Consider the following 223248-nt stretch of genomic DNA (forward strand, 5'->3'; position numbering starts at 1 on the left):
GCGGTGGGGCGCATCCAGTTGCGCCGCATGGCGGCGTGGACGGCGGCGCGCGAGGCCCATGCCGAGGCCATTCTGGCGGTGTGCCGGCGGCATGCGGTGCTGCGGGTTCCCGAGTTTCGCTGCAATGCGGCAAAATGCGATCCGGGTTGCGCGGCAAGGTCGGGTTGTGTGCACGCGCAATACAAGTGCTATGCGTATGTGAACCCCGAGCGCCTGGCCGAGGGCTGGAGCCGCGACCGCATCGCCGCCGAGATCAATGCGCGCGGGGTGCCGTGCTACCAGGGCTCGTGCTCGGAGGTGTATCTGGAGAGGGCCTTCGACGACACCGGCTGGCGGCCGGCCGAGCGCCTGCCGGTGGCGCGCGCGCTGGGCGAGACTTCGCTGATGTGGCTGGTGCATCCGACGCTGACGGCGGCGGAGATCGACCAGACCTGCAAGGTGGTGGACGAGGTGCTGGGGCTGGCGGCGCGCTGATGCGGGCGGTCGGGCCAAAGGCGGAATCTGATGCGTAATTCATTGTTGGGGTTGCCGCGGCCTTACAAGCGTGCGCTGCAGGTGGTGGCGGACGTGGTGCTGGTGTGGGTGGCGCTGTGGCTGGCGTTTTACCTGCGCCTGGAGGACGTGCGCGCGATCGAGCCCTTCGGCGGCCATCTGCGCGTGTTCCTGCTGGCGCCGGTGCTGACGCTGCCCTTCTTCGTGGTGCTGGGCCTGTATCGGGCGGTGCTGCGCTATGTGGGGCGGCACGCGCTGATCACGATCGGCAAGGCGGTGACGCTGGCGGCGCTGGTGTTCTGGCTGGTGGTGCTGGCGCTGCCGGTGCAGCAGCCGCCGGTGCCGCGCTCGGTGCCGCTGATCTATTGGGCGACGGCGATGCTGCTGCTGGGCGGGCTGCGCCTGGTGATGCGCAATGTCTTCCTGGGCGAGTGGACGCCGCTGCCGCCGGCGGTGCGCGGGGTGCGCGGGGTGCCGCATCGTGTCGAGGGTGCGCAGGAGCGCCCGCGCGTGGTGGTGTACGGCGCGGGCAGCGCGGGCAACCAGCTGGTGAGCGCGCTGCGCGCCGGGCGCGAGCTGCGGCCGATGGCCTTCGTGGATGACGATGCGTCGCTGTGGGGCACGGTGGTCGATGGTCTGCCGGTGTATGCGCCCGAGGACATGGGCCGCATGCTGGCGGAGACGGGGGCGACGCAGGTGCTGCTGGCGGTGCCGTCGGCGTCGCGCCAGCGCCGGCGCGAGATCCTCGATCTGCTCGATCCGTATCCGGTGCATGTGCGCACGCTGCCGGGTTTCAAGAGCCTGGTCGATGGCAAGGTGAAGGTGCAGGACCTGCAGGAGGTGGACATCGCCGACCTGCTGGGGCGCGAGCCGGTGGAGCCGGACGAGGCGCTGTTCGAGCGCTGCATCCTGGACCAGGTGGTGATGGTGACGGGGGCGGGCGGCTCGATCGGTTCGGAGCTGTGCCGCCAGATCGTGACCTGCCGGCCGCGCGGGCTGGTGCTGTTCGAGCATTCGGAATACGCGCTGTATTCGATCCACACCGAGCTCGAGCGCTACATCAAGGAGCGCGGGCTGGTGATCGAGCTGGTGGGGATGCTGGGCTCGGTGCGCAACGGCGGGCGCATGTTCGATGCGCTGACGGCGTGGAAGGTGGATACGGTGTATCACGCGGCGGCGTACAAGCATGTGCCGATCGTGGAGCACAACATCGCGCAGGGCTTCTTCAACAACACCATGGGCACGCTGCACGCGGCGCAGGCGGCGTTGCGCGCGGGGGTGCGCAACTTCGTGCTGATCTCGACCGACAAGGCGGTGCGCCCGACCAATGTGATGGGGGCGACCAAGCGCCTGGCCGAGCTGGTGCTGCAGGGGCTGTCGGTGGAGCCGGCGCCGGTGCTGTTCCGCGAGGATGTGGAGGGGGCGGTGCCGAACCGCACGCGCTTTACCATGGTGCGTTTCGGCAATGTGCTGGGCTCGTCGGGTTCGGTGATTCCGCTGTTCCGCGAGCAGATCCGCCGCGGTGGGCCGATCACGGTGACCGACCCGCGCATCACGCGCTATTTCATGACCATCCCCGAGGCGGCGCAACTGGTGATCCAGGCGGGTTCGATGGGCGAGGGCGGAGACGTGTTCGTGCTCGACATGGGCCAGCCGGTGAAGATCGTGGATCTGGCCGAGCGCATCGTGCATCTGTCTGGCCTGTCGGTGAAGTCGAAGTCGCACCCGCAGGGCGACATCGAGATCGTCTTCACCGGCCTGCGCCCGGGCGAGAAGCTGTACGAGGAGCTGCTGATCGGCGACAACGTGCTGCCCACCGCGCATTCGATGATCATGCGCGCCAACGAGGAGCGCCTGTCCTGGCGCCAGCTCACCCTCGGTCTGGACGCCATCATCCAGGCCATCAAGAACGGCGACTACCCCGCGGTGCGCGAGGTGCTGAAGCTGCTGGTGAGCGGCTACGAGCCCGACGAGCGCCTGGTGGATTTCATCTACCTGAAGCGCAATCAGGAGGAAGACCGCCCGTAGGAGCGACGCAAGTCGCGATAGCGGCCCGGCCGCTGCCGGGTTCCGTAGGAGCGACGCAAGTCGCGATAGCAGCCTCTCCGTGCCCGACGCCGCCGGTTTGCCGCATCCCGGGCCGCTCGATCGCGACTTGCGTCGCTCCTACGTCCCACCCCAAGCGCCGATGGTTTTGTAGGAGCGACGCAAGTCGCGATTCCGGCCGCCGCACCCCGTGCGCCGCCGGGTCCTGTAGGAGCGACGCAAGTCGCGATAGCAGCCTCTCCGTGCTCGACGCCGCCGGTTTGCCGCATCCCGGGCCGCTCGATCGCGACTTGCGTCGCTCCTACGTCCCACCCCAAGCGCCGATGGTTTTGTAGGAGCGACGCAAGTCGCGATTCCGGCCGCCGCACCCCGTGCGCCGCCGGGTCCTGTAGGAGCGACGCAAGTCGCGATAGCAGCCTCTCCATGCTCGACGCCGCCGGTTTGCCGCATCCCGGGCCGCTGGATCGCGACTTGCGTCGCTCCTACGTCCCACCCCAAGCGCCGACGGTTTTGTAGGAGCGACGCAAGTCGCGATTCCAGCCCCCCCGCCATCCACGAATCCCTGCTGTCGTCGTGGTTAATGCTCGCCTATATTGGGGTTGGGCTGTCGCGGAAGATTCGCTTCCCGATCGGGCTGCCCCGCGGCGGTCCGGCGTGGGGGGCGGCGCGTGGTGGTGGCGCGGCCCTCCGCTGCAGGTTGCGCGCCTGGGCCCGGACAGTCGGGCAGGGCAGCCGCATCGATCGGCCATCGACCAACCCCGAGGGAGGTTGTGATGTCGGCGATCGTTTGTGCGGACGGGACGGCGAGCCTGTCCATGCAGTGGGGTGTCGGCCCGTGCCGGCCGGACCATTCCGAGTTTCGCAAGGTGGGCGAGGACGTGCTGGGCGCGGTGAAGTACCTGCTGTGCGCCCTGGCCGTGCAGCCCGTGTGCCGGGTGGCGACGGATTCGCTCGAGGCGGCGCTGGCGGAGGGGCTGGCGGCGTTGCCCGAGGTGCGTCGGGCGCGTTACCGCGAGGGCGCCGCCTTGCTGCTGGGTGCGGACGACGCGATCCGCGCGCGCATCTTCGGGCGCCATGCGGCGGTGCCTGTCGAGCGCGTGCGCGAGCTGGGCTTCGACGCGCTGCTGGCGGCGACCCGCGCGCCGGTGCTGGACGCGAAGCTGCTCGGCATGCCGCGGCGCGAGGGCGCGGTGGTGTCGTTCGAGCGCCTCGAGGCGGTGTGGGGGCCGATGACGGCGGTGTCGGCGGTGTCGTTCACGCCCGAACTGGTGGGGGCGGTGGTGCCGATGACCGGCGGCTCGTCCGGCATCGATCCGGAGGTGCCGTTCCCGGGCTATTACCGCAAGCTCGAATTCAGCGTGCGGCAGCTCAAGTGCTTCGACGAGACCAACCCGGAGTCCTTCGGCGACGACGAGATCGGCATCGGCGGCACGGCGGTGCATACCGACGGCACGGTGACCCAGGTCGGAAGGAAGACCTACGATGATTTCTCGGACGGCGACTCGGCGTGGCTGAACTGGACCTTCGCGTCCTTCACCCGGACGAAGCCGAAGTCGGGCGGAATCGTCTATGACACCTATGGCGTCTTCATCGCCTTGGCGGAGGTCGATTCGGGCGGGTTTCAAAAGGCGCTCGACAAGATCTACGCGCAGGTGCAGGACAAGGTGAAGGCGGCGATCGCCACCGCGGTGACCGCTGGCGCCTCGCCCTTCGTCGGCCCCTTCCTCGGCGCCGTCGCGGGCGCGGTGGCGGCGTGGGTGGCCGACAAGCTGATCGAGTGGGTGATCAGCTGGTTCGGTGACGACCTGTTCCCCGTCAAGTACGCCACGCTGACCGGCCCCCGCGGCTTTGCCTTTTACCCGTCCGACAAGTGGATCCACGAGGGCACGGGGTATCGCAGCAAGGACGAGTGGCTGAAGTTCTACGGCCACGGCGGACACTATGGCGTGCGCTACTACTGGCGCGTGAGCGACTGGGTGAACGGCAGCGCGCCACAGTGACCTCCGCGCAATCCCCTGCGCCGGATCGCGACTTGCGTCGCTCCCACAGCGCCAGATTGACCGCGGCGGTTCCCGTAGGAGCGACGCAAGTCGCGATAGCAGCGATGCAGCCCTCCTACGGTGCCGCCCGGTCGCTGGCCTCAGATTGGCCACGGCGGTTCTCGTAGGAGCGACGCGAGTTGCGATAGCGGCTTTCCCGCCCCGACCACGCCCCACGCCACCGCACCGCCCGATCGCGACTTGCGTCGCTCCCACAGCACCTCCTTGACCGCATTCGCCTCATTCCCCGCGACGGTTTTCATGTAGGAGCGACGCAAGTCGCGATAGCCGCCGCCGTACCTCAGGTGCAGCCGGGTTCCGTGGGAGCGACGCAAGTCGCGATCCGGGCGTTTCGCAAACGACCCACCTACCCCGGCAGCCAGACGGCGTCCCAGTGGGGATAGGCGCGCACGCTGGCGACCAAGCCGGCGCGCAGGGGGTTGGCGACGATGTAGCGGGCGAGGGCGGAGAGGTCTTCCTCCTCGCGCAGCGCGTGGTCGTGGAAGCCGGTTTGCCAGCGTGGCTGGCCGGGGGTGTGGAGGAGGTGGTTGATGGCGCGTGCCGATGCCGCCTTGAAGCCTGCGACGAGCCGGGAGAGGCTGCCGCTCTCGAGCTGCACGAGCCAGTGCAGGTGATCGGGCATGAGCACCCAGGCCAGGGTGGTCGAGCGGCCTTGCACGTCGGCGTGGCGCAGGTGTGCGATGGTGCTGCGGGCGAGACGCAGGTCGTCGAAAAGCCGTGCGCGGCCGTGCGTGACCGTGGTGATCAGATAGATCCGCCCCGCTTCCGAAACCCGACCGCGGCGGAGGTGATGAGTGTGCGGAAGCATGCCGATAGAATAACGGAGGATGTGATCGGCATGGAAGACGCGCGCAGCGGTCCCGGCCAGCGTTCAGGCGGATCGCCCGATCGCGACTTGCGTCGCTCCCACGAGAACCATCAGGCTCCGTTCAGCGCCTGGAATTGCTTGTAGGAGCGACGCAAGTCGCGATTCCGGCCTTGCAGTCCTTGCCAGGCGTGCATCGCCTGCCGGATCGCCCGATCGCGACTTGCGTCGCTCCTACGAGAACCGTCAGGCTCCGGCCTGCGCCTGGAATTGCTTGTAGGAGCGACGCAAGTCGCGATTCCGGCCTTGCAGCTCTTGCCAGGCGTGCATCGCCCGCCGGACCGCCCGATCGCGACTTGCGTCGCTCCCACGAAAACCGTCACGCGCCGGGTGATCGGGGCGTTCCGCCCCCTTATTCCGTATCGACGAAGCCCTGGGTGCTGAAGTCGGCGGTGGCGGGGCGGGTGAGGGTGGGGTTCTGGCGGGCGTACTGCAGGAAGGCGTCGGCGTAGGCGAGGAAGGTCTCCTCGCGGCGGTCGGCGCCGAGCGTGCCGAGGGTGGTGTAGCCGTCCTGGCCGGCCGCGATGAAGTCGTTGGTGATCATGCGGTAGGTCGCGGCCTCGTCGAGCGCCACCCACTGGCCTTGGGCGTTGCGATGCTCGAGCGCGCCGATGCGCTGGCCGAGGGGCTGGCGCAGGTCGACCTGCCAGCGCAGCGCGCCGGCGTAGGGGTAGGAGCCGGTGTTGCCGGCGACCACGCTCTGCATCGCGTCCTCGAGGGTGGCGCGCAGCTCGGCGCCGGTGAGGGTGAGCGCGACCAGCGTGTTCTTGAACGGCAGCACGGTGTAGATGTGCCCGATCGTGACCGTGCCCGCGGCCAGGTCGACGCGCACGCCGCCGCCGTTCTGCAGCGAGAGGTCGGCGCCGCCGAAGCGCTGGCCCTGGCGCAGGAAGGCTTCGGCGACGAGCTGCTGGACGTCGCCGCCGTGCGCGATCAAGTGCGGATCGAGGTTGCAGCCGTCGAGCTTCGAGCGCGAGGGGTCGCGCCGGGTGCCGGGGACGCGGCGCAGGCAGAGGTTCTGCTGCGCGACGGCGACCGGCTCGGCGCCGAAGGCCTTCACCTGGCTGGCGTAGTCGGCGAGCACCGCGCTGGCGGCGGCGTCCGGTTCGGTGACGCGCAGCGCCGGCTGGCTGGCGAGATCGGCGCGGGCGGCGGCGAGGGCGTCGCCGGCGAGCGTGCCGAGCGTGCTGCCGATGAGGATGTGCGGCTGGCCGGCGCAGGACTTGACCTCGCCCTGGCCGTCGAAGAGCACGTCGAGCTCGCCGACCACGGCGCTGTATTGCCAGGCCTGGACGACGCAGACCGCGTCGCCGTCCTTGTTGCGCGCGGCGGTGGGGTAGGCGCCGGCGGGCGAGAGGCCGAAGGTCTTCAGGCTGTCGTCGCCGAGCAGGCTGTGCGAGTCGCCGCCGACGATGACGTCGACGCCCGAGAGCTGCGCGGCGATCGCCTGGTCCTGGGCGTAGCCGAGGTGCGAGAGCAGGACGATCTTGTCGATGCCCTGGGCGCGCAGGCGGTCGATCTCGCGCTGGGCGGAGTCCGCCTCGTCGAGCAGCCGGGTGCCGGGGTCGGGGCGCGAGGCGTTCTGCGTCTTGGCGGCGGTGGTGAGGCCGACGATGCCGATGCGCTCGCCGCCGCGCTCGACCACCACCGAGGGGCGCACGCTGTCGCTGCCGAGCGGCGAGCCGGCGCGCGGGGCGAGGTTGGCCGAGAGCACCGGGGTGCGGCAGTCGGGGGCGGACCAGAGGTGGTCGATGAAGGTCTGGAGGCCGGCATCGCCGGAGTCGAGCTCGTGGTTGCCGACGGCCATGGCGTCGAAGCAGACGCGGTTCATCAGCGCGGCGTCGGCTTCGCCTTCGCTGAGGGTGTAGTAGAGCGTGCCGGTGATGGCATCGCCGGCGTGCAGCTTGAGGACGTGCTCGTGGCGCGCGGCGAGCTCGGCGATCGCCGTGGCGACGCGCGGGAAGCCGCCGAGCTTGACGGTCACGCTCGCGCGCGTGTCGTCGCTGCCGGTGCGCAGGCGCAGGCTGGCGTCGGATTCGTCGAGGTTGGAGTGGTGGTCGTTGATGTGGAGGATGGCCAGGCGGTAGTCGGGCCTGGGCGCATCGGGCTGCGCCGCTGCGGGCACCGGCTCGGCGTCGGCCTTGGCCTCGCCGGAGGAGGTGTCGGTGCAGCCGGCGAGCATGATCGCGCCGGTGAGCAGCAGCAGCTTGGGGATGCCGGGGTGACGCATGGCGGAGCCTCTTGTCCGTTTCGGGGATGGACGGAGGATCGCGAAAGGAGGTTAAGTGGTGATGAAAGCCGCAGGGTGGTTCGGGCAATCGCGACTTGCGTCGCTCCCACGAAAACCATCGCGCTGGTCGTGCGCCATCGCAAGATCGCCCACGGCGTTTCCCGTGGGAGCGACGCAAGTCGCGATATCGGCCATGCCGCCCTTGCCGTCGCGCATTGCCTGCGGAATCGCCCGATCGCGACTTGCGTCGCTCCCACGAAAACCATCGCGCTGGTCGTGCGCCATCGCAAGATCGCCCACGGCGTTTCCCGTAGGAGCGACGCAAGTCGCGATATCGACCATGCCGCCCTTGCCGCCGCGCATTGCCTGCGGAATCGCCCGGTCGCGACTTGCGTCGCTCCTACGAAAACCATCGCGCTGGTCGTGCGCCGGCGCCAGATCGCCCACGGCATTTCCCGTAGGAGCGACGCAAGTCGCGATATCGACCATGCCGCCCTTGCCGCCGCGCATTGCCTGCGGAATCGCCCGATCGCGACTTGTGTCGCTCCTACGAAAACCATCGCGCTGGTCGTGCGCCATCGCCAGATCGCCCACGGCATTTCCCGTAGGAGCGACGCAAGTCGCGATATCGACCATGCCGCCCTTGCCGCCGCGCATTGCCTGCGGAATCGCCCGGTCGCGACTCGCGTCGCTCCTACGAAAACCATCGCGCTGGTCGTGCGCCATCGCCAGATCGCCCACGGCATTTCCCGTAGGAGCGACGCAAGTCGCGATATCGGCCATGCCGCCCTTGCCGTCGCGCATTGCCTGCGGAATCGCCCGATCGCGACTTGCGTCGCTCCCACGAAAACCATCGCGCTGGTCGTGCGCCATCGCAAGATCGCCCACGGCGTTTCCCGTAGGAGCGACGCAAGTCGCGATATCGACCATGCCGCCCTTGCCGCCGCGCATTGCCTGCGGAATCGCCCGATCGCGACTTGCGTCGCTCCTACGAAAACCATCGCGCTGGTCGTGCGCCATCGCCAGATCGCCCACGGCATTTCCCGTAGGAGCGACGCAAGTCGCGATATCGACCATGCCGCCCTTGCCGCCGCGCATTGCCTGCGGAATCGCCCGGTCGCGACTTGCGTCGCTCCCACGAAAACCATCGCGCTGGTCGTGCGCCATCGCCAGATCGCCCACGGCGTTTCCCGTAGGAGCGACGCAAGTCGCGATATTGGCCATGCCGCCCTTGCCGCCGCGCATTGCCTGCGGAATCGCCCGATCGCGACTTGCGTCGCTCCTACGAAAACCATCGCGCTGGTCGTGCGCCATCGCCAGATCACTCACGGCGTTTCCCGTAGGAGCGACGCAAGTCGCGATATCGGCCATGCCGCCCTTGCCGTCGCGCATTGCCTGCGGAATCGCCCGATCGCGACTTGCGTCGCTCCTACGAAAGCGGCGTTGCAATGTGGGTGGTGCGGGAAATCCTGTGATTCGGGAACGGCATCGATTGGGCAATCCGCTCCCGGCTTGACGGCAATCCGGATGCCGCGGTGTTCCGTTCGGCTCGAAAGAGAAAGCCCCGACCGGATGATTGACCTTGTGATGTGTCGTCATCGGGGCGGGGCTTTTGACCGGGGAAATGACGCCCCGGCCGATGTGCGGAAACGGATTAAATCAGGAATTCATCCTTGTTGCGGCCGGCTTCGAGGTAGGCACGCATCCACTTGGGCGTGGCGCCGCGGCCGACCCAGGTTTCGCCGGTGGCGGGGTCGCGGTATTTGGCCTTGAGCGCGGTCTTGGTCTTTTGCGGGGCGGCGGTGGATTCGCGGCCCGCCTGCAGGCCGAGATCGGCGGCGCTGAGGCCATAGGCGGCGATCTTCTGCTTGACGTCGGCGATGATTTCGGCGAGTTCGCGCTTGCGCAGTTCTTCGGCCTGGGATTGGAGCTCGGCGATTTTTTGCTGCAGTTCGGCGTAGGTGGTCATGATCGTTATGTTTTGTGGTGATGAAAACGTGCCGATTGTACGCCGATGAAAAACGTTTTTGAAAGCCTTGGAGAAACTTTTTCGGATTAATGTGCGCGGCGTTAATTGGCAAGGTCTGTGAATGCCCTTGCCGAATGAAGCAATTAAGCGGCACGGATAGGGCATGCGGAGTGGTGCGATGGTTTTTGCAGGAGCGACGCAAGTCGCGATCAAGCATGCAGGAATGCCGCGCCGCGGTATCCAATTCATTCGGCGTCGGCAGCTCCATTCGGCGCGGGCGGGATCGGATGCGCCGCAATCGCGACTTGCGTCGCTCCCACAGGGCTGCCGCGCGCCCGTGGGAGCGACGCAAGTCGCGATCAAATTCAGAGCTTGCCGATCCATTGATCCACGGTGTGCGCGATGATGTCGTAGGCGAGCTGGTGGTTTTCCTCGGCCAGCCGATAGGGGTCGGGCACCTCGGCCTTGTCCCAATGCCCGAGCAGGAAGATCTTGCCGCGCGCGCTGGGGTCGAGGCGGGTGGCGTATTCGAGGTGGTGCTTTTCCATCACCAGGATGAGGTCGGCCCAGCGCGTGATCTCGGGGGTGAGCTGGCGCGCGACGTGGGGCGAGAGGTCGATGCCGTGGCGCAGGGCGACACGCTGGGTGGTCTCGTCCGCGGGATGGCCGACGAGGGCGCCGATGCCGGCCGAGGCCACGGTGGCCGCGCGGCCGCGCGCGGCGAGGCGGTCGCGCAGCAGGAACTCGGCGAGCGGGCTGCGGCAGATGTTTCCGGTGCAGAGGGTGAGGATCTTGTCGAACATGGCGGTGTGCGAGGGCGTCGGGTGTGCGCCTGGCGCGGCGCGGTGGAGCGCGATCGCGGGCGACCGGCCTGGCCCGGGAGTGTAAACGCAAAAACCGGCACCCCCTCGCGAGGATGCCGGTTTGCGGGACTGCAGCAGCCGAGGATCAGGCCTGCTTGCGGCGACGCATCGCGCCCAGACCGGCCAGGCCGAGGCCCAGCAGGGCCAGCGAGGCGGGCTCGGGGACGGCGGTGACGGCGACGTTGCTGACGCGGAAGGTGCCGTCGGTGCGGTTGTAGGTCGGGCTCTGCGCATAGGCGAGCCTGTTGGCGGTCGTATCGGTAAGGCCGTTCGACTGCAGGAACACGCCATAGTCGGCCGCAGCGAGCAGCGCGCCGGCACCGGGCCAGTTGGTCGCCGTTTCGACGACGTCCATTATGAAGCTGTTGTTGGTGACGGTGCCGGTGATCGCCAGGGTGCCCGCGCCGGTGGGATCGACGAAGCTGGTGCCGAGCAGGCCGTTGAGCAGGCCGAGGACGCCGGAGGTGGTCGCGCCGTCGTACGAGCCGCCGAAGTTGAAGCCGACGGAGAACGCCGGGCCGGCGCCGAAGGCGAAGTTGTAGATGCCCGGGGTGAGGCCCGTCGGGGTGAGGTTGCCGGTGAAGATGCCGACGTTCGAGCTGATGCTGCGCGTGACGGTGCCGCCGGGACCCGAGTAGAAGGTGGCGGTGGCGGTGCCGGTCGGGCCGGCGCTGCCGGGGCCGATGCCGACGGTGTAGGTGCCCGCCGGGCCGGCGGCCAGCGAAAGGGCGCCGCTGAGGTTGGTCAGGGCGATCTGGTAGGTGCCCGGGGTGGCGTCCGCAAAACCGGTGATGGCGAAGTCGCCGCCCAGGTTGGCAGTGCTGACATAAGCGGCCGAAGCACCGGTGGACACGGCTGCGAGCGACGCGGTCGCTGCGATGAGAGCAAGTTTTTTCATTGGCGCAATCCTTTAAAACTGGGACGTACCAACCCGGGGGCCGGCGTCTTCGTTGTTGAAAACAGGGCGATTGGTCACCGCTGGAACGTACAAAGCAATATCAGTGCCTGTTTTGCAAGTGCTTGATTTAAAGGGTTCTGTTGCTCTGGAGAGGACGTCGCGAGGGGGGCGGTGTAAAAAAATTCGACACTTCGGGGCAGGTGCTGCGCCGCCGCATCCACGGCGACGCGCAGCGACCGAGGCGCATCGCCTGCCGCGGCGCTGCAATCGCGACTTGCGTCGCTCCTACAGGAGATGCCGGGGTTGCGGTGCTTGCGGGCGTTCGGGGTGCGCTGTGGGAGCGACGCGAGTCGCGATCACGGCCGTCTCGCAGCCGCCGAGGTGCATCGCCTGCCGCGGCGCTGGATCGCGACTTGCGTCGCTCCTACGTGAAACGCCGGGGTTGCGGTGCTTGCGGGCGTTCGGGGTGCGCTGTGGGAGCGACGCGAGTCGCGATCACGGCCGTCCCGCAGCCATCGAGGCGCATTGCCTGCCGCGGCGCTGGATCGCGACTTGCGTCGCTCCTACGTGAAACGCCGGGGTGGCGGTGCTTGCGGGCGTTCGGGGTGCGCTGTGGGAGCGACGCGAGTCGCGATCACGGCCGTCCCGCAGCGACCGAGGCGCATCGCCTGCCGCGGCGCTGGGTCGCGACTTGCGTCGCTCCTACATGAAACGCCGGGGGCGATCAGCTGGCGATGCGGGCGAAGGCTTCGACGACCTCGGGCGGGGCCTGGACAAGTTCGACGAGCACGCCCTCGCCGCCGATGGGGAATTCGTCGTTGCCCTTGGGGTGCAGGAAGGTGATGTCATAGCCCGCCGCGCCGCGACGGATGCCGCCGGGCGCGAAACGCACGCCGTTGGCGCCGAGCCATTCGACCGCCTTGGGCAGGTCGTCCACCCACAGGCCGACGTGGTTGAGCGGGGTGGTGTGCACCGCGGGCTTCTTCTCGGGGTCGAGCGGCTGCATCAGGTCGACCTCGACCTTGAACGGCCCGGAACCCATCGCGCAGATGTCCTCGTCGACGTTCTCGCGCTCGGACACGAAGTTGCCGGTGACTTCCAGGCCGAGCATGTCGACCCACAGGGTCTTGAGCTTCTCCTTGCTCGGACCGCCGATGGCGATCTGCTGGATGCCGAGGATCTTGAACGGACGCTGGGACATGGTGCCTCCTGGGTGGGCGGTTGTGTCAAGAATTCATAATTATAGAGGAATCGAGCCGGCGCTGCGTCGGGAGGGCCAATGGCCGAGCGCCGGTTTCGTGGGAATCGCGACTTGCGTCGCTCCCACGTCCCAACCCGGGCGCCGGGCGCAAGGATGTGCGCGCCGGTTTTCGTAGGAGCGACGCAAGTCGCGATCCAGCGCGGCGGCTGCGAGGAGCGTTTCTAGGTCGACGCGGGTGGGAATCGCGACTTGCGTCGCTCCCACGTCCCACCTCGGGCGCCGGGCGCAAGGATGCGCGCGCCGGTTTCGTAGGAGCGACGCAAGTCGCGATCGGGCGACCTCCCACCCCGCGCGGCGGTGTCCGCCTTGTTTTGCCCGCGGCCGCCTTTGCCGCTAAGCTTGCGCCCTCTCTGCTTCGAGGTGCCCGCGTGTGCGCGGGAGAATCGGGAAGGCGGTGCAATTCCGCCGCGCGCCCAGCGCCGTGTAGGGGATTGTCCGGGCGAGGTTCGCCCAGCCACTGGTCCACGAGGACCGGGAAGGCGCCCGGACGAGATGATCCGCAGCCGGAAGACCGGCCTCGAAGTGCATCCCGCAGCCGCCTGGTCGGTGGCTGCCCACTGCTCGACGACAAGGGGAATACTTCATGAGCAGCCCGACGCAGGCGCAGTGCGCGCCGGCGAGCACCGACGCGTCCGCACCGATTCACGACCCGGCCGCCGCGCGCTTCCAGGCCAATCCGTTGTTCGACGCCGCCGAGCGCGCCGCCGTCTATCGCGCCATCCACACCCGGCGCGACGTGCGTGGCGAGTTCCTGCCCGACGCGATCCCCGACGAGGTGCTCGCGCGCGTGCTCACCGCCGCGCATCACGCGCCCTCGGTCGGCTTCATGCAGCCGTGGGATTTCGTCGTGGTGCGCTCGCGCGAGGTGCGCGCGAAGATCCACGCCGATTTCCTCGCCGCGCACGCCGAGGCCGAGCAGATGTTCGACGAGGGCAAGCGCGACACCTATCGCAACCTGAAGCTCGAGGGCATCCTCGAGTCGCCGGTCAATATCTGCATCACCTGCGACCGCAGCCGCCACGGCCCGGTGGTGATCGGGCGCACGCACATCGGCGCGATGGACGTGTACAGCGCGGTGTGCGCGGTGCAGAACCTGTGGCTGGCGGCGCGCGCCGAGAACCTGGGCGTGGGCTGGGTGAGCATCCTGCACCAGCAGGCGCTGCGCGAGGCGCTCGGCATCCCGCGCGAGATCGTGCCGATCGCCTATCTGTGCGTCGGCTATGTGCGCGACTTCCACGCGCAGCCGGAGCTCGAGGCCGCAGGCTGGTTGAAGCGCGTCCCGTTGCCCGAGCTGCTGCATTTCGACGGCTGGCAGCGCGGGCCCGATGGGGTGGGCGAGGGCTTGATCGAGGCCATCGGCCAGCTCCGCCCGAGCCCTCGAAGCGCCGCGTAGCCCCTTGCGGGCGCGACGCGAGTCACGATCGCACGATTCCGCGTGCGGCAGCGGGCGGCGGGGGCGGCAGGGCCGTGATCGCGACTTGCGTCGCTCCTACGGCAGCGCCAGGCGGCGGCGCTGGAAGGGAGCGCTGGTTCTGGTGGGAGCGACGCGAGTCGCGATCGCACGATTCCGCCTGCGGCAGCGGGCGGCGGGGGCGGCAGGGCCGTGATCGCGACTTGCGTCGCTCCTACAGCAGCGCCAGGCGGTGGCGCTGGAAGGGAGCGGTGGTTCTGGTGGGAGCGACGCAAGTCGCGATCGCACGATTCCGCCTGCGACAGCGGGTGGCGGGGGCGGCGGGGCCGTGATCGCGACTTGCGTCGCTCCTACAGCAGCGCCAGGCGTCGGCGCTGGAAGGGCGCGCTGGTTTTGGTGGGAGCGACGCAAGTCGCGATCGCACGATTCCGCGTGCGGCAGCGGGCGGCGGGCGGCAGGGCCGTGATCGCGACTTGCGTCGCTCCTACGGCAGAGCCCAGGCGTCGGGCTTGCACGGGTCTTGCTTGGGGGGATGTGCGGCCGCCGGTCGCAGACCCTCTTCTTGCCGGAGCCCTGCATGGAATCGATCCTCGCCTTTTTGGTCGCTGCGCGCCGTTGTGAGCTGCGCGAGCTCGAGCAACTGGCGCGCAGCTGCGAGCTGGTGCGGGCGGTGAGCGAGCTGGTGCATCGCCTGCAGGCCGAGCGCGGGTGCTCGAATCTTCACCTCGCCGCGGGTGGCAGGCACTTCGATGGCGATCGCGCGGCGTGCGTGGCGGCCAGCATCGAGGCCGATGCCGCGCTGCGGACCTGGCTGGAGCAGGCCGACGTCCTCGACGCGAGGGGCGGCGCGGCGCCGACGGGCGGCTCCCGCCTGCTCACCCGGATCGCGCTCGCGCTGCACGCCCTCGACGGGCTGCCCGCGCTGCGCGCGACGATCGCCGCCGGCCGCTGCACGCCGCACGAGGCCACGCAGCGATTCACGCAGGCGATCGCCGCGCTGCTGGCGCTGGTCTTCGAGGCGGCCGACATCGCGACCGATCCAGCCATCTCGCGCCTGCTGGTGGCGCTGTTCAACCTGATGCAGGGCAAGGAGTTCGCCGGCCAGGAGCGTGCGGCCGGTGCGGCCGCCTTCGCCGCTGGGAGGGCGAACGCTGCGGCCAACGCGCGTCATCCCGCCGAGCCCGACCTGCTGCATCTGATCGAGACGCAGGAGGCGTGCTTCGCGCGCTTCGCGGCCTTCTGCCCGCCCGAGGTGCGCAGCGCCTGGGATGCGGCGTGCCAGGCGATGCCGCTCGCCGAACTCGAACGCCTGCGCCGCAAGTTGCTCGCCGCCGGGAAGGGCGGGGCGCTGCCGTCGGCGCTCGCGGAGCCCTGGTTCGCATGCTGTTCGGCCCGGCTCGACCACCTGCGCGTGATCGAGGACCTGCTTGCCGGGGGATTGCGTGCGGCTTGCGCGGCGCGGATCGCCGCGCTGCAGCGCGATCCCGACGATCCCGAGGTGCTGATGTGCGCGCTGGCAGGGGGGGCGGACGCCGCCCCGGTGTTTCTCGCCGGCGGGGCGGACGAGCTGGCCGGAGTGCCTGGCGAGGGGGACGAGCCTGGGACGGGGCAGACGGCGATCGCCCCCGGCGCGGAGCGTCCGGCGGCGGCGCCCGGGCGCCTCGAGTTGGCGGCGGATCCCTTCGGCCCGCGCCTCACGCGCTCGCTCGTCGATGTGCTCCACGCCCAGTCGTGCCGCCTGCAGGCGATGGGCGAGGAGCTCGCCGCGGTGCGCGCCAGCCTCGACGAGCGCAAGCTGATCGATCGCGCCAAGGCCGTGCTGATGCGCCATCAGGGCCTGAGCGAGGATGCCGCCTACCGCCTGATTCGCCAGACCGCGATGAACCAGGGCCGCCGCCTCCCCGACGTCGCGCGCGCCGTGCTGGAACTGGAGGCCTTCCTGCCCGGCGTTGCATCGGCCGGGTGATCGCGACTGTGGGAGCGACGCAAGTCGCGATGGCGGTGGCCGGGCTTGGGGTGGCGCGGATTCCGGGCGCCGTGATCGCGACTGGCGTCGCTCCTACGTCCCACCCCGGGCGCTGCGGGTTTTGGGGGGATCGCGACTGGCGCCGCTCGTGCGTCAAGGCCGGGAGCGTTGCGGGTTCCTGTGGGAGCGACGCAAGTCGCGATGGCGGCGGCCAGGCTGGGTGGCGCGGATTCCGGGCGCCGTTATCGCGACTGGCGTCGCTCCTACGTCCCACCCCGGGCGCTGCGGGTTTTGGGGGGATCGCGACTGGCGCCGCTCGTGCGTCAAGGCCGGGAGCGTTGCGGGTTTCTGTGGGAGCGACGCGAGTCGCGATGGCGGCGGCAGGGTCGGGTGGTGCGGATTCCGGGCGCCGTGATCGCGACTGGCGTCGCTCCTGCGGGTTTTGGGGGGATCGCGACTTGCGTCGCTCCTACATGCCAGCCCGAGCGTGACGAGGTTCGGGAGGTGCGATTCGATGCGACCCCGGACGCTGCGGGTTGGGGATTCCGGTGCGGTGTGCTTCGCACCAGGGCTGTGCATGTGGGTGTGGGTGCTGCACCGCAGCAGTGCGGGCGGTGGGGGTTGGGCGGCGCTTTGGTCGGATCGATCGCTCCCAGGCGCTGGCATGTTTGATGCTTATTCTCCCTCGAGCCCCTGGCCAACGGCGGTCGGGTGAGCGGCAGCGAGTGCTGCCGCAGCGTTTTACGGTCTGGTGGACAACGGCGTCCATTCCACTCGCCCCCTGCTGGGGATCGAGCGGGATGGGCGCCGTTTTCATTCCGACCCAATCGGCCTTGTTGCGGAGAAACCCCATGAAGAAGATGAAACTCGTGCTGGTCGGCAACGGTATGGCGGGCGTGCGCACGATCGAGGAGCTGCTGAAGCTCGCGCCCGACCTCTACGACATCACCGTGTTCGGCGCCGAGCCGCACGGCAACTACAACCGCATCCTGCTCTCGCCGGTGCTGGCGGGCGAGATGACGCTGCCCGAGATCATGCTCAACGATCTCGACTGGTACGGCGACAACGGCATCACGCTGCACGCCGGCCGCAAGGTGGTGAAGATCGACCGCGTGCGCCGCAAGGTGCTCGCCGGCGACGGCACCGAGGCCGACTACGACCGCCTGCTGCTGGCCACCGGCTCGACGCCCTTCATCCCGCCCATCCCCGGCAACGACCTGCCGGGCGTGCTCGGCTACCGCGACATCGCCGACACCGAGGCGATGATCGAGGCCGCCGGCAAGTACCGCCACGCGGTGGTGATCGGCGCCGGCCTGCTCGGCCTGGAGGCGGCCAACGGGCTGATGCTGCGCGGCATGGACGTGACCGTGGTGCACCTCGGCGAGTGGATCATGGAACGCCAGCTCGACCGCGCGGCCGCCGACATGCTGCAGGCCTCGCTCGAGGCCAAGGGCATGAAGTTCCTGCTCGCGCGCCAGACCGAGGCGCTGCTGCCGGCGCGCAACGCGCAGGGCGGCATGAACGGGCGCTTGGGCGCGGTGCGCTTCAAGGACGGCATGGAGATCCCCGCCGACCTCGTCGTGGTCGCCGCCGGCATCCGGCCGAACTACGAACTCGCCGAATCCGCCGGCCTGTACTGCGGCAGCGGCCGGGTGCGCGGCATCCACGTCTCCGACACGCTGCAGACCGTCACCGATCCGCGCATCTACGCGGTGGGCGAGTGCGTGGCGCACCGCGGCATCGCCTACGGCCTGGTGGCGCCGCTGTTCGAGCAGGGCAAGGTGTGCGCCAACCACCTCGCCAACTTCGGCATCGGCCGCTACGAGGGCTCGGTCACCTCGACCAAGCTCAAGGTGACCGGCATCGACGTGTTCTCGGCGGGCGACTTCAGCGGCGGCCCGGGCACCGAGGACATCGTGCTGCACGACCGCCAGGGCGGGGTGTACAAGCGCGTCGTGCTCAAGGACGACCGCATCGTGGGCTCGGTGCTGTACGGCGACACCGCCGACGGCTCGTGGTACTTCCAGCTCATGAAGGATCGCCAGAGCGTCGCCGAGATCCGCGACCACCTGATGTTCGGCCAGAACAAGCTGGGCGACGCCGGCCACAAGGGCGAGAACCGCGCCGCCAGCATGCCCGACACGGCCGAGGTGTGCGGCTGCAACGGCGTGTGCAAGGGCACCATCGTCAAGGCGATCAAGGAGAAGGGCCTGTTCACCCTCGACGAGGTCAAGAAGCACACCAAGGCGGCGTCCTCCTGCGGCTCCTGCACCGGCCTGGTCGAGCAGATCCTCGCTTCCACCGTCGGCGGCGCCTACCAGGCGGTGAGCGCCAACGACAAGCCGGTGTGCGCGTGTACCGAGCATTCGCACAAGGTGGTGCGCGAGGCGATCTTCAAGCACCACCTGACGAGCAAGGAGGCGGTGTTCGACACGCTGAACTGGAGGACGCCCAACGGCTGCGACAAGTGCCGGCCGGCGGTCAACTACTACCTGATCTCGTCGTGGCCGCACGAGGCCAAGGACGATCCGCAGTCGCGCTTCATCAACGAGCGTGCCCACGCCAACATCCAGAAGGACGGCACCTATTCGGTGGTGCCGCGGATGTGGGGCGGGCTGACCACGCCTGCCGAGCTGCGCGCCATTGCGGATGCCGCGGAGAAATACCAGGTGCCCACGGTCAAGGTCACCGGCGGCCAGCGCATCGACCTGCTCGGGGTGAAGAAGGAGGATCTGCCGAAGATCTGGGCCGACCTCAACGCGGCCGGCATGGTGTCGGGCCACGCCTATGGCAAGTCGATCCGCACCGTGAAGACCTGCGTCGGCGCCGAGCACTGCCGCTTCGGCACCCAGCTGGCGATGGACATGGGGGTCAAGCTCGAGAAGATGCTGTTCGACATGTACGCGCCGCACAAGGTGAAGCTTGCGGTGTCGGGCTGCCCGCGCAACTGCGCCGAGGCGGGGATCAAGGACGTCGGCGTGATCGGCGTCGATTCCGGCTACGAGCTGTATGTGGGCGGCAACGGCGGCATCAAGACCGAGGTCGCGCAGTATCTGTGCAAGGTGGGCGGCGACGAGGAGGTCATGGAGTATGCCGGCGCCTTCCTGCAGCTCTACCGCGAGGAGGGCTGGTACCTCGAGCGCACGGTGCATTGGCTCGACCGCGTCGGCCTCGACTACGTGAAGGCCAAGGTGGTCGAGGACGGCGAGAACCGCCGCCGCCTGCACGCGCGCCTGCTCGACGCGCTCAAGGACGCGCGCGATCCGTGGCAGACCAGCCGCGAGGAGGAGACGGTGAAGCAGTTCATCCCGATCAAGGTCGAGGCCTGAGTTTCCGGGCGCCGGAATCGCGACTCGCGTCGCTCCTACGAAAACCACGGCGCCTCGATGACGTCCCGTAGGAGCGACGCAAGTCGCGATCCCCCCCCCCCCGACCGAGCGCGGCGCGGATTCCGGGCACCGGCATCGCGACTGGCGTCGCTCCTACAAATAACAACCGAACCAAGCTTCCGAAGAAGGAACCCACCATGACCGACTGGAAACGCATCTGCCTGCTCGACGACATCCCCCGCCTCGGCTCCCGCGTCGTGCGGCGCCCCGGCGCGGACGACATCGCCGTCTTCCGCAACGCCGACGACGAGGTCTTCGCGCTGCACGACCAATGCCCGCACAAGGGTGGCCCGCTCTCGCAAGGCATCGTGCACGGCCGCAAGGTGACCTGTCCGCTGCACGGCTGGAACTTCAACCTGCAGGACGGCCAGGCGGTGGCGCCGGACGTGGGGGCGTGCGCGAGCTTCGCGGTGAAGGTGGAGGGCGGCGAGGTGTGGCTGGCGACCTAAGGGGCGACCCAGCGGGTGATCTCCACTCCGCATCGATCGTCGGCCCCGCCGCTCCCGGAGGGGCGAGGCTGGGTCGCCCCCACCCCCGCATCGATCCTCCGCCCGCCGCTCCCGCAGGGGCGACCGGCCGCGTCGCCCCTACACGGCCCCCAGCCTTACGCGCTGCACCGGCACCCAGGCGATGAACGCGACGGCGGCGCTGCAGAAGGCCACGCCGACGATCATCGGCAGGGCGCTGCCGTCCGTGTTGGCGCCCACCCAGTACGCGGCGCCGAAGGCCACCACCATCATCAGGAAGCCGGTGATCGCCGACGCGGCGCCGGCCGCCTTCGGGAAAGGGGCGATCGCGCCGCTCTGGCCGCAGGGCTGGTGCACCCCGTGGCCGAGCATGAAGATGAAGGCCGGCACCATGATGGTCCACACCGTGCTCACCCCGGAGAGCGCGAAGGCCAGCATCAGGCCGCCGCCGCTCAGCGACAGGGCCCCGCCGATCATCACGCTGCGCTGCACGCCGAAGCGCTGGATCATGCGCCGGCACAGCATGGTGCCGCCGATGTAGAAGGCCGACAGCAGGAGCAGCAGCACGCCGTAGAAGCTCGGCGAGGTGCCGAGCAGGTTGATGAAGACGAAGGACGACGCCGACAGGATGCAGAACAGCCCGCCGAAGGACGCGGTGCACAGCGAGGCGTAGGTCCAGAAGCTGCGGTTGCCGACGATGCCGCGCGCGGTGCGCAGCAGGACAGCGGGCTGCAGCGCCTCGGGGTGGCGTTCGTGCAGGGTCTCCTGGAAGTGGCGGGCGACCACGAACAGGGTCGCCGCGCCCATCACCGTCAGCGCCGCCAGCGTGGCGCGCCAGCCGAACCATTCGGCCAGCACGCCGCCGAGCGGCGGGCTCAGGCAGGCGGCCACGCCCAGGCCCGACAAGCCCTTGCTCATCGCGCGCGCCCCTTCCTGCGGCGCATACAGATCACGCACGATCGCGCGCGCGCATACCGTGCCCGCGCCCATGAACGCGCCCTGCAGCACCCGCCAGAACACCATCACCTCGATCGAGCCGGCGAGCGCGCTGCCGACCGCCGCCAGCGTGTAGCCGGCGAGGCCGATCAGCAGTACCCGGCGGCGTCCGATGCGGTCGGACAGCGGGCCCCAGAACAGCTGTGACGCGCCGAAGGCGAGCAGGAGCGCGGTGAGCGTCAGCTGCGCCTGCGCCGGGACCGCGCCGAAGCTGGCGGTGAGCGCGGGCAGGGCGGGGAGGTAGAGGTCGGTGGTGATCGGTTGCAGGCCGAGCAGCAGGGACAGGATGAGGATGACGAGGGGGGCGGGCATGGTGGTTTTTGTAAATCGAGAATAAAGAAAATTATCGAGAAAATAGCATGAATGCTGCCCGCAGGCGTGCTTCCTCGTCGGCGCAGGGGGACTTGCGCGCAAGCCGGCACGCCCGCGTGCGCACCGCTTTTGTGCACCGCACACCAAGCTGGTGCGTCGCCACCGTCGAGCGCAAAGTCCAACTGACTGATTTAGAACGATTTCAAATGTGGCACGACGCTTGCTGAGCAGACACCAGCACAGCGTACGACCCCGCCAATGACGGCGGGGCGGTCGGGCGAAGAGGTTCGCGCTGGAGATTCCCGCACCGATGGTGCGCTTCAAGCACGACCCTGGAGCCCGACATGGACAAGAAATCCTTCCTGCAGGCCGGCCACACGCCGACACTGATCGCCGCCTTCCTCTACTTCGACCTCGCCTTCATGGTGTGGGTGATCCTCGGTCCGCTGGCGGTCGGCATCGCCGCCGACCTCGGCCTGTCGCACGCGCAGAAGGGCCTCATCGTGGCCACGCCGGTGCTGGCGGGAGCGATCCTGCGCATGATCATGGGCGTGGTGGTCGATCGCCTGTCGCCGAAGAAGGCGGCGATCATCGGCCAGCTCGTCGTGATCGGGGCCCTGGCCTACGCCTGGCTGGTGGGCGTGCATTCGTTCAACGAGGTGCTGGTGCTGGGGGTCTTCCTCGGCGTGGCGGGCGCGTCCTTCGCCGCGGCGCTGCCGCTGGCCTCGCGCTGGTATCCGCCCGAGCACCAGGGCACCGCGATGGGCATCGCCGGGGCCGGCAACTCGGGCACCGCGTTCGCGGCGCTGTTCGCGCCCGGGCTGGCGATGGCCTTCGGCTGGCACAACGTGTTCGGGCTGGCGCTGATCCCGCTGGTGATCGTGCTGGTGGCCTTCTGCTTCATGGCCAAGGACGCGCCCGACGCGCCGCCGCCCAAGCGCTTCGCCGAATACCTCGCGGTGCTCCGGGACAAGGACGCGTGGTGGTTCATGTTCTTCTACTCGGTGACCTTCGGCGGCTTCGTCGGTCTGGCCTCGTCGCTGGTGATCTACTTCAACACCCAGTACGGGCTGGATCCGAAGATGGCGGGCTACTTCACCGCGGCCTGCGTGTTCGCCGGCTCGCTGGTGCGCCCGATCGGCGGCAACGTGGCCGACCGCATCGGCGGCGTGAAGTCGCTCACCGTGATGTACATCCTGGCGGCGATCTTCCTCGCCATCGTCAGCGTCGGCCTGCCCCAGGCGTGGATGGCGCTGGTGGCCTTCGTGGGTGCGATGCTGGCGCTGGGCATGGGCAACGGCGCGGTGTTCCAGCTCGTGCCGCAGCGCTTCCGTCGCGAGATCGGCGTGATGACCGGCCTGGTCGGCATGGCGGGCGGCATCGGCGGCTTCTACCTGGCGTCCTCGCTCGGCTTCGCGCGCCAGCTCACCGGCAGCTACCAGGCCGGCTTCCTGATCTTCGCGGCGCTGGCGGTGTTCGCGCTGGTCGGGCTCACCGCGGTGAAGACGCGCTGGCGCACGACCTGGGGCGCGGCGCACCTGACCTCGGCGAAGATCTGAATGGCCGAATGGGGTCCCGAACGAGGTCAGGTCCTGAGTTTGATCATCCCGCATCCGTTGGCTTCACGTCGAGAAAGGCGAGTGAGCAGATGAAAGACCTGACCCCCCTGGAGATCCTCCTCGGCCACGCCAGCCGGACCGGGCCGCGCCCGGCCAACGAGGACTTCGTTGCCGCGGCGATGCCCGAGGGCGACGAGCGCGCGGCCAAGGGCGTGCTGCTGGCGATCGCCGACGGCGTCGGTGGCCACGCGCACGGCCGCGAGGCGGCGGAGTATTCCGTGCGCAGCCTCCTCGCCGACTACTTCTCCACGGCCCACACCTGGAGCGTGCAGAAGTCGCTCGACACCGTGCTCGGCGCGGCCAACCGCTGGCTGCTCGCGCAGTCGGCGCGTACCGCCGAGACTGCGGGCATGGCGACCACGCTCACCGCGCTGGTGCTGCGCGGGCGGCGCTGGCACCTCGCGCACGTGGGCGACTCGCGCGCCTACCTGTGGCGCGACGGTGCGCTGCTGCGCCTGAGCGAGGACCACACCTGGCCGCACCCGGAGCTGAGCAACGTGCTGCGCCGCGCGCTGGGGCTGGAGTCGCGCCTGCTGGTGGATCACGACGACGGCGAGCTGGCGCTGGGCGACGTCTTCGTGCTGCTGACCGACGGGGTGTGGAACACGCTCGGCGACGAGGCGATCGCGGCGCTGCTCGCGCGCCAGGCGGGGCAGGAGAAGGAAAGGGAGGGTGGGGGAAGGGCTGCGGTGGGGGTGGTGACACCGAAACCCGCAACGCGGGGAACGGAGGCGCAGGGAAGGGCGGGGCGTGAAAATGGCGTGGGGGTGTCCGAGGAGGCCGGAGCGTGCGCGAGGGTAGCGGAAGCCGGCCTGGACCCGCAGGCCGCCGCCGATGCCCTCGTCGAAGCAGCCTTGCGCGCCGGCGGCAATGACAACGCCAGCGCGCTGGTGGCCTGCGTGCGCGCGCTGCCCGCCGACAACCTGCGCGACCGCCTCGCCGCCGGCCGCCGCCTGCCGCTGCCGCCGCGCCTGGCCGAGGGCGACACGCTCGACGGCCTGCGCGTGGAGGCGGTGCTGCACGTGTCGCGGCTGACCGTGCTGTATCGGGTTTGCCGCATCGAGGACTCCACGGCCGCAATCGCGGCTTGCGCCGCTCCTACGTCGCCGCAGGCCGCGTCGACGTTGCCCCAATCCGCGCCGGATCCTGTGGGAGCGCCGCGAGGCGCGAATGCGGCGTCGATTGGTCCCGACCACGTTGCCGACGGCACGGCCGCGATCGCGGCTTGCGCCGCTCCTACGTCGCCGCAGGTCGCGTCGACGTCGCCCCAATCCGCGCCGGTTCCTGTGGGCGCGCCGCGAGGCGCGAATGCGGCGCCGCGCTGGGTCCTCAAGACCCTGCTGCCCGCCCACGAGCACGACGAGGACGCGCGCCGCGCGCTGGTGCGCGAGGAGTGGCGGGCGCGGCGGGTGCCGGCGCAGGGCTTTCCGCAGGTGACCGACTGGCCCGCGCGCGCGCATCTGTATTACCTGATGAGCTGGCATGAGGGCGAGAGCCTGAAGGCGCTGCTCGCGCGCGGCGAGCGCCTGCGCGCGCACGAGGTCGCCGAGCTCGGCGCGCGCGTGCTGCGTCTGGTCGGCGTGCTGCACCGGCTGGGCATCGTGCATCGCGACATCAAGCCCGACAACCTGCACCTGGGCCGCGACGGCGTGCTGCGCCTGCTCGACCTCGGCGTGGCGGCGAGCGAGGCGGAGGACCTGCGCGAGATCAACAACCCGGGCACGCCGTCCTACATGGCGCCCGAGCTCTTCGCCGGCACGCCGGCCAACGAGGCCTCCGATCTCTACGCCTGCGGGGTGACGCTGTACGAGCTGCTCACGCGCAAGTTCCCCTACGGCGAGGTCGAGCCCTTCCAGCACCCGCGCTTCGGCGAGCCCGTCCCGCCCACCCGCCACCGCCCCGACACGCCGGCCTGGCTGGAGGCGGTGCTGCTCAAGGCGTGCGCGCGCGAACCCGCCGCCCGCTTCGAGACCGCCGAGGAGTTCCGCCTAGCGCTCGAGCGCGGCGCCTGGCAGCCGCTCGCGGTGCCGCGCCGCACGCCGCTGCTCGAGCGCCGGCCGACGCTGGCGCTGAAGCTGATCGCGCTGGCCTCGCTGCTGCTGAATGTCGTGCTGTTGTTCCTGCTGTACCGATCCCTGAAGTCCTGAAGGGGTCAGGCCTTTCATTTGCTCATCCTGTGAAGACCCGATCCCTCAGACCCCTACGGACGAGGCAAACCATGACCCATCCCCTGCCCGAACCTGCCCGGCCTTCGCCCGCTGGCCGGCGCACGATCCCGATCCGCGCCGCGGCGCCGGGCGAGACCCCTGCCACCTGTCCCTACTGCGGCGTCGGCTGCGGCGTGCTGATCGAGCACGACGGCACCCGCATCACCGGCGTGCGCGGCGACCCTGCACATCCGGCCAACTTCGGCCGCCTGTGCACCAAGGGCTCGACCCTGCACCTCACCGCCGGCCACGATACCCGCCTGCTCTACCCCGAATACCGCGCCCGCCGCGGCGAGGCCCGCACGCGCATGGGCTGGGACGCTGCGATCGACGTGGCCGCGCAGCGCTTCGCCGACGTGATCGCCGAGCATGGGCCGGACGCGGTCGCCTTCTACATCTCCGGCCAGCTCCTCACCGAGGACTACTACGTCTTCAACAAGGCGATGAAGGGGCTGATCGGCAGCAACAACGTCGACACCAACTCGCGCCTGTGCATGTCGAGCGCGGTCGCCGCCTACAAGGCCACGCTGGGTGCGGACGCGCCGCCGTGCTGCTACGAGGACTTCGACCACGCCGACACGATCCTGATCGCCGGCGCCAACCCGGCGTGGGCGCATCCGGTGGCCTTCCGCCGCATCGAGGAGGCGAGGGCGCGGCGACCGGGCATGAAGATCGTCGTGGTGGATCCGCGCCGCACCGACACCGCGGCGATGGCCGACCTGCACCTGGCCATCCTGCCCGGCACCGACGTCTGGCTGTTCGACGCCATGCTGCACGTGCTGCTGCGCGACGGGTTGGCCGACGAAGCCTGGATCGCCGCCCACACCGAGGGTTTCGAGGCGCTGCGCGCGCATGTGCACGGGGTGAGCCCGGCGGTGGCCGCGGCGGTGTGCGGGGTGGCGGCGGAGGACATCGTCACCGCGGCGCGCTGGTGGGGCGAGGCGCCGGCGGCGCTGTCGCTGTGGTGCCAGGGGCTCAACCAGTCGACGCACGGCACCCACAACGGCGCCGCGCTGATCGCGCTTTCGCTCGCCACCGGCAAGATCGGCCGCCCCGGCTGCGGGCCGTTCTCGCTCACCGGCCAGCCCAACGCGATGGGCGGGCGCGAGGTCGGCGGGCTGGCGAACCTGCTGCCGGCGCATCGTGACCTGGCGAATCCCGCGCATCGCGCGGAGGTGGCGCGGCTGTGGGGCGTGGACAGCGTGCCTTCGGAGCCCGGCCTGACCGCGGTGGAGCTGTTCCGCGCGGCGCGCGAGGGCCGCGTCAAGGCGATCTGGATCGCGTGCACCAACCCGGCGCAGTCCATGCCCGAGCAGGCCCTGGTGCACGAGGCGCTGGCGGCCTGCGACTTCGTCGTGCTGCAGGAGGCCTTCGCCGGCACCGAGACCGCGGCCTTCGCCGACCTCGTGCTGCCGGCCGCCGCCTGGGGCGAGAAGGAGGGCACGGTGACCAACTCCGAGCGCCGCATCAGCCGCGTGCGCGCGGCCGTGCCGGCGCCGGGCGAGGCGCGTGCCGACTGGCGCATCGTGTGCGACTTCGCACGCGCGCTCGCACCGCGCATCGGCAAGCCGCAGGCGGCGGCGATGTTCGCCTACGCGTCGGCGCAGGCGATCTTCGCCGAGCACGTCGCCAGCACCGCCGGGCGCGACCTCGACATCACCGGGCTGGACTATTCCCTGCTGGAAGGTGAAGGCCCGCAGCAATGGCCGTTTCCGGCGGGAGCGGCGGTGGATGGCGCCGATGCCGCGGCGCGGGCGCGTCTCTACGCCGACGGTCGCTTCGCGACGCCGAACGGGCGCGCACGCTTCGTCGTGCCGGCGCGCGCGCTCACTGCCGAGAAGACCGGCGTGCGCTATCCGCTCGCCCTCACCAGCGGCCGCCTGCGCGACCAGTGGCACGGCATGAGCCGCAGCGGCAAGGTGGCGCGCCTGTACGGCCATGCGGACGAGGCACGCATCGAGCTGCACCCGCAGGAGCTGGCGCGGCGCGGCCTCGTCGACGGCGACCTGGTCAAGGTGTCGAGCCGGCACGGCGAGCTGGTGCTGCGCGTGGCCGCGGCGAGCGCGCTGCGGCACGGCATGGCCTTCGTCGGGATGCACTGGGGGCGGCGGGCGCTGAACTCGGCCGGGATCAACCTGCTCTTCGGCGGCGCCTGCGATCCGCTGTCGAAGCAGCCGGAGCTCAAGCACGCGGCGGTGCGCATCGAGCCGGTCGAGCTGCCGAACCGCATGCTGGTGGTGCGTGCCGAGCGCCCCGGGCGTACCGCCGCCGAGGAGGCTGCGCTGCTGTCGCCCTGGCTGGAGCGCTTCGCCTACGCCTCGCTCGCGCTCGCCGGCCGCGACACGCCCGCGGTGGTGATGCGGGTCGCGCACGACCGTCCGATCCCGGCCGGCTGGCTCGCCGAGCTCGACGCCTTGCTCGGCCTCGAGGGCGACGGGGTGCTGTCGTATGCCGACCCCGCGCGCGGGATCAGCAAGCGTGCGCTGATCGAGGACGGCCGCCTGGTCGGCCTGCGCCTGACCGGCGAGACCGCGGCCGCGGGCTGGCTGAGCGAGGCGGTGGTCGAGCGCCGCGACGCGGCGGCGCTGCGTCCGTGGCTGCTGGCGCCGCTGGCGACCCCGCCGACAGGAGATGCGGGGCGCGGGCGGGTGGTGTGCAACTGCCTGAACGTGTCCGAGGCCGACATCACGGCGGCGATCGCTGCGGGCGCCGGCGTACGCGACTTCGACGCGCTGCAGGCCAGGCTGCGCTGCGGCACGTCCTGTGGTTCGTGCGTGCCCGAGATCCGCCGCATGCTCGCCGAGGGGAGCTGAAAAGAAAAAGCCCGGGCGTCTTGCGAGGCCCGGGCAAATCCACACCAAAGGAGGAGGGTGGAGGAGACAGGTGCAATCGTAGAGAAATTTTTTGTGCAGTGCAACAAAAAATAATGCTTCGACTATAAGGCGAATTTCTAGATTTTGGCCGAATGCATCGCGACTTGCGTCGCTCCTACGTCCCACACCGGGCGTTGCGCCTACGTTCCCTGGCGGTTCTGTGGGAGCGACGCAAGTCGCGATCGCAGCGCGCGGGATCCGCGCCGCGATTGATCGATCGCTGGATCGCGACTCGCGTCGCGCCTACGTTCCGCTCCGGGCGCTGGCGGTTCTGTGGGAGCGACGCAAGTCGCGATCGCAGCGCGCGGGATCCGCGCCGCGATTGATCGATCGCTGGATCGCGACTCGCGTCGCGCCTACGCAAACCCGCCGGAGACGAGATTCTTCGGCTGGCCAGCAACAAATTTTTCGATGACATCGACAAGCTGATCGGCCAGCGCCTGCTGCGCTTCATCCGAGGCCCAGGCGATGTGCGGGGTGAGAAGGACGTTCGGGCGGCCTGCGATGCGCATCAGCGGGCTGTCGGGCGCGGGCGGTTCGCCGTCGGTGACGTCGAAGCCGGCGCCGGAGATCAGGCCCTCGTCGAGCGCCTGCACGAGGGCGTGCTCATCCACGATGCCGCCGCGCGCGGTGTTGATCAGCAGGGGACGCCGCGCCATCGCGCGGAATTCGGGCAGGCCGACGAGGCCGCGGGTGGCCTCGGTGAGCGGACAGTGCAGGCTGATGACGTCGCTGGTCGCGAGCACCTCGTCCCAGGCCAGGTAGCTGTCGTCGCCGGGGCGTTCGCCCTTGCGCGCGGCGAACACCGGCTCCATGCCGAAGGCGCGCGCGATCGTCGCCACGCGCTGGCCGAGGTCGCCGGCGCCGACGATGCCGAGCCGGGTACCGGCGAGGTCGTGGATGGGGTGGTTGAAGAAGCAGAACTGCCCGGCGCGCTGCCATTCGCCGGCGAGCACGTCGTCGCGGTAGGGGATGAGCTGGCGGCGCAGCGCGAGCAGGAGCGCGAAGACGTGCTCGGGCACGGTGTCGCGCGCGTAGCCGCGGATGTTGCACACCGCGATCCCGCGCGCCGCGCAGGCGGCCTTGTCGACGCAGTCGGTGCCGGTGGCGGCGACCGCGACCAGGCGCAGCGCGGGCAGTTGTGCGATCGCCGCGGCGTCGAGGCGGACCTTGTTGAGGATCGCGATGGTGGCGCCGGCGAGGCGTTCGACGACCTCGGCGGGGGCGGTGCGCGCGTGTTCGGCGTAGTCGTGGGCGAAGGACGGACGGCGCAGGCGGATCTGCGGCGCGAGCGTGGCGCGGTCGAGGAAGACGATCTTTTCCATGGGGGGCTCTGTGGGGGAACGAAGCGGATCGCCGGGGCGGGCGATGGGGAGGGGGGCGGTGCGGAGAGGTGGAATCGCGACTTGCGTCGCTCCCACAGGAAGACCGCGGCGCTCCGACGGCAAGAACGCGGCGCTCGCGCAGCAGGACCGCGGCGCTCGGGGTGGCTGTGGGAGCGACGCAAGTCGCGATCAAGGCGGCAGCGCTGCGCTGGGCGCAGGCGGATCGAGGCGGGCGGGAATCGCGACTTGCGTCGCTCCCACACCCGCTCCCACACCCGCTCCTGCATCCCGCCGCGGGCGTAGCGGGTTGTGCGGGGCGCGGCGGGGGCGGTTGCATCGGCGGCGCGGTCAAGCTGCCCGCATCGTCCGCTCACTTCTCATGCACGTAGCAGCCCGGCGCGTCGTCGAGCGCGGGATAGTCTGGGGCACCGATCGCCGGCGGCGCCACGCGCGCGCCGCTGCGCGCGGCGAGCCAGTCGCTCCAGGCCGGCCACCACGAGCCTTCCTGCTCGGGCGTGCGCTCGAGCCAGTCGTCCGGCGGGACGTAGTTGCCGCCCGCGGGGCGGGTGTGCATGCGGAAGCTGCGCCGCGGGCGGCCGGGCTCGCTGACGATGCCGGCGTTGTGGCCGCCGCTGGTGAGCACGAAGCTGATCTCGGTCGGCACCAGGTAGTGCAGCTTGTACACCGAGCGCCAGGGCGCGACGTGGTCGGTGAGGGTGGCGACGCAGAACACCGGCAGCTCGATGTCGGACAGCGCCACCGGCTTGCCGCCCACCGGGTAGCGCCCCTCGCTGAGGTCGTCGTTGAGGAAGAGCCGGCGCAGGTACTGGCTGTGCATGCGCGCGGGCATGCGCGTGGCGTCGGCGTTCCAGGCCATGAGGTCGTTCATCGGCGTGCGCTCGCCCATGAGGTATTCGCCGACGACGCGCGACCACAGCAGGTCGTTGGAGCGCAGGATCTGGAACGCGCCCGCCATCTGGCCGGCGGTGAGGAAGCCGGTCTCCTCCATCTGCGCCTCGAGCAGGCTGACCTCGCTGTCGTCGATGAAGAGCGCGAGCTCGCCCGGTTCGGTGAAGTCGGTCTGCGCGGTGAACAGCGTCATCGAGCCGAGGCGCGCATCGCCGTCGCGGTCCATCGCTGCCGCGGCGATCGCCAGCAGGGTGCCGCCGAGGCAGTAGCCGGTTGCGTGCACCTTCTGCCCGGGGACGATGGCATTGATCGCGTCGAGCGCGGCGAAGAAGCCGAGCTGCAGGTAGTCGTCCATGTCGAGCTCGCGCTCCTCTGTCCCGGGGTTCTTCCACGAGATGCAGAACACGGTGTGGCCGCGCTCGACCAGGTACTTGACCAGCGAGTTGTGCGGCGAGAGGTCGAGGATGTAGTACTTCATGATCCAGGCCGGCACGATCAGCACCGGCTCGGCGTACACGTCGGCGGTGGCGGGCGCGTACTGGATGAGCTCGACGAGGCGGTTGCGCAGCACCACCTTGCCGGCGGTGACCGCGACGTCGCGGCCGACGACGAAGTCTTCGGTGCCCGCCGGGGGCGCGCCGCTGACGAGGCGCTCGAAGTCCTCGATGGCGTGGATCGTGCCGCGCGCGAGGTTCATGCCGCCGCTCGCCAGGGTCTGTCGCAGCACGACCGGGTTGGTGGGCAGGAAGTTGCCCGGCGAGAACAGGTCGAGCAGTTGGCGCGCGGCGAAGGCGACGACCTGCTCGTGATGGCGCGAGACGCCGGCCACGCCGTGGGTGGCGGCGTCCCACCATTCCTGGCCGAGCAGGAAGGACTGGTGCATCAGGTTGAAGGGCCAGGCGTGCCACTCGGGCGCCTGGAAGCGGCGGTCCTGGGCGGGCGGCTCGATGCACTCGTGCGCGGCGCTGCCCGCCGGGGCGAGGGCGAGCTGCTGCGCGTAGCGCAGCAGGCGGCGCGTCTGCACGATGGCGAGGTCGGCGAGCTCCATGCGCTTGCCTGGCGAGACCGCGAGGTGGCCGGCCCAGTCGACCGTGGCCAGCAGCAGCGCGATCGGCGACACCGAGGCGGTGGCGCGTGCGATTGCCGCATGCACCCGGCGATCGAGCGGGTTGCGCGGCGGCGGCGGGGCGAAGGGTTCGGCAAAGCTGCGGGCAGCGGAGGCTGCGGGCCGGGCGGGGGACTTTCCGGCCTGCGCGCTGGACGTGTTCGCGCTCGCAGTGTCCGACCGCGCGGCGCGTGCGGGTTTGCCGGCTGTGCCGGGGGGCGCGGTGGTCGCCGATCTGCGCCGGGCGCGCGTGGGCGCCGGAGCGACCTCGCCCGAGGGCGGCTTGGGGGCGGATGGGCTCATCGCATTCTCCTTTCGCAAGGGTTCAATTCTGCATCGTTCCGATGGTTTGGCGCAGGCGGTGGTGCGCCAGCGCCAGGAAGACCGCGCCGATCGCCGCCACCATCGTGAAGGCCGGCCACACCACGTCCAGCCCGGCGCCGCGGAAGAGGATGGACTGCGCGAGCGACACGTAGTGCGTGGTCGGCGCCAGTCCCATGATGGCCTGGATGGCCTCGGGCATGCTCTCGCGCGGAGTCACCCCGCCGGAGAGGATCTGCAGCGGCAGCAGGATCAGGATGGACATCAGCCCGAACTGCGGCATGCTGCGCGCGATCGTGCCCATGTAGATGCCGATCGAGGCGGCGGCGAAGAGGTAGAGCAGGGTGCCGGCGCCGAAGAGCAGCGCCGAACCAGCCACCGTGATGCCGAGCACACCCTTCACCATCACCTGCAGCGAGAAGGACGAGGCCAGCAGCACCACCACGCCCATCGACCAGATCTTCGACAGCATGATCTCGAGCGGGGTCACCGGCATCACCAGCAGGTGCTCGATGGTGCCGTGCTCGCGCTCGCGGATCAGTGCAGCGCCGGTGAGCAGGATGCCGAGCATGGTGACGTTGTTGATGATGGCGTTGATGGCGGCGAACCAGCTCGCCTCGAGGTTGGGGTTGAACATCGCGCGCGGCACGAGCTCGACCGGCTGCGGCGCCGGGGCGCGCATGCGCTGCACGAAGGCGCGCACCTCGTCGGCGAGGATGTTCTGGATGTAGGCCGCGCCGGTCTGCGCCTGGCCCTGGCGGGTGGCGTCGATGTTGAGCTGCAGCGCCGGGCTGCGGCCGGCGAGCACGTCGCGCTGGAAGTTCGGCGGGATGTCGAGCACGAAGGTGTGGCGGCCGGCGTCGAGGCCGCGGTCCATGTCGGCGAGGCCGACGTGCTCGGGCGGCAGGAACTGCGGTGGCTGCAGTGCGGCGACGATGCGGCCGGAGAGCTGGGAGCCGTCCTCGTCCACCACCGCGATCGCGGCGCGCGACAGGCTCTCCGGCTTGGCGCGCGCGTCGGCGTAGATCGAGGCGCTGAACATGAACACGATCAGGAAGACCATCGCGAGGTCGCGCGACAGGCTGCGGAACTCCTTGAGGCCGAGGTTCCAGGTGTTGCGCAGGTGGGTGGTGCGAGTCGCGTGGCCCGTGTGGTTCGGCGGGCCGGGCCGGCTCGGCGCGTTTGGTGCGTCTGGCGGGCCAGGCGGGCCTGGCGGGTGCCGGGGGATGGGATGGCGGACCATGGTGGCGGGTCTCACTTGGCCTGCTTCTTCAGCAGCAGCGCCGACAGCAGCGTGAGCACGGGGATCGCGAGCGCGAGCGGCACGAAGGCGCCGGCGAGGTCGGCGAAGCCGAGCGCCTTGGAGAAGGTGCCGCTGGCGATGGTGAGGAAGTGGGTGGTGGGGTAGATCGCGCCGATCCAGTAGCCGCCGCCTTCGAGCGCGCTCACCGGGTCCATCAGCCCGGAGAACTGGATCGCCGGCAGCAGGGTCCCGATCGAGGTGCCGGCGAGTGCGGCGATCTGGCTGTTGGTGAGCGTGGAGGCGAGCAGGCCCAGGCCGGTGGTGGCGGTGACGTAGAGCAGCGCACCGGTGGCGAGCGCGAGGAAGCTGCCCTTGAACGGCACCTGGAAGAGCGTGACCGCGAGCACGAAGAGCAGCGCGAAGTTGAACATCGACAGCGCGATGTAGGGCAGCTGCTTGCCGAGCAGGAACTCGAGCCGGGTCACCGGGGTGGTGTAGACGTTGAGGATGGAGCCGAGCTCCTTCTCGCGCACCACGCCGAGCGCGGTGAGCATGGCGGGGATGAAGACCAGCAGCAGCGGGATCACCTTGGGCACCATCGACACCAGGCTGAGCAGCTCGGGGTTGTAGCGGTAGCGCGGCTCGACGCTGGCGAGCGCGCGCACCGGGCCGGCGCCGGATTCGGCGATCACGTCGGCGAGGGTCTGTGCGTGCACGCCGCCGACGTAGGCGCGCGCAAGCTCGGCGCGCAGCGGCATCGAGCCGTCCAGCCACACCGCCACCTGCGGCGCGTGGCCGCGCGCGAGGTCGCGGCCGAAGCCGGGCGGGATCTCGATCGCCATCGCCAGCTTGCCGGCACGCATGCGCGCGTCGAGGTCGGCGTGGCCCTCGAGCGGCGCCTGTTCGAGGAAATAGCGCGAGCCGGCGATGCGCAGGGTGTAGCTCTGGCTGCCGACACTGCGGTCGTGGTCGAGCACCGCGTAGTGCAGGTCCTCGACGTCCATGGTGATGCCGTAGCCCATCACCAGCATCAGCACCAGGCTGCCCAGCAGCGCCAGCGTGAGCCGCACCGGATCGCGGCGCAGCTCGGTGGCCTCGCGCGCCGAGAAGCTCGCCAGGCGGGCGAGGCTGAAGCGGGCGAGGCGATCGGCGGGCCGGGATGTGGGAGCGACGCGAGTCGCGATTCCGGTGCCCGGAATCGGCGTGCTCGCTTCGGTGCCTGCAACGCGCGCCGTCGCGTCGGCATCGCCTGAATCGCGACTTGCGTCGCTCCCACGTCGCGGCTCCGGGGGTGTGATGGGTTTGTAGGAGCGACGCAAGTCGCGATCGGGCGTTGCAGCAGGCGCCGTCGCGGAGGGCGGTGCGACGCCGCTCGCCTCTTCCAGATACGAGATGAACGCGTCCTCCAGGCCCTCGCAGCCGCGCGCGGCGGCGAGGGCGGCCGGGGTGTCGCTGGCGAGGATGCGCCCCGCGTGCATCAGCGAGATGCGGTCGCAGCGCTGGGCCTCGTTCATGAAGTGGGTGGTGATGAAGATGGTCACGCCGTCCTTCCTCGACAGGTCGGCGATCAGCGCCCAGAAATGGTCGCGCGCGACTGGATCGACGCCCGAGGTGGGCTCGTCGAGGATCAGCACGTCGGGCCGGTGCAGCACCGCCACCGCGAGCTGCAGGCGCTGGCGGAGGCCGAGCGGCAGGGCGTCGGGCTGGATGTCCATCACCGGGGCGAGGTCGAAGCGGCGCGCGAGCTCGGCGATGCGGGAGGCGGCCTCGTCCGCGGGCAGGTGGAAGAGGCGCGCGTGCAGGTCGAGGTTCTGGCGCACCGAGAGTTCGCCGTAGAGCGAGAAGGACTGCGACATGTAGCCCACGCGGCGGCGCGTCTCGATGTTGGTCGCGTCCAGCCTGCGCCCGAGCAGCAGCGCCTCGCCGGCGCTCGGTTCGAGCAGGCCGGTGAGCATCTTCATGGTTGTGGACTTGCCGCAGCCGTTGGAGCCGAGGAAGCCGAAGATCTCGCCGCGGCGCACCTGCAGATTCACGTCATCCACCGCGACGAAGTCGCCGAAGCGCATCTGCAGGCCGCGCGCCTCGATGACCACCGCGCCGGTCTCGATCGGCGGGATCTCCAGCCGGCGATGTTCGCGCCGGCGCGCCTCGGGCAGCAGGGCGATGAAGGCCTCCTCCAGGGTGTCGGCGCCGCCGGCCGCGCGCAGCTCGGCGGGCGTGCCGGTGGCGAGCACGCGGCCGGCGTCCACCGCCACCAGCCAGTCGTAGCCCTCGGCCTCTTCCATGTAGGCGGTGGCGATCAGCACGCTCATGCCCGGGCGGTCGGCGCGGATGCGCGCGATGAGCTCCCAGAACTGCCGGCGCGACAGCGGATCGACGCCGGTGGTGGGCTCGTCGAGGATGAGCAGGTCGGGGTCGTGGATCAGCGCGCAACACAGACCGAGCTTCTGCTTCATGCCGCCGGAGAGCTTGTTGGCGGGGCGGTCGGCGAAGGCGGCCATGCCGGTCGCGGCGAGCAGCGTGTCGATGCGGCGCCGGCGCTCGGCTGCGGACTGGCCGAACAGGCGGCCGAAGAAGTCGATGTTCTCGAACACCGACAGGGTGGGGTAGAGGTTCTTGCCCAGGCCCTGCGGCATGTAGGCGATGCGCGGGCAGACGCGCGCGCGGTGGCGGGCGTCCGCCATGTCGCCGCCGAGCACCTCGACGGTACCGCGCTGGATCCTGCGCGCGCCGGCGACGAGGCCGAGCCAGGTGGACTTGCCCACGCCGTCGGGGCCGATGAAGCCGACCATGCAGCCGGCGGGGAGGTCGAGCGTGAGCGCGTCGGCGGCATGCGTGTCGCCGTAGCGGTGGTGGACATCGACGAGGCGGACGACCGGTGGCAGGGCGGTTGCGGCCGGTGCGGGCGATGCGCTGTCCGGTCGGGCGGAGGGTGTGTCCGAGGCGCCGGGCAAGGCGGCCCGCGTGCCGTTCGTGCCGTCCCGTCGAGTGCTCACGGCAGCCTCGGCTGCAGCGCGGGCGGCCACTCGCGCTGCGCGTCCAGGCGCAGGTGGGCCATGCCGGGCAGGCCGGTCTTGACCTGTTCGGGGTACCTGGCGAGGAGTTCGGGGTCGATGCGTGCCTTGACGCGGAAGACCATCTTCTGGCGCTCGCTCTGCGTTTCGACGGTCTTGGGCGTGAACTGGGCGACGCTGGCGACGTAGGACACCCTGGCCGGGATCACGAAGGCCTGCGCGGCGTCGAGCACGATGCGCACCTCGCTGCCGAGGGCCACGCGGCCGGCGGCCATCTCGGGCAGGAAGAAGGTCATGTAGACATCGCCGACGTCGACCAGGCTCACCACCTTGCCGCCACCGCCCACCACCTCGCCCGGCTGCACCACGCGGTACTGCACGCGGCCACTGCGCGGGGCGCGCAGCTCGCCGTCGGCGATCTCGGTCTCGAGGCGGGCGACCACCGCCTCGGCGGCGCGGATCGCGGCCTCGGCCTGCTGCACCTGGGCCTCGGCGGCGCGCACGCCGGCGCGGGCGGCGACGATGCGGGCCTCGGCGACGTGGATGCTGGCCTCGGCGGTGCGCGCACGGGCGGCATCGTCGTCGGCCTTCTGCGCGGAAGTGGCACGATCGTTCAGCAGCGCCTGCGAGCGCGCCGCGGTGCGGCGGGCGACGTCGTATTCGGCGCGGCCCTGCACCAGCACCGCCTCGGCCATGGTCACGTCGGCCTGGCGCTGGGCGACCTGGGCGCGCGCGGTCTCGCGGGCGCTGTGGGCGTTGGCGACTTCGGCACGCGCCTGCGCGAGCTGGGCCTGCAGGGACTTGACGTCCATGCGCGCGATCACGTCGTCGCGCGTGACGAAGTCGCCTTCGTTAACCAGGATCGCGTCCACCCGCCCGGGCGCCTTGGCGGCGACATCGACCTCGGTGGCCTCGATGCGGCCGTTGCCGCGCACGAAGCTGTCGTCGTCCGGAGCGGGGCGCAGGAACTGCCAGGCGCCGGCCGCGGCCAGGACGAGGACACCGGCGCCCAACCAGGCCAACCGGCCGGATCGTGTCATGTTCATGAGATTCTCCTCGGGCGGAGCTCTGCGATGTGTTCGTAGTATTTCAACACTTGTTGGATAATAGGTCAAGCTATGGGTCAAGCTGGGGTCAGGTCTTTCATTTGCTCATCTGCGGTGGGAACCGGTGCGACCTCGCCTTTCGTGCCGCCCGATTCGGGCCAGCCGGCGTGGCCGCCGGAGAGATTCGACCGGAACCGACTCGATGCATGTTGTACCATCCCGCCTCGATTCCTTCTCCTTTTCCAGCATGTCCGATCTTGCCGAACACGCCCGTACCGTGCGCGGCCGTGGCCGTCCGCGCGGTCCGGACGCGAACTACCGTGCACGCCTGCTCGACGCTGCCCTCGACGCTTTCGGGGCGCAGGGCTTCGAGGCGGCGGGGCTGCGCGCGATCGCGGCGAGCGCGGGCTGCGACGTGTCGATGGTGGCGCACTATTTCGGCTCCAAGGCCGAGCTGTGGACCGCGGTGGTGGACCGCATCGAGGCGCAGGTGCGCGCCGACCTGGCCGCCCTCGACATGCTCTCTCCCGCGGCGGGGCCGATCGAGCGGCGCGTCGTGGCCGCAGTGGAGGCGATGTTCGTGCAGGCGGTGCGCCAGCCGCAGGCGATGCGCTTCGTGATGCGCCAGATGACCGACCCGGGCGAGCGCCTGGACGAACTCGTCGCGCGCGTGGTCGAGCCGGTGCATGCCGTCTTCCTGCCGCTGTGGCAGGAAGCGATCGACGCGGGGATCTTCCGCATGCGCAGTGCGCTCGCGCTGCAGACCTTCGTGTTCGGGGCGATCTCGTACGCGGTGGCGGCGGCGCCGGTGCTGGTGCGCATGAGTGGTGGCGAGATCGACCTCGCGCGCCTGCAGCGCGAATTCATGGACGGCCTGTTCGCCCGCCTCGCGCGCGGCGAAGCCGATGCGGACGCATCCGACACCGCGGAGGAAGGACGATGAGCGCGGCGCCGCGGCACGAAGCCCGCGCGGGCGAGGCCCTGCTGGCCGGCGACGGCGTTGCCGCGGTCCTGCGCCTGCGCGGCGACTGGACGCTCGCCCACCATGCCGCGCTGCGCCGCCAGGCCGATGCGCTGCGTGGCCGCATCGACGCCGCGACGCGGGTCGAGCTGGCCGAGCTCGGTACGCTCGACACCGCGGGCGCACGCCTGCTGCACGGCTTGCTCGGCGGCGAGCGCGTCGCCGCCCTGCTCGCCGACGAGGGTGCGCTGAGCCGCGAGCGGCGCGCGCTGCTGAAGGCCGTGGCCGATGCGATCGAAGGCCGCGAGGAGCGCCCTGCCGCGGACGAGGGCTACGCGCTCGGCGACGTGCTCGCCCACATCGGCCACACCATGCTGGTGTTCTGGCGCCACGTGAGCGCGCTCACCGGCTTCATCGGCCTGATCCTGGAGACTGCGCTGCGCGTGAGCGTGCAGCCGCGGCGCTGGCGCGTGACCGCGCTGGTCGCCAACCTCGAGCGCACCGGCCTCGACGCGGTGCCGATCATCGCGCTGCTGACCTTCCTGGTCGGCGCGGTGGTCGCCTTCCTCGGCGCCACGGTGCTGCAGAACTTCGGCGCCAGCATCTTCACGGTCGACCTGGTGGCCTACTCGTTCCTGCGCGAGTTCGGCGTGCTGCTCACCGCGATCATCGTCGCCGGCCGCACGGCGAGCTCCTTCACCGCGCAGATCGGCTCGATGCGCGCCAACGAGGAGATCGACGCGATCCGCGTGCTCGGCCTCGATCCGGTCGAGCTGCTGGTGCTGCCGCGCGTGTATGCGCTGCTGGTCGCGCTGCCCATCCTGACCTTCGTGGCGATGATCGCGGGCATCGTCGGCGGCATGCTGGTGTCGGCGATGACGCTGGATATCTCGCCGGTGCTGTTCCTGTCGCGGATCGAGGACAACGTCGGGCTCATCCACTTCTGGGTCGGCATGGCCAAGGCGCCGATCTTCGCCTTCCTGATCGCGGTGATAGGCTGCCTGGAAGGCTTCCGCGTGCAGGGCAGCGCGCAGTCGGTGGGCGAGCACACCACTTCGGCCGTGGTGCAGTCGATCTTCGTGGTGATCGTGGTGGATGCGATCGCGGCGCTGTTCTGCATGGAGATGGGGTGGTGACGGCGGGGCTGGCGAGCGCCGCATCCGATCCGCGCGACAACATCGTCGAGGTGCGCGGCGTGCGCAACCAGTTCGGCTCCCAGGTGGTGCACGACCAGCTCGACCTCGACGTGCGCCGCGGCGAGATCCTCAGCGTGGTGGGCGGCTCGGGCACGGGCAAGTCGGTGCTGCTGCGCACCATCGTCGGCCTCAACCGGCCGCGCGCGGGCAGCGTGCATGTGTTCGGCGAGGACCTGCTGAGCCTGCCCGACGCGCGCCGCAAGCAGGTCGAGCGCCGCTTCGGCGTGCTGTTCCAGAAGGGCGCGCTGTTCTCGTCGCTGACCGTGGCCGAGAACGTGGCGCTGCCGTTGATCGAGCACGCCGGGATGTCGCGCCGCGAGGCGGCGGAGCTGGCGGCGCTCAAGATCGCGCTCGCCGGACTGCCGGCCCTCGCCGGCGACAAGTTTCCGTCGGATCTGTCGGGCGGCATGGTCAAGCGTGCGGCGCTGGCGCGCGCGCTCGCGCTCGACCCCGACATCCTCTTCCTCGACGAACCCACCGCCGGCCTCGACCCGATCGGCGCCGCGGCCTTCGACCAGCTCATCCTCACCCTGCGCGACGCGCTCGGGCTCACGGTGTTCATCGTCACCCACGACCTCGACACCATCTACACCATCACCGACCGCGTCGCCGTGCTGGCGCAGAAGAAGGTGCTGGTCAACGCCGGTCTGGACGAGGTCGCCGCCATCGACGACGCCTGGATCCGCGAATACTTCCACGGCCCGCGCGGCCGCGCGGCGGCCACCGCGGTGGCCGCCGCGCAGGCCGTGCCCGCTGCATCGGAGAACAACTGACATGGAAACCCGCGCCCATCATGTGCTGATCGGCCTCTTCACCGTGCTCGTCGTCGGCGCCGCGCTGATGTTCGCGCTGTGGCTGGGCAAGAGCGACGCCGACCGCCAGTTCGAGGTGTACGACATCGTCTTCCAGGAGGCGGTCTCCGGCCTGTCCAAGGGTGGCACGGTGGAGTTCAACGGCATCAAGATCGGCGACGTGGTCAGCCTGCGCCTCGATCCCGCCGATGCGCGCCGCGTCATCGCCCGCGTGCGCGTGGACAGCGCCGCGCCGGTGCGCAGCGACACCCGCGCCCGCCTGGTGCCTGCCGGCATCACCGGCTTGACCATGATCCGCCTGACCAGCGGCGAGGATCCGGCGAGCACGCCCCTGGTGTCCAAGGGCGACGAGGTGGCGCGCATCATCGCCGCGCCTTCGCCGCTGAGCCGCCTGCTCGCCGACGGCGAGGACGCGATCACCAACGTGAACGACCTGCTGGTGCAGGCGCGCGAGCTGCTCTCGGCCGACAACGTGGCCTCGTTCGGGCGCACGCTGGGCAACCTGGAGCTGGCCACCGGCGCGCTCGCCGCGCAGCGCGAGGACCTCAACGCCGCGTTGCGCGAGGTCACCCAGGCCAGCCGCGACGCCAGCACTGCGCTCGCCGAGGCTGCCCGCATGCTCGGCTCGGCCAACAGGCTGGTGGAGGTGCAGGGCACGCAGACCCTGGACAGCGCACGCGACGCGATGCGGGCCTTCGAGCGCGCGATGGGCACGGTCGACCGCCTGATCGCCGACAACCGCGCGCCGCTCGACGGCGGCATGCGCGGCCTGGCCGAGATCGGCCCCGCGGTGGCGGAGCTGCGCACCACGCTGGCTTCGCTGCGCATCATCACCCGCCAGCTCGAGAGCCGTCCCGCCGACTACCTGCTCGGCCTCGAACCGACCAAGGAGTTCACCCCGTGAGATCGTCGTCCTTCCTTCCGCGCCGCGGCGCCGGCCCCGCGCGCCCGCGTCGGGCGTTCGCCGCGGCGGCGCTGTGCGTGATCGCGCTGCTGCCGGCCTGCAGCGTGCTGCCCGAGGCCGCGCCGCTCGACGTGTATGTGCTGCCGGTGTCGACGGGCGCGCCCGGTGCTTCGGCGAACATGTCCCCGGGCAACCCCATCGCCAGCCCTGCGGCGACGTCCACTCCCGCGGGCGGCGCCCCGTCCGCCTCCGCAGCCGCCCGCGCGCTGCCGTGGTCGCTGCGCGTCGTGCGTCCGGCCGCCGGCGTGCATCTGGCCGGCCAACGCATCGTGGTGATGCCGGAGGGCAACCGGGTGAGTGTCTACCAGGGCGCGGGCTGGAGCGATCCGGCGCCCGCGCTGCTGCGCGACCGCCTGCTCGAAGCCTTCCGCGCCGACGGCCGGGTGGGTGCGTTGAGCAGCGACGAGCGCCAGCTGCATGCCGATTTCGAGCTCGACAGCGACCTGCGCGCCTTCCAGAGCGAATACCGTGGCGGCCGCCCCGAGGCGGTGCTGCGCCTCGACGCGCGCCTGGTGCACACCGCCAGCCGCCGCATCGTCGCCAGCCGGACCTTCGAGCAGCGCCAGCCCACCGCGGACCCCGCCGTGCCGGCCGTCGTCCAGGCCTTCGGCGCCGCCGCCGACCGCCTGTCGGCCGAGGTGGTGGAGTGGACCGTGCGCGAGGCTGCGGCGGTGCGCTGAGCCCGGAGCGTCGGATCGCGACTCGCGTCGCTCCCACAAGAAACCGCCGCGCCTAAGGGGCGACGGGCGCGACGCCGGTCGCGATGCGGCGCACGACGGACCGCCGAGCGGATCTCCGGCGCAGGGATCGCGGCTCGCGTCGCTCCCATGGGAGATCGATCGCTGTCACGGCCCGGGGTGGGCGTCGCGGCGACGGCGGTGCGCGGTCTTTTGTGGGAGCGACGCAAGTCGCGATCGCGGCGCTTCCGTCCGCGCCACGACTCCCGCAGGCTGCAGTCGCGACTCGCGTCGCTCCCACGAGAAACCGCCGCGCCCGGGGGCGACAGGCGCGACGCCAGTCGCGATGCGGCGCACGACGGACCGCCGAGCGGATCTCCGGCGCAGGGATCGCGGCTCGCGTCGCTCCCATGGGAGATCGATCGCTGTCACGGCCCGGGGTGGGCGTCGCGGCGACGGCGGTGCGCGGTCTTTTGTGGGAGCGACGCGAGTCGCGATCGCGGCGCTTCGGTCTGCGCCACGACTCCCGCAGGCTGCAATCGCGACTCGCGTCGCTCCCACAAGACGTCGTGGTGCATCCGGACGCGTCAAAGGGTAACGCGGCCGGAACGCAGCACAACGCGTCGCTCCCACAAGACGTCGTGGTGCATCCGGAGGCCGGCGAAGTCAGACCTCGCCGGCTTCGAGCTGGCGGCGGATCTCGAGGAGCTTCTCGCGCCGTGCCGGACTGGTCTCGGGGTAGTGCAGGTCGAGCCCCGCGAGGGTGTCGACCAGGATCTGCGAGACGATCAGGCGGGCGTTCTTCTTGTCGTCGGCCGGCACCACGTACCATGGGCAATCGGGCGTGCTGGTGGCGCGCAGGCAGTCGGCGTAGGCGGCCATGTACTTGTCCCAGTGCTTGCGCTGCTCGATGTCGCCTTCGTCGAACTTCCAGTTCTTGTCTTCCTCGTCGATGCGGGCGATCAGGCGGTCGCGCTGCTCGTCCTTCGAAAGGTGCAGGAAAATCTTGACGATGCGCGTGCCGTTGCGGTGCAGGTGGGCCTCGGCGTCGACGATGGAGCGGAAGCGTTCGCCCCAGAAGTCGCGCGCGGCCAGGGTCTCGTCGGGCAGCTGCTGGCCGCGCAGGATCTCGGGGAGCACGCGCACGATCAGCACCTCCTCGTAGTACGAGCGGTTGAAGATGCCGATGCGGCCGCGCTCGGGCAGCGCGACGTGGGTGCGCCACAGGAAGTCGTGGTCGAGCTCGGTGGGGCTCGGGTGCTTGAAGCTGAACACCTGGCAGCCCTGCGGGTTGATGCCCGACATGACGTGGCGGATGGCGCCGTCCTTGCCGGCCGCGTCCATGGCCTGGAAGATCACCAGCAGCGAGTAGCGGTCGTGGGCGTAGAGCATCTCCTGCAGCTCGGCCAGGCGCTCGGTGCCGGCGTCCAGGCGCTCCTCGTAGTCGCTCTTCGAGTCGTAGACGGCGCGGACCTTGGTCGGCCAGTCGGCGAGGTCGACCTTCTTGCCGCCCTCGACGCGAAACTCGGCGATGTCGATCGGTTTGTGCTTGCTCATCGGATGCTCCGTCTGGTTGGGGTGGGGCGAAGCGGGCGTGCGGGACATTGTCCGCCTCCTTGCGGCCGACGTCATGCGCCGGATGCGCGCGAGTCGTGGCGCGAGCGGCCCGCACCGTAGCTGCACGGGGAGGCTCGGCGCGACCACCCGCAGAGGAGCCCCGCGCGGGAGAAGTCGAACGTGGCGAAGCCGCTTGCGTCGCTCCTGCAGGCGATCGAGGATGTGTCGGTTCTGCAGGGGCGACGCAAGTCGCGATCGGCGCCTGGCGAGGCGCCCGCTCAGCCGCTCTTGCGCGCCCCGTATCGCCGCTGCAGCGCCTTCTCGGCCTCGATCACGAGGAAGACCAGCGCGCCGATCGCGAGCGGGGGCAGCCAGTATTCGAGCGCGAGCGGGGTGGTGCCGAACCAGGTGTTCATGAAGGGCAGGTAGACGAAGCCGAGCTGCAGCAGGGCCAGGATCAGCACCGAGACCTGCGCCGCCGGGTTGGTGAACAGGCGCGCGGGCGCGAGGCTGGAGGCGGTGAGGAAGCGGCTGTTGAAGAGGTACCAGGCCTGCGCGACCACCAGGGTGTTGACCGCCATCGTGCGCGCGGCCTGCAGTTCCATGCCCTGCAGGAGCGAATACTCGAATGAGACGATGGTGGCGCCGCCGATCAGCAGCGACACGAAGCCCACCCGCCACAGCATCGCGCCGTCCATGATCGGCGCGCCGGGGCGCCGCGGCGGGCGCTGCATGACGCCCGGCTCGGCGGGCTCGAAGGCGAGCGCAAGCGCCAGCGTGACCGCCACCACCATGTTCACCCACAGGATCTGCACCGGGGTCAGCGGCAGGGTGAGGCCGAGCACCACCGCGGCGAGCATCACGAAGCCCTGGGCGCCGTTGGTGGGCAGGATGAAGAGGATGGCCTTGCGCAGGTTGTCGTAGATCGTGCGACCTTCCTCGACGGCGCGCTCGATGGTGGAGAAGTTGTCGTCGGCGAGCACGATCTCGGCGGCCTCCTTGGTGGCCTCGGTGCCCTTGATGCCCATCGCCACGCCGACGTCGGCGCGCTTGAGCGCGGGGGCGTCGTTGACCCCGTCGCCGGTCATCGCCACCACCTCGCCGCGCGCCTGCAGGGCCTCGACCAGACGCAGCTTGTGCTCGGGGCTGGTGCGCGCGAAGAGGTCGCAGTCGTGGGCGATCCGCTGCAGTTCCTCGTCGCTGGCGGCCTCGATCTCGGCGCCGGTGATCACCTTCAGCGCGTCGGCCGTGCCCAGGCCCATCTCGATGCCGATTGCGCGCGCGGTGCCGGCGTGGTCGCCGGTGATCATCTTCACGCGGATGCCGGCTTCGTGGCAGGAGCGGATCGCCGCGATCGCTTCCGGGCGCGGCGGGTCGATGATGCCGATGAGGCCGAGGAAGACCATGTCCTCCTGCAGGTCCTCGATGACGAGCGCGTCCTTGCTGTCGGGAACGTCGCGCGCGGCGGCGGCGAGCACGCGCAGGCCCTCGCCGCTCAGCGCGTCGATGCGCTCCTCCCAGAAGGCACGGTCGAGCGCCACGAGCTCGCCGTCGGCGCCGAGCTCGTGGCGGCAGCGCTCGAGCAGGCGGTCGGGCGCGCCTTTCAGCAGGATGCGGCGCTGCCCGCAGGGGGCGGTGTCGAGCGTGGCCATGAACTTGTTGGCCGACTCGAAGGGGATGCTGTCGTGGCGCTGGTGCGCGCCGGCGTCGAAGCCGGCCTTGTGCGCGAGCGTGCGCAGCGCGCCCTCGGTGGGCTCGCCGGTGACCTTCCACTGGCCGTCCTCTTCGGCGACGTGGGTGTCGTTGGCGACCGCGACGACCTCGATCAGCGCGTGCAGGTGGTCGTGGTGCGCCAGGCTGGCGACCTTGCCTTCGAGGGTGATCTCGCCCTCGGGGCGGTAGCCGGTGCCGCTGACCTCGTAGAAGCCGCCGCGGGTGAGGACGTGGCGCACGGTCATCTCGTTCTTCGTCAGCGTGCCGGTCTTGTCCGAGCAGATCACCGTGACCGAGCCGAGCGCCTCGACCGCGGTGAGCTTGCGCGTGATCGCGTTGCGCCGCGCCATGCGCTGTACGCCGAGCGCGAGCGTGATGGTGAGGATGGCGGGCAGGCCTTCGGGGATGGCCGCGACCGCGAAGCCGATCGCGGCGAGGAAGACCTCGGCCAGCGGCTGCTCGTGCACCGCGAGGCCGACGCCCAGCATGAGCAGCGCCAGGCCGACGATGAGCACCGACAGGATCTTGCTGAACTGCGCCATCTGCCGGGTGAGCGGGGTCTGCAGGGGCTGCACCTCGGCGATCAGGCGGTCGATGCGGCCGAGCTCGGTGTCGGGCCCGGTGGCGACGGCCACGCCGATGCCCCGCCCGGCGGCGACCAGGGTGCCCGAATAGGCCATGCCGACGCGGTCGCCGACGCCGGCGGCGGCCTCGACCGCGGCGGTGTTCTTGTCGGCGGGTACCGACTCGCCGGTGAGCGCGGACTCCTCGATGCGCAGGTTGGTGGTCTCGATCAGGCGCACGTCGGCGGGCACGCGGTCGCCCGAGCGCAGGCGCACGATGTCGCCGGGCACCAGGCCGTCGGCGTCCACCGCGCTCCAGTGTCCGTCGCGGCAGGCCTCGGCACGCAGGGACAGCATCTTGCGGATGCCTGCAAGCGCCTCCTCGGCCTTGCCTTCCTGAATGAAGCCGATGATGGCGTTGATGACCACCACGCCGAGGATGACGCCGGTGTCGATCCAGTGGCCGAGGCTCGCCGTGATCGCGGCGGCGCCGAGCAGCACGTAGATCAGCACGTCGTTGAAATGCTTGAAGAAGCGCTTGACCACGCCGTCCCGGGGCGGCTCGGGCAGGCGGTTGGGGCCGATCTCGGCGAGACGTCGTGCGGCCTCGTCCGCAGAGAGGCCCGTCGGGCTGCTGTCCAGCGCTGCGAGGACCTCGTCGGCCGCGCGGGCGTGGGCGTTCTCGATGGGGGAAAGCTGGGCGGTTCGCGGGCTCATGTCCGTGCTCCGTGCCGGTGCGGATGCGCTGTGCGCAGGATGCCGCGCGCGCGATCGAAAGCAAGAGGCTTGTGCAAGCCTGCGGCGCGGATGTTGCGCTGCATTAATACAGACCGTCGCTCCCGCCGAAGTTCAAAAAAAGACCCCGCGTGCTGCAGGGTCCGGAGTCGTGGGGGCGTGCACAGGGCCGCTCACTCGGTATCGTAGCCGAGCAGGTGGCCTTCGATGATGCGTTGCGCAACCGCCTCGGGCACGTCGGTCTCCCACTCGCCGCGGCCGCGGCGCAGGCCGGTGAGCACCTCGCCGATGTCGATGTGCAGGTGGGTGTCGTCGTGCGGCTGCACCGCCACCAGCTTGTCGTTTTCCTTGAGGTGGGCGAGCAGGTGGCGCAGGTTGGCGGGGACGGCCACGTTGTCGAGCGTCACCGTGGCCGAGGCGTCGGTGCCGCGCGGGCGGGACGGATACACATAGACGTGGGTGTTGTCCGGGAAAAGCTTGCCGAAGGCCTCGAGGATGCCGCCCTCCAGGCCTTCGTAGTATTTCTCGTCGAACAGGAAGGCGAAGTCGCGCACCGACAGCACGATCCCGATCGGCTTCTGGGTGTAGCGGCGCAGGTAGGCGCGCAGGCGGAAGAAGCGCACATAGTCCGAGATCATCACCGTGTAGCCCTGCGAGGCGAGCAGATCGATGCGGGCGAGGAAGTCGGCGCCGTCCACGTTGTCGCCGCTGATCAGCGAGTTCATGGTGATCTCGGCGAGCGAGACGATCTCCTTGTCGTCGACCGCGGCGAGCTGGCTGAACTGGCGCAGGCCGGCGGCCATCATGTCCACATTCACCAGGGTCACCGGCTTGAAGCTGCCGCGCATCACCATCACCGGCTTGCGGTAGAGGAGCTCGCCCGGCACCACCACCTCGCCCTGCGGGTTGAAGACCACCGCGCGCGTGAGCCAGCTGCGGATCAGGTGCAGGTTCATCAGGCGGTTTTCCACTTCGTCGAAATACGGGCCGGAGAAGTGGATCAGGTCGACCTCGATGCGCTCGGAGCCGAGCCCGTCGGCGAGACCTTCCACCACCCACTCGGGCTGGTCGTGGTGGAAGAAGGCGCCGTGGATGAGGTTGACGCCGAGGATGCCGAGCGCCTCGGACTGCAGCGCGTTGTCGTTGTCGAGCATGCGCACGTGCATGACCACGTCGCTCGGCGCGGCGCCCGGGTGCAGCTGCAGGCGGATGCCGACCCAGCCGTGGCATTCGTTCTTCTGCTTGAAGCTGCGCGCGGTGACGGTGGCGGCGTAGGCGAAGAAGGTGGTGTTCTTCGGCCGCACGTGGGCGAGGCGGGCGACGACCTGGGTGAACTCCTTGTCGAGCATCTGCAGCAGGCGGGCACGGCTGACGTAGCGGTCGACGTGGCCGTAGATGTCGTCGCTGACCGCCATGTCGTAGGCCGACATGGTCTTGGCGATGGTGCCGGCGGCGGCGCCGACGTGGAAGAAGCGGCGCGCCACCTCCTGCCCTGCGCCGATCTCGACGATGGAGCCGTATTTGTACTTGTCCAGGTTGATGGCGAGCGCCTTCTGGTCGGTGCTCAGCGTCGTGTCGCGTTTGCGCATGACGGATCCTTCTTTGCGGGCAGGAGGGAGGGGATTACTTGAGCGCGAAGCCGAGCGCCTGGAGCGCCTCGACCAGGCGGTGGCGGCCGGAGAGCGTCTCGGGGCCGGCGATGCGCTTGGACGAGTGCACGCTCCAGGTGCCGTGCACGTTCATCTTCTGCTCCGCGTAGAAGCGCTCCATCGCGCGGTCGTAGGCGGCGATGCCGGCGTCCTGGGCAGCGAGCGCGTAGCGCTCGTGGTGCAGCACCACCGCCTGCGGCGGACGCGGCTTGATGTCGGCCGGGCGCGCCGGGTCGGGGCGGCCGACGCACATGCCGAACACCGCGAACACGCCGGGCGGCAGGCCGAGCAGCTCGGCGACGTCCTCGGGACGGTTGCGCATGCCGCCGATGTACACCATGCCCAGGCCGAGCGATTCGGCCGCCGCAGCGCCGTTCTGCGCGGCGAGCGCGGCGTCGATCACGCCGGTGAGGAACATCTCGAGGTAGTCGAGGCCCTCGGCCGGGCGCCCGAGGCCGGTGGCGATGCGGCGCAGGCGGGCGAGGTCGGCGAGCCAGACGAGTTGCAGCGGCGCCTCGCGCACGTGCGCCTGGTTGCCGGCGAGCTCGGCCAGCCTGGCGCGGCGCTCGGCGTCGCGCACCGCGACCACGCTCCACACGTTGAGGTTGGACGAGCTCGCCGCAGATTGGGCGGCGGCGACGATCGCGGCGAGCTCGGCGTCGGTCACCGGGTTGGGCAGGTAGGCGCGCACCGAGCGGTGGTCGAGCAGGTGCTCGATGAGCGGGTTGAGGGCGATCTCGGTGGGGATGGATTCCTGGCCGTAGCGGGCTTGCAGGCGGGAAGAGGGGGGGGGCATGGTTGCTCCTTGCACGATCGGCGGCGATACTCGCTCGCAAGCGGCAAGTATATCGACAGTGGATGCGGCGCCCCGCAGCCCGGGTGCGAGCGACGAGGGCGCTTGCCGCGGCGATCGGGCGGGTGAAGCACTTTGCCGGTCATAAACATAATTTCGATCAAGAATGGTGCGCTGCGTTAACGTCAACGTAAAATAGCGGGATCGGGCGGGCATGCACCCGTCCGGAGCATTCCAACGACGTCCTGGAGAGGAGAGAACCATGAGCGCAGTCAACGAATTTCTCGCCGCGCGCGATTTCCTGCTGCAGCACCGCAGCGATTACGCGACGGCCTACGCCGGCTTCAAGTGGCCCAAGCTGAAGGAGTTCAACTGGGCGCTGGACTACTTCGATGCGATGGCCAAGGGCAACGACAACCCGGCGCTGTGGATCATCGAGGAAGACGGCCGCGAGTCGAAGCTTTCCTTCGCCGAGATGTCGGCGCGTTCGAACCGCGTCGCCAACTGGCTGCGCAAGCAGGGCGTCAAGCGCGGCGAGCGCATCCTGATCATGCTCGGCAACGAAGTGCCGCTGTGGGAGACCATGCTGGCCGCGATCAAGCTCGGCGCCGTGGTGATCCCCGCCACCACGCTGCTGACCCCCGAGGACCTCGTCGACCGCGTCGAGCGCGGCCAGGTCAGGCACGTGGTGATCGGCAAGGCCCACACCGACAAGTTCGAGAACCTGCCCGGCAGCTTCGGCCGCATCGCCGTCGGCGGCGCGCCCGCCGGCTGGAAGGCCTTCGAGGACGCCGCGGCCGAATCCGACGCCTTCACCCCGGACGGCGTGACCCGCGTCGACGACCCGCTGCTGCTCTACTTCACCTCGGGCACCACCTCCAAGCCCAAGCTGGTGCTGCACACCCACCAGTCCTACCCGGTCGGCCACCTTTCGACGATGTACTGGATCGGCCTCAAGCCCAACGATCGTCACATGAACATCTCCTCGCCGGGCTGGGCCAAGCACGCCTGGAGCTGCTTCTTCGCGCCCTGGAACGCCGGCGCCTGCGTGTTCCTGTACAACTACAACCGCTTCAACGCGGCGGCCCTGCTCGACGTGCTGGTGAAGTACGAAGTCACCACGATGTGCGCGCCCCCGACCGTGTGGCGCATGCTGATCCAGCAGGACCTGGCCTCGGTCAAGACCAAGCTGCGCGAGCTCATCGGTGCCGGCGAGCCGCTCAACCCCGAAGTCATCGACCAGGTCAAGAAGGCCTGGGGCATCACCATCCGCGACGGCTTCGGCCAGACCGAGACCACCGCGCAGATCGGCAACACCCCCGACCAGCCGCTCAAGCCCGGCTCCATGGGCCGTCCGCTCCCCGGGTACAAGATCGCCCTGCTCGATGCCGAGAGCAAGCCCTCGGTCGAGGGCGAGGTGGCGCTGGTGATGGGCGAGCACCGTCCGGTCGGCCTGATGGTGGGTTACTCGGGTGATCCGGCCAAGACCGCCGAGGTCATGCGTGACGGCCACTACCGCACCGGCGACGTCGCCAGCATCGACGAGGACGGCTACATCACCTACGTCGGCCGCGCCGACGACGTGTTCAAGGCCTCCGACTACCGCATCAGCCCCTTCGAGCTCGAGAGCGTGCTCATCGAGCACCCGGCGGTCGCCGAAGCCGCGGTGGTGCCGAGCCCGGATCCGCTGCGCCTGGCGGTGCCCAAGGCCTTCGTGATCCTGGTCGCCGGCCAGGAGCCGAGCCGCGAGCTGGCCAAGGACATCTTCGCCTTCACCCGCGAACGCCTGGCCCCGTACAAGCGCATCCGCCGCCTCTCCTTCGCCGACCTGCCCAAGACCATCTCGGGCAAGATCCGCCGCGTCGAGCTGCGCAAGGCCGAAGAGGCGCGCGGCGAGGCCGCCCGCGGCGAGCTGGAGTTCTTCGAGGAAGACTTCCCCGAGCTCAAGGGTTGATGAGGGGCTGCACGCGGGGTTGATCGCTGCGGTGGTGGGCGGCTTCTTTGCCGCACCGCAGCGGCCGGCATGCTGCTACAATGCCGGCCGTGGCGGGTCTCCCCGCATTGCAGCGCGGTGAACCTGGTCAGGGCCGGAAGGCAGCAGCCACAGCCGCTCCCTGCAAGTGCCGGGGGTCAGGCTCGCCACCCCGAACACACGAAGGGCGCTCCGCGGAGCGCCCTTCGTCTTTTGCACCCCGCTCGGTGCGCTTCACTGCGGACGCCTCGTGCCTCACCCGAGCAGCGTATCCATCAGCATCATCATCACGAAGCCCACCATCAGGCCGCCGGTGGCGAGCGTCTCGTGACCGCGGCGGTGCGACTCGGGGATGATCTCGTGGCTGACCACGAAGAGCATCGCGCCGGCCGCGCCGGCCAGGCCCCAGGGCAGGATGTTCGCCGAGACCGACACCATCATCGAACCGGCGATCGCCGCGATCGGCTCGATCAGGCCCGACGCCGCCGCGACGCCGAAGGCGAGCCAGCGACCGTAGCCCGCCGCCACCAGGGCGATGGCGACGATCAGGCCTTCGGGCACGTTCTGCAGCGAGATCCCTGCCGCGACCGCGTCGCCCGAGCCGGCGCCCGTGCCTTCGAGTCCGGCCGCCACGCCGATCGCGAGACCTTCCGGGATGTTGTGCACGGCGATCGCGAACACGAACAGCCACACCGCGGCACCGCTGCGCCGGCCCTCGGGGAAGTGGGTATGCGGCAGGGCGCGATCCATGGCGAGCAGGCCGCCGGCACCGAGCAGCACGCCGAAGGCGACCAGCAGGGCTGCGCCGGTCTCCGAGCCGGTCTGCGCGAGCGCGGCGTCGAAGCCGGGCAGCAGCAGCGAGAACACGCTCGCGGCGAGCATGACGCCGGCGCCGAAGCCGAGCAGCATGCCCTGCACGCTGGCGCCGATCTGGCGCACGACGAGCAGCGGCACCGCACCCAGCGCGGTCGCTGCGGCCGCCATGGCGCCGCCTGCCATCGCGCCCGTTACGGCGAGGTCGAAGCCCTCGACGCTGCGCACGAGCTGGGCGACGAGCAGCGCCAGACCGGTGATGGCGATCAGCCAGCCGCTGAGCGCGCGCAGGGCTCCGGCCGGGCTGGCGTGCTGGAAATGCAGGCGAGCGACCTTGTCGACCATGATGTGGATCCTCCTGTGAGCGTGGCGGCAGGGCCGCCTTGTCCGATGGAGCCAGTATCGGCGATCGGCCTTGATAGTTCCAATTGAACGTTTAGACGATCAGGATAGCCTGGATGTATATAGACCGTTACCTCACCGGGCTTTGCTGCGGTGCACTTCCGGTTCCGCGGGCTGGCCACTAGAATCCCCTTGTCCGTTCAAGGAGTCTCCCGATGACCCAGCCCGTTCACCAGCAAGACGTCACCCCCGCCCGCAAGGCCGAGATCCTCGCCGAGGCGCTGCCCTACATCAAACGCTTCTTCGACAAGACCATCGTCATCAAGTACGGCGGCAACGCGATGACCGATCCGCACCTCAAGGATTGCTTCGCACGCGACGTGGTGCTGCTCAAGCTGGTCGGCCTCAACCCGGTGGTGGTGCACGGCGGCGGCCCGCAGATCGAGAATCTGCTCACCCGCATGGGCAAGAAGGGCGAGTTCATCCAGGGCATGCGCGTGACCGACGCCGAGACCATGGAGGTGGTCGAGATGGTGCTCGGGGGCCAGGTGAACAAGGAGATCGTCAACCTGATCAACAAGCACGGCGGCAAGGCCGTGGGCCTCACCGGCAAGGACGCCGGCTTCATCCGCGCCAAGAAGCTGCTGATGCAGAAGCACGGCGCGCCGGAGGGCGATCTGATCGACGTCGGCCAGGTGGGCGAGATCACCGGTATCGATCCCAGCCTGATCTCCTTCCTCGACCAGGGCGACTTCATCCCCGTGATCGCGCCGATCGGCGTGGGCGAGGAGGGCGAGACCTACAACATCAACGCCGACGTGGTCGCCGGCAAGCTCGCCGAGATCCTCAAGGCCGAGAAGCTGGTGCTGCTCACCAACACCCCGGGCGTGCTGGACAAGGCGGGCAACCTGCTGACCGGCCTGACGCCGCGCCAGATCGACGACCTGGTCGCCGACGGCACCCTGTCGGGGGGCATGTTGCCCAAGATCGGCTCGGCGCTCGACGCGGCGCGCAACGGCGTGAAGTCGGTGCACATCATCGATGGCCGCGTGGAACACTGCCTGTTGCTCGAGATCCTCACCGACCACGGCGTCGGCACGATGATCAAGAGCAAGTAGAACCCGCGCGTTTGCCGCGCCGCCGTCGAGGATGGCGTGCGACGCGGCTCGCGACTTGCGTCGCTCCTACGAAAACCGGCGAGGCCTCGGGGGCGCTGCAGGGGGATCGCGACTTGCGTCGCTCCTACGCGAACCGGCGAGGCTTCCGGGGGGCTGTAGGAGCGACGCGAGTCGCGATGGCTGCCGCGCCGCACTTGCCGAACTCGGTCTCTGGCTGAAGACCCGCTCGCGAATCGCGCCACTCCTGAATCCCGTTTGTCCCGAACTGCCGGGCAGGCGTCTACTCGATGTTGAGCCGCTTGGCCTGGACCTCGGCCTTCTTGGGCAGGTTCAGCTCGAGCACGCCATCGTTGAACTTCGCGCTTGCCGCAGCCTCGTCGATTTCCTGGCCGAGCTGGAAGCTGCGCGAGATCTTGCCGAAGTAGCGTTCGGTGCGCAGCACCTTCTCGCCGTCCTTGATCTCCTTCTCCTGCTTGCGCTCGGCACTGATCGACACCACCGGGCCGTCGATATGCACGTGGATGTCCTCCTTCTTCATGCCGGGCAGTTCGGCATGCACTTCGTAGCCTTGCGCGGTCTCCTTGACGTCGACCCGCATCTGCGGCGCGTCGGTGCCCGGGGTGGCGAGCTGCTGGCCGCCGAAGTCGACGGGGCGCACGAAGAAGCCGCGGAAGAAGTCGTCCAACGGGTCGGTGCGACGGGTGAGAGGGTTGCTCATGTCGTGTCCTCCTGGGTCCGGGTTCTTGCCGGGGGATCCGGCTTCAAGACCAATATAGGCGCGGAGGAAGCGTTTTCAAGGGCCGCGCGCGCACCCTGCCCGTCCGGCTGCGCTAACCTTGCGGCGGAGTTCGAACGAACCAGGGAGGCGAGACGCCGATGAACGAAACCACCAATGTCTGTCCGCGCTGCGGCGCGGCCTTCACCTGCGGCATGCGCGCAGGCGAGGCGGAGTGCTGGTGTGCGGCGCTGCCGGCCGCGTTTGCGGTGCCGGCCGAAGGTGCGGGGGAGTGCTATTGCCCGCGCTGCCTCGCCGAGCTCATCGAGGCGCGCCGGAAGGTGCCTCGGGAAGCGCGGGGATGAAGGTGTGGCCGAAGCCCACGCCCTCGGCGCGCCAGAAGTCGCCGGCTTCGTCGAGGATCTCGCACAGCGTGGCGAAGGTCTCGGGCGCGGTCGCGCGCAGCGCGTCGGCATGCAGGAATTCGAGCCGGTAGGCCGCGGCGGGCAGCCAGGAGAGATCGCACAGGCAATCCGAGAGCGCGTCCCAGTTGTGGCCGAACCAGTCCGGGAAGCGCAGCGCGGTCGCGATGCGCGCGAGCAGTCCGGCCTTGTCCGTGCAGCCGGCGAGGTCGATGCGCAGCGGGGGAGTCGGCTGCGCGGCGGGGGCGTGCGAGGTGTGGCTCATGGACGGACGGCTCAGGGCAGCGAACGCAGCGGTGCGATCTCGCGGAAGCTGCGGTAGTGGTCGGCAGTGTAGTAGAACACCTCGGGTGGATCGCCGCCGCTGACGATGCGGCGCGCGCCGCGATCGCGCGCGCCGGGCGTGGGCACGGTGTATTCGCGGTAATAGCCGCGCGGCCGCGCCGGTAGCAGGCGTTCGCGGTTCTGGAAGGTGGTGCCGTCCTTGCGGTAGGGGAAGGGGCCGCCGCGCTGGATGAGCGCCAGTGTCTCGATCGCCTCGGCCGGCAGCCCGGCGTGCGAGGGCTGCAGCAGGCCCTGTGCAGCTTGCGGGGCATCGGGCGCGGCGCCGGGCGAGCAGGCGGGCAGGCCCGCGCCGAGTACGAGGAGGAGCAGCAGGCGGAGCAGGACGGTACGCAGCATCGGGGTTCAGGCGCGGCGGGTGCGGGTGACGGGGGCGCGCTCGGGGCGGATACCGTAGCGCTTCATGAGCTCGTGGCGGAATTCGGTAATCGCCGCCAGGCGCGGGTTGGCGGGCGCCATGCGCTGGGTGCGCTCGATCAGGCTGCGCGCCTGCGCGGCGAAGGCCTCGTTCCAGCCGCGGTGCTCGATGTGGCGCAGCAAGGCGAGCGCGGCATTGAACAGCACGTGCGGGTTGCCCGGCATCTTGCGCGCCGCGTTCATCATCTCGGCGACCGCGCCGTCGTAGTCGCCGCTGCGCGCTTTTTCGGCGCCGGCGCCGATCAAGGTCCTGACCTCGTTCTGCACCTGCTCCTCGACCTCGGCGGAGAGGTTCTCGAAGCCGCGTGCCTTGAGCGCGGCGCGCGTGCTCGCCAGGCTGCGGTCGTCGCCGTGGGTGCGCATCAGGTCGGCGAGGAGCTGGCGGCCCTCGCTCTCGAGCTTGCGGTCGTAGCACAGCTCGAGCAGGTCGCGGCGCAGCCCGGGGGAGAGCTCGCGGATGCGCTCGGGGCTCGCGAGCGCGCGCACCATGGCGCTGCGCAGGCCTTCGGCGTCGTTGCGGTGGCCCTCGAACAGGGCGTTGCCGACGGCGAGGCAGAGTTCGCCCTTGGGGTGGCGGACGAGGTTGCGCTCGAGGTCGGCAAGCGTGGCCAAGGCTTCGTCCGGGCGTTCACGGGCGAGCTGGGCCTGCACCAGGCGGACGTGATCCTCGGGGTCGCGGAATTCGGAGTAGCTGCCGCGGCGCACCGCCTCGGCGAGACTGTGCTCGGCACGGTCGAGCTCGCCGGCCTGCAGGGCGAGCTCGCCGAGCCGGCGCAGGCGCGGGAGGCGGTAGGGCGAGAGATCGGCCGCGCGCTGCAGGGTTCCGCAGGCCTCGGCGGGGCGGCCGGTCTCCTCCTGCACGCGTGCGAGCAGCTCGTGCGCCTCGATGAAGCGCGGGTGGCGGGCGACGAGGTCGGCGAGCAGGTGCTCGGCCTCGACCCAGGCCTCGCGCACCACCAGCATGCGTGCCAGCCCGAGCGAGGCCCAGGGGATGGGACGCGCGGCGAGGATCTCGCGGTACAGCGCCGCGGCCTCCTCGATCTGGCCGATCTGGGCGTGCAGCTCCGCCTGCAGGCGCATGAAATCGACCAGGTACTGCGGGTGGCGGTCGCGCGCCTCGCGACAGGCGGCGAGCGCGCCGACGGGGTCGCCGAGCTTCATCAGCTGCCACACCGGCAGGAAGGCGTCGCGCTTCTCGAAGGCGCGCAGCAGGCGCACGCGCAGGCTCTCGGCGGTGAGCGGCTTGAGGATGTAGTCGTTGGGAACGAGCTCGCAGGCGCTGATCACGCGCTCGTAGTTGCGCTCGCCGGTGATCATCACGAACACCGTGTCGGGCGGGATGATGGCGTGCTGGCGCAGGTCCTCGAGCAGGTGCTGGCCGTCCTGGCCCTCGCCGAGGTCGTATTCGGACAGGATGAGGTCGAAGGGCTGCGCGCGCAGGCGGCGCATCGCCATGCTCGCCGAGACCGCGAACTGCGGCGAGTCGATGCCGATCGAGGCGAGCATGTTGCGCAGCTGCGCGCGCATGCTCGACTGGGATTCGACGACGAGGACCTGCAGGCCGTGGGGGAGGAGCATCGGGGCGTCCGGGATCGGGGGGCCGCGCGGCGTGCGGGCCATCCGTGAAGATTACGGCATGGCGCCGGCAGGCTGAAGCCCCTGCGGCCGCCTTCGCGGCGATCCGGCAGGGGCTTCGGGATCTCCGGCCGGTGTGCCGCCGGACTCAGCCGCGCTCGACTTCGACCTGGGTCTCGACCTTCTGGCGCAGGCGGATGTGCAACTCGCGCAGCTGCTTCTCGTCCACGCCGCTCGGCGCGTCGGTGAGCAGGCACTGGGCGCGCTGGGTCTTGGGGAAGGCGATGACGTCGCGGATGGATTCGGCGCCGGTCATCATGGTGACGATGCGGTCGAGGCCGAAGGCCAGGCCGCCATGCGGGGGGGCGCCGTACTTGAGCGCGTCGAGCAGGAAGCCGAACTTGGCCTGCTGCTCCTCGGGGCCGATGTTCAGTGCCTCGAACACGCGCGCCTGCACGTCGGCGCGGTGGATACGCACCGAGCCGCCGCCGATCTCCCAGCCGTTCAAGGCGAGGTCGTAGGCCTTGGCCAGGCACTCGCCCGGGTTGGATTCGAGCAGGTCGATGTGCTCGTCCTTGGGGCTGGTGAAGGGGTGGTGGCAGGCGGTCCAGCGCTTGTCGTCCTCGTCGTACTCGAACATCGGGAAGTCGACCACCCACAGCGGACGCCAGGCCTCGCCGGTGACGTAGCCCTTCTCGTGGCCGAGCTTGATGCGCAGCGCGCCCATGGCGTCGTTGACCACCTTGGTCTTGTCGGCGCCGAAGAAGATCAGGTCGCCCGACTGCGCGCCGGTGCGCTCGAGGATGGTGCGCAGCGCGGTCTCGTGCAGGTTCTTGACGATCGGCGACTGCAGGCCGTGCTCGTTGGGCTGGGTGACGTCGTTGACCTTGATGTAGGCGAGGCCGCGGGCGCCATAGATGGCGACGAACTTGGTGTATTCGTCGATCTCGCCGCGGGTCAGGCTGTTGCCGCCCGGCACGCGCATCGCGGCGACGCGGCCGCCCGAGGTGGCGGGGCCGCTGAAGACCTTGAAGGCGACGTCCTGCACCGCGTCGGTGACGTCGGTGAGTTCCAGCGTCACGCGCAGGTCGGGCTTGTCCGAGCCGTAGCGGCGCATCGCCTCGGCGTAGGTCATGCGCGGGAAGGGCGCGGGCAGCTCGACCGCCATCGCTTCCTTGAACACGTAGCGGATCATCTCCTCGACCAGGGCGGTGATCTCGTGCTCGTTCATGAACGAGGTCTCGAGGTCGACCTGGGTGAATTCGGGCTGGCGGTCGGCGCGCAGGTCCTCGTCGCGGAAGCACTTGACGATCTGGTAGTAGCGGTCGTAGCCGGCCACCATCAGCAGCTGCTTGAAGAGCTGGGGCGACTGCGGCAAGGCGAAGAACTGGCCCGGGTGCACGCGCGAGGGCACCAGGTAGTCGCGCGCGCCTTCGGGCGTGCTCTTGGTCAGCATCGGCGTCTCGACGTCGATGAAGCCGGCGCCGTCGAGGAAGCGGCGGAAGGCCATCGTGGTCTTGTAGCGCAGCATCAGGTTCTTCTGCATCTGCGGGCGACGCAGGTCGATGACGCGGTTGGTCAGGCGCACCGTCTCGGACAGGTTCTCGTCGTCGAGCTGGAAGGGCGGCGTGGCGGCGGCGTTGAGCACCTCGATGTCGTGGCAGAGGATCTCGATCTCGCCCGAGACGAGGTTGGCGTTCTCGGTGCCGGCGGGACGGCGGCGCACCTTGCCGCTCAGCTTGAGGACGAACTCGTTGCGCACCGATTCGGCCGTCTTGAACATCTCCGCGCGGTCGGGGTCGCACACCACCTGCACCAGGCCCTCGCGATCGCGCAGGTCGATGAAGATGACGCCGCCGTGGTCGCGGCGGCGATGTACCCAGCCGCAAATGGTGACGATCTGGTCGAGGTCGGCGGCGGTGACTTTGCCGCAGTAGTGAGTTCGCATGTCGGGTTCCGCAGGTTCGGGGGCGCTTGCGCCCGGGGATTCAGGATTCGGCAGGGTGGAGAGGCTGGAGTGTTCGGGGAGCTTCGTTCAGGTGTCGGACAGCGCGGGCACGGGTTCCGGCCTGCGCGCCGGCGGAGCGACCACGCCCATCGAGATGATGTACTTGAGCGCGTCGTCCACGCTCATGTCGAGCTCGACGACCTCGCTGCGCCGCATCATCAGGAAGAAGCCCGAGGTCGGGTTGGGCGTGGTCGGTACATACACGCTGACGTAGTCGCCGCGCAGGTGCTCGGCCGCGTCGCCGCCCGGCTGGCCGGTGAGGAAGGCGATGGTCCACACGCCCTCGCGCGGGTATTGCACCAGCAGCGCCTTGCGGAAGGCCTGGCCGTTGCTCGAGAACACCGTGTCGGAGACCTGCTTGACGCTGTAGTAGATCGACTTGACGACCGGGATGCGGGCAAGCAGCGCTTCCCAGAGCTGCACGAGCTTCTGCCCGAGCACGTTGGCGGCGACCAGGCCGGTGAAGAACACCAGCAGCAGGCTCGCGACGACGCCCACGCCGGGGATGTCGAAGCCGATGTAGCGGCTCGGCTGGTATTCGGCGGGCAGCCACAGCAGGATCGCGTCGAGCGTGCCGACGATCCAGGCGATCACCATGTAGGTGATCGCCAGCGGGAGCCAGATCAGCAGGCCGGTGATGAAGTATTTTTTCAAGTGGGGTTCCTGGCCGCCGCGCTGCGCGGCTGCTTGCGTCTGCCGCGCCGCGGCCGGCCCGCCGCGAGATGGGTCGATCCGCTCAGTGGCAGGCGCAGCCGCCGCCGCAGCCGCCGGTCGCAGGCGAGGGCGTGGATTCGGCCGCCGGGGCCGCGCTCTTGGCTCCGCCCTTGAAGTCGGTGGCGTACCAGCCCGAGCCCTTGAGTTGGAAGCCGGCCGCCGACAACTGCTTGGCGTAGCCGGTCGTGCCGCAGGACGGGCAGACGGACAGGGGCTCGTCGCTCATTTTTTGCAGGTGTTCCTTCTGGAAACCACAGCTCGGGCAACGATATTCATAGATGGGCATGGCGTGCTCCCGAAAACAAGTGCGCAAGTCTAACGCAACGCAGCATAAGGAAAAAGCGCGTCCGGAACGGTCGCGCCCGGGTGCAAGATGAGGGCGGGGGAGGAGGGCTTCAAGCCCCCCGTGGCGGACCGTCCGCAGCGGCGCGCGCGGCGCGCGCTCAGAGCAGCCCGAGGTAGCGCTCGGTGATGCGCTCGCCCCAGAACAGCGCGATCAGGCCGGCCGCGGCGAGGTAGGGGCCGAAGGGGATCGGCACGTTGCGGCCGTGGCGGGCGACGACGATCAGCAGGATGCCGACCACCGCGCCCACCAGCGAGGACAGCAGGATGGTCAGCGGCAGCATCTGCCAGCCCAGCCAGGCGCCGATCGCGGCGAGCAGCTTGAAGTCTCCGTAGCCCATGCCCTCCTTGCCGGTGGCGAGCTTGAACAGCCAGAACACCGCCCACAGCGCGAGGTAGCCCGCCATCGCGCCGATCACCGCGTCGGGAAGCTCGGCGAAGGTGGTGCCGAGGTTGAAGGCGAGGCCCAGCCACAGCAGCGGCAGGGTGATGTCGTCGGGCAGCAGCTGGGTGTCGAGGTCGATGAAGGTGAGCGCGACCATCGCCCACACGAACAGCAGGGCCCCGAGCGCGCTGGCGCCGAAGCCGAAATGCCAGGCGGCGTAGGCCGACAGCAGCGCGGAGAGGGCTTCGACGATCGGGTAGCGCCTGCTGATGCCGGCGCCGCAATGTGCGCAGCGCCCGCGCAGCACCACGTAGCTGACGATCGGGATGTTCTCCAGCATCGTGATCTGGTGCCCGCAGTGCGGGCAGCGCGAGCGCGGCGTGGCGAGGTTGAAGCGCTCGTTGGCGGGTGCTTGCTCGCCACGCAGCTCGGCCGCCTGGGCGTGCCAGTCGCGCTCCATCATCCTGGGCAGCCGATGGATCACGACGTTGAGGAAGCTGCCGACGAAGAGTCCGACCAGGCCGGAGAGGATGGTGAAGGCGAGCGGGTCGCGGAGAAGCTCGATCATGGGTTCAGACGACCGAACCGAGCTTGAAGATCGGCAGGTACATCGCCACCACCAGGCCGCCGATGATGGTGCCGAGGAAGACCATGATCAGCGGCTCGAGCAGTTGCGACAGGCCGGCGACCGCGTCGTCCACCTCCTGCTCGAAGAAATCGGCGACCTTGCCCAGCATGGCGTCGAGCTGGCCGGACTCCTCGCCGATCGACACCATCTGCACCACCATGGTGGGAAAGACTTCCGCGTTCTGCATCGCGACCGTCAGGCTGGTGCCGGTGCTGACCTCGCTCTGGATCTGATGTGTCGCCACCACATAGACGTGGTTGCCCGATGCGCCTCCCACCGAGTCGAGCGCCTCGACCAGCGGCACGCCGGCCGCGAACATGGTCGACAGCGTGCGCGTCCAGCGTGCGACCGTGGCCTTGCGGATGATCGCGCCGATCACCGGGATGCGCAGCACCAGCCGGTCGACCGCGATCTGCATCGCAGTCGAGCGCTTGTAGCTCCAGGCGATCGCCACGAGGGCCGCGATGAGGGCGCCGAAGATCAGGTACCAGTAGGCCACGAAGGCGTCCGAGATGGCGATGACCATCAAGGTGGGCACCGGCAGCTCGGCACCGAAGCTGGAGAACACGCTCTTGAACTCGGGGATCACGAACAGCATCATCACCGAGATCACGAGACCCGCCACCACGACCACCGCGGCAGGATAGAACAGCGCCGACTTGATCTTGCTCTTGATCGCGAGGATCTTTTCCTTGTAGGTGGCGATGCGGTCGAGCAGGCCGTCGAGGATGCCCGCCTGCTCGCCCGCTGCGACCAGGTTGCAGAACAGCCGGTCGAAGTGCGCAGGGTGCTTGGCGAAGGCCTGCGACAGGTTGGAGCCGGTCTCGACGTCGGTGCGGATGTCGTTGAGCAGGCGCACGAGCGCGGCGTTGCCGGAGCCTTTCATTGCGATGTCGAAGGCCTGCAGCAGCGGCACACCGGATTTCATCATCGTGGCGAGCTGGCGGGTGAACAGCGCGATGTCCTTTTCGGAGATGCGTCCGCCGCGCGCCATCTTCTGCTTGCGGATCTTGATCACCTGGATGCCCTGGCGGCGCAGCATGGCCTGGACCATGGCGTCGCCGGTGGCGCGGATCTCGCCGCGGACGACCTTCCCGGTCTTGTCCTTGCCTTCCCAGATATAAAGGTCCTCCCTCGGACCGGTGGCACGTGCCGCGCGGCTTGCAGTGGCCATGAAATCGAGCGTCCTTTATTCGTTGGTCGTCGCCAGCACTTCTTCGAGCGAGGTGATGCCTTGGCGCACCTTGCGCAGGCCCGACTGGCGCAGGTCGAGCACGCCCTCGCTGCGGGCCTGGGCGGCGATGTCCATGGAGTTTCCGCCGGTCATGATGATGCGGGCGATCTCCTCGCTGATCGGCATGACCTGGTAGATGCCCACCCGGCCCTTGTAGCCGCTGCCCTTGCAGCGTTCGCAACCGCCCGGTCCCATCGGCTGCCAGCCGCCGTCGAGCTCGTCGGGCTCGAAGCCGGCCTCCAGCAGGGCCTGGGCGGGAATGTCGACGGGCTTCTTGCAGGAGCATAGCCGGCGGGCGAGGCGCTGGGCCGTGATCAGGATCACCGAGGATGCGATATTGAACGGCGCCACGCCCATGTTCTTGAGGCGCTCGAGCGTGGAGGGCGCGTCGTTGGTGTGCAGGGTGGACATCACCAGGTGGCCGGTCTGCGCGGCCTTGATGGCGATCTCGGCGGTCTCGATGTCGCGGATCTCGCCCACCATGATCACGTCCGGGTCCTGGCGCAGGAAGGCGCGCAGCGCGGCGGAGAAGGTGAGGCCGGCCTTCTCGTTGACGTTGACCTGGTTGATGCCGGCGAGATTGATCTCGGCAGGGTCCTCGGCGGTGGAGATGTTCACGCCCGGCTTGTTGAGCAGGTTGAGGCAGGTGTACAGCGACACCGTCTTGCCCGAGCCGGTGGGGCCGGTGACCAGGATCATGCCGTAGGGGCGCTCGACCGCGGCGAGCAGCGCCTCGCGCTGCTCGGGGTCGTAGCCGAGCGCGTCGATGCCGAGCATCGCCGAGCTCGGATCGAGGATGCGCATCACGATCTTCTCGCCGTGCAGGGTCGGCAGCGTCGAGACGCGGAAGTCGATCGCCTTGTTGCGCGACAACACGAGCTTCATGCGCCCGTCCTGCGGCACGCGCTTCTCCGAGATGTCGAGGCGCGAGATCACCTTGATGCGCGCGGCGATCTTGTCCTTGAGCACCAGCGGCGGCTGGGCGATGTCGCGCAGGATGCCGTCGGTGCGCACGCGGATGCGGTAGAACTTCTCGTAGGGCTCGAAGTGGACGTCCGAGGCGCCCTCGTTGATCGCGTCGATCAGCACCTTCTGGATGAACTTGACGACCGGGGCGTCATCGACCTCGTTGGCTTCCTCCTCGTCGCGCGGCTGCGCGGGACCGTCCTGCTGCAGCAGGTCCATGTCGAAGGCTTCGCCGGTGAGCTCCTTGAGCGTGTCTGCGGCCGACTCGGACAGGGCCTCGACCGCGCGCTTGAGCTTGTCCGCCTCGACGATCACCAGCTCGATCTGCAGGCCGGTCTGGAAGCGGATCTCGTCCAGCGCGCGCAGGTTGGAAGGGTCGGCGGTGGCGAGCGTGATGCGGCTCTGGCGCTTGGCGAGCGGCGCGACCTGGTGCTTGGCGAGCAGCTTGCGGTCGACCGCCTCGCGCGCGAACATCGCCGCATCGAAGGCGGCGAGGTCGAGGAGCGGATAGCCGAAGGTCTCGGCGGCGAAGCGGGCCATCGCCGCGCAGCTCATCAGGCCGCGGTTGGCGACCTCGAGGATGAAGGCGGTCGCGGCCTCGCCCGCATGGGTGGTGCATGCGATCGCGTCCGCCTCCTTGAGGTGGCCATGCTGGATCAGGGCCCTGGCGAAGCCGCTCAGGGCCGGTTTGGAGGTCGCCGCCATGCCTTGCTCGTGTCCGGACTGCGGCCGATGTTGCCCGCCGCCCCCGGCCTTGTAAAGATGCGCGCAGCCGGTGCCGGGGCGCGCGGGCTCACTGTCCGGCGCCCTCGATCCGCGGACGGAAGATGCGCGCGGTGCGCACCATGCGGTCCTGGGTCTGCACGACCTCGATCGGGGTATCGGCGATCTTCATCGATACCCCGGTCTCCGGGATGTCCTGCAGGTGTTCGAGGATCAGACCGTTGAGCGTCTTCGGACCATCGATCGGGAGTGCGAGCTCGAGCCGGCGGTTGAGCTCGCGCAGGTTGGACGTGCCATCGACCAGCACGCTGCCGTCTTCGCCCCAGTGCATGCGGTCGCCCACGTCCGGGGTGCTGGTGGTGAACTTGCCGATGAGTTCCTCGATGATGTCCTCGAGGGTGATCAGGCCGAGGATCTCGCCGTATTCGTCCACCACGAAGCCGAGACGCTGCTGGTTCTCCTGGAAGAACTGGATCTGCGAGTAGAGCGGCGTGTCGGCCGGCACGAAATAGGGGCGGGCCAGGAGGTCGCGGATGCGGTCCACGCTGAAATTTTCCTCCAGCGTGTTGCCGAGCAGCTTGCGCTGGTGCAGCACGCCGATCACGTGCTCGCTGTCGCCGTCGTAGACCGCCAGCCGGGTGTGGAAGCTGGTGGCGATCTGGCGGCGGACGATGTCCTCGGGGTCGGACAGGTCGATGCTCTCGATCGCTCCGCGCGGCGTCATCACGTCCTCGACCGTGATGCTCTCGAGGTCGAAGAGGTTGAGCAGCATGCTGCGGTGCTTGTGCGGGATGTACTGGCCCGACTCGATCACCATCGCGCGCAACTCTTCGACGGAGAGCGCCGAGCTCGTCTCCTCCTTCGGCTGCAGACGCATCAGGTTCAGCAGCCCGCGCGAGAACAGGTTGATGAACCATACCGCGAAATACGACGCGCGCAGCAGGCCGGTGAGTGGGTAGGCCACGAAGGGGGCGAGACGATCGGCGTGGTTGGCGCCGACGACCTTGGGCGTGATCTCGGAGAACACCAGGATCGCGAAGGTGGCGAGCAGGGTCGCCACGCCGAGGATCCAGCTCTCGTTGCCGAAGAGCTCGAGCGTGATCACGCTGACCAGGGTGGCGGCGCCCGTGTTGACCAGGTTGTTGAACAGCAGGATGACGCCGAGCAGCCGGTCCGTGCGGGCGAGCAGGTCGAGGGCCAGGGTGGCGCCGCGGCTGCCCTGATTGGCGAGGGAGCGCAGGCGGTAGCGGTTGGCCGCCATCATCACCGTCTCCGACATCGAGAAGCATGCCGACAGGGTCAGCAGCACGACGAGGGCGACGATCTGAAGCGTCAGGGTGAGGTCCGTCACGAGGGGCGGTGGAAAGGAAAGGGGCCCCGAGTATTGGAGCCCCTCGTGACGGTGTCAATGCACGCGGACTTCGGCGGGCGGACTCAGGTGCGATGCAGCACGACTTCGATGACGAAGCGGCTGCCCACGTAGGCGAGCATCAGCGCGACGAAGCCGGCCAGGGTCCAGCGCAGCGCCAGCCGGCCGCGCCAGCCCCACAGGCGGCGGCCCACCAGCAGGCCGCCGAAGAGGAACCAGGAGACGAAGGCGAACACCGTCTTGTGGTCGACCCGGAAGGCCTGGCCGAACAGGCTCTCGGAGAACAGCACGCCGCTCGCCAGCGTCAGCGTGAGCAGCACGAAGGCGATGGAAATCAGCCGGAACAGCAACGCCTCCATGGTGAGCAGGGGCGGCAGGCCGGAGAGCAGGCGGCTGAAGCGTGCGTTGTGGAGCTGGCGCCCGGCCACCGACATCAGCATCGCGTGCAGGGCGGCCAGGGTGAACAGGCTGTAGGCGAGCATGGCCACGACGAAGTGGGCGCGGAAGGCCGGCGAGGTGGCGTTGGCGAGCACGTGGTCGCCCGGGAACAGCATCGGCACCAGGCTGCCGATCGCACCTGCGGGCATCACCGCCGCGTGCAGGCCGTCGAGCCGGGTGTAGAGGGTCTCGACCCAGTAGAAGCACACCGCCAGCCAGACCATCAGCGAGACCGCGACGCCGAAGCCGAAGCGCATCTCGCTGCCGGGGAAGATCGCCAGGTGCAGCGCCGCGCCGTGCGCGACGATGGCGCCCAGCAGCAGCAGGCGCTCGCGCGTGCTCATGCACTCCCGGCGCGGCTCCAGCGCGGAACCGCGCGTCATGCAGGTGCGCCAGAAGAACACGCCCAGACCGGCGTAAAGCGAGGCGGGGAGGAGATGAAGTAGAATTGTGCGCATACGTAGCCGCAGTTTACTCCAAGTCACGCGCCCAAGGCCTGCCCCAACATGCTCGACAATCTGACCCAACGCCTGTCCAAGGTCGTCAAGACCCTCCGCGGCCAGGCCCGCCTGACGGAAGAAAACATCCAGGAGGCGATGCGCGAGGTGCGCATGGCCCTGCTCGAGGCCGACGTCGCGCTGCCGGTGGTCAAGGACTTCGTCGCCAAGGTCAGGGAGAAGGCGGTCGGGCAGGAGGTCATCGGCTCGCTGACGCCCGGCCAGGCCCTGGTCGGCGTGGTGCACGACGAGCTCAAGGCGCTGATGGGCGGCGCCCACGAGGGTCTGGACCTGTCCACCCAGCCGCCCGCGGTGGTGCTGATGGCCGGCCTGCAGGGCGCGGGCAAGACCACCACCACCGGCAAGCTCGCCAAGCTGCTGCACGAGCAGCACAAGAAGAAGGTGCTGGTGGTCTCCACCGACGTCTATCGCCCGGCGGCGATCGAGCAGCTGAAGACGGTGGCAGCGCAGGCCGGGGTGGGCTTCTTCCCCTCCGAGACCGCGCAGAAGCCGGTCGACATCGCGCTCGCCGCGCTCGACTACGCGCGCAAGCACCACATGGACGTGCTGCTGGTCGACACCGCCGGCCGGCTCGCGGTGGACGAGGCCATGATGGCCGAGATCCAGGTCCTGCACGCCGCAGTCAAGCCGATCGAGACCTTGTTCGTGGTCGACGCGATGCTCGGTCAGGATGCGGTGAACACCGCGCGCGCCTTCAACGAGGCGCTGCCGCTCACCGGCATCGTGCTGACCAAGCTGGACGGCGACTCGCGCGGCGGCGCGGCGCTGTCGGTGCGCCACGTCACCGGCAAGCCGCTCAAGTTCGCCGGCGTGGGCGAGAAACTCTCCGGGCTGGAGCCCTTCCACCCCGACCGCATGGCCAGCCGCATCCTCGGCATGGGCGACATCCTCGGCCTCGTCGAGGATGCGCGCCGCGGCGTGGACGAGGAGAAGGCCAAGGCCTTCGCGCAGAAGCTCAAGACCGGCAAGGGCTTCGATCTCGACGACTTCAAGGAGCAGATCGCCCAGATGCGCAAGATGGGCGGGCTATCCTCGATGATGGACAAGCTGCCGGCACAGTTCGCCCAGGCGGCGGGCAAGCTGCAGGGCGGGGCCGAGGAAAAGGCGATCTCGCGCATCGAGGGCATCATCAACTCGATGACCCCGCTCGAGCGCGCCAAGCCCGAGATCCTCAAGGCCAGCCGCAAGCGCCGCATCGCCGCGGGCGCCGGGGTGACGGTGCAGGAGGTCAATCGTCTGCTCAACCAGTTCGAGCAGACGCAGAAGGTCATGAAGCAGTTCTCCAAGGGGGGCATGAGCAAGATGATGCGAGCGATGAAGGGCATGATGCCGGGCGGCCTGCCGGGCATGCCGCGCTGAGGGGGGGGGCGGACGCATGAAGGACATCCTCGTCGCCTTCGGGCGCGCCGGTCGCAGCCTCGGGCGGCGCGACATGTTCTGGCACCTGCTGTGGCCCGGCCTGCTCGCGGTGGTGATCTGGGCCGGCGTGGCCTTCTACGCGTGGACGCCGGTCACCGAGTGGCTCTATGCCGCGGTGAGCGGGTGGTCCTTCGTCGGCGGATGGCTGTCGGCCTCGGAGACCACCGCGGCGATCGTGCTGGTGCTGATCCAGATCGCCACCGCGCTGCTGGTGGTCCCGCTGGTGTACGTCACCGCCGCGATGCTGGTGGCGACGGTGGCCCTGCCGCTGATGCTCGAGCGCGTCGCGCGCACCGACTACGCCGACCTCGAGCAGCGTCGCGGCGGCTCCAACCTGGGCAGCGCGATGAACTCCATCGTCGCCGGCGTGCTGTTCCTGCTCGCGCTGGTGCTGTCGTTGCCGCTGTGGCTGATTCCGGGCGCCGGCCTGCTGATCTCGGTCACCCTCACCGGCTGGCTGAACCAGCGCGCCTTCGGCTACGACGCGCTGATGTACCACGCCGACAAGGGCGAACTGCAGCGCCTGCGCGACGCTTGGCGGCCGCAGATGCTCCTCCTCGGCGGCGGCACGGCCCTGCTCGCGTATGTCCCGGTGATCAACCTGGTGGCGCCCGCCTTCGCCGGCCTCGCCTTCGTCCATTACATGCTCGAAACCCTGCGCCGGCATCGCATCCAGCACGGCATCACCGTGCTCGACGCAGAGCCGGGTGCCGACCTGCGGAAGCTGAGATGAATTTCGGTGCACTGATCATCGGCGACGAGATCCTTTCCGGCCGTCGCAGCGACAAACACCTCGCCAAGCTGATCGAACTGCTCGGTGCGCGCGGGCTCAAGCTGTCGTGGGCGCGCTACGTCGGCGACGACTTCGCGCGCCTTGCCGGGACGCTGCGCGAGACCTTCGCCACCGGTGACGTGGTGTTCAGCTTCGGTGGCATCGGCGCCACCCCCGACGACCGTACGCGCGAGGCCGCGGGCGCCGCGCTCGGACTGGAACTCGCCCTGCACCCCGAGGCGGAGGCCGAGATCCGTGCCCGCTTCGGTGCCGAGATCACCCCCGAGCGCCTGCAGATGGGCGTGTATCCGGTGGGCAGCGAGATCATCCCCAACAGTTTCAACCGCATCCCCGGCTTCTCGATCCGCCAGCACTACTTCACCCCGGGCTTTCCGGTGATGGCCTGGCCGATGGTGGAGTGGGTGCTCGACACCAAGTACGCCCACCTGCACCACGCCGAAGACTACGTCGAGCAGGCGGTGACGGTGTGGGATGCCTACGAGGGCCAGCTGATCGGCCTGATGCGTCAGGTCACCGCCGACTTCCCCGACACCACCCTGTTCAGCCTGCCCACGATCGCCGCCGAGGGCCAGCGGCGTTCGCTCGAACTCGGCATGAAAGGCACGGCGGCGCGCGTCGCGGCGGCGATGGCGGTGATCAAGGCCGATCTCTCCGCACGCGGGCTGGAGTGGGAAGACAAGGCTTGAGCGCTCGGGCGGCGGCCTCGGAAGAGCCGCACAGCGTGCTCGTCGAGGGCACCCGTGTCGATCTGGTGCTGCGGCGCTCGGCGCGGCGCTCGTTCGCGCTCCAGGTGGACCACCGCGGCGCGCGCGTGTCGGTGCCACTGCGCACCCCGCTCGGCGAGGTCGAGCGTTTCGTGCATAGCCACGGTGCCTGGCTGCTCGACCGTCTGCGGGCGCGGGCGCAGGCGCCGCAGGCGCTGCCGCTGGAGGTGGCGGAGGGCGTATGCCTGCCGCTCTTCGGGCGTGTCCTGGTGCTGCGCCGGGTGTCGGCGCGCGCGGCGCGCTGGCGGGGCCTGGCGGATGGACGGGAGGAACTCCTGCTGCCCGCGGGCGTCGATCCGCAGCGGGCGCTGGTGCGCGCGCTGCGCGCGCGCGCACTGGCCTGGTACCGCGGGCGGGCGGAGGAGTACTGCCACCGTCTCGGCGTTGCGGTTCCGCCGGTGAGCTTGTCGAGCGCGGCCACGCGCTGGGGTAGCTGCAGCACCCGCTCGGGGATCCGGCTGCACTGGCGGCTGATCCATCTCGAGCCGGCGCTGATCGACTACGTGGTCGCCCACGAGGTCGCGCACCTGGCCGAGATGAATCACTCGCCGCGCTTCTGGGCGGTCGTCGAGCGTCTGTACCCGGACTGGCGTGCCGCGCGCGCCGCGCTGCGCAGCGCGGCGGCGACGCTGCCGGTGATCGCGACCGCCGCCGCCGACCGCGGCGCCTTCACCCGCGAAGATTGAAACCACCACGATACAGGAAGACACCCCATGCGAATCCTTCACACCATGCTGCGCGTCGGCGATCTCGAGCGCTCGCTCGCCTTCTACACCGAGGTGCTGGGCATGCGCCTGCTGCGCCGCCAGGACTATCCGGACGGCAAGTTCACCCTCGCCTTCGTCGGCTACCAGGACGAGGCTCACGGAGCGGTGCTGGAGCTGACCCACAACTGGGGCGTGGACAAGTACGAGCTCGGCACCGCATACGGCCACATCGCCCTAGAGGTCGCGGACGCGAAGAAGGCCTGCGACGACATCCGCGCGCGCGGCGGCAAGGTAGTGCGCGAGGCGGGACCGATGAAGCACGGCATCACCGTGATCGCCTTTGTCGAGGATCCTGACGGCTACAAGGTCGAACTGATCGAGCGCAAGGGCTGACGCAGGCGCCCCCGGGGGTGGGGGCGCAGGCCTCAGCAGGGGGGCGAGACGGGCGGCTCCGGGGCGTGCTCGTCCTGGTAGCGCGACTGCACGGCGAGCACGTCCTCCCAGGTGTGGAAGAGCGCGTCGACGCAGGTCGGGTCGAAGTGGGTGCCGCGCCCCTCGCGCAGCAGCGCGATCGCCCGCGACATCGGCCATGCCGGCTTGTAGGGCCGTGCGGAGGTGAGCGCATCGAACACGTCGGCGACCGCGACGATGCGGCCCTCCATCGGGATCGACTGGCCGGAGAGTCCCTGCGGGTAGCCGCTGCCGTCGAACTTCTCGTGGTGGGTGAGGGCGATGGTTGCGCCCAGGCGCAGGATGCTGGATGACGAACCCTTGAGGATGTCGTGGCCGATCTGCGGGTGGCGCTTCATCACCGCGAACTCGTCCGCAGTCAGTCGGCCGGGCTTGAGCAGGATGGTATCGGGGATGCCGAGCTTGCCCACGTCGTGCATCGGTGCGGCCATCAGCAGGGTCTCGGCGAAGGTGTCTCCCAGGCCCAGGCGGCGGGCGATCAGGGCCGAATAGTGCGACATGCGCTGGATGTGGGCGCCGGTCTCGGGATCGCGGAACTCGGCCGCACGCGACAGCCGGGTGATGGTCTCGCGCTCGCGGTCGAGGATGTCGGCGGTTGCCCGGCGCACCTCGGCGGCGAGGGTCTCGGCGCGGTGCTCGTTGGCGAGGTGGGCCTGGCGCAGCTTGAGCATGTTGCGCACGCGCGCTTCGAATTCGCGCGCATCGACCGGCTTGGTGAGGAAGTCGCTCGCGCCGCAGTCGAGTGCCGCGTAGCGCACGTCGCGCTCGTGGCTGGCGGTGACCATCAGGATGGGCAGGTCGTCGCGGTCGCGGCAGGCGCGGATGCGGCGGATGAATTCCAGCCCGTCCATCTCGGGCATCATGTAGTCGACGATGATGAGGTCGGGCGCATTGGCGAGGCACCACTCGAGCGCGGCGGTGGGGCGCTCGAAGTTGTGTGCACGCGCATCTTGCATGCGGTCGACGAGCTTGCCGATCAGGAACAGGTTGAGCTGCGTGTCGTCGACCACTGCGACCTGCATCGGACGGTCGAGTGGGAATTTCATCCGATGAGTATCGGAGGCCTTGGGCCTCGCACCGAGGAACTATTGCGCGGACGGCATCGCATCCGCGCATCCTCGGTTCAGTCGGGCAGGGCGATGCGGCCTTCGGTGCTGAACTGGTAGTCCTTGAACACGTGCTCGGCGGACAGGATGCGGTAGTCGCCGCCGTCCTCGCGCACGGTGGTGTCCTTGAGCCGGTAGGTGTAGTGGCCGCAGGTCCAGCAGTCGAAGTTGCGCATGTGCGTGCACAGGCAGGTCTTGTCGAAGACCTTGACCTTCTTCGCCTCGGGGTGCGCGGCAACCTCGCGGTTATAGGCCTCGATGTACTGGCAGTTGCCGCTGGAGTCGAGCAGGTAGCCGTAGGCCTCGCAGTTGGGGCGGATGCCGCTGCCGATCGCCGGGCTGCTCTTCAGCATGCGCATCGGGTAGCCGGTGGGCGAGATCTGGTTGACCTCGATCTCGTCCTCCTCGGCCTTGAAATAGTCCTGCTTGACCTCGTCGGGCAGGCCGCACTCCTTGGTGACCGTGAAGCGGGTCGCGACCTGGACGGCCGCGGCGCCCGCCTCGAGGAAATTCACCGCGTCGGTGCCGGTGAAGATGCCGCCGGCCGGGATCAGCGGGATGTCGAGCTGTTGCTCGCGCATCCAGTCGCGGATCTCGGCGACGATGGTGGCGAGGTCGTACTGCGCCCAGTCCATGCCGAAGCCGAGGTGGCCGCCGGCGAGCGGGCCCTCGACCACCACGTAGTCGGGGAGCCGCCCGGTGCGCGCGCTCTTCTTGAGGAAGAGCTGCAGCGCGCGCAGCGAGCTGACGATGATGCCCAGCTGCACGTCGCGGAAGCGCGGATGGTCCTCGATGAGGGAGAGCGAGCCCAGGTGCAGGCCGGCTGCCAGTGTGATGCCGTCGATGCCGTGGTCCATCGCGGTGCGCAGGCGCACACGCAGGGTTTCCTTGGGCGCGTTCATCGTCAGCTTTTCCATGCAGTTGATGAACACCATGCCCGGCCCGCGCTTGCGCTCCATGGTGCGGCCGACGTGGGTCGCGGTCGCTTCGGCGATGAGGCCGAGGTCGAACTGCACCACCGACTTGTCTGCGTTGGCGACGTTGAACTTGTATTGCTGCAGCTTGTTCTTGACGTACTTGGTGTTGTAGCGCCGGTCGGACACGGTCGGCAGCATCGCGTCGGAAATGTGTCCGACCCCGCCCAGCCGGGCGGCCTCGAGCGCCAGATCGGAGGTGGAAATATCCACCCCCATCCCGCCCACCATGATCGGCACGAGTTCCTGGGAGCCCAGTTTCAGGCGGAAGTCATCTACACGCTTCATTGCTTGGAGTCCGTTGATTCGGCAGTCCGACATTATCACCCGAGAGCCCCTTTGGGCCCAAGTTCGAGCGCCATGCGGGCATCGTTTAACATGCGGGTTCGACTGCGAAACCGGCGCGAGGTGCGCCCAGGGAGAGAAAAATGTTCAAGGCAGTGCTGATCGAGAAGGATGATGCCGGCTACCGCGCGGCGGTGAAGGAGCTCGACGAGGCCGCGCTGCCCGAAGGCGACGTCGGCGTTCGGGTGGAATACTCTTCGCTGAACTACAAGGATGGCCTGGCGATCACCGGGCGTGGTGCGGTGGTGCGCAAATTCCCGATGGTCGCGGGCATCGACCTCGTCGGCACGGTCGAGTCCAGCGCGCATCCAGGCGTGGCGGTGGGCGACAAGGTGATCCTCAACGGCTGGGGGACGAGCGAGGTGCACTGGGGCGGGCTCGCGCAGCGTGCGCGCGTGCGCGGCGAGTGGCTGGTGCCGCTGCCCGCGGCCTTCACCCCGCGCCAGGCGATGGCGATCGGGACCGCCGGCTACACCGCGATGCTGTGCGTGATGGCGCTCGAGCGCCACGGCGTCGTTCCGCAGCGCGGCGAGGTGCTGGTGACCGGCGCGAGTGGCGGCGTGGGCAGCGTGGCGATCGCGCTGCTCTCCAGGCTGGGCTTCACCGTGGTGGCCTCCACCGGGCGTCCGCAGGAGGCCGACTACCTGCGCGAACTGGGCGCGACCACCATCATCGACCGCAGCGAACTCGGCCTCCCCGGCCGCGCACTCGGCAAGGAGCGCTGGGCGGGGGTGGTCGACACGGTGGGCAGCCACACCCTGGCCAACGCCTGCGCGACCACCCTGTACCGCGGCACGGTCGCCGCCTGCGGCCTGGCGCAGGGACTCGATTTCCCGGCCTCGGTCGCACCCTTCATCCTGCGCGGCGTCACTCTCGTCGGCATCGACTGCGTGATGGCGCCGCGCGAGGAGCGCATCGAGGCCTGGAGCCGCCTCGCCCGCGACCTCGACGTTCACAAGCTCGAGCGCATGACGCGCGAGATCGGCCTCGGCGAGGTGGTCGACACCGCCGCCGCGCTGCTCGACGGCCAGGAGCGCGGGCGCATCGTGGTCGATGTCGATCGCTGAACCCGACCATAAACACATCGACGGAGGAAACTTCCAATGACCGAAACCATCAGCCGCTTCAAGGTGCCCGAACTCGCCGACCTTGCCGAGGACGTGCGCGAGCGCATCCTCGCCGTGCAGGAGAAGGCGGGCTTCGTGCCCAACGTGTTCCTGATGCTCGCCCACCGCCCGGCCGAATTCCGCGCCTTCTTCGACTACCACGACGCCCTGATGGAGAAGGACGTCGGCCTCAGCAAGGCCGAGCGCGAGATGATCGTCGTCGCCACCTCGGCTGCCGGCCAGTGCCTGTACTGCGTGATCGCCCATGGCGCCATCCTGCGCATCCGCGCGAAGAACCCGCGCCTCGCCGACCAGCTCGCCACCAATCACCGCAAGGCCGAGATCAGCCCGCGCCAGCGCGCGATGCTCGACTTCGCCATCAAGCTCAGCACGCGTGGCGCCGAGGTCGACGAGGCCGACCTCGCGGTCCTGCGCGCGCATGGCTTCGACGACGAGGCGATCTGGGACATCGGCGCGATCACCGCCTTCTTCAGCATGAGCAACCGGCTGGTGCATCTGACCGGTACGCCGCCCAACGAGCCCTTCTACCTGATGGGGAGGGTGCCGAAGGCGTGAGGTGCGAGGTGCGAGGTGCGTGCGGGCTGGAGCCGCGTCGGATAGGGAGTTCGTCCGGCGCGGTGCAATTGCTTACAAACGGACCGGGCCTTGTCCTCGCACAGGCATTGAATGCAGCCGCCGACCTGCGTAAGATCGCGGACATGGTTGTAATCCCGGCAATCTGGAGGCGTTCTGGACAGGGGTTCGATTCCCCTCACCTCCACCCAAGTGCATTCGGGAGTGTGCTTGGGTGGGGGTGTACCGGTTTCGACAGGGCGGGCAAAGGTGAGCAGGCAACCCGAGAGGCGACGGACGTAATCCGCGCAAATCCATAAACGCCAACGATGAGCGTTTCGCACTGGCCGCTTAAGGCCTATGCCGAGGCTGCTTGAGCCTTGTTACCAAAGAAAAGCCGGTGGGGACTTCGGTCCCCATCGTCACGTCTACGCTCCGTCGCGCGCTCCGCCCGGCAGGCTGCGTGCCGGGTCGGCCACACCACGATTCGGCACACGCGTTGACCTTCGTCAATAGTCCTGATCGACGATCGTGATCTCTCCGCAACCCGGGTCTAGGCTCGAAACGGGTAGTCTGCCGGGAGAGTTCCGATGCTGGCAACTGACACATTCCTGAACGCGCGCGACTTCCTGAGTGCGCATCGCTCGGATCCAGAGGGTGCGTGGCGGGGTTTTGCATGGCCACAACTCGAGCATTTCAACTGGGCGCTGGATTATTTCGACCAAGTTGCGGACGCTGCGGACCGCCTCGCGCTCTGGGTGGTGCACGAAGGGGGCGGGGAAGAGCGGTTGAGCTTCGCCGACCTTACACAACGCTCGAACCGTACGGCGAATTTCCTGCGTCGAATTGGCGTCCGCCGCGGAGCACGCATCCTGCTGATGCTCGGTAACGAGTTGGCGTTGTGGGAATGCATGCTGGCCGCGATGAAGCTCGGGGCGGCGGTCATTCCGGCCACCCCCCAGTTGACTGGGGCCGATCTGGCGGATCGACTGGCGAGAGCGCAGGTGGAGCACGTGATCGTCGATGCGAGCCACGCCGCGAAATTCGACGACTTGGCCGCGCCTTTCAGTCGGATCGTGGTGGGTGCGCGCCGGCCCGGCTGCGCCTGTTACGAGGATGCGGGCGCGGAGTCGGCCGTGTTCGTGGCCGACAGGCCGACCGCGCGCGACGAGGAGTTTCTCCTCTACTTCACCTCGGGCACGACGGCGAAGCCGAAGCTCGTCCTCGGCACGCAGCAGAGCTATCCGGTCGGTCATCTGTCGACCATGTACTGGCTCGGCCTGGGCCGTGGCGATCTGCACTGGAACCTGAGTTCGCCCGGTTGGGCCAAGCATGCGTGGAGCAGCTTCTTCGCCCCGTGGAATGCCGAGGCGGCGGTGTTCGCATTCGACGCTGCGCGCTTCAGCGCGCGCACGGTGCTCGACGTATTGCACGCGTATCCGGTGGTCTCGTTCTGCGCGCCACCGACGGTCTGGCGCATGCTGGTGCAGGAGGTGCTCGGCGAGCGGCCACCGGTACTGCGGGAACTGGCCAGTGCGGGCGAGCCGCTCAACCCGGAGGTGGTCGATGAGGTTCGCGAGGCGTGGGGTATCGTCATCCGCGAGGGCTACGGCCAGACCGAGACGACCGCTGTTCTCGGCACGCCACCGGGGGTACGGCCCCGACCGGGGGCGATCGGTAAATCTCTGCCAGGCTACCGTGTCGTCCTTCTCGACGAGCAGGGAGTGGAGGCCATGGAGGGCGAGATCTGCATCGGCCTCGAACCGCGTCCGCTCGGCCTGATGAGTGGCTATGCCGGTGCGCCCGAGCGCAACGCCATCGCGATGCGGGACGGCTATTACCATACCGGCGACATCGCGCATCGCGACGACGAGGGCTACATCCACTACGTGGGACGTAGTGACGACGTGTTCAAGGTCTCCGACTACCGGATCAGTCCGTTCGAACTCGAGAGCGTGCTCGTCGAGCATCCTGCGGTCGCCGAGGCTGCGGTCGTGCCGTGTCCGGATGTCGTCCGGCTTGCTGTCCCGAAAGCCTTTGTCGGGCTTGCCGCCGGTCATGTGCCCAGCCGCGAGCTCGCCGGGGAACTCCTCGCCTTCGCGCGGGCGCGTCTCGCGCCTTACCAGCGGATCCGGCGCATCGAGTTCGCCGAGCTGCCGAAGACCATCTCCGGCAAGATCCGCCGCGTGCAGCTTCGCACGGCGGAGATGGGGCGCGACCCCGGGGAGGCACGTCCGCCGCTCGAGTTCCGGGAGGAGGATTTCGACCCCGCGCCGTGAGTTCGGCTCGAAGCCGTGAGAACACCGTAAAAAAACGGCCGCTCTTCAGGCGGCCGTTCCGGGTCTCTATCCGTCCTTCCCGAGGGTCATCCCACCCGAGACCGGCGCCGAATGGCCCCAAGGCCGGCGAGTCCGAGGGCGAGCAGCGCGAGCCCTCCCGGCTCGGGCACGTTGTTCGAAGGAGGCGTGATCGCGAAGCTCGTGGTGATGTTGAAATTCGACTCGCTGGTGTGGCGCTCGGCGAAGAAGATATCCAGGTCGTAGGCCGTTCCCGGTGCCAGTCCGGCGGTCTTCAGCGTCTCCTCGGTGAAGGAGGCGCTTGCGGCGCCATGCACGCCACCGAGGTCGATGAACCGGATGCCATTCACGAACACCCACAGGTCGTCGTCGCCGGTGAAGCTGAATGAATTGTCTGCAGCGGCGGTGGGGTCGGCAAAGGAGAGCTGGCCCTCGAGGTGCAGCGTGAAGTGGTAGTTGTGGCCGCGCCCCTGGTTGCCGAAGAGTTGGCCGTCGATCGGGAAGAAGCTCGACGAGGCGTACGAATAGACGCCGCTTCCGGGCGTGGTTTCGCCGAGCGTCAGCGAGAAGGCCTGGCTCAGGTTGTAGCCCGGGCTGTCCACGTACCATTTCGCGAAGTTGGCCGCCGTCGAAGCTCCGGCAACGATGTTCGCGCCGGCGACGGGGAGCCCGCCGCTCAGGGTCGTTCCGGTCATGTTCGGCACCACCCCGGGGATGGCGCCTTCGAAATCGGCGAGCTGGGTGCATGTCGTAGCGCCCGTGGTGCCCGTGATCGATGGCGCGCAGAAATCGCGGATGGTGCCGGACAGCGTCGTCGTGGCGGCCGATGCCGTGGAGGCGAGCACTGCCAGCGTCAGCGCTGCGCAGAGAGGTTTGACTTGCATGATCATCACTCCTTTCGGGTCCCGTGTGACACTCCCGGAACTCCGGGTCTCGAAGGGTGTAAAGCAAGGGGCATGCCTGCCTCGGGTGAAAATCGGCAAGTTGTTGAATGGAAAATAGTAAATTCTTGCGGGCAAGGTGATTGGCTGGCGTGATCCGGGCGGAACTGTAAAAAACGCCGACAACGACTCGATCGGCGGCACGCGCCAGTGCCCCTTCCAGTACGACGCTGCCTTGGACGGAATGTGGGAGACCCGAAAAGCACAACGCCAGCCCCGGGGAGGACTGGCGTTGTGCTTGAAAACGTTGGTGGGCCCTGCGGGATTCGAACCCGCAACCAAAGGATTATGAGTCCTCTGCTCTAACCGTTGAGCTAAAGGCCCGCATGCCCGACGGCAGGCGCCGCCGGGCGGTGCACCGGGCCTTTACGCGTCGCTGTCGAGGAAGCTGCGCAGCTTCTCGGAGCGGCTCGGGTGGCGCAGCTTGCGCAGGGCCTTGGCTTCGATCTGGCGGATGCGCTCGCGGGTGACGTCGAACTGCTTGCCGACCTCTTCCAGCGTGTGGTCGGTGTTCATCTCGATGCCGAAGCGCATGCGCAGCACCTTGGCCTCGCGCTGGGTCAGCGAGTCGAGCACCTCGCAGGTGGCGTCGCGCAGGCCGGAGTACATCGCCGCCTCGGCCGGGGCCAGGGTGGCGGTGTCCTCGATGAAGTCGCCCAGGTGGGAGTCGTCGTCGTCGCCGATCGGCGTCTCCATGGAGATCGGCTCCTTGGAGATCTTCATGATCTTGCGGATCTTCTCCTCGGGCATCTCCATCTTCTCGGCCAGCGTCGCGGGATCCGGCTCCTGACCGGTCTCCTGCAGGATCTGGCGGCTGATGCGGTTCATCTTGTTGATCGTCTCGATCATGTGCACCGGGATGCGGATGGTGCGCGCCTGGTCGGCGATCGAGCGCGTGATGGCCTGGCGGATCCACCACGTGGCATAGGTCGAGAACTTGTAGCCGCGGCGGTATTCGAACTTGTCCACCGCCTTCATCAGGCCGATATTGCCTTCCTGGATGAGGTCGAGGAACTGCAGGCCGCGGTTGGTGTACTTCTTCGCGATCGAGATCACCAGGCGCAGGTTGGCCTCGGTCATCTCGCGCTTGGCGCGACGCATCTTGGCTTCGCCGGTGGACATCTGGCGGTTGATGTCCTTGAGTTCCTTGAGCGGGATGCCGATGCGGTCCTGCAGGTCGATGAGCTTCTGCTGCTCCTCGAGCACCGCGGGGTGGATGCGCATCAGGCCGTCGGCGTAGTTCTTGCCGGCGGCGATCTCGTCCTTGAGCCAGTCGAGGTTCACTTCCTGGCCGGGGAACACCTTGATGAAGTGCTGGCGCGGCATGCCGGCGCGATCCACGCACAGCTGCAGGATCTGGCGCTCGTGGCTGCGCACCTGCTCGACCATGTGGCGCACCGAGTCGCACAGCTTCTCGATGGCCTTGGCGGTGAAGCGGATGTTGAGCAGCTCGTCGGAGATCTGCTGCTGCAGCGCGAGGTAGGAGAGGTCCTGCGAGCCACGCTTCTCGAGCGCCTGCATCTTCTTCTCGTACAGCCCGCGGATGACGTCGAAGCGGGCGAGCGCGTCGTTCTTGAGTTGCAGCAGCGAGGCGGCATTGGCGCGCTCGGCGCTCTCGGCGCTGTCTTCCTCGTCGTCGCCCTCGTCCTCGTCCTCCGCGCCCTCGTCCTCTTCGGCCTCGGTGTCCTCGTCGGCGGACTCCTCCTCCGCGGCCGCTTCCTCGGCGCTGCCGGCGTTGGGGTCGATCAGGCCGTCGACCAGCTCGTCGATCTTGGCATCGTCGGCGGCGATGCGGTCGACGATGCCGAGCATCTCGGCGATCGTGGTCGGGCAGGCGGAGATGGCCTGCACCATGTGCTTGAGGCCGTCCTCGATGCGCTTGGCGATCTCGATCTCGCCCTCGCGGGTGAGCAGCTCGACCGTGCCCATCTCGCGCATGTACATGCGCACCGGGTCGGTGGTGCGGCCGAATTCGGAGTCGACCGAGGACAGCGCCTGTTCGGCTTCCTCTTCGGCGACGTCCTCGTCCACGTTGGTGGCGACGCTGTCCGACATGAGCAGGTCTTCGGCGGCCGGCGCCTCGTCATAGACCTGGATGCCCATGTTGTTGAAGGTGGCGATGATGCCTTCGATCTGCTCGGCATCGGCCACATCGTCGGGGAGGTGGTCGCTGATCTCGGCGTAGGTGAGATAGCCGCGTTCCTTGCCGAGCGTGATCAGCGTCTTCAGCCGGGTGCGGCGCACCTCCGCGTCGAGCGGGGTGGCGGCGGGGCTTTCGACCACCGGGGCTGCCTTGTCCTTGGCCTTGGCAGGGCGGCCCTTCGCGGGGGCGTCCTTGCGTGGGTCCTTGGCTTTTTCGCGTGCCATAGCACTCCTCAAGTGAGGGTGTAAGAAAATGGGGAAACCCGAAATTGTACTATAAATCTGAGACTTTGCCGCTGCTCGCGAGGTTCCGCTTCTCGAGCAGCAGCTCTCCGAGGCGATGGCGGCCGGCGGCGTCCAGGCCTTGCTCACGATCCCGTTGTAGCAGGGCGGTGATCTCCTTGCCGACGCCGTCGATCTGCAGTTTGCGCAGGGCGTCCTCGAACAGCGTCTCGACCACCGCTTCGTCGAATTCCGCCTCCACGAGTTCCGCGGCGACACGTGAGAGGGTTTCGGCGTGGGGTGTCTCGCGGAAGCGCTCGATCAGCGCGCCCAGTCCGCCCGAGGGGATCGGCTCGCCGAGGCTGCAGAGGTCGATGATCGCGATCAGCGCGAGGCCTTCCGGGCTGTCGTCGGGCACCAGGCCGACCGGCATGCGCGCGGCCCAGGTCGGGTGCTGCATCACCAGGCGCAGCAGGGTGCCGGCGGTGGAGGGGGGCTTGCGCCGGCCGCCCGCGCGCGGGCGCGGCGCCTGGCCGCGCGGCGGCGCGCTGCGGGCGGGCGGGGGGGCATCGTCGAAGAAGGGGGCGTCCGCCTCGGTGCTTGCGATGCTCGCGGCGGGGGCGCGGGGCGGGGTGGGCGCCGAGGCGCCACGCCGGCGCGGGGCGCTGGCGGCGAGCTGCTCGAAGGCGTATTCGACCTCGCCCTGGGTCATGCCCGCGCTCTCGGCCACCGCCTTCACCACCTGCAGCTTCAGCAGCGGCGCGGCGATGCGAGTGACCAGCGGCGCCGCCTCATGCACGAAGGCCGCGCGGCCCTCGGCGCTGTCGAGCGGATGGCGGCCGGACAGCTCCTGGATCAGGAAGCTCCCCAGCGGGGTGGCGGCGAGCGCGGCCTTGCGGAAGGCTTCGGTGCCCTCGGCGCGCACGAAGGAGTCCGGGTCGTGCTCGGCGGGCAGGAACAGGAAGGCCAGGGTGGCGTCGTCGCGCAGGGATTCGAGTGCGTTCTCGAGCGCACGCCATGCCGCGCGGCGGCCTGCGGCGTCGCCGTCGAAGCAGAACACGATGCGGTCGGTCTGGCGCAGCAGGGTGTGGATATGCTGCGGCGTGGTCGCGGTGCCGAGCGTGGCGACCGCATTCTCGATGGCGAACTGGGCGAGCGCGACCACGTCCATGTAGCCCTCGACCACGACCGCGAAGCCGGCGTCGCGGATCGCCTTCTGCGCCAGGAAGAGGCCGTAGAGCTCGCGCCCCTTCTCGAACAGCGGGGTCTCGGGCGAGTTCAGGTACTTGGGTTCGCCCTTGTCGAGCACGCGCCCGCCGAAGGCGATGATGCGTCCGCGGCGGTCGTGGATCGGGAAGATGATGCGGTTGCGGAAGCGGTCGTAGCGCCGCCCCTGCTCGTTGTCGATGACCAGGCCGGCGTCGGCGAGCGTCTTCGCCTGGTAGTCGGGGAAGGCCTTCTCCAGCGCCTGCCACTCGTCGGGCGCGTAGCCGAGCCCGAAGCGCGCGGCGACCTCGCCCGACAGCCCGCGGCGCTTGAGGTAGTCGATGGCCTGGCGGGAAGGCTTGAGCTGGTCGCGGTAGAAGCGCGCCGCCACCGCCATCGCCTCATAAAGGCGTTCGCTCGGGTCGTCATGCACGGGTGCCGCGCTGCGGCCATCGTCGGGCACCTGCAGGCCGACCTGGGCAGCGAGCTCCTTGATCGCGTCGACGAAGCCCAGCCCGCTGTACTCCATCAGGAAGCCGACCGCGCTACCGTGCACGCCGCAACCGAAGCAGTGGTAGAACTGCTTGGACGGGCTGACCGAGAACGAGGCGGATTTCTCGCCGTGGAAGGGGCAGCAGGCGAAGTAGTTGGCGCCGCTCTTCTTGAGCGGGAGGTAGCGTTCGATGACGTCGACGATGTCGACGCGGGAAAGCAGTTCCTGGACGAAGGACTGGGGAATCATCGCGCGCGCAAAGACAAACGCCCGTCGCTTCCGCATGCGCGGACGACGGGTGTTCGTGAAAAAGCATCACGCCGGGCGGGGATCGAGCGACCCCGGGCCGGCGTGTGATCGCCCGCCAGGGCGGGCATGGGCGTCCCGCGAGGGCGGGTCGCGTACCGGATCAGTAGAGCTTCGGCGGCAGCGTCTGGCTGCGCAGGCGCTTGTGGTTGCGCTTGACGGCGGCGGCCAGCTTGCGCTTGCGCTCGGCGGTGGGCTTTTCGTAGAACTCGCGCGAGCGCAGTTCGGTCAGCACACCGGTCTTCTCGATGGTGCGCTTGAAGCGGCGGATCGCAACTTCAAACGGCTCGTTTTCCTTGACGCGGATACCGGGCATTGCGGACTTCCTTGGGTGTCTGGTGGGCAGAAAGACCGCGAATATAAACCAGCCGACCGTCGATGGCAAGGCCGCGGATCGCCCGCGCCGGCGGTGGCGGGTTAAAATGCGACACCGAATCAAACGGATGCATCCCGATGAAAGTGCTCGGCATCGAAACCTCCTGCGACGAGACCGGCGTGGCGATCTACGACACCGACACCGGCCTGCGCGCGCACTGCCTGCACTCGCAGATCGACCTGCACGCGGCCTACGGCGGGGTGGTGCCCGAGCTCGCCTCGCGCGATCACATCCGCCGCCTGCCGCTGCTGCTGCGCCAGACCCTGGCCGCGGCCGGCCTCGCCGCCGCGGACATCGACGCCGTGGCCTACACCAGCGGTCCCGGGCTCGCGGGCGCGCTGCTGGTGGGGGCGAGCGTGGCGGAGTCGTTCGCGATGGCGCGCGGGATCCCGGCGCTGCCGGTGCATCACCTCGAGGGCCACCTGCTGTCGCCGCTGCTGTCGGCCGATCCTCCGGCCTTCCCCTTCGTGGCCTTGCTGGTTTCGGGCGGCCACACCCAGCTGATGCGGGTGCGCGGGGTGGGCGACTACGCGCTGCTCGGCGAGTCGGTGGACGACGCCGCCGGCGAGGCCTTCGACAAGACCGCCAAGCTGCTCGGCCTGGGCTATCCCGGCGGGCCGCAGCTCGCCGGGCTGGCCGAATCCGGCGTGCCCGGCCGCTTCCGCCTGCCGCGGCCGATGCTGCACTCGGGGGACCTCGACTTCAGCTTCAGCGGTCTCAAGACCGCGGTGCTCAACGTGGTGTCGGCGCCCGACTGGGACCCGGCGCGCATGGCCGACCTCGCTGCCGAGTTTCAGCAGGCCGTGGTCGATGTGCTGTGCGCGAAGGCGCTCGCGGCGCTGAAGAAGGTGGGGCTGAAGACCCTCGTAGTGGCCGGCGGGGTGGGTGCCAACCGCTGCCTGCGCGCCACCCTGGACGCCGCGCTCGCGCGCCGCGGCGGGCGCGTGCATTACCCCGAGCCGGCGCTGTGCACCGACAACGGCGCCATGATCGCCTTCGCCGGCGCCTTGCGCCTGGCGGCCGGCGAGTCCGTGCCGGAAGTCTGCGCCGTCCGCATCCGCCCGCGCTGGCCCATGGTCGAACTGCGCCCGCCGGTGCAGGCGCCCGCCATCCTGTAGGAGCGGCGCAAGCCGCGAACCCGGCGCCCGGCATCAGAGCCGCCGCCGCTCCACCGCCGTATTCGCGCCTGGCGGCGCTCCCACAGGAAACGTTGCGGCTTCCCTTTGTAGGAGCGGCGCAAGCCGCGAACCCGGCGCCCGGCATCAGAGCCGCCGCTCCTCCCCCGCATTCGCGCCTGCGGGCGCTCCTGCATGGACCTCCGCGCGCCCGGAGGCCTTACGCCGCCGGCCCGTCCTTCTTCTTGCCGCCGATCTTGCCCTCGGTGCCGGCGCGCAGGCGGGCGATGTTCTCCTTGTGGCGCCAGAACAGCACCGCCGTCATCACCGCGAGCAGGCCGACCGCCGGCTTGGCGCCGAGGAAGAGCAGGCCCGCGAGGGGCGCGGCGAGCGCCGCCGACAGCGCCGCGGCCGAGGAGTAGCGCGTGGTGTAGGCCACCATAAGCCAGATCACCGCGCAGAAGATCGCGATGCGTGCGTCGACCCCGGCGAGTACGCCGAGCGCGGTGGCCACGCCCTTGCCGCCGTTGAAGCGCAGGAAGAGCGAGAACACGTGGCCGAGGAAGGCGGCCAGCCCGGCGAGCGCGGCGATGTCCGGCTCGAAGCCGAGGCGCAGCGCCGCCCACACCGCCAGCCAGCCCTTGAGCGCGTCGCCGAGCAGGGTGAGCACGGCCGCGGCCTTGTTGCCGCTGCGCAGCACGTTGGTCGCGCCGGGGTTGCCCGAGCCGTACTTGCGCGGATCTTCCAGGCCGAACAGGCGGCTGGTGACGATCGCGAAGGGAATGGAGCCGAGCAGGTAGGCGGCGACGATCAGAAGCAGGGTGGACATCTTGGCTCCACTGCCCGCCGGCGGGCAGCTCGAAAGGGACGGAAGGGGGGAGGGGGCATCCGGCACGCCTCGCCTGTCACAAGCCGGCACCGATGGTGTGCGACAGCTTTTCCGGGCGCGCGCGCGGGGGCGCGTTAGAATCCGGACGATTCTAAACGGGAAGCAGCATGGATTTCATCTTCATCGAGGAACTGCGGGTCAAGGCCTGGGTCGGCATCTACGCGCGCGAGAAGACCGGCCCGCAGACGGTCGAGCTGAACCTCACCTTCGGCGTTCCCGACGCCGCCGCAGAGCACGACGACATCGCCGACACCATCGACTATGCGGTGGTGACCGAGCGCATTCGCCGCGAGCTCGGCGAGCGCCACTTCAACCTCATCGAGAGTCTGGGCGAGTTCGTCGTCAAGCTGCTGTTCGAGGAGTTCGGCGCGCCCTGGGTCAAGCTCAAGGTGGGCAAGATCGGGGTGATGAAGGATGTGCGCCGCGTCGGCGTCTATATCCAGCGCAGCAAGGCGGGTGTGGTCGTACCGCCGGCCGCCTGAGCGCCCGCGTGCGCTCGCTTCAGTTCGCCACCTGCACCAGCCTGGGCTGGAGCACGCGCAGCAGGTCGTGCGGGTGGATCCCGACCAGGAAGCCGCGCCGCCCGCCGTTGATGTAGACCAGCGGCAGATCGAGCACGGTGCGCTCCATGTACACCGGCATCTTCTTGCGCGTGCCGAAGGGCGAGGTGCCGCCCACCAGATAGCCGCTGTGGCGGTTCGCAGTCTCCGGCTTGCAGGTCTCGACGTGCTTGCACGGGATCTGGCGCGCGAGCTCCTTGGTGGACACCTTGTGGTCGCCATGCATCAGCACCACCATCGGCTGCGCGTTCTCGTCCTCCATGATCAGGGTCTTGACCACCGCGTGCTCGGGCACGTTGAGTTCGCGCGAAGACACCGTGGTGCCGCCGTGCTCCTCGTATTCGTAGAGGTGGCTGGAGAAGGCGACGCCGTGCTGGCGCAGGAAGCGGGTGGCGGGGGTCTCGGGGGCGTGGGCTTCGTTTCTGCTCATGATCGGACGGCCTGTCGGGCGCGCCGCCGCGAGCGGGCGGCGCGGTCTCCACATTGTAGTGCCATCCGCCATGCCGGGGCGTATGGACGCGTCGCCCCGGCCGCGGCCGGCGCGCTCATGCGCGCGGATGGTGGCGCGCGTGCAGCTGCTTGAGGCGCTCGCGCGCGACGTGGGTGTAGATCTGCGTGGTCGAGATGTCGGCGTGGCCGAGCAGCAGCTGCACCACGCGCAGGTCGGCGCCGTGGTTGAGCAGGTGGGTGGCGAAGGCGTGGCGCAGGGTGTGGGGCGAGATGCGCTCGGGCGCGATGCCGGCGGCGAGGGCGTAGTGCTTGATCAGGCGCCAGAACATCTGGCGCGACATCGCCGCCCCCAGGCGGGTCACGAAGATCTCGTCGCAGCTGCGGCCGGCGAGCAGGACCGGGCGTGCCTCGGCCAGGTAGCGCTGCAGCCAGTCGGCGGCGATCTCGCCGAGCGGCACCAGGCGCTCCTTGCTGCCCTTGCCCATGACCCGCACCACGCCCTCATTCACCCCCACCGCGAAGATCTTCAGGCCGACCAGCTCGGAGACCCGCAGGCCGGCGGCGTAGAGCACCTCCAGCATGCAGCGGTCGCGCAGGCCTTGCGGGGTGTCGAGCGCGGGAGCGGCGAGCAGGGCCTCGACCTGGGGCTCGCTCAGGGTCTTGGGAAAGCGTTCGGCCGCGCGCGGGGTGTCGATCGCCAGCGTGGGGTCCTCGGCGATCTCGCGGTTGGCGAGGAGCAGGCGGTAATAGCGCCGCCACGCGGCGATCAGCCGGCGTTGGCTCGCCGGCTTCGCGGCGCGGCTGAATTCGGCGAGGTAGGCGGCGAGGTCCGCGCCGGCGGCGGCGGGCAGGCGTTGCGCACGCGTCTCCAGCCAGGCGGCGAAGCGGGCGAGGTCGCTGCGGTAGCCGGCGAGGGTGTTCCTGGCCAGCCCGTGCTCGAGCCAGAGCGCATCGGCGAAGCGGTCGAGCTCGGCGCGGTGCGCGGGCTGCAGGCCGGCTTCGCGTGCCGGCGCGCGTCCGCTCACAGCGCCCCTTCGAAAGCGAGCAGCCAGCGCTTGACGTCGAGGAGCCAGCCTTCGCGGGCGTTGGCGAAGCCACCGAGCCCGGCGGCCGAGGTCACGCGGTGGCAGGGCACGATCAGGGGAAAGGGGTTGGCGCCGCAGGCCTGGCCGACCGCGCGCGGCGCGCTGTCCAGGCTGGCGGCGAGCTCGCCGTAGGTTGCGGTACGTCCGCGCGGGATTGCCGCGATGGCCGTCCATACGCGACGACGGAAGGGCGTGCCGCAGGGTGCGAGCGGCACCGGGAAGGGCTGGTCGGGGTCGTCGATCCAGGCGCGCAGCGCGTGCGCCGCGGCGCCGGCGCTGGCGTTGCGCGGTTCGTGCAAGGGCGTGCCCGGAGGCAGGAAGACGAGCTCCTGCACCTGCCCGTCGTGCGCGCGGATGCCGAAGGGGCCGAAGGGCAGCGCGATCACGGCGTCGAATACGGACGCGGGAGCACGGCCCGCCGTCATGGCGAGTTCCTGCCTCACTGCGGATTCTTGAGCAGCGCCTCGCGCAGCTCGCTGTCGGCCGGGCGCTCGCCCAGCCAGATGCGCAGCAGCGCGGGATAGAAGGCGGCGTCGGCGATGTCCTCGCCCTGCTGCTTCGTATCGACCAGCAGCCGGGTGGCGCCGTTGCCGAGGCGATCGAGCACGATCTCGGTGCCGGCCTTGACCTCGCCGACCGCGGCGAGCGCGCCCAGCAGCGCGTCGGTGGCGGGCTTGAGCGCGGCCAGCGCGGCGTCGTCGTGGTTCTTCTCGAGCCCGGTCTGCAGGGCATCGCCGAACTGCTTCGCCTCGAGGTCGCGGATCGGCACGATGCGGATGCGCTTCTCGCCTTTGTCGGCCAGGATCGCGCCGGCCTCGGCGAGCGGGGCGCGCAGGTACAGGCCCATCGCATAGACCTTGAAGCCGAGCCGGGTGCGCAGGCCGGCGCCGTTGAGCTCGAGCGTGCGCTGCTGCACGGTCTGCTGCGGGGCGAACTCGACGTTGCCGACCTTGACGGCGGCCTGGGCGAGGCTGGCCGAGAGCAGGGCGGCGACGATCAGGCTGCGGAGGATGCGGATGCTCATGGGGTTCCTTGTCGGGGTGGTTCCATTTGGCAGTGTCAGCGGCGGACTTCGCCGTTGCCGAACACGATCCATTTCTGGCTGGTAAGGCCCTCCAGGCCGACCGGGCCGCGGGCGTGGATCTTGTCGGTGGAGATGCCGATCTCCGCGCCGAGGCCGTACTCGAAGCCGTCGGCGAAGCGGGTGGAGGCATTCACCATCACCGAGGATGAATCTACCTCGCGCAGGAAGCGCATGGCGTGGGAATAGTTCTCGGTGACGATCGCTTCGGTGTGGCCCGAACTGCAGGTGTTGATGTGCTCGATCGCCTCGTCGAGGCCGGCGACGATCTTCACCGCGATGATCGGGGCGAGGTATTCCTCGCGCCAGTCGGCCGCGGTCGCCTCCACCAGCTTCGCCCCGGCGATGCCGGCCTCGCGCAGGAGGGCGAGCGACTCGGCGCAGCAGCGCATCTCCACGCCCTTGGCGGCGAGCGTGCGGGCGATCTCGGGCAGGTAGATGTCGGCGACGTCGCGCGCCACCAGCAGCGATTCGGCGGTGTTGCAGGTGCCATAGCGCTGGGTCTTGGAGTTCTCGACGATGGGTACGACCTTGGCAGGGTCGGCCTCATCGTCGATATAAACATGGCAGTTGCCGTCGAGGTGCTTGATCACCGGCACGCGCGCGTCCCTGGAGATGCGCTCGATCAGGCCCTTGCCCCCGCGCGGCACGATCACGTCGACGAACTCGGGCATGGTGATCAGCGCACCGACGGCCTCGCGGTCGGTGATCTCGACCACCTGCACCGCGTGTTCGGGCAGACCGGCCGCCAGCAGGCCGGCGCGCACGCAGGCGGCGATCGCGCGGTTGGCGTGGATCGCCTCCTTGCCGCCGCGCAGGATCGCGGCATTGCCGGATTTGAGGCACAGCGCCGCGGCGTCGGCGGTGACGTTGGGGCGGGCCTCGTAGATGATGCCGATCACGCCCAGCGGCACGCGCATCTTGCCGAGCGCGATGCCGGAGGGGCGGCGCTTGATGTCGCTCATCTCGCCCACCGGGTCGGGCAGCGCGGCGACCTGCTCGAGGCCGGCGGCCATGGACTCGATGCCTTTCTCGTTCAGCGTCAGGCGGTCGATCAGCGCCGGCTCCAGGCCGGCGGCGCGCGCCTCGTCGAGGTCTTGTGCGTTGGCGGTGAGCAGTTCGGCGCGGCGGGCGCGGATCTCGGCGGCCATCGCGATCAGGGCGGCGTTCTTGGCCGCGGTGGAGGCGGCGGCGAGCACGCGCGAGGCGGCGCGGGCCTGGCGGCCCAGGGTCTGCATGTAGTGCTGGATGTCCATGGGGGCTCTTCTTCGGCGTCGGTCGCGGCATCCACGGACGCCGCGGGGCAAATCCGCATTAAATCATCGAACCGGATGCGGATGAAGCCTGGCGCGGGTCGGCCGCGGTTCAGCCGCGGCGCGCCAGGCGCAGCGCGAGCTGGAGGAACTCGTCCCACAGGTCGCCGCTGGCGAGGCCCTTGATCATGCGGTCGATGCGCGCCGCGTGCATCAGCGCGGCGCGCAGATGGCCCTGGCCGAGGCGACCGAGGGCACGGGTCATGGCCTGCTGGCGGCGCGGATCGAAGATGCGCTCGGCCTTGAACAGGGCGGCCAGGGGCTGGCCGGCGTCGCGGCCCGCGCTCAGGGTGGCGAGGCTGCGTGTCTCGTGCGCGAGCGCCCACAGCACCAGCGGGGGGGCGGCGCCCTCACCCTCGAGGCCTTCGAGCAGGCGGGCGCAGCGCGCCGGGTCGCCCTCGACGACCGCCAGGCGCAGCTTGTCGATGTCGTAGCGGGCGACGTCGAGCACCGCGTCCTGCACCTGCTCGAGCGTGAGCGCGCCCTCGCCGTGCAGCAGGCCGAGCTTGAGGATCTCCTGGTGGGCGGCGAGCAGGTTGCCTTCGACGTGATCGGCAATGAAGGCGAGCGCCTCGGGCGGGGCGGACTGCTTCTGCGCGGCGAGCCGGCGCGCGACCCACTCGGGCAGACGTTCGCGTTCGGGGGCGTGGAGTTCCAGCGTCGTCGCGGCGTCGGCCAGGCCCTTGAACCAGGCGGTCTTGCGCGTCGCCCAATCGACTTCGGGCAGGGTGACCAGGGTCAGGGTCTGGGAAGGCAGGTGGGCGATGTAGCGCTGCAGCGCATCGCCGCCGTCGCGGCCGGGCTTGCCCGTCGGGATGCGCAGGTCGATCAGCTTGGCGCCGCCGAAGAGCGACAGGTTGCCCGCGGCGAGGGCGAGCGCGTCCCACTTGAAGCCGTGGCCGACGACCAGGGTCTCGCGCTCCTCGTAGCCCTGGCGACGGGCTGCGGCGCGGATTGCGTCGGCAGCCTCGAGCACCAGCAGCGGCTCGTTGCCGTGCAGCAGCCAGAGCGGCGCGAGCGGGCGCTCGAGCTGGGCGGCGAGCTGGTCGGGGCGCAGGTTCACGCGGGGCGGCGGAACGGGTTCAGCCGCTGCGGCGGGCGGCGGCGAGGCGGCGCATGAGCTGCTGCACCAGGTCGTTCTGCATGTCGCGGTAGAGCAAGGCCTCTTCCTGTTCCTTGCCGAGCACCTGACTGTCGTCGAAGGTGTACTCGCGCCGCGCCGTCAGGCTGGTGGGCGGGATCAGCGCCTTGCCCGCGCGGTCGAGGAGCTGGAAGCGCAAGGACTGGACGAGCTGGTACTCGCGCACCTTGCCCGCACCGGTGAGGCTGAGGATCTCGCGGCCGCGGTCGTTGGAGAGGATCTGCAGGAGGGCTTCGGCCTTGGCTGCGTCCTCCTCGACCCGGGTGGTGCCGGTGGTGGCTACGAGGCGACGCAGCTGGGCGCCGAATTCGCTCTGCTCCGGCACGCTGATGTGCACGGTCGCAAAGTCGAGCGCCTGCGGGCCGCGCAGGCGAAAGCCACAGCCCGACAGCAGCAGCGCCGCGGCACCGAGGGCGCCACCGAGCAGGCGCCGCCGCGCGGTGGCCATGACGGGACCAGGAGCAGTCATGCCGCGCTTCCTCAAACGACGATGTTGACCAGGCGGCCGGGCACGACGACCACCTTCTTCGCCGGCTTGCCCTCCATGAACTTCTGCGCCGCTTCCGAAGCGAGGGCGAGCGCCTCGATGTCGGCCTTCGCCGCGTCGGCCGCGACCTCGAGGCTGCCGCGCAGCTTGCCGTTGACCTGCAGCATCAGCTCGATCTCGTCCCGCTTCAGCGCGTCCTCGCTGACCTCGGGCCACTGCGCCGCCAGGATGTCGGTGCCGAAGCCGCAGTCCTGCCACAGCGCGTGGCAGATGTGCGGGGTGATCGGCGACAGGAGGCGCAGCAGGATGGAGAAGCCTTCTTCGGCGACCTCGGCGTGCGCCGCCGGCTCGGTGCCGGCCAGATCCTTGTGCGCCTTCTCGAGCGCGTTGAGGATCTTCATCGCCGCCGACACCACCGTGTTGAACTGGTGCTTGCCGAAGTCGTAGCTCGCCTGCTTGAGGTGGGTGTGCACCTCGCGGCGCACGTCGGCCGCGGCGACGGGCAGCGTGCCGGCGGCGAGCGCGCGCGTGGCCGGCAGCGCGGCGCGCGTGGCGGTGGCGAAGGTGTGGCCGTAGTTCCACACCCGGCGCAGGAAGCGCGAAGCGCCCTCGACGCCGGAGTCGGACCACTCGAGCTGCTGGTCGGGCGGCGCGGCGAACATCATGAAGAGACGCGCGGTGTCGGCGCCGTACTGGTCCACCAGCGACTGCGGGTCGACGCCGTTGTTCTTCGACTTCGACATCTTCTCGGTGCCGCCGATGACCACCGGCAGGCCGTCGGATTCGAGTTTCGCGGCGACGATGCGGCCGCGCTCGTCACGCTCGACGACCACGTCGGCCGGGTTGATCCACTGCTTCTTGCCGCCGTCGAGCTCGCGGTAATAGGTCTCGGCCACCACCATGCCCTGGGTGAGCAGCGCGCTGAAGGGCTCGGAGACCTTCACCAGGCCGCAGTCGCGCATCGCGCGGGTGAAGAAGCGCGAGTACAGCAGGTGCAGGATGGCGTGCTCGATGCCGCCGATGTACTGGTCGACCGGCGCCCAGTAGTCGACGCGCGCATCCACCATCGCGGTGCTGCTGTCGGCGCAGGCGTAGCGCAGGAAGTACCACGACGACTCCACGAAGGTGTCCATGGTGTCGGTCTCGCGCTTGGCCGGCTTGCCGCACTTCGGGCAGCTGCATTCGTAGAACGAGGCCATCTTGGCCAGCGGCGAGCCGCGGCCGGTGATCTCGACGTTCTCGGGCAGCACGACCGGGAGCTGTTCGTCCGGGACCGGCACGTCGCCGCAGTCGGCGCAGTGGATCATCGGGATCGGGCAGCCCCAGTAGCGCTGGCGCGAGATGCCCCAGTCGCGCAGGCGGAACTGCACGCGCTTGGCGCCCAGGCCACGGGCTTCGAGGTCGGCGGAGATCGCATCGACCGCGCCCTGGAAATCCAGGCCATCGTACTTGCCGGAATTCACCAGGCGGCCGTACTCGGCGTAGGCGTCCTGCCACGGGGCGACGGTGTCGGCGTAGGCGTCCGCGCCGACCACCATGCGGATCGGCAGCTCGTACTTGGTGGCAAAGGCGAAGTCGCGCTCATCGTGCGCCGGCACCGCCATCACCGCGCCTTCGCCGTAGCCCATCAGCACGTAGTTGGCGACCCACACCTCGAGCGGCTCGTCGGAGAGCGGATGGCGCACCTTGAGACCGGTGGGCATGCCCTTCTTTTCCATCGTGGCGATGTCGGCCTCGGCGACGCCGCCGCGCTTGCATTCCTCGATGAACTCGGCGAGCGCCGGGTTGCTGGCCGCGGCCTGGGTGGCGAGCGGATGCTCGGCGGCCACCGCGACATAGGTCGCGCCCATCAGGGTGTCGGCACGGGTGGTGAATACCTTCAGCGCGCCCTCGTGACCGATGCTGGAAACGTCGAACGGGAAGCTGATCTCCACGCCTTCCGAGCGGCCGATCCAGTTCTTCTGCATCAGTTTGACCTGCTCCGGCCAGTCCGGCAGGTCGTCGAGCGCGGACAGCAGTTCGTCCGCGTAGGCGGTGATCTTCATGTAGTACATGGGGATCTCGCGCTTCTCGACGAGCGCGCCCGAGCGCCAGCCGCGGCCGTCGATGACCTGCTCGTTGGCGAGCACGGTCTCGTCCACAGGGTCCCAGTTGACCGTGCCGAGGCGCTTGTAGATCAGGCCCTTCTCGTACAGGCGGGTGAACAGCCACTGCTCCCAGCGGTAGTACTCGGGGGTGCAGGTGGCGAGCTCGCGCGACCAGTCGATGGCGAAGCCGAGGCGCTTCAACTGCGCCTTCATGTAGTCGATGTTGGCGTAGGTCCACTTCGCCGGCGGCACGTTGTTCTGGATCGCGGCGTTCTCGGCCGGCATGCCGAAGGCGTCCCAGCCCATGGGCTGCAGCACGTTGTAGCCCTTCATGCGGTGGAAGCGCGCGAGCACGTCGCCGATGGTGTAGTTGCGCACGTGCCCCATGTGCAGCTTGCCCGAGGGGTAGGGGAACATCGACAGGCAGTAGTACTTCGGACGGCTGGCATCCTCGGTCACGCGGAAGGCGTCGGTGGAGTCCCAGTGCTGCTGGGCGGCCGTCTCGAGGGCGGCGGGCTGGTATTTTTCCTGCATGGCGGGCGCGCGGGCTGGATGACGTTGAAAACACGCCAGTATACCGTGAAGCGCGACACCGGGCGCTCCCGATGCCTGCCGCGGCAGGCCGGGCCAAGGCAGGGCTCGCCGCGAAGCCCGCGCGGCGCGCAAACAGGCTTGCTGCGGGCAAAAAAATGGCGCTCCGCGTGGGCGGAGCGCCGAATCTCCATTGAAGGAGGGAGGGAGACAAGCAAGCGTTGTCGCGCCGCTGGCGCGGCGCGAGGGGTTCGGGGCGGGGTGCCGCTTACGCGGCGCGGCGGTGGTCGGCGCCGTGCTGGCGCTGCCAGCTTGCGTGGAAGGCCGAGAACAGGTCTTCCATGGCGATCAGCGGCAGGCGCCACATGCGGTTCTGGGTGCGGACGTAGGACTGCACGCGCGGCGCGCACAACGTGCTGCGCTCTTCTTCGAGCAGACGCACGAAGTGATCCATGGCCGCACCCCAGTATTCGGCATTGCCGACCCAGCCGGTTTCGGCGGTGGCTTCGCGCACGGCCTTGCGCCACAGGGTTTCGGCGCGCTCGATCGAGACGCCCGCTTTGCGGGCATACCAGGGCAGCAGTTTGGGCGTTTTCATGATGCGTTCTCCGTCGGGGCCGGGTGTGGCCCTCGTTTCGGCAACCGCCTTCTGGGCGGAGACCTTATCAAAAAATGTTGTGGCGCAATAGTAGCCGGGCGCCCGGGTTAGTTCCTTGATTCTGCACAATTCCGACCAGTCTTTCCGTGAGAAAGTTCCGGGATTCCGATTCGTTTGGTGCAGTGCACAACTTCAATTTAGCGCAAGCTCGGGATCCTGCAAACACGTTGTTGCTGCGACGCAACATCATGTTGTGTCCTTTTCTCTCCGCGCTGTCCCCGGCCTGCCGTATCGGCCTCGTCCCCCGGGGTCGATACAATGCCGGCTCGAAGAGGAAACGCGATGTCCACCCTGCTGAGCAACCTGAACCCCGAACAACTGCAGGCGGTGAGCCTGCCCGCGCAACACGCCCTGATCCTGGCCGGAGCCGGCTCGGGCAAGACGCGCGTGCTCACCACCCGCATCGCCTGGCTGATCCAGTCCGGCCAAGTCGACCCGGCCGGCATCCTCGCGGTTACATTTACCAACAAAGCCGCCAAGGAAATGCTCGCCCGCCTCGGCGCGATGCTGCCGGTGAGCACCCGCGGCATGTGGATCGGCACCTTCCACGGCCTGGCCAACCGCCTGTTGCGCGCCCACCACCGCGACGCCGGGTTGCCGCAGCTCTTCCAGATCCTCGACTCGGCTGACCAGCTCGCCGCGATCAAGCGCCTGCTGAAGACCTTGAACGTCGACGACGAGAAGTTCCCTCCGCGCGAGCTCCAGCATTTCATCAACGGCCAGAAGGAAGCCGGCAACCGCCCGCACGTGGTCGAGGCCTGGGACGACTACACCCGCCTGCGCGTGCAGCTCTACCAGGAGTATGAGGCGCAGTGCCAGCGCGAGTCTGTTGTGGATTTTGCGGAGTTGCTGCTGCGCAGCCACGAACTGCTCGAGCGCAACGAGCTGCTGCGCCGCCACTACCAGCGCCGCTTCCGCCACATCCTGGTCGACGAGTTCCAGGACACCAACCGCCTGCAGTACCGCTGGTTGAAGCTCTTCGCCGACGAGGGCCGTGAAGGCGGTGCGGCAATGTTCTGCGTCGGCGACGACGACCAGAGCATCTACCGCTTCCGCGGCGCCGAGGTCGGCAACATGCGCGATTTCGAGCGCGAGTTCCGGGTGAACAACGTGATCCGCCTGGAGCAGAACTACCGCTCGCACGCCAACATCCTCGACGCCGCCAACGCGATCATCCTTCACAACAGCAACCGCCTCGGCAAGAACCTGTGGACCGACCAGGGCGCGGGCGAGCCGATCCGTGTCTTCGAGGCCTATGCGGATGCCGACGAGGCGCGCTGGATCGTCGAGGAGATCCAGGCCCTGGTGCGCGACGGCGCGCTGCGCAGCGAGATCGCGCTGCTCTACCGCTCCAACGCGCAGTCGCGCGTGCTCGAGCACCAGCTCTTCGCGGCCGGCATTCCCTACCGCGTGTATGGCGGGCTGCGCTTCTTCGAGCGCCAGGAGATCAAGCACGCGCTCGCCTACCTGCGCCTGATCGCCAACCCCGACGACGACACCTCGTTCGCCCGCGTGGTGAACTTTCCCACCCGCGGCATCGGCGCGCGCTCGCTCGAGGTGCTGGCCGACGCCGCGCGCACGTACAGCACCAGTCTCTACGCCACCGTGCCGCATCTGTCCGGCAAGCCCGGCAGCGCGCTCGCGGTCTTCGTGCGCCTGGTCGAGGAGCTGCGCCGCGACACCGCCGGCCTGCCGCTGCCCGAGCTGGTCGATCATGTGCTCGACCTGAGCGGGCTGCGCGCGCACTACAAGGCCGACAAGGAGGGCCGCGAGCGCCTCGAGAACCTCGACGAACTGATCAACGCCGCGGCCAACTTCCTCGCCGAGGCGCAGGCCCAGGCGGGCGCCGGCGAGGCGCAGCCGCACGCGCTGCTGGCGGATTTCCTCGCCCACGCCTCGCTGGAGGCGGGCGACCACCAGGCCGACCAGGGCGCGGACGCGGTGCAGCTGATGACCGTGCATGCGGCCAAGGGCCTGGAGTTCGACGTGGTCTTCCTGTCCGGGCTGGAGGAGGGCCTGTTCCCGCACGAGAACAGCATCCTCGAGCAGGACGGGCTGGAGGAGGAGCGCCGCCTGATGTACGTCGCGGTGACGCGGGCGCGCGAGCGCCTGTACCTGAGTTTCGCGCAGAGCCGCATGCTGCACGGGCAGACGCGCTACAACCTGCGCTCGCGTTTCCTGGAGGAGATCCCCGCCGGGCTGACCAAATGGCTCACCCCGCCCCAGCCGCGCTCGGCCGCCGGCGGCGCGATGGGCGGGATGGGCGGGGGCTACTTCAAGCCCTCGGCCAAGTCCGCGGTGGGGGGCGCGGCGCAGGTGCAGCGCGCACCGCGCCCGGCCTTCGCCACGCTGCCCGGCGGCCTGCGCATCGGCCAGGCGGTGGCGCATGCGAAATTCGGCCAGGGCGTGATCGTTGCCGCCGAAGGCAGCGGCAGCGATGCCAAGGTGCAGATCAACTTCGGTCCGGCGGGCGTCAAGTGGCTGCTGCTCGGCGTGGCCAAGCTCGAGCCGGTGTGAGCGGCGGGCACCTGCCGGGGGCCCGCCCGCGCGGGGCTCAGGCCGGGAGGTCCTCGCCTTGGCGGTCGAGCGCGTAGAGCAGGTCGTCGGCGAGGTCGTCGAGCTCGGTCGGCGCGTAGCCCAGGAAGCGCGCCACCGCCTCGCGCCCCTTGTCCCACTCGGCATCGCGCCGGGTGCGCAGGTGGGTGCCGGCGACGTACTCGGCCACCAGGTTGAGCGCGATCAGGGTTTGCGCCTCGACCTCCAGGCCGGAGTCGGGGGAGAACACCGAGTAGTCGTGATGGCACAGGATGCCGGTGCACACCGCGTCGGTGAGGCCCCAGGAGCGCGCGAGCAGGTAGCCGATGGTGGCGTGGTTGGTGTCGAGCGCCTCGTCCTCGACATCGGTGAACCAGCGCCCGGTGGCCTGGTTGGCCGTGGCCAGGATGCGCTTGTATTCGGGGAAGCGCTTGACCAGCAGCGGGATGCCGCAGTCGTGGAAGAGGCCGAAGGTGTAGGCGGTCTCCGGGCGCGCGATGCCGGTGCGGCGGGCGAGCATCGCGCTCGCCTGCGCGGTGCAGCGCGAGCTGTCCCAGAAGCGTTCGAGCGCGGCGCCGGGGTCGGCGATGTTGCTGCGCAGTAACGCCTCCTGGACGAGGTTGGCGAGCATGCCGAAGCCGAGCATGCGGATTGCGTCGTCGATCGAGGCGATCCGCCGCCCGCTGCCGAAGTAGGGCGAATTGGCCGAGCGCACCACCACCGCGGCCAGCCCGACGTCCTGGCCGATCAGCGCGGCGATGCGCTTGCCGCTGACCTGCGGCTGGCGCAACTCGTCCATGAGCTGGGCGAGGACGCCGGGGCAGGACGGGATGTCGATGCCCTTCTGGGCCTGCCTGCTGTCGCGTGCGCGTGCTTCGCGCTGTTCCCGTGCCGTCATGGACTGCCTCGCTCGCCTTGGATTGGGTAAAAAGAATCTTCGGATTGTGCGCTGCAACTGATGTGAGCAGCGTGCTTTTTTTCGCGTTCCCTGTCCGCTTGCCCGGATCGCCGCGTGCCGCGCGCGCCCATGCCGGATGGGCGGGCCGGTCGGCGCCCGGCGGGCGTGCGCGCGGGCGCTCGTCCGTGGCCTCAGAACGGCAGCGCGAGTCCGGGCCAGACTGCGTCGAGCGCGCGCCGGAACGCCGCCTCGATCGAGGCGAGCGCCGCGGCGTCGTCGGCCTCGAAGCGCAGCACCACCATCGGCGTGGTGTTCGAGGGGCGGGCGAGGCCGAAGCCGTGGGCGAACTCCACCCGCAGGCCGTCGAGCGTGATCACCTCGCGCGCTTCGGCGAAGCACGAGGGCGTGGCGAGCGCGGCCTCGCGCAGCCGGCGCACCAGCTCGAAGGGCTCGCCCTCCTGCATCTTCAGGTTCAGCTCCGGGGTGCTCGTCGCGTCGGGCAGCGCCTTCAGCGCGGCGTTGGCGTCGGCGCGGGCGGAGAGGATCTCGAGCAGGCGGGCGCCCGCGTAGAGGCCGTCGTCGAAGCCGTACCAGCGCTCCTTGAAGAACATGTGGCCGCTCATCTCGCCGGCGAGTGCGGCGCCGGTCTCCTGCAGCTTCGCCTTGAGCAGCGCGTGGCCGGTCTTCCACATCGTCGGCCGGCCGCCGTGCGCGCGGATCCACGGTGCCAGATTGCGGGTGCACTTGACGTCGTAGAGGATCTCGCCGCCCGGTACGCGGGCGAGTACGTCCGCGGCGAAGAGCATGAGCTGGCGATCCGGGAAGACGATCTCGCCGTCCTTGCACACCACGCCGAGGCGGTCGCCGTCGCCGTCGAAGGCCAGGCCCAGCTCGGCGTCGGTCTCGCGCAGCGCGCGGATGACGTCCTGCAGGTTCTCCGGCCGCGACGGGTCGGGGTGGTGATTGGGAAAGCGGCCGTCGACCTCGCAGAACAGCTCGACGAGCTCGCAGCCCAGGCGGCGGAAGAGTTCGGGCGCGACGGCGCCGGCCACGCCGTTGCCGCAGTCGAGCACGATCTTCAGCGGGCGCGCGAGCTCGATGTCGCCGACGATGCGGTCGAGGTAGGCGGCGCGCACGTCGGCGCCGCGCAGCGCGCCGGCACCCTCGACGAGGTCATCCTCGGCGATGCGCCGGCGCAGGTCCTGGATCGCCTCGCCGTGCAGGGTGCGGCCGTCGAGCACGATCTTGAGGCCGTTGTAGGCGGGCGGGTTGTGGCTGCCGGTGACCGACACGCAGGAGGCGCAGCCGAGCTCGAAGGCGGCGAAGTAGGTGAGCGGGGTGGGCACGCAGCCGATGTCGATCACGTCGATGCCGGCGGCGCGGATGCCCGCGGTCAGCGCGCCGGCCAGCGCCGGGCCGGACAGGCGGCCGTCGCGGCCCACCGCGATCGCGCGCTGGCCGCGCACCGCGGCTTCGGAGCCGATCGCGTGGCCGATCGCGCGCACCGCCGTGGGAGTCAGCACGGTGTCGACGATGCCGCGGATGTCGTAGGCCTTGAAAAGCTCTGCTGCGGGCAGGGGGTGGCGCATGGGCGGTTCCAGGCAGGGCGAAGGCGGGGAAGCTCGCCCGGCGATGCCGGCCCGGGCGGCGGTTGGCGCGATTCTAGGCCGCGAAGCGCGACCGGGTCACGCCGCCGCGGACGAGTCGCCGTGTGCGGGCGGGCTCAGTGCAGCACGCGCGGCGTCGAATCCTCGGGACCCGAGATCTCGGGCACCGGCGAGGCGTGGTGCAGCACCATGCGCCAGCCGTCGGCGCCGCGCACGAAGACGTTGGTCGCGGCGATGGTCGCGGTACGCGGGGTGGGACCGTCGGTGGCGAGGCGCTCGAGCACGCAGTGCATCGCCATCATCGCGGTGGAGCTGGTCACCGCATGGCTGATGTCGATGCGGATGCGGGCGCCGTCGGCGAGGATCTGCCGCCAGATCTCGCGCACCGCGGCCAGGCCGACGATGCGCGGGCCGCCCGGCTGGACGCAGACGACCTCCTCCTCTTCCGACCAGACGGCCATCAAGGCCTCGAAGTCGCCCTCGGAGAGTGCGCGGTAGAAGGCGGCTTCCGCTTCGAGGGCGGTGGTGAAGACAGGTCTGCTCAAGGTTGTGTTGTTATTGTGGGTGGATCGTAAAGACCACGGGGGCCGCAGCCCCCGTGGTCCGGTCGGGTCGCGGGCCATTCTGGCCCGGCACCCGGGTTCTCAGTGATGGCCCTTGGGGCGCTCGCCGTTGAACACGTAGTGTGCGCTGCAGTACGGGCAGACCGCCTCGCCGGTCTTCAGGATGTCGAGGAACACGCGCGGGTGGCGGGCCCACAGCGGCGCGCCCGGCGGCGGGCAGTGCAGCGGCAGGTCCTTGGCGGTGGTGACGACGGCCTGGGTCTTGTCGGTGTTCTCAACCATGACGGAATCCTCGGAGCGTGGAAATCAGACGTGGGCGAGCCAGTGCGCGTATTCGGGCGCACGGCCGTTGACGACGTCGAAGAAGCGGGTCTGGATCTTCTCGGTGACCGGGCCGCGCCTGCCTTCGCCGATCTGGCGGTCGTCGAGCTCGCGGATCGGGGTGACCTCGGCGGCGGTGCCGGTGAAGAAGGCCTCGTCGGCGAGGTAGATGTCGTCGCGGGTCAGGCGCTTGGTGCCGACCTCGTAGCCGAGCTCGCGCGCGATCACGTGGATGGAGTCGCGGGTGATGCCGGTGAGCGCGGAGGCGATCTCGGGCTCGTAGATGCGGCCGTCCTTGACGATGAAGAGGTTCTCGCCTGCACCCTCGGCGACGAAGCCCTGGTTGTCGAGCAGCAGGGCCTCGTCGTAGCCCATGCGGGTGACCTCGAGGTTGGCGAGGATCGAGTTCGGGTAGGTCGCCGACAGCTTGGCGCGCGGCATCGTCGAGTTGACGTGGTGGCGGGTGTAGGACGAGGTCTTCACGCGGATGCCCTTCTGCAGGCCTTCCTCGCCGAGGTAGGCGCCCCAGGGCCAGGCCGCGATCGCGACATGGACGCGCGCGCCGAGCGTGGAGATGCCCATTTTTTCCGAGCCGTAGAAGGCGATCGGGCGCAGGTAGCAGGACTCGAGCTTGTTCGCGCGCACGACCTCCTTCTGCGCCTCCATGAGTTCATCCTTGGAATAGGGGATGTCCATCATGTAGATCTTGCCGGAATTGATCAGGCGCTGGGTGTGCTCGGCGAGGCGGAAGATCGCGGTGCCGCTGACGGTGTTGTAGGCACGGACGCCCTCGAACACGGCGAGGCCGTAGTGGAGCGAGTGGGTGAGGACGTGGGTGGTCGCCTCGCGCCACGGAACGAGCTTGCCGTCCTGCCAGATGAAGCCGTCGCGGTCAGCCATGGACATGATGAAGATCTCCGCCTTGAAAAATGTTCGCTGGATGGGTTCGTCGCGCACCCTCGATCGTCCACGGGGCGCAAAGCCTTCGGATTCTAGCGTAAAGCCGTGCCGAGGACGCGGGCTGCGCGCAAAGCCGCGACCGCCGTCGCAGACCGGGCGCCAGCGCGGTCGACGGGCAAGCGGTGCTCCTCCATCCCCGGTGGTGCGCGCTAGAATGCGGGCCTTCATGCGCCTGGAGCATCGAAGTGAAGGATCGTCCCTGGAAACCCAATGTCACCGTCGCCGCCATCATCGAGCGCGACGGCCGCTTCCTGCTCGTCGAGGAGGAGACGCCCGAAGGCCTGCGCTTCAATCAGCCTGCCGGCCACCTCGAGGAGGGCGAGTCCCTGCTGCAGGCCACGGTGCGGGAGGTGCTGGAAGAGACCGCCCACCACTTCGAGCCGGAATACCTGGTCGGCATCTATCAGTGGACCCGCCCCCAGGGCGACATCACCTACCTGCGCTTCGCCTACGGCGGCCGTCTGTGCGGCGAGGAGTCCGGGCGCAGGCTGGACGAGGGCATCGTGCGCGCGGTGTGGCTGACGCTCGACGAGGTGCGCGCATGCGCCGATCGCCACCGCAGCCCGCTGATCCTGCAGTGCATCGAGGACTGGATCGCCGGGCAGCGCCATCCGCTGGCGCTGGTGCATCACCGCTGAACGGGATGATGGCACCTGCGCTCCGCCTGCTGCTGCCCGCGCTGCTCGCCCTGCCGGCGACGACGTGGGCGATGGCGGGGGCGCAGGGCCCCGCCGGCGGCGCGCGCGTGAACATCTGCTACAACTACGGCTGCGCGAGCGAGGGCAGCGTGCGCGTGCGCGAGTCCACCCTGCGCCGGATCGGCGAACGCCTCGCTGCGGCACGCAGCGCCGGGGAGGAGCGCGAGCGCCTCGCCGAGGCGGTGGGCGGGCTGTACCGGGTGGCCGCGACCCAGACGGCGATCGCGGCCGACCGCGCCGGCAACCTGCTCGACGAGGGCGCGGACGGGCGCATGGACTGCATCGATCACTCGACCTCCACGACCCGGCTGCTGCAGCTGCTCGAGGCGCGCGGCGCGCTGCGCTTCCATCGCGTGGTCGAACCGGCGCGCCGCACCCGGCTGATCCTGCAGCATTTCAGCGCGGTGATCGAAGCGCTGTCGGTGGAGGAGCGCTTCGAGCGCCTGCCGCCCGGCCAGGCGTTGGCGGGCTGCAACTGCACCGAGGACGGGCTGGTGATCGGAGAGATGGACGGCGACGACCGTCCGGGACAACGTTACGTGGTCGACAGCTGGTTCGTCGACAATGGCGAGCCGGCGGTCGTGCTGCCGCTCGCGGAATGGCTCAATGGAGGTGGACCGAATGTCCAGTAGTCGGCATGGAAGGCAGGACGGGGCGGGGATGAAGGTGGTGGTCGGCATGTCCGGCGGGGTGGACTCGGCGGTGACCGCGCTGCTGCTGAAACGCCAGGGCTACCAGGTCACCGGGCTGTTCATGAAGAACTGGGAGGACGACGACGATTCGGAATATTGCTCGACGCGGCAGGACCTCGTCGACGTGGCCTCGGTGTGCGACGTGATCGGCATCGACCTCGAGGTGGTCAACTTCAGCGCCGAATACAAGGACCGCGTGTTCGCCGACTTCCTGCACGAGTACGAGGCCGGGCGCACGCCCAACCCGGACGTGCTGTGCAACTCCGAGATCAAGTTCCGCTGCTTCCTCGACCACGCCATGCAGCTCGGTGCCGAACGCATCGCCACCGGCCACTACGCCCAGGTGCGCGAGTGGGCCAACGACGGCCGCAGCGAGTACCAGCTGCTCAAGGCCGAGGACGGCACCAAGGATCAGAGCTACTTCCTCTACCGGCTCAACCAGGAGCAGCTCGCCAAGACGATGTTCCCGCTCGGCGCGCTGTACAAGCGCGAGGTGCGCCGGATCGCCGCCGAGGCCGGGCTGCACGTGGCCGAGAAGAAGGACTCCACCGGCATCTGCTTCATCGGCGAGCGCCCCTTCCGCGAGTTCCTGATGCGCTACCTGCCGACCCGGCCGGGCGAGATCCGCGCGCTCGACGACGGCCGCGTGCTCGGCGAGCACCAGGGCCTGATGTACCACACCATCGGCCAGAGGAAGGGCTTGCACATCGGCGGCCTGAAGGGCAACCAGGACGAGGCCGGCGAGCATGAGGCCTGGTATGTGGCCGGCAAGGACGTCAAGGCCAACGTGCTCTACGTGGTCCAGGGCCACGCCCACCCGGCGCTGCTGAAGGACCGCCTGGTTGCCGGCGACCTGAACTGGATCGCTGGACGCGATCCGCACTCCCACTGGGTGTACACCGCCAAGCCGCGCTACCGCACTCCCGACCAGCCCTGCGAGATCGACCGCATCGTCGACGGCCGCGCCGAGATCGCCTTCGCCCAGCCGCAGTGGGCGGTGACCCCCGGGCAGAGCGTCGTGGTCTACGAGTCGAAGGTGTGCCTGGGCGGCGGGATCATCCTGTGAGGCGCGAGCGGCCTCTCCTGTAGGAGCGACGCAAGTCGCGATGCTTCTCCGCGCACGCCCCCGCGCGCGCTGTTTGTTTACGCGCGCGTCTCGCCCAGGCCCACGTCGGCGGCAGCGAGCGGGGGATGCGAGGCCGCCTGTGCGCGTGCCGCGAAGGTCTCGCAGCGCTCGACGAACTCGCGCGCGCTCTTGGGCATGGTCACGCGTGCGCGGATGATGTCGGTGACCAGGTTGCGCCCCTGCAGGATCAGGTGCAGGCCGTCTGCGGCGAGCTGGCGGGTGCCCTCGTCGGTACCCGGGCCGAGCGTCGGCGACAGCGCGGCGAGGCGCTCGGAGGCGGTGACGAACTCCGCCCACACGTCGAAGATGTCCGGGTCGGTGCGCAAGGTCTCGCACTTGATCTTGGCGATGCGCGCAAAGTCGAAAACCAGCGGCTCCACGCCGCGGAACAGCGGCGTCGTGGCGAAGGTGGCGGCCATCACGGCCGCGATGCGGTCGACCTCGCGCAGCGCCTGGGCGATCTTGATGTAGCGGCTCTCGTAGAAGGCCTCCACCGGGATCGAGAAGGCGCGGAAGGGTTCGCCCCACAGCTCGTCGATGCCCTCGTCGCCGCTGCGGTGCAGGACCAGGCGGCCGAGCTTGAGCGCCTCCTGCAGGCAGCCGCCGCATTCGCGCATGAGCGGGTTGTCGGTGGCGATCTCGATGCCCAGCTCCTGGAGCTCCACCAGCTTGGTGAAGATGTCGGTGGCGCGGTTGAACAGCGCGCCCGCGTACATCGCGCCCTTGACGCGCTTGCGCGCGGGGTCCTCCTCGGTCTCGTAGGCGCGGCGCGCATCGTCGAGGCGTTTGCCGGGGATGTTGATGCCGTGCTCGACATGGTTGAACAGGCGCCGGGTGAGCGCCTGGATCAGCCGCTTCTTGGCGTCGAGCGTGTCCGCCGGCGGCTCGTAGGCCTTGAGCCAGTAGCCGTCGTAGTAGATGCGGCGGACGCCGTCGATGATCGCGACCGTACCGTCGGGGATGCACTCTTCCATGGCCATGGCCGTCCGTTGGGCGGATGAGGGGATGCGAAGGATACGCCCGCGTTCAGGCGCTTCCAATAGCCTGCGCGGATGCGCGCGCGCTGCGCTCGCGGCGCTGGCGGCGACGACGGGCGGCGACGCGCAACCGCCACACCAGCTGCGTGCCCCAGTAGGCGACGAGCGCGCCCGTCACCGCCATGATCACCATGCCGACCAGCAGCGGCTGGCCGATGCCGCCGATCCAGGCCCAGGCCTGGGCGAGCGAGTCGATGGCGCGCACCGGCGCCTCGACGTCGTCCGCGGTGAGCGCGGCTGGCGTGCGGCGGCCGATCACGCCCGCGCCGAGCTGGTAGGCGAAGTAGTAGAGCGGACCGTAGGTGAGCGGATTGCTGACCAGCGTGGAGGCTGCCGCGATCAGCAGGTTGCCGCGCAGCAGCAGCGAGGCGATCGCTGCCGCCGGGATTTGCGCGATTGGGATCATCAGCCCGAAGAACACGCCCATCGCCACGCCGCGTGCCACCGAGCGCCGGTTGACGTGCCACAGCAGCGGGTCGTGCAGGCGCGGCCCCAGCCAGCGCAGCATGCGGCTTTGCGTGATGGCCTCGCGAGTGGGCAGAAAGCGTTCGAGCATGGTCCGTTCCGGAAGGAAGACGGCATCTTACGCATTGCATCGCAAAGCACAAGCGAACCCCGCACGGGCTTCAGGGTCCGCGCGCAAGCCTGCCGTCGGGATCTTTTACCCTTGGTCTGACCGCGCTCGCGGCAAGGAATTCAATCGGGCGTCAGGAGCAAGGCGTCAGGCGTGAGGCGCCCCTCGCCCCTCGCCCATCACGCCTCACTCCTGACGAGGCGGCCTCATCGCCTCACGCCAGCTCGCTGGGAATCACCGCGCGCAGCACCGTCTGTGTCTCGCCTTCGCGGACGCGGTTGGTGAACCACCACAGCGCGCCCTTCTTGATCGTCCAGTCCGCCTCGCTGCCCGACAGCAGCAGCGCGCACAGGCGGCCGAGGGCGGGCTGGTGGCCGACCACGAGGGCGGCGCCGTTGCCCTCGGGCCAGCCGGTGGCGGCGAGGATGTCGGCGACGTTGCCGTCCGGGCCCAGGCCGCCGACGATCTCGAAGTCGTCGGTGAAGGCGGTCGCGGTCTGGCGGGTGCGCAGCGTGGGGCTGACCAGTACCTTCAGGTTCTTCGGGCGGTTGTCTTCCAGCCAGCGCGCCATGCGACGCGCCTGCTTGAGACCGCGGGGGGTGAGTTCGCGGGTGTGGTCGGGGCTGCCGTCCACCGCTTCCGCGTGACGCCAGAGCAGCAGGTCCATGTCGTTCATCCGGGGTTCGAGGGCGCGCATCATCGGCGGCTGCGGTTACAGCACGATGACCGCGGTCTGTCGCGCCGCCGCCGTGGGGCGCCGTCTCACCACGGCTTGCCGCCCCACAGCAGCGGCTCGCACTCGCGCAGCACGCGGCGGCGCAGGCGGGCGTAGCGCGGGGCGTGCCAGCCGAGCACGAAGGCCGCGGCCGCGGCGAGCGCGGGCTGCGTTCGCGACCAGTCGGCCAGGCGCTGGTGCGCGGTGTCGACGTCCTGCAGGAAGCCGAGCGTGGTCTGCGCGCGCACCACGCCGTCGAGATAGCGGGTGATGCTCCTGGTGCCGAACAGCGGCGCGAAGAACTCGACGCCGTAGCGCAGCATCTTGAAGTCGATGCGCAGCGCGTGCAGGCGGGTGGGCTCCAGGCTGGCCGCCGCCCGGGCGCCGCGGCGGGCGCGCTTGCGCAGCCGGTCGAGGCGCAGGCGGGCGAAGCTGCGCAGGTCGGCGGCTTCGGCGAGGCTGTCGGCACGCAGGCGGTGGAGTGCGGCGGTGAACTCCAGCAGCAGCCGGCCCTGGGTGGCGAGGTCGAGGCTGACGCCGGCGTGGTGGCGGGCGCTTGCGCGCGCCGTGCGCACGGTCTCGAGCAGGGCCGCCATCGAGGCTGCGTCGGCGAGGCCCTCGGGGGTCACCGGCTCGAGCAGCTCGGCGTGGAACACATCCAGGTCGCGCGCATCGCCGAAGCGGTTGGCGTTGTCGCGCAGGCGGGCGTTCCAGGTGCCGGCGAAGGTCTCGGGCAGGGCGGGTGCGAAGATCTTGAGCAGCGCGCGCAGGCGGCGATGGGCGACGCGCAGCTGGTGGATGTTGTCGGGGTCGATCGCGTCGGGGTCGCCCTGCGCGAGCGCGGTCGCGGCGTTGCCCTGCCACTGGCGCACGCAGGACAGTGCCAGGCCCTGGAAGGCCTCGACCACGTTCTGGCCGGGCTCGAGCGTGGAGATCTCGGAGCGCAGCGCGCCCGCGGGCGTGTCGAGGAAAAGGCGGTAGCCGCGTTCGGCCTTGGAGAGGTCGGCCGGCATCAGCGGCAGGTCCTGCGCGAGCGTGCAGGCGAGGTCGAGGAGGTCCTGCGCGCGCCCGCTCTCGAGTTCCAGCTCGAGTTCGCAGATCTCCGCCTCGCGCTCGACGCCCTCCGGGGTGCGCACATGCACCGCGCCGGTGTCGATCATCAGCAGGATGGACACGCCCGCCTGCGGGACGAGTCGCCGCGTCTCGCGGCGGAAGCGGGTGGTGAACACCGGCACCAGTTCTGCGCGGTGGCGTTCGAGCAGACGCGCGGTGGCGGGGTCGTCGACCGGCGTGAAATCGAAGCCGCCGGTCCACGCGGTCTCCCACTCCGGCCGCTGCGACAGCCCGCCGCTCGATACCGCCGCGCATTTCACCGTCTGCAGCATCTGGCGGCCCTGGCGGCGGGTGCGCACGGCCACCTTGCGCGCCTTGAGCTGCAGCTTCGGGGTGTCGTAGTAGGTGTTGTCGAGGGTGAGGGCGTTGCCGCATTTCTCCGCCGCGGCCACCAGCGGGTGGCGGCGCAGCGCCGGGAGCGCGCGCCTGGGCAGCGCGAGCTTGAGTTCGATTTCGTGGCTCATGGAGGTCGCCCGCGGGCGGGCGCTGGAAGACAGGTGCCCTGGATTCTAGACGCCGGCCCGCGGGGCGTCATGCGCGCTTTTGCGACGTGAAATATTTCACTTTCCCGCGCTGGGCCTGCAGCGGATCGGTGCCCGCTGGCGTCTCGCGCCGCTCGACGGTCGATCGCGACTCGCGTCGCTCCCACGGGAAAGCGCTGCGCAGCCGGGCGGCCTAGTCCCCGAACACGGCCCGCCACAGCGCGCGCACCGGCTTGCGTGCGGCCGCGGCCTCGGCGGGATCGACGCGGGAGGGACGCTCGTTGAGGCGCTGGCGGTGTTGCAGGCGGCGCAGTTCGCGGTAGCTGTCGGCGCAGGCGGCGGCGAGGTCGGCGGGGACCAGGCCGAGCTCGCCGGCGATGCCCAGCAGCGCGATGTTGCCGAGGTTGCCGGTGAGGCGCGGGTGGTCGTGGCTGTGGCCGAGCACCAGGTACTGGATCAGGAACTCGACGTCGATCAGCCCGCCTTCGTCGTGCTTGAGGTCGAACACCTCCTCGCTCCTGCTGCCGTGTGCGTCGCGCATCTTGTGCCGCATCGCCAGCACCTCGGCGCGCAGGCTGGGCAGGTCGCGCCGCATGCACAGCACCTCGCAGCGGATGCGCTCGAAGGCTTCCCCGATCGTGCGGTCGCCGGCCGAGAAACGCGCGCGCGTCAAGGCCTGGTGCTCCCACACCCAGGCCGACTCGAGCTGATAGCTGCGGAAGGACTCGAGCGAGCTCACCAGCAGGCCGGACTCGCCGTTCGGGCGCAGGCGCAGGTCGGTCTCGAAGAGCTGGCCGGCGGCGGTCTGGCTCGACAGCCAGGTGCTGACGCGCTGCGCCAGCCGGGTGTAGACCTCGGGCGCCTCCCCCGCCTCGTCGTCGTGGAGGAACACGATGTCGAGGTCGGAGGCGTAGCCGAGCTCCTTGCCGCCGAGCTTGCCGTAGCTGATCACCGCGAACTTCGGCGCCTCGCGGTGGCGGATCTTGATGCGCCGCCAGCACAACGGCAGGGTGAGGTCGAGCACGATGTCGGCGAGCTCGGAGAGGTGGTCGGCGAGCTTCTCGACCGTGAGCAGGCCGGCGAGGTCCTGGGTGAGCAGGCGGAAGACCTGGGCGTGATGGCGCTCGCGCATCACGTCCATCTGGCGCTCCATGTCGGGTTCGAGCGCCTCGAGCTCCTCGGCCAGGCTGGCGCGGAAGGCCTTCCAGTCGGGGGCGTTGTCCAGGCTGCGCGCGTCGAGCATCTCGTCGAGCAGGATCGGATGGCGAGTGAGGAACTGCGCGCCCCAGCGCGATGCGCTCATCAGGTCGGCGACCCGGCGCAGCGCCTGCGGGTATTGCTGCAGCAGCGCGAGATAGGCGCCGCGGCGGCCGATCGCCTCGATGAGGTCGAGCAGGCGCGCGAGCGTCTCGTCCGCGCCCGGCGTGCTGGCGGCGGCTTCGAGCACGCGCGGCATGAGCGCGTCGAAGCGGCTCTTGATGTTGTTGGGCAGCTGGCGATAGCGCGGGCTGGCGTGCATCGCGGCGAGACGCTCGGCGGCCATGCGCGGGTGGCGGTAGCCGAGCTCGCCGAGCGCGCCGGTGGCGGCCTCGGTGTCGCGCGCGTTGGCCCAGGTGGCATCAAGGCTGTGGTCCTCCTCGGAGGGGTCGCCGAACACGCTGTCGAAGTGCCGGCTCACCACCTCGCGGTGGGCGTCGAGCACCGCGAGCAGCGCCGCGTAGTCGGCGAAGCCCATGGCCTCGGCGATCAGCGCGCGATCCTCGTCCTTCTCGGGCAGGTCGTGGGTCTGGGCGTCGTCGAGGTACTGCAGGCGGTGCTCGAGCCGGCGCAGGAAGACGTAGGCGTTCGACAGCTCCGTCACCGCCTCCTCCGAAAGGATGCCGCGCTCGGGCAAGCGGGCGAGCACCGCGAGCGTCGGTCGCACCTGCAGCGCGGTGTCGCGCCCGCCGCGGATGAGCTGGAAGACCTGGGCGATGAACTCGATCTCGCGGATGCCGCCGGGACCGAGCTTGACGTTGTTGGCGCGCTCGCGGCGGGCGACTTCGCGGCGGATCTGCGCGTGCAGCTCGCGCATCGCGTTGATCGCACCGAAGTCGAGGTACTTGCGGAACACGAAGGGGCGCGCGAGCTGTTCGAGCTCGGGCCAGCGCTCGCCCAGCATCACCCGCGCCTTGATCCAGGCGTAGCGCTCCCACTCGCGGCCCTGGGTGACGAAGTAGTTCTCCAGCATGTCGAAGCAGCACACCAGCGGGCCGGAGTCGCCGTTCGGGCGCAGGCGCATGTCCACGCGGAAGACCTGGCCGTGCTCGGTGATCTCGGCGAGCGCCTGGATCAGCTGCTTGCCGAGCTTCTCGAAGAACTCGTAGTTGCTGATCGCCTTGCGCCCGCCGGTGTCGCCGTCCTCCGGGTAGATGAAGATCAGGTCGATGTCGGAGGACACGTTGAGCTCGCGCCCGCCGAGCTTGCCCATGCCGACCACGAGGAGCTCCTGCTCCCAGCCGGTGGGCGAGAGCGGCTGCCCGTGGCGCTCGACCAATCCCGCGCGCAGCACGTCGTGGGCGTGGCGCAGCGCCACCTCGGCGAGCAGGGTCATGGTCTCGGTGACCTCGGCGAGCGGGGCGCCGAGCGCGAGGTCGCGCACGATCAGGTGGCACAGCGTCCACATGCGCAGCTGGCGCAGCGCCGGGCGCAGCGCGCCGTCGCCGCCACCGTGGAGGACCTCGCGCGCGGCCACGAAGCGCTGCAGGTCGGCCTCGGCGAGCGGGCGCTCGATGCTGGCGGCCAGCGCCTCCGCCAGCCAGGGCTGGCTGTCGAGCATGCGCGCCAGATAGCGCGACAGGCGGCGCGCCTGCGCCACCGCGGGCGGGAGGGCAGGGGCGGAAACGCTGTTCGGGGCGGACATGAGGGGGCTCCAGTGCGGCGCGAGAGGGTGATCGAGAGGGCGATCGAGACTTGGTAGAATGCGCGCGCGTCGGCGATCCGGTGGCGGGCGCGATCCCAATATTCTAGCTGCCCGCGCCATGCGCCGGCAGCGCTGCAACCGCGCTCCCACACAACGTCCTGCGAGCATCCGACTGAGCCCCTCCGCCCCGCACGCACCTGCCGAATCCGTACCCCCGTCCGTCGACGGCCTGCCGGCCGCGCGCGGCGGCTGGCGGCGCGCGGCCGGCAGGCTGTCCGATGCGCTGCTGCTGGTCTGGTGCGTGCTCGCGGTCGGGGTGCTGGTGCTGCGCCATCTCGTGCTGCCGGCAGTGGGCGAACTGCGCGTGCCGATCGCCGAGTTGCTCGGCGAGCGCCTTGGCGTGGCGGTGGCGATCGAGCGCATCGAGGGCGGCTGGGCGGGCTGGCGACCGCGCCTGCGCCTGGCCGGGGTGAGCCTGTCCGACGCGCAGGGCCGCCCCGCGCTGACCCTGCCCGAGATCGACGCCACCCTGGCGTGGTCCTCGCTGGCGATGCTCGAGCCGCATTTCCACCGCCTCGAGATCCGCGCGCCGGACCTGTTGGTACGCCGCGATCCGGAGGGAGCGCTGCACGTCGCAGGCATCGCGCTTGCACACGGGGACGAGGGCGGCGACGGCGGCCTCGGCTGGCTGCTCGCGCAGCGCCAGATCCTCATCCACGGCGCGCGTCTTGCCTGGGCGGACGAAGCGCGCGGTGCGCCGGTGCTCGAGCTCGAAGAGGTGGAGTTCCGCCTCGATCGACGCACGCGTCCGGCGCGCTTCGCGCTCGAGGCACGGCTGCCGGCCGCCCTCGGCGAGCGTGCGAGCCTGCGCGGCGAGCTGCGCCGCATCGACCCGCTGCGCCCGCAGCGTTTCGCCGGTCGGTTGTACGTCGAACTCGGGCGCACGGCGCTGGGCAACTGGCGGCCCTGGGTCGACCTGCCTTTCGGCCTGGAAGGCGAGGGTGCGCTGCAAGCCTGGCTCGACGCGGACGGCCGTGGCGGTCATGCGCTGACCGCCGACCTCGCGCTGGACGGGGTGCGGGCCGTGCTCGGCGAGGATCTGCCGGTTCTCGAGCTCGCCCGTCTCGACGGTCGTGTCGAGCTGGCCCGCGGCGAGGATGGATTCCGCTTCGCCGGCCGCGGGCTCGGGTTCGAAACCGCCCAGGGCCTCGTGCTGCCCCCCACCGATGTCGAGCTGGGGCTGGATCCGGCGCTCGATGGCAAGGCGCGCGATCGTGGCACCGGCGAGGAGCAGGCCGGGCGCGGGCCCGCGGCGGCCGGGGGGCGCCTCGTCGCAGACCGGCTCGAACTGGCCACGCTCGTCGCGCTCGCCGCCCACCTGCCGCTCGATGCCGGGCTGCGCTCGCGCCTGGCGGCGCTTGCGCCGCGCGGTCGGGTCGAGGGCCTGCGCCTCGCCTGGAAGGGGGAGCCCGCCGCGCCCGAGCACTGGGCGCTGACGGCAAGCTTCGCCGGGCTCGGGCTGGCGGCGCAAGACGGTCTGCCCGGCGTCACCGGGCTCTCCGGCAGTGTGGACGGCGACCGGCAGCGCGGGCGCTTCCGGCTTGCCGCGGCGGACATGCGGATCGACCTGCCGGCGGTCTTCGATCCCGGTCCGCTGGACTTCTCGCGCCTGCAGGCGCAGGGCGGCTGGCAGCGCGCGGAGGGCCGGCTGGCGATCGTGCTCGACGAGGCCGCGTTCGAGAACGCCGACGCGGCCGGCACCGCCGCGGGCCGTTACTGGCCGGCGACGACGGGGGCGGGCGAGATCGATCTGCAGGCGCGCCTGACCCGCGCCGAGTCGACCGCGGTGTGGCGCTACGTGCCCAGGGCGGTCAACGACGACACGCGCGACTGGCTGCGCCGCGGGATCCGCTCCGCGAAGGTGCCCGAGGCGCGGCTGGAATTGCGGGGCGCGCTCGACGACTTCCCCTTCCGTGCCGGCCAGGGCCGCTTCCTGGTGAGCGTTCAGGTTGCCGACGCCGCGCTCGACTACGCCCCCGGCTGGCCGGGCATCGAGGGCATCGACGGCGAGGTGCGCTTCGAGGGCCCGGGTCTGCGCATCCTCGTGCCGCGCGGGCGCATCTTCGGGGTGGATCTGGTGGACGTGGTGGCGGAGGTGCCCGACCTCGACCAACTTCCGAGCGAGATCATGACCATCACCGGTCGTGCGCGCGGTCCGACCGCCGAGTTCCTGCGCTTCGTCTCGGCGAGCCCGGTGTCGCGCCGCATCGACGGCTTCACCGACGGCATGGTGGCCGAGGGGCGGGGCGAACTGGAACTCGAGCTGGTGATGCCGCTGCGCGCGACGATCGACTCCCGCGTGCAGGGCGAATACCGCTTCGCCGACAACCGCATCGCGCTGCTGGAGGCCTTGCCGCCGCTCGAGGCGGCGCGCGGGCGGCTGCGCTTCACCGCGGACACCCTGAGCATCCCGGAGGCGCAGGCGCGCCTGTTCGGCAATCCATTGCGCCTCTCCGCGCAGACCGGCGAGGACGGCACGGTGCGCTTCCGCGCCGCCGGGCGGGCGGACGCCGCGGCGCTGGCGGCAGCCTGGGAGGTCCCGCTGCTCGACGAACTCGCCGGCACCGCGGAGTGGTCCGCGGACATCCGCGTCGGCCGGCGCGGCACGCGGGTCGAGATCGCCTCCGACCTTGCCGGTTTCGCCTGCAGCCTGCCGCCGCCGTTCGGCAAATCGGCCGCCGAGGGCTGGCCGGCGAGGCTGGCTTTCGAGCGTCCGGCCGGCAGCCAGGATGCGCGCATCACCCTCGCGATCGACGACCGCCTGCGCGCGGAGCTGCTGCGCTCCGCCGGCGGGGTGGTGCGCGGCGGCGTTGCGCTCGGGCGTGCGAGCGCAGACGCGCCGCCGGGTTCCGAGGCGGGCGTGCGTGTCGCCGCGGTGCTCGATCGCCTCGACCTCGACGCCTGGCGCGCCGTGCTGGAGCGCGCCGCGCCCCTTCCCGCCGCGGGCGCGGAGGAGGCTGCCGTGGCCGGCGATGGAGCGCCCGCCGCGGTGGCGGAGTTCGCGCTCGCGGCCGACGAGGTGGGTGTGTTCGGCCAGACCTTCAAGGCGGTGGACCTGCGCGCGCGCGCCGATCCGGGCGGCTGGAAGGCGCGCCTGGAGAGCGATCGCGCGGACGGCGAGTTCGACTGGCGGGCGGCGGGCAAGGGCACGCTCGCGGCGCGCTTCCGCCACCTGCGTCTGGTGCGCGAGGCCGGCGGCGCGCAGGCTGGCGCAGACGGCGACTCCGCGGGCGACGAGGCGGTGGACGATCCGCCGCAGCGCCTGCCCGCGCTCGACGTGGTGGCCGAGCGCTTCGACATCAACGAGCTCGAACTCGGCCGCCTCGAGGTCCTCGCACGCAACCGCGGCAACCTCTGGCAGCTCGACCGCTTCGCACTGGTGAGCGCCGACGGACGCCTCGCCGGCAAGGGGCAGTGGCGCGCGGGCGCGCGCCAGCGCACCGAGCTCGACTTCGCGCTCGAGACCGCGTCGATGGGTGGGCTGATCCGGCGCCTGGGCCACCCCGACGTGGTGCGCGGCGGCTCTGCCAGCCTGGCCGGCCAGCTCGCATGGCGGGGTGCGCCGACCCGGATCGACTATCCCAGCCTGTCGGGCAGGCTGCGGCTGGAGACCGGCGCGGGCCAGTTCAACCGGCTCGAACCCGGCGTCGGCCGTCTGCTCGGCATCCTCAGCCTGCAGTCGCTGCCGCGCCGGATCACGCTCGACTTCCGCGACGTGTTCTCCGAAGGATTCGCCTTCGATCGCATTTCCGGTAGCATCGAGCTTGCCCGCGGTGTGCTGCGCAGCGAGGACCTGGAGATCCGCGGACCCGCGGCGCGCGTCGCGATGAGCGGCAGCGCCGACGTGGTCTCCGAAACGCAGGACCTGCGCGTTCTGGTGCAGCCGACGCTGTCCGAGTCGGTGGCGATCGGCGCGGCGGCGGGTTTGGTGAATCCGGTCGCCGGCGTGGTGACCTATCTCGCCCAGAAGGTGCTCAGCGACCCGATCGAGAAGCTCTTCGCCTTCGAGTACACGGTGACCGGCGCGTGGTCCGACCCCCAGGTCGCCAAGCGCGGCAGGGCCGCTGCGCCGGAGTCGCGCTGATCCGGGGGCGAGCGCCCAAGCTGCGTGCCCTTCCTTGCCCAACCCCCGCGGGGTCTTGCCGCCAGCGGCAGCACCCCGCCCCAAGCTCGCCGACATGACCGAAACCTCCCTTTCCGCGCCGGTGCGCATCGCCGCCATCCAGACGGTCTCCGGGCCCGACGTCGCCGCCAACCTGGAAACCGCGTCGCACCTGATTGCCCAGGCCGCCGCCGCCGGCGCCCGCGTGATCGCGCTGCCCGAATACTTTCCGCTCATCAGCAAGGACGAGACCGCCAAGGTGCGCATCCGCGAGCCCGAGGGCGCCGGCCCGCTGCAGGATTTCCTCGCCAGCGAGGCGCGCCGCCACGGCGTGTGGCTGATCGGCGGCACCCTCCCGCTGGTCGCCGAGGCCGAGGACAAGGTGCGCAACAGCACCCTGGTCTTCGACGACCAGGGCCGGCGCGTGGCGCGCTACGACAAGATCCACCTGTTCGGCTTCCAGCGCGGCGAGGAGCGCTACGACGAGGCGGCCACCATCGAGCCGGGCGGCACGGTCGCCTGCTTCGACTCGCCGGCCGGGCGCATCGGGCTGTCGGTGTGCTACGACCTGCGCTTCCCCGAGCTCTTCCGCGCCATGGGCGAGGTGGATCTGATCGTGCTGCCGGCCGCCTTCACCTGGACCACCGGCCGCGCGCACTGGGAGGTGCTGCTGCGTGCGCGCGCGATCGAGAACCAGTGCTACGTGATGGCGCCGGCCCAGGGCGGGTGCCACGAGAGTGGGCGGGTGACCTGGGGCCACACCATGATCGTCGATCCCTGGGGCGAGATCCTCGCCTGCCGCGACGAGGGCCCCGGCGTGGTGGTCGCGGACCTCGATCCCGCGCGCCTCGCGGCGGTACGCGGGAGCCTGCCTGCCTTGCGCCACCGCTGCCTGGCCTGAACGCGCCGTCCGCGAGGGGGCGAACGTGGCCGATGCCGCAGCCTCCTCGTGTCGTCGCCCCGCAATGATCGTTTTTGCCCGATGCCGGTCCAATCGGCATCCTCCGCCAAGGATTTACCGATGAGCAAGAGCCAGAATCCCCTCAAGGTCGCCGACCGTTACCTGCTGTCGCCCTACGGCCTGGGCGAGGCGGAGCTCGAGAAGACCTTCCGCAAGCTGATGCGCCACGACATCGACTTCGCCGACCTCTACTTCCAGTACCAGCGCTCCGAGGCCTGGAGCCTGGAAGAGGGCATCGTCAAGTCGGGCAGCTTCGACATCGAGCAGGGCGTGGGCGTGCGCGCGATCAGCGGCGAGAAGACCGCCTTCGCCTACTCCGACGACATCTCGCTCGACGCCCTGGTCGGCGCCGCCACCGCCACGCGTGCGATCGCCGCGGCCGGCGAGCGCCGCCGCGTCGGCATCGTCCCGCACAAGCTCAGGACCCGCCTGTACCGGGCCGACGACCCGCTCGACTCGCTCGACGACACCGCCAAGGTCGAGCTGCTCGAGCGCCTCGAGGCCTTCGCACGCGCCGAGGATGCGCGCGTGACCCAGGTCATGGCCCACATCGCCGGCTCCTGGGAGGTGGTGATGGTGGTGCGCAGCGACGGCCATCAAGCCGCCGATGTGCGTCCGCTGGTGCGCGTGTCGATCACCGTGATCATGGAGGAGGACGGCCGCCGCGAGCAGGGCAGCGCAGGCGGCGGCGGACGCTACGACTACGGCTGGTTCTGCGACGACCGCCTGCACGACTACGCCCGCCAGGCGGTGCATCAGGCGCGCGTGAACCTCGGCGCCGACCCGGCCCCGGCCGGCACCATGCCGGTCGTGCTCGGCCCCGGCTGGCCGGGCATCCTGCTCCACGAGGCGATCGGCCACGGGCTGGAGGGCGACTTCAACCGCAAGGGCAGCTCGGCGTTTTCCGGGCGCATCGGCCAGCAGGTGGCGGCCAGGGGCGTCACCGTGGTTGACGACGGCACGCTGCCCGATCGCCGCGGCTCGCTGTCGATCGACGACGAGGGCAACCCGACCGAGCGCACCGTGCTGATCGAGGACGGCATCCTCACCGGCTACATGCAGGACATGATGAATGCCCGCCTGATGGGCATGCCGGTCACCGGCAACGGCCGCCGCGAGTCCTTCGCCCACCTGCCGCTGCCGCGCATGACCAACACCTACATGCTGAACGGCGACAAGGATCCGGAGGAGATCATCAAGTCGGTGAAGAAGGGCTTGTACGCGGTGAACTTCGGCGGCGGCCAGGTGGACATCACCTCGGGCAAGTTCGTCTTCTCCACTGCCGAGGCCTACCTGATCGAGAACGGCAAGGTGACCCGCCCGGTGAAGGGGGCGACCTTGATCGGCAACGGCCCGGACGCGCTCACCAAGATCCGCATGATCGGCAACGACATGCGGCTGGATCCGGGCGTCGGGACTTGCGGCAAGGACGGGCAGAGCGTTCCGGTGGGCGTCGGCCAGCCGACGCTGCGCATCGACGGGCTGACGGTGGGCGGGACCGCCTGAGCGGAGCGGCGCAGCTCGACCGCCACGTTCGCGCCTCCTGCATGAACCCGCCGCGCCTCCGTCCCATGCACTGACGAACAAGGCCGCGCACCCGGTGCCCGGGGCGCGGCCTGGATTTGAAGCGGGCAGGGCCGGCGGCGATCAGGTCTGCGCGGGCTTGTCCTTGCGCTCGCCCGGAGTAGCGGTGGCGGGCTTGTCACCGCTGCAGGCGGAGACGGTGTCGAACGGTCCGGCTTCGAGCAGGCGGGCGGCCTGGGCCGGGGTGGCGATCGAGAAGGCGATCGCGGTGGTGGTCAGCATGGCGGCGATGGTCTGGCGTTTGATCATGTCGGGCTCCGTCTGGGTCTTGTTCATTGTTCGACATCGGGGCCGGCGCCGCGGAAGAGCTCGGGCGTCAGGTCGTGCCGCTGCAGCAGGCGGTAGAACTCGGTGCGATTGCGCTCCGCCAGCCGTGCAGCGTCCGAAACATTACCCGCAGTCAGTTTCAGCAGCTGTATCAGATAGTTTCGCTCGAAGCGGCGCTTCGCCTCGGCGTAGCCGAGGGCCTCGGCCGGCTGCACGCGCAGGGCGCGTTCGACCAGGGCGCGCGGGATCAGCGCCGTGGTGGCGAGCGCGCACGCCTGCTCGACCACGTTGTGGAGCTGGCGCACGTTGCCCGGCCACGGCGCGGTGGCGAGTGCCTCCAGCGCTTCGGGCGCGAAGCCGGTGAGGCGCCTGCCGTACTTGTGCGCGAGGCTGCGCAGGAAGTGCCCGGCGAGCAGCGGGATGTCCTCGCGGCGCTCGGCCAGGGTGGGCAGCTGCAGGCTCACCACGTCGATGCGGTAGTAGAGGTCCGCGCGGAACTGGCCCGCGGCCAGCGCCGCGTCGAGGTCGCGGTGGGTGGCGGAGACGATGCGCAGGTCGACCGCCTGCGCGCGCGTCGCACCCACCGGACGCACGGCGCGCTCCTGCAGCACGCGCAGCAGCTTGACCTGCAGCGCGGGCGGCATGTCGCCGATCTCGTCGAGGAAGAGTGTGCCGCCGTGGGCGGCCTGCACCAGGCCCTGATGGGCGCTGGTGGCGCCGGTGAAGGCGCCGCGCACGTGGCCGAAGAGCTCGGATTCGAGCAGCGGCTCGGGAATGGCGCCGCAGTTGATCGCGACGAAGGGCGCAGCGGCGCGCGGGCTGGCGAGGTGGATCGCGCGTGCGAGCAGCTCCTTGCCGGTGCCGCTGTCACCGCGGATCAGCACGCTGGCGTCCGCGGCGGCGACCAGACGGGCCTCGTCGAGGACTGCCTGCATGCGGCTGCTGCGGCTGAGGATCGCTGCGCGCCAGGCCGTGTCGCCGGCGCTGCCGGGGGCGTCGGCGCGGAGACCGCTGCGGGCGTGGGTGGGGCCGGCGCGTTGCAGGGCCTGGCGGATGCCCTGCAGCAGGGCCTGGCTGTCGAAGGGCTTGGTGAGATAACCGGCGACCCCGAGCGCGGTGGCCTCGACCGCATCGGGGATGGTGCCGTGCGCGGTGAGCAGGATGACCGGCAGCGCCGGATGCTGGCGGCGGATGTCCTCGAACAGGGCGAGTCCGTCGCCGTCGGGCAGGCGCACGTCGCTCACCACGAGGTCGAAGCGCTCCACGCCGAGACGGCTGCGTGCGGCCGCGACGCTGTCCGCGGTGGCGACGTCGTAGCCGGTGGCCTGCAGGCGCATCGCGAGCAGGCGCAGCAGGTCGGCGTCGTCGTCGACCACCAGCAGGCGCGCCGGTGCCGCCGCCGCGGTCGCGTGCATCTCCGTCGACGTGCTCATTCGGGCAGCCCGGTGCGGGGCCGCACCGGCAGGCCGGGCAAGGTCAGCTCGCGTTCGATCTCGGCGAGCGCCTCGAGCTGGCGCTGCAGCGCGGCGTTCTGCCGGCGCAGCGCGTCGAGTTCCAGCGCCTGCGCGTCGCTGGCGCGGGCAAGCTCGTCGAGCTGGCGGCGCAGGTGCTCGGCGAGTGCGGCGACTTGCTGGCGCACGCGGAGCTGTTCGAGCAGGGCGCGTGCGTAGGGATGCAGCGCGCGCGCCTGTGCGCGATCGTCGGCGAGCAGGCTTTCGAGCGCGCGCCGCGCCGTGGCGAGCCGCTCCTGCCCGGGTTGGGCGGCCTGCACCGCGGTGTGCAGGCGCTGCTGCGCGGCTTCGTGGGCAAGTGCCGCGGCGCTCGTGTCGTCCTCGGCCGTCTGCCGGGCCGGGAGGTCGGCGCACCCCGCGAGCAGGGCGAGGGTGGCGGGGAGCACGGCGCGGGCGATCCGGACGCACACGCGGCGTGCTGCGCGGGAGACTGCGCGGACGACGTGGAGGCGGGCGTCAGGCATGGGGCAACTCGATGCGGAAATGGGCGCCAAGCTCGCTCGGCAGCGCGCGCACCCGGCCGCGGTGGGCGCCGATGAACTCGCGCACGATCGCCAGCCCGATGCCGCTGCCGCGTGCGCTTGAGGGAGGGCTGCGACGACCCTGGTAGAAGGGCTCGAAGATGCGTTCGAGCTCGTCGGGCGCGATCCCCGGGCCTTCGTCGCGGCAGTCGATCACCACGTTCTCGCCGGCGCGGCGGAGCTCGATGCGGATGTGGCCACCGGTGGGGCTGAAGGCGATCGCGTTGGCGAGCAGGTTGGAGAACACGCTGTGCAGCTTGCCGGCGTCGGCATGCACGATGGGAGCGTCGCCCGCGAGTCCGATCGTCACCCGGCGTGCGCGCGCCGGCAGGCGCTGCTCCTCGCCGATCTTGCGCAGCAGGGGCAGGAGGGCGGTGGGCTGCAGGTGCAGCGAGCGCGCGTCGAACTGGCTCGCGTTGAGCCGCAGCAGCTGTTCGATGCGCGCCTGCAGGGTGCGCGCGCTGTGCGCGAGGATGGCGGTCACCTCGCGCTGCTCGGGTTCGAGCGGGCCGAGCACGCCGTCCTCGAGCAGGGCGACCCCTTCGCGCAGCGAGGCGAGCGGGGTCTTGAGCTCGTGCGAGACGTGGCGCAGCACGCGGCCGCGGTCGGCCTCGAGTTCGGCGAGGCGCAGGCGCAGCCAGTCGAGCCGCTCGCCCAGCCTGCGCAGGTCGGCAGGGCCGTCGATGTCGATCGGGCGGGTGAGGCGGTTCTCGCCGAGCTCGCCGATCGCCTGTTCCATGCGCCCGAGCGGGCGCAGCAGCCACCCGCCCGCGAGTGCCGCGAGCAGGCCGGCGAGGAGCAGGGCGGCGAGGATCTGCAGGGCGACGGCACGGCGTTCGCGCTCGAGCGTGTCCATGAGGGCGAGATCGCGCTCGCCGAGATGGTGGTCCAGCGCCGCGGCGAGCCGGTCGGCGAGCGCGCCGAGGTGGCGGAAGTCGTCCGCCGTGGCGAGGCCGTCGCCGCGCCCGGCCGCAGTGGCGGGCATGGGCTGTTCGCGCACGCCGTCGGTCGGCCCGGGTATGGCGAGGCTCGCCAGCCATGCGGCGATGCGGTCCGCGCAGGCGCGCCAGGCCGCGCCTGCGCTGGCGAGTGCGGGGCCGGCCGATTCCAGCAGCGCGAGCGCGGGCAGTGCCTCGGCGAGGGTGGCCTCGAAGCGCCGGGCGAGTGCCGGCTCGCCCAGCACCTCGTACTGGCGCGCGCTGCGTTCGAGGTTCACGCTGCGTTCGCGGAGCTGACGCGCCGCGGCGCTGAGGGCGAGCGCGCGCTGCTTGTCCTCCTGGATCGCGCGCACGACCGTTTCCATGCCGCGCCAGCCGCCCGCGACGGCGGCGGCCAGGCTGGCGGTGATCAGCAGGAAGCTCGCGAGCAGGATGCTGCGAAAGGAGAGGTGATGCATGCAGGGAGGGGGTTGAGCATCGCAGCGGAGTGCTGCGCCGGGGTCGCCGAGTCTAGGACGGCGCGCGCGGTCGCAGCGTCGCGCAAGTGCAAGACGAAGTAAGCGGCGGGTATCGGTGTCGCCGCCGAGCGACAGCGGGGAGGCCTTGTTCCCCGGAGGCTTGCGCCCGATCTCGGGATGCGGTGTCGGGGACGGGCGACGGTTTCCCCGCGCGTGCGCCCACGTACCGCCCGGGTCGGTGCGCCAAGTGCCCGCAGGCAAAAGGAAAAGGTCCTTTGGCATGGCGGTTGCTGAAGGGGCTGGAGAGCGCAGCGCCGTCGCTGCGCCGGACTCCAGGAGAGAACATGTTCAACAAGCCCAATCTGTTCCACGGCACCGGCGAGGTGTCCGCCCAGCGCAACGCCCAACGCATGGCAGGCACGAACGTTGCCGCGGTGCCCGTGACGCCGCCGGCCGAAACCGGCGGTTCGGCCGCAGCGCGCGAGCCGCAGGCGGTCGAGCGCGCGGCTGCGGCGGCGGCTGCGGGGGCCGTGGGTGAGAGCCGTCTGATCGTCGGTCCCGAGGTGAAGCTCAAGGGCGCCGAGATCCTCGACTGCGATACCCTGGTCGTGGAGGGGCGGGTCGAGGCGACGATGGACAGCCGCGTGTTGCGCATCGCCGAAAAGGGCGCCTTCAAGGGCACGGTCGGCATCGACATCGCCGAGATCCACGGCCATTTCGAGGGTGAGCTCACCGCCCGCAAACAGCTATTGATCCACGCCGGCGGGCGGGTGAGCGGCAAGATCCGCTACGGCAAGATCCTCATCGAGGAGGGGGGCGAGCTGTCTGGCGACGTGCAGTCGCTGGGCGCCGCGGGCAAGGAGCTGCGTGCGATCGACGACAAGCCGAGGGCGCTCGCCGCGGTGGCGGGCTGAGCGGGTCGGCAGGGGGCAGGTCCCGGCATGGCAGCGGACGTGTCCGCGCATGGCGCGAGCCGTGCGGTGCTGCGTGGAGGGGCGGTAGTGCCCCTCGTGAGCGCGATGCCCTGGTGGGGTCAGCGCGCCGTCGTGGCGCCGCTTTGCGGCTGGGAAGCGCCCGCGGAGGCAAGCTGCTGCGGCGTCCAGGTCCAGTGCCTTTCCCAGGCGGCGCGGACCAGGTTGGGGTAGTCCGGCTTGCCCAGGCTGCCGTTGTAGCGTCCCAGCGCACGGAAGAGGTTGCCTTTCTCGATGTCGAGGTAGTGGCGCAGGATGGTGCAGCCGTAGCGCAGGTTGGTGCGCATGTGGAAGAGGTTGTCGTCCTCGCGGCCGATGACCTTGATCCAGAACGGCATCACCTGCATGTAGCCGCGCGCGCCCGCCGAGGAGATCGCGTACTTGCGGAAGGCGCTCTCGACCTGGATCAGACCGAGCACCATCTGCGGGTCGAGTCCGGCGCGGGTGGCCTCGTAGTGGATGCTGGTGAGGAGCTCCCTGCGATAGGCCTCGTCCGGGATGCGCCTGGCCAGCCGGCGCGACATCTCGGCGAGCCACTGTGCACGTTCACCGGCGTCGGGGATCGGCAGCGTCGGTGCCACGGCGTCGCTGACCGCGGCGTGCAGCGCGGCGCGCACGCTCGCCGCCATGGGCTCGTACTGCTGCGCGCCGGCCTGCGCGCTACCGGCCGCGAGCGCGAGCGCACACGCGGCGGCGAGCTGGCGGAGCGGGGCGGGCAGGCGGCGCATGGCGGGTTCCCCGGGGGTCAGCCCTGGTTCAGGCGCTCGAGCACGTGGCCGAGGACCTCGCCTGCGGGCAGCTTGGCGGCTTCGGCATCGCGCCGGCCCTGGTATTCGATCACGCCTTCCTTGAGCCCGCGGTCGCCGATGGTGACGCGGTGCGGCACGCCGATCAGTTCCCAGTCGGCGAACATCACGCCCGGGCGCTCGTCGCGGTCGTCGAGGATGGCGTCGACGCCGGTGGCGACGAGCGCGTCGTAGAGCTTCTGCGCCTCGTCGCGCACCGCCTGCGACTTGCCCCAGCCGACCGGGCAGACCACCACCTCGAAGGGTGCGATCGCGCGCGGCCAGACGATGCCGCGGGCGTCGTGGTTCTGCTCGATCGCGGCGCCCAGGATGCGGGTCACGCCGATGCCGTAGCAGCCCATTTCGAAGTGCTTGGGCTTGCCGTCCTCGTCGAGGAAGGTGGCGTTCATCGCCTTGGAGTACTTGGTGCCGAGGTAGAACACGTGACCGACCTCGATGCCGCGCTGGATGGCGAGCACGCCGCGGCCGTCCGGGCTGGGGTCGCCCTCGACGACGTTGCGCAGGTCGGCGACCTGGTCGGGCTCGGGCAGGTCGCGGCCCCAGTTCACGCCGGTGAAGTGGAAGTCGGCCTCGTTGGCGCCGCAGATGAAGTCGGCCATGTGGGCGACCGTGCGGTCGGCGATGACCTTGACCGGCTTCTTCAGACCGATGGGGCCGAGGTAGCCCGGCTTGCAGCCGAAGTGTTCGAGGATCTCGGCCTCGGTGGCGAAGCGGAAGCCTGCCTTGAGGCCTTCCAGCTTGCCGGCCTTGACCTCGTTGAGGGCGTGGTCGCCGCGCACCAGCAGCAGCCACACGGTGACGCCGGCGGGCTTGCCCTTTTCATCGACATCGTCGGTGGCGAGTACCAGCGACTTCACCGTGGTCGCCAGCGGCACGCCCAGCAGCGCGGCGACGTCCTCGCAGGTCGCCTTGCCCGGTGTGGGGGTTTTTGCCAGCGCCCGGGCGGGCTCTGCGCGGCGGGCGAGCAGGGACACCGCCTCGGCGAGCTCGATGTTGGCAGCGTAGTCGGAGTCGGGGCAGTAGACGATGGCGTCCTCGCCGGTGTCGGCGATGACCTGGAACTCGTGCGAGCGGTCGCCGCCGATGGCGCCGGTGTCGGCCGCCACCGCGCGGTATTCGAGGCCGAGGCGGTCGAAGATGCGCTTGTAGGCGGCGAACATGATGTCGTAGCTGCGCCCGGCGGCTTCCTCGCTGCGGTCGAAGGAGTAGGCGTCCTTCATGGTGAATTCGCGCCCGCGCATGACGCCGAAGCGCGGCCGGCGTTCGTCGCGGAACTTGGTCTGGATCTGGTAGAAGTTCTTCGGCAGCTGGCGGTAGCTCTTGAGCTCCTGGCGCGCGATGTCGGTGACGACCTCCTCGGAGGTGGGTTGCAGCGCGAAGTCGCGCTCGTGGCGGTCCTTGAAGCGCAGCAGCTCGTCGCCCATCTTGTCCCAGCGCCCGGTCTCGTCCCACAGCTCGGCGGGCTGCACCATCGGCATGATCAGTTCCATGGCGCCGGCGCGGTCCATCTCCTCGCGCACGATGGCCTCGACCTTGCGGATCGCGCGCAGGCCCATCGGCATGTAGCTGTAGATGCCGGCGGCGACCTTGCGGATCATGCCGGCGCGCAGCATCAGCTTCTGGCTGACGACCTCGGCGTCGGAGGGGGCTTCCTTGAGGGTGAAGAGATGGAACTGGCTGGCGCGCATGGGAGTCTTCGGATCAGGCGTGGACAAGCGCGCGATTCTAGCGCATGGGGCCGGCGCGCAAGCGTTCCTCGACCTCCAGCTTAGTGGATGCACCGTGGCAGTGCGCTTTCATTGCGTCGCCAAGTGTGAAAAAATCGTGACCAATCAAACGAATTCGAAGGTTCGTCATGCTTGACCGTGAAGGCTTTCGCCCGAACGTCGGCATCATTCTGGTCAATGCGCGCAACGAGGTCTTCTGGGGCAAGCGCATCCGCGAACATTCCTGGCAGTTTCCACAAGGTGGCATCAAGCACGGCGAGTCGCCGGAGCAGGCCATGTATCGGGAACTCCACGAAGAGGTCGGCCTGCGGCCCGAGCACGTCAGGATCCTCGGCCGTACGCGCGGATGGTTGCGCTATGAGGTTCCCAAGCACTGGATCCGGCGCGAGTGGCGCAACACCTACCGTGGGCAGAAGCAGATCTGGTTCCTGCTCCGCCTGGTGGGGCGCGACTCCGACGTCTGTCTGCGCGCGAGCACTCATCCGGAATTCGATGCCTGGCGCTGGAGCAACTACTGGGTGCCGCTGGAAGCGGTGATCGAATTCAAGCGCCAGGTGTATCAGCTGGCCTTGATCGAACTGGCGCGCATCCTGTTTCGTTCGCGCAGCGTCGAGTTGCCGGACAGCTATCGACTGCCCGAACCGGAACCCGCTCCCGAGCCGGTGCGGGTGGTGCTCGGCGAGCGCGCCGAGCACGGACTGCGCGATGCGATGCGGAAGTAGCCCGACTCCGTCCTGCCGCACGGCGCAGGCCGGCGGCGGGCTGGCCCCGTGCGGCCGGCGCGTGCCCGCCGCGGCGGGACCGTGTGCCGTGGACGCGCCGGTCCTGCTTCGGCGCTGCCCGCTTCCTTCCTCCCCGATGCGGAGTTCCTACTCTTGAGTCCTTTCCCGAGCCGTTTCTTGCGCCCCTCGCTCGGTGCACTTCCACGCGCCGGCGTTGTCGCCCTCGCCCTCCTGTCGGCGCCCGCGTCCGCGGGGTTTCTGTCGGATGCCGATCCCGACTGGAAGGAGGGCGAGGCGACGATGCCGGCCGCGCCGCGCGAGGCCGCGCTGCGTGCGATCGACGTCGGCACGCCTTCTCCCAATGCCTTCTTCGTCGACGAGGACAGCGTCGGCGTCGGGGCGGATGGCGTGGTGCGCTACACCTTGGTCGTACGCACGCGCGGCGGCGCGGAGAACGTCAGCTTCGAGGGCATCCGCTGCGCCACCTTCGAGCGCCGGATCTACGCCAGCGGACGCAAGGACGGGACCTGGGCGGCGCTGAAAAACAGTGCCTGGCAGCCCATCGTCGAAAGCGGCTACAACCGCCCGCGCGCGGCGCTGGCGCACGACTATTTCTGCGACGGCCCGGCCGGGCCGCGCGACCGCGAGCATGCGTTGCGCCTGCTGCGGGAGCGGCGCGACCCCATCGACCCGTCTGGAGTGCATCAATGATCGATCAGGCCATCATCGAGTTCGACAAGGCCCTGCGGACGGTCTTCGCGTCGGCGCGCAGCGTGCGGGCGATGCCGGGCGAGGACGTGCCCGATGCCGAGCTGGGCGCAGCCGAGCGCAGCCACGCGGCGGCGCTGATGCGGGTGAATCATGTCGGCGAGGTGTGCGCGCAGGCGCTCTACCAGGGGCAGTCCATCATGTCGCGCGAGCCCGCGATTCGCGACACCCTGCGTCAGGCCGCGCAGGAGGAGACCGAGCACCTGGCGTGGACCGAGCGCCGCATCGCCGAGCTCGGTGGTCGCAAGAGCCTGCTCAATCCGCTGTGGTATGGCGGCGCGCTCGCCCTCGGGCTGGCGGCGGGGCGCTTCGGCGAGCGCTGGAACCTCGGCTTCCTGGCTGAGACCGAGCGCCAGGTCGAGCAGCACCTCAAGAGCCATCTCGACACCCTGCCGGCCGCGGATCGGCGCTCGCGCGCGATCGTCGAGCAGATGAAGGTGGACGAGGCCGAGCACGCCGCGACGGCGCTGCGCCTGGGTGCGCACGAGTTGCCGGCACCGGCGAAGGGGGCGATGAAGCTCGCCGCGCGGGTGATGACGACGCTCGCCTACCGGCTCTGAGCGATTCCCGTGCCCTCGTCCGCGTCGCGAGGGCAGCCTCGCGACGCCGCGATCCTCAGTCCGCCTCGACCAGCTCGACCTCGTGGATCATCTCGGCGGTCTTGCCGAGCATGATCGAGGCCGAGCAGTATTTTTCCGCCGACAGGTGCACCGCGCGCTCGACCGTCTCGCGCTTGAGCTTGCGACCGGTGATCGTGTAGATGAAGCGGATGCGGGTGAACACCTTGGGGTCGGACTCCGCGCGCTCGGCTTCGAGGCGCACGCTGCAGCCGCGCACATCGTGGCGTCCGCGCTTGAGGATCAGCATGACGTCGAAGGCGGTGCAGCCACCGGCGCCGGCCAGCAGCAACTCCATCGGCCGTGGAGCCAGGTTGCGCCCGCCGGCATCGGGCGCGCCGTCCATCGCGACGAGGTGGCCGGTGCCGGTTTCGGCGATGAAGCTCATGCCGTCGAGCCACTTGACCGTGCATTCCATGCTGTTCGCTCCTTCGGGTTCTGGTCCCGTTGTCGGGTTCGTTGGGGGTTGGGGCGGCATGTTACCGCAGCGCGTCATGGAGTTCGTGCGCCTCGCCTGGCGTCGCCGCATCCTTCGTGCCCGTGCCGACTTGCGGTTGAAACTTCCGGGCCCGAGGCGAGCGCGGCCGGGTTCAATACGGCTCCGTAGTGATGCACTGCAGCAAAACGGGGCGCAGGGAGGGGGGTGTCCGCGTCCGGGTGAGGGGCTTGGAGGTCGCGAAAAGAGCGAAAATTGATTTAAAACAAAAAGCTGCTTTGCGATAAAGCGAGCTGATCAATCAATCAAAACTTTTCTTCCGCGTCGCACAAAAATGCCTTGCACAGCCCGGGGTAGCTATGCATAATCCGTTCCAGTCGGATCGCAGACGCATCGACTCCCACGTCCGGGGTCGCGCCGATCCAAGCCGTGTCTCCTCCACCCTCCTCCTTTGGTGTGGATTTAACGCAGTCCGATCGGACTGCGTTTTTTTTGTTCTCCGCCCGCGTTCGCGCTTCGACGATTGACACGATTCATGTGTTGGAAGTAGGATTGCGAGCTTTCCGTTTGACGGCCATCTCCGACGGCCCGACAAAGATCGAGGATTCACATGAAGACGTTTTCCGCCAAGCCGCACGAGGTCAAGCGCGACTGGTTCGTTGTCGACGGCACGGACAAGGTGCTTGGCCGTCTCGCCGCCGAAGTCGCCCGCCGCCTGCGTGGCAAGCACAAGGCCATCTACACCCCGCACGTGGACACCGGCGACTTCATCGTCGTGGTCAACGTCGAAAAGCTGCGCGTGACCGGCAACAAGGCGCAGGACAAGAAGTACTACCGTCACTCGGGCTACCCGGGCGGTATCTACGAAACCAACTTCACCAAGCTCCAGCAGCGCTTCCCCGAGCGCGTGCTCGAGAAGGCGGTGAAGGGCATGCTGCCGAAGGGCCCGCTGGGCTACGCCATGCTGAAGAAGCTGAAGTGCTACGCGGGGCCGTCGCATCCGCACACCGCTCAGCAGCCGCAAGTTCTCGAGATCTGAAGGAGCCGACAATGGCTGTGACTTACAACTACGGTACCGGCCGCCGCAAGACTGCGGTCGCTCGCGTGTTCATCAAGCCGGGCACCGGCAACATCGTCGTCAATGGCAAGCCGGTCGACGAGTTCTTCTCGCGTGAAACCGGCCGCATGATCGTGCGCCAGCCGCTGGTCCTCACCGGCAACGAAGGCCGTTTCGACATCATGGTCAACGTCGTCGGCGGTGGCGAATCCGGTCAGGCGGGTGCGGTGCGTCACGGCATCACCCGCGCGCTGGTCGATTACGACGCCGGCCTGAAGGGCGACCTGCGTGCCGCCGGTTTCGTGACCCGCGACGCCCGCGAGGTCGAGCGCAAGAAGGTCGGCCTGCGCAAGGCCCGTCGCGCCAAGCAGTTCTCGAAGCGCTGATTCTCTTTATCGCGCATCGCAGTCCGGAAGCCGCCCCTTGGGCGGCTTTCGTGCTTGTGTGTCCCGCTCGCACGCGTTCTTGCAGTTCGGGGTGCGGCAGCCGTAACGAGGCGTTCACCGCCCGCGTCGGCCGATGATGAGATAATCGCGGTTCAGTCTTTCGTCGCGAGGAACGAGCATGGTCAAGGTTGGAATCGTAGGCGGTACCGGATATACCGGCGTCGAGCTCTTGCGTCTGCTGGCGCGCCACCCCGGGGTCGAGCTGACCGCGATCACCTCGCGCGGCGAGGCCGGCATGGCGGTCTCCGACATGTTCCCCAGCCTGCGCCGCCGGGTCGATCTCAAGTTCGTCACCCCGCAGGACGCCGCCCTGGAGAAGTGCGACGCGGTGTTCTTCGCCACGCCCAACGGCATCGCGATGAAGCAGGCGGCCGAGTTGGTCGCTGCCGGGGTGCGGGTGATCGACCTCGCCGCCGACTTCCGCATCCGCGACGTCGCCGAGTGGCAGAAGTGGTACGGCATGGAGCATGCGGCGCCGGAACTCGTCGCCGAGGCGGTGTATGGCCTGCCCGAGGTCAATCGCGCGCAGATCCGCGGCGCGCGCGTGCTCGCCAACCCGGGCTGCTACCCCACCGCGGTCCAGCTCGGCTTCCTGCCCTTGGTCGAGGCCGGGCTGATCGACACCGATCACCTGATCGCCGATGCCAAGTCGGGCGTCTCGGGCGCCGGCCGCAAGGCCGAGGTGCACACCCTGCTTCCGGAGGCCGCCGACTCCTTCAAGGCCTATGGCGTGCCGGGCCATCGCCATCTGCCGGAGATCCGTCAGGGGCTGGCTCTGGCCGCCGGGCACGCGGTCGGGCTGACCTTCGTGCCCCACCTGACGCCGATGATCCGCGGCATCCACGCCACGCTGTACGGTCGTCTGAAGCCGGGGGGCGACGCTGCCGACCTGCAGGGGCTGTACGAGAAGCGCTATGCTGGCGAGGCCTTCGTCGACGTCATGCCCGCGGGCAGCCATCCCGAGACGCGCTCGGTGCGCGCCTCCAACCTGTGCCGCATCGCGGTCCATCGCCCGCAGGGCGGCGACACCGTGGTGGTGTTGTCGGTGATCGACAATCTGGTCAAGGGCGCGGCAGGCCAGGCGGTGCAGAACCTCAACATCATGTTCGGTTTCGACGAGGAAACCGGGCTCGACATCGTGCCGGTCAGCCCCTGAGGGAACTGTTACGACCGGATTCGATCACATTTTGACGATTCAACCGCGGAAGGCGCATCATCCGCGGTGTTCCCCAGCAGAGGAGAAAACATGAGCGCAGAAGTCGCAACCCCGGAAATCATGGTCTTTACCGATAGCGCCGCGAACAAGGTTCGCGAGCTGATCGAAGAGGAAGGCAATCCCGACCTCAAGCTGCGCGTCTTCGTGTCGGGCGGCGGGTGTTCGGGCTTTCAGTACGGCTTCACTTTCGACGAGGAAGTGAACGAGGACGACACCACGTTCGAGAAGAACGGCGTGCTGCTGCTGGTCGATCCGATGAGCTACCAGTACTTGGTGGGCGCGGAGATCGACTACACCGAAGGCCTGGAAGGCTCGCAGTTCGTGATCCGCAATCCGAACGCGACCAGCACCTGCGGCTGCGGCTCGTCGTTCACGGTGTGAACGCGGTTGTCGCAAACAAAACGGGGCGCCGCGGCGCCCCGTTTGCTTTGGTCCGGCCGTGCGGTGCTCAGCGTGCGTCGGCGAGTTCGTAGTTGAGCAGCGCGAAGCGCTGGCGCAGATGCGCGGTGTTGCGCTTGAAGGCGGCGAGTTCCCGGTCATTGAAGGAGTCGGCCATCGGCAGCGCCACCGTCATCGGGTCGGCGGGGACGTCCTTCAGGCGCACCTCGTAGTGCAGGTGCGGCCCGGTGCACCAGCCTGTGCAGCCGACGTAGCCGATCAGATCGCCCTGGCTCACCGCCTGCCCCTTGGCGAGGCCCTTGGCGAAGCCGTTGAGGTGGGCGTAGTGGGTGGTGATATCGCTGCGGTGCTTGAGCACGATCAGGTTGCCGAAGCCACGCTGGGTGCCGATGAACTCGATGGTGGCGTCCGAGGTGGCCATCACCGGGGTGCCGACGGGTGCCGAGAAGTCGGTGCCGTTGTGGTCGCGCCAGTTGCCGTGGATCGGATGCAGGCGGCGGCCGAAGTTCGAGCTGACGCGCGAGAACTCCAGGGGCGAGCGCAGGAAGCCCTGCTGCAGGCTCTCGCCGTCGTCGCTGTAGTATTGCTCCTTGCCGCTCGGACCGCGATACAGCACCACCGCGTGGCGGTCGCCATTGTTGATGAATTCGGCCGCGAGGATGCGCCCGGCGCGCACCGGATTGCCTTCCTCGTAGATGGCCTCGTAGACCACGTTGAAGCGGTCGCCCTTGCGCAGGTCGGTGTGGAAGTCGATCCAGGTGCCGAAGATGGTGGCGAGCTGGGTCGCCACGTTGTCGGGCAGGCCGGCGTCGTCGGTGGCGCCGAAAAGCGAGTGGGTGATCGTACCCGAGCGCATCTCGACCATCGTGGTCTGGGTGGCGCCGCTGGATTCACGCAGCGCGAGGCCGGCGTCGTCGCGTTCGAGGACGACCTCGGCGTCCGTGTTGCCGACCGGCAGCGAGAAGCTGAGCAGACGGCCTTGCGGCGACACCACCGCGGTGACCGAGCGGCCCGCGCGCAGCTGGCGCAGCGCCTTGCGGCCGGCATCGGACGCGGAGAGGTGGGCGAGCGCCTCGGCGTCGTCGATGCGCAGGCGGTTGAACATCGCCTGCAGCGTGTCGCCGGCCTGGATGCGTTCGTAATGGACGAAGGGTAGCGAGGCGTCGGTGCCGGTGCGCGTGACCGCCGGCGCGGGCAGGGCCTCGACGACGCGCTCGACGAGCAGGTCCGAAGGCAGGCTGCCGGGTGCGACCGCGGTCGCGGCGACCACCCCGAGCATGGAAACCCCGGTGATACCGGCGGCAACCCAGGTTCGCGGGCGGGAGAGGAGACGAGCCGGGAGATCGGCTAGAATTCGGGTCTTTCTGGCCTTCATGGTCTCGGTGGGCTGGGATGTGGAAAAAAGTCGCGGAAGTGTAGCAAAGGTGCGCTTCGGTTCGGCAAAGTAATTTTGGAGAAATTGAATGTCTGATGTTCAGGCGGCGATCGACCTCATCAAGCGCGGCGCCGACGCCGTGCTGATCGAGGCCGAATTGGTCGAGAAGCTCAAGCGCGGCAAGCCCCTGCGGGTGAAGGCCGGCTTCGACCCCACCGCGCCCGATCTGCATCTCGGCCATACGGTCCTGATCAACAAGATGCGTCACTTCCAGGAACTCGGTCACCAGGTCCAGTTCCTGATCGGCGACTTCACCGGCATGATCGGCGACCCCAGCGGCAAGAACAGCACGCGCCCGCCGCTCTCGCGCGAGCAGATCCTCGAGAACGCCAGGACCTACCAGGAGCAGGTGTTCAAGATCCTCGACCCGGAGAAGACCGAGATCTGCTTCAACTCGGCCTGGATGAACGATCTCGGCGCCGCCGGCATGATCCGCCTGGCCGCGCAGCAGACCGTGGCGCGCATGCTCGAGCGCGACGACTTCGCCAAGCGCTACGGCAATAACCAGCCGATCGCGATCCACGAGTTCCTCTACCCGCTGTGCCAGGGCTACGACTCGGTGGCGATGAAGGCCGACGTCGAACTCGGCGGCACCGACCAGCGCTTCAACCTGCTGATGGGCCGCGAGCTGCAGAAGCATTACGGGCAGGAGCCGCAGTGCGTGGTGATGGTGCCGCTGCTCGAGGGCCTCGACGGCGTCAACAAGATGTCCAAGTCGCTCGGCAACTACATCGGCATCGCCGAGCCGGCCAAGGAGATCTTCGGCAAGACCATGTCGGTGTCCGACACCCTGATGTGGCGCTACTACGAGCTGCTGTCCTTCCGCTCCAGCGCCGAGATCGCGCAGCTGCGCGCCGACGTCGAGGGCGGGCGCAATCCCCGCGACGTCAAGGTGATGCTGGCGATGGAGTTCGTCGCCCGCTTCCACGGCCAGCGTGCGGCCGAGGAGGCGCTTGCCGACTTCGAGGCACGCTTCCAGCGCAACGCGATCCCCGATGACATCCCGCAGGTCAATGTGAACGTGGGCGCCGGCGGCCTGCCGCTGTTCCAGGTGCTCAAGCAGGCCGGGCTCACCGGCACCACCTCCGAGGCGATGCGCATGGTGGAGCAGGGCGGGGTGCGCATCGACGGCGAGCGCGCCGAGGACAAGGGCCTGCTGCTGCGTGCCGGCGAGACCGTGGTGCTGCAGGTGGGCAAGCGCAAGTTCGCCTCGGTGGTGCTGTCTTGACCGATCTCGTCCCCTGCAGCGGGGGCGGGCGATGAGCGCGGCTGCGCGCCCGATCGGGGTGTTCGATTCCGGCGTCGGCGGGCTCACCGTGGTGCGCGCGCTCATGGAGCGCCTGCCGCTCGAGGACATCGTCTACTTCGGCGACACCGCGCGCGTGCCCTACGGGGTGAAGTCGGTCGCCACGATCGAGCACTTCACCGCGCAGATCACCGAATTCCTGCTGCAGCGCGACGTCAAGATGCTGATCATCGCGTGCAACACCATGGCGGCGGTGGCGGCGGACGTGGTGCACCGGCTGGCCGCCGGCATCCCGGTGCTCGACGTCATCGAGGCCGGCGCGCGCGCCGCGGTGGCGGCCTCGCCGGGACGGCGCATCGGTGTCATTGGCACGCCGACCACGATCAACAGCAACGCCTACGCGCGCCGCATGCACGAACTCGATCCGGCGGTGCGGGTGTATTCCCAGGCCTGCCCGCTGTTCGTGCCGCTGGTCGAGGAAGGCTGGCTGGACCACGAGGTGACCCGCCTCACCGCGCAGGAATACCTGCGCCCGGTGCTCGCCGAGGAGGTCGACAGCCTCGTGCTGGGCTGCACCCATTACCCGCTGCTCAAGCCCCTGCTACGCGACGTCGCCGGGGCGCGCGTGCGCCTGATCGACTCGGCGCTGACCACCGCGGAGTTGGCCGCCGAGCGCCTGCAGCTGTCCGGGCTGGCGCGCGGTGGCGGGGGCGTCGCAGATTACCGCTTCGTGGTGAGCGACGTGCCGCTGCGCTTCCAGACCATCGGCGAGCGCTTTCTGGGGCGTTCGCTCGGTGCGGTGGAGAAGGTCGATTGGTAGTGCGTCGCTTGCGACGCGGGGAGGTCCGGGCCGCCCTGGGCGGCCCGCGCGCTTTCAGGCCGGGCCGCGTGCCATCGGCCGCGTGGGATCTGCGCACCACTCGCTCCACGAACCCGCATACAGGCGCGAGCCGGTCAGCCCGGCGGCCTCCATCGCGAGCAGGTTCACGCAGGCGGTGACGCCCGAGCCGCACTGGTGCACCACCTGGCGCGGCGTGTATGCGCCGAGCAGGCTGGCGAACTCTTCGCGCAGTACCGAGGCCTGCTTGAAGCAGCCGCGCGCGTCGAGGTTGTCGCGGAAGAAGCGGTTGCGTGCGCCGGGGATGTGCCCGCCCACCGGATCGAGCACCTCGTTCTCGCCGCGGAAGCGGTCGGGGCTGCGCGCATCGAGCAGCAGCATGTCGCGGCGGCCGAGATGTTGCTGCACGTACTGGGTATCGACCCGGTCCGGACGCAGCGCCAGCGTATAGGTCGCGGGGCGCGCACGCGGCGGCTCGTCGTCGAGCGCGAGCCCGGCCGCCATCCAGGCCTGCAGGCCGCCATCGAGTACCGCGACGCGATGATGGCCGAGCCAGCGCAGCATCCACCACAGGCGCGCGGCGAACATGCCGCCGGCGTCGTCGTAGGCGACCACCTGGCTATGGTTGCCCACGCCGCAGGCGGCGAGCCGGGCGGCGAGGCTGGCGGGATCGGGCAGGGGGTGACGGCCGTTGCGGCCGGTCTTCGGCCCCGACAACCCGGTCTCCAGGTCGATGAAAAAGGCCCCCGGCACGTGCGCGACGTCGTAGGCGCGCTGGCCGAAGACCGGATCGACGAGGTCGGCACGGCAGTCGAACACGACCCAGTCGGCGTCGCGCAGGTGCTGCGCGAGATCGATCGCACCGATCAGCGTCGCGTAGGAAGCGTTCACTGCGCGCTTCCCGTGGTCTCTGCGGTCGTTTCGGCGGCGAGCCAGGCGCGTGCCTCGTCCTCGTCGTCGAAGACCTTGACCTCGGCGGTGACGAAGAGCTGCGACACCCATGCGCTCCAGGTCAGCCACTGGTCTTCCGTGAGTACCGCGATGCGGCGGAAATCGCCCGCGTGCTGGCGCGAGAACTTGATCTCCTCCCACGCCACGTCGAGCGTGAAGCCCGCCATCTGGCGCAGGTCGAAGAGCAGGTCGACCGGTCCGCTGAACTGCACCCGGTAATTGACCACGTCTTCGAACTCCTTGTAGTCGGCGAGGGTGAATTCGCCGAAGACGACGAGCGAGACGAGTTTGTCGGTGCTCTCGGTGCTGATCATGGCAGCCTCCCTGGAGGTGATCGGAGATGCCCCCACTATAGTCCGCGCACCGGCGGGGCTCAATCCGTCGCGACGGCACGGGCCGGCAGCGGTGCCGGCTTCGGGGTGGCGAGCGAGACGCCGATCGCGCCGGCCACGATCAGGCCGACCGCGAGCCAGGACGAGGCCGGCATGAGTTCGTCCCACAGCAGCATGCCGAACACGCTGGCGAAGATCACGGTGGCGTAGCTCAGGTTGGCCGACACCACGGTGCGCCCGTAGCGGTAGGAGCGCGTCATCGCGAGCTGGGCGAGCCCACCGAAGAGGCCGACGCCGAGCAGCGTGGCGAGTTGCCCGGCATCGGGGCGGTGCAACTCGCCGGCGAGTGCCCACGCCAGGCCCATCGTCGAGGTCATCACCGAGAACCAGAACACCGTGCGAACTTCCGGCTCGCCGGCACGGCCGAGCTCGCGCAGGCTCACGTAGGCGAGGCTGGCCAGGGCACCCGAGCCCAGTCCGGCGAGCGCGCCCAGCCATTGCTCGGGCTGCAGCGTGGGGCGCAGCAGCAATACCACACCGGCGAAGCCGGCGAGGATCGCGAGCACGGCGATGGCGCGCAGGCGCTCGCCGAAGAACAGCGCCAGCACCAGGGCGACGAAGAGCGGCGAGGTGTAGTTGAGCGTGACCGCGGTCGCCAGCGGCAGCAGGCCGATCGCGAAGAAGTAGCAGCCGAGCGCGATCGAGCCCGACACGCTGCGCGACAGGTGCATCTTCCAGTGCGGCGTCTTGAGGCCGATACCGCGGCTCGCCGCCAGTCCGACCATCATCAGCATGCTCACGAGCCCGCGCCAGAACACGATCTCGCCGGTCGAGAACGCCCCCGAGGCGAGCTTCACGCACACGCCCATGCAGGCGAACAGGAAGCAGGAGACGATCATCCAGAAGGCGGGCATGGCGGTTGTTGCGCTGCAACGAAGGGGACTCCATTGAATCACATCGTGGCTTTCCCGGGTGGCGGCGGGGCGCGTCCGGCGCTAGGCTCGCGGTATCGCGGTCAGCCCCCGTGCGGAGTCGCCATGGCCTACCTGCTCGCCCTCGACCAGGGCACCACCAGCTCGCGCGCGATCGTGTTCGACGCCGATGGCCGCGTGCGCGGCCTCGCCCAGCAGGCATTCGCGCAGCACTTCCCTGCGCCCGACCGGGTCGAGCACGATCCCCAGGACATCCTGCGTACCCAGCTCGACTGCGCCCGCGAGGCGCTCGCCAATGCCGGCGTGGCCGCACGCGAGGTGGCGGCGATCGGCATCGCCAACCAGCGCGAGACCACCGTGCTGTGGGAGCGCGCCAGTGGACGCGCCCTCGCCCCCGCGATCGTCTGGCAGGACCGCCGCACCGCGGTAGAGTGCGAGCGCCTGCGCGCCGCGGGCTGCGCAGAGGACGTGCGCGCGCGCACCGGGCTGGAGCTCGATCCCTATTTCTCCGCCACCAAGCTCGCCTGGCTGCTCGACCACGTTCCCGATGCGCGCGTGCGCGCCGAGCGCGGCGAGCTCGCCTTCGGCACCATCGACAGCTGGCTGCTGTGGCATCTGAGCGGCGGCCGGCTGCACCTGACCGATGCGGGCAACGCCGCGCGCACGCTGCTCTTCAACCTCCACACGCTGGACTGGGATCCGGTGTTGCTCAAGCGCTTCCGCATCCCGCCCGTGCTGCTGCCGCGCGTGGTGGCGAGCAGCGGGGTGTGCGGCGAGACCGATCCGGCGCTGTTCGGTGCCGCGATCCCGATCGCCGGCATCGGCGGCGACCAGCAGGCGGCGACCTTCGGCCAGGCCTGCCTCGCCCCGGGCATGGCGAAGAACACCTACGGCACCGGCTGCTTCCTGCTCATGAACACCGGCCATGTGCCGGTGGCGTCCGCGCACCGGCTATTGACCACCGTGGGGTGGACCGGGGTGGATGCGGCGCCCAGCTACGCGCTCGAGGGCAGCGTGTTCATGGGCGGTGCGGTGGTGCAGTGGTTGCGTGACGGCCTCGGGCTGGTGAAGCGCGCGTCCGAGGTCGAGGCCTTGGCGGCGAGCGTGCCCGACAGCGGTGGGGTGGTGCTGGTGCCGGCCTTCACCGGGCTGGGCGCGCCGTACTGGGACCCGCACGCGCGCGGCACCCTGCTCGGCCTGTCGCGTGGCAGCGGTGCGGCGCACATCGCGCGTGCGGCACTGGAGGCGATCGCCATGCAGAGCGCCGACCTCGTCCAGGCGATGGCACGCGACGGCGCCGCGCCGCTCGCCGAGCTGCGCGTCGATGGCGGCGCCGCGGCCAACGACCTGCTGATGCAGATGCAGGCCGACCTGCTCGGCGTGCCGGTGCTGCGTCCGCGCCTGCTCGAGACCACCGCCTTCGGCGCCGCCTGCCTGGCTGCGCTTGGCTGCGGGCTGTGGAAGCGGCCGCAGGAGATCGCCACGCACTGGCAACTCGACCGCCGCTTCGAGCCGCGCTGGCCGGCGGCACGGCGCGACGAGGCACGCGCCGTGTGGGTGCGCGCGGTCGAGCGTGCGCGGGCGTGGGCGCAGGACTGAGCGGCTCGCGCCGGTCGCGCTCATGGAATCCGTCCATCCGCACGCCCGTCGTCGGCTTCTCGCCCGCCTCGCCGACGCGCGCGCGGTCGACCTCGTCGTGGTCGGCGGCGGTGCCACCGGGCTGGGCTGCGCGCTCGACGCGGCGGCGCGTGGCCATTCGGTGCTGCTGGTGGAGGCGCGCGACTTCGCCGCCGGCACCAGCTCGCGCTCGACCAAGCTGATCCACGGCGGCGTGCGCTACCTCGCCCAGGGCCGCATCGGCCTGGTGCGCGAAGCCTTGCGCGAGCGCGGGCGCCTGCTGCGCAACGCGCCCGCGCTGGTGCATCCGCTGCGCTTCGTGGTGCCGGCGCGCAACCTGGCGGAGCGGCTCCTGCTGCGTCTCGGGCTCGGCGCCTACGACGCGCTAGCGGGTCGGGACGGGCTGGGCGGCTGCACGCTGCTCGACGCAGCCGGGCTGCATGCGGCGCTGCCCGGATTGCGCGAGGAGGGGCTGGGCGGCGGCGTGGCCTTCCGCGATGCCCAGTTCGACGACGCCGGCCTGGCGCTCGCGCTGGCGCGCACGGCGAGCGCCCACGGTGCGCTGCTGCTCAACCACTGCGCCGCGCACGAGCTGGTGGTGGAAGACGGTCGGCTGCGCGGCGTGGTGGTGCGCGAGGCCGAGGGTGGGCAAGCGCACCATGTCGCTGCGCGCGCGGTGATCAACGCCACCGGGGTGTGGGGCGACACGCTGCGCCGACGTGCCGATCCGGCCGCCCGCGCGCTGCTGCGCCCGAGCCAGGGCGTGCATCTGGTGGTCGACGCCGACTGTCTGCCCGGCAGCGACGCGCTGCTGGTGCCGCGCACCCCGGACGGACGCGTGCTGTTCATGATTCCCTGGTGCGGAAAGGTGCTGATCGGCACCACCGACACCCCGCGCGCCGATACGCCGGCGGAGCCCGAGCCGCTCGCGGGCGAGGTGGACGAGCTGCTGGCCGCCGCTGCGCGCTGGCTGCGTCGGCCGCCGGCGCGCGAGGCCGTGCGCAGCGTCTTCGTCGGCCTGCGGCCCTTGCTCGGCGAGGATGGAGGCGATGGTGCAAGCAGCCGGCTCTCGCGCGAGCACCGCGTCGAGGTCTCGGCGCAGGGCCTGGTCAGCGTGCTGGGCGGCAAATGGACCACCTATCGCGCCATGGCCGAGCAGGCGGTAGATGCGGCCGAGGTGGTAGGCGGGCTGGCGCGGCGGGCATCGCCGACCGCCTCGCTGGCGCTCGATTGCGGAGTGTGCGCGGGGGAGGCGGGCGAGGCGGACTTGCCGGGCGCGCCTCCGGGGCTTCCCCCCGGCGTGCTGCCCGGCGCCGCGGCGGTGCGGCGCGCGCTGCGCGAGGACTTCGCCCTTTCCGTCGAGGACGTGCTCGCGCGCCGCAGCCGCGCGCTTTTCCTCGATGCCGCGGCGGCCGCGGCGGTGGCGCCTGCTGTGGCCGACCTCCTCGCGGCGGAACTCGGCTGGAGCGCGCAGCGGCGCGCGGCCGAGCTCGCGACCTTCCGCGCGCTCGCCGCGCGCTACGGCACGCGCAGCCGCACGACCGCCTCCAGCCCGCCGTCGGGGTGATTGCGCAGCGTGACCTCGCCGCCCTGGGCATGCAGCAGGTTGCGCGTGATCGCCAGCCCGAGCCCGGTCCCACCGGTCTCGCGGTTGCGCGAGGCTTCGGTGCGGTAGAAGGGCTCGAACACCTTCTCGAGCTCGTCCTCCGCGAGGCCGGGGCCGTGGTCGCGGACGCGGATCTCGCAGTGCTCGCCCACGCAGGCCAGCGCCACCTCGACCTTGCCGCCGAACTTCACTGCGTTCTCGATGAGGTTCCACAGCGCGCGGCGCAGCGCCGAGGGGTTGCCGACGATGCGGCCCTGCGCTCCCTCGGGCACGCGCACGGTCCAGCCCATGTCGCGCGCATCCTCGGCGAGGGCCTGCAGCAGGGGGCCGAGCTCGATCGCCTGCGCCGGACTGCGTTCGTCCAGGCTGCGCGCGTAGGCGAGGCCTTCCTTCACCAGGCCCTGCATGGCGTCGAGGTCGGACTGGATGCGCGCGCGCAGGCCCTCGTCGTCGACCATTTCGGCGCGCAGGCGCAGGCGGGTGATCGGCGTCTGCAGGTCGTGGGAGATCGCTGCCAGGATGCGGGTACGCTCGGCGACGTGCTCGGCGACACGCTGCTGCATCTGGTTGAAGGCGGCGGCGGCCTGGGCGACCTCGGTGGGGCCGCGCGTGTCCATGGGTGCGCGCGTCGGGTCCTCGCCGAGCGCGCGCGCCGCCTCCGCCATGCGCGACAGCGGCCGGGTGGCGATGCGCACCGCGATCCAGGTGAGCAAGCCTACCCCCAGCACCAGCGCGGCGAGGGCGGCGAGGAAGGGGCCGCGCTGATGCGGCATGATCGGCGGCAACGGCGGGATGCCCGGCAGGCGGACCTGCAGCGGGGTGCCGTCGGCGAGCGCGAGCACGATCGCCAGGCCGGGGTGGGGGCGGTCGTCGCGCGGATGGGTGTACAGCGTGGCCGGGCGTTGCGGCATGGCCTCGCGCAGCGCGGTCTGCAGCGGGTGGTCGTCGGCTAGCGGACGCAGGTGATCGTGCGGTGGGCGCAGCGCGAGGCGCAGGCGGCGGCGGCCGATCTCGTCGATCCAGCGCTCGCGCTCGGGCGGCGACATGCGGTCGAGCAGCTCGGCGACGCTGGCGATCTCCTGCGCCACGCCCTCGAACAGCGCACTGCGCCCGATGCGCTCGCGCTCGCCGAGGAAGAGCGCGAGGCTCACCGCCAGCACGAGTGTCATGCCGACCAGCCAGATCAGCATCAGGCGGGCGAACAGGCTGCGCGGCAGCGGCAGGCTCATCGCGCGCCGCTCCCGTCGGTGTCCGCGGTCTCGGCGACGACCTCGGCGGCGAGCACGTAGCCCTCGTTGCGCACGGTCTTGATGATCGCCGGTTCGCGCGCGTTGTCGCCGAGGCGCTGGCGCAGCCGGCTCACCAGCAGGTCGATCGAGCGATCGAACACGTCGGCCTCGCGTCCCTGGGTGAGTTCCATGAGCTGGTCGCGCGACAGCACCTTCTGCGGGTGCGACAGGAAGACCGCGAGCATGCGGTACTCGGCGCCGGAGAGCGCGACCACCGTGCCCTCGGCGTCGACCAGGTGGCGGTTGATCGTGTCCAGGCGCCAGTGCGCGAAGCGCAGCAGGCGCGCGTTGGCGGGCGGGGCGGCGTCGAGGTTGGGCGGCAACGCGCGGGTGCGGCGCAGCACCGCGCGGATGCGGGCGAAGAGCTCGCGCGGCACGAAGGGCTTGGCGAGGTAGTCGTCGGCACCCATCTCGAGGCCGATGATGCGGTCCATGTCCTCGCCGCGCGCGGTGAGCATCAGGATCGGGGTGTTGGCGTGCGGCCCGCCGCTCGCGCGCAGGTTGCGGCACAGGGTGAGTCCATCCTCGCCGGGCATCATCAGGTCGAGCACGATGAGGTCGATGCGGTGGGTCTCGAGCGCTGCCTTCATCTCGCGCCCGTCGGCCGCGGTGGTGCAGCGCAGTCCCTGCTTCTCGAGGTAGTCGGCAAGCAGCTGGCGGATGTCACGGTCGTCGTCGACGATGAGGATGTGGTCGGACGTATTCATGCGGTGTTCTCCATGGCCTGGATCATAAGGCGGGGTGGGTCCGGCTTTGTATCCCAGCGTATCTGCGGGCGCTGCCGAGACATCAGGCTGCAAACGCGTGCCGCGCGGACAAATCCGGCTTACATCGCGGTGTTCAAATGGCTCCGTCGCCCGAACGGACGGGCAACACGGACAAGCAACCCACAGGAGAGCCATCATGAAAAACTGGATCAAGACCTCGATCGCCGCCGCCATCATCGCCACCGGCGCCATCGGCAGCACCGCAGCGCTGGCCTGGGGCGGCCATTGCGACGGCCCGCGCGGCGGCAAGGCCGGCTGGTCGCAGATGGCGCCCGAGCAGATGAAGGCGAAGATGGCCGCGCGCGCCGAGCTGCACATGGCACGCCTCGAACTGGCGCTGGCCCTGGCGCCCGAGCAGAAGCCCGCCTTCGAGCGCTTCAAGGCCGACATGAAGTCGCGCGCCGAGCGCATGGGCAGCATGATGGCCGAGCGCCGCGCCGCCGAGCCGCCGAAGACGGCGATCGAGCGCATGCAGCGCATGGAGGAGATGAGCAAGCTGCGCCAGGCCGAGATGGGCGAGGCGCGCAAGTCGGTCGAGACCTTCTATGCGACGCTGAGCGATGCGCAGAAGACGGTGTTCGATGCGGAGTTCGAGAAGATGGGCCGCAAGGGCGAGCGCGGCATGAAGGGCGGCGGTCCGCGCGACGGTGGCAGCATGGGGCCGGGCCGCGGCTGACGCCTCGCCGCATCCGCGGCTTGTCTCGAGGTCCGGGGCCGTCCTTCGGGAGGGCCCCGGTGTATTCGGGCAGGCGCGGCGCAAGTCGCGATCGGGCGGTCCCGCACACTGCAGTCCCGCCCGGATCCTGCGTGGCTCTGCGGGAACTGCGGGTGCGATGACGCCAGATCGGTTTGCGGGTCATCGTCGAAAAACGAAAAAGGCCACCCCGCAGGGTGGCCTTCCGTCTCCTCCCCCGTTATGAGGGAAGCAGTCTCTTAGTGGAACTGCTCTTCTTCGGTCGAGCCCGTCAGCGCCTTGACCGAGGACGAGCCACCCTGGATCACGGTGGTGACGTCGTCGAAGTAGCCGGCGCCGACTTCCTGCTGGTGCGACACGAAGGTGTAGCCCTGCTCGCGAGCGGCGAATTCCGGTTCCTGCACCATCTCGGTGTAGTGCTTCATGCCTTCGCCGCGGGCGTAGGCGTGGGCGAACTTGAAGGTGTTGAACCAGTTGATGTGGATGCCGGCCAGGGTGATGAACTGGTACTTGTAGCCCAGCGCCGAGAGTTCGTCCTGGAACTTGGCGATGGTCTTGTCGTCCAGGTTCTTCTTCCAGTTGAAGGACGGCGAGCAGTTGTAGGACAGCAGCTTGCCGGGGTGGGCGGCATGCACGGCCTGGGCGAACTCGCGGGCGAAGCCCAGGTCCGGGGTACCGGTCTCGCACCACACCAGGTCGGCGTAGGGGGCGTAGGCGACGCCGCGGCTGATCGATTGCTCGAGGCCGTTCTTGACACGGTAGAAGCCTTCCTGGGTGCGCTCACCGGTAAGGAAGGGCTTGTCGTTGGCGTCGTGGTCGGAGGTGATGAGGTTGGCGGCTTCGGCGTCGGTGCGGGCCAGGATGATGGTCGGCACACCCATGACGTCGGCGGCGAAGCGGGCGGCGATCAGCTTCTCGCAGGCTTCCTGGGTCGGCACCAGCACCTTGCCGCCCATGTGGCCGCACTTCTTCACGGCAGCGAGCTGGTCTTCGAAATGCACACCGGCGGCGCCGGCGGCGATCATGTTCTTCATCAGCTCGAAGGCGTTCAGCACGCCGCCGAAACCGGCCTCGGCGTCGGCGACGATCGGCAGGAAGTAGTCGACGAATTCCTTGTCGCCCGGGTTGATGCCACGCGACCACTGGATCTCGTCGGCACGCTTGAAGGTGTTGTTGATGCGGCGAACCATGGTCGGGACCGAGTCGTAGGCGTACAGCGACTGGTCGGGATACATGGTCTCGGAGGTGTTGCCGTCGGCGGCGACCTGCCAGCCGGACAGATACACGGCTTCGAGACCGGCCTTGGCCTGCTGCATCGCCTGACCGGCGGTGATCGCGCCGAAGGCGTTCACATAGCCCTTCTTGGCGCCGCCATTGACACGCTCCCACAGCAGCTTGGCACCACGCTGGGCCAGGGTGTACTCGGGCTGCAGGCTGCCACGCAGGCGGACCACGTCGGCCGCGGAGTAGCCGCGCTTGATGCCTTTCCAACGGGGATTCTCGGCCCAGTCTTTTTCGAGGGCGGCGATTTGCTGTTCGCGGGTCAGGGTCATGATGCGTCCTTATGAATGCAGGAGGGGGTCAGGCATCGCGGCGGGTTCAGGCACCGGTCGCGGTGTTCCGGCTGCAGCGGTTTTCGAGGGAGAAAGGACACTGCAGATGGGAAGAGAGTATAGGAGGCATTCCGCGCAGCAGCAATATGTCTTATATAAGACATAAGAAAAAATCTTTTCTATCTAAAACAAAGGCTTGTTAAACGCGTTTTGTATCGTGAAAAGAAATGGAGCGCTGTGAAACGGAAAGGCGGCGTCGCTCTGCTGCATTGCACGCCCGGCGGTTCCGGTAGGCGCGACGCGAGTCGCGATCCCTCCTCCGGGCGCTTGCGGTGCGTCGAGGGCCTCACATGGGCAGCGAAGCAAGCCCGGCGCCGCTCAGAGCAAGGGCTCCGCGCTTACGACCACGCCGTCCTCGTCGGCGTAGACGTGGTGGCCGGGCTGGAAGGTGACGCCGCCGAAGCCCACCGGGATGTCAACCTCGCCGACGTTGCGCTTGACGGTCTTCTTCGGGTGGGTGCCGAGGGCGAAGACGCCGAGGTCCATCTCGCCGATCGCCTTGGAGTCGCGGATGCAGCCGTACACGAGGATGCCGGCCCAGCCATTCTTCACCGCGAGTTCGGCGAGCTGGTCGCCGACCAGGGCGCAGCGCATCGAGGCGCCGCCGTCGATCACCAGCACGCGGCCATTCCCGGGTCCTTCCAGTGCCTTGCGGACGAAGGAGTTGTCCTCGAAGATCTTCAGCGTGGCGATCGGTCCACCGAAGGACGGGCGGCCGCCGTAGCTGGCGAACATGGGGGCGACGACGGCGAGCTTGTCCTCGTGCGCGTCGCAGAGGTCGGCGGTCTGGATGTTCATGCGGGCTCCTCGAGAAAGAAGTGTGGCGATGCGCCGGATGGTCGGCGCGGGAGCAGGCATGATAAACGACGTGGCCAGGGGGGACTCCGCCGGGCGGGTGGGGCGGCCATGAAAAACGGCATGCCGCGTTTCCGCCGGCATGCCGTCTTGCGAGGAAGGGGCGGAATCAGGCCGTGGCCGCTTCCGTCTCCTCGAACACCAGCTTCACCTTGTCGTCCTCGTCGAGGTCGATGGTCACCTTGCCGCCATTGACGAGCCGCCCGAACAGCAACTCGTCGGCCAGTGCCGAGCGGATGGTGTCCTGGATCAGACGGGCCATCGGGCGCGCGCCCATCAGCGGATCGAAGCCCTTCTCGGCCAGCCAGGCCTTGAGCTCGTCGCTGAAGTGGGCCTCGACCTTCTTCTCGTGCAACTGGGCCTCGAGCTGCATCAGGAACTTGTCCACCACGCGCAGGATGACCTCGTTGTCGAGCGCCTTGAACGAGATCATCGCGTCCAGCCGGTTGCGGAACTCCGGCGTGAACAGGCGCTTGATGTCGCCCATCTCGTCGCCCGGCTCGCGCTTGGCCGAGAAGCCGATCACCGACTTCTGCATCGCTTCGGCGCCCGCGTTGGTGGTCATGATGATGATCACGTTGCGGAAGTCCGCCTGGCGACCGTTGTTGTCGGTCAGCGTGCCGTGGTCCATGACCTGCAGCAGGATGTTGTAGATGTCCGGATGTGCCTTCTCGATCTCGTCGAGCAGCAGCACGCTGTGCGGCTTCTTGGTGATCTGCTCGGTGAGCAGGCCGCCCTGGTCGAAGCCGACGTAGCCCGGGGGCGCGCCGATCAGGCGGCTGACTGCGTGCCGTTCCATGTATTCGGACATGTCGAAGCGCACCAGCTCGATGCCCAGCGTGTAGGCAAGCTGGCGGGCGACCTCGGTCTTTCCGACGCCGGTGGGGCCGGAGAACAGGAAGGAGCCGATCGGCTTCTGCGGGTTGCCGAGCCCGGAGCGCGACATCTTGATCGCCTTGGCAAGCGCCTCGATCGCGGCATTCTGGCCGAACACCACGTTCTTGAGATCGCGCTCGAGCGTCTTCAGCGCGGCCTTGTCGTCGTTGGACACGGTGCGCGGCGGGATGCGGGCGATCTTGGCAACGATCTCCTCGATCTCGTTCTTGCCGATGGTCTTCTTCTGTTTGGACTTGGGCAGGATGCGCTGCGCCGCCCCGGCCTCGTCGATGACGTCGATCGCCTTGTCGGGCAGGTGGCGGTCGTTGATGTACTTGGCCGACAGCTCCGCCGCGCTGGAGAGTGCAGAGCTGCTGTACTTGATGCCGTGGTGCTCCTCGAAGCGGCTCTTGAGCCCCTTGAGGATCTCGACGGTCTCGGCCACCGAGGGCTCCACCACGTCGATCTTCTGGAAGCGCCTCGAGAGCGCGTGGTCCTTCTCGAAAATCTGGCGAAACTCGTTGTAGGTGGTCGCGCCGATGCACTTCAACTGGCCCGAGGACAGCGCCGGCTTGAGCAGGTTGGACGCATCCAGCGTGCCGCCCGAGGCCGCACCGGCGCCGATCAGGGTGTGGATCTCGTCGATGAAGAGGATCGCGTTCGGGTTCTCGATGAGCTGCTTGAGCACGGCCTTGAGGCGCTGCTCGAAATCGCCGCGGTACTTGGTGCCGGCGAGCAGCGCACCCATGTCGAGCGCGAACACCTGCGCGTTCTCGAGGATCTCGGGCACGCGGCCCTCGACGATGCGACGCGCAAGGCCTTCGGCAATCGCGGTCTTGCCCACGCCGGCCTCGCCGACCAGCAGCGGGTTGTTCTTGCGCCGGCGGCACAGGGTCTGGATGACACGCTCGACCTCCTTCTCGCGGCCGATCAACGGGTCGATCTTGCCGACCAGCGCCTGCTGGTTGAGGTTCTGCGTGTAGCTCTCCAGCGCACCGCCGGAGGACTTCTCTTCCTGCTCCTGCTCGCCCTGCTCGGGTTCGCTGCGACCCTGCGGCGGGTTGCCCTGGGGCGGCGCCTTGGCGATGCCGTGGGAGATGAAGTTCACCACGTCGAGACGCGAGATGTTCTGCTTCTGCAGGTAATACACCGCGTGCGAGTCCTTCTCGCCGAAGATCGCCACCAGCACGTTTGCGCCGGTGACCTCCTTCTTGCCCGAGGACTGCACATGCAGGATCGCGCGCTGGATCACGCGCTGGAAGCCCAGCGTGGGCTGGGTGTCGATCTCGTCCGTGCCTTCGATGCGCGGGGTGTGTTCTTCGATGAAACCGGTCAGTTCGCGACGCAACTCGTCGATGTTGGCGGCACACGCCTTCAGCACCTGGGCGGCGGAAGGGTTGTCCAGCAGGGCAAGCAGAAGATGCTCCACGGTGATGAACTCGTGGCGCTTCTGCCGTGCCTCGACGAAAGCCATGTGCAGGCTGACTTCAAGCTCTTGCGCGATCATTCAATTTTCCTCCATCACGCATGCCAGCGGATGTTGATGCTGACGAGCAAACGAGGTGACCTGCTCCACCTTGGTCGTGGCGATGTCCCTGGGAAAGACGCCGCATACCCCCATGCCCTCTCTGTGGACTTGGAGCATGACTCGCGTGGCACGTTCGCGATCCATGCCGAAATATTTCTGCAGGACGACGATGACGAAATCCATCGGCGTGTAGTCGTCGTTCAACAGCATGACCTTGAAGAGCGGGGGCGGGCGCGTGCGCGTCCGCTTGGCTTCCAGGACCAGATCGTCTTGTTTTCGGGTGCCCATAAAATCATTCTAATGAAGTCGAAGCAGAGTGCAACACGCGCTTCGTGTGCGCGTCGAGTCCCGGGAAAACCCCATGCAGAGTGTGGTTTGGCGCGCACTGCCCGAAACAGGCTTCTTGCGCTGCGGCATGAACGCATCTCCGCGCCAGGCGCGAAATCGCGCTCGGGATGGGGGTGGGTCCGTGCGCATTCATGTTGCGCTGCGCGATCGAAACCCCGCGAAATCCCGTTGACGCTGCCGTGCCGAATGCGTAAAAAAGAAGGCGAGCGCCGGCTCGAGCCTGATCCCGAGGGGCTTCCGGAGGTGGTTTTGGTCCCTGTCAGCGCCCACACGACCGCGGTTTGCGAAGGCCGCGGTGTAACAAGCAACCTTGAAGGATCCAAGCAATATGGCAACTGGTACCGTGAAGTGGTTCAACGATTCCAAGGGTTTCGGTTTCATCACGCCGGATGATGGAAGTGAAGACCTGTTCGCACATTTCTCCGCCATCACGATGAGCGGTTTCAAGAGCCTGAAGGAAGGCGAGAAGGTCTCCTTCGACGTCACCCAGGGTCCCAAGGGCAAACAGGCCTCGAACATCCAGCGCGCGTGATTCCGCGGCGCATGTGATCGCGCCCGCCACTGCCGGTGGCGGGCGAAAAAACAGAAGGGCCATCGGATCTTCCGATGGCCCTTCCGGTTTTCTGGAGCTGCCGCGTTCTGCCGGGCGGTTGCGTGCAACCGCCGCGCCAAATCACTTCAGCTTCACTTCCTTGTACGGCACGTGCTTGCGCGCGACCGGGTCGTACTTGCTGAACTCGAGCTTCCCGGGTGTGGTGCGCTTGTTCTTCGAGGTGGTGTAGAAGTGACCCGTACCGGCGGTCGACTCCAGTTTGATCTTTTCGCGGATGCCCTTGGCCATGGCCTTCTCCGTTCAGTTCGGTTGCTTACAGCTTCTCGCCACGGGCGCGAAGCTCGGCAACGACGACGTCGATGCCTTTCTTGTCGATCGTGCGCAGACCCGCGTTGGACACGCGCAGGCGGATCCAGCGGTTCTCGCCTTCGCTCCAGAAGCGGCGGCTCTGCAGGTTGGGCAGGAAACGACGCTTGGTCTTGTTGTTGGCGTGGGAAACGTTATTTCCCACCATCGGTGCTTTACCGGTCACTTGGCAGACGCGAGCCATACGATGCTCCAGGGAATTCTGATTGCGGAAAACGTGCGAGGATAATGCAAGAAGCGCGGTCGAGGCAAGCCCCGCGTACCTTCGTCGTGTTCGCAGGGTGGAATGCCAGGCAGGGTCCGGGGCCGGAGCGGAAGGGCGGGCGGAACCTCAAAGCAGGCCGCGTTCGGCGAATGATACCGGATGACCGTGCGCCGGCACCACGAAATGATCGAGCACGCGCACGTCGACCAGGCCGAGAGCGTCCTTCAGCGCACGCGTGAGCAGCTCGTCGGCGGTGCTCGGCTCGGCGGCACCGGAGGGATGGTTGTGGGCGAGGATCACGGCCGCGGCGTTGCGCGCGAGGGCGAGCTTGACCACCTCGCGAGGATACACCGAGGTCTGCGTGAGCGTGCCGCGGAAGAGATCCACCGCCTCGATCAGGCAGTGGCGTGCGTCGAGCAGCAGCACGCAGAAGGTCTCGTGGGGCAGGTGTCCGAGGCGCAGGCGCAGCCAGTCGCGTACGACCTGGGGTGAATCGAACAGCGGGCGTGCAACCAGCGTCTCGGCGAGTGCCCGCCGCGACAGTTCCATGACCGCCTGCAGTTGGGCATACTTCGCCAGCCCCATGCCAGGTACCGCGGCGAACTCGTTCGCGTCGGCGCCGCACATGCGGGTCAGGGTGCCGAAGCGGGACAGCAGCGCGCGGGCGAGGTCGACCGCGCTCTGCCCGCGGATGCCCACGCGCAGGAAGATCGCCAGCAGCTCCGCGTCGGACAGCGCCGCGGCGCCGCGGGCGAGGAGCTTCTCGCGCGGACGTTCGTCCGCAGGCCAGTCGGTGATCGCCATCGCGTGTCCGCCTCCCTCGTCGTGGCCTGTCGGCCTATCCAGAATGCATCGATCCATCGCGGAGTATAGTTCATCGTCATGAGCATGTTGAGCAATCGCAAGATCGTCCTCGGGGTTGGCGGTGGCATCGCCGCGTACAAGTCGGCCGAGCTGGTGCGCCTGCTCGGCAAGGCCGGCGCCGAGGTACACGTGGTGCTGAGCGAGGGCGGGGCGCGCTTCGTGACCCCGGTGACCTACCAGGCGCTGTCGGGCAATCCGGTGTGGTCCGACCTGTGGGATGCGCGCATGCCCAACCACATGGCGCACATCGATCTCGGCCGCGACGCCGATGCCATCCTCGTCGCCCCGGCGACCGCAGATTTCCTTGCCCGCCTCGCTCATGGCCACGCCGACGACCTGCTCAGCACGCTTTGCCTGGCGCGCGCCGTGCCGCTGATCGTCGCCCCGGCGATGAACCGCCAGATGTGGGAATCGCCGCCGACGCAGCGCAACGTCGCGCAGATCCGCGCCGACGGCGTCGCCGTGTTCGGTCCCGCGGCGGGCGACCAGGCCTGCGGCGAGGTCGGCATGGGGCGCATGCTCGAGGCGGAGGAGCTGCTCGAACGCCTCGAGGGCTTCTTCGTGCCCAAGCTGCTCGCCGGACGCAAGGTCGTGCTCACCGCCGGGCCGACCTTCGAGGCGCTCGATCCGGTGCGCGGCATCACCAACATCAGCTCGGGCAAGATGGGCTACGCGCTCGCGCGCGCCTGCGCCCAGGCGGGCGCGGAGGTGGTGCTGGTGAGCGGACCGGTGAGCCTGCCGGTGCCGGCCGAGGTGAGGCGCGTGAGCGTGACCAGCGCGCTGGAGATGCGTGACGCGGTGCTCCACGCGCTGCCGGGTGCGGACGTCTTCATCGGCGTGGCCGCGGTGGCCGATTACCGGCCGCTGGCGAGTGCCGAACACAAGCTGAAAAAGTCCGCCGATACCATGAACATCGCGCTGACCCCCAACCCGGACATCCTTGCCGAGGTGGCCGCACATGCCGACGCGCCTTTCTGCGTCGGTTTCGCCGCCGAGAGCCGCGACCTCGACGCCTACGCCGAGGGCAAGCGACGCAACAAGCGGCTGCCGATGCTGGTCGGCAACCTGGTCAGCGACGGCATGGGCGGCGACGACAACACCGTGATCCTCTACGACGACGCCGGCCGCCACCCGCTGCCGCGTGCGGCCAAGGCCGAGGTGGCGCGCGGCATCGTCGCCCACCTCGCCGGCCTGCTGCCGGCCCGCGGGCGCTGAGCGCAAACGCAACGACAGGCTGGGCCGGCACGCGCCGCCCGCCGGCAAGGAGAGCCGACATGCACCGAATCGACGTCAAGCTGCTCGACGAGCGCCTCAAGACCCATCCCCCCGCCTACGCCACGGAGGGCGCCGCGGGGCTCGACCTGCGCGCCTGTCTGCCCGGCCCGATCACCCTGCACCCGGGCGAGACCACGCTGGTGCCGAGCGGCCTCGCGATCCATCTTTCCGACCCGGGGCTGGCGGCGATGGTGCTGCCACGCTCCGGGCTCGGCCACAAGCACGGCATCGTTCTCGGCAACCTAATCGGGCTGATCGACTCCGACTACCAGGGGCAGATCTTCGTCTCGGTGTGGAACCGTGGGCGCGCGAGCTTCACCATCGAGCCGATGGAGCGCATCGCCCAGCTCGTGGTGGTGCCGGTGCTGCAGGTCGGCTTCAACTTCGTCGAGGGCTTCGAGCAGAGCTCGCGCGGGGCGGACGGCTTCGGCAGCACGGGCAAGCACTGATGCACGCAGGGATTCCTACCGGCGTCCATGTGCTGTGCCGGCGCGAGGGCCGCGTGCTGCTGATGCGCCGTGCCGGAACGGGTTTCTTCGACGGCCTCTTCAGCCTGCCCGGGGGACACGTGGAGCCGGGCGAGTCGGTGCGCGCGGCGGCGCGGCGCGAGCTGCGCGAGGAGACCGGGCTGGAGGTCGAGGAGGGCGAGCTGGCCTGGCTGGGTGTCGTCCATCGGCGCTCGGACACCAATCGCATCGACTTCTTCCTCGCCGCGGAGCGCTTCAGTGGCGAGCCCGCCATCCTCGAGCCGCACAAGTGCGATCGCCTCGAATGGCACGCGCCCGGGGCCCTGCCCGAGCGTACGGTCGAGTACGTGCGCGCCGCGCTCGCGGCCGGCCCGGCGCCGTGGATCCTGGAGCTCGGTTGGAAGGAGGCGGGCACCGCGTAGCCGCCACGCTGTGCGCAGGAGCGACGCCATGGCGAGTGTGGCGGCGGGTCTCGCGCCGGAGGACGTGCTCGCGCTCGGCGTCGATTTCGACCGGAAGCACGCCAAGCCGCGCTCGACGCGCGACGGCGTGCTCGCCGGATGGACGATGCTGCGCTGCGCCAGAGCGGTCCCGGGTGTGCGAGTATTGCCGCACGCGGCGGCCACGCGCTGCCGCCATGCGAACCCTGCAGGAGAGCCGGATGGACCAAAAACGAAGACAATTGCTGCATGCCGTCGGGGGCTTGGGCGTGCTGGGCCTGCTTGCCACCGCCGGTCTGATCTCGCCCGCGCAGGCGCAGGCCGCCGCCGCGCGGCCCGGTTTCGACGCCCGCGAGCTGAACGCGGCGCTCGCCGCGCTGGGGGCGCAGGAGGCCAGTGCGAGCGCCGAGCTGAGTCTCGCCGCCCCCGACATCGCCGAGGTCGCCAACGCCGTCTCGGTCGAGGTGAAGAGCCGCCTGCCCGGCACCGACCGCATCGCGATCCTGGTCGAGAAAAATCCCTTCCCGCTTGCCGCGGTGTTCTCCATCCCGGAGGGCACCCAGCCCGAGGTGATCACCCGGCTGAAAATGGCGCAGAGTGCCGACGTGGTCGCGCTGGTGCGGGCAAACGGCCGCTTCCACATCGCCCGCAAGGCGGTCATCGTCACCATCAGCGGCTGCGGCTGAGCCGCGCCGGCACAGGAGAGCGACTCCATGACAAACCCGATGCGCATCCGCGCGGACGTCCGCGACGGCGTCGCCGACGTCCGCATGCAGGTCCCTCATCCGATGGAGAGCGGCCAGCGCAAGGACGACAAGGGCGCGATCATCCCCGCGCACTTCATCACCCGGCTGGAGGTCCACCACGGCGAACGCCTCGTCTTCGGCGCCGACTTCGGCCCATCCGTTTCGGCCAACCCCTTCCTGCGCTTCCGTTTCAAGGGGGCGGCCGCGGGCGATCGCCTGGTGGCGCGCTGGGTCGATAGCCGCGGCGACAGCCGCAGCGACGAGGCGGTGATCGCCGGCGCGCCGGCCTGAGCGCTTGCCGGCCGGCTCCCGGGCGGGCGCTCAGCTTGAAGCTGCGCCCGCGGCCGGCGGAAAGAGCTTGCAGAAGCGCAGCTCGACCGGGTAGGGGAAGAAGTCCTCGACGTAGCCCTCGCGGATGCGCCGCTGCGCTTCCTGCCAGAACTTCGGCGCGAGCAGGTCGCGGTGGTGCTTGAGGAAGGCCTTGCGCACCCGCGGCACGCCGAGCAGGAAGGTGGCGAACTCCTCCGGGAAGACGTCCATCGGCCCGGCCGAGTACCACGGCTCGCCCGACATCTCCATCTCCTCGTAGGGCGCGGGCGGGATCTTGCGGAAGTTCATGTCGGTCATGTACTCGATCTCGTCGTAGTCGTAGAACACGACGCGACCGTAGCGCGTGACGCCGAAGTTCTTCCACAGCATGTCGCCGGGGAAGATGTTGGCGATGGCGAGCTCGCGGATGGCGTTGCCGTACTCCTTGACCGCCTCTTCCAACTCCGGTTCGCTCGCCTTTTCCAGGTGGAGGTTGAGCGGGATCATGCGGCGCTCGATGTAGAGATGCTTGATGATCACCTTGTCACCGTCGATCTCGAACGAGGACGGTGCGAGCGTGCGCAGCTCTTCCAGCAGTTCGGGGTGGAAGCGCGCCAGCGGCAGCGCCGCGTAGGAGAACTCCAGCGTGTCCGCCATGCGCCCGACGCGGTCGACGTGCTTGACCATCAGGTACTTGCGCTTGACCGTGGCGCGGTCCATGTTCTTCGAGGCGCCGAAAACGTCCTTGATGATCTTGAACACGTAGGGGAAGGAGGGCAGCGTGAACACCAGCATCACCAGGCCGCGGATGCCCGGTGCGATGATGAACTGGTCGTTGGAGTGGCGCAGGTGCGAGACCAGGTCGCGGAAGAACATGGTCTTGCCCTGCTTGCCCAGGCCGAGCATGGTGTATAGCTCGCTCCTCGGCTTGTTGGGCATGATCGAGCGCAGGAACTGCACGTAGCCCGAGGGCACCTCCATGTCGACCAGGAAGTAGGCGCGCGACAGCGAGAACAGCACCGAGATCCGCCACGGGTCGAGGATCAGCGCGTCGAGGTGGAGCAGGCCGCGTTCGTTGTGGCGCACCGCGATCGCGAACGGGCTTTCCTGGTAGCCATTGACCGTCTTGCCGATGATGTAGGCGGTCTTGTTGCGATAGAAGGCCGAGTACAGCACCTGGATCTGGCAGTTGACCTCCATCGCCGGCCACTCGCCGAGGTGGGCCCGCGCCGCGCGCAGCACGAAGTCGACGTCGCGGTCGAGATCCTCGAAGCTGCGCTGCCAGTCGAAGTCCTCGACGATGCGCCGGACGGTGGCGCGCAGGCCGCGGTCGCGCGGGTAGTAGCTCGAGTACACCGGCGGGTAGGACTCGATGTATTCGGTGGAGATCGCCGGGCGCGCGAACAGGTAGTCGTTGTTGAAGTAGCTGCGGTGCAGGATCTTGGTGGTGACCGAGTTGAAGAAGGTCTCGGCGAGCTCGGGCTGGCGGTGGTTGATCAGCATGCCGATGAACTGCAGCTTGACCTGCTGCCAGGTGCTGTCGTCGAGGGAGTCGGCGTCGAACTCGTCGTGCAGTCGCTGCACCGTCTCGTCGACGCGGTCGTCGTAGAACTGCACGCGCTCGCGCACCGCGTCGAGCTGCTTCTGCCACAGCGCGGCCTCGTAGAGTTCCTTGGCGCGGCGCGAGGTCTCGCGAAAGATGCGGTAGTGCTTGTTGAAGCCTTCCACCAGCGCCTGTGCGATCGCCTGCGCGATCGGGCTTTCTCCCGACTGCACGTCCATCGAACCCCTCCGGAGGATCCCGCCGCCGCAGCCGCGGCGGTGTCGAACACGTCGGAAATGGTATCACCGGCCGTGTCCCGGTCGGCACAGCCATGCTGCGCCGCTTCCTTTCGACCTGCGGATCTTTGGGACATAATCGGCCTCGGATAGGGGGCTGTGCGGCGAGATGCAGCGTGTCCCGCATGCCGTCGCAGCCTTCCGGTCCGTCGTCCGACGGACGTCCCCGTGGCAGTTCGACCACAGCAGCGTCGTGGAATCCATCCGCGGCCATTGAGGGAGGGAGCAGGCATGAGCGAATCCAAGATCAAGGTACCCGCAGGCGGCCAGAAGATCGTCCCGGGGCAGGCCGTTCCGGACAACCCGATCATCCCCTTCATCGAGGGCGACGGCATCGGCGTCGACATCACCCCGGTGATGATCAAGGTGATCGACGCGGCGGTGGACAAGGCCTACGGCGGCAAGAAGAAAATCCACTGGATGGAGGTCTACGCCGGCGAGAAGTCGACGCAGATCTACGGTCCCGACGAGTGGTTGCCGAAGGAGACCTTCGACGCACTCAAGACCTACTCGGTGTCGATCAAGGGCCCGATGACCACCCCGGTGGGCGGCGGCATCCGCTCGCTCAACGTGGCGCTGCGTCAGGAGCTCGACCTCTACCAGTGCGTGCGTCCGGTGCGTTACTTCAAGGGTGTGCCCAGCCCGCTCAAGCAGCCCGAGCTGACCGACATGGTCATCTTCCGCGAGAACACCGAGGACATCTACGCCGGCATCGAATGGCAGGCGCTGTCCGAGGGCGCGAAGAAGGTCATCGACTTTCTGCAGGGCGAGATGGGGGTCAGGAAGATCCGCTTCCCGGCGACCTCGGGCATCGGCATCAAGCCGGTGTCGATCGAGGGCACGACCCGCATCGTGCGCGCCGCGATCAGGTACGCGATCGACAACGACCGCAAGAGTGTGACCCTGGTGCACAAGGGCAACATCATGAAGTTCACCGAGGGCCTGTTCCGCGACACCGGCTACAGGGTGGCGCAGGAGGAGTTCGGCGCGCAGCCGATCGACGGCGGCCCGTGGTGCAAGTTCAAGAACCCGAGGAGCGGTCGCGAGATCCTCGTCAAGGACGCGATCGCCGACGCCTTCCTGCAGCAGATCCTGCTGCGTCCGGCCGAGTACGACGTGATCGCCACGCTCAACCTCAACGGCGACTACATCTCGGACGCGCTCGCCGCGCAGGTGGGCGGCATCGGCATCGCGCCGGGCGCCAACATCTCCGACCAGTACGCCTGCTTCGAGGCCACCCACGGTACCGCGCCCAAGTACGCCGGGCTGGACAAGGTGAACCCGGGCTCGCTGATCCTGTCTGCAGAGATGATGCTGCGCCACCTGGGCTGGAAGGAGGCGGCCGACCTGGTGATCCGGGGCATGGAGGCGGCGATCGCCGACAAGCAGGTCACCTACGACTTCGCGCGCCTGATGGAAGGCGCCAACGAGGTCTCGTGTTCGGAGTTCGGCGACGCGATGATCGCGCGCATGTAGGCGCGGAACCGGCCGGCGCCTCTGCCGGCGGTGACGAACCCGCCCGCTCCCCCCCGGAGCCGGCGGGTTTTTTCTTGCTTGTACCTTGCGTCTTGCGCCTCGCTCCTTACGCCTCTGTAAGGGATAAGTAAGACTGATCTTTCTATAATCGCCCCACTGCTGCATGGTCCGGAGCTGTCTCCAGCCTTCGCCCGTGTGGTGGCAGGTGTTTCACTTATAACGAGGAGACATGATGGAAAACAACAGTGCTTCAGGCTATTGGAAAGCCACGCTGGGACTCCTGACCAAGATCCTGATCATCTGGTTCGTGGTCTCGTTCGGTGCCGGCATCCTCTTTGCGCCCGCGCTCAACAGCATCTCGCTGGGAGGCTATCCGCTCGGGTTCTGGTTCGCCCACCAAGGCGCGATCTACATCTACATCGCGCTGATCTTCTGGTACGCGAAGAAGATGGGCGACATCGATCGCCAGTTCGACGTCCACGAGGAGTAAGAGGATTATGGATCTCCAAACCGTTACCTACCTGGTGGTCGGCGCCTCGTTCGCGCTGTACATCGGCATCGCCATCTGGGCGCGCGCCGGCAGCACCAGCGAGTTCTACGCCGCGGGCGGCAGCGTGCACCCGATCACCAACGGCATGGCCACGGCGGCCGACTGGATGTCGGCGGCTTCCTTCATTTCCATGGCGGGCCTGATCGCCAACATGGGCTACGGCGGCGGCCTGTTCCTGATGGGCTGGACCGGCGGCTACGTCCTGTTGGCGATGTTGCTGGCGCCGTACCTGCGCAAGTTCGGCAAGTTCACCGTGCCGCAGTTCATCGGCGACCGCTTCTACTCGAAGACGGCTTCGACGGTGGCGGTGGTGTGCCTGTTGACCGCGTCGCTGACCTACATCATCGGTCAGATGACTGGCGTCGGCGTGGCCTTCTCGCGCTTCCTCGGCGTCTCGAGCGACACCGGCATCTACATCGGCCAGGCGATCGTGTTCCTGTACGCGGTGTTTGGCGGCATGAAGGGCATCACCTACACCCAGGTCGCGCAGTACATCGTGCTGATCGCCGCCTACCTGGTGCCGGCCTTCTTCATCTCGCTGCAGCTCACCGGCAACCCGCTGCCGCAGCTCGGCCTCGGGTCGACCATGGCTGGCACCGATGTCTCGCTGCTCGCCAAGCTCGACCTCATCGTGAAGGATCTGGGCTTCGACCAGTACACGACCTCGATCCCGGGCAGCACGCTCAACATGTTCATGTACACCCTGTCGCTGATGATCGGCACCGCGGGCCTGCCGCACGTCATCATGCGCTTCTTCACCGTTCCGACGGTGAAGGACGCGCGCAGTTCGGCGGGTTGGGCGCTGATCTTCATCGCCCTGCTGTACACCACTGCACCTGCGGTCGGCGCGATGGCCAAGCTGAACCTGCACGGCACGGTGAACTCGGCGGTCGGTCTCGAGACCAACGCCGCAGGCAAGCTGGCGGTGAACCCGGCCACGGTCAAGGCCAACGCCGACCTGTACGCCACCGAGTCCAGCCTGCAGTACGAGCAGCGCCCCGAGTGGATGAAGCGTTGGGAGAAGACCGGTCTGCTGAAGTTCGAGGACAAGAACGGCGACGGCCGCATCCAGTACTACAACGACAAGACCAAGGACGCCGATGCCAAGGCCAAGGCCGCGGCCGCGGGTTGGAAGGGCAACGAGCTCACGGTGAACGCCGACATCATGGTGATGGCGAACCCCGAGATCGCGCTGCTGCCCAACTGGGTGATCGCGCTGGTCGCCGCGGGTGGTCTGGCTGCCGCATTGTCGACCGCCGCCGGTCTGCTGATGGCGATCTCGTCCGCGGTGTCGCACGACCTGGTGAAGAACGTGTTTGCGCCGAGCATCAGCGACAAGAACGAGCTGCTGGTGGGCAAGATCTCGATGGCGGTCGCGATCGTGATCTCCGGCTACCTCGGTCTCAACCCGCCGGGCTTCGCCGCCGGTACGGTCGCGCTGGCCTTCGGTATCGCCGCCTCGTCGCTGTTCCCGGCGATCATGATGGGCATCTTCTCCAAGAAGATGAACAAGGAAGGCGCGATCGCGGGCATGCTGGCCGGCCTCTTCGTCACGCTGTTCTACGTGTTCGCGCACAAGGGCATCTTCTTCGTGAAGGGCACCGAGTTCATCGACCTGATCGGCGGCCCGAACAGCTTCTTCGGCATCACGCCGGAAGCCTTCGGTGCGGTGGGTGCGATGGTGAACTTCATCGTTGCGGTCGTGGTCGACAAGGTGACCAAGGAGCCGCCGGAGCACATCCAGCACATGGTCGAGTCGGTGCGTATCCCGCGCGGTTCGAAGCTGGTGGACGGCGCCCACTAAGCAGCGTCCGGCAACTGTCGGGCAGCACCATCCGGCGCGCGCCGGATGGTGCGGACGGAGCCCCGCCGGTCGGATTGGCGGGGCTTTTTATTTCCGGAAAGTGGTACCGTGCAGGACGGCGATCGACTCGCCGCCCATGCTGGAGTCGAGAATGATCCTCAACGCAAGCATCGCCCTCAACTGGATACTGTTCCTCGCCCTGTTCCCGATCGCCTTCTTCTGGTTCCGGCGGGCGTGGCGGATCCTGTTCAGGCGGGATTTCTCCGAGGTCGCGCTGAAGGGCGGCATGCCGCCGCCGAACCCGGAGCGCTATGCGCCCTACACGCTTGCGATCAACCTGATCGGCGGTGGGGTGATCGTCTTCGTGATCCTCGGCATCGTGACCGGCAGCATGGACTTCGACACCTGGACCGCGAGCGCGGGGGTGACGATCTGGATGAAGTTCTTCCTGGATTTCGCGCTCGGCCGGCATGCGCACCCGATCGTGCCGCGGCGCAAGAAGGTCGAGCAAGGCAAGCCCTCTGCAGAGCACTGAAGTACGCCGCATGCCCTGCGAGCGGGCGCCGGCCTTTAGTGCCGGCTGTTGAAGCGGTAGCGCCGGTCGAGCCGGTTCATGGCGAGCACGTAGATCACGATGATCGCGAGATACACCAGCAGCGCCCCTTGGGCGAACAGATAAAAACCCAGCGGAAAGCCGAGAAAGCTCACCGTGTTGAGCGCGCTGGCGAAATATCCTCCGACGAAGGTCACGCCGAACCACACGCCGAGCAGCGTGAAGGTGAGGCGGAGATTGCTGCGCCAGTAGGCGCGCTGGCGTTCGTCGAGTTCCATTCCAGTCGCAGGCGGCCCGCCCGACCCCTCGCGGAGTCGGGCGCTGCGGGCCTTCCTAGTGGTTGCCGTTGCCGTTGCCGTGGGAGAACACCCGCGCCAGCTCGGCCTGGACGTCCTGCGGTGCCGGCTCGTGGCCGCCGGCCTCGAGCACGAACTCGCTCTCGCCGGCGCAGATCGCCTTCAGCCGGCTCTCGAAGCCTTCCAGCGCAGCCATCGGCACGCGCGCCGAGATCAGCGTCCACCCCGGCGCCGGGCTGTCGGTCGCGGTCAGGCGCCCGCGGCGGCCGGCGAGCTCCGCGCTCACCTCGCCGAAGAGCGCATCCGCCACCTTCACCTGCACGTCGAGCAGGGGCTCGAGCAGGATCGGACGCGCGCCCAGCACGGCTTCGAGCAAGGCATGGCGGCCGGCGGTGACGAAGGAGACCTCGTTCGAGTCGACCGCGTGATGCTTGCCATCGGTGACCACGACGCGCAGGTCCTGCAGCGGGAAGCCCGCGAGCGCGCCCTCGGCGAGCGCCTGGCGCACGCCCTTCTCGACCGCGGGCATGAAGTTGGTCGGGATCGTGCCGCCCTTGACCTCGTCGCCCAGTTCGATGCCGGCGCCGCGCGGCAGCGGCTCGACGCGCAGCGCGACCTCGCCGAACTGGCCGGCGCCGCCGCTCTGCTTCTTGTGGCGGTAGCGTGCCTCGGCCACCACGGTGATCGTCTCGCGGTAGGGGATGCTCGGCGTGGCGGTGTCGAGCTGCAGGTTCCAGCGCGTGGAAAGCTCCTCGAGCACGATCTTGAGGTGCTGCTCGCCGAGGCCGCGCACCACGGTGCGGCGGTTGCGCGGATCGAAGCTGACCTCGAGGCAGGGGTCCTCTTCCATCAGGCGGGCGAGCGCCTCGGAGAGCTTCTGCTCGTCGGCCGGCTTGCGTGTCATCAGCGCGAGGCCGAACACCGGCTGCGGCCAGGCGGCGGGGGCGAGGTGGTAGTAGTCCTCGTCGTGCGAGTCGTGCAGCACCGCGTCGCGGGTCAGCTCGTCGACGCGCGCCACCGCGCACAGGTCGCCGGGCACCGCGAGTTGGGTCTCGACCGTGTTCTTGCCCTGCATGCGCAGCAGGTGGGCGACCTTGAAGGGCTTGCGGCCGTCGCCGATGTAGAGCTGCGAGTTGGGCGTGACCTGGCCCTGATGCACCCGGAACAGGCCGAGCTTGCCGCGGTAGGGGTCGTTGGCGATCTGGAAGACATGGGCGACGACGTGGCGCTCGGCGTCGAGCACGACCTCGACCGCTTGCGCCGCCGTGCCCTCGCCCTTGAGGAAGGCGGGCACGTTGGCCTCGGTGGGGTCGGGGGCGAGCTTGCCGAGGATGTCGAGCAGCTCGCGCACGCCGGCGCCGCTGCGCGCGGAGACGAAGCACACCGGCACCAGGTGGCCCTCGCGCAGGGCCTGCTCGAAGGGGGCGTGGAGCTGCTCGGGATCGAGCGACTCGCCCTGCTCGAGGTACTGCGCCATCAGCGCCTCGTCGAGCTCGACGACCTGGTCGACGATCGCGTCGTGGGCGGCCGAGGGGCTGGAGAAGGCGGTGGCGGCGCTGCCGTCCGGCGCGAAGAAGCAGTCGATGACGCGGCTGCCGTCGGCTGCGGGCAGGTTGATCGGCAGGCACTCGCGGCCGAAGGTGGCGGCGATGGCGTCCATCAGCGCGCCGAGGTCGGCGCCCGGGGCGTCGATCTTGTTGACCACGATCATGCGGCACTTACCCTTCGCGGCGTCCATCATGCGCCGGGTGCCGCTCTCGATGCCGGCCGCGGCGTTGATCACCACCGCGGCGGTGTCGGCCGCGGGTAGCGCGACCAGGGCGCGGCCGCACAAGTCGGGCAGGCCCGGGGTGTCGAGCAGGTTGATCCAGTGGCCCGCCCACTCCAGGTGAACGAGCGCCGCATGCAGCGAGTGGCCCATCGCTTTCTCCTGCGGGTCGAAGTCCGCGACCGTGTCGCCGCGCTCCACGCTGCCGGGCGCGCCGATCTCGCCGGCGGCGGCGAGCAAGGCCTCGACGAGGGTGGTCTTGCCGCTGCCGGCGTGGCCGAAGAGGGCCAGGTTGCGGATGTCGTGAACCGAGCGGGGTGTCATCGTGTGCCTCCCTTGCGATTGAATGCGGATGCCCTCAAGTCTGTGCCTGTCGCGGTGCGAAGGCAATCCGCCGGGGCGATCGCAGTCGGCGGGAGCCGGCGCAGCGAACCGATCGCGCGGGATCGTTCGCGTTCGAGCTACGGTGTATCGCGACTTGCGTCGCTCCCACGGGAGCGGCTGCGCTTCCGGGGCGGTGCTGCGATCGCGACTTGCGTCGCTCTCACGGGAGCGGCTGCGCTTCCGGGGCGGTGCTGCGATCGCGACTTGCGTCGCTCTCACGAGAGCGGCTGCGCTTCCGGGGCTGCGCCGTGATCGCGACTCGCGACGCTCGTACGAAGGCCACCGCGTTTCCGGAACGGCGCCGTAGGAGCGACGCGAGTCGCGATCTCCGGCCTTCCGGCCCGCGCGTGGGCTCAGGCGCTGCGCAGGCCGGCGAGACGGGTGAAGAGGATGGCCGCGAGTGGGAGCATGAGCGCGATCACGGTCACCGTCACCAGCAGCGCGCCGAGCTCGCCATAGTCGGCCGGCGTGGTGATCGCCCCGGTGGCGGCGTCCTTGACCTCGCGCGCGATCGTGTAGAGCTGGTTGAGGTACTTGGTGCCGAGCTGCGAGGCCGACAGCGCGAGGTTGGTGAAGGAGGCCATCACCGCGAAGAAGGTCGCCTTCAGGTGCGGCGGCGCCGAGTTCGCGATCCAGGCCAGCATCGGCACCATCGACACCTGGCCGAGCGGCGACTCGAGCGCGGTGTTGGCGATGGCGATGAAGCGCGCGTCCACCACGCCGCCGGTGTGCGCCGCGGTCCATTCGTGCAGGCCGTGGAACATGCCGATGATCGGCAGCGACAGCGCGGTGGTGGTGACGGTGAGGAAGATCACGATCTGCGCGATCGACTTCTCGGCCATGAAGCGGCGGAAGAGGAACAGGCCGGCGAGCGTCAGCGCGCTGGTGATGAGGTCGAGCCGCGACAGGAAGCTCTGGTCGAAGCCGAGCTCGTCGATCATCCACCAGCTCGCGCCCGCGCCCGGGCCGGGCAGGGCGCGGAAGGCGAAGATGATGATCACCGTGCCGAGCAGGGTGCGCGCGGCCTCGGGCGAGAGCTCGCGCAGCAGGCGGCTGATCATGAAGCCGATGATGGTGAACGAGGCCGCGAAGATGATCTCCTGGCCGTATTCGATGCCGGACAGCCCGACAGTGATGGTCAGCGCCACGAACACCGCGCTGCCGCCGAGGATCCACCCGTTGGGCGTGGTCTTCTCTTCCGGATCGTGGAGCAGGCGGTCGATGTCGGCGCGGCTGCGCCCGAGCGCGGCCAGCCGCTTCGCCTCGCGGCGCTTGAGGAAGCCGCCGAGCAGCACGCCGCTCACCGACAGCAGCGGGATGATCAGCGCGAGCTCGTAGATGCGCAGGTAGATCGAGACCTTCTCCACCTCGGGCAGGGCCTCCGAGCCCTGGAACATCACCACGTTGGCGAGCGACACCAGCACCGTGCCGCCGATGATCGCCACCCGGCCGAGCATCTGCATGGTGGTGTGCATCAGGCGGACTGCTTCCGGCGGGATCGGCTCGCCGCGCGCGTCCAGCCGCGGCACGGCCTCGACCGTCATGGCGTCGGCCACCGCGTCCTGCATCACGTAGCCCACCGGCGACAGCAGCACCGACAGCACGAACCAGGCCTCGATCGGCATCACCGCGCGCATCGCATCCGGGTTGCCGATGAGCCCGATCATGACCAGCAGGCTGGCGGCGATCAGCGTGGCGCCCAGATAGACCAGCCCGGCCTTGTAGCGCCACAGCAGGTCCACCAGATGCCCGATCGGCATCTTCAGCGCCCACGGGATACCGGCCCAGAAGCCGAGTGCGGCGAGGAAGGCAGCCGACAGGCCGAGGTAGTCCTTGACGAAGAAGGTGCCGACGATGCCGGTGAGGCCCGAGACGCCCGCCGCGCAATACACCATCAGCGGTGGCAGGTAGGAGAGCCGCATCTCGCGGCCGAGCTCGAGCAGGTTGCGGTCGAGCCAGCGGTAGATGGCGTGCAGCACTTGGTCGGCCCCTCGTCGTCGGGTCGTGTCGGATTCTGTTTGTTCTGGCGTCTTGCGCGCCCCGGACAGCCGTCAGCTCGCGAACAGCCGCTCCACCCAGGGCATGATCCAGGGCAGGGACACCGCGGTGATCAGTCCGTTCAATCCCATCGCCAGCGCGGCGAAGGCGCCCGCCTGCTCGCTGACCTGGAAGGCGCGCGCGGTGCCGATGCCGTGCGAGGCGATGCCGATCGCGAAGCCGCGCACTGCGTGATCGCCGATGTGCAGGCGATTCAGCACGCTGCGGCCGGCCACCGCGCCGATGATGCCGGCGCTGATCACCAGCACCGCGGTGAGCGAGGGCAGGCCGCCGATGCGCTCGGCCACGCCCATGGCGATCGGCGTGGTCACGCTCTTGGGGGCGAGCGACATCAGCGATTCGCGGCTGCCGCCGAGCAGGGCGCCGATGCCCCAGGCCGACAGCGCCGCGGTCAGCGAGCCGGCGACGAGCGCGATCAGCAACGGGCCGGCCATCGACTTCAGGCGCGGCCACTGCGCGTGGAGCGGGATCGCCAGTGCGACCGTGGCCGGGCCGAGCAGGAAGTGCACGAACTGCGCGCCGTCGAAATAGCGCTGGTAGGGCGTACCGGTGGCGAGCAGCAGGCTGGCGAGGATGGCCACGCTGATCAGCACCGGGTTGGCGATCGGATGGAAGCCGACGCGCTTGTAGATCCAGAATGCAGCCTGGTAGGCGAGCAGGGTCAGCGTCAGCCCGAGGAGTGGCGAGGTGGACAGATAGACCCAGATTTCCTCGAGGTTCGGGTTCATTTGCCGGCCTCCGTCGTCGGCTTCGGGCGCTTGTGGGTGAGTGCCTGGAGCACCAGCGCGGTCACCGCCAGTGCGAGGAAGGTGCTGAGGAACAGCGCCACCACCAGCGGCAGCCATTCGGCGGCGATGCGGTCGCCGTAGATGACGATGCCGGTGCCCGCCGGCACGAACAGCAGTGACAGGTGCTGCAGCAACTGGCCGGAGGTCTGGCGCAGATCCTCGCCCGGACCGCCGCGCACGAGCAGCGCGAGGAAGAGCAGGGCCATGCCGATCACCGGGCCGGGAATCGGCAGCGCCAGCGCGCGCGCGATCACCTCGCCGACGAGCTGGAAGACGAGAAGCAGGGTCAGGGCGGCGATCATGGTCGGAGTCCCTCGCGAAGTCACTGGAAGGGGGCGCCGAACGGGGGCGCCGGACGGGGGCCGGAGGAGGCAGGCGAAACGAGCTTACAGCAGGGCGTGGCCGACCGCGCGCACCGCGATGCCGACCATCGCGCCGAGCGCGGCCGGCCTCCACACCGCCGCCACGCGCCGGCCGGCCGAGATCAGCACCGCCACGCCGGCGACGTCGAAGGGGTGGATCAGGAAGCCGGCACTCGCGTTCAGGGTGGCGACGGTGGTCGTGCCCGCCTTCAGCATCTCGTCCATCACGCCCATCATCGCGGTGCCGCCAGCGATGTACTTGGTGAGCGTGAGCAGGATCAGCGCGGGGTCGAGCTCGAACGCGCGCAGCAGCGGGGCGAGCAGCGCGGTGAGCGCGTCGATGCCGCCGCTTGCGCGCAGCGCCATCACCGCCACCAGCGCGAGCACCAGCATCGGGATCGCGCCGACCGAGATCTTGAAGGCCTCGGCGCCGGCGCGGTTGATGACGTCGAGCACACCCTTGGCGTCGTCGGCGACGCGGTGGTGCAGGGTCTCGTCCAGTGGCGCTTCGGCCGCCGACAGGCCGCGGCCGAAGCCATGGTAGGTCACCGCGGCGGCCGCCAGTCCGCCGAGCACCGACAGCACCAGCGCCGGCCCGAAGGCGAGTCCCATCGAGGCCATCGGGAAAGTCACGTTGGCCTGCGCCATCGCCATCACCATGGCCAGCGTGGCGGCGAGGTGGCGGTCGGACGCGCCGCGCCCTTCCATCATGGTGAGCGTGGCCACCGGCGCGGCGAAGCTCACCAGGTTGATCTGCAGCGCGGCGAACACGCCCAGCCCGGTGAGCCCGAGCGGGCGCAGCAGCGGCGCCAGGCGGGCGACCACCCAGTCGAGCACACCGCGCGCCTCGAGCAGGCGCATCAGCGACAGCATCACCACCATGATCGGCAGCAGCACGAAGAGGGAGAGCTCGACCGCCGAGCGGCCGGCCTCGAGGATGATGCGGGTGAGTTGGTCCATCGGCGGTGGGCAAGCGGTTTGCTGCAGTGCAAAAAACAGAATGATACCGTGTCCGGCGGGACGCCCGTGCAAGCCGGCAGCACGGCCACCGCCGATGCTCCGCTACGCAGCCCCGTCCACTGCGGGGCGTGCAGCGCCCGGGCGGAACACCCGCACGCCGCCGAGCACCCCGGCGATCAGCAGCGCGATCCCCGCGCTCTCGGCCATGCCCGGCCAGCGTCCGTACCACAGGAAGGCGTAGAGCAGCGCGGCGAGCGTCTCGAACACGATCAGCTGGCCCACCAGTGCGGCCGGCAGCAGGTGGCTGGCGCGGTTCCACAGCAGGGTGCCGAGCCAGGACGCGGCCAGGCCGAGCAGGATGCACATGCCGACGAAGGCCTCGGGGCGCGGCCCGAGCGGCCAGGCGAAGCCCGCTCCGCCGGGCGCGAGCCGGGTGTCCCACAGCCAGTAGCCGATGCCGGCGACGATCGCCACCGGCAGCGTCGCCAGCCCCTGCGCGGTCGCCCATGCGCGCGACAGCCCGGCACCGCGTGCGCGCAGCCAGCGGCTGTTGCGGATCGGATACCAGGTCCAGCAGGCGAGCGCGCACAGCCCGAAGCCGATGCCCAGCAGGTAGTCGGCGGAGGCGTCGGCGGGCAGTGCGTGCGCGCTCGCCGAATGCACCGCGAACAGGCCGCCGAGGATGAGCGCCAGCGGTGCTGCGAGGCGGATCCACGGCGCGCTGTCCTCGCCGCCGCCGTGGTGGCGGTCGAGCAGGTTCGCGGTGATCGCGATCACCACTGGCAGGGTGCCGATGATCAGGGTCGGCACCGGCCCGCCGGCGAGCTGGATCGCGCTCGCCAACGTGGCGTAGTAGACCAGGTTGCCGACCAGCGCGAGCTTGACCGCCTCGATCCAGTCCGCGCGCGTGAGGCGGGCGAGCGCCGCGCGATCGAACCACGCCAGCCCGAGCGCGAGCACGCCGAAGGCGAGGTAGCGCCCGATCGCGAGCATGAAGGGCGGGTAGTCGGCGAGCAGCAGCGGGGTGAGGAACACCAGGCCCCAGAGCAGGCCCGCGCCGAGCGCGGCGGAGAGACCGGCGAGCATCGGCGCGCTCAGAGCGTCTTGCCGAAATAGTAGACGGTGAGCACGCCGCCGACCGCGATGATGAAGCGGCGCAGCCACAGCGCCGGCAGCTTGCGCGCCACCGCCGCACCCCAGTAGCCGCCGATCGTCGCGGTCACCAGCATGACCAGCGTGTGCGGCCACGACACCGCGTCGGCGATCACGAAGGTCGCCACCGCGACGCTGTAGATCACCGCAGACAGCCAGTTCTTCAGCGCGTTGATCTCGTGCACGTCCTTGAAGCCCTGGATGGCGAGCGCGGCGATCATCAGGATGCCCATGCCGGCGCCGAAGAAGCCGCCATAAAGGGAAACCGCGAGCTGGAATACGTAGCCGCCCGGGCCGATATGGCGTTCGTCGACCCCTTCCGGAGAGGGCTTCCATTTTTTCACCAGCGCGGAGATCTGCGCGCTGAAGGCGAACAATACGGTGGCAAGCAGCAGCAACCAGGGGATCAACTGCGCGAACGCGGCATTGGAAGTGGCCAGCAGCAGCAGGCCGCCGCCGATGCCGCCGACGAAGGCGATCACCGAGAGCATCGGCAGGCTGCGCGAGAAGCGCTTGAGCTCGCGCCGGAACGCCCATGCGCCGGCAAGGCTGCCCGGCCACAGCGAGACCGAGTTGCTCGCGTTGGCCACCACCGGCGGCACGCCGATCGCGAGCAAGGCGGGGAAGGAGAAGAAGGTGCCGCCGCCGGCGACCGAGTTCACCGCGCCTGCGGCGAATGCGGCGGCCCCGATGAGGGCGATCTCGAAGAGGGTGAGGCCGGACATGTGGAGGGCGGGACGTCGGGGAGGGCTGGGTCGACAGGCGTGGTCCGTGCCGGAGTGCGGCCGGCCCGCAAATGGCGCGGCTGCCACGGGGGCGCACCCCCGTGGCGCTGCGTTCTTGCTCGGGCTGGTCTCCTCCGCCCTGAATTGGCGCGCATTCTAATGGAGGCAAATAGCAAAATGTAGGTGTGGGAGAAGAATTTTCTATCGAATACGGGTTCTCCCCGATGCTTCGCGCCCTCGCGTCTGCCGCCACCTCCCCCGGTGATCCACCCGCCCCGGCGGGCCGCATGCGGTGTTGCCGCGCCCTTCGCGCTGGGTTAAGATGCGCGCCCTTGGCCGGTGTAGCTCAGTTGGTAGAGCAGCGCATTCGTAATGCGAAGGTCGGGAGTTCGAGTCTCTTCTCCGGCACCAATGGTTTCAAGCACTCAGGGCGGTCCTTCGGGGTCGCCCTTTTTGCTTTTCAGCTGGCATGTAGCCGTCCTGCAAGCGCCTCGCGGAAGCGATGTGCCGAGTCGCCGAGGGCGTGCGTCCTGCCCGGGCCGCCGGGCTCCCGCTTGCGAGGCCGCTGGGTTATCGTGTCGGTTCCCATTCCAATTGTCTCCGGCCTTGCAGCGATCGCCCTCGATTCCGCGCCGAGGGACGCGGAGCGCCGCTGATGGGGCCGGACGGAGACCGAACATGAAGACTTCCCTGATCCTTACCCTGGTCGGCCCCGATCGTCCCGGCCTGGTGAGCGCGGTGTCGGCCTGCGCCGGCGCCCACGGCGCGAACTGGATGGAGAGCCGCCTGACCCGGCTGGCCGGGCAGTTCGCCGGCGTCGTGCGCCTCGAAGTGGATGCCGCGGCGGCCGACGCGCTCGAGCGCGGCCTGAGCGGGCTGGTTGCGGAAGGGCTCAAGCTGGCCGTCGTGCGGGCCGATGCGGGCGCCGCTGCGCAGGCGCGCCTGGCGCGTCTCGAGCTCGTCGGCCACGATCGTCCCGGCATCGTGCGCGACATTTCGGCCGTGCTCGCTCGCCACGGCCTCAGCATCGATGCGCTGGAGACGGCTTGCGAGAGTGCCTCGATGAGCGGCGAGCCGCTCTTTCGCGCGCGCGCGGAGCTGGCGGTGCCGGCAGGGGTCGGCCTCGCTGCGGTGCGCAACGACCTGGAGGCGCTCGCGAACGAGCTGATGGTCGATCTCGATTTCGAGGAAGTGTCCGAGCCGGCCGGCTGAGGACTCGCGGAGTTCGCGGGGGCGTGGCGCGTGCCGCGCATTCGCTCGACATGCCGGGGCTCCGCAGTGTTCGCGTGCGCTTGCGCGCGCGCCACGTTGGGGCAGCGACGTGGCGATCCGATTGACGCCTACGTCAACGTAATTTAAGGTGCTGCGCTGCAGCGGACGGCGTCCGCCGTCACCGATTTTTCGAGGAGAAAGGCGATGCAGATCGAGAATGGCGTATTCGTGATCACGGGTGGTGGCTCGGGCCTGGGCGCGGCGAGCGCGCGCATGCTGGTCGAAGCCGGTGGCCGCGTGGTGCTGGCCGACGTCAACGCGCAGGCGGGCGAGGCGCTCGCCGCCGAACTCGGCGCTGCGGCCTGCTTCGTGCAGACCGACGTCACCGATGCCGACAGCGCCAAGGCGGCGATCGATACTGCGGTGCAGCGCTTCGGAGGCCTCAACGGCCTGGTCAGCTGCGCCGGTGTGGCGCCAGCCGAAAAGGTGGTGGGCCGCGAGGGGCCGCATCGGCTCGAGAGCTTCGCGCGTACCGTTTCGATCAACCTGATCGGCACCTTCAACATGTTGCGCCTCGCCGCCGACGTCATGAGCAAGGCCGCGCCCAATGCCGGCGGCGAGCGTGGCGTGATCGTGAATACCGCGTCGGTGGCCGCCTTCGACGGCCAGGTCGGACAGGCCGGCTACGCCTCGTCCAAGGCTGGCGTGGTCGGACTCACGCTGCCGGTGGCGCGCGAGCTGTCCCGCTTCGGCATCCGCGTAATGGCCATCGCCCCCGGCATCATGGAGACGCCGATGCTGATGGGCATGCCGCAAGAGGTGCAGGACTCGCTCGGCAAGATGGTTCCCTTCCCCTCGCGTCTGGGCAAGCCCGCCGAGTTCGCCGCGCTGGTGCGCCACATCGTCGAGAACGCCTACCTGAACGGCGAGGTGATCCGCCTCGACGGCGCGATCCGCATGGCCGCCAAGTAGGAAGGCGTCGCACCGCAGCAGCCGCCTGCCGGTGATGCTGCGGTGCAATAGCCGGGGCGGGTGAATTATGTTATTAAACCGGTTCCAATTCTTCCCGCCCCGCGCATCTGCGCTCGGGGCGGTTTCGCTTGGCGCCGATGACTCCTGTAGAACAGCCCGTTTCCGCGGCCGCCGCCGCAGCCGATGCCGCCGCGGATCGCGACTGCTATCACTGCGGTCTGCCGATTCCTCCCGAGACGCGGCACTACGTGCGCATCGACGGCCGCGAGCGGCGCATGTGCTGCGTCGGCTGCGAGGCGGTGGCGCAGTCGATCGTCGATAACGGCCTGGTGGATTACTACCGCCATCGCGACGCGATGCCCGAGACGCGGCGCGAGGCCATGCCGGTCGAACTGCAGGAGCTCGGCCTCTTCGATCACCCCGACTTCCAGAAGAGCTTCGTGCGCCCGGTCGGCGAGCACGAGCGCGAAGCCGCGTTGATCCTCGAGGGCATCACCTGCGCCGCCTGCGTGTGGCTCAACGAGAACCACGTCGCCCGCCTGTCCGGCGTGTCGGCGATCGAGATCAACTACGCCACCCGGCGTGCGCGCGTGCGCTGGGACGAGCGCCGGATCAAGCTTTCCGACATCCTCGCCGCGATCCAGGCGATCGGCTACCGCGCCTATCCCTACGACGCCGAGCGTTCCGAGCAGCTCGCCCATCGTGAGCGGCGCTCGATGCTGTGGCGGGTGTTCGTTGCCGGCTTCGGCATGATGCAGGTGATGATGTACGCCTTCCCGGTCTACGTGGCCGGCGAGGGCGACATGACCTGGGACATCGAGCAGCTGCTGCGCTGGGCCAGCCTGCTGCTGACGCTCCCGGTGGTGCTGTATTCGGCCGCGCCCTTCTTCCAGCGCGCCTGGCGAGACCTGCGCCTGCGCCGCCTGGGCATGGACGTGCCGGTCGCGCTCGGCGTGGGCAGCGCCTTCGCCGCCAGCCTGTGGGCGACGCTGACCGACGGGCCGGAAGTCTATTTCGATTCGGTGACGATGTTCGTGTTCTTCCTGCTCGGCGGGCGCTACCTCGAGATGATCGCGCGCCAGAAGGCGGTACGCGGAGTGGAGGAATTGGGCAAAGCCTTGCCCTCGTTCGCCGAGCGCATCGCCGGCTGGCCGGGGGAGTCCGCCGGCGAACGCGTGCCGACCTCGCAGCTGGTGGCGGGGGACGTGCTGCGTGTGCGCCCGGGCGAGGTGATCCCGGTCGATGGTCTGGTGGTCGAGGGTCGCGGCGAGGCCAACGAGGCGCTGCTGACCGGCGAGAGCATGCCGGTCCCCAAGGCGGTCGGCGATCGTGTCACCGGCGGCAGTATCAACGTGTCCTCGCCGCTGCTGGTGCGCGTCGAGCAGGTCGGCGACGCCACGCGGCTGGCGGCGATCCGTCGCCTCATGGAACGCGCAGCGACCGAGAAGCCGCGCATCGCCTCGCTTTCGGACCGCATCGCCGCCTACTTCATCGTCACCTTGCTGGTGCTGGCCGCGGGAACCGGGGTGGCCTGGTACCTGATCGATCCCGCGCGTGCGCTGTGGGTCTTCGTGTCGGTGCTTGTGGTCGCATGTCCGTGCGCGCTCTCGCTCGCCACGCCGACTGCGCTCACCGTGGCCACGGACACGCTGGCGCGCATGGGTGTGCTGGTGACGCGCGGGCATGCGATCGAAACGCTGGCGCGGGCCAATCGTTTCGTCTTCGACAAGACCGGCACCCTCACGCTCGGCAAGATGCGGGTGGAGGAGGTGTGCGCGCTCGGCAGCGTGGACGCGGACCGGCTGGTGGTGCTGGCCGCGGCGATCGAGCAGGGCTCTGCGCACCCGGTTGCTGCCGGCCTGCGCGCGGCGGCGGGTGAGGCGGCCTTGCCGGCGGTGGCCGAGCTGGCTGCCGAGACCGGGCAGGGGATGCATGGCGTGGTCGAGGGCGAGCGCCTCTGGATCGGCCGCCCGGGCTGGGTCGCGGGTGTCGCCGGCCTCGCCGCGCCTGCTGCGCTCGCGGGCTTCGCCGCGCCCGGCGGCACGGTGATCGCACTCGCCGGGCGGGGCGGCTGGCTGGGGCTGTTCCGCCTTGGCGACAGCCTGCGCGCGGATGCGCCGATGATCACCCGTCGCCTGGCGGCCGAGGGTGCGGCGCTCGGCCTGCTTTCCGGCGACGCGCAGCCGGTGGTGGATGCGGTCGCCGCCCGGCTGGGAATCCACGACGCGCGCGGTGGCCTGGATCCGCAGGGCAAGCAACAGGCGATCGTCGACATGCAGCGCGACGACAGGGCGGTCGTGGCGATGATCGGCGACGGCGTGAACGACGCCCCGGTACTCGCCCAGGCCCACGTTTCGGTGGCGATGGGCGGCGGTACCGACCTCGCGCGCAACCAGGCCGACATCGTGCTGCTCAACGAGCGCTTCGTCAGCCTTGCCGACGGGATCGTGCTTGCGCGCAGGACCCTGCGCATCATCCGGCAGAACCTGTGGTGGTCGTTCGCCTACAATTTCACCTCGGTGCCGCTCGCCATGGCGGGGCTGGTGACCCCGTGGATGGCCGGCATCGGCATGGCGGCGAGTTCCTTGCTCGTCGTGCTCAACGCGATGCGCCTGCAGCGCGCCACGCGCACCGAGCGCGCAGGCGCGGAGAACTGAGATGGAAAGCCTCTACTTGCTGATTCCGCTGTCGGTCGTGCTGGTCTTCGTCATCGGGGTGTTGTTCTGGTGGTCGCTGCGCAGCGGCCAGTACGACGACCTCGAGGGTCCGGCCTACCGGCTGCTGATGGACGACCGCGAACAACTCCCGGCGGACGGGCAGGAGCGGGATGCAGACCCGTCCGGCGAGGTGGCTGCGAATGCGGTTTCCGATCGCCGTACCGGTTCCGCGGGTGAGCAATCGAGGTTTCGTTGACCTGCGTCAACTGCTGTCTCATGTAACGGTGGAAAATGTCGGCGTTGCGACCGATCGCCTTTCATGACGATGGCGAGTGGTCCGGGGTTTATGTCTCTCTGTTGGGGTTGGGGGTGCGTGCAGACGCACCCTTTTTTTTGCCTCTCGAAAGGCATGCCGAAACCGCTGGATGCCTTGCAGGCATTGGCTTCCAGCCCGCTCGCACGATTGCGCGCCGCGCTCGTTGCTGGGTTTCGGGTTTGTTTTTGGACTAACTCCAATTTCCCCTTCCTTGGCCCCGTCTGCTGCAATACAATATTGACTTGTGTCAAATTGCGTATGTGGTCGTGGCGTATTCTCGCCCGAGTGGTTCGCCGCGGAAGTCTGCTGCGGCGCGACGCAAGCAGGGGTTTTCAAAAACAAAGAGGTGATCCAGATGCAATCGCAAGCGACTTATAACTATAAAGTCGTGCGCCAGTTCGCCATCATGACGGTGGTGTGGGGCATCGTGGGCATGCTCGTCGGCGTGATCGCCGCGGCACAGCTCGTGTGGCCCCAGTTGAACGTGCACGAATTCCTGCATTTCGGCAGGCTCCGTCCGCTGCACACCAACGCGGTGATCTTCGCGTTCGGTGGCTGCGCGTTGTTCGCGACGTCGTACTACGTCGTCCAGCGCACTTGTCACACCAGACTGTTCGCGCCGGGCCTGGCCGCGTTCACCTTCTGGGGCTGGCAGCTGGTCATCCTGCTTGCCGCGATCACCCTGCCGCTGGGTTACACCACCTCCAAGGAATACGCCGAGCTCGAATGGCCGATCGACATCCTGATCGCGATCGTGTGGGTGTCCTATGCCATCGTGTTCTTCGGCACCATTGCCAGGCGCAAGGTCTCGCACATCTATGTGGCGAACTGGTTCTTCGGCGGCTTCATCCTCACCGTCGCGCTGCTCCACATCGTGAACAGCGCCGCGATCCCCGTCTCGCTGACCAGCATGAAGTCCTATTCGGCCTATGCCGGCGTGCAGGACGCGATGATCCAGTGGTGGTACGGGCACAACGCGGTGGGCTTCTTCCTGACTGCGGGCTTCCTCGGCATGATGTACTACTTCGTGCCCAAGCAGGCCGACCGTCCGGTGTATTCCTATCGCCTGTCGGTGGTGCACTTCTGGGCGCTGATCTTCACCTACATGTGGGCGGGTCCGCACCACCTGCACTACACCGCGCTGCCCGACTGGACCCAGTCCGTGGGCATGGTGTTCTCGCTGATCCTGCTGGCGCCGTCCTGGGGCGGCATGATCAACGGCGTGCTGACCCTGTCGGGCGCCTGGCACAAGCTGCGCACCGACCCGATCCTGAAGTTCCTCATCACCTCGCTGTCCTTCTACGGCATGTCGACCTTCGAAGGCCCGATGATGTCGATCAAGACGGTCAACGCGCTGTCTCACTACACCGACTGGACCGTCGGCCACGTGCACTCCGGCGCGCTCGGCTGGGTGGCGATGATCTCCATCGGCTCGGTGTACTTCCTGCTGCCGCGCCTCTACGGCAAGAGCGAGATGTACAGCGTCAAGCTGATCAACGCCCACTTCTGGATCGCCACCATCGGCATCGTGCTGTACATCGCCTCGATGTGGATCTCTGGTGTGATGCAGGGCCTGATGTGGCGCGCGACCAACCCGGACGGCACGCTGACCTACTCCTTCGTCGAGTCGGTCAAGGCCAGCTACCCGTTCTGGACGATCCGCTTCATCGGCGGCGCGATGTTCCTCGGCGGCATGCTGATCATGTTCTACAACATGGTGAAGACGATCGCCGGCCAGAAGGCCTATGACGCCCCGGTGCTCGCGCCCGCGGCTGCCCACGCCTGATCGGAGAACAACAACATGGCTCAATCGAAACACGAAAAGATCGAACGCAACGTATTCCTCATGATCGTGCTCACGCTGATGACCGTCAGCGTGGGTGGTCTGGTGGAGATCGTGCCGCTGTTCTTCCAGCACTCGACCACCACCGCGATCGACCACAAGGGCAATGCGCTCGACGTCAAGCCGTACGATCCGGTCCGTCTCGTGGGGCGCGACATCTACGTCCGCGAAGGCTGCTACAACTGCCACTCGCAGATGATCCGTCCGTTCCGCGCCGAGACCGAGCGCTACGGCCACTATTCGGTCGCCGGCGAGTACATCTACGACCACCCGTTCCAGTGGGGCTCCAAACGCACCGGTCCGGACCTCGCCCGCGTCGGTGGCCGCTACTCCGACGAATGGCAGCGTGTGCACCTGCTCAATCCTCGCGACGTCGTGCCCGAGTCGAACATGCCAGCCTTCCCCTGGCTCGATCGCCCGGTCAGGGCGGCGGACATCCAGGACCGCATGCGCGCGCTCAACAAGGTCGGTCTGCACAAGTACAGCGACGAGGAGATCGCCGCCGCGCCGGCCGCGCTCGAGGGCAAGACCGAACTCGACGCCGTCGTGGCCTACCTCCAGGGGTTGGGCACCGCGATTTCGCACTTCAGGTAAGGAAGCACTCGCGCCGTGGATATCAACGATTTCCGTAGCCTGATCACCGTGCTTGGGCTGCTCTGCTTCCTGGGTATCTGTGCCTGGGCGTACAGCAAGCAGGCGAAGGCCGGTTTCGACGAGGCGGCGCGTCTGCCCCTGAGCGACGACGACCTACCGGCCCCGCGCGGCCGGCAAGACCAAGAGGGAAAAACAAATGGCTGACTTCATCAGCGGTTTCTGGAACATGTATGTGATGGTCCTCGTGGCCCTCTCCATCCTGTTCTGTGTGTTCGTGCTGGCGTCGAACATGACCAAGCGCGAGAAAGGGCCGGTGCAATTGCATGGCCATGTGTGGGATGAAACGCTTGCGGAGTACAACAACCCCCTGCCGCGGTGGTGGATGTACCTGTTCTGGATCACCATCGTGTTCGCGGTGGTTTACCTGGCGATCTATCCCGGCTTTGGCCGCAGCAACCAGAGCCGCGGTCAGTGGGCGCAGTACGATGCGGAGATGCAGGCCGCCCAGGAGCGTTTCGGTCCCGTGTTCGCCAAGTATCGCGAGATGGACGTGATGGCGGTCGCCGCCGATCCCGAAGCCAACGCGATGGGCAAGCGCCTGTTCCTGACCTACTGCCAGCAGTGCCACGGCGCGGCGGCGCAGGGTGCGAAGAGCTTCCCCAACCTGACCGACAGCGAGTGGCTGTGGGGCGGTGCGCCGGAAAACATCAAGGAGACCATCACGAACGGGCGTAACGGCGTGATGCCTCCGTTCGGTCCCGCGCTCGGCGCCGACGGTGTCAAGGATGTCGCCAACTACGTGCGTTCGATGAACGGCCTCGCCCACGACTCCGTGCGCGCGCAGCGCGGCAAGGAAGCCTTCGAGTCCAACTGCGTGGCTTGCCACGGTGCGGATGCCAAGGGCAACCCGATGCTCGGCGCGCCCAACCTGACCGACAACCGCTGGCTGTACGGCTCGTCCGAGGCGGTGATCATCGAGACCGTCACCAACGGCCGCAACAACAAGATGCCCGCCTTCGGTGCCTTCCTCGGCGAGGACAAGGTGCACCTGCTCGCCGCCTACGTGCTGAGCCTGAGCAAGAAGTAAGCGTCACCCGCAGTAGCTGCAGCAGCATCGCATCCCCGGGAGGAAGGGGCCCTCCCGGGGTTCTCGATAACAACAAGAACAAGAATTCATCGGTAACAAGGCCATGAAAAGCGCATCCCCCGAGCCGCAGAAGGCGGCAAGACCCTCCAACCCCGAGTCCTCCCAGGACACGCTCTACGCGGCACGCAAGAAGCTCTACGTGCGCTCCGTCACCGGCCTGTTCGCCAACTGGCGGTGGGCGTTGGTGTGGATCACCCAGATCTTGTTCTACGGTCTGCCCTGGCTGAGCTGGAACGACCGCCAGGCCGTGCTTTTCCATCTGACCGAACGCAAGTTCTACATCTTCGGCTGGGTCTTCTGGCCGCAGGACGTGTTCTTTCTCGCGATCCTGTTGATCATCTCGGCCTACGCCCTGTTCTTCTTCACCGCGATCGCGGGCCGCCTGTGGTGCGGATATGCCTGCCCGCAGACGGTGTATACCGAGATCTTCATGTGGATCGAGGAGAAGATCGAGGGCGACCATACCCGCCGCCAGAAGCTCGACCGCGCGCCGATGAGCTCCGGCAAGGCGTTGCGCCGCGCCGTCAAGTTCCTCGTCTGGGGCATCGTCGCGCTGTGGACCGGCTTCACCTTCGTGGCCTATTTCTCCCCGCTCGACGAATTGCTGGCCTCCTTCAACGGCCTCACCTTCGGGCCCTGGGAAACGTTCTGGATCCTGTTCTACGCCGGCTTCACCTACCTCTTCGCCGGCGTGCTGCGCGAGCAGGTGTGCAAGTACATGTGCCCGTACGCGCGCTTCCAGGCGGTGATGTTCGACCCCGACACCCTGGTGATCACCTACGACGAGGCACGTGGCGAGCCGCGCGGAACGCGCAAGAAGGGCATCGATCCGCGCTCCGTGTCCAAGGGCGACTGCATCGACTGCGGCATCTGCGTGCAGGTTTGCCCGACCGGGATCGACATCCGCGATGGCCTGCAGTACGAATGCATCGGCTGTGCCGCCTGCATCGACGCCTGCGACCAGGTCATGGACAAGATGAACTACCCGCGCGGCCTGATCCGCTACTCGACCGAGAACGCGATGAAGCGCAATTGGGGCTCCAAGGAGATCCTCGCGCACGTGTTCCGGCCGCGCACGCTGATCTACGGCACCATCCTGGCCGCGATCTGCGCTGCCTTCGTGTGGGGCCTGGCTGCGCGCGAACCGCTGCGCGTCGACGTGCTGCGCGACCGCTCCTCGCTCGGACAGGAGATCGAGGGTGGCCTGATCGAGAACGTGTACCAGCTCCAGGTCATGAACATGACCGAGTCGCCGCGTGCGTTCAGCATCGGCGTCTCCGGCCTGAACGGAATCCGCATCAAGGGTCCGCAGCGGGTCGAGGTCGCGCCGGCCGGCGTGCAGTCGGTCACCGTACAGGTGCACGTCCCCTACGACGAAGGCAAGCCGGGGGCCAACACGATTTTCTTCGACGTCGCTGCGGAGGATGATCCCGCCTTGACGCTCAAGGAAGAGTCCACTTTCCTGGTACCGCGCTGACATGCGAAGCAAGAAGCCCGAAGCCCCGGTCGAGCCCTGGTACCGCCAGGGCTGGCCCTGGTTCCTCATCGCCCTGCCCGCGACCGCGGTGGTCGCCGGCATCGCCACCCTGGTGATCGCCGCGAAGACCTTCGACGGCATGGTGGTCGACGACTACTACAAGGAAGGCCAGGCGATCGTGCAGACCCTCGGCCGCGTCGAGCACGCCCGCGAGCTCGGCTTGCGCGCCGCCTTGCGCATCCGCAGCGACTCGATCCACGTGGAGCTGACGGCTACCGCGCCGGGCAGCCTGCCCGACAGCATCCGCCTGACCGTCGCCCACCCCACGCGGAGTGGCCTCGACCAGGAGCTGCTCGTCCGCGGGCGCTCCGGTGTGTATGAGGCCACGCTCGCACCGCTGAGCACCGGTCGCTGGTTGTTCGTGATACAAGACGAGGCCCGAAGCTGGAGAATGGACGGGTCCGCTTACCTCCCTGCAGAGATGGAGATCCGGATGGATCCGAATGTCTGAGTTTCTTGCAAAGGGAGAAGCACCATGGCCTGGGAATTGTTGTTCAAGAGCGATATCGGTCTGCTGAGCGTCTTCACCATCGTCTTCATTCTGGTGATGGCCGTCTACCTTTACCGCTTCGCCCGCCGCCATATGGCGGAGGACGAGCAGAAGGCCCGTAGCGCCCGCTCATGAGCGATCCGCACCGCGGATGAAAACGGCCCGCACGAGCGGGCCGCATGCTTTGGGGGGGCCGCGCGCGGGGCCGATGCCGGTGTCAGCGGTAGACCAGAACCGGCGTCTTGCTGTGGGTCAGCACCTTTTGCGTCTCGGAGCCGAGCAGCAGGCCTGCGATGCCGCGACGGCCGTGCGAGGCCATGAAGATGAGGTCGCAGCCATGGCGGTCGGCGGCGTCGATGATCGCCTCGTAGGGCACCTCATTGACCGCGGTGTCGCTGTCGCAGGCCACGCCCGCCGCTTCCGCCGCACCGCGCGCCTTTGAAAGGATCGCCTCGGCTTCGGATGCAGCCGATTTCGCGAACTGCTCGGGCGTGGTCGGATCGATCAGCGCGCCCTCGCCGTAGATCGGCATCGGGAAGTCCGGCTGCGAATAGAAGAAGGTGATGCGCGCGCCGGTCTCCTTCGCGAAGGAGACGGCACGGGCGACCGTGCTGTCCGAGAGTGCCGAGCCGTCGGTCGGTACCAGGATGTGCTTGAACATGACGTACGCTCCCTGTGGTGTGTCGTGCTTCGATTATAGCGAGCGGATGGGGTCCGCCATGATTGATCATGATCAAGCCGTCGAGCGATCACGAAGGGCACAGTGGGAACCCCTGAAAGATCGGCGAGGCCAGCGATGATGCTCACCTTCCTTGGCGCTGCGGGCGAGGTCACCGGCTCCTGCCTGCGGGTCGATCACGAGCGCGGTGCATTTCTGGTGGATTGCGGCCTTTTCCAGGGCGGGCGCGAAGCCGACCGCAAGAACCGCGACGCCCTCGATTTCGAGCTGCGCGACATCGATTTCGTGCTCCTCACCCACGCCCATCTCGATCACTCCGGCCTGCTGCCGCGCCTCGTGGCACTGGGATATCGAGGGCGCATCTTCGCCACCACGGCCACTGTCGATCTGCTCGGCGTGATGTTGATGGATTCCGCCCATATCCAGGAGAAGGAGGCCGAGTGGGCGCTGCGCGACACGCGCTCGCGCAAGATGGCACGCCGGGCGGAGGTGGCCCCGCTCTACACCGTGGAGCAGGCGCGTACCAGTCTGGGCCGTTTCGTCCCCACCGACTACGACGACTGGATCGAGCCCGGCCCGGGCGTGCGCTGCCGCTTCCGTGACGCCGGGCACATCCTCGGTTCGGCGATCCTCGAGATCGACGTCGGCGAGCGCGGCCACACCCGCCGGCTGGTCGCCTCGGGCGACATTGGCCAGCCGATGCGCCCGGTGCTGCGGGACCCGGTGCGGATCGCCCGGGCCGACTACCTGTGCGTCGAGTCGACCTACGGCAACCGCGCCCACCGCTCCTTCGCCGCCACCTGCGACGAGCTCGCGCTCGCCTTGCGGCGCACGCTCGAGGTCGATGGCGGCAACGTGATCATCCCGGCGTTCGCGGTCGGGCGTACCCAGGAAGTGCTGTTCGTGCTCGCCGACCTGGTGCGCGCCGGACGCATCGCCCGGCTCGACGTCGTGGTCGACTCGCCGATGGCCTCTGCGGTCACCGCGCTCACCGTGCGCCACACCGCCCTCTGGGACGATGAGACGCGTGCGCTCTACGCCTGGGCCGAGGCCAACTCGGGACGCTTCCGTGTGCGGTTCGTGCAGGACGTCGAGGAATCGAAGGCGCTCAATGCGGTGCCGGGCGGGCTGGTCGTGATCTCGGCAAGCGGCATGTGCGATGCCGGTCGGATCAAGCACCACCTGCGCCACAACCTCGGCCGGCGCGAGTGCGCAGTGGTCATCGCAGGCTTCCAGGCTGCCGGCACGCTCGGCCGCCGGCTGGTCGACGGTGCGCACCAGGTCACCCTGTTCGGCGAACGTATCCCGGTGCGTGCGCGCATCCATACCATCGGCGGGCTCTCCGCCCACGCCGACCAGCCCGCACTCCTCGACTGGCTGCGCGGCTTCGGCGAGGCGCCGCGGCGCACCTTCGTGGCGCACGGCGAGCCGGCCGCCTCCGCCACCTTCGTCGAGGCGGTCGAGCGCGAACTGGGCTGGAGCAGGGTCGAGGCGGCGCGGCCCGGCGTGCCGGTCGTGCTCGAGTGAGCGTCCGCGCGCAAGCGGACCGGGAGGGCGGCGAGGGCCGCTCAGGCGTTGTAGCGCGACAGCCGTACCGGATCGTGCAGACTCACGCGCTTGCCCTGCACGGTGATCAGGCCGGCGTCGCTGAGGTCGTGGAAGATGCGCGACAGGGTCTCGGGCGTCAGGTTGAGGCGCGAGGCGATCACCTGCTTGCTCGTCGGCAGCGCGATCTCGCAGGGTGCGTCGTTGTCGGCCACCTGCAGCAGGTAGCCGATCACGCGCTGGGTGCTCGAGCGCAAGGAGTAGGTCTCCACGTCCTGGATCAGCCCGTGCAGGCGGATCGCCATGCCGGCGAGCAGCTTGCGCGCGAAGGTGGAGTCCTGGTCGATGAGTTCGCTCACCACCGCCTGGCCGACGTGCACCAGCACGGTCTCGCTCAGGGCCTCGGCGAAGACCGGGTAGGGGTGGTTCATGAACATCACGGCCTCGCCGAAGCTCTGCATCGGGCCGATGATCTCGACCACCTTCTCGGTGCCTTGCGAGGACGAGAAGGCGAGCTTGACCTGGCCGGAGACCACGAAGTAAAAGCCGTGCGGCAGGTCGCCGCGCTGGAACAGCACTTCGCCGCGGGCGACCTGGCGCTCGCGGGTGTAGCGCGCGACCAGCTGGATGTCCGCCTCCGACAGTTCGCTGAACAGCGGGATGCGGCGCAGCAGGGAGGGGATGTCGAGCGGGGTCGTGTTGGGCATCTGGAACTCTCCGTCTGGGGACGCAATTTCAATTCGGCCGGTTGTCGAGCGGCGCCCTGACCGGCTTTCGTTAGGATCGTGGATGTACTACCTGATCAAGAACCTGCATGTGACCTGCGTCGTGCTGAGCGCCGCCGGCTTCCTGCTGCGCGGCACCTGGATGCTCACCGGCAACGCCCTGCTGCAGCACCGCCTGACGCGGCTCCTGCCGCACCTCGTCGACAGCACGCTGCTGCTGTCTGCGATCACGCTGGCGGTAATGATCGGGCAATACCCCTTCAGCGCCGGCTGGGTCACGGCGAAGGTGATCGGCCTGCTCGCCTACATCCTGCTCGGCACGTTGGCGCTCAAGCGCGGACGTACCCGTGGCGTGCGGCTCGCCGCCTTCGCCGGCGCGATCCTGGTCTATGCGTGGATCGTGTCGGTGGCGCTGAGCAAGAACGTCGCCGGCTACCTCGCCTGAGCCGTCGAGCCCCGGGTCGTCCCGGCCACGGCGTGCTCAGCGCGCGCCGTGCTGGTGCTGGATCAGGCGCTTGAGGCCGGCGAGGTCGAGCAGGTGTACGTGCTTCTGCTGCACCGCGATCAGCCCGTCCTCCTGGAAGCGCGAGAAGGCGCGCGACACCGTCTCGAGCTTGAGTCCGAGGTAGGAGCCGATCTCCTCGCGCGTCATGCGCAGGTTGAACTCGCTCGGCGAGAAACCGCGCGCCGTGAAGCGCTGCGACATGTTCAGCAGGAAGGCGGCCAGGCGCTCTTCGGCGCGCATCGAGCCGAGCAGCATCATCACGCCGTGATCGCGCACGATCTCGCGGCTCATGACCTTGTGGAACTGAAGTTGCAAGCCCTCGATCTCATGCGACATCTGCTCGAGCTTGTCGTAGGCGATCACGCACACCTCGCTGTCCTCGAGCGCCACCGCGTTGCAGCTGTGGGCCTCGGTGCTGATGCCGTCGAGACCGAGGATCTCGCCGGTCATCTGGAAGCCGGTCACCTGTTCGCGACCGTCCTCGAGCAGCACGTCGGTCTTGAACGAGCCCGCGCGGATCGCGTAGATCGCCTCGAAAGAGTCACCGGCGCGGTAGAGATTGTGCTGGCGCTTGACCTTGCGGCGCGCGCCCACCAGTTCGTCGAGCCGGCTCAGCTCACGATCGGACATTCCGAAGGGGAGGCACAACTCGACGAGGTTGCACTGCGAACAGGCCGATTTGAGCCCATCCACGGTAATTGGCACGCTAGCCCTCATCTGCACGATAATCCTGCTTTCCTGACATTAGAGACGCCTGCGCTGGAGTGGCGGGATTGCTAATCACACCCGTTGACCCAAGTCAACCAACATTACGGAGGCTTCTGCCATTGTTCGGCAGACAGCCCGCCAGCAAGATCATGAAAAGCCAGACCGACCTCATCTTCGACCCGCAACTGATCCGCAAATTCGACATCAACGGGCCGCGCTACACGTCCTATCCCACGGCGGACCGCTTCGTCGAAGCCTTCAATGCAGAGGCGCTGCGGGCCTGGCTGGCCAAGCGGGCGGTGGGCGGCGTAAGCAAACCGCTCTCATTATACTTCCACATCCCCTTCTGCAACACGATCTGCTACTACTGCGCCTGCAACAAGATCATTACCAAGGATCATGGGCGCTCGGCCAAGTACCTGAAATATCTCGCGAAAGAAATCGAGATGCAGGCCGCTTGCCTGGAGGGGAGCCGCCAGGTCACCCAGCTCCACCTCGGCGGGGGCACGCCGACCTTTTTGTCGCACGACGAGATGCGCGAGCTCATGGCGGCGGTGCGCGAGCACTTCACGCTGGTGCCCAACGGCGAATACTCGATCGAGGTCGACCCGCGCAAGGTCGATTTCGACACCGTGAAGCTGCTCGCCGAGCTCGGCTTCAACCGCATGAGCGTGGGCGTGCAGGATTTCGCCGAGGACGTGCAGCAGGCGGTCAATCGTATCCAGAGCTTCGACGAGACCAAGCTGGTCATCGACGCCGCGCGCGCCAACGGCTTCAAATCGGTGAGCATGGACCTGATCTACGGCCTGCCCCGGCAGAACCCGACCAGCTTCGACCGCACGCTCGACCAGGTGCTGGAGATCTCGCCCGACCGCATCTCGCTGTACAGCTACGCTCACCTGCCGGGCCTGTTCAAGCCGCAGCGCCGCATCAACAGCGGCGACATGCCCACGGCCGACACCAAGCTCGCGCTACTGCAGCTCGGCATCCGCCGGCTCACCGAGGCGGGCTACGTGTATATCGGCATGGACCACTTCGCCAAGCCCGACGACGAGCTCACCATCGCCCAGCGCCAGGGCCGCCTGCACCGCAACTTCCAGGGCTATTCCACCCACGCCGAATGCGACCTGCTCGCCTTCGGGGTGTCGGCGATCGGCAAGATCGGTCCGGTGTACGCGCAGAACGTGAAGACGCTCGACGAGTACTACGACGCGCTCGACCGCGACGAGCTGCCGGTGCTGCGCGGCATCGAGCTCACCGCCGACGACCTGCTGCGGCGCGCGATCATCCAGGCGCTGATGTGCCACTTCGAGCTCTCGATGCAGTCGATCGAGATCGCCTACCTGGTCAACTTCCGCGAGTACTTCGCCGAGGAACTCGCCGATCTGCAGGAAATGGAGAAGGCCGGGCTGGTCAAGATCGACGGCGACTGGATCAGCGTGCAGCCCGGCGGCCGCCTGCTGGTGCGCGGCATCGCGATGGTGTTCGACCGCTACCTGCGCGCCGACCGCGAGCGCCAGCGCTACTCGCGGGTGATCTGAACGCCGCACGGATTGCGCACCGCAGCGTAGAATGAGGGCCTCGCATTTCCCGCGGGGCCCTTTTCTTCTTCATGCCCGAAACCGGTTATCTCGCCGTCTTCCTGATCGGCCTGCTCGGCGGCACCCACTGCGTGTCGATGTGCGGCGGCATCGTCGGCGCGCTCAGCATGCAGGTGCAGGTGCCCGGCAGCCGGCCGCAGTGGCCGCTGCACCTGGCCTACAACCTCGGGCGCATCGGCACCTACACCTTGCTCGGTGCCGGTGTCGGCCTGCTCGGCTCGGTCGGCCTGCTCTACGAGGGCATGCTGCCGGTGCAGATGACGCTGTACGTGCTCGCCAACCTGATGCTGGTGGCGCTCGGGCTCTACCTCACCGGCTTCACCCGCCTGCTCGCGCCCATCGAGCGCGTCGGTCACCTGCTGTGGCGGCGCATCCAGCCCGCCACCCGGCGCTTCCTGCCGGCGCGCTCGGTCGGGCAGGCGCTGCCGCTCGGCATGCTGTGGGGCTTCATCCCCTGCGGGCTCACCTATTCCATCCTCGCCACTGCGCTCGTCACCGGATCGGGTGCACGCGGCGCCGGCCTGATGCTGGCCTTCGGGCTGGGCACGCTGCCCAACCTGCTGCTGGCAGGCATGCTCTTCAAACGCTTCCGCGACATCACCCGCCACCCGAGGGTGCGCCTGGCCTCCGGGCTCCTCGTGCTCGGCTTCGGCCTGTTCGGGCTGTACCACGCCCCCTCGCTCGGTGGCGACCTGTGGCGCGGCGTGGTGTGCGTGACCTGAGGGTGCGACGGCACGCCCCTTTCAACCCATCGGGAGTCCTGGATAAATGAACGAAACGACGATCAAGGTCGAAGGCATGAGCTGCGGCGGCTGCGTGAAGAACGTCACCGGCGTGCTGAAGGCGCTGCCCGGCGTGGAGGACGTGCGGGTGTCGCTGGAAGGCGCATCCGCCACCGTGCGCCACGATCCGGCCAAGGTGTCGATCGACGCGTTGCGCGCCGCGGTCGAGGGCGCGGGCTTCGATTCCCCGGCCTGATCGGCAGCCTTAGCCGGGGGCATCGTCGCAGTGCAAGACATTGTGGTTTCCCCCTATAATCCGCGCACAATTTTTCCACGGGAGGGATGTATGGGCTTCGAACAGGTCAGCGCCGGCAAGGACGTGCCGAACGACATCAACGTCATCATCGAGATCTCCGCCCAGGGCGATCCGATCAAGTTCGAGGTGGACAAGGACAGCGGCGCCGTCTTCGTCGACCGCTTCATGGGCACCTCGATGCGCTACCCGCTGAACTACGGCTACGTCCCGCACACCATCGCCGGCGATGGCGACCCGGTCGACGTGCTGGTCGTGACCCCGTTCCCGCTGCAGCCTGGCGTGGTCATCCGCTGCCGTCCGGTCGGCGTGCTGAAGATGGAAGACGACGGCGGTGTCGACGCCAAGGTCGTTGCCGTGCCGGTGTCGAAACTGACCCCGCTGTACGACAAGGTGCAGACCACCGACGACCTGCCCGAGCTGCTGATGAAGCAGACGGTGCATTTCTTCGAGCATTACAAGGACCTCGAGCCCGGCAAATGGGTCAAGGTCCTGGGCTGGGGCACGGTCGAGGATGCCAAGGCCGAGATCGTGAACGGCCTAGCGGCTGCCAAGAAGTAATCCCGGGAACGCACGTTTCCGGATGACCCGGGGCCCACGCATGCGTGGGCCCCGGCCGTTTACGGCGCGAGTGACGTGACACTGACGGGATTGGCAGTGCCTTGTCGGCCATGGGGGCTGATGTGGCAGCCGAGTCGCGGGGCAGGGGCCGGGTTCGCGGCTTGCGCTTCTCCTACAGCGGCTGCCACCTGCGAGGTCTCGTGCAGGAGTGGCGCAAGCCGCGAATGCGGCGGTGATCCGGGGGGCGCCCGCGTCGGTCCCTGCGTGGCCCTGTTCGCGGCTTGCGCCGCTCCTACGGAAACCGGCGTGCCCCGGGCGCGGGATAGAGGCGCGCCGTCAGACGTGCCCCCAGGAGGCCGAGCGGAGACGCCCACACGCGCCGTGACCTGGCATCGTGCTTGCTATCGTCATCGGAGGGCCGCGTCCTGGCAGGGCGCGTGCGAATGAAGAAAACGGGGGATCCATGCTTGCGCTGCTGATGAAGATCAACAAGAACCTGATCCTCGCCATCCCGGTGGCGATGGTGCTCGGCTTCGGCTTCGGGCTGTTCGCGCCGGTCGGCTGGCTGAAGTCGCTGATCGTGCCGCTGACCTTCCTGATGGTCTATCCGATGATGGTCAACCTGAAGCTCTCCAAGGTCCTCGAAGGCGGCGACCTCAAGGCGCAGGCGCTCGCGCAGGCGATCAATTTCGCCCTCATCCCCTTCGTCGCTTACGCGCTCGGCAAGGCCTTCTTCCCCGAGCAGCCGGCCTACGCGCTCGGCCTGCTGCTCGCCGCGCTGCTGCCCACCAGCGGCATGACGATCTCGTGGACCGGCTTTGCCAAGGGCAACCTCGGCGCCGCGGTCAAGATGACGGTGCTCGGGCTCGTCCTCGGCGCGCTCGCCACGCCGCTTTACGTGCGCTGGCTGATGGGCGCCGAGGTGCCGGTCGATATGGGCGCGGTGTTCATGCAGATCGTCGTCATCGTCTTCCTGCCCATGCTGGCGGGGCACTACACGCAGAAATGGCTGGTGGCGCGCCACGGCCAGGCCGCATACCATAAAGAATGGGGGCCGCGCTTCCCGCCCTTCTCCACGCTGGGCGTGCTCGGCATCGTCTTCGTCGCGCTCGCCCTCAAGGCGAAGGACCTCGTGGCCCAGCCGGGCGAACTGATCGTGGTGCTGATACCGCTGCTGTGCCTGTATGCGATCAACTACGTGGTGAGTACCGTGGTGGCGCGTAGCCTGCTGCCCCGCGGCGACGCGATCGCGCTGGTGTTCGGCACGGTCATGCGCAACCTGTCGATCGCGCTCGCGCTGGCGATGAACGTGTTCGGCGCCTCGAGCTCGGGTGCGGCGCTGGTGATCGCGCTCGCCTACATCCTGCAGGTGCAGTCCGCGGCCTGGTATGTGAAGCTCACCGATCGCTTCTTCGGCCCCGCCGCATCCGCGAAGGCGGGGGGCTGAGCGGCGGCGCGGACGGAGCGATCGCGTCTCCGACCGCGTTTCCATGCTCCACGCGGCGACGGGTGGGTCGCCGGCATCTCCGACGCGCGAACACGGTTTGCGCCAAACGACCGCCTCAGCCCGCGACTCAGCCCGGAATTCTCGCCACGTGCAGCAGGTTGGTGCTGCCGCGTTGGCCGAAGGGCAGGCCGGCGATCACCACCACCGCGTCGCCGGCGCAGCCGAAGCCCAGGGTCGACGCCGCGCGTGCGGCGTGCTCGACCATCTCGGCGACGTCATGCACCTCCTCGAAGGGCACCGCATGCACGCCCCACACCAGCGCCAGCCGGCGTGCGGTGGCTGGCTGCGGCGTCAGCGCCAGGATGGGCGCCACCGGACGCTCGCGGCTCGCGCGCAGGGCGCTGAAGCCCGAGCTGGTGTAGGCCACCGTGGCCGCCGGTTCGAGCAGGCCGGCGACGCGGCGCAGCGCGCAGCAGATCGCGTCCGGGGTGTTCGCCGCGGCCGCCGTGTGGCTGGCTTCCAGTCCGGCGCGCCAGGCGGGGTCGCGCTCCACCTCGCAGACGATGCCGTGCATGATGGCCACCGCCTCCACCGGGTACTGGCCCGAGGCCGACTCGGCCGACAGCATCACCGCGTCGGCGCCGTCGTAGATCGCGGTGGCCACGTCCGAGGCCTCGGCGCGGGTGGGCACAGGCGAGGAGATCATCGACTCCAGCATCTGCGTCGCCACCACCACCGGACGGCCGGCTGCGCGTGCGGCCCGCACGATGCGGCGCTGCAGCACCGGCACCTGCTGCGGTGGCAGCTCCACGCCGAGGTCGCCGCGCGCGACCATGACGCCGTCGGCGAGCGCGATGATCGCGTCGAGCGCGTCGATCGCCGCCGGCTTCTCGAGCTTGGCCATGATCCAGGCGCGGTCGCCGATGAGTTCGCGCGCCTCGCGCAGATCCTCGGGGCGCTGCACGAAGGACAGCGCCACCCAGTCCACGCCCAGCGCCAGGCCGAAGTCGAGGTCGGCGCGGTCCTTGGCGGTGAGCGGCGAGATCGGCAGCACCACGCCGGGCACGTTCACGCCCTTGCGGTCGGACAGCGTCCCGCCCACCAGCACGGTGGTGTCGGCGAAGTCGGCGCCGCAGGCGTCCACCCGCAGGCGCAGCTTGCCGTCGTCGAGCAGCAGCTCGGTGCCGGCCTCCAGCGCGGCGAAGATCTCGGGGTGGGGCAGGTTGGCGCGCTTGGCGTCGCCGGCCGTGGGGTCGAGGTCGAGGCGGAAGCGTGCGCCGGGCACCAGGGCGACCTTGCCCTCGGCGAAGCGGCCGACGCGCAGCTTGGGCCCCTGCAGGTCCATCAGCACGCCGATCGGGCGGCCGATCTCGGCCTCGACCGCGCGGATCAGGCGGTAGCGTTCGGCGTGGTCCTCGTGGCTGCCGTGGCTGAAGTTGAGCCGGAACACGTCCGCCCCGGCCTCGGCCAGGGCGCGGATGCGTTCGCGGGTGGAGCTCGCCGGCCCGAGGGTGGCGAGGATGCGGGCGCTGCGTTCGCGTTTCATGTCGGGTCCTCGGCGGTTCAGGCGGCGGATCGGGGGTGGGGGAGGGCGTGTGCGAGCAGGGCGTCGACCCCGGCGCGGGCGACGCGGGCGTCCTCGCCAGCCTTCACGCCGGAGACGCCCACCGCACCGAGCACGCGGCCATCGACCACCACCGGCTCGCCGCCTTCGAGCGGCACCACCGGCATCGCCAGCGCGGCGAAGCGGCCGTTGTTGACCATGTCCTCGAAGGCCTTGCTCGGCTTGCCGCTGAGCACGCAGGTGCGCGCCTTCTCGGGGGCGACGATGGCGCTCATCAGGGGTGCGCCGTCCATGCGCTGCAGCCACAGGGCGTGGCCGCCCGCATCGCAGATTGCGATGCTGACCGCCCAGCCGTTGGTGCGCGCCTCGGCCTCGGCGGCCGCGGCGGCGACGCGGGCGTCGGCCAGGGTGAGTGCGTGGGTGGGGATCATCTGCGGTCTCCGTCTTTCCATCGTTCTTGTGGGGTGGGCGAAGGGCGCGCTCAGCGCTCGCCGAGGTCGGTGAAGCGGATCCACTGCGCGCCCTTCCACAGCACCGTGCGGCCCATCTCGTGGAGCTGTTCGGCGCCCTCGACCACGGACAGGAAGTGGTTGCCGGCGAGCTGGCCCATCTTGCTGGCGAAGCAGCTGCTGCCGTAGGCGAAGAGGATCTCGGTCTCCGAGAGGCCGCCCGGGTAGAGCAGGATGTCGCCGCGCGAGGGGTGGCTGGTGTGGTTCTCGAACCCCAGGCCGGTGTCGAACTCGCCGAGCGGCACCCACACCGCCTCGCCGCTCCAGCGCGAGTGGATCACCTGGTTGGAGAAGGGCAGCAGCTCGAGGAAGGCGGCGCAGGTCTTGGGTGCGGCAGCCTCCTCCATGCGGGCGACGAAGCGGAAGGGGCCGACGTCGATGGCGAGATGGCGCATGGTGTCCTCCTTACTGGCCGATCTCGAAGTTGGCCATCTTCTCCAGCGCGCGCACCATCGCCGAGTGGTCCCACTTCGCACCGCCGTGCGCGCTGCAGGCGTTGAAGAGCTCCTGCGCGGTGGCGGTGTTGGGCAGCGACACGCCGAGCTGGCGCGCGGTGGTCAGCGCGAGGTTGAGGTCCTTCTGGTGCAGCTCGATGCGGAAGCCGGGGTCGAAGGTGCGCTTGACCATGCGCTCGCCGTGCACCTCGAGGATGCGCGAGTTGGCGAAGCCGCCCATCAGCGCCTGGCGCACCTTGGCCGGATCGGCGCCGGCCTTGGCGGCGAGCAGCAGGGCCTCGCCCACCGCCTCGATGTTGAGCGCGACGATGATCTGGTTGGCGACCTTGGTGATCTGGCCGTCGCCGTTGCCGCCGACCAGGGTGATGTTCTTGCCCATCAGATCGAAGATCGGCTTCACCTTGTCGAAGGCGGCCTGGCTGCCGCCGACCATGATGGTGAGCGTCGCCGCCTTGGCGCCGACCTCGCCGCCCGAGACCGGGGCGTCGAGGTATTCGCAGCCGAGCGCGTTGATGCGGGCGGCGAAGTCCTTGGTGGCGACCGGAGAGATCGAGCTCATGTCGACCACGATCTTGCCCTTCGACAGGCCGGCGGCGACGCCTCCGGGGCTGAAGAGCACGTCCTCGACGTGCGGGGTGTCGGGCACCATGGTGATGACGATGTCGGCCTGGCGCGCGACCTCGGCGCCGCTCGCGCAGGGGCGGGCACCGGCCTCGACGAGCACGGCCGGGGTGTCGCCGCGGGTGTGGGTGAAGACGGTGTGGCCGCCCTTGATCAGGTTGCCTGCCATGGGGGTGCCCATGATGCCGAGGCCGATGAATCCGATGTTTGCCATGTTGTTGTCTCCTGGATGTGCTTGAAGCGGTGTCGTTTCGTGTAGGGGCGCCGCAAGGCGCGAATGCGGCGGGTCGAGCCGCGATGCCGCTCGTCGCAGACCGACGGCCCGTTCGCGGCTTGCGCCGCTCCTACGGCGCTTTCGCAAGACCGTGTCGGTCCGTGTAGGAGCGCCGCAAGGCGCGAAGGTCGCTCAGCCGGCGAGCGCCCGGATCCAGCCCAGTCCTTCGCGGGTGCCGGCGGCGGGCTTGTATTCGCAGCCGATCCAGCCCTCGTAGCCGAGCTGGTCGATGAAGCGGAACAGCCAGGCGTAGTTGATCTCGCCGCTGCCCGGCTCGTGGCGGCCCGGGGTGTCGGCGATCTGCATGTGGGCGATCTTCGGCAGGTGCTTCGCGATGGTGTTGGCGAGCTCACCCTCCATGCGCTGCATGTGGTAAAGGTCGTGCTGCAGCCACAGGTTGGGCGAGCCGATCTCCTCGATCAGCGCGATCGCCTGTGCCGTGCGGTTGAGGTAGAAGCCCGGGATGTCGAAGGTGTTGATCGGCTCGACCAGCAGGCGGATGCCGGCTTCCTCCAGCCTGGCGGCGGCGAAGCGCAGGTTGGCGACCAAGGTCGCGTGCACCTTGTCGGCCTCCACGCCGGCCGGCGCGATGCCGGCGAGGCAGTTGAGCTGCTTGCAGCCGAGCGCGGTGGCGTATTCGATCGCGCGTCCGACGCCGTCCTGGAACTCGCCGACACGGTCAGGATGGCAGGCGATGCCGCGCTCCCCACCCTCCCAGTCGCCCGCCGGCAGGTTGTGCAGCACCTGCACGAGGCCGTGCCTGGCCAGGCGTTCGGCGAGCGCGTCCTTGTCGAAGGCGTAGGGGAAGAGGAACTCCACGCCCTTGAAGCCGGCTTCGGCCGCCGCCTGGAAGCGGTCGAGGAAGGGCACTTCGTTGAAGAGCATGGTCAGGTTGGCGTTGAACTTGGGCATTGCTTCGTCTCCGGTTGTCGGTTGCGGACGGGGCGGCCTGCCTGTGCCGTGACGGCCCCGTCCTCGGGGCGGTGCGTTCAGTCGAGCATCGAGATCGCGGTCGGGGCGTCCTCGCCACGTTCGGCGAGTTCCTCGAACTCGTTGATGGCGTCGATCTCGGTCCCCATGGCGATGTTGGTCACGCGTTCGAGGATGATCTCGACCACCACCGGCACGCGGAATTCTTCCATCCACTGCTTCGCCTGTGCGAAGGCGGGCTGGATCTCTTCCGGCGTGCGCACGCGGATCGCCTTGCAGCCCAGGCCCTCGACCACGCCGACGTGATCGACGCCGTAGCCTTCGGTCTCCGGGGCGTTGATGTTCTCGAACGCGAGCTGCACGCAGAAATCCATGTCGAAGCCGCGCTGCGACTGGCGGATCAGGCCGAGGTAGGCATTGTTCACCAGCACGTGGAGGTAGGGCAGCTTGAACTGCGCGCCCACCGCCAGCTCCTCGATCATGAACTGGAAGTCGTAGTCGCCGGAGATCGCCACCACCTTGCGACCCGGGTCGGCCGCGCACACCCCCAGCGCCGCGGGGATGGTCCAGCCGAGCGGGCCGGCCTGGCCGCAGTTGATCCAGTGGCGCGGCTTGTACACATGCAGGAACTGCGCGGCGGCGATCTGCGACAGGCCGATCGTGCTGACGTAGCAGGCGTCCTTGCCGAAGGCGAGGTTCATCTCCTCATACACCCGCTGGGGCTTCATCGGCACCTGGTCGAAGTGCGTCTTGCGCTGCAGCGTGCGCTTGCGCTGCTGGCACTCGGCGACCCAGGCACCGCGATCGGGCAGGGTGCCTGCGGCCTTCATCCCGTGCGCCACCTCGAGCAGGCGGTCGAGCGCCGCGCCCGCATCGGAGACGATGCCGTAGTCCGGGCCGAACACGCGGCCGATCTGGGTGGGCTCGATGTCCACATGCACGAACTTGCGTCCCCTGGTGTACACCTCCACCGAGCCGGTGTGGCGGTTGGCCCAGCGGTTGCCGATGCCGAACACGAAGTCCGATGCCAGCATGGTGGCGTTGCCGTAGCGGTGCGAGGTCTGCAGACCCGCCATGCCGGCCATCAGCGGGTGGTCGTCGGGGATCGCGCCCCAGCCCATCAGGGTCGGGATCACCGGCACGCCGACGAGCTCGGCGAATTCCTGCAATCTGTCTGCGGCGTCGGCGTTGATCACGCCGCCGCCGGCGACGATCAGCGGGCGCTCGGCGGCATTCAGCATGGCCATCGCCTTCTCGGCCTGGGCGCGGGTGGCGGCGGGCTTGTAGGCGCCGAGCGATTCGTAGGTGTCGATGTCGAACTCGATCTCGGCCATCTGCACGTCGAAGGGCAGGTCGATCAGCACCGGGCCGGGACGGCCGGAGCGCATGAGGTGGAAGGCCTGCTGGAACACGCGCGGCACCAGCGCCGGCTCGCGCACGGTCACCGCCCACTTGGTCACCGGCTTGGCGATGGACTCGATGTCGACGGCCTGGAAGTCCTCCTTGTGGAGGCGCGCGCGCGGCGCCTGCCCGGTGATGCACAGGATGGGGACGGAGTCGGCGGAGGCCGAATACAGGCCGGTGATCATGTCCGTGCCGGCCGGGCCCGAGGTACCGATGCACACGCCGATGTTGCCCGGGTTGGCGCGGGTGTAGCCTTCGGCCATGTGCGAGGCGCCCTCGACGTGGCGACCGAGGATGTGCCTGAAGCCGCCGTCCTTCTTCATCGCCGAGTACAGCGGGTTGATCGCGGCGCCGGGCACGCCGAACACGGTGCTCACGCCTTCCTTGCGCATCACCGCGGCGGCGGCGTCGACTGCTCTCATGCGGGCCATCTTCTGTCTCCTTGGGGTGGATGTCCTTGAAACCGATGGACGCAGCATACGGAGCGGGAAGGGCGGCTTGAATTGGGCTGGCAGTCGGTTCTGTAGATACTTAAAGTATCGAGTTGCAGGTTTGATGGCTTCCTCGGGCCGATATCCACGCCCGCTTATGTGCAGTATCGGTACTGGAAATATGGCCGGGACGGGTCGCCGCCGAGAATCGCGACTTGCGTCGCTCCTACCGCCCGCGCGCAAGGCCCCCGGGCGCCGCGCTGTGGGAGCGACGCAAGTCGCGATACGGCGGTAGGAGCGACGCAAGTCGCGATCCGGCGGTCGAGCCGGCGCCCTTCGACCCTGGAGAAGGAGATGGATCGCTACACCGAACTGCGCAGCTTCGTGCTGGTGGCCGAGAAGGGCAGCTTCGCGGCCGCGGCGCTGGTGGAGGGCGTGACCCCGGTGGTCATGGGGCGGCGGCTCGACGCGCTGGAGAAACGCCTCGGGGTCAAGCTGATGCACCGCTCGACGCGCGGCCTGGCGCTGACCGAGCTTGGCGAGCAGCTGCTCGACCAGAGCCGCGCGCTGCTGCGCGAGTTCGACGAACTCGAGCGCGCGGTCGGCGCCGGGCGCGACCTGGTGCGCGGCCATCTGGTGGTGTCCGCGCCCGCCGCCTTCGGCCGCCGCCACGTGGCCCCGCACGCGACCGCCTTCAAGGCCCTGCACCCCGAGCTGCGCATGTCCTTCAACTTCACCGACAGCGTGGTCGACCTCGTGCGCGAGGGCTACGACATGGCGATCCGCATCGGCGAGGTGACCGACCCCAACTACGTCGCCGTGCGCCTGTTCCCCAACCGTCGCGTGGTGTGCGGCACGCCCGACTACTTCGAGCGCCACGGCATCCCGCGTCAGCCCGAGGACCTCGCCCGCCACAACTGCCTCGCCTTCAACCTCGCCGGCGGGCAGCAGCGCGGCTGGTCCTTCCTTCGCGACGGCAGGTTGTTCGCCGTTCGTGTCGAGGGCGACTTGGCCTGCAACGATGGCGAGCTGCTCTACGGCTGGGTCAAGCAAGGTCTGGGCGTGGGCTGGCGCTCGACCTGGGAGATCCAGGCCGAGTTGAAGCGCGGCGAACTGGTCACCGTACTCGACGAGTTCGCGGTGCCGAGCTACGACATCCAGGCGGTGTATCCGCAGCAGCGTCATCTGCCGGCGAAGGTGCGGCGTTTCATCGAGCACCTCAGGGCGAGCTACAACCGGCCGGGGTATTGGGAAGAATGAGGGGAAGAACGAGGGGAAGAACGAGGGGAAGGGTGAGGCAGGGAATCAGGGGCGCGGCAGGCAGGACTGCAGCTCGCGGCGGCACAGGTTCGCGAGCATCTTCGCCGCGCTGCCGAGCGGCACGCCACGCAGGGTCATCAGGCCGAGCGGCATGGTGGGCGGCAGCGGCTGCAGTGCGAGCGGGCGCAGGCCGACGCCGACCTGAGCATCGGTCACCAGCACCTTCGGGCCGTAGCCGATGAGGTCGTTGCGGCGGACCATGTCGAGGATGAGGTAGGGCGAGGAGCAGTGCAGGATGCGGGTCGGCGCCCGGAAACCCCGGGCGCGCAGCCACCCGACCAGGTTCATGCTCTGGCTGCCGGCGGAGAGGTTGAGCACCCATTCGGCGTCGGCCACCGTGTTCCAGTCGCGCGCTTCGGCCAGCGGGTGCGTGGTGCGCACCATCGGCACCGCGTCGATGTCGGCCAGGGGTTCGAACTCGATCTCGTAGGGCAGGTCCTGCGGAGAGGCGAGCGCGATCGCGAAGTCGATCTTGCCCTCGATCAGCCCGGGCAAGGCCTGCACCAGCAAGCCCTCGTGGAAGGTCAGCTCGGCGTCCGGCTGTGCCTTGCGGAACGCGGAAAGCACGGCCGGCAGCACCGTCGCCGTCAGCAGCGGCGTGATCGCCGCCTTTACATGCGCGCCCGCACCCCCCCGCATCTGGCGGATCTCCGCGCGCGCCTTGTCGATCGTCGCCAGCACCAGGCGGGCGCGCACGAGCAGTGCGCTGCCCTCGGGCGTGAAGCCGATGCCCTTGTAGCTGCGCTGCAGCAGCTCCGCACCGACGTCCTCTTCGAGCTCGCGCAGCGCCTTGGTCAGCGCGCTCTGGCTCAGGTTCATGGCGCGGGCCGCGGCGCGGATCGAACCGCTTTCGGCGACCTGAACGAGTGCCTTGAGCTGGTGGTCCTTCATGGTTCATGTGACCCCTGAAAGTTGTCATCCAGGAAAAAATATCGCCTTACGGTGTTCGGTGCAAGTTCCTATTATCTGGACATGAGCTAAATCTATGGTGAGCCGGATGACGACCCAGGAAGCACTCGCACACGAGATCGATGCGGAGCAGATGAAGCGGTGGCGCCATGCCATCCATCGCAACCCCGAGCTGGGCTTCGAGGAGCACGCCACCAGCGCGCTCGTCGCCGAGCAGCTGCGCGCCTGGGGCTACGAGGTGCACACCGGCATCGCCGTCACCGGCGTGGTGGGGGTGCTGCGGGTGGGCGATGGAAGCGGGCGCACGATCGGGCTGCGTGCCGACATGGACGCCATCCCGGTGCAGGAGATGACCGGCCTGCCGTGGGCCAGCATCGTTCCGGGCAAGATGCACGGCTGCGGCCACGACGGCCATACCGCCATGCTGCTCGGCGCGGCGCGGGCGCTCGCCGCGCGGGTGAAGGGCGGGGCACTGCAGGGTGACGGCACGCTGGTGCTGATCTTCCAGCCCGCCGAGGAGCTCGGTGGCGGCGGCGGCGCGCGGCGCATGATCGAAGACGGCCTCTTCGAACGCTTCCCCTGCGATGCGATCTTCGGCATGCATAACTTTCCCGGCATCCCGGTCGGCCAGGTCCATGTTCGCCCGGGCGCCTTCATGGCCTCGTCCGACAAGGTGCTGATCCGCTTCATCGGCCGCGGCGGGCACGGCGGCATGCCGCACATGGCGGTCGATCCGACCCTGCCGGCGGCGGCGACGGTGCTCGGGCTGCAGTCCATCGTCGGGCGCAACGTCAATCCCAACCTCGCCGCGGTGATCAGCGTCGGCCGCCTCCAGGCGGGCGCGGCCTACAACGTCATCGCCGAATCCGCCGAGCTCGAGTTGAGCGTGCGTACCCTCGATCCCGAGGTCCGCGACCTGGTCGAGCGCCGCATCCGCGAGCTCGCCGAAAACCAGGCGCGTGCCTATGGCTGCAAGACGGAGATCCGCTACGAGCGCGGCTACCCGGTGCTGGACAACGCCGCCCGGCCCACCGCCTTTGCGGTCGAGGTCGCGCGCCAGACCTTCGGCGCCGAGCACGTGGTGGCCGATGCCCAGCCGCTCACCGGCAGCGAGGATTTCGCCTTCCTGCTCGAGCGGGTGCCGGGTTGCTACCTGCTGGTCGGCAACGGCGACAACGGCCACGCCGAGGGCCGGTGGTCGGGCGAATGCATGGTCCACAACCCGCACTACGATTTCAACGATGCCTGCCTCGCGGTGGGTGCCCGGCTGTGGATCGGCCTGGTCGAGCAGTACTTCCATAACTAGATCCTGCAAGGAGACACCATGAAACTCAGCAAGCTGTTCGCCACCCTGTCCGCCGGACTCGTCCTCGCCACCGCTGCCGGTCTTCCCGCCGCCCAGGCCGCCACCACCCTGACCATGTCGAGCTGGGTGTCGCCCACCCACTTCCTCACCCCCGAGGTCTTCCAGCCCTGGATCGAGGACGTCAAGCGCGTCACCGAAGGCCGCGTCGACGTCCGCATCCTGCCCAAGCCGGTGGGCGCTCCTGCCCAGCACTGGGAGCTGGCGCGCAAGGGCGTGGCCGACATCACCTGGGGCAACTTCACCTACGAGCCGGATCGCTTCAAGGCGGTGTGGTTCTCGGAGATGCCCTTCATCGGCACCAAAGCCGAGGCGTCCTCGGTGGCGCTGTGGGAAACCTACGAGAAATACCTCGCCGGCAAGCCGGCCTTCGAGGGCGTGGTCATGCTCGGCGTCGGGCTCTTCGGCGGCGGCCAGATTCACCACGGCAGCAAGAACATCGTCGAGCCCGACGACCTCAAGAACCAGAAGGTGCGCATGGGCGGCCCGATCCAGAAGCGCCTGCTCGAGGATCTGGGCGCGGTGGCGGTCGCCGGCCCCGGCCCGAAGGCCTACGAGCTGCTCGAGAGCGGGGTGGTCGATGCGTCGCTTCACACCATCGAGTCGGTCATCAACTTCCGCGTCGAGGACAAGCTCAAGCATCACACCATCGTCCCGGGCGGCTTCTACGACGCGAGCTTCTTCGTCGTCATCAACGAGGGCAAGTGGAACAAGCTCTCCGAGGCCGACCGCAAGGCGATCATGAGCGTCTCCGGCGAGAAGCTGTCGCGCCTGTGGGGCCAGCGCTTCGATGCGCAGAACAAGGCCGGCGAGGCCAAGCTGCGCGCCGAGGGCCATGTCTTCAACGCGCCCTCGAAGGCGCTGTTCGAGCGCATCGGCGCGGTGCGCGAGCGCATGCTCGCCGACTGGGCGGCCGAAGGCCCGAGCTTCGGTGTCGACAAGCCGATGGAGATGCTCGAGTTCTTCGAGCAGCGCTACAAGGCCCACGCCGGCAAGTGACCGCTGCTTGATCCCGGAGGTGGCCGGCCCGGACCGGCCACTCCCACATGGAGAGACACATGGACGCGTATCTGTCCCGCATCCGCAAGGGCGTCGAGGCGCTGCTCATCCTGACCCTGGCGGGCATGGTGCTGCTGACCTTCATCGACGTCATCGGCCGCCGCCTGTTCGGCGCGCCGCTCTACGGCGCGCACGACGCCACCGAGCATCTGATGGCGATCATGGTGTTCTGCGGCCTGCCGCTGCTTACCGCGGCGCGCGGCCACCTCACCGTCGATCTGTTCGACAAGTGGCTGCTACGCCCGGGCTGGGTGTGGTGGCACCGGCTGGTGTCGGCGCTGGTGGCGCTGGTGCTGCTGCTGATCGCCTACGAGTTCCTGAACTCGGCCATCGAGGCCGGCAAGATCCAGGAGATCAGCCAGTCGCTGTCGATCCCGCGCGGCGGCATGTATGGCTTCATCGCCTTCACCTCGCTGCTGTCGGCCCTGGCCGCGTTGCTGGGCTGTTTTGCCGCGCCGCCCTCGCATCCCGTCACCGTCCAGTCCCACGCCACCCAGGAGCGTGCCAAATGACCGTCGGACTTCTTTCCCTACTGGCCGTGCTGGTGCTGGCATTCCTGCGCGTGCCGCTCGCCTTCGCGCTGCTGTCGGTGTCGCTCGGCGGCATCGGTGTGGTCATGGGCTGGGACGTCGCGCGTTCGCTGGTGCCGATGACGATCTCGGAGGCGGTGTTCTCCTACGAGCTGGCCGTGGTGCCGATGTTCATCCTGATGGGCAACATCCTCGCCCGTACCGGGATTTCGGATGACCTCTTCCGCGCTGCCAACGCCTTCCTCGGGCCGGTGCGAGGCGGGCTCGCGCTGTCGACCATGGTCACCTGTGCCGGCTTCAGCGCGGTGTGCGGCTCCAGCCTGGCGACCGCGGCCACGATGTCGAAGGTCGCCTACCCGAGCATGAAGCGCTACGGCTATTCCGACGCGCTCGCCTCGGCCACCATCGCCGCCGGCGGCACGCTCGGCATCCTCATCCCGCCCTCGATCATCCTGATGATCTACGGCATCCTGACCCAGACCAACATCGGCCACCTGTTCGTCGCTGGCGTGGTCCCCGGGCTGCTCGGGCTGCTGATGTACCTCCTGGTGATCTATGCGGTCGCCCGCATCAGCCCGCAGGATGCGCCGCGCGGCGAGCGCACCACGATGGCCGAGAAGCTGCACGCGCTGCGCGGGGTGTGGCCCTTCACGCTGCTCTTCGTGCTCATCATCGGCGGCCTCTACGGCAAGCTCTTCACTGCAACCGAGGCGGCGGGCATGGGTGCGGGCCTGGCGCTGATCCTCTCGATGGTGCAGGGGCGCATGAGCTGGCAGGACTTCCGCCATATCTTCATCGAGACCGCGACCACCTCGGTGATGCTGTATTCGGTGCTGTTCGGTGCGCTGCTGTTCGCCAAGCTGATCTCGTTCTCGGGCCTGGGCGAGGGCATCCTCGAGCTCTTCAACCAGGCGGGCCTCGGCCCCTGGGGCACCATCGTCGCGATCCTGGTCGTGTTCCTGCTGCTGGGCTGCGTGATGGATTCGCTGGCCATCATCCTGATCTGCGTGCCCCTGTTCGTGCCCATCCTGCTCGCCCACGGCTTCGACCTGGTGTGGTTCGGAATCATCGTCGTCGTCGTGACCGAGATCGCGCTGATCACGCCGCCGATCGGCATGAACGTGTTCGTGCTCAAGGCCACGCTGCCCCACGTGCGGCTCGGCGCGATCTTCCGCGGCCTCACGCCCTTCATCGCGATCGACCTGGTGCGGCTGGCGCTGCTGGTGATCTTCCCGTCGATCTCGCTGGCGCTGGTGGCGTTCATGAAATAGTTTGAAAGCGGGCGCGACCGACGCTTTCCAGGTCGGCCGCGCCCGTTGCGCGTGATCGTGGCCGGCCTTCCCCACCCCTTGCTCAGAGAGAATCCAAAATGAAAACATCCAGGCGAACATTCACGATGCTGCGCCTTGCCGCGGCCCTTGCCCTGCTCGGCCAGGGCGCTGCCGCCTCCGCCCAGGCGCTCGACGACGCCACCCTGCAGGCGCTCGCCACCCGCTTCGACGCCATCCAGCCGCGCATGGTGGAATGGCGGCGTGACATCCACCAGCACCCCGAACTGTCCGGCCAGGAGGTGCGCACTGCGGCGCTGGTCGCCGAGCACCTGCGCAAGCTCGGCATGGAGGTGCGCACCGGCGTCGGCGGCCACGGCGTGGTCGGCCTGCTCCAGGGCGGGCGGCCGGGCAAGGTCGTCGCGCTGCGCGCCGACATGGACGCGCTGCCGGTGGCCGAGGTCACCGGGCTGCCCTTCGCCTCCCAGGTCAGGCAGATGAACATGGGCGTGGAGTCGTCGGTGATGCACGCCTGTGGCCACGACGGCCACACCGCGATGCTGATGGCGGTGGCCGAGGTGCTGGCGGGCATGCGCGAGCAGATCCCGGGCACGGTCAAGTTCGTCTTCCAGCCCTCTGAAGAAGGCCTCTCGTCGGCGCCGGTAGCCGGCAAGAGCTGGGGCGCCAAGGCCATGGTGGAGGAGGGCGCGCTCGACAACCCGCGCCCCGACGTCGCCTTCGCGCTGCACATCATCCCCAACATGCCCTCGGGCATGATCGGGTACCGCAGCGGCCCGCAGTTCGCCAGCGGCGACACCGTGCGCATCAAGATCAAGGGCAAGCAGACCCACGGCGGCTTCCCGTGGAACGGTGTCGATCCGATCGTCGTCTCCGCCCAGGTCGTCACCGCGCTGCAGACCATCGTCAGCCGCCAGCTCAACATCAGCAAGGAGCCGGCGGTGCTGTCGATCGGCCAGATCAGCGGCGGCAACCGCGAGAACATCGTCCCCGAGGCGGTGGAGATGGTGGGCACGCTGCGCGCCTTCGACGAGGCCATGCGCGCCGACGCCAAGGAGCGCATCACGCGCACCGCCGAGTCGATCGCCAGCGCGAGCGGCGCCACCGCCGAGGTCAGCTTCGGTCCGTCCGCCTATCCGGTGACGACCAACCCCGAGGCGCTCACCGAGATGATGGCCCCGGTGCTGAAGAAGGTGAGCGGTGGCAAGGCCATGCAGACCTCGCGCCTGATGGCCTCGGAGGATTTCTCCGAGTTCCAGAAGGTGGTGCCGGGCCTGTACATCATCCTGGGCGCGGCGCCCGAAGGTAAGACGCCGGCCACCGCGGCGCCCAACCACAACCCGGCCTTCGACTTCGACGAGGCGGCGATGCCGGCCGGTGCGAAGGCGATGGCGGCGATGACGCTCGAGTTCCTGGCAAAGCCCTGAGCGGCCTTCGCGTCGTCCGCTGCAACGCAAACGGGGGCCAGCGGCCCCCGTTCTTCATGCTGCGTGCGCCGTGTTGGGCAGCGGCCTCTCGCTCAGTGCGCCTCGGCCGCCTTCGCCGCCTCGATCGCCCCGGCGCGGTCCTCACGGCCGCCGTTGAAGTACAGGTTCAGCACCACCGCCGAGATCGCCGTCAGCAGGATGCCCGACTCGAGCAGCGGGTGCAGGCTGTGCGCCATGTGCTGCATCCAGCGCGGCGCCACCAGCGGCACCAGGCCGAAGCCGATCGACAGCGCGACGATGTAGAGGTTGTTGCGGTTGGCGCGGAAATCGACGTTGGCGAGGATGCGGATGCCGGTCGCCGCCACCATGCCGAACATCACCAGGCCCGCGCCGCCGAGCACGAAGGTCGGCACCGACTCCACCAGCGCCGCCATCTTGGGCAGCATGCCGAGCACGATCATGATCACGCCGGCAGCCACGCACACCCAGCGGCTCTTCACGCCGGTCACGCCCACCAGGCCCACGTTCTGCGAGAAGCTGGTGTAGGGGAAGGTGTTGAAGAGGCCGCCGATCAGCGTGCCGAGACCGTCGGTGCGCAGGCCGGCGGCGAGCTCGCTGCGGCTGATGCGCTTGTCGGTGATCTCGCCGAGCGCGAGGAACATGCCCACCGACTCGATCATCACCACGATCATCACCAGGGTCATGGTCAGCACCATCACCGGGTCGAAGGTCGGCATGCCGAAGGCGAAGGGGGTCACCACGTCGAACCAGTCGGCCTTGGCGACCTTGTCGAAATGCATCTTGCCCATCACCACGGCCACCACGCAGCCCACCACGATGCCCAGCAGCACCGCGATGTTGGCCACGAAGCCGCGGCCGTAGCGCACCAGCAGCAGGATCACCACCAGCACGAAGGCAGCCACCGCCATGGTGTCGAGCGCGCCGTAGCTCGTGTTGTCCACCATCGGGATGGGGCCGGGCAGCTTGGCGAGCTCCACGCCCGCCTCGGCGGCCCTGGCCTTGGCGCCGTCGACCATCTGCACCAGCTTGGGCACATCCACGCCCTGCGCGAGGTGGGCCGGCCCGCCCAGCGCCCAGCCCACACCCACCCGCATCAGGCTGATGCCGATGATCGCGATGATGGTGCCGGTCACCACCGGCGGGAAGAAGCGCAGCAGCCGGCTCATGAAGGGGGCGATGAAGATCGACAGGATGCCCGCGCCGATGATCGCGCCGAAGATCGCCCGCGCGCCCTCGGGGCCGCCCTGCACGTTGGCCATCGCCACCATCGGCCCCACCGCGGCGAAGGTCACGCCCATCATCACCGGCAGCTTGATGCCGAAGTACTTGCCGAAGCCGAGCGACTGGATCAGCGTCACCAGGCCGCAGCAGAACAGGTCGGCGGAGATGAGCAGGGCGACCTGCTCGGGGCCGAAGCCGAGCGCGCGCCCCACGATCAGGGGCACCGCGACCGCGCCGGCATACATCACCAGCACGTGCTGCATGCCCAACGCGGCGAGCCGCCCGCCGGGCAGTTTCTCGTCGACCGGATGGACCGGGTCGCTTCCGCCTTGCAGTGCGAGGTCGGACATGTTCGTCTCCTTCATGTTTTGTGTGTCTCTTCCGCGCCGTCCCGCCCGGGTGGTCCCGGGTCATCGCGGCGCCGTGCAAGGGTCGGGGTGGTGGTGCGCCCTCTGCCGTCGGGGAGGGGCGGAGGGCGCGGCCAGGGTCTGCTGCCGACTTGAACCGGAGTCTAGGGATTCGCCTTCGCGGCGGGAGCGAGTCTGGCGAATACCTCGAATATAAAATTTTATATTTTTGCGGTGCAGCATCACGTGGCGTGAAGGGCTCGCAGCGGCATCCGCGGGCGGCGCGCATTCAGTACAGTGCGCCGGTCAGCAGCAGGTAGCCGGGCAGCCAGGCGGTGCCCATGCCCTGGACGATCGCCATCCACGCGGTCGCGCGCGCGATCGGTCTGTGCAGGGCCAGCAGCAGGAAGAACATCAGCCACAGCACCGCCCACGCCGCCCACGACAGGCCGAGCCACCAGTCCCAGGTGCTGTCGGCGGTGCGCAGGGTGTCGGCCGCGATCGGCAGCGCGGTGATCGCCACGAACAGGCTGAACCAGCCCAGCCCGCGCCCGTCGGCGCCGGTGAGGCGGTTCCAGGCCACCCACAGGTAGGTGAAGGAGAACAGCAGCGAGAAGGCCGCGGCGCGGATCGACGCCGCGTCGGCGTCGGCGCCGAGGGCCAGGCGCAGGCACACCAGCAGGGTGAGTCCGCCGGTGCAGAGGTTGATGATGGTGATCTCGCGCTCGCCGATGCGGCCGAGCATCCACAGGCCGTTGAGGATCAGGACCGCGCCGACGTAGAACAGGGACAGGCCGAGCAGCATGAGGTTTTCCAGGGACGTACGATGGGGCCGCGCAGTGTAGGTGGCCGAGTCGCGCGCGCGCAGTGCGGCAGGCTGATGCCGCGCATCAGGGCGCGCACACGTTGCGCCGCGCCGCTTCCCGCGCATGATCGCGACGTGCGTCGCCCCTGCGAAAACCCTTGCGGCTCCGCAGGCATCCGTAGGAGCGATGCACGTCGCGCGTCCCCGTCGCGCGACGCCGCGTGCCGATCGCCCGCTCCCCGCGGATGGGCTACATCACCGATGCGATATGACACCCCCGGCGGCGCTGGCGCATAATCCGTCCCGCACTGTTGCTCGCCGCCGTCTCCCCGGCGGATCCCTTCGGCCGCGGCTCCCTTCCGGGGCGCCGCGGCATTTTCCTTTTGGAGGTCCGATGTCCGCATCCGGCTCGCCGCGCCTGGCGCTGTCCGCGCTCGCGCTCCTGTCGCTGATCTGGGGCTACAACTGGGTGGTCATGAAGCAGGTCATCCAGTACGTCGATCCCTTCGACTTCTCGGCGATCCGCACCGCGCTCGGCGCCGCCACGCTCTTCGTGGTGCTGATCGCACTGCGTCGCCCGCTGGGGCTGCAGCAGGTGCGCGAGGTGGCGCTGCTCGGCGTGCTGCAGACCGGCGCCTTCACGGCGCTGATCCAGTGGGCGCTGGTGGCCGGCGGCGCGGGCAAGACCGCGGTGCTGGTGTATACGATGCCGTTCTGGGTGGTGCCGATGGCCTGGTTCGTCCTCGGCGAGCGCGTGCGCGGCATGCAGTGGGTGGCCAATGCGATCGCCGGCTGCGGCCTCATGCTGGTGCTCGAGCCCTGGGCGATGGGCGGCAGCGCCTTCAGCAACCTGCTCGCGGTCGCCGGCGGGGTGACCTGGGCGGCGGCCTCGGTGCAGGCCAAGCGCATGCGCCGCGCGCACGACTTCGACCTGCTCTCGCTCACCGCCTGGCAGATGCTGTTCGGCGCGGTCGCGCTGTGCGTGCTGGCGCTGCTCCACCCCTCGCGGCCGATCGACCCGACGCCTTACTTCTGGGGCGCGCTGGTGTTCAACGCGGTGTTCGCCACCGGGCTGGCCTGGCTGCTGTGGCTGTTCGTGCTGCAGAGGCTGTCCGCCGGCGTGGCGGGGCTGTCCGCGCTCGGCATCCCGATGGTGGGTGCGCTCGCGGGCTGGATCGAGCTCGGCGAGCGCCCCACCGCGGTGGAATTCGCCGGCATGGCGCTGATCGTCGGCGCGCTGGCGCTGACGAGCCTGTGGTCGCTGCGCCAGGCCAGGCGCGCGTCGCCGCGCTGAGCGGCGGGCGCGCCGCGCTCAGGCGCCGATCGCGACCACGCGCGGCTTTGCGTAGCGCTCGGCGGGCGCGAAGCGGTCGATCAGCGCGCCGAGGGCTGCGGGCGCCACCGGCGGGCTGAACAGATAGCCTTGCAGCGCGTCGCAGCCGGCGGCGGCGAGCAGCGCGCGCTGCTCCTCCGTTTCCACGCCTTCGGCGACCACGCGCAGGCCCAGGCCGCGCGCCAGGCCCAGGGTTGCATCCACGATGATCGAGCTCTTCGGGTCGCGGCTCAGGCCATCGACGAAGCTGCGGTCGATCTTCAGCTTGGTGAGAGCGAAGCGGCTCAGGTAGGCGAGCGAGGAGTAGCCGGTGCCGAAGTCGTCGAGCGCGACGCTCACCCCCATGCGGCTGATCGCCTCGACCTGGCGCGCGCCGTGCTCGCTGTCGCTCATCATCGCGCTCTCGGTGAGCTCGAGCTCGAGCTGGCCGGGGTCGATGCCGGTGCGCTCGAGCACCTCGCGCACGCGCTCGGGCAGGCGCCCGCCCGCGAGCTGGTGCGCGGAGACGTTCACCGCCACGCGCACCGCCGGCAGGCCGGTGTCCTGCCAATGGCGGACCTGGCGGCAGGCGGTCTCGAGCGCCCAGTCGCCGATCGCGACGATCAGCTCGCTCTCCTCGGCCACCGGGATGAACTCCGCCGGCGACACCCAGCCCAGCGCGGGGCTGTTCCAGCGCAGCAGCGCCTCCACGGTGCGTACGCGGCCATCGCGCACGCACACGATCGGCTGGTAGTAGAGCTGCAGCTCGCCGCGCGCGAGCGCATGGCGCAGCTCGCTCTCGACCTCGATCCAGCGCCGTGCCCGGGTGTCCATGCCGGCGGTGAAGAAGTGCAGGCGGTTGCCCAGGCCGTGGCGGATCTGCGCACGCGCGGCCTCGGCCGCCTGCAGCAGGTGCTCGGCGTCGGCGCCGTCCTGAGGATGGACGCTGATGCCCAGGCTCGCGCTCATGTGCAGGAGCTGGCCGTTGACCGTCACCGGGCGGGCGATCTCGTCGAGGATGCGTCGCGCGAGCGCGGCCAGCGCGTCGGCATCGGTGAACTCGGTGATCAGCACGAGGAACTCGTCACTGCCCAGGCGGGCGAGGCTGCTGCGCCGCTTCAGGCAGCCGGCGATGCGCTCGGCCATCACTTGCAGCAGGCGGTCGCCGGCGTCCTGACCGAGGCTCTCGTTCACCCGCCGGAAGCGGTCGAGGTCGAGCAGCAGCACCGCGGCCTTGCCCTCGCCGGCGGCGGCGCGCTCCACCGCCTGCTGCAGCCGCTCCATGAAGAGCTGGCGGTTGGCGAAGCCGGTGAGGGGATCGTGGTGGGTCAGGTAGTCGAGCCGGGCCTGGTCCTGCTTCTCGCGGCTGATGTCGCTGAACATGCCCACGTAGTGCGTGGGCAGGCCGTCGGCGCCGCGCACCGCACGCAATGCCAGGCGCTCGGGGTAGATCTCGCCGCTCTTGCGCCGGTTCCACACCTCGCCGACCCACGAGCCGCGCGTGACCAGCGCGTCCCACATGCCGGCGTAGAAGGCGGCGTCGTGGCGGCCGGATTTGAGCACGCGCGGATTGAGCCCGAGCACCTCGGCGCGCGCATGGCCGGTGATGCGCTCGAAGGCCGGGTTGCAGTCGAGGATGTCGCCGGCGAGGTTGGTCACCACGATGCCTTCGTGCAGGCCCTCGACGACCTCGCCCCAGATGCGCAGGTGGGCCTCGCGGGCACGCAGGCCGTCCTCGGCGTGGCGGCGGGCCCGGCGCCCGCGCGCCTCGGCCAGGCCGCGCGCCAGCGCCGGGGCGAGGCGCGCGAGATCGTGCTTGTGCACGTAGTCGTGTGCGCCGAGCGCCATCAGGCGGCCGGCCTCCTCGTCGGCGAGCGAGGCCGAGACGACCACGAAGGGCAGGTCGAGGCCGCTCGCCTGCACCTGGGCGAGGGCCTCCTCGGGGCTGAACCCGGGCAGGGCGTAGTCGCACAGCACCGCGGACCACGCGCAGGCCTCGAGCGCGGCGCCGAGTTCCGCGGCGCGATCGACGCGGCGCGCCGTCGCCACCGTGTAGCCGGCGCGCTCGAGCTGGCGCACGACCAGAGCGGCATCGGATTCGTTGTCCTCGACGATCAGCAGGTTGACGGTCTCGCCCATGCTTGCCCTTCCATTGCGGGGTGCGGCCGCAAGCGCACTCCGGCACTCCGGTCCATGCGGCGATGATAAGCCGGCGGGCCGTGGCGGCAATCCCTTGGATTACCGAGGCGCGTCTAGGGTTGTGGAGCGCTTGCCGAGCGTGATGAGGCCGCGGCGCGCGGCCTCGAGCAGCAGGTTGGCGATGTCGCGCACGCCCAGGCGCTCCATGATCTGCGCGCGGTGCGCCTCCACGGTCTTGACGCTGAGGTCGAGCCGGCGGGCGATCTCCTTGGTGCCGAGGCCGCTGCCGATGAGCTCGAGGATCTCGGTCTGGCGCGGGGTCAGCACGCTCGCCGCGCGTTCGTCCTCGGGCGGACGGGCGAGCATGTTGCCCACCAGGTGGCGCGACACCGCCGGGCTCAGATAGACGTCGCCGCGCATCACCGCCGCGATCGCCATCTCGAGCTCGGCCACCGCGGCGTCCTTGAGCAGGTAGCCGCGCGCGCCGCAGCGCAGCGCCTGCTCGAAGAAGTCGCCGGTGTCGTGCATCGACAGGATCACCACCTTGATGTGCGGATGCGCCGCGGCGATCGTGCGTGTCGCGGCGAGGCCGTCCATGTCGTCCATCGCGATGTCCATCAGCACCAGGTCGGGCTGCATCGTCGCCGCCAGCTCGACCGCCTGACGGCCGCTGCTCGCCTCCTCGATGCCGGCCACGCCCGCGATGGAGCCGAGCAGCGCGCGGATGCCCGCGCGCACCAGGCTGTGATCGTCCACCAGCAGAACTCGCATTCCTTCCATGGCCGAATCCTACGCCGCGGCGGCGTGTGCGGTACAGGGCAGGCTGACCCGGATGCGGGTGCCCGCGCCGGGCGCCGCGTCGATGTGGACCTCGCCGCCGATGAGCGCGGCGCGCTCCTCCATGCCGAGCAGGCCCACGCTGGCGCCCTCCAGCATGCGCCGGCGCGCGCGCGCGAGGTCGAAGCCGCGGCCGTCGTCGGCGATCTCCAGGTCCAGGCGGCCGTCCGCGGCCGACAGGGCGATGCGCACCCGCTTCGCCGCCGCATGGCGGACGACGTTGGTGAGCGCCTCCTGCAGCAGGCGGAAGCACACGATCGCGCAGCGCTCTTCCGCCTTGAACTCGCCCACGCTGCCGGCGAAGTCGAGCGCCAGCCCGGCGCGCGCGCATTCGCGCTCGGCGTGCCAGCGCAGCGAGGCTTCCAGGCCCATGTAGTCGAGCTGCGGCGGGCGCAGGTTCAGGGACAGGCCGCGCACCTGCGCGAGCGCCTCCTCGGTGGTGTGGATGGCCGCGGCCAGGCGCGCCACCGCCGGGCCGGCGTCCAGATGCGGGGTCATCGCCTGCAGGTCGAGCTTGACCGCGGTCAGCGCCTGGCCGATCTGGTCGTGCAGCTCGTAGGCCACCGCACGGCGCTCGGCCTCCTGGGCGTCGAGCACGCGCAGCGACATCTGGCGCAGGCGCGCGTTGGCGGTGCGCAAGGCCTCGGCCGCGGCGCGCTGCGCGGTGACATCGTGCACCGTGCCGATCAGGCGCGGCGTCGCAGCCTCGACGCCGCGGCTGCGGGCGGCGCACTCGAGCACGTAGCGCAGGCTGCCGTCGGCATGGACGATGCGGTACTCCAGTTCCACGCGCTCGCTGCCGGCCGCGAGCTCGCGATGCGCCTGCAGCAGGCGGCCGAGGTCGTCCGGGTGCACGCGGGTGAGCAGGGCGTCGAGCGCATCCTCGCCCGCCACAGGGGCCATGCCGAAGAGCGCGAACAAGGTGTCCGAGCACCATGGCGCGCCGCCCGGCAGGTCCCTGCGCCACTGCCCGACCCCGCCGATGCGCTGCGCCTCGCGCAGCACCGCCTCGCTGTCGTGCAGGGCGGCGAGCGCGCGTCGGCGCTCGGCGCGGACGCGCGCCTCGCCGAGCTCGCGCTCGATTGCGGGGGCGAGGCGGGCGAGGTTCTCTTTCATCAGGTAGTCGTGGGCGCCGCGGCGCATCAGCTCGATCGCGGTCTCGTCGCCGATGGTGCCCGACACCACGATGAAGGGCAGGTCGAGCCCGCTCGCGTGCAGCTCGGCAAGCGCGCTGCGCGCGTCGAAGCCGGGCAGGTTGAAGTCGGAGAGCACCACGTCCCAGCGCTCGCCTGCGAGCGCCGCGCGCATTCCGGCACCGTCCTCGACGCGGCGATGGCGCAGCGCGAAGCCGGCACGCCGCAGCGCACGCAGGACCAGCAGCGCATCGCTCTCGGAGTCTTCCACCATCAGCACCGCGAGCTCTCGTGGCGCGGGTGCGCTGCGGCTGTCCGCAGGCGAGGGCGAGGGCGTGGAGGGGGCAGGGGCGGAGTTCGGGGGAGGGGTCAAGGCGCTCGCCTCATGGGGGCGTTGCGTTCGGTACGGGGGCAGGCGGTCCGGGCAGCAGCGGCAGGGTGAAGCGGAAGCACGCGCCCTCGCCGGGCCCGGCCTCGGCCTCCAGCACGCCGGCGTGACGCTGGATGATACGCTGCACGATCGCCAGCCCGATGCCGGTGCCGGGAAACTCGCGCTGCGAGTGCATGCGCTGGAAGGGCACGAACAGCCGGGCGGCGTGCTTCATGTCGAAGCCCGCGCCGTTGTCGCGCACGAAATACTGCCGCAGCACGCGCGCGCCGAGGGGATCGACGATTTCCCGGCAGCCGAGTTCGACGCGCGCCCGCGGCACGCGCGCGGTGAACTTGCAGGCGTTGTCGAACAGGTTGGCGAGCGCGATCCCGAGCAGGCGGCGGTCGCCCCAGACCGTCAGCCCGGGGGCGATCACGAACTCGATGTCGCGCCCCGGCCAGCTCTCGCGCACGCGCTCGGCCACCTCGCGGGCGAGCAGGTCGAGCTCCAGCCACTCGAAGGACGGCTCGCTGCGGGTGACGCGGGCCAGCTGCAGCAGGTCCTCGATGAGCAGGTTCATGCGCGCGCATTCGCCGCGGATGCGTGCGAGGTATTCCTGCGCTTCCACGGGCAGGGCGGCGCCGTGATCCTCCTCGAGCGCCTGCGCCCAGCCGCCGATGCCGCGCAGCGGTGCGCGCAGGTCGTGCGACACCGAGTAGCTGAAGCTCTCCAGCTCGCGGTTGGCGAGTTCGAGCTGGCTGCGCTGCTGGTGCAGGGCCTGCAGGGTCTCGCCGAGCGCGTCGGCCATGTGGTCGAACTGCGCACCGACCTGGGCGATCTCGTCCTTGCCGGACATGCCGAGGCGGTGCTCGTAGTGACCCTTCTCGATCGCCCGCGCGCCCTTGTGCAGTTCCTGCAGCGGATCGAGGATGCGGCGATGCACCAGGAAGAGCTCCAGGCCGATCACGAGGCCCAGTGCGAGGATGAGGCCCGCGATCAGGCGCTCCTGATCGGCATGCAGCCGTTCCAGCCGGGCCTGGCCGAGATCGAGCAGGCGCAAGGTGTCGCTGGCCACCTGCTGCGTCGCCTCCATGAAGTGCACCGAGGCCATGCGCTGCGCGTCGAGCAACTCGGGCGTCGGCGTGCTGCCCGCGGCCTCGCGCAGGCGATCGGCGGCGAGCGCCTCGAACAGCGCCGGCAGTTCCGCGTGGCGTGCGCGCAGGCCCGCGATGATCGGCTCGCCGGGGGTGCCGTCCATCAGCGCGGGCGCGAGCAGCGCGCCGAGCGCCTGGTGGCTCTCGTACCAGCGCGCGCGCGCGGCCGGCGAGGGCTCGGCGAGGAACTCGAAGATGCGCGAGCGCATCTGCGCGGCGCCCACCGGCCCGATCTGCGCCGACATGCGGCCGCGCTCCAGTTCGGCGCGCAAGGCCAGGTTGTTCGCGATCCACAGCCCCGTGGCGACCACGACGGTGATCAGCGACGCGATCGCGATCGCCCATTGCTGCCTGCGGATCAGCACGCGAATCCCTCCGTCTCGATGAGCCTGCTCCTGCTTTCCGACTAGTCCAATCCCCTAGGGGCATGCACGGAATTTTACCGATTGTCCCTAGACGCCCCGGAGCGGGAACATGCAGGCGACGGAAATGCATGCCGCCGGCAAACCCCGGGCGGATGCGGAGTTTAACGGCACTCCCCGGATGGGTTCCATCTTCGCGCGGAGCGCTCCGTGAGCGAAGTCCGCACGGAACAGGAATCGTCGCAGCGCCACAAGGCGGGTGCGGCACAAGTGGAGAAGCCTCAAGTGTCCCAAGCCCCCCAGGCTCCCGCCTCGAAGGATTCGCAGCTCCTGCCCCTGGCTGCGCTCGCCGCGCCCGGGTTGGCGGGGGCGCTGCTGCTCGGCGCGCTCGTGCCGGGCGCGGCGGGCGTCGTCGCGGCGGGCGTCGTCGGCGTCGCCGGCCTCGCCCTGCCATGGTGGATACTGCGTCGCGAGCGCGCCCGCCAGGCTGACGTCGCGGCGCGCGTGGCCACGGCGGAGCGTGCGCGCCTGGCCGAGCGCGAGGCCTACCTCGCCAGCCTGCAGCAGTTGGCGCAGGCCGCGCTGGCGCGCTGGCACGACCACGTGGGCATCTCGCGCAGCCAGACCGAGACCGCCGTGGGCGCGCTCGCCGGCGAGTTCGCGCACATCCTCGAGCGCCTGCAGGACGCGCTGCTGCGCTCGCGCCAGTCCACCGCCGACCGCGGCGAGGACAGCGTGGTCGGGGTGATCGGCCATGCCCGCGGCGAGCTCGACCGCGTGCTCGCCGGGCTCAACGCCGCGCTCGCCGAGAAGCAGAGCCTGTCGCAGGCGGTCGCCCGCCTCGCCCAGGTCACCGAGGAGTTGATGCGCATGGCGAGCGAGGTCGGCGAGATCGCCAAGCAGACCAACCTGCTCGCGCTCAACGCGGCGATCGAGGCCGCCCGCGCCGGTGAGGTGGGGCGCGGCTTCGCGGTGGTCGCCGACGAGGTGCGCAAGCTCTCCGACCTCTCCGGCGCCACCGGCGAGCGTATCCGTGCCAAGGTCGAGAGCGCCCACGCCGCGATGGCCGAGGCGCTCGCAGCGGCCGAGCACATGGCCCGCGGCGACGCCGTCCTGGTGCGCGACTCCGAGGCGGCGATCGGCAGCGTGGTCGGCCGCTTCGACCAGGTCGGCAACGCCATGGCGCAGGCCGCGCGCGCGCTCGAGGAAGACAGCACCGCGGTGCAGTCCCGCATCGAGGGCGTGCTGGTGCAGCTCCAGTTCCAGGACCGCGTCAGCCAGATCCTCGAGGCGGTGCGCACCGACATGGCGCGCCTCGCCGCCCAGGTCGCCGAAGACGAGGCCCGCCTCGCCGGCGGGCGGGTGCCGGCGCCGATCGACGTCGCCGCCTGGATCGCCGCGCTCGAGCGCACCTACACCACCCTTGAACAACACGCCCGCCGTGCCGACGCGAACCCCGCCCCGGCCGGCGGCGACATCACCTTCTTTTGAGCAGGAGTACTCCCCCATGTCCAAGACCGTGCTGATCGTCGACGACTCCGCCTCGCTGCGCCAGGTGGTGAGCCTGTCGCTCAAGGGCGCCGGCTACCAGGTGATCGAGGCCTGCGACGGCCGCGACGCCCTTGGCAAGCTCGGCGGCCAGAAGGTTCATCTCATCATCTCCGACGTGAACATGCCCAACATGGACGGCATCGCCTTCGTGCGCGAGGTCAAGAAGAACCCGAGCTACAAGTTCACCCCGGTGATCATGCTCACCACCGAGGCCGCCGAGGAGAAGAAGCGCCTCGGCCAGGAAGCCGGCGCGCGCGCCTGGGTGGTCAAGCCCTTCCAGCCGCAGCAGATGCTGGCGGCGGTGTCCAAGCTGGTGATGTGAGCGCGCTGCCCATGGACACCCCTGCACTCGACACCCCCGCGGCCGGCGTCGCCCGCCTCGCCCCCGAGGGCGAACTCGGCATCTACACCGTGGCCGCGCTGCGCGAGGCCTGGCTGCAGGCGCTCGCCACCCACGAAGCGCTAGAGATCGACCTCGGCCGCATCGACGAGATCGACACCGCCGGCCTGCAGCTCATGCTGATGGCCAAGCGCAGCGTCGGGCGCAGCGTGCGCTTCGTCAACCACTCCGCCGCGGTGCTGCGCCTGCTCGACCTCGCCCGCCTCGGCGGCGCGCTCGGCGACCCGCTGCTCGAGGACGCCGCGCCGGCCACGCAGGAGGCACGCTGATGGACCTCTCCCAGGCCCTGGCCACCTTCCTCGACGAGAGCCGCGAGCTGCTCGCGCAGATGGAGGAGATCCTCCTGCGCGCCGAGACCGCCGCGCTGCCGACCGACGAGCTGCACGCGCTGTTCCGTTGCGCCCACACCATCAAGGGCTCGGCCGGCCTGTTCGGGCTGGACGCGGTGGTGCACTTCACCCACGCCGTCGAGAGCGTGCTCGACCGCATGCGCAACGGCGAACTCGAACTCTCCGACGCCCTGATCAACCTGCTGCTCGAGTCGCAGGACCACATCGCCAGCCTCGTCGCCGCGGTCGCCGCCGAACTTCCTCCGCCCGAGTTCGAGGGCGCGCCGCTGCGCGCCCGCCTCGAAGCCTTCTGCGCCGCGACGCCCGCCACCCCCGCCGCACTGCCGGCGACCGTGGCGGAGGGGGACCCGGTCGTCTGCTCCGCGACCGAGGCCGCGCCCGCGCTCGAGGTCGGCGGCAGCGTGGCGCTCGGCGCCGAGCACTGGCACCTGTCGCTGCGCTTCGCGCCCGAGGTGCTCAGGAACGGCATGGACCCGCTCGCCTTCATCCACTACCTGCGCACCCTCGGCGAGCTCGTGCACGTCGAGACCATCGCCGACACCCTGCCCGAGCTTGCCGCCGGCGACCCGGAAAACTGCTACCTCGGCTTCGAGATCGCGCTGCGCAGCACGGCCCCCCGCGCCGAGATCGAGGCGGTGTTCGAGTTCGTGCAGGACAGCGCGCGCATCGTGCTGGTGCCGCCGGCGGCGCGCGTCGAGGAGTACCTCGCCCTCATCGAGGCGCTCGACGAGGACCCGCGCCGACTCGGCGAGATCCTCGTGACCTGCGGCTCGGTCACCGCGCGCGAGCTCGAGGCCGCGCTCGCCGCCCAGCACGTGCAGGCCGAGGCGCCGCGCGTGGGCGAGCTGCTGGTCGAGCACGCCGGTGTGCCCGCCCAGGTGGTGCAGGCCGCGCTCGGCAAGCAGAAGGCCGCCGAGGAGCGCCGCGCCAGCGAGACGCGCAGCGTCAAGGTGCCCGCCGACCGGCTCGACGCGCTCATCGACCAGGTCGGCGAGCTCGTCATCGCCGGCGCCGCCACCCAGCTGCAGGCGCAGCAGGCCGGCAGCCGCGCGCTGCAGGAGACCGCCGCCAACCTGCTGCGCCTGGTCGAGGACGTGCGCGACGCCGCGCTGCGCCTGCGCATGACCCCGATCGGCGAGGTCTTCAACCGCTTCCCGCGCGTGGTGCGCGACCTCGCGCGCGAGCTCGGCAAGGACATCGAGCTGGTGATCCGCGGCGCCGAGGCCGAGCTCGACAAGTCCATGGTCGAGAAGATCGGCGACCCGCTCATGCACCTCGTGCGCAACGCCCTCGACCACGGCATCGAATCGCCCGAACGCCGCGCCGCGGCGGGCAAGCCGGCGCGCGGCCGGGTCGAGCTGCGCGCCTTCCACGAGTCGGGCAGCATCGTCATCGAGGTCGCCGACGACGGCGGCGGGCTGGACGCGCGGCGCATCCTCGCCAAGGCCGTCGAGCGCGGCCTGGTCGCGGCGGACGCCGTGCTCTCCGAGGCCGAGATCCACCGCCTCGTCCTGGCGCCGGGCTTCTCCACCGCGGCCGAACTCACCAGCCTGTCCGGCCGCGGCGTCGGCATGGACGTGGTCAAGAGCAGCGTCGATGCGCTGCGCGGCACCCTCGACATCCACAGCGCGCCGGGCTGCGGCACCACGATGCGGCTGTGCCTGCCGCTCACGCTGGCGATCATCGACGGCTTCCAGGTCGGTGTCGCCGGCGCCACCTTCATCCTGCCGCTCGACGCGGTGGTCGAGTGCATCGAGCTGCCGGCCGACGCCGGCGCCGCCGGCTACCTCGACCTGCGCGGCCAGGTCCTGCCCTTCCTGCGCCTGCGCGCCCTGTTCGCGCTCGAGGGCGCACCGCCGCCGCGGCAGAACGTGGTCGTGGTGCGCTTCGGCGGGCGCCAGGCGGGGATCGCGGTGGACCATCTGCTCGGCGAATGCCAGGCGGTGATCAAGCCGCTCGGGCCGCTCTTCGAGCGCGTCGCCGGCATCGCCGGCTCCACCATCCTGGGCAGCGGCGAGGTGGCGCTGATCCTGGACGTGCCACAACTGGTCCAGCGTGCGATCGCGCACGAGGGCCGCGACACCGGGGGTGCGCCGCGGGCGCGCTTCCTTGCTGCATGAATGCTGCAGAAGAAACCGGAAACAGGGGAAAGCGAATGTTCAGGAACATGAAGGTGGGTATGAAGCTGGGGCTGGGCTTCGGCCTCGTGCTGGTGCTGCTGGGGACGCTGCTCGCGGTGGGCATCCTGCGCCTGACCGACATCAAGCACGATGTCGACGTGGTGGTGGACGAGCTGTGGCCCAAGACGCAGCTGCTGCAGGACGGACTGGTCGGGGTCAACGAGATCGCCCTCGGCGGGCGCGAGCTGGTCATCGCCGAGAACGGCGAGCAGATCGGCCGTGCCAAGGACCGCATGCTCGGCGGGCGCGAGCGCATCGGCAAGGCCTGGGACGCGCTCGCGCCGATGCTGGTGCAGCCGCGCGGCAAGGAGCTCTTCGCCGAGGTGCTCGACAGCCGCCAGCGCTTCATCCCGGCGCAGAACCGCCTCATCGAGCTCGTCGAGCAGGGCCGTGCCGACGAGGCGCGCGCCTTCCTGCGCGGCGACTACGACGCCATCGCGGTGCAGTACCGCCAGCGCGTGAACGCGCTCACCGCCTACCAGGGCGAACTGCTCTCCGGTACCGGCAGCGCGACCGCCGCGACCGTCGCCGCGGCCACGCTGACCATGTCGGTGCTGGGCGGCATCGCGCTGCTGGTCGGCGTGGCGGTGGCGATCCTGATCACCCGCGGCCTGCTGCGCCAGCTCGGCGGCGAGCCCGACTACGCCGCGGAGATCGCGCGCAAGGTCGCCGCCGGCGACCTCACGGTCGACGTGCAGCTGCGTGCCGGCGACAGCGCCAGCGTGCTGGCGGCCATGCAACGCATGGTGGGCAGCCTGTCGCACACCCTGGGCGAGGTGCGCGGCGCGGCCGACGCCCTGTCGGCGGCCTCCGAGCAGGTGAGCGCGACCTCGCAGTCGCTGGCGCAGGGCTCGTCCGAGCAGGCCGCCAGCCTGGAGGAGACCTCGGCCTCGATCGAGCAGATGTCGGCCTCGATCGGCCAGAACACCGAGAACGCCCGCGTCACCGACGGCATGGCGAGCAAGTCCGCCGCCGACGCCGGCGAGGGCGGCGATGCGGTGCGCGCGACGGTGGAGGCGATGCGTTCGATCGCCGACAAGATCGGCATCGTCGACGACATCGCCTACCAGACCAACCTGCTCGCGCTCAACGCCGCGATCGAGGCGGCGCGTGCCGGCGAGCACGGCAAGGGTTTCGCGGTGGTGGCGGCCGAGGTGCGCAAGCTCGCCGAGCGCAGCCAGGTCGCGGCGCAGGAGATCGGCGAACTGGCCGGCTCCAGCGTGAAGACCGCCGAGCGCGCGGGTGCGCTGCTCGAGCAGATCGTGCCCTCGATCCGCAAGACCGCCGAGCTGGTGCAGGAGATCACCGCCTCGTCCGAGGAGCAGTCGGCCGGCGCGGGGCAGATCAACATCGCCATGAGCCAGATCAGCCAGACCACGCAGCAGAACGCCTCGGCTTCGGAGGAGCTGTCGGCGACCGCCGAGGAGATGAACAGCCAGGCCGAGCAGCTGCAGCGCCTGGTGGCGCAGTTCCGCCTCGACCCGCAGGCGCAGCTCGCCGGCGGCGATGGCGGCGCCGCGCGCACCACCCGCGGCCAGCCGGCGCCTGCGCGCAGCACGCGCGAGCCGCGCCGCATCGGCCTCGGCAACGCGCAGCCGGCTTTCGCGTCCGCCGCCGCGGACCCGGAATACGTGCGCTTCTGAGCGGGGAGCGCCATGTCGCAATCCAGTCTTCAGCCGGTCGTCCCCGCCACTGCCAGCCTGCGTGCCGCCGCGGCCGCGGGCGGCCAGTACCTGGTGTTCACGCTCGGCGGCGAGGTCTTCGCCATCGACATCCTGCAGATCCGTGAGATCATCGAATTCGGCGAGCTCACCGAGGTGCCGATGACGCCGCCCACCGTGCGCGGAGTGATCAACCTGCGTGGCGCGGTGGTGCCGGTGATCGATCTTGCCGCGCGCTTCGGCCGCGAGCGCATTCGCAGCGGGCGGCGCAGCTGCATCGTCATCGTCGAGGTGGGTGGCGAGGCCGGCACGCAGACGCTGGGCGTGATGGTCGACGGCGTCAGCGAGGTCATCGACATCGCCGCCGCCGACATCGAGCCGGCGCCGTCCTTCGGGGCCCGCATCCGCACCGACTTCATCGCCGGCATGGCGCGCCGCGAAGGGCGCTTCGTGATCCTGCTCGAGGTCGGGCGGGTGTTCTCGATCGACGAACTCGCCGGCATCGGCGCGCTCGCCGGCGCCGCCGAGCACTGAGCCGGTCCTCCGGGAGGCCACGCATGTCCGAGATCAGCATCACCCAGGCCGAGTTCGAGCAGTTCCGCGCGCTCATGCATCGGGCCGCCGGCGTCGACCTGCCGCCGCAGAAGATCAGCCTGGTCAGCGGCCGCCTGGCGCGGCGGCTGCGCGCGCTCGGGCTCGCCAGCTTCGGCGACTACCATCGCCTGGTGTCGAGCGCCGGCGCGCACGACGAGTTCGAGCGCATGGTCGACCTGCTCACCACCCACGAGACCTATTTCTTCCGCGAACCCAAGCACTTCGACTTCCTCGCCGAAAGCGTGCTGCCCGCGCTCGGGCGCACGCGCACGCCGCGCTTCTGGAGCGCGGCGAGCTCGTCCGGCGAGGAGGCCTACAGCCTGGCGATGGTGCTCGCCGACCGTCTCGGCGGCGACGCGCCCTGGGAGGTGTTCGGCTCGGACATCAGCCGCGAGGTGGTGGAGAAGGCGCGCGGCGGCGTCTATGCGATGAACCGCATCGACGGCATCCCGCCCGACTACCTGCGGCGCTACTGCCTGCGCGGCGTAGGCAGCCGCGACGGTACGCTGCAGGTCGACGCGGCGCTGCGCCGACGGGTGCGCTTCGCCCAGGTCAATCTCAACGGCAACCTCGCCGGTGTCGGCGACTTCGACGTCGTCTTCCTGCGCAATGTGCTGATCTACTTCGACCTGCCGACCAAGCGCCGCATCGTCGAACGCATCGTGCGCCAGATGCGGCCGGGTGGCTGGCTGTTCATCGGCCACTCGGAGAGCCTCAACGGCCTCGACCTCGGCCTGCGCCAGGAGCGGCCCACCATCTACCGGCGAATGTGAGCATGCGGCCGGCTTCGCGCAACACGATCGAGATCTTCCTGCAGCCCGGCGAGTTCTGGTTCGGCGACCGCGACACGCGCATCCGCACCCTGCTCGGCTCCTGCGTGTCGATCACGATGTGGCATCCGCGCCTGCGCATCGGCGGCATGTGCCACTTCATGCTCCCCGAGCGCGGCGTGCGTGCGTGCGCCGATGGCCTGGACGGGCGCTATGCCGGGGACGCGATCGCGCTCTTCCTGCGCGAGCTGCGCGCCGCCCACACTCGGCCGCAGGATTACCAGGTCAAGCTCTTCGGCGGCGGACGCATGTTCCGCAGCCGCCACGCCGCGGGCGCTCCCGCCGCGCTCGACGTCGGCACGCGCAACGTCGAGGCCGCGCGCATGCTGCTGCGCACGCACGGCTTTCGCGTGCGCGCCGCCCACGTCGAGGGCGAGGGCCACCGCAATCTGATCTTCGACATCGGCAGCGGCGAGGTCTGGCTGCGCCACGTCGCTCCGGCGGCGGCGAGCGCCGCGGTGATCCACACCGAAGTCCCCTCCCAAGCCCACCCCGGAGTTCACCCGGAATCCGCGAGCGAGGCCGCATGAACGCCCCCATCCGTGTCCTCGTCGTCGACGACTCCGCCGTGGTGCGCCAGGTGGTGAGCGAGATCCTCTCCGCCGCACCCGGCATCGAGGTCGTCGGCACCGCCTCCGATCCGCTCTTCGCCATGGCCAAGATGCGCCGCGACTGGCCCGACGTGATCACCCTGGACGTGGAGATGCCGCGCATGGACGGCATCAGCTTCCTGCGCCAGCTCATGGCCGAGCGCCCGACCCCGGTCATCGTGTGCTCCACGCTCACCTCGCGCGGCGCCGAGACCACCATGCAGGCGCTCGCCGCCGGCGCCGTCTCCATCATCGCCAAGCCCACGCTCGGCCTGAAGGGCTTCCTCACCGACTCCGCCCAGGAACTCGTCGCCGCCGTGCGCGCCGCGGCGCGTGCGAACCTGCGCGCGCTACGGGCGGGGGCGGGCGTCGGCGGGGGTGGTCCCGGCGTTGGTGGTCGAGCAGGGTCCGGAGCGGAAATCGGCTCCGCAACGGGGCCTGGCGGAGCGGGCGTGGCTGCCGCTCCGGGCGTCGGCGTGGCGGCCGCGCGCGGTGCAGCGGGCGCCGGACCGGCCGGGTCGGGCGCGCGCGGCGGATCGAACGGCGCGCCCGGCGGCGCGCTCGCGCGCCCGGCCGCGGCGACCGCGATCGTGCCCGCCGCCGTGGCGCCCGCGCGCGCCGAGGCCATGGCCGAGACCACCGACCGCATCATCGCGCTCGGCACCTCCACCGGCGGCACCCAGGCCCTCGAGGCGGTGCTGCGCGGCCTGCCGCGCACCGTGCCCGGCATCGTCGTGGTGCAGCACATGCCGGAGAAGTTCACCGCGATGTTCGCCCAGCGCCTCGACCAGGTGTGCGCCCTCGAGGTGCTCGAGGCCCGGGACGGACAGCGCGTCCTCCCCGGACGGGTGCTCATCGCACCCGGCGGGCGCCACATGACGGTGCGGCGCAGCGGCGCGCAATACCTCGTCGAGGTGCGCGACGGCCCGCCGGTGAACCGCCACCGCCCCTCGGTCGACGTGCTCTTCCGCTCGGTCGCCCGCTGCGCCGGGCGCAACGCGCTTGGCGTGATCATGACCGGCATGGGCGACGACGGCGCCCGCGGCCTGCGCGAGATGTTCGACGCCGGCGCCCAGACCATCGCCCAGGACGAGGCCAGCTCCGTGGTCTTCGGCATGCCCAAGGAAGCCATCCGCCTCGGTGCGGCCACCCGCATCCTCGCGCTCCAGGCCATCGGCCCCGCCATCGAGCAATACACCCGCGCCAGCTGAGCCCCCGCCCCGCGGTGCGACGTTTCCGCAGGAGCGACGCGGGACGGCGACCCCCCCGCCGCGCGTCCTCGCCGTCCCGCACGCAGCGATCGCGACTTGCGTCGCTCCTACGGTGCGGCTGCGGGTGCGCGCTGGTTTCTGTGGGAGCGACGCGAGTCGCGATCGGGCGGTTCGGCGGCGGCGGGCGGCGGTGGTGGTTCGAAGGCCGCGATCGCGACTCGCGTCGCTCCTACAGTGCGGCTGCGGGTGCGCGCTGGTTTCCGTGGGAGCGACGCGAGTCGCGATTGGGCGGTTCGGTGGCGGTGGGCGGCGGCGGCTCGAAGGCCGCAATCGCGACTCGCGTCGCTCCTACGGTGCGGCTGCGGGTGCGCGCTGGTTTCTGTGGGAGCGACGCGAGTCGCGATCGGGCGGTTCGGCGGCGGTGGGCGGTGGTGGCTCGAAGGCCGCGATCGCGACTTGCGTCGCTCCTACGGTGCGGCTGCGGGTACGCTGGTTTCTGTGGGAGCGACGCGAGTCGCGGTCGTGTGGTTCGGTGGCGGTGCTGGCGGGGGGGCGGGGGGCGTGCTTGAATGCAGGATCTCTCCGCGCTTTGCCGCCCCATGTCCAAGGTCTTCATCTCCTACCGCCGCGACGACAGCGCCGGCTTCGCCGGGCGGCTCGCCGACGCGCTCGAACGCCGCTTCGGCGCCGACAGCGTGTTCCGCGATGTCGACGACATCGCCGCAGGGGCCGATTTCGGTGTGGTCATCGAGCAGGCCCTGCAGCAGGTGCAGGCGGTGCTGGTGGTGATCGGTACGCGCTGGCTCGACGCGCGCGACGGGCGCGGGCGTCGGCTCGACGATCCCGGCGACTACGTGCGCCGCGAGGTCGAGCTCGCGCTCGCCTCGGGGAAACCCTTGATTCCGGTGCTGGTCGGCGGGGCGACGATGCCCGCGGCCGAGGCGCTGCCGGCGACCCTGCGCGGGCTGGCCAACCGCAACGCGCTCGCGCTCGGCGATGCCGGCTGGGTTGCGGATCTCGCCCGCCTGGAGGCGGCGCTTGTGCAGTGGGTGGCGCCGCCCGTGTCGCCCGCACCGGTGCGTGGACGGCGGGCGCTCGCGGCCGCGATCGCGGCGCTGGTCCTCGCACTCGGCGGCGGCTGGTGGTGGCTGCGGGATGGCGACGGCGGGCTGCAGGCGATCGTCGGCGCATGGAGCGCCGAGGTCGCCTATCCGTGGAACCTGACGCTGCGCGAGCATTACGTGTTCACGCTGGAGGACGGCCGCATCGGCGGCAGCGCGAGCTTCCTCGGCGTGCCGCGCGCGCTGGAGGCGGTGGCGTGGGGGGACGGGCGGCTGCGCTTCCTCACCCGCAGCGAGACCGTGTCCGGCAACGAGCCGCCGCGCGAGATGGGCCAGCTCTACGAGGTCTGGCGCGAGGGCGAGACGCTGCGCGTGCGCCTGCAGATCCGCCGCAGCCATTCGGTCGATGCAGCACTGGAGTTCACCGCGCAGCGCCAATGAGGCCGGCTCAGCACTGGGCTGCACGGCCCGATCGCGACTCGCGTCGCTCCCACGGCAAGCACCGCGCGTCCGGAGCCGCACGCGATCGCGACTCGCGTCGCTCCTACGGCAAGCACGGCGCCTGCGGGGCTGCAGCCGATCGCGACGCTCCCACGCCAAGCACCGCGCGTTCGGGGACGCATCCGATCGCGACTTGCGTCGCTCCCACGGCAAGCACCGCGCCTGCGGGGCCGCAGCCGATCGCGACTTGCGTCGCTCTCACGCCAGGCGCCGCGCGTCCGGAGGCGTGCTGTAGGAGCGACGCGAGTCGCGATCGAGCGGCGCGGCTGGATGTCGGTCGGTGCGAATGCGCTGCTTGCTGGCCGTGACCGGCCGGGCGTGGCAAAGTAAGGGCCGGCTCCGACTCCCAACCCGACCCCGCGCGCGCCAACATGTACGGCATCACCGACCTCTTCACCTTCGTCCTCGGCACCATCTTCATCGTCCTGCTGCCCGGCCCCAACTCGCTCTACGTGATGGCGGCGGCCTCGCGCTGGGGGGTGCGCGCCGGCTACCAGGGCGCGGCGGGGATCTTCGTCGGCGACACCGTCCTGATGCTGCTCGCGGTGACCGGCATGGCCTCGGTGCTGCGGGCCACGCCCGAGCTGTTCATGGTGATCAAGTACGCGGGCGCGGCCTACCTGGCCTGGGTGGGGCTCGCGCTGCTGCGCGGCGCGCTGGCGACCTGGCGGCGCGGGGACGAGACGGCGGACGCGGTCGGCGACGGCAAGCCCGACTATCCGCCGCTGCGCAGCACGCCGCACCCCTTCCGCACCGCGCTGCTGATCAGCCTGATGAACCCGAAGGCGATCCTGTTCTTCGTGTCCTTCTTCATCCAGTTCGTCGATCCGGCCTACGAACACCCGGCGCTGTCCTTCGTGATCCTGGGTGTGATCGTGCAGGTGTGCAGCGTGCTCTACCTGTCCACGCTGATCTTCGCCGGCGCGCGCCTGGCTGCGCAGTTCCGCCGCCACCGCCGCATGGCTGCGGGGGCGACCGCGGGGGTGGGCGGGGTCTTCATCGGCTTCGGCGCCAAGCTCGCGACCGCGACGCTGGGCTAGGCCGGCGGGGTCTCCACCCCGGCTGCAGCTTCCGGCGCGAACATCACCCAGCGGTTGCGCCCGGCGCGCTTGGCGCGGTAGAGCGCCTGGTCGGCCTCGCGCAGCAGCTGTGCGCCATCCTCGACGCCGTGCCGGTACGCGCTCGCGCCGATGCTCGCGGTGACGCGGGCGAAGCGCCCGCCGGACAGCGCCACCGGCGCGCGCGTCACCTCGAGCACGCGCTCGAGTGCCGGGCGGAAGTCGCCGTCCACCAGCAGCAGGACGAACTCGTCGCCGCCGAGGCGGGCCAAGGTCTCGCCCGCGCGCAGGATGTGCTGCATGCGCTGCGCGAGCTCGACCAGCAGGCGGTCGCCCTCGGCGTGGCCGACGCTGTCGTTGACCGGCTTGAAGCCGTCGAGGTCGAGCATGCACACGACCAGCGGCTTGCCGCGGCGCGCATTGCCCACCGCTTGCTGCAGGCGGTCGTCGAGCAGGCGGCGGTTGGGCAGGCCGGTGAGGGCGTCGAAGTTGGCGAGCGAGCTGAAGTGGTCGCGCTGCGCCGTCAGCGCGCTGATGTCGGTGAACACGCCGACGTAATGCTCGATGCGGCCGGACTCGTCGAGCACGGTGGACATCGACGCCTTCACCACGTAGATCTCGCCCGATGCATGGCGGTTCCAGATCTCGCCCTGCCAGCGCCCGTCGCGCGCCAGGCTGGCGTACATCTCGGCGAAGAAGGCCGCGTCGTGTCGGCCCGAGCCGAGCTCGCGCGGGTTGCGCCCGAGCAGGGACGCCTTGGCATGCCCGCTGAGCGCCTCCATCGCCGGATTCATATCCACGATGCGCACCGCGGCGTCGGTGACAAGGATGCCCTCCTGGCTGGCGTCGAAGACGCGTGCGCCCAGGCGCAGGCGCTCCTGGTCGCGGTGCGTCCCGGTCTCGTCCTGGAGATAGCCGAACCACTCGCCGACGCCGTCAGTCCGCGGCTGGCAGCGCGCCTCGCCGCGGATCCGGCGTTCGCCGTACAGCGGGTGCACCACGCGGAAGGAGGCGTTCCAGTCGTGCATGCCGTGGCGCGCATGGCGGATCTCGTCCCGCACCCGTGCGCCGTCGTCGGGATGCAGGCGGGCGTAGAAGGCTGCGGCGTCATGCTCCGCCTCTTCTGCGCGGCAGCCGATCAGCGCCTCGATCTGGCGGCCGACGTAGGGGAAGCTCACCTTGCCGTCGTCTTCCACGCGACACTCGAAGAGCACGCCGGGCACGCTCTCCGAGAGTTGACGCAGGCGCTTCAGCGCCCCGGCGCGCTCCTGCTCGGCGCGGTAGCGGTCGGTGATGTCGATATGCGTGCCGAACATCCATTCCGGCGCGCCGTCGGCGGTGTGGGTGCGCAGCACGCCGCGATCCTGCACGTGGATCCAGTGCCCGGCGCGGTGGCGCATGCGGGTCTCGTGCTCGTAATACGGCGTCTCGCCGCGCAGGTGACGGCGCACCGCGGCATCCGAGTCGGCGAGGTCGTCCGGGTGGGCGAAGCGCCGCCAGGTGTCGATCGACAGCGGTTCGAGCTCGTCGAGGCGATAGCCGAGCATCTCCGCCCAGCGCGCGTTGAAGATGGCCGCCCCGGTCTGCACGTTCCATTCCCAGGTGCCCGCGCGCGTGCCCGCGAGGATGGACTCCAGGCGCTGGCGTTCGTCGGCGAGGCGCGCGGAGTTGTCCGCGAGTTCGTGCCGCGAGCGTTCGAGCGCGGCATAGGGGCGGCGGATACCGTCCACCACCAGCGCGCGGAAGAGGAGGGCGTGCGCGGCGATCTTGTAGAGATGGCCGGCGAGGTTGTACAGGTCGGTGACCTGCGCGTACATCGTGAAGAAGAGCTCGCTCAGCGCCATCAGCCCGGCCGCACCGAACAGGGCGGGGGCGTCGAAGCCGCAGGGCGCGCGCATGCGGCGCAGCAGCAAGGCGGCGGATGCGGCGAACAGCAGCACCAGGCCGATCTCGATGCCGATCTTCAGCCCCGTCAGCCCCTGGCCCGGGATGAAGGTGCGCGGCGCCCACTCGGGCCGCGGCAGGAAGAGCGCGTGCGCCAGGCCCACGTAGGCGCCCACT

General features: G+C 69.5%; 197 protein-coding genes, 2 tRNA genes, 2 other RNA genes and 1 riboswitch (2 of these 202 only partly in view). Of the genes, 97 read left to right on the forward strand and 104 right to left on the reverse strand.

The window, feature by feature from the left end; all coding sequences use genetic code 11:
* The 3 genes from TMZ1T_RS05510 to TMZ1T_RS05520 form a co-directional block, all read left to right on the forward strand.
* Nucleotides 1–474 carry the 3' end of a DegT/DnrJ/EryC1/StrS family aminotransferase gene (locus TMZ1T_RS05510; protein ID WP_004315162.1) on the forward strand. Its footprint begins 741 nt before the window's first position, so only the last 474 of its 1215 coding nucleotides appear in the window; its start codon lies beyond the left edge, outside the window; its stop codon occupies nt 472–474.
* A 30-nt stretch (nt 475–504) separates the two neighbouring features.
* The gene (locus tag TMZ1T_RS05515) at nt 505–2520 is read left to right on the forward strand and encodes a polysaccharide biosynthesis protein (protein ID WP_012584874.1); all 2016 of its coding nucleotides are present in this window, start codon (nt 505–507) and stop codon (nt 2518–2520) included.
* Nucleotides 2521–3311: 791 nt separating this feature from the next.
* Entirely contained in the window at nt 3312–4538 is a 1227-nt protein-coding gene (locus TMZ1T_RS05520; protein ID WP_012584875.1) for a hypothetical protein, read from the forward strand.
* 406 nt (nt 4539–4944) lie between these two features.
* On the opposite strand, the gene TMZ1T_RS05525 is transcribed toward TMZ1T_RS05520, so the two are convergent.
* The 7 genes from TMZ1T_RS05525 to TMZ1T_RS05555 form a co-directional block, all read right to left on the reverse strand.
* Nucleotides 4945–5406: an REP-associated tyrosine transposase gene (locus tag TMZ1T_RS05525; protein WP_012584876.1), complete on the reverse strand. Its 462-nt coding sequence runs from the start codon at nt 5404–5406 to the stop codon at nt 4945–4947.
* 409 nt (nt 5407–5815) lie between these two features.
* Nucleotides 5816–7693 (reverse strand): bifunctional metallophosphatase/5'-nucleotidase, encoded by a 1878-nt coding sequence (locus TMZ1T_RS05530; protein WP_012584877.1) that lies wholly within the window; start codon nt 7691–7693, stop codon nt 5816–5818.
* Between the two features lie 51 nt (nt 7694–7744).
* Nucleotides 7745–9022: a hypothetical protein gene (locus TMZ1T_RS05535; protein ID WP_144312147.1), complete on the reverse strand. Its 1278-nt coding sequence runs from the start codon at nt 9020–9022 to the stop codon at nt 7745–7747.
* 325 nt (nt 9023–9347) lie between these two features.
* The gene (locus TMZ1T_RS21725) at nt 9348–9911 is read right to left on the reverse strand and encodes an H-NS histone family protein (RefSeq protein WP_273424446.1); all 564 of its coding nucleotides are present in this window, start codon (nt 9909–9911) and stop codon (nt 9348–9350) included.
* 116 nt (nt 9912–10027) lie between these two features.
* On the reverse strand, nt 10028–10465 hold the full coding sequence (locus TMZ1T_RS05545) for a low molecular weight protein-tyrosine-phosphatase (protein WP_012584880.1): 438 nt from the start codon (nt 10463–10465) through the stop codon (nt 10028–10030).
* A 145-nt stretch (nt 10466–10610) separates the two neighbouring features.
* Entirely contained in the window at nt 10611–11423 is an 813-nt protein-coding gene (locus TMZ1T_RS05550; RefSeq protein WP_012584881.1) for a PEP-CTERM sorting domain-containing protein, read from the reverse strand.
* A 724-nt stretch (nt 11424–12147) separates the two neighbouring features.
* Nucleotides 12148–12624, reverse strand: coding sequence for a VOC family protein (locus TMZ1T_RS05555; protein ID WP_004315153.1), 477 nt, complete (start codon nt 12622–12624; stop codon nt 12148–12150).
* A gap of 401 nt (nt 12625–13025) precedes the next feature.
* Nucleotides 13026–13218, forward strand: a riboswitch (cobalamin riboswitch).
* Between the two features lie 49 nt (nt 13219–13267).
* Here TMZ1T_RS05555 and bluB point away from each other — a divergent pair.
* The 4 genes from bluB (at nt 13268) to nirD (ending at nt 19899) form a co-directional block, all read left to right on the forward strand.
* Nucleotides 13268–14077 (forward strand): 5,6-dimethylbenzimidazole synthase, encoded by an 810-nt coding sequence (gene bluB, locus TMZ1T_RS05560; RefSeq protein ID WP_012584882.1) that lies wholly within the window; start codon nt 13268–13270, stop codon nt 14075–14077.
* A gap of 595 nt (nt 14078–14672) precedes the next feature.
* Entirely contained in the window at nt 14673–16061 is a 1389-nt protein-coding gene (locus tag TMZ1T_RS05565; RefSeq protein WP_012584883.1) for a nitrate regulatory protein, read from the forward strand.
* An 851-nt stretch (nt 16062–16912) separates the two neighbouring features.
* Nucleotides 16913–19390, forward strand: a complete 2478-nt coding sequence (gene nirB, locus TMZ1T_RS05575; protein WP_012584884.1) for a nitrite reductase large subunit NirB — start codon at nt 16913–16915, stop codon at nt 19388–19390.
* A 197-nt stretch (nt 19391–19587) separates the two neighbouring features.
* Nucleotides 19588–19899, forward strand: a complete 312-nt coding sequence (gene nirD, locus TMZ1T_RS05580; RefSeq protein ID WP_012584885.1) for a nitrite reductase small subunit NirD — start codon at nt 19588–19590, stop codon at nt 19897–19899.
* A gap of 138 nt (nt 19900–20037) precedes the next feature.
* Here the strand turns inward: nirD and TMZ1T_RS05585 are convergent, their stop codons facing one another.
* Nucleotides 20038–21225, reverse strand: a complete 1188-nt coding sequence (locus TMZ1T_RS05585) for a multidrug effflux MFS transporter (protein ID WP_012584886.1) — start codon at nt 21223–21225, stop codon at nt 20038–20040.
* A 344-nt stretch (nt 21226–21569) separates the two neighbouring features.
* Between TMZ1T_RS05585 and TMZ1T_RS05590 the strand changes: the two genes are divergently transcribed.
* The 3 genes from TMZ1T_RS05590 (at nt 21570) to TMZ1T_RS05600 (ending at nt 27864) form a co-directional block, all read left to right on the forward strand.
* Complete coding sequence (locus TMZ1T_RS05590; protein WP_004323077.1) at nt 21570–22784, forward strand: nitrate/nitrite transporter; 1215 nt, start codon at nt 21570–21572, stop codon at nt 22782–22784.
* 89 nt (nt 22785–22873) lie between these two features.
* The gene (locus TMZ1T_RS05595; protein ID WP_012584887.1) at nt 22874–24991 is read left to right on the forward strand and encodes a bifunctional protein-serine/threonine kinase/phosphatase; all 2118 of its coding nucleotides are present in this window, start codon (nt 22874–22876) and stop codon (nt 24989–24991) included.
* Nucleotides 24992–25062: 71 nt separating this feature from the next.
* A complete protein-coding gene (locus TMZ1T_RS05600; protein ID WP_012584888.1) occupies nt 25063–27864 on the forward strand; it encodes a nitrate reductase in 2802 nt (933 codons plus the stop codon).
* 416 nt (nt 27865–28280) lie between these two features.
* Here the strand turns inward: TMZ1T_RS05600 and TMZ1T_RS05605 are convergent, their stop codons facing one another.
* The 5 genes from TMZ1T_RS05605 to TMZ1T_RS05625 all read right to left on the reverse strand — a co-directional run bounded on the left by TMZ1T_RS05605 (nt 28281) and on the right by TMZ1T_RS05625 (nt 36887).
* A complete protein-coding gene (locus TMZ1T_RS05605; protein ID WP_012584889.1) occupies nt 28281–29249 on the reverse strand; it encodes a D-2-hydroxyacid dehydrogenase in 969 nt (322 codons plus the stop codon).
* 370 nt (nt 29250–29619) lie between these two features.
* Nucleotides 29620–31566, reverse strand: coding sequence for a PHA/PHB synthase family protein (locus TMZ1T_RS05610; protein WP_012584890.1), 1947 nt, complete (start codon nt 31564–31566; stop codon nt 29620–29622).
* A gap of 22 nt (nt 31567–31588) precedes the next feature.
* The gene (locus TMZ1T_RS05615; protein ID WP_012584891.1) at nt 31589–32827 is read right to left on the reverse strand and encodes an ABC transporter permease; all 1239 of its coding nucleotides are present in this window, start codon (nt 32825–32827) and stop codon (nt 31589–31591) included.
* 11 nt (nt 32828–32838) lie between these two features.
* The gene (rbbA, locus tag TMZ1T_RS05620; protein WP_012584892.1) at nt 32839–35823 is read right to left on the reverse strand and encodes a ribosome-associated ATPase/putative transporter RbbA; all 2985 of its coding nucleotides are present in this window, start codon (nt 35821–35823) and stop codon (nt 32839–32841) included.
* A complete protein-coding gene (locus tag TMZ1T_RS05625) occupies nt 35820–36887 on the reverse strand; it encodes an HlyD family secretion protein (protein ID WP_012584893.1) in 1068 nt (355 codons plus the stop codon). The genes rbbA and TMZ1T_RS05625 overlap by 4 nt, the downstream gene beginning before the upstream one ends.
* A 202-nt stretch (nt 36888–37089) precedes the next feature.
* Between TMZ1T_RS05625 and TMZ1T_RS05630 the strand changes: the two genes are divergently transcribed.
* The 5 genes from TMZ1T_RS05630 to TMZ1T_RS05650 are packed head-to-tail and all read left to right on the forward strand — an operon-like array spanning nt 37090 to nt 41500.
* Nucleotides 37090–37830: a TetR/AcrR family transcriptional regulator gene (locus TMZ1T_RS05630; protein ID WP_012584894.1), complete on the forward strand. Its 741-nt coding sequence runs from the start codon at nt 37090–37092 to the stop codon at nt 37828–37830.
* Complete coding sequence (locus tag TMZ1T_RS05635; protein ID WP_012584895.1) at nt 37827–38984, forward strand: MlaE family ABC transporter permease; 1158 nt, start codon at nt 37827–37829, stop codon at nt 38982–38984. The genes TMZ1T_RS05630 and TMZ1T_RS05635 overlap by 4 nt, the downstream gene beginning before the upstream one ends.
* On the forward strand, nt 38981–39817 hold the full coding sequence (locus tag TMZ1T_RS05640; RefSeq protein ID WP_012584896.1) for an ABC transporter ATP-binding protein: 837 nt from the start codon (nt 38981–38983) through the stop codon (nt 39815–39817). Before TMZ1T_RS05635 ends, TMZ1T_RS05640 begins: the two co-directional genes overlap by 4 nt.
* A gap of 1 nt (nt 39818) precedes the next feature.
* Complete coding sequence (locus tag TMZ1T_RS05645; RefSeq protein ID WP_004326372.1) at nt 39819–40760, forward strand: MlaD family protein; 942 nt, start codon at nt 39819–39821, stop codon at nt 40758–40760.
* Nucleotides 40757–41500 carry an ABC-type transport auxiliary lipoprotein family protein gene (locus tag TMZ1T_RS05650; protein WP_012584897.1) on the forward strand — a complete coding sequence of 248 codons (744 nt, stop codon included), beginning with the start codon at nt 40757–40759 and terminating at the stop codon, nt 41498–41500. The genes TMZ1T_RS05645 and TMZ1T_RS05650 overlap by 4 nt, the downstream gene beginning before the upstream one ends.
* A gap of 663 nt (nt 41501–42163) precedes the next feature.
* On the opposite strand, the gene TMZ1T_RS05655 is transcribed toward TMZ1T_RS05650, so the two are convergent.
* The 4 genes from TMZ1T_RS05655 to TMZ1T_RS05670 all read right to left on the reverse strand — a co-directional run bounded on the left by TMZ1T_RS05655 (nt 42164) and on the right by TMZ1T_RS05670 (nt 48510).
* Nucleotides 42164–43054: an ADP-polyphosphate phosphotransferase gene (locus TMZ1T_RS05655; protein WP_012584898.1), complete on the reverse strand. Its 891-nt coding sequence runs from the start codon at nt 43052–43054 to the stop codon at nt 42164–42166.
* Nucleotides 43055–43332: 278 nt separating this feature from the next.
* Nucleotides 43333–46047 carry a cation-transporting P-type ATPase gene (locus tag TMZ1T_RS05660; RefSeq protein WP_012584899.1) on the reverse strand — a complete coding sequence of 905 codons (2715 nt, stop codon included), beginning with the start codon at nt 46045–46047 and terminating at the stop codon, nt 43333–43335.
* Nucleotides 46048–46238: 191 nt separating this feature from the next.
* Entirely contained in the window at nt 46239–47654 is a 1416-nt protein-coding gene (locus tag TMZ1T_RS05665; RefSeq protein WP_012584900.1) for a hypothetical protein, read from the reverse strand.
* Between the two features lie 34 nt (nt 47655–47688).
* On the reverse strand, nt 47689–48510 hold the full coding sequence (locus tag TMZ1T_RS05670) for an NADPH-dependent oxidoreductase (RefSeq protein WP_012584901.1): 822 nt from the start codon (nt 48508–48510) through the stop codon (nt 47689–47691).
* A gap of 259 nt (nt 48511–48769) precedes the next feature.
* Here TMZ1T_RS05670 and TMZ1T_RS05675 point away from each other — a divergent pair, with 259 nt between their 5' ends.
* The gene (locus tag TMZ1T_RS05675) at nt 48770–50461 is read left to right on the forward strand and encodes an AMP-binding protein (RefSeq protein WP_004302482.1); all 1692 of its coding nucleotides are present in this window, start codon (nt 48770–48772) and stop codon (nt 50459–50461) included.
* 91 nt (nt 50462–50552) lie between these two features.
* Nucleotides 50553–50651, forward strand: an RNA gene (ffs, locus tag TMZ1T_RS20330) — signal recognition particle sRNA small type.
* Nucleotides 50652–50734: 83 nt separating this feature from the next.
* Here the strand turns inward: ffs and TMZ1T_RS05680 are convergent.
* Complete coding sequence (locus TMZ1T_RS05680; RefSeq protein ID WP_012584902.1) at nt 50735–51637, reverse strand: ZIP family metal transporter; 903 nt, start codon at nt 51635–51637, stop codon at nt 50735–50737.
* A gap of 212 nt (nt 51638–51849) precedes the next feature.
* Between TMZ1T_RS05680 and argB the strand changes: the two genes are divergently transcribed.
* Nucleotides 51850–52752 carry an acetylglutamate kinase gene (argB, locus tag TMZ1T_RS05685; protein WP_004302479.1) on the forward strand — a complete coding sequence of 301 codons (903 nt, stop codon included), beginning with the start codon at nt 51850–51852 and terminating at the stop codon, nt 52750–52752.
* 280 nt (nt 52753–53032) lie between these two features.
* Here the strand turns inward: argB and TMZ1T_RS05690 are convergent, their stop codons facing one another.
* Entirely contained in the window at nt 53033–53470 is a 438-nt protein-coding gene (locus tag TMZ1T_RS05690) for an Hsp20/alpha crystallin family protein (RefSeq protein WP_004302477.1), read from the reverse strand.
* A gap of 158 nt (nt 53471–53628) precedes the next feature.
* Between TMZ1T_RS05690 and TMZ1T_RS05695 the strand changes: the two genes are divergently transcribed.
* Nucleotides 53629–53832, forward strand: a complete 204-nt coding sequence (locus tag TMZ1T_RS05695; protein WP_004302475.1) for a cysteine-rich CWC family protein — start codon at nt 53629–53631, stop codon at nt 53830–53832.
* Here the strand turns inward: TMZ1T_RS05695 and TMZ1T_RS05700 are convergent.
* The 11 genes from TMZ1T_RS05700 to TMZ1T_RS05750 form a co-directional block, all read right to left on the reverse strand.
* Nucleotides 53789–54154, reverse strand: coding sequence for a barstar family protein (locus TMZ1T_RS05700; RefSeq protein WP_004302473.1), 366 nt, complete (start codon nt 54152–54154; stop codon nt 53789–53791). The two genes, TMZ1T_RS05695 and TMZ1T_RS05700, sit on opposite strands and share 44 nt — an antisense overlap.
* An 11-nt stretch (nt 54155–54165) precedes the next feature.
* Nucleotides 54166–54570 (reverse strand): ribonuclease domain-containing protein, encoded by a 405-nt coding sequence (locus TMZ1T_RS05705; protein ID WP_004302471.1) that lies wholly within the window; start codon nt 54568–54570, stop codon nt 54166–54168.
* A 6-nt stretch (nt 54571–54576) separates the two neighbouring features.
* Nucleotides 54577–56226 carry a tetratricopeptide repeat-containing response regulator gene (locus TMZ1T_RS05710; RefSeq protein WP_004302469.1) on the reverse strand — a complete coding sequence of 550 codons (1650 nt, stop codon included), beginning with the start codon at nt 56224–56226 and terminating at the stop codon, nt 54577–54579.
* Between the two features lie 145 nt (nt 56227–56371).
* On the reverse strand, nt 56372–58171 hold the full coding sequence (gene aspS / locus TMZ1T_RS05715; RefSeq protein WP_004302467.1) for an aspartate--tRNA ligase: 1800 nt from the start codon (nt 58169–58171) through the stop codon (nt 56372–56374).
* 87 nt (nt 58172–58258) lie between these two features.
* Nucleotides 58259–58885, reverse strand: a complete 627-nt coding sequence (locus TMZ1T_RS05720) for a DUF502 domain-containing protein (protein ID WP_004302465.1) — start codon at nt 58883–58885, stop codon at nt 58259–58261.
* Nucleotides 58886–58967: 82 nt separating this feature from the next.
* Nucleotides 58968–59231, reverse strand: a complete 264-nt coding sequence (locus TMZ1T_RS05725) for an FmdB family zinc ribbon protein (protein WP_012584903.1) — start codon at nt 59229–59231, stop codon at nt 58968–58970.
* A 157-nt stretch (nt 59232–59388) separates the two neighbouring features.
* A complete protein-coding gene (locus TMZ1T_RS05730) occupies nt 59389–60240 on the reverse strand; it encodes a prepilin peptidase (protein ID WP_004302462.1) in 852 nt (283 codons plus the stop codon).
* Between the two features lie 4 nt (nt 60241–60244).
* Nucleotides 60245–61474, reverse strand: coding sequence for a type II secretion system F family protein (locus TMZ1T_RS05735; protein WP_004302460.1), 1230 nt, complete (start codon nt 61472–61474; stop codon nt 60245–60247).
* 15 nt (nt 61475–61489) lie between these two features.
* On the reverse strand, nt 61490–63205 hold the full coding sequence (pilB, locus tag TMZ1T_RS05740) for a type IV-A pilus assembly ATPase PilB (RefSeq protein WP_004302458.1): 1716 nt from the start codon (nt 63203–63205) through the stop codon (nt 61490–61492).
* 88 nt (nt 63206–63293) lie between these two features.
* Complete coding sequence (locus TMZ1T_RS05745) at nt 63294–64574, reverse strand: HlyC/CorC family transporter (protein WP_004302456.1); 1281 nt, start codon at nt 64572–64574, stop codon at nt 63294–63296.
* An 83-nt stretch (nt 64575–64657) separates the two neighbouring features.
* Nucleotides 64658–65488 (reverse strand): cytochrome C assembly family protein, encoded by an 831-nt coding sequence (locus TMZ1T_RS05750; RefSeq protein WP_012584904.1) that lies wholly within the window; start codon nt 65486–65488, stop codon nt 64658–64660.
* A gap of 48 nt (nt 65489–65536) precedes the next feature.
* Here TMZ1T_RS05750 and ffh point away from each other — a divergent pair, with 48 nt between their 5' ends.
* The 5 genes from ffh to gloA are packed head-to-tail and all read left to right on the forward strand — an operon-like array spanning nt 65537 to nt 69624.
* A complete protein-coding gene (ffh, locus tag TMZ1T_RS05755) occupies nt 65537–66907 on the forward strand; it encodes a signal recognition particle protein (protein ID WP_004302452.1) in 1371 nt (456 codons plus the stop codon).
* 16 nt (nt 66908–66923) lie between these two features.
* Nucleotides 66924–67700: an EI24 domain-containing protein gene (locus tag TMZ1T_RS05760; protein WP_004302451.1), complete on the forward strand. Its 777-nt coding sequence runs from the start codon at nt 66924–66926 to the stop codon at nt 67698–67700.
* Nucleotides 67697–68446 carry a competence/damage-inducible protein A gene (locus TMZ1T_RS05765; RefSeq protein WP_004302449.1) on the forward strand — a complete coding sequence of 250 codons (750 nt, stop codon included), beginning with the start codon at nt 67697–67699 and terminating at the stop codon, nt 68444–68446. Before TMZ1T_RS05760 ends, TMZ1T_RS05765 begins: the two co-directional genes overlap by 4 nt.
* On the forward strand, nt 68443–69210 hold the full coding sequence (locus TMZ1T_RS05770) for a M48 family metallopeptidase (protein ID WP_004302447.1): 768 nt from the start codon (nt 68443–68445) through the stop codon (nt 69208–69210). The genes TMZ1T_RS05765 and TMZ1T_RS05770 overlap by 4 nt, the downstream gene beginning before the upstream one ends.
* Before the next feature lie 27 nt (nt 69211–69237).
* Nucleotides 69238–69624 (forward strand): lactoylglutathione lyase, encoded by a 387-nt coding sequence (gene gloA / locus TMZ1T_RS05775; RefSeq protein ID WP_004302445.1) that lies wholly within the window; start codon nt 69238–69240, stop codon nt 69622–69624.
* A 32-nt stretch (nt 69625–69656) separates the two neighbouring features.
* Here gloA and TMZ1T_RS05780 read toward each other — a convergent pair whose 3' ends face one another.
* Together TMZ1T_RS05780 and TMZ1T_RS05785 are read right to left on the reverse strand one after the other, a co-directional pair.
* Nucleotides 69657–70748 (reverse strand): HD domain-containing phosphohydrolase, encoded by a 1092-nt coding sequence (locus TMZ1T_RS05780; protein ID WP_012584906.1) that lies wholly within the window; start codon nt 70746–70748, stop codon nt 69657–69659.
* Nucleotides 70749–70825: 77 nt separating this feature from the next.
* The gene (locus TMZ1T_RS05785) at nt 70826–72070 is read right to left on the reverse strand and encodes a nitronate monooxygenase (protein ID WP_004302441.1); all 1245 of its coding nucleotides are present in this window, start codon (nt 72068–72070) and stop codon (nt 70826–70828) included.
* A gap of 140 nt (nt 72071–72210) precedes the next feature.
* Here TMZ1T_RS05785 and acuI point away from each other — a divergent pair, with 140 nt between their 5' ends.
* From acuI to TMZ1T_RS05800, 4 genes are all read left to right on the forward strand, one after another.
* A complete protein-coding gene (acuI, locus tag TMZ1T_RS05790) occupies nt 72211–73194 on the forward strand; it encodes an acrylyl-CoA reductase (NADPH) (RefSeq protein WP_004302439.1) in 984 nt (327 codons plus the stop codon).
* A gap of 36 nt (nt 73195–73230) precedes the next feature.
* On the forward strand, nt 73231–73809 hold the full coding sequence (locus TMZ1T_RS05795; protein ID WP_004302438.1) for a peroxidase-related enzyme: 579 nt from the start codon (nt 73231–73233) through the stop codon (nt 73807–73809).
* Between the two features lie 94 nt (nt 73810–73903).
* Nucleotides 73904–74231, forward strand: a transfer-messenger RNA (tmRNA) gene (gene ssrA / locus TMZ1T_RS20495).
* A 165-nt stretch (nt 74232–74396) separates the two neighbouring features.
* Entirely contained in the window at nt 74397–76085 is a 1689-nt protein-coding gene (locus TMZ1T_RS05800) for an AMP-binding protein (RefSeq protein WP_012584907.1), read from the forward strand.
* A gap of 86 nt (nt 76086–76171) precedes the next feature.
* On the opposite strand, the gene TMZ1T_RS05805 is transcribed toward TMZ1T_RS05800, so the two are convergent.
* From TMZ1T_RS05805 to TMZ1T_RS21290, 6 genes are all read right to left on the reverse strand, one after another.
* A complete protein-coding gene (locus tag TMZ1T_RS05805) occupies nt 76172–76993 on the reverse strand; it encodes a fibro-slime domain-containing protein (protein ID WP_004302433.1) in 822 nt (273 codons plus the stop codon).
* 299 nt (nt 76994–77292) lie between these two features.
* Nucleotides 77293–77368: transfer RNA gene (locus tag TMZ1T_RS05810), tRNA-Ile, on the reverse strand.
* A gap of 42 nt (nt 77369–77410) precedes the next feature.
* Entirely contained in the window at nt 77411–79411 is a 2001-nt protein-coding gene (gene rpoD / locus TMZ1T_RS05815; protein WP_004302431.1) for an RNA polymerase sigma factor RpoD, read from the reverse strand.
* A 49-nt stretch (nt 79412–79460) separates the two neighbouring features.
* Entirely contained in the window at nt 79461–81356 is a 1896-nt protein-coding gene (gene dnaG / locus TMZ1T_RS05820; RefSeq protein WP_012584909.1) for a DNA primase, read from the reverse strand.
* A 160-nt stretch (nt 81357–81516) separates the two neighbouring features.
* Complete coding sequence (gene rpsU / locus TMZ1T_RS05825) at nt 81517–81729, reverse strand: 30S ribosomal protein S21 (protein ID WP_002924646.1); 213 nt, start codon at nt 81727–81729, stop codon at nt 81517–81519.
* Nucleotides 81692–81883, reverse strand: coding sequence for a hypothetical protein (locus tag TMZ1T_RS21290; RefSeq protein WP_187283028.1), 192 nt, complete (start codon nt 81881–81883; stop codon nt 81692–81694). Before TMZ1T_RS21290 ends, rpsU begins: the two co-directional genes overlap by 38 nt.
* Here TMZ1T_RS21290 and tsaD point away from each other — a divergent pair.
* Nucleotides 81867–82907 (forward strand): tRNA (adenosine(37)-N6)-threonylcarbamoyltransferase complex transferase subunit TsaD, encoded by a 1041-nt coding sequence (tsaD, locus tag TMZ1T_RS05830; protein ID WP_012584910.1) that lies wholly within the window; start codon nt 81867–81869, stop codon nt 82905–82907. The genes TMZ1T_RS21290 and tsaD overlap by 17 nt on opposite strands.
* 217 nt (nt 82908–83124) lie before the next feature.
* On the opposite strand, the gene plsY is transcribed toward tsaD, so the two are convergent.
* Nucleotides 83125–83733 (reverse strand): glycerol-3-phosphate 1-O-acyltransferase PlsY, encoded by a 609-nt coding sequence (plsY, locus tag TMZ1T_RS05835; RefSeq protein WP_004323472.1) that lies wholly within the window; start codon nt 83731–83733, stop codon nt 83125–83127.
* Between the two features lie 167 nt (nt 83734–83900).
* Here plsY and TMZ1T_RS05840 point away from each other — a divergent pair, with 167 nt between their 5' ends.
* Entirely contained in the window at nt 83901–84275 is a 375-nt protein-coding gene (locus TMZ1T_RS05840; protein ID WP_004323471.1) for a dihydroneopterin aldolase, read from the forward strand.
* A 19-nt stretch (nt 84276–84294) separates the two neighbouring features.
* On the opposite strand, the gene ybaK is transcribed toward TMZ1T_RS05840, so the two are convergent.
* The 9 genes from ybaK to TMZ1T_RS05885 form a co-directional block, all read right to left on the reverse strand.
* Entirely contained in the window at nt 84295–84783 is a 489-nt protein-coding gene (gene ybaK / locus TMZ1T_RS05845; protein WP_004323469.1) for a Cys-tRNA(Pro) deacylase, read from the reverse strand.
* A 115-nt stretch (nt 84784–84898) separates the two neighbouring features.
* Nucleotides 84899–85828 carry a site-specific tyrosine recombinase XerD gene (gene xerD, locus TMZ1T_RS05850; RefSeq protein WP_004323467.1) on the reverse strand — a complete coding sequence of 310 codons (930 nt, stop codon included), beginning with the start codon at nt 85826–85828 and terminating at the stop codon, nt 84899–84901.
* Nucleotides 85825–86313 (reverse strand): methylated-DNA--[protein]-cysteine S-methyltransferase, encoded by a 489-nt coding sequence (locus TMZ1T_RS05855; RefSeq protein WP_004323466.1) that lies wholly within the window; start codon nt 86311–86313, stop codon nt 85825–85827. Before TMZ1T_RS05855 ends, xerD begins: the two co-directional genes overlap by 4 nt.
* Nucleotides 86314–86327: 14 nt before the next feature.
* Nucleotides 86328–86912 (reverse strand): chalcone isomerase family protein, encoded by a 585-nt coding sequence (locus tag TMZ1T_RS05860; RefSeq protein WP_004323464.1) that lies wholly within the window; start codon nt 86910–86912, stop codon nt 86328–86330.
* 35 nt (nt 86913–86947) lie between these two features.
* The gene (locus TMZ1T_RS05865) at nt 86948–88225 is read right to left on the reverse strand and encodes a glutamate-5-semialdehyde dehydrogenase (protein ID WP_012584911.1); all 1278 of its coding nucleotides are present in this window, start codon (nt 88223–88225) and stop codon (nt 86948–86950) included.
* Between the two features lie 109 nt (nt 88226–88334).
* On the reverse strand, nt 88335–89345 hold the full coding sequence (holA, locus tag TMZ1T_RS05870) for a DNA polymerase III subunit delta (protein ID WP_004323460.1): 1011 nt from the start codon (nt 89343–89345) through the stop codon (nt 88335–88337).
* A gap of 19 nt (nt 89346–89364) precedes the next feature.
* Entirely contained in the window at nt 89365–89892 is a 528-nt protein-coding gene (locus TMZ1T_RS05875) for an LPS-assembly lipoprotein LptE (protein WP_012584912.1), read from the reverse strand.
* 11 nt (nt 89893–89903) lie between these two features.
* Entirely contained in the window at nt 89904–92531 is a 2628-nt protein-coding gene (leuS, locus tag TMZ1T_RS05880; protein ID WP_012584913.1) for a leucine--tRNA ligase, read from the reverse strand.
* A gap of 265 nt (nt 92532–92796) precedes the next feature.
* Complete coding sequence (locus tag TMZ1T_RS05885) at nt 92797–93126, reverse strand: hypothetical protein (protein ID WP_004323696.1); 330 nt, start codon at nt 93124–93126, stop codon at nt 92797–92799.
* A 342-nt stretch (nt 93127–93468) separates the two neighbouring features.
* On the opposite strand from TMZ1T_RS05885, the gene TMZ1T_RS05890 reads away from it, so the two are divergent.
* The gene (locus tag TMZ1T_RS05890) at nt 93469–95703 is read left to right on the forward strand and encodes a UvrD-helicase domain-containing protein (RefSeq protein ID WP_012584914.1); all 2235 of its coding nucleotides are present in this window, start codon (nt 93469–93471) and stop codon (nt 95701–95703) included.
* Nucleotides 95704–95740: 37 nt separating this feature from the next.
* On the opposite strand, the gene TMZ1T_RS05895 is transcribed toward TMZ1T_RS05890, so the two are convergent.
* The 5 genes from TMZ1T_RS05895 to TMZ1T_RS05915 all read right to left on the reverse strand — a co-directional run bounded on the left by TMZ1T_RS05895 (nt 95741) and on the right by TMZ1T_RS05915 (nt 100016).
* Nucleotides 95741–96619: an HDOD domain-containing protein gene (locus TMZ1T_RS05895; RefSeq protein WP_012584915.1), complete on the reverse strand. Its 879-nt coding sequence runs from the start codon at nt 96617–96619 to the stop codon at nt 95741–95743.
* A 191-nt stretch (nt 96620–96810) separates the two neighbouring features.
* On the reverse strand, nt 96811–98208 hold the full coding sequence (locus TMZ1T_RS05900; RefSeq protein ID WP_012584916.1) for a phosphomannomutase/phosphoglucomutase: 1398 nt from the start codon (nt 98206–98208) through the stop codon (nt 96811–96813).
* A gap of 134 nt (nt 98209–98342) precedes the next feature.
* Entirely contained in the window at nt 98343–98771 is a 429-nt protein-coding gene (locus TMZ1T_RS05905; RefSeq protein ID WP_004324122.1) for a YybH family protein, read from the reverse strand.
* Between the two features lie 99 nt (nt 98772–98870).
* Entirely contained in the window at nt 98871–99071 is a 201-nt protein-coding gene (locus tag TMZ1T_RS05910) for a zinc-finger domain-containing protein (protein WP_004324121.1), read from the reverse strand.
* A gap of 24 nt (nt 99072–99095) precedes the next feature.
* Nucleotides 99096–100016: a branched-chain amino acid transaminase gene (locus TMZ1T_RS05915; protein WP_012584918.1), complete on the reverse strand. Its 921-nt coding sequence runs from the start codon at nt 100014–100016 to the stop codon at nt 99096–99098.
* Between the two features lie 239 nt (nt 100017–100255).
* Here TMZ1T_RS05915 and TMZ1T_RS05920 point away from each other — a divergent pair, with 239 nt between their 5' ends.
* The 3 genes from TMZ1T_RS05920 to mnmA are packed head-to-tail and all read left to right on the forward strand — an operon-like array spanning nt 100256 to nt 102526.
* The gene (locus tag TMZ1T_RS05920) at nt 100256–100708 is read left to right on the forward strand and encodes an NUDIX hydrolase (protein ID WP_004324116.1); all 453 of its coding nucleotides are present in this window, start codon (nt 100256–100258) and stop codon (nt 100706–100708) included.
* A gap of 8 nt (nt 100709–100716) precedes the next feature.
* Nucleotides 100717–101400, forward strand: coding sequence for a hypothetical protein (locus TMZ1T_RS05925; RefSeq protein WP_004324114.1), 684 nt, complete (start codon nt 100717–100719; stop codon nt 101398–101400).
* 28 nt (nt 101401–101428) lie between these two features.
* On the forward strand, nt 101429–102526 hold the full coding sequence (gene mnmA, locus TMZ1T_RS05930; protein ID WP_012584920.1) for a tRNA 2-thiouridine(34) synthase MnmA: 1098 nt from the start codon (nt 101429–101431) through the stop codon (nt 102524–102526).
* Nucleotides 102527–102603: 77 nt separating this feature from the next.
* Here mnmA and TMZ1T_RS05935 read toward each other — a convergent pair whose 3' ends face one another.
* The 5 genes from TMZ1T_RS05935 to glnE all read right to left on the reverse strand — a co-directional run bounded on the left by TMZ1T_RS05935 (nt 102604) and on the right by glnE (nt 109409).
* Nucleotides 102604–103560, reverse strand: a complete 957-nt coding sequence (locus tag TMZ1T_RS05935; RefSeq protein WP_041589798.1) for a hypothetical protein — start codon at nt 103558–103560, stop codon at nt 102604–102606.
* Nucleotides 103561–103612: 52 nt separating this feature from the next.
* Nucleotides 103613–104179 carry a DUF2062 domain-containing protein gene (locus tag TMZ1T_RS05940; RefSeq protein WP_004324107.1) on the reverse strand — a complete coding sequence of 189 codons (567 nt, stop codon included), beginning with the start codon at nt 104177–104179 and terminating at the stop codon, nt 103613–103615.
* A 232-nt stretch (nt 104180–104411) separates the two neighbouring features.
* On the reverse strand, nt 104412–104864 hold the full coding sequence (locus TMZ1T_RS05945; protein WP_012584922.1) for a SixA phosphatase family protein: 453 nt from the start codon (nt 104862–104864) through the stop codon (nt 104412–104414).
* Nucleotides 104865–104959: 95 nt separating this feature from the next.
* Complete coding sequence (locus TMZ1T_RS05950) at nt 104960–106489, reverse strand: CYTH and CHAD domain-containing protein (protein WP_012584923.1); 1530 nt, start codon at nt 106487–106489, stop codon at nt 104960–104962.
* A gap of 211 nt (nt 106490–106700) precedes the next feature.
* Entirely contained in the window at nt 106701–109409 is a 2709-nt protein-coding gene (glnE, locus tag TMZ1T_RS05955) for a bifunctional [glutamate--ammonia ligase]-adenylyl-L-tyrosine phosphorylase/[glutamate--ammonia-ligase] adenylyltransferase (RefSeq protein ID WP_012584924.1), read from the reverse strand.
* Between the two features lie 118 nt (nt 109410–109527).
* Between glnE and TMZ1T_RS05960 the strand changes: the two genes are divergently transcribed.
* The 3 genes from TMZ1T_RS05960 (at nt 109528) to tldD (ending at nt 116038) form a co-directional block, all read left to right on the forward strand.
* Nucleotides 109528–113553, forward strand: a complete 4026-nt coding sequence (locus tag TMZ1T_RS05960) for a YhdP family protein (protein ID WP_012584925.1) — start codon at nt 109528–109530, stop codon at nt 113551–113553.
* Nucleotides 113554–113647: 94 nt separating this feature from the next.
* Complete coding sequence (locus tag TMZ1T_RS05965; RefSeq protein WP_012584926.1) at nt 113648–114472, forward strand: carbon-nitrogen hydrolase family protein; 825 nt, start codon at nt 113648–113650, stop codon at nt 114470–114472.
* 120 nt (nt 114473–114592) lie between these two features.
* Nucleotides 114593–116038 carry a metalloprotease TldD gene (tldD, locus tag TMZ1T_RS05970; RefSeq protein WP_004324448.1) on the forward strand — a complete coding sequence of 482 codons (1446 nt, stop codon included), beginning with the start codon at nt 114593–114595 and terminating at the stop codon, nt 116036–116038.
* A gap of 141 nt (nt 116039–116179) precedes the next feature.
* On the opposite strand, the gene TMZ1T_RS05975 is transcribed toward tldD, so the two are convergent.
* Genes TMZ1T_RS05975 through TMZ1T_RS05990 form a run of 4 tightly spaced genes read right to left on the reverse strand, consistent with a single transcriptional unit; the run spans nt 116180 to nt 119811 of the window.
* Nucleotides 116180–116392, reverse strand: a complete 213-nt coding sequence (locus tag TMZ1T_RS05975; protein WP_004324450.1) for a hypothetical protein — start codon at nt 116390–116392, stop codon at nt 116180–116182.
* Nucleotides 116389–117798, reverse strand: coding sequence for a sigma 54-interacting transcriptional regulator (locus TMZ1T_RS05980; RefSeq protein WP_004324452.1), 1410 nt, complete (start codon nt 117796–117798; stop codon nt 116389–116391). The genes TMZ1T_RS05975 and TMZ1T_RS05980 overlap by 4 nt, the downstream gene beginning before the upstream one ends.
* A gap of 14 nt (nt 117799–117812) precedes the next feature.
* Complete coding sequence (locus TMZ1T_RS05985; protein ID WP_004324453.1) at nt 117813–118358, reverse strand: hypothetical protein; 546 nt, start codon at nt 118356–118358, stop codon at nt 117813–117815.
* Nucleotides 118351–119811, reverse strand: a complete 1461-nt coding sequence (locus TMZ1T_RS05990; protein WP_012584928.1) for a sensor histidine kinase — start codon at nt 119809–119811, stop codon at nt 118351–118353. Before TMZ1T_RS05990 ends, TMZ1T_RS05985 begins: the two co-directional genes overlap by 8 nt.
* A gap of 344 nt (nt 119812–120155) precedes the next feature.
* Here TMZ1T_RS05990 and TMZ1T_RS05995 point away from each other — a divergent pair, with 344 nt between their 5' ends.
* A complete protein-coding gene (locus TMZ1T_RS05995) occupies nt 120156–120725 on the forward strand; it encodes a bactofilin family protein (protein WP_012584929.1) in 570 nt (189 codons plus the stop codon).
* Between the two features lie 119 nt (nt 120726–120844).
* Here the strand turns inward: TMZ1T_RS05995 and TMZ1T_RS06000 are convergent, their stop codons facing one another.
* Both TMZ1T_RS06000 and TMZ1T_RS06005 read right to left on the reverse strand, forming a co-directional pair.
* Nucleotides 120845–121510 (reverse strand): lytic transglycosylase domain-containing protein, encoded by a 666-nt coding sequence (locus TMZ1T_RS06000; RefSeq protein WP_012584930.1) that lies wholly within the window; start codon nt 121508–121510, stop codon nt 120845–120847.
* Nucleotides 121511–121527: 17 nt separating this feature from the next.
* Complete coding sequence (locus TMZ1T_RS06005) at nt 121528–123276, reverse strand: proline--tRNA ligase (protein WP_004327533.1); 1749 nt, start codon at nt 123274–123276, stop codon at nt 121528–121530.
* Between the two features lie 167 nt (nt 123277–123443).
* On the opposite strand from TMZ1T_RS06005, the gene TMZ1T_RS06010 reads away from it, so the two are divergent.
* The 3 genes from TMZ1T_RS06010 to coq7 all read left to right on the forward strand — a co-directional run bounded on the left by TMZ1T_RS06010 (nt 123444) and on the right by coq7 (nt 125365).
* A complete protein-coding gene (locus TMZ1T_RS06010; RefSeq protein ID WP_004327532.1) occupies nt 123444–124037 on the forward strand; it encodes an RNA pyrophosphohydrolase in 594 nt (197 codons plus the stop codon).
* A 177-nt stretch (nt 124038–124214) separates the two neighbouring features.
* Nucleotides 124215–124748 carry a CNP1-like family protein gene (locus TMZ1T_RS06015; protein WP_004317034.1) on the forward strand — a complete coding sequence of 178 codons (534 nt, stop codon included), beginning with the start codon at nt 124215–124217 and terminating at the stop codon, nt 124746–124748.
* On the forward strand, nt 124745–125365 hold the full coding sequence (gene coq7, locus TMZ1T_RS06020) for a 2-polyprenyl-3-methyl-6-methoxy-1,4-benzoquinone monooxygenase (protein WP_012584932.1): 621 nt from the start codon (nt 124745–124747) through the stop codon (nt 125363–125365). Before TMZ1T_RS06015 ends, coq7 begins: the two co-directional genes overlap by 4 nt.
* Nucleotides 125366–125420: 55 nt before the next feature.
* On the opposite strand, the gene TMZ1T_RS06025 is transcribed toward coq7, so the two are convergent.
* A complete protein-coding gene (locus TMZ1T_RS06025) occupies nt 125421–125840 on the reverse strand; it encodes an OsmC family protein (protein ID WP_004317038.1) in 420 nt (139 codons plus the stop codon).
* 628 nt (nt 125841–126468) lie between these two features.
* On the opposite strand from TMZ1T_RS06025, the gene rplM reads away from it, so the two are divergent.
* The 4 genes from rplM to erpA all read left to right on the forward strand — a co-directional run bounded on the left by rplM (nt 126469) and on the right by erpA (nt 128958).
* A complete protein-coding gene (gene rplM / locus TMZ1T_RS06030; protein WP_004258894.1) occupies nt 126469–126897 on the forward strand; it encodes a 50S ribosomal protein L13 in 429 nt (142 codons plus the stop codon).
* Nucleotides 126898–126908: 11 nt separating this feature from the next.
* Nucleotides 126909–127301, forward strand: a complete 393-nt coding sequence (rpsI, locus tag TMZ1T_RS06035) for a 30S ribosomal protein S9 (RefSeq protein WP_004317040.1) — start codon at nt 126909–126911, stop codon at nt 127299–127301.
* Nucleotides 127302–127479: 178 nt separating this feature from the next.
* Entirely contained in the window at nt 127480–128517 is a 1038-nt protein-coding gene (gene argC / locus TMZ1T_RS06040; protein ID WP_012584933.1) for an N-acetyl-gamma-glutamyl-phosphate reductase, read from the forward strand.
* Between the two features lie 90 nt (nt 128518–128607).
* Nucleotides 128608–128958 carry an iron-sulfur cluster insertion protein ErpA gene (erpA, locus tag TMZ1T_RS06045; protein WP_004317044.1) on the forward strand — a complete coding sequence of 117 codons (351 nt, stop codon included), beginning with the start codon at nt 128608–128610 and terminating at the stop codon, nt 128956–128958.
* A gap of 67 nt (nt 128959–129025) precedes the next feature.
* Here erpA and TMZ1T_RS06050 read toward each other — a convergent pair whose 3' ends face one another.
* Complete coding sequence (locus tag TMZ1T_RS06050; protein ID WP_004317046.1) at nt 129026–130255, reverse strand: peptidoglycan DD-metalloendopeptidase family protein; 1230 nt, start codon at nt 130253–130255, stop codon at nt 129026–129028.
* A 184-nt stretch (nt 130256–130439) separates the two neighbouring features.
* Between TMZ1T_RS06050 and tyrS the strand changes: the two genes are divergently transcribed.
* Nucleotides 130440–131639: a tyrosine--tRNA ligase gene (tyrS, locus tag TMZ1T_RS06055; protein WP_004317048.1), complete on the forward strand. Its 1200-nt coding sequence runs from the start codon at nt 130440–130442 to the stop codon at nt 131637–131639.
* Between the two features lie 31 nt (nt 131640–131670).
* Nucleotides 131671–132477 carry a glutamate racemase gene (murI, locus tag TMZ1T_RS06060; RefSeq protein ID WP_004317050.1) on the forward strand — a complete coding sequence of 269 codons (807 nt, stop codon included), beginning with the start codon at nt 131671–131673 and terminating at the stop codon, nt 132475–132477.
* Between the two features lie 54 nt (nt 132478–132531).
* On the opposite strand, the gene TMZ1T_RS06065 is transcribed toward murI, so the two are convergent.
* Genes TMZ1T_RS06065 through TMZ1T_RS06075 form a run of 3 tightly spaced genes read right to left on the reverse strand, consistent with a single transcriptional unit; the run spans nt 132532 to nt 134692 of the window.
* Nucleotides 132532–133386: a sulfurtransferase gene (locus TMZ1T_RS06065; RefSeq protein ID WP_004317051.1), complete on the reverse strand. Its 855-nt coding sequence runs from the start codon at nt 133384–133386 to the stop codon at nt 132532–132534.
* Complete coding sequence (locus TMZ1T_RS06070; protein WP_004317053.1) at nt 133383–133760, reverse strand: SpoIIAA family protein; 378 nt, start codon at nt 133758–133760, stop codon at nt 133383–133385. Before TMZ1T_RS06070 ends, TMZ1T_RS06065 begins: the two co-directional genes overlap by 4 nt.
* A gap of 59 nt (nt 133761–133819) precedes the next feature.
* On the reverse strand, nt 133820–134692 hold the full coding sequence (locus TMZ1T_RS06075; RefSeq protein WP_004317054.1) for a DMT family transporter: 873 nt from the start codon (nt 134690–134692) through the stop codon (nt 133820–133822).
* Nucleotides 134693–134815: 123 nt separating this feature from the next.
* Between TMZ1T_RS06075 and glpK the strand changes: the two genes are divergently transcribed.
* Together glpK and TMZ1T_RS06085 are read left to right on the forward strand one after the other, a co-directional pair.
* On the forward strand, nt 134816–136309 hold the full coding sequence (gene glpK, locus TMZ1T_RS06080) for a glycerol kinase GlpK (protein ID WP_004317056.1): 1494 nt from the start codon (nt 134816–134818) through the stop codon (nt 136307–136309).
* 22 nt (nt 136310–136331) lie between these two features.
* Nucleotides 136332–137894 carry a glycerol-3-phosphate dehydrogenase/oxidase gene (locus tag TMZ1T_RS06085; RefSeq protein ID WP_012584935.1) on the forward strand — a complete coding sequence of 521 codons (1563 nt, stop codon included), beginning with the start codon at nt 136332–136334 and terminating at the stop codon, nt 137892–137894.
* Here TMZ1T_RS06085 and TMZ1T_RS06090 read toward each other — a convergent pair.
* Nucleotides 137846–139162 (reverse strand): ATP-binding protein, encoded by a 1317-nt coding sequence (locus TMZ1T_RS06090; RefSeq protein WP_004321262.1) that lies wholly within the window; start codon nt 139160–139162, stop codon nt 137846–137848. The genes TMZ1T_RS06085 and TMZ1T_RS06090 overlap by 49 nt on opposite strands.
* Nucleotides 139159–139929, reverse strand: a complete 771-nt coding sequence (locus TMZ1T_RS06095) for a response regulator (protein ID WP_004321260.1) — start codon at nt 139927–139929, stop codon at nt 139159–139161. The genes TMZ1T_RS06090 and TMZ1T_RS06095 overlap by 4 nt, the downstream gene beginning before the upstream one ends.
* Before the next feature lie 196 nt (nt 139930–140125).
* Between TMZ1T_RS06095 and TMZ1T_RS06100 the strand changes: the two genes are divergently transcribed.
* On the forward strand, nt 140126–140665 hold the full coding sequence (locus TMZ1T_RS06100; protein WP_004321258.1) for a Spy/CpxP family protein refolding chaperone: 540 nt from the start codon (nt 140126–140128) through the stop codon (nt 140663–140665).
* 257 nt (nt 140666–140922) lie between these two features.
* On the opposite strand, the gene aceA is transcribed toward TMZ1T_RS06100, so the two are convergent.
* The 4 genes from aceA to clpS form a co-directional block, all read right to left on the reverse strand.
* On the reverse strand, nt 140923–142236 hold the full coding sequence (gene aceA, locus TMZ1T_RS06105; protein ID WP_004321256.1) for an isocitrate lyase: 1314 nt from the start codon (nt 142234–142236) through the stop codon (nt 140923–140925).
* A 378-nt stretch (nt 142237–142614) separates the two neighbouring features.
* Complete coding sequence (gene rraA / locus TMZ1T_RS06110) at nt 142615–143094, reverse strand: ribonuclease E activity regulator RraA (RefSeq protein ID WP_004321254.1); 480 nt, start codon at nt 143092–143094, stop codon at nt 142615–142617.
* Between the two features lie 166 nt (nt 143095–143260).
* On the reverse strand, nt 143261–145534 hold the full coding sequence (clpA, locus tag TMZ1T_RS06115) for an ATP-dependent Clp protease ATP-binding subunit ClpA (RefSeq protein ID WP_004321251.1): 2274 nt from the start codon (nt 145532–145534) through the stop codon (nt 143261–143263).
* Nucleotides 145535–145843: an ATP-dependent Clp protease adapter ClpS gene (gene clpS, locus TMZ1T_RS06120; protein WP_004321249.1), complete on the reverse strand. Its 309-nt coding sequence runs from the start codon at nt 145841–145843 to the stop codon at nt 145535–145537.
* Nucleotides 145844–146231: 388 nt separating this feature from the next.
* Here clpS and TMZ1T_RS06125 point away from each other — a divergent pair, with 388 nt between their 5' ends.
* On the forward strand, nt 146232–146435 hold the full coding sequence (locus TMZ1T_RS06125) for a cold-shock protein (RefSeq protein ID WP_004321247.1): 204 nt from the start codon (nt 146232–146234) through the stop codon (nt 146433–146435).
* Between the two features lie 141 nt (nt 146436–146576).
* Here the strand turns inward: TMZ1T_RS06125 and rpmG are convergent, their stop codons facing one another.
* The 3 genes from rpmG to radC form a co-directional block, all read right to left on the reverse strand.
* A complete protein-coding gene (rpmG, locus tag TMZ1T_RS06130) occupies nt 146577–146744 on the reverse strand; it encodes a 50S ribosomal protein L33 (protein ID WP_004321245.1) in 168 nt (55 codons plus the stop codon).
* Nucleotides 146745–146769: 25 nt separating this feature from the next.
* A complete protein-coding gene (gene rpmB / locus TMZ1T_RS06135; RefSeq protein WP_002924478.1) occupies nt 146770–147006 on the reverse strand; it encodes a 50S ribosomal protein L28 in 237 nt (78 codons plus the stop codon).
* A 147-nt stretch (nt 147007–147153) separates the two neighbouring features.
* Nucleotides 147154–147831 (reverse strand): RadC family protein, encoded by a 678-nt coding sequence (gene radC, locus TMZ1T_RS06140; protein ID WP_004321243.1) that lies wholly within the window; start codon nt 147829–147831, stop codon nt 147154–147156.
* A 78-nt stretch (nt 147832–147909) separates the two neighbouring features.
* Between radC and coaBC the strand changes: the two genes are divergently transcribed.
* The 5 genes from coaBC (at nt 147910) to soxZ (ending at nt 151110) form a co-directional block, all read left to right on the forward strand.
* Nucleotides 147910–149106: a bifunctional phosphopantothenoylcysteine decarboxylase/phosphopantothenate--cysteine ligase CoaBC gene (gene coaBC / locus TMZ1T_RS06145; RefSeq protein ID WP_012584936.1), complete on the forward strand. Its 1197-nt coding sequence runs from the start codon at nt 147910–147912 to the stop codon at nt 149104–149106.
* Between the two features lie 59 nt (nt 149107–149165).
* Nucleotides 149166–149615 carry a dUTP diphosphatase gene (gene dut / locus TMZ1T_RS06150; RefSeq protein WP_004310222.1) on the forward strand — a complete coding sequence of 150 codons (450 nt, stop codon included), beginning with the start codon at nt 149166–149168 and terminating at the stop codon, nt 149613–149615.
* Complete coding sequence (locus TMZ1T_RS06155; RefSeq protein ID WP_012584937.1) at nt 149615–150055, forward strand: NUDIX hydrolase; 441 nt, start codon at nt 149615–149617, stop codon at nt 150053–150055. The genes dut and TMZ1T_RS06155 overlap by 1 nt, the downstream gene beginning before the upstream one ends.
* Before the next feature lie 215 nt (nt 150056–150270).
* A complete protein-coding gene (gene soxY / locus TMZ1T_RS06160) occupies nt 150271–150759 on the forward strand; it encodes a thiosulfate oxidation carrier protein SoxY (RefSeq protein ID WP_261789181.1) in 489 nt (162 codons plus the stop codon).
* Nucleotides 150760–150786: 27 nt separating this feature from the next.
* Entirely contained in the window at nt 150787–151110 is a 324-nt protein-coding gene (soxZ, locus tag TMZ1T_RS06165) for a thiosulfate oxidation carrier complex protein SoxZ (protein WP_012584939.1), read from the forward strand.
* Nucleotides 151111–151140: 30 nt separating this feature from the next.
* Here the strand turns inward: soxZ and aceK are convergent, their stop codons facing one another.
* Nucleotides 151141–152910 carry a bifunctional isocitrate dehydrogenase kinase/phosphatase gene (gene aceK / locus TMZ1T_RS06170; protein ID WP_004310227.1) on the reverse strand — a complete coding sequence of 590 codons (1770 nt, stop codon included), beginning with the start codon at nt 152908–152910 and terminating at the stop codon, nt 151141–151143.
* Between the two features lie 288 nt (nt 152911–153198).
* Here aceK and icd point away from each other — a divergent pair, with 288 nt between their 5' ends.
* The 4 genes from icd (at nt 153199) to TMZ1T_RS06190 (ending at nt 157332) form a co-directional block, all read left to right on the forward strand.
* Nucleotides 153199–154443 carry an NADP-dependent isocitrate dehydrogenase gene (gene icd / locus TMZ1T_RS06175; protein ID WP_012584940.1) on the forward strand — a complete coding sequence of 415 codons (1245 nt, stop codon included), beginning with the start codon at nt 153199–153201 and terminating at the stop codon, nt 154441–154443.
* Between the two features lie 229 nt (nt 154444–154672).
* Entirely contained in the window at nt 154673–154933 is a 261-nt protein-coding gene (locus TMZ1T_RS06180) for a DUF4212 domain-containing protein (protein WP_004310229.1), read from the forward strand.
* A 7-nt stretch (nt 154934–154940) separates the two neighbouring features.
* The gene (locus TMZ1T_RS06185; RefSeq protein ID WP_004310231.1) at nt 154941–156797 is read left to right on the forward strand and encodes a sodium:solute symporter family protein; all 1857 of its coding nucleotides are present in this window, start codon (nt 154941–154943) and stop codon (nt 156795–156797) included.
* Between the two features lie 151 nt (nt 156798–156948).
* Nucleotides 156949–157332, forward strand: coding sequence for a hypothetical protein (locus tag TMZ1T_RS06190; protein WP_004310233.1), 384 nt, complete (start codon nt 156949–156951; stop codon nt 157330–157332).
* A gap of 35 nt (nt 157333–157367) precedes the next feature.
* Here the strand turns inward: TMZ1T_RS06190 and TMZ1T_RS06195 are convergent, their stop codons facing one another.
* The 8 genes from TMZ1T_RS06195 to TMZ1T_RS06230 all read right to left on the reverse strand — a co-directional run bounded on the left by TMZ1T_RS06195 (nt 157368) and on the right by TMZ1T_RS06230 (nt 165843).
* A complete protein-coding gene (locus tag TMZ1T_RS06195; RefSeq protein ID WP_004310234.1) occupies nt 157368–157628 on the reverse strand; it encodes a DUF4212 domain-containing protein in 261 nt (86 codons plus the stop codon).
* Between the two features lie 55 nt (nt 157629–157683).
* Nucleotides 157684–159738, reverse strand: a complete 2055-nt coding sequence (fusA, locus tag TMZ1T_RS06200; protein ID WP_012584942.1) for an elongation factor G — start codon at nt 159736–159738, stop codon at nt 157684–157686.
* A 413-nt stretch (nt 159739–160151) separates the two neighbouring features.
* Nucleotides 160152–161777, reverse strand: a complete 1626-nt coding sequence (locus TMZ1T_RS06205; protein ID WP_012584943.1) for an MFS transporter — start codon at nt 161775–161777, stop codon at nt 160152–160154.
* A gap of 72 nt (nt 161778–161849) precedes the next feature.
* On the reverse strand, nt 161850–162584 hold the full coding sequence (locus TMZ1T_RS06210; protein ID WP_004310240.1) for an LrgB family protein: 735 nt from the start codon (nt 162582–162584) through the stop codon (nt 161850–161852).
* Complete coding sequence (locus tag TMZ1T_RS06215; protein WP_004310242.1) at nt 162581–162946, reverse strand: CidA/LrgA family protein; 366 nt, start codon at nt 162944–162946, stop codon at nt 162581–162583. The genes TMZ1T_RS06210 and TMZ1T_RS06215 overlap by 4 nt, the downstream gene beginning before the upstream one ends.
* An 84-nt stretch (nt 162947–163030) precedes the next feature.
* Complete coding sequence (locus TMZ1T_RS06220) at nt 163031–163966, reverse strand: nucleoside recognition domain-containing protein (RefSeq protein ID WP_004310243.1); 936 nt, start codon at nt 163964–163966, stop codon at nt 163031–163033.
* A 102-nt stretch (nt 163967–164068) separates the two neighbouring features.
* Nucleotides 164069–165052 (reverse strand): DMT family transporter, encoded by a 984-nt coding sequence (locus TMZ1T_RS06225; protein WP_004310245.1) that lies wholly within the window; start codon nt 165050–165052, stop codon nt 164069–164071.
* Between the two features lie 8 nt (nt 165053–165060).
* Nucleotides 165061–165843, reverse strand: a complete 783-nt coding sequence (locus tag TMZ1T_RS06230; protein WP_004310247.1) for a sulfite exporter TauE/SafE family protein — start codon at nt 165841–165843, stop codon at nt 165061–165063.
* 335 nt (nt 165844–166178) lie between these two features.
* Between TMZ1T_RS06230 and TMZ1T_RS06235 the strand changes: the two genes are divergently transcribed.
* The 12 genes from TMZ1T_RS06235 (at nt 166179) to TMZ1T_RS20500 (ending at nt 176746) form a co-directional block, all read left to right on the forward strand.
* Nucleotides 166179–166254: transfer RNA gene (locus TMZ1T_RS06235), tRNA-Thr, on the forward strand.
* 267 nt (nt 166255–166521) lie between these two features.
* Entirely contained in the window at nt 166522–167055 is a 534-nt protein-coding gene (locus tag TMZ1T_RS06240) for a glycine cleavage system protein R (protein ID WP_004310249.1), read from the forward strand.
* A 204-nt stretch (nt 167056–167259) separates the two neighbouring features.
* Nucleotides 167260–168027 carry an SDR family NAD(P)-dependent oxidoreductase gene (locus tag TMZ1T_RS06245; protein ID WP_012584944.1) on the forward strand — a complete coding sequence of 256 codons (768 nt, stop codon included), beginning with the start codon at nt 167260–167262 and terminating at the stop codon, nt 168025–168027.
* Nucleotides 168028–168164: 137 nt separating this feature from the next.
* Nucleotides 168165–170684: a heavy metal translocating P-type ATPase gene (locus TMZ1T_RS06250; RefSeq protein WP_012584945.1), complete on the forward strand. Its 2520-nt coding sequence runs from the start codon at nt 168165–168167 to the stop codon at nt 170682–170684.
* A 1-nt stretch (nt 170685) separates the two neighbouring features.
* A complete protein-coding gene (gene ccoS / locus TMZ1T_RS06255) occupies nt 170686–170940 on the forward strand; it encodes a cbb3-type cytochrome oxidase assembly protein CcoS (protein ID WP_012584946.1) in 255 nt (84 codons plus the stop codon).
* Nucleotides 170941–171355: 415 nt separating this feature from the next.
* Nucleotides 171356–172786, forward strand: coding sequence for a cytochrome-c oxidase, cbb3-type subunit I (gene ccoN / locus TMZ1T_RS06260; RefSeq protein WP_004303745.1), 1431 nt, complete (start codon nt 171356–171358; stop codon nt 172784–172786).
* 15 nt (nt 172787–172801) lie between these two features.
* Nucleotides 172802–173437, forward strand: coding sequence for a cytochrome-c oxidase, cbb3-type subunit II (gene ccoO / locus TMZ1T_RS06265; RefSeq protein WP_004303747.1), 636 nt, complete (start codon nt 172802–172804; stop codon nt 173435–173437).
* 15 nt (nt 173438–173452) lie between these two features.
* Complete coding sequence (locus TMZ1T_RS06270) at nt 173453–173641, forward strand: CcoQ/FixQ family Cbb3-type cytochrome c oxidase assembly chaperone (RefSeq protein ID WP_004303748.1); 189 nt, start codon at nt 173453–173455, stop codon at nt 173639–173641.
* Nucleotides 173634–174524, forward strand: a complete 891-nt coding sequence (ccoP, locus tag TMZ1T_RS06275) for a cytochrome-c oxidase, cbb3-type subunit III (RefSeq protein WP_004303750.1) — start codon at nt 173634–173636, stop codon at nt 174522–174524. The genes TMZ1T_RS06270 and ccoP overlap by 8 nt, the downstream gene beginning before the upstream one ends.
* Before the next feature lie 103 nt (nt 174525–174627).
* The gene (gene ccoG, locus TMZ1T_RS06280) at nt 174628–176061 is read left to right on the forward strand and encodes a cytochrome c oxidase accessory protein CcoG (protein ID WP_004303752.1); all 1434 of its coding nucleotides are present in this window, start codon (nt 174628–174630) and stop codon (nt 176059–176061) included.
* A 1-nt stretch (nt 176062) separates the two neighbouring features.
* A complete protein-coding gene (locus tag TMZ1T_RS06285; RefSeq protein ID WP_004303753.1) occupies nt 176063–176572 on the forward strand; it encodes a FixH family protein in 510 nt (169 codons plus the stop codon).
* 24 nt (nt 176573–176596) lie between these two features.
* Nucleotides 176597–176746, forward strand: a complete 150-nt coding sequence (locus tag TMZ1T_RS20500) for a DUF3149 domain-containing protein (protein WP_012584947.1) — start codon at nt 176597–176599, stop codon at nt 176744–176746.
* 82 nt (nt 176747–176828) lie between these two features.
* Here the strand turns inward: TMZ1T_RS20500 and TMZ1T_RS06290 are convergent, their stop codons facing one another.
* Complete coding sequence (locus TMZ1T_RS06290) at nt 176829–177272, reverse strand: universal stress protein (RefSeq protein ID WP_004303756.1); 444 nt, start codon at nt 177270–177272, stop codon at nt 176829–176831.
* Nucleotides 177273–177407: 135 nt separating this feature from the next.
* Between TMZ1T_RS06290 and TMZ1T_RS06295 the strand changes: the two genes are divergently transcribed.
* Nucleotides 177408–178817, forward strand: coding sequence for an MBL fold metallo-hydrolase RNA specificity domain-containing protein (locus TMZ1T_RS06295; RefSeq protein ID WP_012584948.1), 1410 nt, complete (start codon nt 177408–177410; stop codon nt 178815–178817).
* Nucleotides 178818–178858: 41 nt separating this feature from the next.
* Here TMZ1T_RS06295 and TMZ1T_RS06300 read toward each other — a convergent pair whose 3' ends face one another.
* Nucleotides 178859–179542 carry a Crp/Fnr family transcriptional regulator gene (locus tag TMZ1T_RS06300; RefSeq protein ID WP_004303758.1) on the reverse strand — a complete coding sequence of 228 codons (684 nt, stop codon included), beginning with the start codon at nt 179540–179542 and terminating at the stop codon, nt 178859–178861.
* 82 nt (nt 179543–179624) lie between these two features.
* Here TMZ1T_RS06300 and TMZ1T_RS06305 point away from each other — a divergent pair, with 82 nt between their 5' ends.
* Nucleotides 179625–180005 (forward strand): SirB2 family protein, encoded by a 381-nt coding sequence (locus TMZ1T_RS06305; protein WP_004303759.1) that lies wholly within the window; start codon nt 179625–179627, stop codon nt 180003–180005.
* Between the two features lie 36 nt (nt 180006–180041).
* Here the strand turns inward: TMZ1T_RS06305 and fnr are convergent, their stop codons facing one another.
* Complete coding sequence (gene fnr / locus TMZ1T_RS06310) at nt 180042–180782, reverse strand: fumarate/nitrate reduction transcriptional regulator Fnr (protein ID WP_012584949.1); 741 nt, start codon at nt 180780–180782, stop codon at nt 180042–180044.
* Nucleotides 180783–180922: 140 nt separating this feature from the next.
* Here fnr and hemN point away from each other — a divergent pair, with 140 nt between their 5' ends.
* The 5 genes from hemN (at nt 180923) to TMZ1T_RS06335 (ending at nt 185417) form a co-directional block, all read left to right on the forward strand.
* Nucleotides 180923–182314, forward strand: coding sequence for an oxygen-independent coproporphyrinogen III oxidase (gene hemN, locus TMZ1T_RS06315; protein ID WP_040828717.1), 1392 nt, complete (start codon nt 180923–180925; stop codon nt 182312–182314).
* A gap of 71 nt (nt 182315–182385) precedes the next feature.
* Complete coding sequence (locus tag TMZ1T_RS06320) at nt 182386–183096, forward strand: sulfite exporter TauE/SafE family protein (RefSeq protein ID WP_004303762.1); 711 nt, start codon at nt 182386–182388, stop codon at nt 183094–183096.
* A 46-nt stretch (nt 183097–183142) separates the two neighbouring features.
* On the forward strand, nt 183143–183352 hold the full coding sequence (locus TMZ1T_RS06325) for a heavy-metal-associated domain-containing protein (protein ID WP_004303763.1): 210 nt from the start codon (nt 183143–183145) through the stop codon (nt 183350–183352).
* 90 nt (nt 183353–183442) lie between these two features.
* Nucleotides 183443–183970 carry an inorganic diphosphatase gene (gene ppa / locus TMZ1T_RS06330; protein WP_004303764.1) on the forward strand — a complete coding sequence of 176 codons (528 nt, stop codon included), beginning with the start codon at nt 183443–183445 and terminating at the stop codon, nt 183968–183970.
* A 463-nt stretch (nt 183971–184433) separates the two neighbouring features.
* Nucleotides 184434–185417, forward strand: coding sequence for an arsenic resistance protein (locus tag TMZ1T_RS06335; RefSeq protein ID WP_012584950.1), 984 nt, complete (start codon nt 184434–184436; stop codon nt 185415–185417).
* A 127-nt stretch (nt 185418–185544) separates the two neighbouring features.
* On the opposite strand, the gene pyk is transcribed toward TMZ1T_RS06335, so the two are convergent.
* From pyk to gcl, 6 genes are all read right to left on the reverse strand, one after another.
* Nucleotides 185545–186963: a pyruvate kinase gene (gene pyk, locus TMZ1T_RS06340; protein WP_004303769.1), complete on the reverse strand. Its 1419-nt coding sequence runs from the start codon at nt 186961–186963 to the stop codon at nt 185545–185547.
* A 17-nt stretch (nt 186964–186980) separates the two neighbouring features.
* Nucleotides 186981–187412, reverse strand: coding sequence for a GlcG/HbpS family heme-binding protein (locus tag TMZ1T_RS06345; protein ID WP_004303771.1), 432 nt, complete (start codon nt 187410–187412; stop codon nt 186981–186983).
* A gap of 50 nt (nt 187413–187462) precedes the next feature.
* On the reverse strand, nt 187463–187885 hold the full coding sequence (locus TMZ1T_RS06350; protein ID WP_004303772.1) for a DUF3830 family protein: 423 nt from the start codon (nt 187883–187885) through the stop codon (nt 187463–187465).
* A 10-nt stretch (nt 187886–187895) separates the two neighbouring features.
* The gene (locus tag TMZ1T_RS06355; protein ID WP_012584951.1) at nt 187896–188780 is read right to left on the reverse strand and encodes a 2-hydroxy-3-oxopropionate reductase; all 885 of its coding nucleotides are present in this window, start codon (nt 188778–188780) and stop codon (nt 187896–187898) included.
* Between the two features lie 192 nt (nt 188781–188972).
* On the reverse strand, nt 188973–189752 hold the full coding sequence (gene hyi, locus TMZ1T_RS06360; RefSeq protein WP_004303776.1) for a hydroxypyruvate isomerase: 780 nt from the start codon (nt 189750–189752) through the stop codon (nt 188973–188975).
* A 77-nt stretch (nt 189753–189829) separates the two neighbouring features.
* The gene (gene gcl / locus TMZ1T_RS06365; RefSeq protein WP_004303778.1) at nt 189830–191605 is read right to left on the reverse strand and encodes a glyoxylate carboligase; all 1776 of its coding nucleotides are present in this window, start codon (nt 191603–191605) and stop codon (nt 189830–189832) included.
* A gap of 354 nt (nt 191606–191959) precedes the next feature.
* On the opposite strand from gcl, the gene TMZ1T_RS06370 reads away from it, so the two are divergent.
* Complete coding sequence (locus tag TMZ1T_RS06370) at nt 191960–192865, forward strand: LysR family transcriptional regulator (protein WP_012584952.1); 906 nt, start codon at nt 191960–191962, stop codon at nt 192863–192865.
* Nucleotides 192866–192910: 45 nt separating this feature from the next.
* Here the strand turns inward: TMZ1T_RS06370 and TMZ1T_RS06375 are convergent, their stop codons facing one another.
* Nucleotides 192911–193816, reverse strand: a complete 906-nt coding sequence (locus tag TMZ1T_RS06375; protein WP_012584953.1) for a LysR family transcriptional regulator — start codon at nt 193814–193816, stop codon at nt 192911–192913.
* A gap of 94 nt (nt 193817–193910) precedes the next feature.
* On the opposite strand from TMZ1T_RS06375, the gene TMZ1T_RS06380 reads away from it, so the two are divergent.
* The 5 genes from TMZ1T_RS06380 (at nt 193911) to TMZ1T_RS06400 (ending at nt 199499) form a co-directional block, all read left to right on the forward strand.
* A complete protein-coding gene (locus TMZ1T_RS06380) occupies nt 193911–195140 on the forward strand; it encodes a M20 aminoacylase family protein (RefSeq protein WP_012584954.1) in 1230 nt (409 codons plus the stop codon).
* Nucleotides 195141–195158: 18 nt separating this feature from the next.
* A complete protein-coding gene (locus TMZ1T_RS06385; protein ID WP_004303785.1) occupies nt 195159–196196 on the forward strand; it encodes a TRAP transporter substrate-binding protein in 1038 nt (345 codons plus the stop codon).
* Between the two features lie 59 nt (nt 196197–196255).
* Nucleotides 196256–196768: a TRAP transporter small permease gene (locus tag TMZ1T_RS06390; RefSeq protein WP_004303787.1), complete on the forward strand. Its 513-nt coding sequence runs from the start codon at nt 196256–196258 to the stop codon at nt 196766–196768.
* Nucleotides 196765–198057: a TRAP transporter large permease gene (locus TMZ1T_RS06395; protein ID WP_004303790.1), complete on the forward strand. Its 1293-nt coding sequence runs from the start codon at nt 196765–196767 to the stop codon at nt 198055–198057. The genes TMZ1T_RS06390 and TMZ1T_RS06395 overlap by 4 nt, the downstream gene beginning before the upstream one ends.
* A 125-nt stretch (nt 198058–198182) precedes the next feature.
* Nucleotides 198183–199499, forward strand: a complete 1317-nt coding sequence (locus TMZ1T_RS06400; RefSeq protein WP_187283029.1) for an amidohydrolase — start codon at nt 198183–198185, stop codon at nt 199497–199499.
* A gap of 92 nt (nt 199500–199591) precedes the next feature.
* On the opposite strand, the gene TMZ1T_RS06405 is transcribed toward TMZ1T_RS06400, so the two are convergent.
* Together TMZ1T_RS06405 and TMZ1T_RS06410 are read right to left on the reverse strand one after the other, a co-directional pair.
* Nucleotides 199592–201091: a nucleobase:cation symporter-2 family protein gene (locus TMZ1T_RS06405; protein WP_012584956.1), complete on the reverse strand. Its 1500-nt coding sequence runs from the start codon at nt 201089–201091 to the stop codon at nt 199592–199594.
* A 286-nt stretch (nt 201092–201377) separates the two neighbouring features.
* Nucleotides 201378–201893: an AmiS/UreI family transporter gene (locus TMZ1T_RS06410; protein WP_012584957.1), complete on the reverse strand. Its 516-nt coding sequence runs from the start codon at nt 201891–201893 to the stop codon at nt 201378–201380.
* Nucleotides 201894–202287: 394 nt separating this feature from the next.
* On the opposite strand from TMZ1T_RS06410, the gene TMZ1T_RS06415 reads away from it, so the two are divergent.
* Nucleotides 202288–203187: a DMT family transporter gene (locus TMZ1T_RS06415; protein ID WP_012584958.1), complete on the forward strand. Its 900-nt coding sequence runs from the start codon at nt 202288–202290 to the stop codon at nt 203185–203187.
* Nucleotides 203188–203205: 18 nt separating this feature from the next.
* On the opposite strand, the gene TMZ1T_RS06420 is transcribed toward TMZ1T_RS06415, so the two are convergent.
* The 4 genes from TMZ1T_RS06420 to TMZ1T_RS06435 form a co-directional block, all read right to left on the reverse strand.
* Nucleotides 203206–205344 (reverse strand): putative bifunctional diguanylate cyclase/phosphodiesterase, encoded by a 2139-nt coding sequence (locus TMZ1T_RS06420; protein ID WP_012584959.1) that lies wholly within the window; start codon nt 205342–205344, stop codon nt 203206–203208.
* Nucleotides 205345–205443: 99 nt separating this feature from the next.
* The gene (locus tag TMZ1T_RS06425; RefSeq protein ID WP_012584960.1) at nt 205444–206124 is read right to left on the reverse strand and encodes a response regulator; all 681 of its coding nucleotides are present in this window, start codon (nt 206122–206124) and stop codon (nt 205444–205446) included.
* Nucleotides 206125–206133: 9 nt separating this feature from the next.
* A complete protein-coding gene (locus tag TMZ1T_RS06430; RefSeq protein ID WP_261789183.1) occupies nt 206134–207687 on the reverse strand; it encodes a hybrid sensor histidine kinase/response regulator in 1554 nt (517 codons plus the stop codon).
* 10 nt (nt 207688–207697) lie between these two features.
* Nucleotides 207698–209203, reverse strand: a complete 1506-nt coding sequence (locus tag TMZ1T_RS06435) for a sensor histidine kinase (protein ID WP_012584962.1) — start codon at nt 209201–209203, stop codon at nt 207698–207700.
* Between the two features lie 282 nt (nt 209204–209485).
* On the opposite strand from TMZ1T_RS06435, the gene TMZ1T_RS21295 reads away from it, so the two are divergent.
* From TMZ1T_RS21295 to leuE, 11 genes are all read left to right on the forward strand, one after another.
* On the forward strand, nt 209486–210691 hold the full coding sequence (locus TMZ1T_RS21295; protein WP_049766898.1) for a methyl-accepting chemotaxis protein: 1206 nt from the start codon (nt 209486–209488) through the stop codon (nt 210689–210691).
* A gap of 16 nt (nt 210692–210707) precedes the next feature.
* Nucleotides 210708–211073, forward strand: a complete 366-nt coding sequence (locus TMZ1T_RS06445; RefSeq protein ID WP_004325667.1) for a response regulator — start codon at nt 210708–210710, stop codon at nt 211071–211073.
* Between the two features lie 11 nt (nt 211074–211084).
* Complete coding sequence (locus TMZ1T_RS06450) at nt 211085–211420, forward strand: STAS domain-containing protein (protein ID WP_004325666.1); 336 nt, start codon at nt 211085–211087, stop codon at nt 211418–211420.
* The gene (locus TMZ1T_RS06455; RefSeq protein WP_012584964.1) at nt 211420–213621 is read left to right on the forward strand and encodes a chemotaxis protein CheA; all 2202 of its coding nucleotides are present in this window, start codon (nt 211420–211422) and stop codon (nt 213619–213621) included. The genes TMZ1T_RS06450 and TMZ1T_RS06455 overlap by 1 nt, the downstream gene beginning before the upstream one ends.
* A gap of 35 nt (nt 213622–213656) precedes the next feature.
* Nucleotides 213657–215324, forward strand: coding sequence for a methyl-accepting chemotaxis protein (locus TMZ1T_RS06460; RefSeq protein WP_012584965.1), 1668 nt, complete (start codon nt 213657–213659; stop codon nt 215322–215324).
* Nucleotides 215325–215336: 12 nt separating this feature from the next.
* Nucleotides 215337–215876 carry a chemotaxis protein CheW gene (locus TMZ1T_RS06465; RefSeq protein WP_012584966.1) on the forward strand — a complete coding sequence of 180 codons (540 nt, stop codon included), beginning with the start codon at nt 215337–215339 and terminating at the stop codon, nt 215874–215876.
* Nucleotides 215877–215899: 23 nt separating this feature from the next.
* Nucleotides 215900–216709: a CheR family methyltransferase gene (locus TMZ1T_RS06470; protein WP_004327599.1), complete on the forward strand. Its 810-nt coding sequence runs from the start codon at nt 215900–215902 to the stop codon at nt 216707–216709.
* 2 nt (nt 216710–216711) lie between these two features.
* Nucleotides 216712–217296, forward strand: a complete 585-nt coding sequence (locus TMZ1T_RS06475; RefSeq protein ID WP_004327600.1) for a chemotaxis protein CheD — start codon at nt 216712–216714, stop codon at nt 217294–217296.
* Entirely contained in the window at nt 217293–218567 is a 1275-nt protein-coding gene (locus TMZ1T_RS06480) for a protein-glutamate methylesterase/protein-glutamine glutaminase (RefSeq protein ID WP_012584967.1), read from the forward strand. Before TMZ1T_RS06475 ends, TMZ1T_RS06480 begins: the two co-directional genes overlap by 4 nt.
* A gap of 599 nt (nt 218568–219166) precedes the next feature.
* Nucleotides 219167–220069, forward strand: a complete 903-nt coding sequence (locus TMZ1T_RS06485; RefSeq protein ID WP_004309130.1) for a toll/interleukin-1 receptor domain-containing protein — start codon at nt 219167–219169, stop codon at nt 220067–220069.
* A 431-nt stretch (nt 220070–220500) separates the two neighbouring features.
* On the forward strand, nt 220501–221169 hold the full coding sequence (leuE, locus tag TMZ1T_RS06490; RefSeq protein ID WP_004309129.1) for a leucine efflux protein LeuE: 669 nt from the start codon (nt 220501–220503) through the stop codon (nt 221167–221169).
* Here the strand turns inward: leuE and TMZ1T_RS06495 are convergent.
* Nucleotides 221166–223248, reverse strand: partial view of an MASE3 domain-containing protein gene (locus TMZ1T_RS06495; protein WP_012584969.1) — the 3' portion only. It continues 449 nt past the right edge of the window; the window shows 2083 of its 2532 coding nt (coding positions 450–2532); the start codon falls outside the window, past its right edge; its stop codon occupies nt 221166–221168. The genes leuE and TMZ1T_RS06495 overlap by 4 nt on opposite strands.

It is taken from the genome of Thauera aminoaromatica (genome assembly GCF_000021765.1).
Taxonomy (GTDB): Bacteria; Pseudomonadota; Gammaproteobacteria; order Burkholderiales; family Rhodocyclaceae; genus Thauera; species Thauera aminoaromatica.

Excerpts from the sequence above, each read along its gene's own strand:
- TMZ1T_RS05515 (WP_012584874.1), top strand. The coding sequence starts at position 505 with ATGCGTAATTCATTGTTGGGGTTGCCGCGGCCTTACAAGCGTGCGCTG.
- TMZ1T_RS05520 (WP_012584875.1), top strand. The coding sequence starts at position 3,312 with ATGTCGGCGATCGTTTGTGCGGACGGGACGGCGAGCCTGTCCATGCAG.
- TMZ1T_RS05525 (WP_012584876.1), bottom strand. The coding sequence starts at position 5,406 with ATGCTTCCGCACACTCATCACCTCCGCCGCGGTCGGGTTTCGGAAGCG.
- TMZ1T_RS05530 (WP_012584877.1), bottom strand. The coding sequence starts at position 7,693 with ATGCGTCACCCCGGCATCCCCAAGCTGCTGCTGCTCACCGGCGCGATC.
- TMZ1T_RS21725 (WP_273424446.1), bottom strand. The coding sequence starts at position 9,911 with ATGAATTGGATACCGCGGCGCGGCATTCCTGCATGCTTGATCGCGACT.
- TMZ1T_RS05545 (WP_012584880.1), bottom strand. The coding sequence starts at position 10,465 with ATGTTCGACAAGATCCTCACCCTCTGCACCGGAAACATCTGCCGCAGC.
- TMZ1T_RS05550 (WP_012584881.1), bottom strand. The coding sequence starts at position 11,423 with ATGAAAAAACTTGCTCTCATCGCAGCGACCGCGTCGCTCGCAGCCGTG.
- TMZ1T_RS05555 (WP_004315153.1), bottom strand. The coding sequence starts at position 12,624 with ATGTCCCAGCGTCCGTTCAAGATCCTCGGCATCCAGCAGATCGCCATC.
- bluB (WP_012584882.1), top strand. The coding sequence starts at position 13,268 with ATGAGCAGCCCGACGCAGGCGCAGTGCGCGCCGGCGAGCACCGACGCG.
- TMZ1T_RS05565 (WP_012584883.1), top strand. The coding sequence starts at position 14,673 with ATGGAATCGATCCTCGCCTTTTTGGTCGCTGCGCGCCGTTGTGAGCTG.
- nirB (WP_012584884.1), top strand. The coding sequence starts at position 16,913 with ATGAAGAAGATGAAACTCGTGCTGGTCGGCAACGGTATGGCGGGCGTG.
- nirD (WP_012584885.1), top strand. The coding sequence starts at position 19,588 with ATGACCGACTGGAAACGCATCTGCCTGCTCGACGACATCCCCCGCCTC.
- TMZ1T_RS05585 (WP_012584886.1), bottom strand. The coding sequence starts at position 21,225 with ATGCCCGCCCCCCTCGTCATCCTCATCCTGTCCCTGCTGCTCGGCCTG.
- TMZ1T_RS05590 (WP_004323077.1), top strand. The coding sequence starts at position 21,570 with ATGGACAAGAAATCCTTCCTGCAGGCCGGCCACACGCCGACACTGATC.
- TMZ1T_RS05595 (WP_012584887.1), top strand. The coding sequence starts at position 22,874 with ATGAAAGACCTGACCCCCCTGGAGATCCTCCTCGGCCACGCCAGCCGG.
- TMZ1T_RS05600 (WP_012584888.1), top strand. The coding sequence starts at position 25,063 with ATGACCCATCCCCTGCCCGAACCTGCCCGGCCTTCGCCCGCTGGCCGG.
- TMZ1T_RS05605 (WP_012584889.1), bottom strand. The coding sequence starts at position 29,249 with ATGGAAAAGATCGTCTTCCTCGACCGCGCCACGCTCGCGCCGCAGATC.
- TMZ1T_RS05610 (WP_012584890.1), bottom strand. The coding sequence starts at position 31,566 with ATGAGCCCATCCGCCCCCAAGCCGCCCTCGGGCGAGGTCGCTCCGGCG.
- TMZ1T_RS05615 (WP_012584891.1), bottom strand. The coding sequence starts at position 32,827 with ATGGTCCGCCATCCCATCCCCCGGCACCCGCCAGGCCCGCCTGGCCCG.
- TMZ1T_RS05625 (WP_012584893.1), bottom strand. The coding sequence starts at position 36,887 with ATGAACATGACACGATCCGGCCGGTTGGCCTGGTTGGGCGCCGGTGTC.
- TMZ1T_RS05630 (WP_012584894.1), top strand. The coding sequence starts at position 37,090 with ATGCATGTTGTACCATCCCGCCTCGATTCCTTCTCCTTTTCCAGCATG.
- TMZ1T_RS05635 (WP_012584895.1), top strand. The coding sequence starts at position 37,827 with ATGAGCGCGGCGCCGCGGCACGAAGCCCGCGCGGGCGAGGCCCTGCTG.
- TMZ1T_RS05645 (WP_004326372.1), top strand. The coding sequence starts at position 39,819 with ATGGAAACCCGCGCCCATCATGTGCTGATCGGCCTCTTCACCGTGCTC.
- TMZ1T_RS05655 (WP_012584898.1), bottom strand. The coding sequence starts at position 43,054 with ATGAGCAAGCACAAACCGATCGACATCGCCGAGTTTCGCGTCGAGGGC.
- TMZ1T_RS05660 (WP_012584899.1), bottom strand. The coding sequence starts at position 46,047 with ATGAGCCCGCGAACCGCCCAGCTTTCCCCCATCGAGAACGCCCACGCC.
- TMZ1T_RS05665 (WP_012584900.1), bottom strand. The coding sequence starts at position 47,654 with ATGCGCAAACGCGACACGACGCTGAGCACCGACCAGAAGGCGCTCGCC.
- TMZ1T_RS05670 (WP_012584901.1), bottom strand. The coding sequence starts at position 48,510 with ATGCCCCCCCCCTCTTCCCGCCTGCAAGCCCGCTACGGCCAGGAATCC.
- TMZ1T_RS05675 (WP_004302482.1), top strand. The coding sequence starts at position 48,770 with ATGAGCGCAGTCAACGAATTTCTCGCCGCGCGCGATTTCCTGCTGCAG.
- TMZ1T_RS05680 (WP_012584902.1), bottom strand. The coding sequence starts at position 51,637 with ATGGTCGACAAGGTCGCTCGCCTGCATTTCCAGCACGCCAGCCCGGCC.
- argB (WP_004302479.1), top strand. The coding sequence starts at position 51,850 with ATGACCCAGCCCGTTCACCAGCAAGACGTCACCCCCGCCCGCAAGGCC.
- TMZ1T_RS05690 (WP_004302477.1), bottom strand. The coding sequence starts at position 53,470 with ATGAGCAACCCTCTCACCCGTCGCACCGACCCGTTGGACGACTTCTTC.
- TMZ1T_RS05695 (WP_004302475.1), top strand. The coding sequence starts at position 53,629 with ATGAACGAAACCACCAATGTCTGTCCGCGCTGCGGCGCGGCCTTCACC.
- TMZ1T_RS05700 (WP_004302473.1), bottom strand. The coding sequence starts at position 54,154 with ATGAGCCACACCTCGCACGCCCCCGCCGCGCAGCCGACTCCCCCGCTG.
- TMZ1T_RS05705 (WP_004302471.1), bottom strand. The coding sequence starts at position 54,570 with ATGCTGCGTACCGTCCTGCTCCGCCTGCTGCTCCTCCTCGTACTCGGC.
- TMZ1T_RS05710 (WP_004302469.1), bottom strand. The coding sequence starts at position 56,226 with ATGCTCCTCCCCCACGGCCTGCAGGTCCTCGTCGTCGAATCCCAGTCG.
- aspS (WP_004302467.1), bottom strand. The coding sequence starts at position 58,171 with ATGCGAACTCACTACTGCGGCAAAGTCACCGCCGCCGACCTCGACCAG.
- TMZ1T_RS05725 (WP_012584903.1), bottom strand. The coding sequence starts at position 59,231 with ATGCCCATCTATGAATATCGTTGCCCGAGCTGTGGTTTCCAGAAGGAA.
- TMZ1T_RS05730 (WP_004302462.1), bottom strand. The coding sequence starts at position 60,240 with ATGATCGAGCTTCTCCGCGACCCGCTCGCCTTCACCATCCTCTCCGGC.
- TMZ1T_RS05735 (WP_004302460.1), bottom strand. The coding sequence starts at position 61,474 with ATGGCCACTGCAAGCCGCGCGGCACGTGCCACCGGTCCGAGGGAGGAC.
- pilB (WP_004302458.1), bottom strand. The coding sequence starts at position 63,205 with ATGGCGGCGACCTCCAAACCGGCCCTGAGCGGCTTCGCCAGGGCCCTG.
- TMZ1T_RS05750 (WP_012584904.1), bottom strand. The coding sequence starts at position 65,488 with ATGCGCACAATTCTACTTCATCTCCTCCCCGCCTCGCTTTACGCCGGT.
- ffh (WP_004302452.1), top strand. The coding sequence starts at position 65,537 with ATGCTCGACAATCTGACCCAACGCCTGTCCAAGGTCGTCAAGACCCTC.
- TMZ1T_RS05760 (WP_004302451.1), top strand. The coding sequence starts at position 66,924 with ATGAAGGACATCCTCGTCGCCTTCGGGCGCGCCGGTCGCAGCCTCGGG.
- TMZ1T_RS05765 (WP_004302449.1), top strand. The coding sequence starts at position 67,697 with ATGAATTTCGGTGCACTGATCATCGGCGACGAGATCCTTTCCGGCCGT.
- gloA (WP_004302445.1), top strand. The coding sequence starts at position 69,238 with ATGCGAATCCTTCACACCATGCTGCGCGTCGGCGATCTCGAGCGCTCG.
- TMZ1T_RS05780 (WP_012584906.1), bottom strand. The coding sequence starts at position 70,748 with ATGAAATTCCCACTCGACCGTCCGATGCAGGTCGCAGTGGTCGACGAC.
- TMZ1T_RS05785 (WP_004302441.1), bottom strand. The coding sequence starts at position 72,070 with ATGAAGCGTGTAGATGACTTCCGCCTGAAACTGGGCTCCCAGGAACTC.
- acuI (WP_004302439.1), top strand. The coding sequence starts at position 72,211 with ATGTTCAAGGCAGTGCTGATCGAGAAGGATGATGCCGGCTACCGCGCG.
- TMZ1T_RS05795 (WP_004302438.1), top strand. The coding sequence starts at position 73,231 with ATGACCGAAACCATCAGCCGCTTCAAGGTGCCCGAACTCGCCGACCTT.
- TMZ1T_RS05800 (WP_012584907.1), top strand. The coding sequence starts at position 74,397 with ATGCTGGCAACTGACACATTCCTGAACGCGCGCGACTTCCTGAGTGCG.
- TMZ1T_RS05805 (WP_004302433.1), bottom strand. The coding sequence starts at position 76,993 with ATGATCATGCAAGTCAAACCTCTCTGCGCAGCGCTGACGCTGGCAGTG.
- rpoD (WP_004302431.1), bottom strand. The coding sequence starts at position 79,411 with ATGGCACGCGAAAAAGCCAAGGACCCACGCAAGGACGCCCCCGCGAAG.
- dnaG (WP_012584909.1), bottom strand. The coding sequence starts at position 81,356 with ATGATTCCCCAGTCCTTCGTCCAGGAACTGCTTTCCCGCGTCGACATC.
- rpsU (WP_002924646.1), bottom strand. The coding sequence starts at position 81,729 with ATGCCCGGTATCCGCGTCAAGGAAAACGAGCCGTTTGAAGTTGCGATC.
- tsaD (WP_012584910.1), top strand. The coding sequence starts at position 81,867 with ATGAAAGTGCTCGGCATCGAAACCTCCTGCGACGAGACCGGCGTGGCG.
- TMZ1T_RS21290 (WP_187283028.1), bottom strand. The coding sequence starts at position 81,883 with ATGCCGAGCACTTTCATCGGGATGCATCCGTTTGATTCGGTGTCGCAT.
- plsY (WP_004323472.1), bottom strand. The coding sequence starts at position 83,733 with ATGTCCACCCTGCTTCTGATCGTCGCCGCCTACCTGCTCGGCTCCATT.
- TMZ1T_RS05840 (WP_004323471.1), top strand. The coding sequence starts at position 83,901 with ATGGATTTCATCTTCATCGAGGAACTGCGGGTCAAGGCCTGGGTCGGC.
- ybaK (WP_004323469.1), bottom strand. The coding sequence starts at position 84,783 with ATGAGCAGAAACGAAGCCCACGCCCCCGAGACCCCCGCCACCCGCTTC.
- TMZ1T_RS05855 (WP_004323466.1), bottom strand. The coding sequence starts at position 86,313 with ATGACGGCGGGCCGTGCTCCCGCGTCCGTATTCGACGCCGTGATCGCG.
- TMZ1T_RS05860 (WP_004323464.1), bottom strand. The coding sequence starts at position 86,912 with ATGAGCATCCGCATCCTCCGCAGCCTGATCGTCGCCGCCCTGCTCTCG.
- TMZ1T_RS05865 (WP_012584911.1), bottom strand. The coding sequence starts at position 88,225 with ATGGACATCCAGCACTACATGCAGACCCTGGGCCGCCAGGCCCGCGCC.
- TMZ1T_RS05875 (WP_012584912.1), bottom strand. The coding sequence starts at position 89,892 with ATGACTGCTCCTGGTCCCGTCATGGCCACCGCGCGGCGGCGCCTGCTC.
- leuS (WP_012584913.1), bottom strand. The coding sequence starts at position 92,531 with ATGCAGGAAAAATACCAGCCCGCCGCCCTCGAGACGGCCGCCCAGCAG.
- TMZ1T_RS05885 (WP_004323696.1), bottom strand. The coding sequence starts at position 93,126 with ATGAAAACGCCCAAACTGCTGCCCTGGTATGCCCGCAAAGCGGGCGTC.
- TMZ1T_RS05890 (WP_012584914.1), top strand. The coding sequence starts at position 93,469 with ATGTCCACCCTGCTGAGCAACCTGAACCCCGAACAACTGCAGGCGGTG.
- TMZ1T_RS05895 (WP_012584915.1), bottom strand. The coding sequence starts at position 96,619 with ATGACGGCACGGGAACAGCGCGAAGCACGCGCACGCGACAGCAGGCAG.
- TMZ1T_RS05900 (WP_012584916.1), bottom strand. The coding sequence starts at position 98,208 with ATGCGCCACCCCCTGCCCGCAGCAGAGCTTTTCAAGGCCTACGACATC.
- TMZ1T_RS05910 (WP_004324121.1), bottom strand. The coding sequence starts at position 99,071 with ATGGTTGAGAACACCGACAAGACCCAGGCCGTCGTCACCACCGCCAAG.
- TMZ1T_RS05915 (WP_012584918.1), bottom strand. The coding sequence starts at position 100,016 with ATGTCCATGGCTGACCGCGACGGCTTCATCTGGCAGGACGGCAAGCTC.
- TMZ1T_RS05925 (WP_004324114.1), top strand. The coding sequence starts at position 100,717 with ATGGCACCTGCGCTCCGCCTGCTGCTGCCCGCGCTGCTCGCCCTGCCG.
- mnmA (WP_012584920.1), top strand. The coding sequence starts at position 101,429 with ATGAAGGTGGTGGTCGGCATGTCCGGCGGGGTGGACTCGGCGGTGACC.
- TMZ1T_RS05935 (WP_041589798.1), bottom strand. The coding sequence starts at position 103,560 with ATGGAAGAGTGCATCCCCGACGGTACGGTCGCGATCATCGACGGCGTC.
- TMZ1T_RS05940 (WP_004324107.1), bottom strand. The coding sequence starts at position 104,179 with ATGCTCGAACGCTTTCTGCCCACTCGCGAGGCCATCACGCAAAGCCGC.
- TMZ1T_RS05945 (WP_012584922.1), bottom strand. The coding sequence starts at position 104,864 with ATGGACCTGCTGCTCTGGCGTCACGCGGAAGCGGTGGACGGCAGCCCC.
- TMZ1T_RS05950 (WP_012584923.1), bottom strand. The coding sequence starts at position 106,489 with ATGAGCCACGAAATCGAACTCAAGCTCGCGCTGCCCAGGCGCGCGCTC.
- glnE (WP_012584924.1), bottom strand. The coding sequence starts at position 109,409 with ATGTCCGCCCCGAACAGCGTTTCCGCCCCTGCCCTCCCGCCCGCGGTG.
- TMZ1T_RS05960 (WP_012584925.1), top strand. The coding sequence starts at position 109,528 with ATGCGCCGGCAGCGCTGCAACCGCGCTCCCACACAACGTCCTGCGAGC.
- TMZ1T_RS05965 (WP_012584926.1), top strand. The coding sequence starts at position 113,648 with ATGACCGAAACCTCCCTTTCCGCGCCGGTGCGCATCGCCGCCATCCAG.
- tldD (WP_004324448.1), top strand. The coding sequence starts at position 114,593 with ATGAGCAAGAGCCAGAATCCCCTCAAGGTCGCCGACCGTTACCTGCTG.
- TMZ1T_RS05975 (WP_004324450.1), bottom strand. The coding sequence starts at position 116,392 with ATGAACAAGACCCAGACGGAGCCCGACATGATCAAACGCCAGACCATC.
- TMZ1T_RS05980 (WP_004324452.1), bottom strand. The coding sequence starts at position 117,798 with ATGCACGCGACCGCGGCGGCGGCACCGGCGCGCCTGCTGGTGGTCGAC.
- TMZ1T_RS05985 (WP_004324453.1), bottom strand. The coding sequence starts at position 118,358 with ATGCCTGACGCCCGCCTCCACGTCGTCCGCGCAGTCTCCCGCGCAGCA.
- TMZ1T_RS05990 (WP_012584928.1), bottom strand. The coding sequence starts at position 119,811 with ATGCATCACCTCTCCTTTCGCAGCATCCTGCTCGCGAGCTTCCTGCTG.
- TMZ1T_RS05995 (WP_012584929.1), top strand. The coding sequence starts at position 120,156 with ATGTTCAACAAGCCCAATCTGTTCCACGGCACCGGCGAGGTGTCCGCC.
- TMZ1T_RS06000 (WP_012584930.1), bottom strand. The coding sequence starts at position 121,510 with ATGCGCCGCCTGCCCGCCCCGCTCCGCCAGCTCGCCGCCGCGTGTGCG.
- TMZ1T_RS06005 (WP_004327533.1), bottom strand. The coding sequence starts at position 123,276 with ATGCGCGCCAGCCAGTTCCATCTCTTCACCCTCAAGGAAGCCCCCTCC.
- TMZ1T_RS06010 (WP_004327532.1), top strand. The coding sequence starts at position 123,444 with ATGCTTGACCGTGAAGGCTTTCGCCCGAACGTCGGCATCATTCTGGTC.
- coq7 (WP_012584932.1), top strand. The coding sequence starts at position 124,745 with ATGATCGATCAGGCCATCATCGAGTTCGACAAGGCCCTGCGGACGGTC.
- TMZ1T_RS06025 (WP_004317038.1), bottom strand. The coding sequence starts at position 125,840 with ATGGAATGCACGGTCAAGTGGCTCGACGGCATGAGCTTCATCGCCGAA.
- rplM (WP_004258894.1), top strand. The coding sequence starts at position 126,469 with ATGAAGACGTTTTCCGCCAAGCCGCACGAGGTCAAGCGCGACTGGTTC.
- rpsI (WP_004317040.1), top strand. The coding sequence starts at position 126,909 with ATGGCTGTGACTTACAACTACGGTACCGGCCGCCGCAAGACTGCGGTC.
- argC (WP_012584933.1), top strand. The coding sequence starts at position 127,480 with ATGGTCAAGGTTGGAATCGTAGGCGGTACCGGATATACCGGCGTCGAG.
- erpA (WP_004317044.1), top strand. The coding sequence starts at position 128,608 with ATGAGCGCAGAAGTCGCAACCCCGGAAATCATGGTCTTTACCGATAGC.
- TMZ1T_RS06050 (WP_004317046.1), bottom strand. The coding sequence starts at position 130,255 with ATGCTCGGGGTGGTCGCCGCGACCGCGGTCGCACCCGGCAGCCTGCCT.
- tyrS (WP_004317048.1), top strand. The coding sequence starts at position 130,440 with ATGTCTGATGTTCAGGCGGCGATCGACCTCATCAAGCGCGGCGCCGAC.
- murI (WP_004317050.1), top strand. The coding sequence starts at position 131,671 with ATGAGCGCGGCTGCGCGCCCGATCGGGGTGTTCGATTCCGGCGTCGGC.
- TMZ1T_RS06070 (WP_004317053.1), bottom strand. The coding sequence starts at position 133,760 with ATGATCAGCACCGAGAGCACCGACAAACTCGTCTCGCTCGTCGTCTTC.
- TMZ1T_RS06075 (WP_004317054.1), bottom strand. The coding sequence starts at position 134,692 with ATGCCCGCCTTCTGGATGATCGTCTCCTGCTTCCTGTTCGCCTGCATG.
- glpK (WP_004317056.1), top strand. The coding sequence starts at position 134,816 with ATGGCCTACCTGCTCGCCCTCGACCAGGGCACCACCAGCTCGCGCGCG.
- TMZ1T_RS06085 (WP_012584935.1), top strand. The coding sequence starts at position 136,332 with ATGGAATCCGTCCATCCGCACGCCCGTCGTCGGCTTCTCGCCCGCCTC.
- TMZ1T_RS06090 (WP_004321262.1), bottom strand. The coding sequence starts at position 139,162 with ATGAGCCTGCCGCTGCCGCGCAGCCTGTTCGCCCGCCTGATGCTGATC.
- TMZ1T_RS06095 (WP_004321260.1), bottom strand. The coding sequence starts at position 139,929 with ATGAATACGTCCGACCACATCCTCATCGTCGACGACGACCGTGACATC.
- TMZ1T_RS06100 (WP_004321258.1), top strand. The coding sequence starts at position 140,126 with ATGAAAAACTGGATCAAGACCTCGATCGCCGCCGCCATCATCGCCACC.
- aceA (WP_004321256.1), bottom strand. The coding sequence starts at position 142,236 with ATGACCCTGACCCGCGAACAGCAAATCGCCGCCCTCGAAAAAGACTGG.
- rraA (WP_004321254.1), bottom strand. The coding sequence starts at position 143,094 with ATGAACATCCAGACCGCCGACCTCTGCGACGCGCACGAGGACAAGCTC.
- clpA (WP_004321251.1), bottom strand. The coding sequence starts at position 145,534 with ATGATCGCGCAAGAGCTTGAAGTCAGCCTGCACATGGCTTTCGTCGAG.
- clpS (WP_004321249.1), bottom strand. The coding sequence starts at position 145,843 with ATGGGCACCCGAAAACAAGACGATCTGGTCCTGGAAGCCAAGCGGACG.
- TMZ1T_RS06125 (WP_004321247.1), top strand. The coding sequence starts at position 146,232 with ATGGCAACTGGTACCGTGAAGTGGTTCAACGATTCCAAGGGTTTCGGT.
- rpmG (WP_004321245.1), bottom strand. The coding sequence starts at position 146,744 with ATGGCCAAGGGCATCCGCGAAAAGATCAAACTGGAGTCGACCGCCGGT.
- rpmB (WP_002924478.1), bottom strand. The coding sequence starts at position 147,006 with ATGGCTCGCGTCTGCCAAGTGACCGGTAAAGCACCGATGGTGGGAAAT.
- radC (WP_004321243.1), bottom strand. The coding sequence starts at position 147,831 with ATGGCGATCACCGACTGGCCTGCGGACGAACGTCCGCGCGAGAAGCTC.
- coaBC (WP_012584936.1), top strand. The coding sequence starts at position 147,910 with ATGAGCATGTTGAGCAATCGCAAGATCGTCCTCGGGGTTGGCGGTGGC.
- dut (WP_004310222.1), top strand. The coding sequence starts at position 149,166 with ATGCACCGAATCGACGTCAAGCTGCTCGACGAGCGCCTCAAGACCCAT.
- TMZ1T_RS06155 (WP_012584937.1), top strand. The coding sequence starts at position 149,615 with ATGCACGCAGGGATTCCTACCGGCGTCCATGTGCTGTGCCGGCGCGAG.
- soxY (WP_261789181.1), top strand. The coding sequence starts at position 150,271 with ATGCGAACCCTGCAGGAGAGCCGGATGGACCAAAAACGAAGACAATTG.
- soxZ (WP_012584939.1), top strand. The coding sequence starts at position 150,787 with ATGACAAACCCGATGCGCATCCGCGCGGACGTCCGCGACGGCGTCGCC.
- aceK (WP_004310227.1), bottom strand. The coding sequence starts at position 152,910 with ATGGACGTGCAGTCGGGAGAAAGCCCGATCGCGCAGGCGATCGCACAG.
- icd (WP_012584940.1), top strand. The coding sequence starts at position 153,199 with ATGAGCGAATCCAAGATCAAGGTACCCGCAGGCGGCCAGAAGATCGTC.
- TMZ1T_RS06180 (WP_004310229.1), top strand. The coding sequence starts at position 154,673 with ATGATGGAAAACAACAGTGCTTCAGGCTATTGGAAAGCCACGCTGGGA.
- TMZ1T_RS06185 (WP_004310231.1), top strand. The coding sequence starts at position 154,941 with ATGGATCTCCAAACCGTTACCTACCTGGTGGTCGGCGCCTCGTTCGCG.
- TMZ1T_RS06190 (WP_004310233.1), top strand. The coding sequence starts at position 156,949 with ATGATCCTCAACGCAAGCATCGCCCTCAACTGGATACTGTTCCTCGCC.
- TMZ1T_RS06195 (WP_004310234.1), bottom strand. The coding sequence starts at position 157,628 with ATGGAACTCGACGAACGCCAGCGCGCCTACTGGCGCAGCAATCTCCGC.
- fusA (WP_012584942.1), bottom strand. The coding sequence starts at position 159,738 with ATGACACCCCGCTCGGTTCACGACATCCGCAACCTGGCCCTCTTCGGC.
- TMZ1T_RS06210 (WP_004310240.1), bottom strand. The coding sequence starts at position 162,584 with ATGAACCCGAACCTCGAGGAAATCTGGGTCTATCTGTCCACCTCGCCA.
- TMZ1T_RS06215 (WP_004310242.1), bottom strand. The coding sequence starts at position 162,946 with ATGATCGCCGCCCTGACCCTGCTTCTCGTCTTCCAGCTCGTCGGCGAG.
- TMZ1T_RS06220 (WP_004310243.1), bottom strand. The coding sequence starts at position 163,966 with ATGGACCAACTCACCCGCATCATCCTCGAGGCCGGCCGCTCGGCGGTC.
- TMZ1T_RS06225 (WP_004310245.1), bottom strand. The coding sequence starts at position 165,052 with ATGCTCGCCGGTCTCTCCGCCGCGCTCGGCGCGGGCCTGCTCTGGGGC.
- TMZ1T_RS06230 (WP_004310247.1), bottom strand. The coding sequence starts at position 165,843 with ATGTCCGGCCTCACCCTCTTCGAGATCGCCCTCATCGGGGCCGCCGCA.
- TMZ1T_RS06240 (WP_004310249.1), top strand. The coding sequence starts at position 166,522 with ATGAAGACTTCCCTGATCCTTACCCTGGTCGGCCCCGATCGTCCCGGC.
- TMZ1T_RS06245 (WP_012584944.1), top strand. The coding sequence starts at position 167,260 with ATGCAGATCGAGAATGGCGTATTCGTGATCACGGGTGGTGGCTCGGGC.
- TMZ1T_RS06250 (WP_012584945.1), top strand. The coding sequence starts at position 168,165 with ATGACTCCTGTAGAACAGCCCGTTTCCGCGGCCGCCGCCGCAGCCGAT.
- ccoS (WP_012584946.1), top strand. The coding sequence starts at position 170,686 with ATGGAAAGCCTCTACTTGCTGATTCCGCTGTCGGTCGTGCTGGTCTTC.
- ccoN (WP_004303745.1), top strand. The coding sequence starts at position 171,356 with ATGCAATCGCAAGCGACTTATAACTATAAAGTCGTGCGCCAGTTCGCC.
- ccoO (WP_004303747.1), top strand. The coding sequence starts at position 172,802 with ATGGCTCAATCGAAACACGAAAAGATCGAACGCAACGTATTCCTCATG.
- ccoP (WP_004303750.1), top strand. The coding sequence starts at position 173,634 with ATGGCTGACTTCATCAGCGGTTTCTGGAACATGTATGTGATGGTCCTC.
- ccoG (WP_004303752.1), top strand. The coding sequence starts at position 174,628 with ATGAAAAGCGCATCCCCCGAGCCGCAGAAGGCGGCAAGACCCTCCAAC.
- TMZ1T_RS06285 (WP_004303753.1), top strand. The coding sequence starts at position 176,063 with ATGCGAAGCAAGAAGCCCGAAGCCCCGGTCGAGCCCTGGTACCGCCAG.
- TMZ1T_RS20500 (WP_012584947.1), top strand. The coding sequence starts at position 176,597 with ATGGCCTGGGAATTGTTGTTCAAGAGCGATATCGGTCTGCTGAGCGTC.
- TMZ1T_RS06290 (WP_004303756.1), bottom strand. The coding sequence starts at position 177,272 with ATGTTCAAGCACATCCTGGTACCGACCGACGGCTCGGCACTCTCGGAC.
- TMZ1T_RS06295 (WP_012584948.1), top strand. The coding sequence starts at position 177,408 with ATGATGCTCACCTTCCTTGGCGCTGCGGGCGAGGTCACCGGCTCCTGC.
- TMZ1T_RS06300 (WP_004303758.1), bottom strand. The coding sequence starts at position 179,542 with ATGCCCAACACGACCCCGCTCGACATCCCCTCCCTGCTGCGCCGCATC.
- TMZ1T_RS06305 (WP_004303759.1), top strand. The coding sequence starts at position 179,625 with ATGTACTACCTGATCAAGAACCTGCATGTGACCTGCGTCGTGCTGAGC.
- fnr (WP_012584949.1), bottom strand. The coding sequence starts at position 180,782 with ATGAGGGCTAGCGTGCCAATTACCGTGGATGGGCTCAAATCGGCCTGT.
- hemN (WP_040828717.1), top strand. The coding sequence starts at position 180,923 with ATGAAAAGCCAGACCGACCTCATCTTCGACCCGCAACTGATCCGCAAA.
- TMZ1T_RS06320 (WP_004303762.1), top strand. The coding sequence starts at position 182,386 with ATGCCCGAAACCGGTTATCTCGCCGTCTTCCTGATCGGCCTGCTCGGC.
- TMZ1T_RS06325 (WP_004303763.1), top strand. The coding sequence starts at position 183,143 with ATGAACGAAACGACGATCAAGGTCGAAGGCATGAGCTGCGGCGGCTGC.
- ppa (WP_004303764.1), top strand. The coding sequence starts at position 183,443 with ATGGGCTTCGAACAGGTCAGCGCCGGCAAGGACGTGCCGAACGACATC.
- TMZ1T_RS06335 (WP_012584950.1), top strand. The coding sequence starts at position 184,434 with ATGCTTGCGCTGCTGATGAAGATCAACAAGAACCTGATCCTCGCCATC.
- pyk (WP_004303769.1), bottom strand. The coding sequence starts at position 186,963 with ATGAAACGCGAACGCAGCGCCCGCATCCTCGCCACCCTCGGGCCGGCG.
- TMZ1T_RS06345 (WP_004303771.1), bottom strand. The coding sequence starts at position 187,412 with ATGATCCCCACCCACGCACTCACCCTGGCCGACGCCCGCGTCGCCGCC.
- TMZ1T_RS06350 (WP_004303772.1), bottom strand. The coding sequence starts at position 187,885 with ATGCGCCATCTCGCCATCGACGTCGGCCCCTTCCGCTTCGTCGCCCGC.
- TMZ1T_RS06355 (WP_012584951.1), bottom strand. The coding sequence starts at position 188,780 with ATGGCAAACATCGGATTCATCGGCCTCGGCATCATGGGCACCCCCATG.
- hyi (WP_004303776.1), bottom strand. The coding sequence starts at position 189,752 with ATGCCCAAGTTCAACGCCAACCTGACCATGCTCTTCAACGAAGTGCCC.
- gcl (WP_004303778.1), bottom strand. The coding sequence starts at position 191,605 with ATGGCCCGCATGAGAGCAGTCGACGCCGCCGCCGCGGTGATGCGCAAG.
- TMZ1T_RS06370 (WP_012584952.1), top strand. The coding sequence starts at position 191,960 with ATGGATCGCTACACCGAACTGCGCAGCTTCGTGCTGGTGGCCGAGAAG.
- TMZ1T_RS06375 (WP_012584953.1), bottom strand. The coding sequence starts at position 193,816 with ATGAAGGACCACCAGCTCAAGGCACTCGTTCAGGTCGCCGAAAGCGGT.
- TMZ1T_RS06380 (WP_012584954.1), top strand. The coding sequence starts at position 193,911 with ATGGTGAGCCGGATGACGACCCAGGAAGCACTCGCACACGAGATCGAT.
- TMZ1T_RS06385 (WP_004303785.1), top strand. The coding sequence starts at position 195,159 with ATGAAACTCAGCAAGCTGTTCGCCACCCTGTCCGCCGGACTCGTCCTC.
- TMZ1T_RS06390 (WP_004303787.1), top strand. The coding sequence starts at position 196,256 with ATGGACGCGTATCTGTCCCGCATCCGCAAGGGCGTCGAGGCGCTGCTC.
- TMZ1T_RS06395 (WP_004303790.1), top strand. The coding sequence starts at position 196,765 with ATGACCGTCGGACTTCTTTCCCTACTGGCCGTGCTGGTGCTGGCATTC.
- TMZ1T_RS06400 (WP_187283029.1), top strand. The coding sequence starts at position 198,183 with ATGCTGCGCCTTGCCGCGGCCCTTGCCCTGCTCGGCCAGGGCGCTGCC.
- TMZ1T_RS06405 (WP_012584956.1), bottom strand. The coding sequence starts at position 201,091 with ATGTCCGACCTCGCACTGCAAGGCGGAAGCGACCCGGTCCATCCGGTC.
- TMZ1T_RS06410 (WP_012584957.1), bottom strand. The coding sequence starts at position 201,893 with ATGCTGCTCGGCCTGTCCCTGTTCTACGTCGGCGCGGTCCTGATCCTC.
- TMZ1T_RS06415 (WP_012584958.1), top strand. The coding sequence starts at position 202,288 with ATGTCCGCATCCGGCTCGCCGCGCCTGGCGCTGTCCGCGCTCGCGCTC.
- TMZ1T_RS06420 (WP_012584959.1), bottom strand. The coding sequence starts at position 205,344 with ATGGGCGAGACCGTCAACCTGCTGATCGTCGAGGACAACGAATCCGAT.
- TMZ1T_RS06425 (WP_012584960.1), bottom strand. The coding sequence starts at position 206,124 with ATGGAAGGAATGCGAGTTCTGCTGGTGGACGATCACAGCCTGGTGCGC.
- TMZ1T_RS06445 (WP_004325667.1), top strand. The coding sequence starts at position 210,708 with ATGTCCAAGACCGTGCTGATCGTCGACGACTCCGCCTCGCTGCGCCAG.
- TMZ1T_RS06450 (WP_004325666.1), top strand. The coding sequence starts at position 211,085 with ATGGACACCCCTGCACTCGACACCCCCGCGGCCGGCGTCGCCCGCCTC.
- TMZ1T_RS06455 (WP_012584964.1), top strand. The coding sequence starts at position 211,420 with ATGGACCTCTCCCAGGCCCTGGCCACCTTCCTCGACGAGAGCCGCGAG.
- TMZ1T_RS06460 (WP_012584965.1), top strand. The coding sequence starts at position 213,657 with ATGTTCAGGAACATGAAGGTGGGTATGAAGCTGGGGCTGGGCTTCGGC.
- TMZ1T_RS06465 (WP_012584966.1), top strand. The coding sequence starts at position 215,337 with ATGTCGCAATCCAGTCTTCAGCCGGTCGTCCCCGCCACTGCCAGCCTG.
- TMZ1T_RS06470 (WP_004327599.1), top strand. The coding sequence starts at position 215,900 with ATGTCCGAGATCAGCATCACCCAGGCCGAGTTCGAGCAGTTCCGCGCG.
- TMZ1T_RS06475 (WP_004327600.1), top strand. The coding sequence starts at position 216,712 with ATGCGGCCGGCTTCGCGCAACACGATCGAGATCTTCCTGCAGCCCGGC.
- TMZ1T_RS06480 (WP_012584967.1), top strand. The coding sequence starts at position 217,293 with ATGAACGCCCCCATCCGTGTCCTCGTCGTCGACGACTCCGCCGTGGTG.
- TMZ1T_RS06485 (WP_004309130.1), top strand. The coding sequence starts at position 219,167 with ATGTCCAAGGTCTTCATCTCCTACCGCCGCGACGACAGCGCCGGCTTC.
- leuE (WP_004309129.1), top strand. The coding sequence starts at position 220,501 with ATGTACGGCATCACCGACCTCTTCACCTTCGTCCTCGGCACCATCTTC.